Genomic DNA, 230686 nt, shown 5'->3' with positions numbered 1-230686 from the left:
ATCCAGAAAGCAAATTCTGCGCTGGGTGCAAACTAAGCGCCGACCTTTGTCAGCAACCCTTTCAACGCACTCAAACGGTCTTTCGGGGTCATCTTGGGTGTGTCATCGGGCAGGTCTTTGTCGGTTTCCAGTTGCAGTTCCTTGATAAACCGCGACGGAAAACAACTCACCAATTCACGCGCCTTCTTGCGCTTTCTGCACCAGGTAATATTCAGGCTGCGCTGTGCACGGGTCACACCCACATACATCAGGCGGCGCTCTTCTTCCAGCCTGTCGTCGGTCAGTTCGCGCCCTTCGCCGTCGCCAAAACTGGGCAAAATACTTTCCTCACAACCCAGCAAAAACACATGCGGAAATTCTAGCCCTTTGGCTGCGTGCAGGGTGCTTAGCTGCACGGCATCGGGCCGGGTGCCATCGTCTTGCCGATCCAGCATGGTCATCAAAGCCACTTTCTGTGTCAGGTCCAGCAAGGTTGAACCTTCTTCCTCGCCCTTGTCGCCCATCCACTTCACGAAATCGAGCACGTTTTGCCATTTGCTTTGTGCGCCACGTTCGTCTTGCTGCTCGTAAAGCCACTCTTCGTACTTGATGGTGCTCAACAACTCGTTGAGCAAATCGCGCGCAGGTTCCCGCTGGGCGCGGTACTCCAGCTTGTTGATGAAGGTGCCGAAAGTGCGCAGCGCATCGACCATGCCCGCATTCAAATGGCTTTCCGCACCGGTTTCAAACAGCGCTTCAAACAATGAAACCCCGCGCGTACCTGCATAAGTGCCCAAGGCTTCCAGTGTTTTTTGACCAATGCCACGCTTCGGCGTGGTCACTGCACGAATGAATGCCGGGTCATCGTCCTGATTCACCAGCAATCGCAAATAGGCGATCACATCCTTGATCTCGGCACGCTCAAAAAAGCTTTGTCCGCCACTCAAAATGTAGGGGATTTTCTGGCGCCGCAAGGCCTGTTCCAGAATGCGCGCCTGAAAGTTACTGCGGTACAACACCGCATAATCGCCATACTTGGCGCGGCGCTCAAAGCGATGCCCACTCAACATCATGGCCACCTGCTCGGCTTCATGCTCATCGTCAGCCATGGGGCTGATCACAATCGGTTCACCGGGGCCGTGGTCGCTCCACAGGGTTTTTGGAAACAGCTTCGGGTTGTTTTCAATCAAGCGGTTGGCCGCCTGCAAAATACGCAGGGTAGACCGGTAATTCTGTTCCAGCTTGATCACTTTCAACTGCGGGTAATCTTCGGTCAGCTGCCGCAGGTTTTCAATGGTGGCACCGCGCCAGGCGTAAATGGCCTGGTCATCGTCGCCCACCGCCGTGAACATGGCGCGTGGCCCGGCAATCAAACGCAGCAAATCATACTGGCAGGCGTTGGTGTCTTGCACCTCGTCCACCAGCAAATAACGCAGGCGGTTTTGCCAGCGGCTGCGCACCTCCTCGTTGCTGGCCAACAGGCGCGTGGGCTTCAAAATAAGGTCGTCAAAATCCACAGCCTGGTAGGCCGCCAGCGTGGCTTCATAACTTTTGTACAGGCGGGCAATTTGGCCCTCATCTTCAGAAGTCGCTTGCGCCAGTGCAGCATCGGGGTCCACAAGGCCGTTTTTCCACAGCGAAATTACGCTTTGCGCCTTGCGAATCAGCTGCTTGTCGGTGGTGCCATACAGCTGTTGCACCAGGCCGTAGGTGTCTGTTGCATCCAGAATGGAGAACCGCGCTTTCAGCCCGGCATGTTTGTGCTCTTCCCGCAAAATTCGAATGCCCAGGCTGTGAAAGGTACACACCAACAGGCCTTTGCCTTCCGTGCCACGCAACAACTTGGCCGCACGCTCTTCCATTTCCTTGGCGGCTTTGTTGGTAAAGGTAACCGCCGCAATGTTCTTGGCGCTTACACCCTTGTTTTGAATCAGGTGGGCAATTTTTTGGGTGATCACGCGTGTTTTGCCCGAACCCGCACCAGCCAGTACCAGGCAGGGACCATCCACATAATTCACAGCTTCGCTTTGGGCTTTGTTCAGACCAACAGACATACAGGGGGGAAACTCCAGGGGAAGGCATTACTGTACCAGAGGCACTTACAGATCAACCGGGTCCACTTCCAAAAACCAGCGAACGCTACCAGGTAGCGCGTGAAGCTGCGCCAACCATTGGGTCAGGAAACGGTGCAGCGCGGGCCGAGACTCGCTTTCAATCAGCATTTGCGCGCGTTCAATGCCACCCACCCGAACCACGGTCAAGGGCACCGGGTCGCACATGAACACCGGGTTGTCCGCATCGACCAAAGGCTCACCCAATTCACGCGCGGTACTTAAAAACTGCAAACAGTTGGCCAGCTTTTTGTGGTCTGCCCGAATGGTGGCCTGGTGAGAAAACGGCGGCATACGTGCATCTTTGCGGGCCTGCATTTCATGGCTGGCAAAGTTTTCATAATCGTGCGCCTTCAAGGCATCAAACAGCGGGTGTTGCGGGTAACGCGTTTGCACCACCATGCGGGCATCGCCTGCCCTTCGACCAGCCCGGCCCGCCACCTGCATCAGTTGGGCAAACAAGCGCTCGGGCGCGCGGTAGGCGTGCGAATACAGCGAAGCATCCACATTCAAGGCCAACACCAGGGTTACGTTGGCAAAGTCGTGCCCTTTGGCAATCATTTGCGTGCCCACCAGCACATCGGCCTCCCCGCTGTGCGCCTGTTGCAACAAGGCTTCCATTTGCCCCTTGTTGCGGGTGCTGTCTGCATCAATGCGCAAAATATTTGCAGTGGGCAACAGGCCCGCCAGTGTCTCTTCAATACGCTGCGTGCCGCGGCCAAAACCGGTCAAATCCTGATTGCCGCAAGTGGGGCAATGGGTGGGCACACGCTGGCCCGCACCACAGTGGTGGCAACGCAGCATGCGCTCGTTTTTGTGCCACACCATGTGCGCCGTGCAATGGTCGCAGTTGGCCACCCAGCCGCAGGCATTGCACACCATTTGGGGCGCATAGCCACGGCGGTTCAAGAACACAATGCTTTGCTTGCCCGCCTCAAAGTTTTGTACCAAGGCCTGCATTGCCGGCTCGCTTAAACCTTCTTTGGCCGGAAAATTGGCGGTGTTAATCAACTCCACCTTGGGCAGGCTTGCACCCAGCACTGCACGGTTTTTCAAGGCAAGGCGCTTGTAAGCGCCCTGGTCGGCTTTCAACCAGGTTTCCAAGGCAGGGGTTGCCGAGCCCAACACAATCGGCACCTCGCGCTGTTTCGCCAGCATCAGGGCCAAATCGCGGGCATGGTAACGCATGCCATCTTGCTGCTTGTACGATGGGTCGTGTTCTTCGTCCACCACAATCATCCCCAAGCGTGGCAAGGGGGTCAGCACACCCAGCCGCGTGGCAATAATCACATCGGCTGCACCCGTGGCTGCTTCAAACCAGGCTTTGGTGCGGGTGAGTTCGGCCAGGTTACTGTGCATCACCACAACCCGGTGTGGTGCCAGGCGTTCTTTGTACAAAGCTTGCGCAGCCGGGGTCAGGTTGATTTCGGGCAACAACACCAACACCTGCTCGCCACGGGTCAAGCGCTCTTCAACCGTGTGCAGGTACACCTCTGTTTTTCCACTGCCAGTGACCCCGTACAGCAGGAAAGGCTGAAAGCCTTGCGCCGTCGATAGCTGTGCCACCGCATCCAGTTGTTCGGTGTTCAAGACCGGTTTTTCAAGCTTGTTGATTTGGGATTTGCCAGCCTTGGCAACCGTGCCCGCGTCACGGGTCTCTACCAACAACTTGTGGGCATGCTCTCGGGATTTGGCCACCATCACCGGTTCTTCACCCCGTGCATTCAACACGCGCAAGGCCTTGGGCAAAGCCTCCAGGGCAATCATGCCCAATGGGTGGTGGTAATACTTGGCCGCGAATTCAATCAATGCCTGCCATTTAGCGCTCAAACTTTCGCCCGCATCAAGCACCGTGTGCACAGGTTTGATGTTTTCGGCCATTTGTTGATCGGGTGCAATACCCTGAACCAGTCCAATGCGGTGCTGGCGTCCCCACGGCACAATGACACGCATCCCGAATCGGGGCGTGTCGTCGCTTTGCCACTGGTAGGTGAAAGATTTGGGAAGCGGTGCAGCAACCAACACATTCACCAGCAAAGTGTTTCCCTCGACCGGGTTAGATGAAGTGTTTTGCTTTGGGTCTGTCTTCACAGCTTACTTTAAGTTCATGGACTAGCTGGCTTGAATTAAACGGAATACAAAATTTTTAACAGTCAATGTGGATAACTTTGTGGACATCCGTGGAAATAATCCACGGACGTGCTACAGGATGCAGGCATTCATGTAAAGTACAAATTTTGTAAAATACGTTTTTTGTATTTAAAAACAAGTACTTAACTGCCCCCTCTGCTTTTCCAATCGTCGTGCAATGCAAAAAAACATTTCTGAAGCCTTGCGCCAAAAATGTGCATAAGTCCAAGTTTTTACTGCCTTTGTTTGCGGCTGTAGCTGTGCACTGCATTGACCATCACCTCGACACTGTCGGGGTTGGTGAACTGGGAAATACCATGGCCCAGGTTGAACACATGGCCGGCACCAGCCTGTGGCACACCAAAACTTTCCAATGCTTTGGCCACTTCGGCCTCAATTTGCGCTGGCTCGGCAAACAACACATTGGGGTCCAGGTTGCCCTGAATTGCACAACGGTCACCAATACGGGCACGGGCCTGACCCAAATTAACAGTCCAGTCCACACCAATTGCACTGGCACCACTGGACGCAATGTCCTCGAGCCACAAACCGCCACCCTTGGTGAACACAATCGAAGGAATATCCTCGGTGAATGCACCCCGATTGGCCTGCAAAGGCAAACTGGCCACGATTTTCTTGATGTAGTTCAAGCTGAATTGCTGAAATGCGCCATCGGCCAAGGCACCGCCCCAGCTGTCGAAAATCATCACGGCTTGTGCGCCGGCCTCAATTTGAGCACGAAGATACTGACTGACCGCCTCAGTGGTCACTTCCAGAATGCGGTGCATCAGGTCGGGCCGCTTGTACAACATGGTTTTTACTTTCCGGAAGTCGCTGCTGCCACCCCCTTCAACCATATAACAAGCCAGGGTCCATGGGCTGCCTGAAAAACCAATCAATGGTACCCGGCCATCCAGTGCGCCCCGAATGGTGCTGACTGCGTCTGTCACATACCTCAGGCTCGTGCCAATGTCCGGAACTGCGAGCTTGGCCACATCAGCCTCGGTAACCAAGGGGCGCTCAAACTTGGGGCCTTCGCCTTCTGCAAAATACAAACCCAAGCCCATGGCATCGGGCACGGTCAAAATATCCGAGAACAAAATGGCCGCATCCAGCTTGTACCGTTCAAGCGGTTGCAAAGTCACTTCGCAGGCCGCCTCCGGGTTGGTGCACAAACCCATAAAGTTGCCGGCTTTTGCGCGCGTTGCGCGGTACTCGGGCAAATAACGGCCCGCTTGGCGCATTAACCAAACTGGCGTGTACTCGGTGGCTTCACGGCGCAATGCACGCAAGAAGGTGTCATTTTTAACGGGCTGAAAACTGCTCATATTCGTAGATGCTTATTCAATAATTTCAAACTAAATACAGACGCTGGTGTTCGGTTTTCAAACAACGGTCCATGAGAAAAGGTAAACCTGCAGCCTTCGCCTTGGCTTCAACCATGTCGTTGCGAATTCCCTGCTGCAACCACACGGCACCTGCACCCACATTCATGGCCTGAGCCAAAACATCGGGGGTGTGCTCGGCGCGGCGAAACACATCGACCAGGTCAATTTTCAGGCCAGTTTCAGCCATCGCGGTTTTCAGGTCGGGGTAACAGGTTTCGCCCAACAGACCACTTGGTCGACCTTGCAAAGCCGGGTTGATGGGCAAAATTCGATAGCCCTGCGACTGCAGGTACTTGGCAACAAAAAAACTGGGCTTGTGGGCTTGCGAAGAAAAACCCACAACAGCGATCGTTTTGGTGTTGTCGAGCAGTTGCTTCAGTTCAGCGTCTTGCATGGGCAATTCTTCCGGCGGTTGCCCGCCTAAGCTCAAGGTTCGAAGGACTCCATTGTGCCTGAAAATCCAGTGCTTCGGATCCAGCCCAAGCCATCGCGGGTGCCCGCTTTGGGTCGATACTCGCAACCAATGTGGCCGTTGTAGTTCAGCGTTTTCAATTTGGCATGAATTCCTGAATACACAGATTCATCCGGCTCATCGCGGTCAGGTACACCTGCAATTTGCAGGTGCTTCACACGCCCGGTGGGCAGGTAGCGACCCAGCGCATCCAGTGCATTACCTTCGGTTCGTTCAACATGGTACAGGTCCATTTGTACACCCAAATTGACCTGATTCAAATCAATCAACAGGTCATGCGCATCCGCTTGGTGGCTTAACAAATAACCAGGAACATCAACTCGGTTAATGGGTTCAATCAACCAGTCCACGGGTTCATCTCGCATGCTGCTTGCCAACCAGTTCAGGTTCTCGGCGTAACAGGCCCGTGCCGATTGCACAGCCCGCGCATCGCTCAGATCGACCACCCCGGCCAGCACATGCACTTTGCGCACACCCAGTGTTGCGGCATAGCGTACCGCTTGCTCGATAGAACGTTTGAATTCATCGCGCCGTGCCGGTTCAACCGCCAGGCCTCGATCGCCATTGATCCAATTGCCTGCAGGTGCATTGATCAACACCCATTGCACGCCCGCCTCACCGGCTTTATCGCGCAGCAGTTCAGCAGAATAATCGTAGGGAAACATGCACTCGGCATGCCTGAAACCGTCTTCGGCGCAGGCCTCGATGCGCGCCAGAAAATCGAGCTCGGTGTACAGCCAACTCAGATTGGCGGCCAGCTTCATACTTCGAACACAAGGTGTGGATTAAAAAAGGGATTCTCGAAAGCCTGTGGCGTCACCTGCACCTGCCCACGCTCCATTTTTCGTGCCTTGCCTTTTTTACGCACATAGCCACGCGGGTTGACCAGCACACGGGTTTGGCCTCCGTTGTTGTGCACGGTGTAATCAAATGAATCGTGCATGTGCCCATGCACCCACACATCGGCCTTGCCCATTAAGCGGCTAAGGTCGGATACAAATGCCGCATTAATCGGACTCAAATTGAAACGCGGATGAATACTTTGCGGATGAGGCGCGTGGTGAGTGATCACCACGGTTTTGCCATCAAAAGGCATCGCCAATGCGGACTCTAGCCAATCAATGTTCTGATGATGCAAATCGATGCCCATGCTGGGAGAAAACTGTTTGCCCCGCATGCGAATCAATTTGTAATCGGGCAAGAACGCCTTGGCCACCAACTCGGCCCCGAATCGCCAACCTGGTTGAATATTGAAATCGGTCCACAAGGTACAACCCAAAAAACGCACACCTTGAATAACCACACTGGTGCGCTGCAGGTAGTTCAATTGCTTCCTCTCGGCCAGCTCGAACAAATGGTCGTCCAGAATTTCAATGTCGTGGTGGTAATACTCGTGGTTGCCCGCCACGTAAATGTGCTGTTTCTCGCCGAGTTCAGCCAAGGCCTGCAAGCCTTGGGTACCTTGATGAATATCACCGGCAAGAATCATTAGATCCACTTCCTCGACAGGCTGTGGAACCGCCGCCAAAGCGGGGAAATGGCGCATCGTTTCAAGATGCAAGTCAGAATACAAGGCGATTTTCATGCCTTTATTCTAACCTGTAGACCCATCACCGAGGATTACACACCTTCAGTTGCCAGTGCACTTCCCATTTGTTCAATGCAACGCAAAATGTGGTCTTCCAGGATTTTGCACGTAATGTGTCGCCAATCCAGCCGGTTAATGAACACCAGGCAATCATTGTTCTGGTCCACAGCAAACCAGGAAGGAATTGGCGTTGACGCGCCCATTTCCCGATTGGCCTGCAGCACCTTTTTCGCCGCAGCCAGATTGTCGAGTCGAAAACGCTTCAATTCAATGTGAATGTCGACCCAGGTTATTCCTTCCATTTCCCCATGCTGCAGCAACACCGCTTGGTCATTGAAGAAAAAAACCCGCCCCAGTGGGGTCATGTTGCTGGGGCGATTCTGTTGAAGGTCTTTCAACAGATCATCGAATTTTTGATACATAAACGGCTCCTTGATTGCCATTTATGTTGCGAGAACACACCCTGTGGTTCCACCTGTATTCACAATGCATCCGGCCAAGAAAAAAGCCACGGCTTTCACCGTGGCTTTTCACTGGTTTCTCAACCTTGTATTGCTTTTAACGTACTTTTCTCAAGCGCTTGATGGCTTGCAACTGTGCAATCGCGGAAGCCAATTCAGCTTGTGCTTGAGCATAGTCAATGTCCGCACTGCGATTGGCCAGTGCTTCTTCGGCCAAACGCTTGGCCTCCGTAGCCTTTGCTTCATCCAGGTCGCCGCCGCGAAGGGCCGTGTCTGCAAGAACCGTAACCGAGTTGGGTTGTACTTCCAACACGCCACCATTCACAAACACCACTTCTTCTTCAGCCTGACCTGCAATCTTGATGCGAACTGTACCTGGTTTGATGCGCGTAATCAGCGGAGTGTGGCGTGGATAAATACCCAGCTCACCCTGCTCTCCGGGCAAAGCAACAAATTCTGCCTCACCTTCGAAGATTGATTCTTCTGCACTCACCACATCCACGTGGATTGTCGACATACTCATTTCCTTTGTGATGGGCACCGACTTGGGTTTTCACCTTCGCCGGCACACGACACACCAGTCGGATTACTGAATTTTCTTGGCTTTTTCGAAGGCTTCGTCGATGGTACCTACCATGTAGAAAGCCTGCTCGGGCAAGTTGTCACACTCACCGTTCACAATCATCTTGAAGCCGCGAATGGTTTCCTTCAGTGACACGTACTTGCCGGGTGAACCGGTAAATACTTCAGCCACTGTGAAAGGCTGTGACAGGAAACGCTGAATTTTACGCGCACGGGCCACGGCCAGCTTGTCTTCTGGAGACAATTCGTCCATACCCAAAATCGCGATAATGTCGCGCAGTTCCTTGTAACGCTGCAGTGTTTGCTGCACGCCACGGGCCACGTTGTAGTGCTCTTCACCGATGATGTTGGGGTCAACCTGGCGTGATGTGGAATCCAGTGGATCCACCGCAGGGTAAATACCCAAAGAAGCGATGTCACGAGACAACACAACTGTGGCGTCCAAGTGAGCAAACGTTGTAGCAGGTGACGGGTCGGTCAAGTCATCCGCAGGAACGTATACAGCTTGCACGGAAGTAATGGAGCCCTTCTTGGTCGAAGTAATGCGCTCTTGCAAGCGACCCATTTCTTCGGCCAGTGTTGGCTGGTAACCCACCGCAGAAGGCATACGACCCAACAACGCAGACACTTCAGTACCGGCCAATGTAAAGCGGTAAATGTTGTCCACGAACAGCAGAACGTCACGGCCTTCGTCACGGAAGTATTCAGCCATCGTCAAGCCTGTCAACGCAACGCGCAGACGGTTGCCGGGAGGCTCGTTCATCTGGCCATACACCAGTGCCACTTTGTCCAGAACGTTGGAATCTTTCATCTCGTGGTAGAAGTCGTTACCCTCACGAGTACGCTCACCCACACCGGCAAACACGGAGTAACCACCGTGTTGCTTGGCGATGTTGTTGATCAATTCCATCATGTTCACGGTCTTGCCCACACCCGCACCACCGAACAAGCCTACCTTACCGCCTTTGGCGAATGGGCAGATCAAGTCGATCACTTTGATGCCTGTTTCGAGCAATTCTGTCGAAGGTGACAGTTCGTCGAAAGCAGGTGCATTTTGGTGAATGGCACGTGTAGCGTCGGTTTTCACAGGGCCAGCTTCGTCGATTGGGCGACCCAATACGTCCATAATGCGGCCCAGTGTGCCTTGGCCCACTGGTACAGAAATCGGCTTGCCTGTGTTGGTCACAGCCATGCCACGGCGCAGGCCGTCTGATGCACCCAAACAGATGGTACGAACCACACCGTCACCCAGCTGCTGCTGAACTTCCAGTGTCAGTTCGGAACCTTCCATGGTTAGCGCGTCGTACACTTTCGGCATGTTGTTGCGTGAAAACTCAACGTCAATCACCGCGCCGATACACTGTACGATTTTTCCTTCGTTTGTCGCAGTACTCATCGTTATTTCCTTAATTCAAAATCGTTCCGAACTTCCGCTTACACAGCCGCTGCGCCGCCGACGATCTCTGCCAATTCTTTCGTAATGGCAGCCTGACGGGCTTTGTTGTAGGTAAGTTGCAGTTCACTGATCACATTCTTGGCGTTGTCTGACGCTGCCTTCATCGCAACCATACGTGCTGATTGTTCTGAAGCCATGTTTTCTGCCACAGCCTGGTACACCAATGCTTCGATGTAACGCAGCAGCAAATCGTCAATCACGGCCTTCGCATCCGGCTCATAGATGTAGTCCCACGACGTGGAACCCTCATCGGCTTGCAGCCTTTCGCCACCCAAGGGCAGCAGTTGCTCGAACACGGCTTCTTGCTTCATGGTGTTTACAAACTTGGTGTAGGCCAAATAAACGGCATCCACTTCGCCTGCAACGTATGCATCAAGTTGAACCTTGATTGCACCGATCAGCGCTTCCAGGTGGGGCTTGTCACCAAGACCTGTCACTTTAGAAGTTACTTCAACACCAATGCGGTTAAAGAAGCCAGCGCCCTTTGTACCGATTGCGGTTGCTCGTACCTTTGCGCCTTTGCCGGTCAATTCCTGAAACTTGCTGGTCACCAAACGCAGGATGTTGGTGTTCAAGCCACCACACAAGCCTTTGTCAGTTGTCACAACAATCGCAGCAACGTTTTTGATTTCGTCGCGCGCCACCATGTATTCATGGCGGTATTCCGGGTTTGCCTTGGCCAGGTTGGCGCAAATATTCCGAACTTTGTCCGCATAGGGACGAGCCGAACGCATACGGTCCTGGGCTTTGCGCATTTTGGACGCAGCCACCATTTCCATCGCCTTCGTGATCTTTCGCGTGTTTTGCACGCTCTTGATCTTGGTCCGGATTTCCTTCATTCCTGACATCGTATTTCCTCCAATGACTGGGAAGGTACTAGACCTTCCGAGTTATGCGGTGGGTACAATCAGATCGCTCTGATTAATACGCGCCAGTTTTCTTGAATGATTTCACGGCTTCGTGCAGCTTTGGCTCATCGTCTTTCGACAACTCGTAAGTCTGCTCGATACGATCGATCAGGTCCTTGTGGCTTGTCTGCATGAATTGACGCAGAGAAACCTCGAAAGGAAGAACGTTCGATACCTCGACATCATCCAGATAACCATTGTTGATTGCGAACAGGGCCAGTGCCATTTCCCATGTTTTCAATGGGGCGTACTGGGGCTGCTTCAACAACTCAACCACACGGCGACCACGTTCCAGCTGGCGGCGGGTTGCTTCGTCAAGATCAGAAGCAAACTGCGCAAACGCAGCCAATTCACGGTACTGGGCCAAGTCGGTACGGATACCGCCTGACAGCTTCTTGACCACTTTGGTCTGCGCTGCACCACCCACGCGAGACACGGAAATACCCGCGTTAATCGCTGGACGGATACCGGCGTTGAACAAGTCGGTTTCCAAGAAGATTTGACCGTCAGTAATCGAAATTACGTTGGTTGGAACGAACGCTGTTACGTCACCAGCCTGGGTTTCAATGATTGGCAGGGCGGTTAAAGAACCGGTTTTGCCTTTCACTTCACCCTTGGTGAATTTTTCAACGTATTCGGCGTTCACGCGTGATGCGCGCTCGAGCAAACGGCTGTGTAGATAGAACACGTCACCTGGGTAAGCTTCGCGGCCGGGTGGGCGACGCAGCAACAGGGAAATTTGACGGTAGGCCACAGCTTGCTTGGACAGATCGTCATACACGATCAGAGCGTCTTCACCGCGATCACGGAAGTACTCGCCCATGGTGCAACCCGAGTAAGGTGCCAGATATTGCATGGCAGCCGATTCAGATGCAGAAGCCACCACAACAATGGTGTACTCCAAAGCGCCGAACTCTTCGAGCTTGCGGATTACGTTCACGATGGAAGAGGCTTTTTGGCCCACAGCCACGTACACGCAAGTTACGCCAGTGCCTTTCTGGTTAATGATCGCGTCGATCGCAACTGCTGTTTTACCAGTTTGACGGTCGCCAATGATCAATTCACGCTGGCCGCGGCCAACAGGAACCATGGCATCAATCGCTTTCACACCGGTTTGCAGCGGCTGGTCTACTGACTTACGTTCAATAACACCTGGGGCCACTTTTTCAATCACGTCGGTCATCTTGGCGTTGACTGGGCCCTTGCCGTCGATCGGCACACCCAATGCATTCACCACGCGACCACGCAGCTCGGGACCTACGGGCACTTCCAGAATACGGCCGGTACACTTGACCAGATCGCCTTCAGAAATGTGTTCGTAAGAACCCAAAATAACGACACCCACGGAATCACGTTCCAGGTTGAGCGCCAAACCAAAGGTGTTGCCTGGGAATTCCAGCATTTCACCTTGCATCACATCTGACAAACCATGAACGCGGCAAATACCGTCGCTCACCGACACTACAGTACCTTGTGTCCGGATGTCGGCCGATGATCCGAGGCCTTCGATCCGGCTCTTGATCAGTTCACTGATCTCAGAGGGATTAATCTGCATATTGATTGCTCCAATTACGTTTGAGGGCCAAGTTAGGCTGTTAAAGCCGCCTTCATCGCGTTAAGTTTGCCGCGCACCGAACTATCCAAAATTTGATCGCCGACAGTGACGCACACGCCACCAATCAGGGACTCGTCCACCTGAACTGTTACGTTCAGTTTGGACCCAAATTTCTTTTCCAATGCACCACGTACGTTTTGAACTTCAGCATCAGTCATGGGGAATGCAGAGGCGATGACCGCATCTGCAGAACCTTCATGGCTGTTCTTCAATTCTTCGAACTGTCGAGCGATTTCTGGCAAGGCCAGCAAACGGCCATTTTCCACAAGCGCACTCAAAAAATTCGTTGCTTGCGCTTCCGCCGGTGTCTTGGTCAGTTCAACAAACACCTTCAACACCTGCTCGTCAGTCAACTTAGGGTTGCTGACCAGCAATTTGATGTCTGCGTTGCATGCGACTGCCGACCACGACTGTAGCCAATCACTCCACTGTTTCAGGCTTGATGTTTTGGCAACATCAAACGCTGCTTCAGCGTAAGGACGGGCGATGGTGGATAGTTCGACCATTTTGTGTTTCCTTAAGCTTTAGGCTTACAGTTCCGCTTTCAGTTGATTCAGCAAATCTGCGTGGGCCTGGGCGTTCACTTCCTTCTTCAGGATTTGCTCTGCGCCTTTCACCACGAGTGTTGCCAACTGATCGCGCAACTGGTCACGGGCACGTTGTGCTTCGTTTGCAGCTTCCGCTTCAGCCTGCGCAAGAATTCGCTTGCGCTCAACTTCGGCTTGTTGTTTTGCCTCTTCAATAATCTGCTGGGCACGCTTTTCTGCTTCGGCCAGGCGTTGCTGATTTTCAGAACGGCTAACAGCCAGTTCCTGTTCAGCTTTACGACCGGCTTCTGCCAAAGCCTGCTTACCACGTTCTGCAGCGGCCAGGCCGTCTGCGATTTTCTTTGCACGCTCATCGATGCTCTTGATCAGCGGGGGCCATACGAATTTCATCGTAAAGACCGCCAAGATGAAGAAAACGACGAGCTGAGCAAACAGCGTTGCGTTTAAGTTCACGGCATGTTTCCTCTAAAACGCACGAATTGGACTTAAAACATTCGTGCGGTGTTGTTCGAAGGAAGTGGCTGTAAATTAACCAACAAATGGGTTAGCAAACGCGAACATCATCGCGATACCAACACCGATCAGGAACGCAGCGTCGATCAGACCGGCCAAAACGAACATCTTTGTTTGCAGTTCGTTCATCAGTTCTGGCTGGCGTGCAGAAGCTTCCAGGTACTTACCACCCATGATCGCGATACCGATACAAGCGCCGATCGCGCCCAAACCAATGATAATGCCGCAAGCAAGAGCTACGAAAGCAACGTTAGTCATGACAACTCCTTAAATTGAAAAAATGAAAAATTAAAAAAACCAAAAAAACTAAAAATCGATCAGTGGCCCTGATGCGCCTGGCCAATGTAGATCAAGGTCAACATCATGAAAATGAAGCCCTGGAGCAACACGATCAGAATGTGGAAAATCGCCCAGATTGTTCCGGCCAACACATGACCCAAGAAGGCAAATGCTCCACCCATGGACAACGCAGCCGCGCCACCCAGCAAAGCGATCAGCATGAACACCAATTCGCCTGCGTACATGTTGCCGAAAAGTCGCATGCCCAAGGACACGGTTTTCGCGGCAAATTCAATCAGGTTCAATACAAAATTGGGGATCCACAGCAGTGGGTTGGCACCGAAAGGTGCGCAGAACAGTTCGTGAACAAAGCCGCCCGCGCCTTTGATCTTTACAGAGTAGTAAAGCATCAGGCACAACACGCCGAGCGACAAGCCCAACGTACCGTTCAGGTCGGCCGTGGCCACCACACGCATGTAGGGGTCACCGGCGCTGGCTGCGTAGCCAAGTTGATACATCAGTTGGCCCCAGGCCATGGGGATCAGGTCCACGGGGATCAAGTCAAAGGTGTTCATGACAATGATCCACAGGAACACGGTCAGAGCCAAAGGGGCAATGAAGGTTCGGTCGCCGTGCACAATTGATTTAGACTGGTTTTCAACCATTTCAACCATCATCTCGACGAAGCCCTGAAAACGCCCGGGTACGCCAGAAGTGGCTTTGGATGCCGCTTTATACAGCATCAAGATTACGATTAAACCGGACAGGATGGAGAAAAACATCGTGTCCAGGTTGATCACTGAGAAATCGACGATAAATTTTTGCTTATCGGTAGCGAAATGCTGCAAGTGATGGACGATGTACTCTGAGGGCGTTTGCCCATTCGGTGAAGATGCCATACTTATCTCAAGAAAAATGCCAAAAAATAGCTTTTGAGGGTGACGATCGCAGTGAGGATCAAGGACCACCAAACAATGTTCGGGTCAACTTGACTCGCTACAAACATAATCGCGATTGTTGCGCCAACCTTCAGGAATTCTCCGGTCAAAAACACAAAGGTTCCGCCCATGGGGGTTTTACTACCCAAGGCCAACCGTGCGGCGAACAATGTGCTCGGCAACGCGACGGCGACGAAACCCCAAACGGCAGACTGCGCGTGAATTGGGGACACCAACAACATAAGGAGGCAGACTATCACCCCGACGACCCATTGGAGTCCAACTATTTTCCACATATTTGCTGCGCTGCCACATTTAACCTTATTCGGATACGTATTTTCCGCAAGGCTCACGTGTTTTTGACAAACCGCCAGATTATAGGGGTTTGTACGGCCCCTCGTCAAACGAAAACGGCTTATTTTTCACACCGATTTGGTGCAGAAGTTAAAGCTCTTCTTTGGGAAATCCGATGCGCTCCAGCACACCGTCCAGTTCGTCCAAATTATTGAATTTAATAGTAACACTGCCTTTGCCATTTGCATTGGCTTTTAACTGAACTGCGCTGGCCAACCAATCGGCCAAGCCCTCTTCCAGGCGACGTACATCCGCAGTTTGCTTGGGCTTGGTGGCCACCCGGTCGTGGTCGCTGGCCCAGTCGTTCACGAGCTTTTCTGTTTCACGAACGGACAAACGCTTGTTCACCACTTCATTGGCGCACGCAATTTGCTCTGCCGCATTCAAAGCCAACAAGGCCCGAGCGTGGCCCATTTCTACGTCACCAGCCAGCAGCATGGTTTGCACCGGCTCAGCAAGGTTCAACAAGCGCAACATATTGCTTGTTGCACTGCGGGATCGACCAATGGCACGGGCGGCGTCTTCGTGGGTTAAATTGAACTCACGAATCAAACGCTGCACGCCCAGTGCTTCTTCCAGCGGATTCAAGTCCTCGCGCTGAATGTTTTCAATCAATGCCATGGCCAGGGCAGACTCATCGGGAACCGCACGCACCAATACAGGGACTTCGGTCAAACCTGCTATTTTTGATGCGCGGAAACGGCGTTCACCCGCAATGATTTCGTATTTGCCTGAACCAATTGGCCGCACCAGGATGGGCTGCATAATGCCCTGGCTTTTGATGGACTCGGCCAACTCCAGGAGGGAACTTTCATCCATGCGCGAACGCGGCTGGTATTTACCGGCCTGCAGCTTGCCCAATGGCAGTGTCATGACCTGCTCACCCATGTCTTTGTTGACATCGTCACCGGAGGGGCCCAATAGCGCTTCCAGACCCCTTCCCAGGCCTTTGGTACGTTTGATTGCGTTCATATTTTCTTCTGCTGAATTGGATTAGACTGCAATTGGCTTAGGCCGCGATTTAAGCTGCAATGGGCAAGCCAAGCCGCTCGACCATTTCGTTGGCGAAGTCCAGATAGGCCTTTGCGCCTTTGCTGGACTTGTCAAACAAGACGCCAGGCACACCGTAACTAGGGGCCTCAGCCAAGCGCACATTTCTCGGAATAATGGTTTTGAACACCTTGTTGCCAAAATGTTTTTCGAGCTGGGCAGACACTTGCTGGGCCAATGTCATGCGCGGATCGTACATGACCCGCAACAAACCAATGATGGTCAAATTCGGGTTCAGGTTTTTGCACACTTGCTTGATGGTGTTGACCAGATCGCTCAAACCTTCCAGTGCGTAGTATTCGCACTGCATGGGTATTACCACGCCATTGGCGCAGCACAGTGCATTGAGTGTGAGCAAAGACAGCGCTGGCGGACAGTCGATCAAGATGAAATCATATTGACCGTCAACCTGGGCAATTGCCTCGCGCAGCTTGATTTCACGGTCTTCGAATTCGACCATTTCCACTTCGGCACCCGCCAGCTCGCGGTTGGCCGCCAGAACATCGAAATCGCCTTCTGCACGAACGGTGGCTTCAGCCACACCCACCATGCCCACCAGCACTTGGTAAACCGTGTGTTTAACGCTTCGCTTGTCGATGCCACAACCCATGGTGGCATTGCCTTGGGGGTCGAGATCGACCAGCAACACACGCTGTTTGGCCATGGCCAAACCGGCAGCCAGATTCACCGCGGTGGTGGTTTTTCCCACGCCACCCTTCTGGTTGGCAATGCAGAAAACTTTCGCCATCTTCTTGTCCTGTGAATGAATGCTTTGATTTTAGCGTTTAATCATGAACAAGTGCCTTGCCTCGTCCAAGAATGGCACTTCAATTGGATGAAGTGCCTCAATTCGCCAACCTGCGGGCACTTCGCTGTCGACTTCGACTCGCCCCTTCAAAGCGGCAAACTGCCCGTGCTCTGCCAATACATGCTGGCCAAGCCCAATGAAGTTGTCGATGCTTGAGAATGCTCGGGAACATATCAAATCAAAGGGCAGGCTTGCTTGAAACTCTTCCACCCTGCCATGCACTGCCTGGGCATTTTTCAAACCCAGACTGGCAATGGCTTGTTGCATGAAAGCCGCTTTTTTTTGAACCGTGTCGATCAGGGTTACATTCCAAGCCGGTTGGGCAATCGCCAATACCAAGCCGGGCAAACCGGCTCCCGCACCTACATCCAGAATTCTTGGATTGGGGGTGGACTGAAGCGCAAAAGATAGTTCGGGCAACACCGCCAAAGAGTCGAGTAAATGGTGCGTGACCAGTTCCCGATTGTTGCGAATGGCCGTGAGGTTATACACCCGGTTCCATTTTTGTATCAGCTGCCCATATTTGAACAATTGCCCATGTTGCTCAGCACTCAAACCCAGGCGTAGACAGGCAATACCCTCTTCCAGTAGCGCTTGGTCTGAAGACCCCAGGGTTTCAGACTTTGGCTTTCGATGCACTGAATTCAAGCCACTTGCTCCGCGGTACCGTCCGACAACTTGGTGGCATTGGCTGTGCGATTCAGCAAATCCCGTTTCTTCAAGTGCACCAGCAAGAGCGAAATCGCAGCCGGCGTAATGCCTTGAATGCGGCCCGCTTGCCCAATCGTTTCCGGCTTGTGCGTGTTTAGCTTTTGCTGCACTTCTTTGCTCAATCCGTTCACGCTGGCGTAATCAAAATCGGCAGGAAGACGAATTGACTCATTGCCTACCCCACGCTCAACTTCCGCCTGTTGACGCAACACATAACCCGCGTATTTCACTTCGATTTCCAACTGGGAAACCAGATCGTTTTGCTGCAAGGGATTACTCAAGGCGAATTCGCCATTTTCTTTACTCAGCGTACTGAGGTCTTGGTAGCTGACATCCGGGCGCTTGAGCAGATCGTACAGGTTGTATTCACGATCGATGCCTTTGTGCAGCACGCGCTCGGCTTCGGCTTGCGCCACAATTTTTGGATTGATCCACGTGGAACGTAGTCGCTGCTTTTCCTGCTCGACTGCCTCGCGCTTTTCCGAGAATGCTTTCCAGCGAATGTCGTCGACCAAACCCAACTTTCGGCCAATTGGCGTGAGGCGCTGGTCTGCATTGTCTTCACGCAGGCTTAAACGGTATTCAGCACGGCTGGTGAACATGCGATAGGGCTCTGCCACACCTTTGCTGGTCAAATCGTCTACAAGCACGCCCAGGTAGGCCTCGTCTCGGCGTGGGGTCCATTGATCTTTGCCTTGCACCATGAGCGCTGCATTAACACCCGCCAGCAAACCCTGGGCAGCGGCTTCTTCGTAACCTGTTGTGCCATTGATTTGACCAGCGAAGAACAGACCTTCAATGGCTTTGGTTTCCAAGGTGGTTTTCAGTGCACGCGGGTCAAAGTAATCGTATTCGATCGCATACCCGGGGCGCATGATGTACGCATTTTCCAGCCCTTTGATGGAATGCAGCAGATTAAGCTGCACATCAAATGGAAGGGAGGTAGACACGCCGTTGGGATAATACTCGTTGGTGGTCAAACCTTCCGGCTCAAGGAAAATTTGATGCGATTCCTTGTCAGCAAAGCGGTGAATTTTGTCTTCGATGGATGGGCAATACCGAGGACCAACCCCCTCTATTACGCCCGTGTACATGGGACTTCGGTCGAGGCCACCCCGGATAATGTCGTGGGTATTCTGGTTGGTGTGCGTAATCCAGCACGGCAATTGCCGTGGGTGCATGGCCGTGTTTCCGAGATATGAAAACACCGGCACTGGATCGAGATCGCCAGGCTGCTCTTGCATGACCGAGAAATCAATGCTTCGACCATCGATGCGCGGTGGTGTACCTGTTTTTAAGCGCCCTTGTGGCAACTTCATTTCTTGAAGGCGCATTCCCAAGCCAATTGCCGGGGGGTCTCCTGCCCGGCCTGCAGAATAATTTTGCAAGCCCACATGAATTTTGCCGTTCAGAAAGGTACCCGCGGTAAGCACGACCGACTTGGCTTTGAACTTCAAACCCACCTGCGTCACAGCACCGCACACGCGGTCGCCGTCCAGCAAAAGGTCTTCAACAGATTGCTGGAACAAACTAAGGTTGGGTTGATTTTCAAGGCGAGTGCGAATGGCTTGCCGATACAACACACGGTCGGCCTGGGCACGGGTTGCGCGCACAGCCGGGCCTTTTGAGCCATTGAGAATACGAAACTGAATACCCGCCTCATCAGTGGCAATGGCCATGGCACCACCCAGCGCATCAACTTCCTTCACCAGATGGCCTTTACCAATCCCACCAATGGACGGGTTACAGGACATTTGCCCAAGTGTTTCGATGTTGTGTGTCAGCAGCAGCGTTTTGCTTCCCGCTCGTGCAGCAGCAAGCGCAGCCTCGGTACCGGCATGGCCACCACCCACAACAATGACATCAAACTCTTCGGGATAAAACATTATTCACTCCTGGCACTTGGTGCCGGAATCCAACACAGGATTCAAAATTCAAATGCCGAATTCGAGCTGACCCGATTCGGCGGCAATGGCGCAATTATATGCCTCGGCACGATTTTGCCCAAGCGAACATGTTTCACGTGGAACAGAAAACAGACAACTGAGACGCCCGATGCAGCGCAACACCCAATCACTTTGTTAAAGCGCTCAGCTTGCTCAGGTGCACACCCTCTCTCGCCAGAAAACCTGAATACCCCCTTGTTATTGATTAACCGCCCTAAGCGCACCCACTAAACAGCGGGCGGGCTGCGCTTTCGGCCATGCCGAACGGACGGTGAATTCAACACCAAGGGCAGGTTTTCTTGATCGGCGCTGCGAGGGCATTGCAGCCTGAGCGCGCTGGCAAATGGACTTGTGACGCACTGGCGACACGCGGGCGTTGTGCGTGAGGTGAGGCTTGGGTGCGACCCGGCTGGCCGGCTTTGCAAGGCTTCCCGGCGGCTTCGCAGCGCGGGGCGATCCAGGGGATCGATGCGAAGACGCTTAAGCGTTTCGCATGCCCCAAAGCAAGAAGCATCAAGCCGGAATCAGAAGGCTTGCTTAGGCCAGCTGGCGTCGCACCCAAGCCTCAGATCATCCATGTAGCAAATCCTGCATATCTTTCCAAGCCCGACTCACCGACGTGTTCCACGTGAAACAGTCAGGCCAACCACGCCTTCACGTACGGCCAGTAGCTGTCGTAGCTGGTCCGCAGAATCAAAAGGAACACCACCGTCAACAATGCCTTGCGCACAAACCCGGCACCCTTCCGAATCGCCAGACTAGCCCCTACCCTCGCACCCGCCAAGTTAAACACGGCCATCAACAACCCCAAGGCAACAATGACATGACCTGCTGGTGCAAACCATGCCAGCGAGGCCAGGTTGCAGGCAATGTTCACCATCTTCGCTCCGGCCGTGGCCGCCAGAAAGTCGTAGCCAAAGAACACCACAAAGGCAACCATTAAGAATGAACCGGTGCCTGGCCCAAAAAAACCATCATAAAAGCCGATACTCAAACCGACACAGGCCCCGAAAAAACGTTCTCGATTCTTATCCAGCTTGGGCGCATGAACACTGCCCAAGTCTTTGCGCAAAAAGGTATATACGGCCACTGCAATCAACAACAGCGGCAACATCAAACGCAACACTTCAGTCGAAATTTGGGTAACGATATAAGCACCACAGTAGGCACCGATCAACGCCATGGCCGTGGCTGGCAATACTGCATTCCAGGGCACCTGAATGGCCTTGGCGTATTTGTAAGCGGCAAATGTGGTGCCAACTACGCTTGATATTTTATTGGTCCCCAACAAAGTTGCATGTCCTTGACTTGGCAGCAAACCAAACAGCGCCGGGATCTGGATCAAACCGCCCCCACCCACCATGGCATCAATCAAGCCCGCCGCAAATGCCGCAGCACACAGTGCAACCAAAACCCACAATTCGATGTTTTCGAACATGCAAAAATTTCCGCAGAAAAGAAAACGGGCGCCTTGTGGGCGCCCGCCATAGGACTAATTCCGGAGTATCAGAAAAAAGTCAAAACGTGTAAGCCAAATCAGGCTGCCAAACGGCTAGCGATTTGTGCTTTGGTTTCTTCCAGCTGTGCCGGCAGGTTGTGCTTCAGCTTCTCAAACAATTCGGCATGCAGGTCAAGCTCTTCAAGCCAGGCCGCTTTATCAATCGCCGTAATGGACTCGAATTGATCTTTGCTGAACTCAAGACCGTCCCAGGAGATGTCTTCATAGCTCGGCGATGTGCCAAACACATGATCAACACCCTTGCCCTTGCCTTCCACACGCTCAAGCGCCCATGCCAAAACGCGCATGTTTTCGCCAAAACCAGGCCAGATGAACTTGCCATCGGCATCGGTACGGAACCAGTTCACACAGAAAATACTGGGCAACTTGGCACCAGACGATTCCAACTTCTTGCCCAAATCGAGCCAGTGCTGGAAGTAATCGGACATGTTGTAGCCACAGAATGGCAACATGGCGAATGGGTCACGGCGAACCACACCTTGCTGACCAAATGCGGCAGCAGTTGTTTCTGAACCCATGGTTGCAGCCATGTAAACGCCTTCAACCCAGTTACGGGCTTCGGTGACCAATGGCACTGTGGTTGAACGGCGACCACCAAAAATGAACGCGTCAATTTCAACACCAGCCGGGTTGTCCCAGTTGTTGTCGATCACCGGGTTTTGTTCGGCGGCCACGGTGAAACGGGCATTGGGGTGTGAAGCCTTGCGACCACAATCTGGAGTCCAATCCTGACCGGTCCAGTCAACCAGGTGCGCAGGCGCTTCCTTGGTCAAACCTTCCCACCACACGTCACCGTCATCTGTCAGCGCAACGTTGGTAAATATCACGTTGGCATTCAGGGAAGCCATGCAATTGGAGTTGGTCTTGGTGTTGGTTCCGGGCGCAACGCCGAAGTAACCCGCTTCGGGGTTAATCGCGCGCAGCTTGCCGTTGGCATCGGGCTTGATCCAGGCGATGTCGTCGCCAATGGTGGTCACAGTCCAACCCTTCATTGATGCGGGTGGAATCAGCATCGCGAAGTTTGTTTTGCCGCAGGCAGACGGGAAAGCGGCGGCCACGTGGTACTTCTTGCCCTCGGGGTTTGTTACGCCCAGAATCAGCATGTGCTCGGCCAGCCAGCCCTGATCACGACCCATGGTGGAAGCAATGCGCAGTGCCAGGCACTTCTTGCCCAACAGTGCGTTGCCGCCGTAGCCGGAGCCATACGACCAAATTTCGCGTGTTTCAGGATAGTGAACAATGTACTTGGTGCTTGGGTTGCAGGGCCATGACACATCTTTCTGACCGGCTTCCAGCGGGGCGCCCACGGTGTGTACACAAGGCACGAACTCGCCGTTTTCGCCAAGTACGTCGTACACGGCTTTGCCCATGCGCGTCATCATGCGCATGTTCACGACCACATAGGCGGAGTCAGACAACTCAACACCGATGTGGGCAATTGGGCTGCCCAAGGGACCCATTGAAAATGGAACCACATACAGGGTGCGACCGCGCATGGAGCCTTTGAACAAACCGTTCAATGTGGCGCGCATTTTGGCGGGTTCTTCCCAGTTGTTGGTGGGGCCCGCATCTTCCTTGTTTTCAGAGCAGATATAAGTACGGTCTTCCACACGCGCAACGTCTGAGGGATCAGACCAGGCAAGATAGGAATTCGGACGCTTTTCAGGGCTGAGTTTACGGAGTGTTCCCGCTTCAACCATTTCCGCGCATAGGCGGTCGTACTCTTCTTGTGAACCGTCGCACCACACAATATTCTTGGGCTCGGTCAGGGCCGCAATTTCTTGCACCCAAGCCACAAGCTTTTTGTGCTTGACGTAAGACGGCACGGTCTGGCTGACCATAGACAGCACTGCACTCATGCTAAAACCTCCAGATAGACAAATGTAATTCTTTTGTGCGGGGGCTTTGGCGTTGCTCTACAGTGTGACCGGAACATGACACCAAGCGCACGGGCGATCGATGTGTCGCTTATCCGCAAACTTAGCCCCCGAGTTTAACATGTTGTAAGCAAACGGAAATAAGTTTTTCCTATAGGCATTATCACCTAATCGCATACCGTGTTTGCTTTCCGACACAGCCAATGTAAAGTGGCGAAACCGAATGACTACGGAAGCCTCATGAAACTGATTGCAATTTGCACGGGCGTGGTTGCCCCTCTTGTTTATCGAACGGCCTCAGGTGACATTAAAACCGAGGCCAGTGGCATCAAAAAACAGGCTGTAAGCACCGAACAAAACCCCGCTTCAATCGAACTCAGAAAGCTGGGATTGCATGGCGATGAGCAGTGCAATTTGTCGGTACACGGCGGCATGGACAAGGCGGTGTATATGATGCCCGCCGGGCATTATGAATTCTGGAAAGCGCGACGCCAGGAAAAAAATCTGGACGCTGATTTGCCTTGGGGCTTTTTGGGCGAAAACCTCGTGGTGGAAGGACTTGATGAAACACTCGTGCGAATTGGCGACGAATTTGAGCTGGGTGAGGTACGCCTTCGCGTGACGGATCCGCGCGAACCCTGTCACAAATTTGCGATCCGCATGGGCTATGGCGCTGCGCCAAAACAAATGATTCAACAGGGTAACTGCGGCTGGTATTTGCGAGTAATTCAAACGGGGCATTTGCAAGCCGGCCTTGAGCTGAAACATTTTGCCAATCCGCAGGGCAAAACCGTACTCGAATCATTCCGCTTCAAAACCCGAAAAGGACAAATGGACTTGCTTTAGCAAGTCGCTACACGGTCTGGTGTTTTTTCCAGACCTTGACCTGTGCTTTGGCTGCGGGCGACACCAAGCGACCCAACCGCTCAACCCATACCGGGTTGGGGTCGTAGCCATAATGGGTTACGGCCAGCGCCAAGGCCTCTTCATCCCATCCGTCGTTGGTATATAGATCGAACAATGCTTCGGCCAACACGGAGCTTCTGGGCAAGGCACGCAACCACTGTTCGGCCTGAACAATGGCCTCACGAGAGCGACCCGCGTCGCGCAACATGCGAACGGCGACCACAGCCTCGAAATCATCTACCGCCGATTTCCTGAGCAGTTCGGCCAACAAGCGTTTATCACCCAGATATTCAAGAAGCGCACGGACTCGCAGCCTTCGCCAGCGTTTATCGAAAGAACGCCAGCTGACATTGCTGGTGGGCTGCATCTCGTTCATTTCATTGATTTCAAGCTCTAGCAAGCCCAATACTGTGTGCCGGTCACACAGTGCAATTTGTTTCCACCACCACGAGGGGTCCACCAAACCAGCTTGATCCAACATGGCAACGGGATATACCAAGTGCGCACGCTCTATGGGATTGTCTATACGACTGGAGACAATATTCAACCAGTCACGGGTAAATTCCCGAACGGCCTTCAGCAGAAAACCATGTTTGTCATCGGCCCCCTCACAGATCGTCAGCAATTTCTGAAGTCCATGCGCGCCCAGCTCTACCAACAGGTTGGGATCTTGGTGGCGCTGCAACTCCGATTGCAACCAGCCATCGAGAATCTGGGTTCGCACTGCGATACGTTCGCATGATTGCGCTGAGGGGCAACGGGCCTGCCCCACGAATCGGTTGATGAGTTGTTTGAGTTTGCGTGGCCTGGATTTCAAATCCGCGTCTTCGACCGAATCAAGAAGTTCGCAACTGCTTTCCAAAAACTGAAATGCACGGTGCACATCGGGCAGGTGCTGGGACGCACGCCCAAACCACAGCATCCATTCCTGCCCGCCACGCGAAGCCAATGGCGAGTTGTGCTGATCCTTTGGCATTAACGGCCTCCCGATTGAACCTGATTTTCAGCCTCTCAATTAGCGAATTTTGTAGTGCCCAGGCGCGTAGGCTTTGGTGCCGGCAAAACCGCGCAACTTTAAATGCTTGGTTTTGCGACCGGAGACGCGCTCGCGCCACATTTTGAAGCTGCTGGCCTTCATGTTTGCACGCATCAGCTCGATGGTTTGCGATTCATTCAAACCAAATTGCAGTTCGATGGCTTCAAATGGCGTCCGGTCTTCCCATGCCATTTCTACAATGCGGGAAACATCTTCTTCGGACAACTTAAATTGCAAAGGCTTGGACATCTGATCTCACTGACCGCTAAACTGGAGAAAATTTAACAATCAGTATATGACAGAAGGGGCTTTTACGTGAAAAGAGCATTGCTCAGCTTGATTGTGTTGGTCACTTTGGTGATTGTTGTGTTCCTGGGTCTTGGCCTTTACTCCGAGACAGGAAGCCCCCCCGGATTGACCAATGGGCAGCTGGCGCCCTGCCCAAGCAAACCAAACTGCGTGAGCAGTGAAAGCTCGCCTTCTGATAACCATGCAATTGCTGCACTTCCCATTACACCAGGCATGGGTGCCGAACCATTGCTGAAAGTCAAAGAGGTTGTTGAGCTACTGGGCGGCGATGTGAATTTTTCAAATGAACAGTACATGGCCAGCACATTTACCAGCGACCTGTTTGGCTTCGTGGATGATGTTGAATTTCGTGTCGACCAAGGCAGTGGATTGCTTCATGTGCGGTCCGCTTCCCGCGTAGGTTATAGCGACCTGGATGCGAACCGGAAACGCGTAGAGCAATTGCGGGTACTATTAAGCATTCACTAGGGCAATAACTCACGAAACTCTCCTTTTTTTATTGGGTAGTTCAAAAGTGTAGTCCCTCGTACGGGTGACAAAGTGTAAAGTGGTTACCGAGAGAAAAGAGGGATGGAGCACTTCCATAATGAGCAGTCCAAAAGAAATCAACGAGACAGTCAGGCTCACTGAGCTTTACCAACTCGAAATTCTGGACACGGAAAAAGAAGAGTATTTTGAAGCGCTGGTGGACCTCGGTTTGTCGGCGTTCAATTGCGCATTCTGCTTTATCGCCTTTGTTGATTCCGATCGCCTGTGGTTTAAAGCAAAACGGGGATTTGAAGTCAGAGAAGTTCCACGCGATCTTTCCATTTGCTCTCACACCATCCAACACCAACAACCACATGTCATCAACGACTGCCTGGAACACCCCGTGTTCAGGACCAACCCCCTTGTGCTTGGCAGCCCCTGGATTCGCGCTTATTTGGGCATACCGATCAGCTCAGTGAGTGGCAATAACATCGGTACGTTTTGCCTGCTCGACGACACGGCTCGGATCTGGACCAAGACTGAAGTAACTGTTGCCATTGCCCTGGCCAAACTGGTTGAACACAGCCTCGTTGAACGTGCCCTGAAAGCCAAAGAATCAAACGAATTGAATTCCAAACAGCAACAAAATTACAACAACCAAGGTTTGGGTAGCTGGAAAAATACAGCACATGGCGGACAGATCGAATTGTCGCCGTCCATGGAAAAATGGTTGAACCTGTCGCAAACACCGGTGGTGCAAGCCAGCTGGTTCAACAATCTGCCCATTGAAGAAGATCGGAAAATGGTTGAGAAAGCGCGACTGGAACGCGACGGCATCGCATTTACCTATCGCGTCTGCTTGCCCAGCGGCGACATTGTTCGCTTTGAAGAACAGGTTTATGACAGCGGCAATGCAGACGACATACGCTTGTTTGGTTTGGTAAAAAAAATCAGTGATCCATCCCTGGAAACGCTTCACCCCGAGATTGCTGCGGACCCCGGCAACCTTCCACGGATGGAGCCGAACCTTGATCTGAAAAAGTTTCCCAAATCTTTTTTAAGGGAAACTGTAAAAGGTCGCCTTGCGCTGGATCACCAAGGATTAATCACCGGGCTGGCCAGTGCGGATGACAATGAATTCACAAAATTAAAACAAAAGGAAAGTTTTATTGATCTGCTTTATGGCGAAGATCAAGAAACCTTTTCAAAAATCCTGAATCAGTGCCTTGGCAGCAACACACCATCCGAAGCCTGGGTGCGTCTGAATTTTCAGGATGAAAACAGCACTTGGCTTCGCATGGCGCTATGCCCCAAGAAAGGATTCACCGCATTCAAAAAGCCGTCTGTCATCGCCAGCTTTACTGCGATGATCAACAAGTCATCGTCAGTCCAAAAATCCATTTTTGATGAAAACCTGTTGAACCTGACAGGCACCCTCGCCAAGGTAGGTGGATGGTATTACCACCTGGAGAGTGGATCGCTTAAAACCACTGAAATTTTGCGCGAAGTACTTGGCTCGAACAAAGACTCACTGAATTCCATTTTCCATCTGAGTTCTATTCTTTCCAAATTGTCTGGCAGAAATATCGCCGTGCTTTTTATTGAGTGCATCAACAACCGCAAACCCGCCAGTCTTGAATTTGAATCACTTGGACAACACGACAAGAAGAAATGGTTTCGCATGATGATTCGCCCCTCGATCAGTGACGATGGCGTGCCCATGGGACTATACGGTTCGATTGTGGATATTTCTGAAACACGGCGAATGGAACAGGGTCTGGAAAAAAATCTGCTGACCTACAACCTGATCGTCGACAACCTTACCGATGGCCTTGTTGAAATCGATTCAAGCCTGAATGTCAGCTTTGTGAACCGCAATGCGAAAGCCTTGCTGCAAAAAGACAAAGAACTTTTTGTGCACGCAATGCCTTTGAATGAATTAATCCCGGACTTGGACAAAAACCAGTTTGCCGCATTGCTGGAAAACGTCAATCAGGTTGGCTTTTCGAAATCTGTTGAACAGTTTGTGGGATTCATCAAACGCTGGATTTCGCTGCGTGTTTTCAGATCAGGTACGGGTTACACCATCCTGATAAAAGACATCACCAAACGCAAAAATCAAAGCAGCGACTTGTACATGCTGAATTCCGCGATTGAGCAAATTCGCGAAGTCATTATGGTGACCAACGACATTCGGAAAACCAAAGATCCCTTTGGCTTGCTGTACGTGAATTCGGCATTTGAAACATTTGTGGGCCAAGGGCGTGACAAATGGTTGGGGCGCAATCCCTATCACCTGATACACGGACGCATACCAACGCGACACTACCGTCAGTTGCTGGTCGGGTTTTTAAGTCGTCAGAAAATTCTTGTGAAAACAGAATACGAGATCAACCCGGGGCACAAAATGCCGTGCGACATCCTGATCTCACCATTTTTGGACACCGCGCGCAATGCACCGTGTTTCCTGATTGTATTTCGGGTGTTTGAGAACTAATCGATCAACAAGCTCAGGCCAGCGTGGCACCAAGACTTGAATGGTGCGTACGTGGCGCAAACACCATGGCATGAATGGTTTTGACCAGATTGGTCATTGTTTCGGCAGTGTCCTTGCGCAAGAACCGGGCTTGCTGCAAAGCATCCGAACGATTCTCGGCCAGGCTTTCAGCAAGCTCCAGACTTTCAAGATTGCATGACATGTACGACACTGGAACTGCATGGACATATCTGCTGTAAAAGACAAGAATGTCTTGCAAATCATCGTGCGCATTGTCGGGAAAATGAAGGTCAGACAACACCGCGGAAGGCAGCGACCGAAGTCCTCGTTCGGCCTGGTCAAAGGCTGCCCGTATGTCTCCAAAACGCTCGAATACTGTCAGCGAAATTGACAGGTAAGTGACTTTGGCAATTTCCTCAATCGCCTCTTCGACCACCAAACGGTAAAAAGGTGAATCTTCAGCGACCCAAACTTCCAGCGGTTTTGATTCCGACTCACTCACAACATTCACCTGGCCAAACGGCATTTAGACACAATACCGTTAGGTTAGTGGATGGGCAGCAAACCACCATCAGCACAAAGAGATCCCCCCCTATTTGAGGGACAAGACTTTCTGTACCTGCACGCTTCAAATGAAGCCATCCTCCAAATGAAGGGGCATCGCTTCGAGGGTTCACACGTAACATCATTTGAAGATATCGGTCATACCGGTTTTTATTTCTGGCAAACAAATTGGGAGGTTGCCGAATGAACCCCAACGCTGTACTTTTAATTGAAGATCACCCGCTGGTATCCATGATGCTAGCCGACATGCTGACCGAGCATGCGCCAGACCTGACTGTGCTCAAAGTACCGACTATCCAGGCCAGCGAACAACACATTCACGAAAACCCACGACTGGTCATTTTCGATTTGAACCTGCCTGACTGCGAAGGAGTGAACTCCGCCCGACGCGTACGCAACCTGTTTCCGTTTTCACAACTGTTGGCCTTCACTGGCACCACACACGATGACATCCTCCAGGAACTGGGCGAGATGGAAATTCCCTGTGTGCGCAAATCAGCCGACTACCATGAGCTGCTGAATGCAGTCATGAAAGGTCTCATGGCCACTGGCCTTAGCTGCCCGGAAGGAATGAGCGCCGACAAGATGAAGTCCAAAAATGAATTTCAGTCGAATATCATTGCACCAGGCTCGAAAAAACCGCTGACCTGGAGACAGGTTGAAATCATGCGCAGAATTGCAGTGGGCATGACCGCCAAAGAAGCCGCACGAGACATGAATTTAAGTCCTGAGACTGTTCGTGCCCACATGCGCGAAGTACTTGTTAGACTAGGTGCTCAGAATCGGGCTCATGCCGTGTCCATTTTTACCAAAGCAGAACGACAATCGCGATTACTTGAAGAAGCGCAAAGTCAGTGAGCTGGGGCCGAACAATTCCAATAACAAGGCTGGCCCATGAAACTAACCCTGCTGATTCGAATATTTGGTTTACTCATTCTGGTGTTTTCGATTTTCGGCATCGGTGTGAAGAGCATTTCGATTCACCAGCAAACCGTGCAAGAAGATTACTACCGGGCGTGGGCCTCTGACGAAGCCATTTTAACGCGCACGCTTGCCGAGTTCGAAGCCATGCGAAAGCTGGTATTGCTGTACGCAGCCAGCCGAAACCCTGAGTACATCAACCACTACCTAGACATTGTCGGGTTACACAACGGCAGCCGAATCTACACCGATGAAGTAGGTGCTGACTACTGGGTTGATGTCATCACGGGTCAAAACAAAGACTCCTCGGTCTCATGGGGTATTGGTCAAAATCTCAGTGAGCGGCTGTACTCACTTCGCTTCATCACTGAAAACGAACCAGTGATCGAACGTATTCTGGACCTTCGCCACCAACTCGAAAAAAACGAACTCAGCGCGTTTGCCAGCGGCATTACCCGTTTCGTAGACAAACAGGAAGGCCAATACCTGTCACCCCCCGAGGTGAAAGAAACATTCGGCGTGTTGTTTGATCGTGAACACATCGAATTGACCAATGCACTTTCAGCCGAATTATCAAGTTTCATTGCGCGCGAAAAAAGTCGCTATCTGGGCTTGATCGATTCCTCACGCAAAGAGCTCACCTACAGTGTTTACCTGGACGTGGTCTTTACCCTGCTTTTCTTGCTGGGCCTGTTTGTCGGATTGGTCTCCATCAAGAAAAAGGTCATTGATCCGATCAATTCGCTGTACAACGCCAGCGAAGAAATCATGAAGGGCGATTACACCGTGCGCGTGAACAACCGCACGGGCTCCCATGAAATCAACTTGTTGATTCGCGCATTCAACCGAATGATTCGTTCATTCCAGCGTGATCTTGAAAAAAGCGAACGCGTAAAGCAGGCACTGGAAGAAGTCAGCCTGGCCAACGTCGAAAAAGAACGGGCAAAAAATGAGTCTCGAATCAAGAGCTCCTTCCTGGCCAATATGAGCCATGAAATTCGCACGCCCATGAATGCGATTCTTGGTATGACAGCGCTTACGCTGAAAACTGATCTGAATGAAAAACAGAAAGACTACCTGAGCAAAATTCAACTGTCTGGCGACAACCTGCTGCACCTGCTCAACAGCATTCTCGACCTGTCAAAAATTGAATCCGACATGTTCAAGCTGGAGCAACGCCCCTTCCGGCTCGACGACGTTCTGGAAGAAGTGTTCGGCACCTTGGGCAACTCGGCACTCGATAAAAACATTCGCCTGCTGTACACCCTGCAAGGCAAAGGCCTGCAATCTACCTTGAACCGCCTCGTCGGTGATTCCCTGCGCGTGGGTCAAATTCTTAAAAACCTGATCGGAAACGCCATCAAGTTCACCAGCGAAGGGCACATCAACCTGACGGTCAAAGTACTCAAGCAACTGGATGATCAGGTTACCTTGCAATTCAGCGTCAGCGACAGCGGCATTGGCATGAGTAAAGACCAGCTGCAACGCGTATTCGACAAATTCACGCAAGCCGATTCAAGCACCACACGCATGTTTGGTGGCAGCGGCTTGGGTCTGAGCATCGCCAAAGAATTGGTGCATCTGATGGAAGGCGATATCCACGCCCATTCCACGCCAGGTCGTGGTTCGGTGTTTTACTTCACCTTGAACCTGAAAACCCAAGAAGCAGAAGCACCAGCCCGCAATCCAAACTTGCTGCACAGCCCAGACATCAAACGTGCCTACATTTGTTCTTTGGATCAGAAGCTACACCGCTCCATATCGAGCATTCTTGATCAATTTTATGTACCACTGGCGGCCCTCTCCGCGGAAGAACTGATCACCGACCAACGCCCGTTTGAAGCCAAGGACATTGTGTTCATCGACAGCGACATTGCTGCGACCTCCCCCGAACTGCTGTCCTTGCTCAAGGCCCACCACCAGCACCACAACAACAATCTGGTTTGGCTGTCCAACCGCAACGCAACCGAACTACAACGCGTTCACGGCGCAGACCCCAACAACCGTGTACTGACCACGCCCATCTTGCCCGTGCACCTGATGAAGCTGGCCGAGCGACAGGTTCAGCAAACTGTGCCTGCTGCAGCCACAAAAACCGCCACTGTGCGCAAGGCAAGCAAAACCAGTGAAACGCAAACCAGCAATGCCGCTGAAGCGCGCTCGGCCAAACTGCTGATTGTGGAAGATCACCCACTCAACATGGAATTGCTACTCGATTTCCTGAGTCCGAGAAATTATCAGATCCGCTGTGCAAAAGACGGACGCGAAGCCATCCAGATTTTGAAAAATACACCAGAACCTTTCGACCTGATGATTTCGGATCTGGAAATGCCCTTCGTTGATGGCTATCAACTGGCCACCTGGGTGCGGGAAAACGCGGTGCATTGCGTCACACCGATCATGGCATTGACTGCTCACGCCTTTGAACAAACCCGTGTCCGCTGCGAAGAACATGGCATCAACGATGTGCTCACCAAACCCTTCCACGAGAAAAACCTGTTCGACGCCATCAAACGCTGTTTGCGCAACACAGAGGGTGTATTGACCGGGTTTGAAAGCAGACCTGAAGCATCACGACTGCCCCTGTCGGAACACGCGTCAACAGCGACCGAACCCGCCAACAGCCCGCGTCACTCCACAATTTTCAAGATGGACAGTTTTGAACCCGAACGAATGGCGAAATACCTGGGCAAGTTTTTGCAAACCAGTGAAAACCTGCTGGAACGCCTGGAAGATTGCGTGAAAACCAATGACATTCAAACCCTTAAACGGGAAATCCACTCCTTGGCAGGCGTACTGGGCATGTTGGGAACAGAAAGCGTCAAACAACAGTTTTCAAGAATGGACAAAGCGCTGGAAGACCCCGAAGCACAAACCATGGTCATGACCGAAATCAAGGATATTTGGCCGACAATCGTGGATGAAGCTGAAAAAATTCTGGTCCTGATCAACCGGTTTGGAAAACATTGACAAGCGCCGCCGCAAACAATTGTTTTCATGCACGGCATGTTTTACACTGAGTTCACAAGATTTAACAAAACAAAAAGTTCCTAGTATTTGTAGTGTCAAGAACTTACCCAAAGTAGTGAAAGTATTTTCAAGGGTTTGACGTGAAACATTTTTTGCATTCAGTAATTACCAGCCTCGCTTTGTTGACGATGGTCGGTGCCCCCGGCGTGGCTCGCGCCGATGTGGTGTTGGTAGGCTCCAGCAGCATTCATTTCAATGAAATTTCGAAAACCAAATTGCGCGATCTTTACACAGGACAAAGCCAGGCTGTCGGCAACTCCACTGTACTTGTCATTGACCGGGACGACGCGTTTGCTGAACGAAGCCGATTCATTTCAGGAACATTGGGCTTCACAACCGAAGAATTTCGCACCGTTCAGCGGCTGCTGGAATGCATCGGTATCAGCAAAGCGCCCACTGTTGCGCGCGACACGCAGCACATGATCAACTTGTTGGCCAACAATCCAAATGCATTGGGCTACCTCAGCCAAAAGGAGTTGCAAGGTCACGCGACGAGGTCTAAATTAAAATTCATCAAGGTACTGGCCAAATAAACAAAACATGGACAAGTACAGCGCAAAATTTGAATGCAAAGGGCAACTACCGCGCTTTGGTTTGCTATTGATTGTTCTGTTCTTGGCAAGCGCCGGTGCCTATGCATTTTGTGCGGGCACATTGATCAAGGAAATCAAAGCAATTGCCGCCAGCCCGGAAGTGATCGAGACCGTCAAAGCGGCCAACGCACGCCAACTGAGCAAAGCCCAGATCATGGAACTGGATAGAAAATGGATCAAACTGAAAGGCCGTCTGCCAGAAGCTGAACAAATCAAGGAGTCCAAGGCGTCTGCCTTGCTTAGCCAGGAAATGAACAGGCAAAGCTACTTTAAAGAAGCCATTCTGACGGGTAACCAGGGTGAAACTGTGGCCATGAATATTGTGACCAGCGACTACTGGCAGGGCGATGAGAAAAAATTCACAGCGATATTCGACAGCAGCCGACCTTCCAAAAAGCCAGACTCACACATTTCCAGAGCCCGCTGGGACGACAGCACCAAGGCCATGATCGCCCAGGTTAGCGTACCGGTTTACGATGGAGAAAACATGATTGGAACCTTGACCGTGGGTGTCGATTTAAAACGCGTTCCCCATCCCAACCATTGACGCGGTATTAGTCGCTCAGCTTCATTTTCACACTGCGCTCGGCTTTCAAGAATACATTCACCGCTTGCGCCTTGTTTGACACTTCCAGACGTTTGAAAATTTCCCGAATGTGCCCCCGAACGGTTTCAGGGCTCAGCCCAATGCGCTGGGCCACCATTTTTGCAGACAATCCTTCGGCCGTCATTCGCATGATTTCCACTTGTCGCCAAGTCAAAGGTTTGGCACCGGGATAAGCCACAATGTTCGACTGGTGTTCATTGGCTGGTGCACTGTCTGAAGAACTGCCATTCAAAATGCCCGACTTGAACAGCACCGATTCTATTTCATGAGCCAAAGCCGACTGGCTGCAGGTTTTCTCTACAACCGAGTAACCAGACTGTGCAGCACGGGCTTGAATGGCTTCACTCACAAAACCCGTGTAAATGAGGCCACATACCTTCGGGAACATGGAGTCTAGCCAATCAATGGTTTCCTGCCCTTTGGAATCAACCAGGGTCAGATCAAAAATAATCAGATCGGGCTTTTCAAACACGTGCTCACGAGCCTGAACCAGACTGGTCACCACATGAATTTGGGTATGCGGCGCCATGTCTTTGCACACATCCTCAATCACCATGGAGATTAGCGGGTGATCTTCGAGCACCAATATTTTATGATTTTTCATTGTTCGCAGGCTAAGTCGGGCACACAGGACCTTGGGGTCTCTTCTTCCACCCAAAGAGTACCTGAATTCACCGTAACAATTAAGTCCGCATTTTGCCTTTTTTTACAAAGGGTTCCGCATTTCGGGGGGGCATCAGAAACAAGCATCCTCATTTCACGGAATGGGCAGGAGTTTTCAACTCCGTAAGATGGACTCATACCGAAATTTTAACGGAGCAAGCCATCATGACTATTGCACTGGTCCAGCATCACTTAAATGACAGCGAACCACTCTATTTCCGCCAGTGTGAAGCACGCGTCACCATGGAGCTGGACAACGTAGCACATGGCCTGAAACATTTTGGGCAACAATTGCGCAAGACCACTTCTGCCCAAGCGCGATTTGCCTTGGTAGTTCAACTCAAGACTTGGGCATTGAACAAGCCAACCTTGCAAACCCTGATGGCCCAATACCTTGATGAGGTTGAGCGCACCCAACAGGTGGTTCACCTGGACCCGGAAAGCCACGATGAATCAATTGAATCACTGTGTGAGCAGTTGGTATTTTTGAGTGCGGTGTTCGAACAGGAATCCGAGCTTATCGATCAAATGGCATTTGCTGACCCACAACTGGTGTTGTGCGACTAACGTCACCACTTATTTGCCGATGCAAAACCGGCTGAATATCAAACCCAGTAAATCGTCGGGCAACATGCGCCCGGTGATCTCGCCCAAGGCGTCATGAGCAAGGCGCAGCTCTTCGGCAAACAAATCCAGAATCCGGTCATCCTGTTGCGCAAACTCGTGCGCAACTGCCAAATGTTCTCCGCACACCAACAGTGAATCCACATGGCGTTGACGCGCCATGAACCCATGATCTGGCGTGTGGGCAATGCCCACCTTGGTCAATATTGCGTCCTTCAACAATTCCAGCCCCAAACCATTCTTGGCAGAAACCGGCAAAACATCTTGCGGCAGCTGCGGCACCTGGGGCAGCAAGTCCACTTTGTTCAAGACTGTCAAGGTAGGCAAATGCACCGGCAATCCAAGTTGATTGTTCAGCAAATCTTGAGGCCATTGCGTTGCGTCTTTCAGGATCAGCAACAAATCCGCTTCTTCGACTGATTTGCGCGTTCGCTCAATGCCAATTTTCTCAACCTCGTCCGACGTATCGCGCAGACCGGCTGTATCTACTAAAACAAGGGGAATGCCGCGAATATTCAACTCTTGTTTGATCCGATCACGCGTGGTGCCGGCGATCGCCGACACAATCGCCACCTCTTCGCCAGCCAAGGCATTCAGCAAACTCGATTTGCCCACATTGGGCTCACCCACCAACACGATTTGCAAGCCATCACGAAACTTCACACCTTCCTGCGCTGCGCCCAGCAATTCCTTGTGATTACTCAAAATTTGAGCAAGCTGCCCTTTGGCATCTGCCTTTTCAAGAAACTCGATTTCCTCTTCGGGAAAATCCAGCGTGGCCTCCAGCAACAAACGCAAATGAACAATGCGATCGGCCAGTTCATTCACCTGTTTTGAAAATACACCGCTGAGCGAAGCGGCGGCTGCTTTGGCTGTGGCCACTGAACCTGCATCGATCAGATCGGCAACCGCCTCGGCCTGCGCCAAGTCGAGCTTGTCATTTAAGAAAGCGCGCTGCGTGAATTCACCGGGCATGGCATGCCGCAAGGGAATCTTCAACTGCCTGGACAATGCCAGTGCATGGGCCACCACACCTTGTAATACCGCTTGCCCACCGTGACCCTGAAATTCGAGTACATGTTCACCTGTGAACGAAGCTGGCGCAGTGAAAAGTAGCGCGATGCCTTCGTCGATGGCATGTTGCTCAAAGTCTCGAAGTGTTAACAGCGTTGCCATGCGTGCTTTAAGCGACTTGCCGCAAAAAGCCGTACAAAACGAATGAAAATCGGAAGGGGAAGGAAATGAAAACCGCACCACCCCCACCCCGCCCTTGCCGGGCGCGGTGGCGATGGCCACGATGGGATCACCGTGCGGTGGCTGGTGCAGACTCAATTTGACGCGTAATTACCCACTGCTGGGCAATGGACAAGATGTTGTTTACAACCCAGTAAAGTACCAAACCGGCCGGGAAGAAAATAAACATGACCGAGAACACCAAGGGCATGACCATCATGATCTTCGCTTGAACAGGATCGGGTGGTGTTGGATTCAATTTCGTTTGAATGAACATGGTCACCGCCATGATCACCGGCAAGATGTAAAAGGGATCGGGTGCCGCCAAATCGGTAACCCAGCCAAGCCATGGCGCATTGCGCATTTCAACGCTGGCAAGCAAAACCCAATACAAGGAAATAAATACGGGGATCTGAACCAAAATTGGCATACAACCACCCAAGGGGTTGATTTTCTCGCGCTTGTACATTTCCATCATGGCGCGCTGAAAACCCATTTTGTCATCGCCATACTGCTCTTTCAGTTTTTGCATGCGCGGACCCACCTTGCGCATTTTTGCCATGGATTTGTAACTGGCTGCCGACAAGGGGAAAAACACCAGCTTGATCAAAATGGTGAGCACAACAATGGCCCAACCCCAATTTCCTACAAAACCATGAATTTTTTCCAGCAACCAGTAAATGGGTTGGGCAATCACGGTCAACCAGCCGTAATCCACGACCAGATCCAAGCCTGGGGACAATGCCTCCAATACACCCTGATCCTGAGGGCCGGTGTACAACTTGGCGGTGTAGGTGGCCGATTGCTCAGGCGCCAGGTTGCCCAGGCTGCTGACCAAGCCAATGGAGTACAAATTGGAATCCACTTGTCGCGTGTAATTCTCTCGAGGGCCATCTTGACCAATAATGGCCGATACAAAGTAATGCTGAATCATTGCCAGCCAGCCTGAATCAGCTGTTTTCACATATTCGGCACTGCGGTCAGCAATGTCTTCAAACTGGATTTTTTGATACTTTTTCTCGGGTGTGTAAACAGCCGGGCCAGTGAAGGTGGCATACAGGGAAGAATCGCTTTCAAGGGGGTTACCGTCGCGGGTAATTTGCACATACGCACTGGGTGAAACAGGTTCAGTGCCTACATTGCGCGCCGTGATGACCAAATCAATGTCGTAGCGGTTCTTGAAAATAGTATACGTAGCGGTGTTTTCAACACCGCCACTGGTGGCCTTGAACACCAATTTCAACTGATCCTGGCCGGGCGCGAATTCTGTAGAACCCGACACCAGGTCAAACAAGGTGCGGTGGTTGGGTGCATCTGGCACGCCCACCAAACCAGCTTGGCCTACGTAAGTTCGATTGGTTGTTTGCTCAAACAGTTGAACTGGCAATTCAGGGTTTTCTGCGGCGGGGTGATCCAGCAGTTTGGAAGAAATCAGTTGTGCGCCCTGGCTTGAAAACTGAAGTTCAAGCACATCGGTTTTCACAGTTATGGTTTGCGCAGCGGGTGCGGTTTCGGTGGCGCTTGCCACAATCGCGTTGGGATCCGCTGGAACGCTAGCCGTGCCTGCTGGTGCTGCAGCCTGTGGCAAATCATTGGCAGTGTTGGAGCCTTCAGATTGTTTGGCGACCTCGCCCTTGTTACTGGTTTGTGAGCCCGTGCTAAGACCAAACAAAGTGGGTTTACCAATAGAAGCCTGATAATTGTCCCAAAGCATGATGAGAGACAAACTGAATATCATCAAGAGGACTAACCTGCGCGTTTCCATTTAAATCCTTAATTACTGAGCTTAATGACTAAGAGTCGTGACTGGTGCTGCGTGCTTCGGGAACAGGGTCCAGCCCGCCAGCATTCCAGGGGTTGCATCGACAAATGCGGCCAAAAGACAAAGCCGCGCCTTTCCATGCGCCATGAATTTTAACTGCTTCAAGGGCGTATTCCGAACAACTGGGGTAAAAACGGCAAGAAGGCGGGAAAAGGGGACTAACAGCAAGCTGATAACCGCGGATCAATGCTGTGATGGCACGCGCCGTGAGAGATCGTTGAAAAGTTGTTGGAGTTCTGTCCACCATGCCGCTCGATCTGAATGACCTACTGCACACACTGGTTTGCTTAAGCGAACCAGAAATTTGCCTTGGTAGTTGCCCAGTGCGTCTTGGCAGGCATGGCGGATCAAGCGTTTTAGCGTGTTCCGGTCCACGGCCCTTTTGGCCAGACGCTTGGGAATCAGTATTCCAAATTGCGGTGGGGTATCCTCAAACAGCGCGTGAAGCATCAATCGATCTGTTTTGGCCACTGGCCGTGTTTTTAACAGACCACCAAATGTTTCAGATCGAGTAATTTTTGTCGCATGCGACCCGGAACCCACCCTGTGCAATTCAGAATGTTCAAAGCACCAGGCTTAAACGGACAAACGTGCACGGCCTTTGGAGCGACGTGCGCGCAGCACGGCACGACCACCACGGGTGCGTGAACGTACCAAAAAGCCGTGTGTTCTTTGACGGCGAACTTTAGAAGGTTGATAAGTGCGTTTCATGGCAAGCCTCTGGCCCACATGGGCTTAAAATTTGGCGAAAAATAGGGTAAAACTGGTTTGGTCCCGAAGGCGCGGCCGGTAAAGATCGAAGCTCACACCAAGGGAACCCGAAAGTATAGAGGCAAATTCGGGAAAAACCTAGAAAAATCTGCAAGTTCGCGTGAAGCCTGCCAATCACTCACTCAATCCGTGGGGGTTTGGATACAATGGAGCGCTAAGTTTTAATTCCTGCAAAGCAGTTCATCCGAATAATAAGGCTGTTCATAACGTGATTGATCAATTCTGGAACCACTGTGTTGAAGCGCTTCGGAAAGAACTTCCAGCCCAACAGATCAAACTGTGGATCGAACCACTGACTGTGGTTGAATTTGATGAAAACACCGCCAGCCTGCACATGGCTGCACCCAACCGGTTCAAACTGGACTGGGTACTGAACAATTTCGGCGGTCGTTTCAATGAATTGGCCACTGAATTTTTTGGCTGCGACATGGCCATTCAATGGCAAGTGGCCGCAAAACAAGCCAGCCCATTAATGGCCCCACCCCCGGCCGCTGCCAAAAACAACAGCGAAGCTGTAGCTCAGGGCGCACCCAAGGTTGCCGCGGTGAGGCGCGACGAAATCGCCGCCACGGTCTACGAACGCAGCCGCTTGAACCGCGACCTTTGTTTTTCCAACTTCGTGTCGGGCCGAGCCAACCAGCTGGCCAGGGCGGCGGCTGAACAAGTGGCCTCCAACCCGGGCGTCTCCTACAACCCGCTGTTTCTCTATGGCGGCGTGGGATTGGGCAAAACCCACCTGATTCACTCAATCGGCAATCGCCTGCTTGAGCAAAACCCCAACACGCAAATTCGATACATTCACGCCGAGCAATATGTGAGCGATGTGGTCAAAGCCTATCAAAAAAAGGCATTTGAAGAATTCAAGCGGTCTTATTATTCGCTCGATCTGCTGCTGATCGATGATATTCAGTTTTTTGGTGGCAAAAGCCGGACTCAAGAAGAGTTTTTCTATGCCTTTGAACAATTGATTGCAGCCAAAAAGCAAATCATCATCACCAGCGACACCTATCCCAAAGACATTCAGGGCATGGATGACCGCCTTATTTCACGTTTCAACAGCGGCTTGACCGTGGCCATTGAGCCGCCCGAGCTTGAAATGCGAGTTGCCATTCTGCTGAAAAAGGCTGAACAACAAAAAATATTGTTTTCAGAAGATGTGGCTTTTTTCGTGGCCAAGCACATGCGCAGCAACATTCGCGAACTGGAAGGTGCCTTGCGTCGAATCATGGCCTTTGCCAGCTTTCACAACAAGCCGGTCACCATGGATTTGGTTCGTGAAGCATTGCGTGACATGATTTCTGTGCACCATGGACAGGTTTCTGTAGAAAGCATTCAGAAAACCGTGGCTGACTATTACAAAATCAAGGTGGCAGACATGTTCTCCAAGCGCAGGCAAGCGCAAATTGTGCTGCCGCGGCAGGTAGCCATGTACCTGGCCAAAGAACTCACCGAGAAAAGTTACGTTGAAATTGGTGAATTGTTTGGGGGACGAGACCACACAACGGTGCTACATGCCGTCAATAAGATATCGGAATTGCGAAATCAGTCCTCAGAGTTGAACCATGCGCTACATGTATTGGACCAAACCTTAAAGGGTTGATTTAGAATTGTGGATAACTGTGTAACAACCGTGCACAACAATGCGAGTTATCCACAGAAAAAAAAGAACTTCGGAAAATCGAAAAAAGTTATCCACAGTATGCAGATCGAGTCCCAGAAGTTCTACACCAGTTGTGAAAGAACCTAAGAAGCTCAATTCAAAGGGAAAAATAGAGTTGTCCACAGAATTGAATCAACTCTATTAACTAATCCTATAAGGAAATATTAAATGGAATTAATTCATAGCTCACGCGATGCATTGGTTCGAAAACTGCAAATCGTCAGCAACATCGTCGAACGTCGAAACACCTTGCCGGTGTTGGCCAACATTCTGTTGAAGAAACAGGGTGGCCTGCTGACACTGCTGTCTTCAGACATTGAAATGCAGATTCAAACCAGTGCTGAAGTGGGTGCAGGGGGTGAAGACACCGCAACCACGGTAGCGGCTAGAAAATTCCTGGATATTTTGAGATCACTGCCTGAAGACTCGGATGTGATGGTGAAGCTGGACGGCAAAAAAATGTCCGTGCAGGCCAAGAAAAGCCGGTTTGCCCTGCAAACACTGCCTGCAGAAGACTTCCCGCTGGTGCAGGAACCCAAAGAATGGGTAACACAAATCAGCTTGCCGCAAAAAATGCTGAAAAACCTGTTGGGCATGGTTCATTTTTCCATGGCTCAACAAGATCTGCGTTACTACCTGAACGGTGTTTTGTTGGTCATTGAAAGCGCGTGTGTACGTGCAGTGGCCACTGACGGACACCGATTGGCCTATGCAGACGCGCCTGGTCAAGGCGGTACCGCCAAGCATGAAGTGATTATTCCGCGTAAAACAGTGCTTGAGCTGTCGCGTTTGTTGAACGACACCGACGACACTGTGACCATTGATTTGGCCAGCAACCAGGCCAAATTCACTTTTTCGGACATTACCCTGATCACCAAGCTGGTTGAGGGCAAGTTTCCCGACTATCAGCGGGTTATTCCAAAAACCCACCAACACCACGTGGTGATTGCGCGTGACGCACTTTTGCATTCCTTGCAACGTGCCTCCATCCTGACCAGTGACAAGTTCCGCGGCATCCGCTGGGTGCTGGGTGCGAACGGTTTGACCATCGTGGCCAACAACTCGGATCAGGAAGAAGCCAGGGATGAAATGGAGGTCGAGTACCAAGGTCCCGAGATTGATGTGGGTTTTAACGTAAACTACCTGCTGGATGTGTTGAACAACCTCAAGTCGGAAACCGTGCAGTTCACGTTGCAAGACGGAAACAGCAGTGCATTGGTGACCACCCCAGGCAAAGACGATTTCAAGTACGTCGTCATGCCCATGCGTATCTAAAACGAAAACAACAACACCCTATGACTTCAGAAACACAGAACGGCGGTGATTTGCCCGTGCAGGGCAACAACGCAGACTACGGCGAAGGTTCAATCCAGATTCTCGAAGGCCTGGAGGCTGTGCGAAAGCGGCCCGGCATGTACATCGGCGACACATCCGATGGTACGGGCCTGCACCACCTGGTTTTTGAAGTCGTAGACAACTCGATTGACGAAGCACTGGCCGGACATTGCGATGACATCGTGGTGACCATTCATGCGGACAACTCGATCAGTGTGACCGACAACGGCCGGGGTATTCCAACCGGCGTGAAAATGGATGACAAGCATGAGCCCAAGCGCTCTGCTTCGGAAATTGCACTGACTGAATTGCATGCTGGTGGCAAATTCAACCAAAACAGTTACAAGGTTTCCGGTGGTTTGCACGGTGTGGGTGTGAGTTGTGTAAACGCACTTTCTAGCTGGCTGCGCCTGACTGTTCGTCGTGACGGCAAGGTTCATCAGCTTGAGTTTGCACGTGGTTTTGTGCAGAACCGGATTATCGAGCAAGTGGACGGCTTTGATGTGTCGCCCATGAAAATTGTGGGCACCACCGACAAACGCGGTACAGAAGTTCACTTTTTGCCCGACACACAAATTTTTCAGCAAAACTACGATTTTCACTATGAAATTCTGGCCAAGCGCCTGCGCGAACTGAGCTTTTTGAATAACGGTGTGCGTATTCGCTTGAAAGACGAACGCACTGGCAAAGAAGACGACTTCGCCGGCAGTGGCGGTGTAATGGGTTTTGTTGAATTCATTAATGCTAACAAGAAAATTTTGCACCCGAACACCTTTTATGCGGCGGGTGAACGCCCGGCCGAAACTTACGGCGGCATTCCCGGCACCAGCATTGGTGTGGAAGTGTCCATGCAATGGAACGATGGTTTCAATGAAGCGGTGCTGTGTTTCACCAACAACATTCCACAACGTGATGGTGGTACGCACCTGACGGGTTTGCGTGCGGCAATGACTCGCGTCATTGGCAAGTACATTGAAGTCAACGAGATTGCCAAAAAACAAAAAGTGGAAGTGACTGGCGACGACATGCGCGAAGGTCTTTGCTGCGTGTTGTCAGTGAAAGTGCCTGAACCCAAGTTTTCAAGCCAGACCAAAGACAAGCTTGTTTCCAGCGAGGTGCGTGCACCCGTGGAAGACATTGTGGCCAAGGTATTGAGTGAGTATCTTGAAGAACGGCCGAGCGATGCCAAGCTGATTTGCCTGAAAATTGTAGAAGCGGCACGCGCACGTGAAGCCGCGCGCAAAGCGCGAGACATGACACGTCGAAAAGGCGTGTTGGATGGCGTTGGCTTGCCCGGCAAGCTGGCCGATTGCCAGGAACGTGACCCTGCAAAATGCGAGATTTATATTGTTGAGGGTGACTCAGCGGGTGGTTCAGCCAAACAGGGTCGTGACCGAAAATTTCAAGCGATTTTGCCATTGCGCGGCAAGGTACTGAACGTTGAAAAAGCACGTTTTGACAAGCTGCTCACCTCGGAACAAATCACGACTTTGATTACGGCCTTGGGTACCAGCATTGGGAAAGACGATTTCAACCTGGCCAAGTTGCGTTATCACCGAATCATCATCATGACCGATGCGGACGTGGACGGCGCGCACATTCGTACATTGCTGTTGACCTTGCTGTATCGCCAGATGCCGGAATTGGTTGAGCATGGCCATGTGTATATTGCGCAGCCACCGCTTTACAAAGTGAAGCACGGCAAGGATGAGCGTTACCTGAAAGACGATCAGGAAGAAGCCCAGTACATGTTGGCGATTGCTTTGGAAAAGGCCGCGCTGATTCCGGGTGAAGGCAAAGATCCCATTAAAGGTGAGGCATTGGAAGAACTGGCCCGCCAGTTTGTAACCGTTGAAGCTGTGGTGCGCCGTTTAAGCCGAATGATCGACCCCGATGTGCTCAATGCGATTGTGGAAGGTGTGGAGCTGGACCTGGACAACGAGGAAGCATCCAAAGTGAGTGCTGCCAGGTTGCAAGCGGTGCTCGACCCAACCATCATGACCGTGTTCTCGCAGTTTGATGAGCAAAGTGATAAGCACCGTGTTCTGATTCACCGCCGCCACCATGGCAATGTTCGTGTAACAACAATTGATCCTGATTTTGTACATGGCGCGGATTATCCCTTGTTGTCTCACGCCGCAAAAACCTTCAAAGGCCTGATTTCCGAAGGTGCGGAAATGCAACGCGGTGAAGGTGAAAAACAGAAGGTACAGGCAGTACAAAGCTTCCGTGAAGCCATGCACTGGTTGCGTGAACAAGCCGAAAAATCAATTTCGAAACAGCGTTACAAAGGCTTGGGTGAAATGAACCCACAGCAGCTTTGGGAAACCACCATGGACCCTGCAGTGCGCCGTTTACTGCGTGTTCAGATTGAAGATGCGATTGCAGCAGATCAAATTTTCACCACCTTGATGGGCGACGAAGTTGAGCCAAGACGCGCGTTTATTGAAAGCAATGCCTTGAAAGCCGGGAATATCGACGTTTAAAATCTTGGTCGCGTGCTTCGGTAAACAGAGGGGCGTTCGCGGTGGCTAAACACCAGCTGCCACAACATGCCCTTTCTGGCGCGAAAGTACGCTGCACAGGTTAATAGGTAATAAGTCCACATTCGGCGAAAACGTTCATCGTAATTTGCTTTCAGTACAGGCCATGCATTCTCGACATTGACATGCCAGGCCACCAAGGTTTTGTCATAGTCTGTGCCAAAGTTATGCCAGTCCTCGAGCACCAGCTTGCCATCCAGGTGTTCGGCGATTTCGCCGGGCGAGGGAATTTTTCCATTCGGAAAAATATACTTGTCTATCCATGGATCGGTGGCGTCGGTTTTATCAAAACCACCAATGGTGTGCAACAAGAAAAGTCCGTCAGGCTTCATAAGCCGCTGTATTGCATCGAAGTAAGCTGGGTAATTTTTTAGACCCACGTGTTCAAACATTCCCACTGACACGACTTTGTCAAATTGGCCTTGCAGGTCCCGATAGTCGATCAGCTCAATTTCCACAGGCAAGCCGGCACAACGCGCGCGGGCATATTGTTGCTGTTGGCTTGACACGGTAATACCCAACACCTGCACACCGTAACGTGTTGCGGCGTACCATGCCAGCCCTCCCCAACCACAACCGATGTCCAGCAATTTCTCGCCTGACTGCAGCTGAAGTTTTTGACAGATCATGTCGAGTTTGTGTAGCTGTGCTTCTTCAAGATTTTGAGCATGCTCCCAATAGCCGCAAGAATAAATCATGAGTGGATCGAGCATGGCTTCGAACAAATCATTGCCGGTGTCGTAATGGTGCTCGCCCACTTGAAACGCGCGGGTGGGTGCTTGCAGATTAATTACTTTTTCGCGCAAGGCCAGCATTAGCCACTGCATTTTGGTCCAGGCTTTGGTGTGTTCGTCAGCGTTGTTTCGCATTAATCGAAACATCATTTCATCAAGCTGCGGCACTTGCCACCAGCCGTTCATGTAGGCCTCACCAAGCCCCAAAGAACCATGACTTAAAACGGCATTGAAGAGGCGTTCATCGTGAATCTGGATGTCGTGAGAAGCCGAGCCGTTGATACGAATGCCAGCGTTGTGCAACATGTCGGCAATGGGTTTGGGAACCCTTTGTGCATCGACCAGTTCGAAGGTACTTGTTTTCATAGGTTCCGCGAAGTTGCTATGACGACAAGTTGATTATTGCAGACTTGGATAACGCAGGCAAAAATTAACGTGAAAATTTAAATGCCGGTACGCCGTTCGGAACAGTTTTGTTGATATTGCCGTTCCAGCCTTCTACGCGTGCAGCCAGGTGTGCCAAACCTTGGACCATCAATGTGGGGGCAGACAGCAAGAACATGAGGATACCGATATTGGTCATTGAAAAATCAACCGGAAAATTCCCGTTGGTACTGACCGTGGAGGGACTGCCCGAGGCGTCTGCTGCGATCGGGATAAAAGTACCGAAAATGATGGCAAGTACAGCACCTCCGAAAAAGCGCCCAAGACTGTTGCACATGGATCGAGAAGCTGGGCTGGTACCTACGGAGTTGTTGATGAAAAGAGCCATGTTGTTGAAGATTCGTGACAGGTTGGCATTTGATGCCAAAACCACGTTCATGTTGAACAGGCGCATGCCCTCAGCAATTTTTATACATGCGCGGGTTACGGGCCCGTATTGATGAATATTTTTGGCCATATATTCACCTTTGAAACAGTTTTTTGAAGCCCGGCTTGGGTCATTCATTTTTTTAATTTGTGCCTTTTGGTAGTCTTCACTGGCCCATTTCCGCAAGGTGGGCGCAATGTTGGTGTTGGCCACGCGATCCAGCAAAGCCGCTGGGTAGGCAAGTGTTTTCAGGGCAAAATTGTGGATTGCCGGGGCAAGAATTTCTTCTGTTTGCCGCCGGGCATCCTTCATGGCTTTCGCGTGGGGATTGGCAACTTCCATGTGGTCAATGGTACTGGCCAGTGCAACATAATGACTTTCTTTGGTGGTTACCGCTTTGGCGTAACGGTAACGTGCCCACAAGGTGGCGGATTCGCTTGGTGGTTTGTCGACCTGTAAATATTCGCCCAGCGCAGTTTTAAGGGAATGCATGTTTTCAAGGTCACTTTTTGCTGGGTCGATTGCTGAAAGTGCGTTGTTCAGTATGTGTGGAATACCGTGTTCGTCCAGGCTGTCGGTTTTGATCTTTTTCAGAATGTGATGCTTGCCTTGCATGGCTTGGGCCATGACCTTGACTAGTTCGGGCTTGTCTTTGATTGACTTGAGTTGTGACAGAATTTTTTGAAGATTTTCACTGACGTCTTTGGACAGGTTTTTTTGTTGTTTTGGGTTTACTTTGTGTTTTTGAACTGCAATTTGGCTGGCCATGCCGCTGCAAAAACCCAAAAAACCAAGTGCAGAAGAAACAACCGGGAATGCAATCAGCAAACCCAGAATACCTTGCCCCAAAAAAGTCGCGGTGTTTTCAGAGGCACTTCGAATGCACTTCAATAATTCGGTGGTGCCGACACCGATGAACCCCAACAAGCCGAACATGAGTATTTTGTTTTTGGTGCTTTTTTCGTCAACGCCACTTGTGCCGGTATTGCGCATGGTGTTGTAGGTCATGCCAGTGGGGGCTGCGTTCATTTCGCACATGCCATGCAGCACATGGCTTACCTTTGAAAATCGGTGAGCCCACAGGTTGCGAGACGTGGTGCCATTTTCCTTGTTGTAGTAATTGGGGCTGTAACGAATATAGTCTTCACGCATTAAGCGGTTTTGAACACCATCAGAATTCCAGACGGTGTCGTTGTACTCTTCGTCGGTCAGGTCGCGGCCCAAGCCAACTGATTTTTGCGTGGCCTGGAAGTCTTTTCGAAGAATGGCGGCTTCGCAGTATTGCTTAGATTCAAAATGCGCCTTACCAACCACATTGATAGCACGTGTGGAACCTACAAAGTCGCATATTTTTTTCCAGGCGGTGCGTTTTTTGTAGGTGTCACCACTGACATGTTTGTTGCCGGATTTGCGCGCGATATTGTTCTTCATCCCGCGATCAAGTGCGGGTGTGATCAAATTTGCTGAGGCTGTAATTTGCAAGGTCACGACAGGACTCCAGAATGCACGGTTCAGGTGCGCTTCAGTTTTTACTTGACCTTAAACATGTCACAAACTGTGAATTTGTCCAAAAGCGGGCAAACAGGTATCACCCATTGAGTGTCACTTTATTCAATAAAGTTTGACAAATTCAGGGTTTTCCCTGTTCTTTGTGCACCGCAATAGCGCAGTACTTGAATTCGGGAATTTTGCCGTCGGGATCGAGTGCGGCGTGGGTGAGTTTGTTGATTGCTGCCTCTGCATAACAAAATGGCACGAAGACATGTCCCGGTGGTGTGCCTTGGTCGGCCCTTGCGAAAAGCTGTATTTCACCACGACGGGATTGAAGCCGAACCACGCTGCCCGCCGCAATGTTCATGGCTTTCAAATCGCTGGGGTGCAACAGCGCGGTGGGTTCGGGTTCAATGGCATCGAGCACGCTGGCGCGACGGGTCATGCTGCCGGTGTGCCAGTGTTCCAGTTGGCGTCCGGTGATTAATACGAATGGATATTCAGCATCGGGTGTTTCGGCGGCGCCGCGGTACTGCGCAGGCACCAGGCGCGCCTTGCCGTTTGGCGTCGGGAAGCGGTCTGTAAACACCACGGCTTCGCCGGCATCGCCCTCGTGGGCACATGGGTACACCACAGCGTGTTCGCGTTGCAGGCGTTGCCAGGTGATGCCTTCAATGCTGTGCATGGCATGGCGCATTTCATCAAATACTTCTTCAACGTTTTGGTAATTCCAGGGCAGGTCCAGCCTTTGGGCAATGTCTTGAATAATCCAGAGGTCTTGCCTTGCTTGCCCGGGTGGGTCGATGGCCTGTTGACCCAGTTGCACCACGCGATCGGTGTTGGTGAAAGTTCCGGTTTTTTCGGGGAAGGCGCTGGCGGGCAAAACCACGTCGGCCAAGGTTGCAGTTTCGGTGAGGAAGATATCCTGAACCACCAGAAAATCGAGTGCAGCAAGTGCCTTGCGGGCGTGGTTCAAATCAGGATCGGACATGGCGGGGTTTTCACCCAGTATGTACATGCCCTTTACCTGACCGGCAAGAATGGCTTGCATGATTTCTACCACGGTGAGCCCTGGCGTGTTACTTAGCGGCGTGTTCCACAGGGCTTCGAACCGCTGTTGTGCTTCGGCACTGCACACCCGTTGGTAGTCGGGGTACATCATGGGGATCAACCCCGCATCCGATGCACCCTGCACATTGTTTTGTCCGCGCAAAGGGTGAAGGCCTGTGCCGGGCCGGCCAATTTGCCCGGTGATCAATGCCAGTGAAATCAGGCACCGCGCGTTGTCGGTGCCGTGGGTGTGCTGTGAAATGCCCATGCCCCATAGAATGATGGCGGCTTTTGATTTGGCATAAAGGCGGGCCACTGCGCGCAATTCATTGGGCGAGATGCCGCAAATCGGGGCCATGGCCTCGGGGGTGCATGCGGCGACATTGGCTTTCAATTCCTTGAAGCCCTCGGTGCGGGTGGCAATGAATTCTGCGTCGATCAGGTTTTCGTCGATGATGACGTGCAGCAAGGCATTCAACAGGGCCACATCACTGTCGGCGTTGAACTGCAAAAAATGCGTGGCATGGCGGGCAAGGTCTGAACGGCGGGGATCGGCCAATATTAATGTGGCGCCGTGTTTCACGGCATTTTTGATCCATGTTGCGCCCACTGGGTGGTTCACTGTGGGGTTGGCACCAATCACGAAAATTACCTCGGCCTGGTTCACATCCATCACCGGGTTGGACACCGCGCCGGAGCCAATGCTTTCTAGTAAGGCGGCCACTGACGATGCGTGGCACAAGCGGGTGCAGTGATCCACATTGTTGGTGCCAAAGCCGGTGCGCACCAGTTTTTGAAACAAATAGGCTTCTTCGTTGCTGCACTTGGCTGAACCAAAACCAGCCAGTGCATGGCTGCCGTGGGTGGTTTTTATGTGTTTGAACTTGCTGGCGATCACGTCAAGCGCTTCGTCCCAGGTGGCTTGGCGAAAGGCCTGGTTCACCTGTTCCGGATTCAGCAGATTGACCGGGTTCTTGGGAACGCCTTCACGGCGAACAAGTGGGTGGGTCAGGCGTTGTTCATGGTGCACATAGTCAAAGCCATAGCGGCCTTTCACGCACAACCGACCCTGGTTGGCAGGGCCTTGGCGCCCTTCCACACGGATCAGGGTGTTGTCTTTGATGTGATAAGTCAGTTGGCAGCCGACACCACAATATGGGCAAACTGAATCCACGGTTTTGTCCGCCTGCTGGCGGGCCGCTGGTTGTGCGGGGCTTAGTGCTCCGGTAGGGCAGGCTTGCACGCATTCGCCGCAGGCTACGCAAGTGGACTGCGCCAGGGCATCGCCCTGATCGAACACAATGGCGGCTTGCTCGCCCCGATAAGCCAGGCCAATGACGTCATTAACCTGCACTTCCCGGCAGGCTCGAACGCAGCGGGTGCATTGAATGCAGTGGTCCAGATTCACGGCAATGGCGACATGTGAATGATCAACAGGCACAGATTTGCGAGCATTAAACCGGCTGCCCTTCACACCCATGGTTTGACACCAGTGGGTCAGTTCATTGTCGGCTTTTAGCGGGTTTGCCGGGTTTTGTTCCGGCATGTCGGCCAGCAACAATTCAAGCACCATTTTTTGCGCAGCAACTGCTTTGTCCGATTGGGTGTTCACGACCATGCCGGTCGACACCTGTCTGCAGCACGAGGCCGCCAATGTTCTTTCGCCCTCCACCTCTACTACACAGGCGCGGCAGTTGCCGGCCCCTTCAAGGCCTGCCTGGAAACACAGGTGAGGCACATCGATGCCTTCCCGCTGTGCAACTTGCAACAAGGTTTCTCCCGGTAACGCCTGAACGGTGTTCCCATTGAGTTGAAGGCGGATCATTTGCGAGGCATTCATGCTTGCTCACCGCATGTTGTGTGTTCAATTTCGTGTGGAAAGTAGCGAATTACACAATCGATGGGGTTGGGGGCGGCTTGGCCCAGGCCGCAAATCGAGGCATCGCGCATCACGGCGGACAGTGCTTGAAGCAATGGCACATTCCATTGGGGTTGATTGATCAATTCGAGCGCTTTGGCTGTGCCAGCCCGGCAGGGTGTGCATTGGCCACAGCTTTCATGCACGAAAAAACGCATCAGGTTGCGGGCCATGCCCACGGCACTGTCGGCTTGAGAAAACACCACAATGGCCGCTGAACCGATGAAGCAGCCGTGGGGCTGCAAGGTGTCGAAATCAAGTGGTATGTTGGCCAGCACCGCAGGCAAAATACCCCCTGAAGCCCCGCCCGGCAGGTAGCCGTACAAGGTGTGCCCGGCTTGCATGCCGCCGCAATGCTCGGCAATCAATTCGTTGAGCGTGATACCCGCAGGTGCCAGGTGCACACCGGGTTTGTTGACCCGCCCCGACACGGAGAAGGAACGCAGGCCTGCTCGTCCGTGGCGCCCTTGTTCTGAAAACCACGTTGCGCCTTTTTCCAGAATGGCAGGCACCCAGTACAGGGTTTCAAAGTTGTGAACCAGGGTGGGTTTGTTGAACAAGCCCACTTGTGCCACATAGGGCGGGCGTAGCCGGGGCAAGCCGCGTTTGCCTTCAATCGATTCCAGCATGGCAGATTCTTCGCCGCAAATGTAAGCACCCGCCCCGCGTCGCAATTCAATATTGGGCATGTTGGGCATGGGTGGTTGGGCTTTGAGTGCGGCCAGTTCGGCCTCCAGCATGGCCCGGCAGGCGTGGTACTCGTCGCGCAGGTAAATGTAAATGGAACTGGCTTGCACGGCCCAGGCGGCAATCAGCATGCCTTCCAGAAATTGGTGTGGATTGTTCTCGAGGTAGGTGCGGTCTTTGAAGGTGCCAGGTTCGCCTTCGTCGATGTTCACGGCCATTAAGCAAGGTGTGGGTTGGTCGCGCACAATGCCCCATTTTCGCCCGGCCGGAAAACCGGCACCGCCCAAGCCGCGCAAGCCTGAATTGGACAGGGTGTCGATCACCGATTCAACGGTGCGCTGGTTGGCCGTGCATTCCTGCAACACGTGGTAGCCACCTTCGGCCAAGTAAGCGGTCAAATTGGTATAGGGCAGCGGCAAGGCTTTGGTGTGCTGTCCAAAGGCGGCTTCCATAATGTCATGGTGGTTGGCCCACCCCATTTCATGCTGACCCACTGCAACAGCAGGTGCCTGTTCACAACGACCAATGCAGGGCACGGCTTGAACCCGTACTGTGCTTCCAAGCAATGCTGGCAGTGTGTCGATCAAGGAGTTTGCACCCGCCATGCAACATGTTGGGCCATTGCACACCCGCACGGTGAGCGCATGGCGGATAGCGTTTCCGGATTCGACAACATCAAAGTGGTGATAAAAAGTGGCCACTTCGAACACTTCGGTTTGACTTAAATTCAGGCATTGCGCCAAGGCTGCCAAGTGGCTTTTGGGCAAACAACCCAGGTGGTCTTGCAATTGATGAAGGTACTCAATCAACAAATCGCGGCGCAATTCCTGGTGGCCTAATATGGCAAGTACTGAGGAAATATGGTGCGGGTCTGTTTGACGGCCTTTGGGCGCACGGCGGTGTTGTTGCGCAAAGTCAACAGCCTTGGCAATCGGAATGATTGCGTGATTCATGTCGTCCCCAATGGTATGAATCTGTCTTGCATGGTGGCTCCCAGTGTGACTCTATTAAGCCGGTATTGAACTTACACGGCCCTTTCTAGGACCCAATGAGCTTGGCCAAGTTCATCGTAAACCGGCACATGCCTTTGCCGTTAGTGGATATTGTCAACCCAAATTTGTTGCGCTGCGGTAGCATCGGGCACTTGAAACGGTTTTAGAACTATGTGTATGAAAAACAAGCCTTTTGGCAGTGTGTGGACTTTGTTGCTGGCTTTGACCTTGTCGGCTTGCGCCACTGTGGCGCCACCCACGGCGCCTGTGCCTGAACCTGTACCCGCCGCGCAGGCGCAAGATCCGGTTGCGCCCAAAACCCGTGAGCCGGTGATTGCGTTGGTGCTGGGTGGTGGCGGTGTAAAGGGCTTCGCCCATGTGGGCGTGATCAAGGTTTTGGAAAACCACGGCATTAAGCCCAGCATCGTGGTGGGAACCAGCGCAGGCAGTTTTGTGGGCGCTTTGTACGCCAGTGGCATGAATGCCTACACTTTGCAAAGTGTGGCATTGGGCATGCAGGAAGCCGATATTCGTGACCTGACTTTGAGCAGCCAGGGGTTTTTGATCGGCGACAAGTTGCAGCAGTACGTGAATACGCAGGTGAAGAACAAGGCAATTCATCAGTTTCCAATTCGTTTTGCGGCCGTGGCCACCGACCTTGAAAGCGGCGAGAAGGTTGCGTTTAACTATGGCAATGCCGGGCAGGCGGTGCGTGCTTCCTGCAGTATTCCGAACGTGTTTTTGCCCACCCGCATTGGAAAACGCCAGTTTGTGGATGGGGGTTTGGTAAGCCCAGTGCCAGTATTAACGGCGCGCGAGATGGGTGCCGATGTGGTGATTGCGGTGGATATTTCTGCCAAACCGCGCACAGGGGCGGGTGCCATGGGATGGTGGGGGCTGCTGGACCAAAGTATCAATATTTTGAGTCAGCAGGCCATTCGTGCTGAATTGGCGCGAGCCGATGTAGTGATTCAACCGAGCGTGCAACACGCCGATGCATTGAACCTTGACCAGCGTCATGAGTTCTTGCTGGAGGGTGAAAAGGTGGCTCAGAAACTGGTGCCTAAAATTCAGGCTGCCATTCAGGGAAGCCGGGAACGGCTAATGGCACAAACAAGCCCACAGGCACGGCTCTAAATTTTCGCAGTACAATGCCCGAATGACACTAGAAAAAACAGGGCATGCAAACATGGGTTCGCAGACGGACAAACCCACGATTTTGATCGCGGAAGACCATCCGATGATCTCAATCATGTTGGCGGACATGATCGATCAGCTGGTCACCCACAGTGAGATCATTGTGGTTGAAAGTATGGAAAAAGCCCGGGCAGTTCAGGCTGTACCCAATCTGGTTATTGCTGATCTAGACCTTCCTGATTCCAAGGGTGTAAACACCATCAACACCTTTGCCGTGTTGTTTCCGCAGTGTCCAAAACTGATTTGCTCCGGCGTGCTGGACAAGAACCTGGCGCGTGAAGCCGAACGCGCAGGCTATTTCTATGTGAACAAGGCCAGCACCTATCCTGAATTGCTTCGAGCCCTTCAAAACCTGCTGATACAGGCAGGCGTAATTGACGAGATGCCCAAAGGCTCTGAAAAAGTCGCCAATGAATACCATTCCAATATTTATGCTCCGGGATCTGACAAACCCCTGACCTGGAAACAGGTTGAAATCATGCGCAAAACTGCAGGGGGTTTATCCGCCAAAGAGGTTGCGCGTGAAATGGACATCAGCCCCGACACGGTGCGTGGCCACATCAAGGAAATATTTCTTCGATTGGGCGCCAAAAACAAAGGTCAGGCGGTCGACATTTTCATTCGAGCCGAGCGCAAAGCGCGTTTGCTTGATTCTTGAACACAGCTGCCTGGGAGGCCAAGATGATCCGATTAACCCGTTCTGTGCTGGTGGCATTCGCCCTTGTTTTTACAGGTGCTGCTGCGGCCGCTGATTTGAGCGGTATTACCAGCAAAGAAGCCGTGACGGCTTTGCGCACCACCTTGAGCAAAGGTGCAGATGCTGCCGTGGGCAGTTTGGGCAAAACCGATGGCTTTTTGGGCAACCCGGCTGTGCGAATCAAGTTGCCGGAGTACCTGGAGAACAGCAAGGGCCTGTTGAATATGATGGGCATGGGCTCGCAGCTTGATCAAATGGAAGTCAGCATGAACCGCGCTGCCGAGGCGGCGGTTCCGCAGGCCAAGGCGGTGCTGAAAAAAACAATTCAGAACATGACTGTGGAAGACGCCAAGCAGGTGCTGAGTGGCGGAGACACGGCCGTGACCGATTTTTTCCGAAGTAAAACCCAGGCAGACTTGTACACCCAGTTGTTGCCCATTGTGAAGGGCAAGACTGCGCAAGTGGGTTTGGCGCAGCAATACAACACGCTGGCCGAAAAAGGCAGCCGCTTTGGCTTGGTGGATGCAGAAGACGCGAATTTGGAAGGTTATGTCACCAACAAGGCGCTTGATGCGTTGTTCTTGATGGTGGCCGAAGAAGAAAAGGCGATACGGGCCAATCCTGTTGCGGCCGGAAGTGCGGTGCTTAAAAAAGTATTTGGGAGTTTGAAGTGAAACGAGTGATTCAATTGGCGGCATTTTCAGCCGTGGCAATGTTGGCGGCCTGTTCCGAGCACCATGATCACGGTGCAGAGTCTGGTCATTCTCACGACACCCCTGCTGTTGCCGAGCAAGCGGCTGCGAGCGCACCCGCACAGGTGCAGGATGGTATCGCGGTACAAAATGCCTGGGTACGCCCCACGGTGGGCGAGCAAGACGCCACGGGCGCTTATTTGACCATTACCAGCCAGGAGCCCATGACTTTGGTGGGTGTGGCCACGCCTGCGGCTGAAATTGCTGAAGTGCATGAAATGAAAATGGACGGCGACATCATGCGCATGCGCATGGCCGAACGTATCGAGATCAAGGCTGGTGAGCCTTTGGAGTTAAAACCCGGTGGCTACCATGTGATGTTGATGGCTTTGACTGCGCCTGTGGAAGCAGGTCAGGAAATTGAGTTGAGCCTGCAATTTGAAAAGGCCGATGGCAGCAAAATTGAAATGCCGGTGAAAGTGGTGGCTGGCCAGAATGCAGCGGGTGACCACCACAGCCATGGCGGCGGTGGTGATCACAAACACTAAATACCGAACCGCTTTAGAACGCCAGTTTCACCCCCACCAAGGCGGAGCGCCCAGCTAGCGGTGTGTAGCCGCGCACTGTGTTCAGTGTTGTGGCTGAAAATGCCAGTTCATCGGTCAGGTTTTGCAGGTTGGCGAACACCTCGCCACCAGTTTGCCCCCAAGTGAAGGACTTGCCGATTCGCAGGTTCAGCAATTCATAACCATCCACTTCGACATCACCTGCCCCGGGTTTGCTGTCGCTGACCCAAATCAGTTCTGGTGTAATCGTCCACCCCTGTTGGGAATATGCGGCACTGGCCACCACGCGTTGTGGACTGATGCGTGGCAGGTTGCCGCCACCATCGGTGCGTTTGCCGCGAATCAAGTCGTACTGAATGCTGGGTTGCAGTTTGCCTGCGCCCATGGCGTAAGCAGTTTGATAACCCAGCTCGATCCCTTGAAATTCAGCAGGTACCGCGGTGAAATCGAAAACCTGAACAGGTGGTTCGCCCGGTTCAATAAATTGGGAATTGGCGCCAGTGCGGCCAATCAGTGCAATATAATTGCTGTATCGGCTGGCAAAGGCAGTGGCATTGAATTTTGATTCCCCTTGCGCCCAAGTGCTGCTTAACTCCAGGTGGCGGCCCCGTTCTTCCTGCAAATTCGGGTTGCCTTTTTCGTAGGCATCGGTAGCCACATGCACGCCATCGGCGTACAACTCAAAGCTGGAAGGTGCACGTTCAACCCGGGACACGGAACCGCCCAATGACCAGCCATTGCCGATCGGCGCTGTGTAGCCAAGGGAGACCGAGCTGGGAGTGAACGAGCGGTTGATTGCGGGACCTGCGTCAACACCGGCACCCGCAACAGGACCATTCAGGGGCGACAAGCCGCTGCTGGCCGCATTCACGTCAACTTGATCGCCGCGCAGACCAAACTCGAACACCCCGCTGTTTTCTTGTTCGCGGCTGGTGCGGAAAATCGTGAACAAGCCCGTTTGATCGGTGCTGGTGCTGGGCACGAACGCCTCGTCGCCAATCGCTGAAAAATCGGTGCGCTCAAACTGTACCCCTGTGCTGGTGTTGATGTTGAAACCCGCAACGGAAAAGGCTTGCAGCGCCACTTCAACGCGACCGTCCACGCCGTCATTCACGAACAGGGTGGCGGGTGCGCCGTCTTCAAATTCCCGGTGCTGGTAATCGGTTTTGGCCAGGCGGTATTTCACTTGCTTGAAGGCCGCGTTGTTGAAGTTTTGCTCGCCTTCCAGGGCATAGCGTTCGCTTTCCATGCCAATGCGAACATCAAGCGATTTGGGCACGCCATATTCATTGTTGTAACGTTCGGCGGACACGCCAATGTAGCCATTGCCTGTTTGGAACGACGCGCCAATGGCTGCGCCATCCGATTTCGAGGACGAGTTTTGTACCCGGTTTCCGGTCACACCGTCGGGATCGGTGAAAGTGGGTGTTTCGAGATCTCGGGTGGTGCGCTTGAAACCATCCAGATGAATGCTGACGCCCTGCCCCAAACCGGCATCGAGCTTGAAGCCGCCTGCGGTTTGGTCGGCTGCACCGCCACCCAGCAAGTTGACTTCGCCTTGAAAGCCTTGAACGGGTTTACGGGCAATGCGTTGATCCACCAAATTCACAACACCGCCGACCGCGTTGCCGCCGTAGGCCAGTGCTGCGGGACCGCGAAGAATTTCAATCTGATGCAAGGCGAAGGGGTCGACCGGTAAGGCGTGGTCGAAGCTGAGGGCCGATACATCGACCGTGGCAGCCGAGTTGCGAAGAATTTTAATGCGGTCGGAATCCTGGCCGCGCACAATGGGGCGGCTGGAGTTGGGGCCAAATCCAGTAGCGGATACCCCGGGTTGATAGCGCAAGGCCTCGCCAATGGTGCTGGCGCCGCTGGCGTTGAGCTCATCGGCGGTGATGATGGAAAACGGTTTGTTGATGGAATCGGGTTCTTCGGCTGTGCCGGTCACCACCACGGATTCAAGTAGGGCCTCTTGCGCCAAGGCTTGTGTTTGCGCAATAAAAAGCAAGCTGGCCAACGCCACGGCGTGGCGCTGAAATTTGGATTTGTTCATGTCTATTTCCTGAAATACAGCACGTCACCGACCCCCTTGGTAGGTACCAAGCGGCGGTGAATTAATTGGGAATTGCGATTGCTTCAGGAAAAACGGGGTGGGTCGCGCACACGCACGCGTTGCGCAAACAGGGTGTTGCGTGGCGCTGGGACAGCACTGTTTTGGGTACCCAGTTGGGCCAGCAAGGGCAAGGTACAGCCAGTTGGCGGATTGGAAACCGCAGCTTGTGCCGTGGTGAGCCCGTCGAATAACAGGCAAGAATGCAGCAAATCGCTGGTGCCAGCATGTTCGTGTGCATGGGCATAGCCAAGTCGCGACTCGGTTTGAAGCGTGTCCCGGTGCTCAATGCTGTGGGCAAGCCCGGCCCATTGCGCGGCAAGTACGGCCAGCGCGAGCAGCATGTGTTTGAACCAGCGGAAATGCATTGGGGGAATCACTTGAATACGCTACAACTCGAATAGTTTAACAAACCTGTCAAGTGGGGCTACAGGTTAGTGCCCGGCTTTCTTTCTTATTTCAGCCAGGCGTTGGTCTTTCAGGGTCCAAATGTCGCCAATCCAGGTTTTGAAGCGACCTTTGAAGTTCAGGTCATTGCGAAAATCTCCGGCAATCATGTCCGTTGGAATGGGCAAGATTTCAATGTGTACTTGCATGTTGGGCTGTTTGCCGCACAGCCAGCTCCAGGTGATGTTGCCAGTGCTTGGACCATAAGCGATGGTCACATTGACCATGCCTTCGAACTGTTCGCCCATGGCATTCAATGAAGCAGACAAGCCGCCGTACTTCGGGCCCAGCAGGTGGGTGTAGGGTGATTTTGTTTTGGCTTTTTTAGCTGGTGTAAACCGCGTGCCTTCGAGAAAGTTGATTACCGTGACCGGGCTTTCTTTGTACACCTCACAGGCTTTGCGGGTGGTTTCCAGATCCTGACTGGCCAGTACCGGGTTTCGGGCAATGGCAGCGCGACTGTGGCGCTTCATGAATGGGAAGTCCATGGCCCAGCACACCACGCCCACAATGGGCACCCAGATCAATTCTTTTTTCAGGAAGAAGCGGCCAAATGGCGCATGGCCATGTAGCACATCAAACAGCACCACAATGTCGGCCCAGGCGGTGTGATTGCTGACCACCAGGTAACTGCTGTGGGGTTTGAACTCGCCGTGTATCTCCACTTGCCCTTGTTGACCGTGCAGCAACTTGTACAGCAGTTTGTCTGAACCCACCCACCAGGTTGCGATTTGCACGCAGCAGTTGGAGGCCACACGCTGAATTTTGTACCCCGGCACCAGGCGCAACAGGATGAACGGGAACATCACGATGAACCAGAAGGTAATGCAAAGGGTCATCAGGGCAACAGTGAGTACGCCAATGAGTGGGGCTGGGAGGATTTTTGACAGGGGCACTTTGGGGATCCGGGCGCAGGTGTTGGTCTAAGAAACAGCCCGGATCTTACCTTAGAAACGTTTAAACACCCAACAGCCCAATGACTTCGTCCACTGGGAATACACCCTGCTGAGTAATGCGGTTCGCGCCCGTAGCAACGTCGAATGTGGCGGACAGTTGTTCTGAACCGCCCCGCTCAAGAATCGTGTCGACTGCCCAATATTCGCAGGTGGTTTTGTCCGCCGCCACCCGCAAGACACTGTAGCCGCGCTCGGTTACATTCACATGTTTGATGTGCGGGCTGGTCAGGCGAATGGATTCAATAACCTGATTGGGTACGTCCAAACCTGGCGAAGTGACTGAGCTCACGACAAATTCGGTGGCTACACTGCCCTGCCCAGTCAGTGGATTGTAACCACCCACTGCGTCAATGGGCTGGTTGGGGTTGTCGGTGATGTCGGCCACCCACGCACTGTGAACATCGCCTGTCAGTATCACCACATTGTCGATGGGTTCACCACCATCATCACCGCGCAGTGCGTTGATAATGCGCTGGCGCTCGGCGCTGTAGCCGTCCCAAGCGTCGCCATTCAGGCCCGAAGGCGCCAGCAATTCGCCAAGTTGCGCAGGTGCGGGATTATTCAAACCAGGTTTGATGATCCACTGGTGAAACACCACCTGGTTGCCGATCAGTTTCCATTGGGCCTGCGAGCCGCGCATGCCGTTGATCAGGAAGTTGTATTGCTCCTCGCCGATCATCGTGCGGTCGGGCTGGCTGGCCACGCCGTCGGTGGGGTTCACCGGGGTGGCTGCTTCAATGTCGCGGTCAAACAAACGGGTGTCCAGCAAGAACAAATCGACCATGTCGCCAAACTGAACGCGGCGGAAAATCTTGGCCTGGTTACCCGCTTCGGGAAGGCGAATGGGCATCCACTCGTCGTAGGCACGCTGAGCGAAGCCTTTGCGTTCCTCCCAAATCCCTTCAGCACCTTCTGTGTGATTTTCTGCGCCGTCGCGGTAGGAGTTGTTGGTGGATTCGTGATCGTCCCAAATTGTGATGAACGGGAATCGCTCGTGAAGTTTTTGCAAATCTTCATCGCGCTTGTACTGGGCATGGCGGGTGCGGTAGTCGGAAAGCGTCACAATTTCCGTGGCGGGTTCGTACTCCCGCACATTGCCGTACTGGCCTGTGCCGTATTCGTAAATGTAGTCGCCCAGATGAATAATGGCGTCGATGTCGTCTCGCTCAGCCAGCTTGGCATAGGCATTGAAAAAACCATGGGCCAGGCTGGAGCAGCTGACCACACCAAAATTCAATGGCCGTTTGTTGCCGGCTGCCGGTGTGGTGCGCGTGCGGCCTACCGGGCTGGTTTTGCCATTGCTGCGGAATTGGTAGAAGTAAACCGTATCCTGTTCAAGACCATCGCAAATCAGCTTCACGGTGAAATCTTCGGCGCCAGTGGTTTGAAAGTTTACGGATTTTACAAACAGAGTGAGCGCTTCATCCTTGAACACATCGACGCGGCCTGCGATAGTGCGGTTCGCATTCTCAGTTGTATTGTCGGGCGTAACGCGAGTCCACAACACCACGCTGTCAAACGCGGGGTCACCACTGGCCACGCTGTGCAAAAACTGAACGTTTTGCGAAGGGGGCCCTTCGCTGGGCGTGGTGCGATTGTCGGTGAGGGCTGTGTTGTTGTCGCTGGTGCAAGCTGGTAGCAGACCAATACCAGTAACCCCTGCTGTGCCCAAGCCAAGGCCTTTCAAAAATGAACGACGTGTAATGCCCGGGCGCTTTTGTATGCGGCTTCGTTTGCGGCGTGGACCTGACATGGTTTCTTTTCCTTTTTGATTATCTGGATTGTGCGTTTGGCAAGTTATCGGGGATCATCAATTCATAGAGCATTCCCAAACCAAGGCCATAGCCACCCTGCAGGTTCGGACCACCCCTGTCGCTGGTGAAGTACATGCGCTTTCCGTCCGGGCTGAATGCAATGCCTGCAATTTCGGATTGGTCTTGACCCACAATCTGGAGCAAAGGCACCAAGGTGCCGTCGGGGTACACCACCACAACCTGCATGTCGCCGCCGTCTTCGGCCACCAATATTTCCCCGAAGGGCGTCAGGGTGATGTTGTCCACGCCTGAGAGAATGTTGTTGGGAGCTTTCGCGGTTGTCAGGTCGTAAATCACTTCAATGGTCTGGTTGGTGGTGTTCAACATCCACAGGCGTTCATCGCCTTTGGTCGCGAAAAACACGCGATCATTTTGATACCAAACGCCTTCCCCACCATCGAACACGGCAGTCTCGGGCAAACGGTTTTCTGTTTGGGGCGCATTGGGGTTAACAGCGTTCACCCAGTTGTAACGCACTGGGCCATTCATGGCATTGTTCAGGTCGTCCTCTACTTTCAGTATTTGCAGCAAGCCTTGATTCATATTGGCGCGCTCTGCACCTTCGGGCCAGTCGCCGGCAGTAGGAACCCAGCGGTAAAAGCGGCCATCGGGCATGTCCTCTGTCATGTAGAACACGCGGCGTTCGCTGTCGATCGCCACTGCCTCGTGGCTGAACATGCCCAAAGCGGGTAAAGGGCGTGCGGCTTGAATGCCAAATGGATCGCATTCCCACACCAGACCGGTTGGAATTTCTTCGCAGCTCAGCCAGGTCTTCCAGGGTGTTATTACGCCAGCGCAGTTGAATGTGGTGTTGCCCAAAATGCGATAGCTGTCTTCAATGGTGCCGTCCGGGGCGAATACCAATGCACTCGCACCACCAAGACCTGGGCTGAAAGTCTCTAGCGTGTTACCAATCGGGGCCAGTTCGGGCACTGTAAAACCAAGGGTGCCGAAGCCGGGAATTTCACTGTTCGAGCAGTAGATCCAGCCCCCATCTTCGCGGGGCACCACGCCACCACCATCGTTGAAAATATGCCAGGGCGTTGCACCAGGCGCAGGCGGCATGTTGCTGATGGCGACTACACGAGTCGAGAAACCCGCTGCGGTACGCACCCCATTGGCGTCTGGCTCGCCCAGTGGGCCAATATTGCGAAAGCGAAACTGATTGTTGCTGAGTGCGGTTCCGCCAAATCGGTTTGTTTCTGATGCACCCACTCGTCCGGCGGCGCTGCTGCCAGTTGGGCTGTCTGAACCGCCACAGCCTGCCACCCAAGGCAGGGCGCTGGCACTGGCCCCATACAGGAAAGTTTTAAGCAGATTGCGTCGGCGAATGCCGGGAAGTACAACAGGTGAGAACGACATGGTGGGATATCCAGATTGAACAACATCAATCTGTAATACCCGCCGAACTGAATTTTGGTTTCCGAGGTGTTACTCAGTGTGACCGGTCACGCATTTGTCACATGTGTGGTCACACTGAAATCTGCCTCAGGTTTTGAAGTAAGACACTGCGCGTTGAAGGTCATCCGACATGCTTTCGACTTGTCGGGATTGGCCCTCAAGCTGAATACTTGCGTTTTTCAATTGCTCTGACAATGCCGAGATATCACTGACCCGTTCTGAGATATCCATGCTTGCAGCCTCTTGCTCCTTGGTGGAGTTGGCCACGGCTTGCGCATATCCAACCGATTGCTCAAAGTGCTGAACGATTTCTTGCAGGCCGCCCATCAATTTGTCGGCGTACTGCATGTTCTCGCTCATGTGCTCGCCCACCTGTTCAACCGATTTGTTTGATCGTTCGGAGTAAGTACAAATTTCGCCAATCAGGGTGCGAATTTCGTCGGTGGCAGTGGCAGTATTTTGTGCCAATGTACGCACTTCATCGGCCACCACGGCAAAACCCCGGCCCTGTTCACCCGCGCGAGCGGCTTCAATGGCGGCGTTCAATGCCAGCAAATTGGTCTGTTGGGCGATACCCTGTATCACCGACACAATGCCGTTGATGCGATCAGACCGCTCTACCAGTCCTGCAATTTCCTGAGTGGTGGTTTGCATTTGACCCGCCATGTCATTCATCTTGCCTTGCAGTGACTGCATCAGGGCCATGCCGTTCTTCGCGGTATCGGCCGACAGTTTGGCCTGAACTTCGGTTTTGTGTGCATAGTCAGATATGGACTTGGCGCTTGCGCTCATTTGCTCCACGCTCACGGCCGTGGCGTTTGAACTGTCCGCCTGTTTTTCTGCAGAACCCGACAGGCCAGACGCCACGTTGACGAGTTCGCTTGACGCAGTTTTAAAAGTGCCGCAAGCCTGAGACACTTGGTTGATGATTTCCCGCAAGCGCACTTGCAACTGTTGCATGCCATCCATGAGCGAGCCTTTCTCGCAATTGGGTACTGATTGGATCAGGTTGCCCTGTGCCATGGTGGCCACCACATTCAGTGCTTTGGCGGGTTCGCCACCAATTTGTTTGCGCAGCGACGATGCCACCAAACCCACGGTAATGCCGCACAACAAAACAATGGCCACGCAGACAATGCCAATGGTGACCAGTGCGCTTTGAAAGACAGAGTCGCCTTGGGCAACCGCTGCCGCCATGGTGCTTTTCACACTGGAGTTCAGCGCATTCATGGCGTTGTCAATTTGCTGCTCAAGGGGATCGCCTTCGCCAAGAAGCATCAGGGTTGCGGCCTGTACTTCACCCAGCTCGGATTGTTCAATCACCTTTTGGTACACCGTGTGCAAGGCTGAGTTGTCCGTGTTGATGGTTTCGATCAGCCCGCGCGTTTCGCCTGCAGGTGCACTGGCCAGCATGCTTTGGCCCAGTAGACCGATTTCAGCATCCAGCGTCAGCATGCGGGATTTTGCCAGATCGAATCGCGCCTGTTCATCGGCAAGAATCACGTTTCTGGCCTCGCGGGCCAACAGGGCCGATTTGCTACCCAGGTTGGACACTTGTGTGAGCAAGGCAACCTGTTTCTCGGTGTTTTCCTGATTGAACTGGTTCAGCATGTGGATTTGATAAACAGCAAACACACTCAGCGCCAGCAAGGCCGCAATGGGTATGGCCATGACAATACCCAGCCGAACATTCAGGCTGGTATTGATGATCTTGTTCATAAATGTGGAAGACATAATTGATTGCTCATGGAAGGGCTTGAACATTCACGCCAATGGTTAACGTGCCAATGGCTTTGCCGCCATCCATCACAGGAACAGAAACTTGCGAGACCACAGCGCCGGAGCTTTCATCTTTCTTGGCGCGGGCAATGTAATCGTCGCCTTTGCCGTCGGCCCAGGCCTTCACAAACTTGGGCTCATCGCCTTGCCAGTAGTCCGAGGTCATTGCGCTAATGGCCACGTTGGCGCCTTGGTTGTCTGTCAAAATTGTTTCAGTAAAATATGGTTTGGCTTTTTCAGCAGCCAGCAGTGCTTTGGACACCGGGCTCTCCATCATGGCTTTGCCTTCGGGCAAACCACCTGCCGCAGAAATCCATTTGCTGTCCATGGCCTTGATGGCGTCCAGCGTCAACCCTTTTCCGTTTTGGGCTTTTACAGCGGCAATGACCTCGGGCTTTGCTGCAATTGCTTTAATTTCGGGCAATACGTCGTTTGCAGTACCTGCAAACACCGCGCTGCCGGTCGTCAAGATCAGGGTGGCCAAGCTGGCCTTTGCGAAAGACTGGAATCGGTTCATTTGCTGTGCTCCATGCGATTGAGCTTGGGTCTCAATCAGTTGTTGGTTAAGTTTTTCCACCACAAGGGGGATGTAACTAGGTTAAGGATTTGATTCTCAATGCAATTCGTTGATAAGCAGCAGGAATAGGCTCTACTAAAATTCGTTGGTTCAAATGAAGGGGGTGCTAGGGTAAACCCTTGCATCTATCTGCGGATTGACGCAACTGTTGCGTAGATCAAGCGTTGGCGCTATGTTTGAGCAGGTAACGACTGTTGCGCAAACAAAAAAAGGGGAAACAATGAAGAAATTAATGCTTGCTGCTTCTGCAGCTGTGGTTTTGGCGGGTTGTGCCGCTGGCGGCATGTTTGGTCCAGCCCCGAAAGACGGTGAACTGGCTCAGCCCACCGATTACAAATCCTGGCCTGTATTCCTCGCTGGAATCGAGAAGTCCACAGGCCACGTTCGTGATATTTACATTAACCCCACCGGTGCAGCGGCCAAGAAAGGCGAGACTTTCGCCAATGGCACAGTCAGCGTCATGGAAATTTACAAAGCCACCAAAACTGGCGACAAAATGACCAAGGCCGGCCTGGAAAAAGTGTTCGTGATGTACAAGGGCAACAACTGGGGCAGCACTGCACCAGAAGGCATGAAGACAGGTGACTGGGTATATGCTGCATTTGATGCGAATGGTCAACCAGCCAAAGCAGACTACGCCACTTGCCGTGGTTGCCACCTGCCATTGGCTGACAAAGATTACATTTTCCACTACGACAAGTACTTTGACACACGCAAGAGCGCCCAGATTCTGGACGGTCATGCAGGCAAAGTAGCCATGTCCGTTGAAGAAGCCCATTTGGCGGCCTTGGTTACCAAGTAAGCTGCTTTCTTCAATACAATCGAAAAGCCACCCAAGTCGGGTGGCTTTTTTTTCGGGGTATTCCATGCGCGTATTGCGTCCAGCTCTGTATGTTTTGTGTGCACTTGTCTTTCTGGGTGTAGGCGCGTTGGTCTTTCTGTTGCGATCCCACCCGGCAGCTCCAATGTCGGCTTCATTGGAATCAACGCCTGCGGCAAACATACGTGCTTTGTTTTTAGGGACCTCGTCCATGGCTTGGACCGATGGAAGAAGCACTTGGTTGGTGGATGGCTTTTTTTCACGTCAGCCCTTGAGCGAGGTTATTTTTACGCGCCTCAAGGTTGACGAAACCCAGGTCAGCTCGGTGGCCTCGGAAATGTTCAAACGCCTGAATATGCCCAGTACCTTGACTGGTATTGTGGTGGCGCACTCGCATTACGACCACTCCATGGACGCCCCATGGCTGGCCAAGCAGTACGGCGCGCGTGTGGTGGGTTCAGAATCCACCTGGCAAATTGCAAAGGGTCAAGATTTGCCTGCCACACAAATGGACGTGATGCCTGGCAACGGACGTGTCAAGCTGGGTGAATTTGAAGTTCAGCTGATTGAATCAGCTCACGCACCCACAGGTTTCACAGGCGGGTTCAATGCAAAGCCGGTGTTTTTACCCGCCCATGCCTTGCAGTTCAAAGAAGGAATCAGCTATTCATTTGTCGTGTCGCATCCCGACCTTGGTCCCGCACCATTCGCGCTGATTCAGCCCAGCGCCGGTTTTGTCCCAGGGCAGAACAAGGGTGTGAACGTGAAGCATGTTTTTTTGGGAACAGGTGGTTTGGGCAAATCAAGCGACGCCTACATTTCGGATTACTGGCAAGAAATGGTTGTGAACACCGGGGCCAAACAGGTTTACCTCATTCACTGGGATGATTTCACGCAACCCTTGATCAATCAGGGGCAATTGGCTAGCTTGAAACCGATGCCAAAATTGCTGGATGACTTCCCAAGATCCCTTGAATTGTTAAAGATGTTTTCAGAACGCGATGGCGTGACCCTTCATGTGTTGGATGCATGGAAATTGGTCAATTTTTGATCACTGCCGTCTAAGTTTGCGTGCATACTAAAACCGCATGCAGCGTGGCATGTGTCATCATCGCCAGTCGCTGAACTGTAAGCAAATATGTCAAATCAAAGCGGTCTGCACACCGAAACCAACAAAAAGAACTTTGCGGATCTGTTTCACAACGAGGTCACGGCGTGGTTGGTGTTGGCGTTGTCAATTGTCATCACAGCGCTTGGCGGGTTGTTAGCTAGCCAGGCGATCGAGAAACGTGCCAACGATCGCTTCTCTTTCGAAGTTCGCGACGCCCAAGAGCGCATTCAGCGCCGAATTAACCAGTATCAACAAATTTTGCGCGGCGGGGTCGCTTTTTTTGATGCCCACGCCAGTGTCAATCGAGCGCATTGGCACGCGTATGTTTCATCGCTCGACTTGCAAAATGAGTTGCCGGGCGTGCAGGGTTTTGCTTTCGCCGAACGCGTAAATCCTGACATGCTTGAGCAACATGAGCGTCAAATTCGTGCAGAAGGTTTTTCCAGTTACGTGGTGGGGCCCGAGGGCGAACGGGATTTGTACTTTCCGATTACCTTGATTGAGCCCTTTGATGAACGCAATCAGCGTGCATTTGGCTATGACATGTTTTCTGAACCTGTGCGCCGCGAGGCCATGCAGCGCGCCATGGATACTGGCCAACCCTCTGTGTCGGGGCTGGTGCAGTTAAAGCAGGGCGATGGGCATAGCTCGTCCGCGGGTTTTCTGATCTATCTGCCCGTGTACAAGAAGGGTGCGGATTTGAGCTCGACCGATGCGCGTCGACAAGCGATTCGGGGGTTTGTGTATAGCCCCTTCTTTGCCGCCGACTTAATGCAAAACGTATTGGGCAACGAGAAAATACCCTTGGACTTTCGGCTGTATGACACCGAGAAGATGGGGCAAGAATCGCTGATTTACGATTCGAATATCGGATTTTCACCTCGGTCGGACTCCCAATTATTTGACCATACTCATTCAGCCACTGTACCGATAACGCTGTCCGGCAGAACCTGGACAGCGCGTTTTGAAAGTACCCCCGACTTTGATCGGGATGTTCACAATTCACTGCCCAACCTGATCTTGTTGGCGGGCGGCATAATCGATGTACTGCTGTTTCTCACTATTTATGCCTTGGTTCAACAACGCAAGCGCCAAAATGCAAGCAAGGCGAAAAGTCAGTTTCTCGCCAACATGAGCCACGAGATTCGAACCCCGCTCAATGCGATTCTTGGGTTCAATTCACTGCTTGCCGAGCAGGTGAAAGACCCGCAATCCACAGCGTATGTGAAGCAGGTTCAGGAGGCCTCGGAACAATTGCTGGGCATGGTCGAAGATGTGCTCAGTTTCTCGCAGATTGAAGCGGGCTCCATCAGGATTGAGAACACTGAATTTGATTTGCATGAGAGAGTTCGCAAAACCCTGCGCCTGTTTACCGCAAAAGCACAACACAAAGGTTTGAGTCTGGAGTTGGACATTGATGCGATGACGCCGGTGCTGGTGAAAGGCGACCCGGCTCGTTATGGTCAAGTGTTGTCCAACTTGTTGAATAATGCGATCAAGTTTTCTGACAGCGGTACAGTTCGAGTGAAAGTGAAAGCAGACCGACTGGATACTCAAGAAGCTGTGATTCGCACTGAAGTGCGCGATGAGGGAATCGGTTTTGATGTCAGCGATTTCGAACGCCTGACTCGTCCATTTGAACAAGCGGACAACACGGCCACGCGCCGATTCGGTGGCAGCGGTTTGGGCCTGGCCATTTGTAAACGGTTGACCGAGTTAATGGGTGGTGAACTGTTTGTGGCCTCTGTTCCGCAGGCGGGCAGTGTGTTTGGGTTTACGCTTCGCGTTCAAGCGGTCCATGCCAATGCAGGTAGCGTTGCTGTTACATTGAATCAAGAAGTTGTCTCTCTCAAGGGCCATAAAATTCTGGTGGTTGAGGACAACAAACTGAATCAGCATGTGGTCAAAGCCTTGCTCTCGAAAATGCAGGCCGAGGTGGTGCTGGTGGACAATGGACAAATGGCCATAGAGGCGGTTGTTGGTGACTCGTCAATTGATTTGGTGTTGATGGATATTCACATGCCCGTGATGAACGGGATTGATGCTGCAATTGCCATTCGACAATTGCCCGGCCCGGCGAGCCGATTACCGATTGTGGCTTTGACCGCCGGGGCACTTCAGGAAGATGAACAGGTCTGCATCGACGCGGGCATGAATGCCTTTTTGACCAAACCCGTGGACGTTTCAAAATTGCGCCAGGTGTTGGCCAGTCAATTACTGATCACGCACTGAAAACGCAAACATGCCCGCCAACATGGCGGCGATAAAAATCAAACCATCGGTGGTCAGGCTGGCTGCAGCCACCACTGCAGGGCCGGGGCAAAAGCCACCTATGCCCCAACCTGCGCCAAACAGCACCGCCCCGATCAACAGTTTTTTGTCGATTTGCGTGTTGTTGGGTAAATTCATGGGCAAACCCATCAGGCTTTTCTTCAAGCGCTTGGCCAGTAAAAACCCGGGCAAACCCAAGGAAATTGCACCCCCCATCACAAACATCAGCGAGGGATCCCAAGGCCTGGCAAGATCCAGAAAACCAATGACCTTGGCGGGGTTGGCCATGCCTGAAATGATGAGGCCCCAACCGAAAACCAAACCGGCCAGGCCGCTGACCAATGCAAAACGTATGTGCGTGCTGTTCATCGCATCGATTCCCTTAAATGGCATGCATAACAACAGAAGCAACGACAAAGCCGGTGGCCATGAACAAGCCGGTGGCTGCCAGTGAACGTGGCGACAAACGTGACAGTCCACAAACCCCGTGCCCGCTTGTACAGCCTGACCCCAACCGCGTGCCATAACCCACTAACAAGCCTGCAAGAATCAAGGCCACAGTGCCCCGGGGGCTTTCAAATTCAAAGTCTCCCACCACGGTCTGGTATAGCCACGGTGCAGCCGCCATGCCCAACACAAAGGTAAGTCGCCACAGCGTTTCACCACGTTGTGGTGTCAACAGTCCGCCCACGATGCCACTGATACCGGCCACCCGACCTGTTAGCAAAATCAGCATGACCGCAGACAGGCCGATCAGCAGCCCGCCAAACAAGGCTGGATACGGTGTAAAGGCCTCCCAATTGACAGTAAACATCGCGTACCTGACTAAATATGATTGATCGCTCATATTATCATGTGCAAAAAATAATGACCAGCAGGGTCGTGGGTTACAATGCGGCGTCTGTCTTGTTGCAACACAACCCCATGTCTTCCTCGGAAACAGCTTCCCAAGCCTTGTTTGATGCGCCCCAACCGCCCTCCACGGTTGCAGTAATTGGTGCGGGCATTGCTGGCAGCAGCGTGGCGCTAGCGCTGTGTAAACAGGGCGTGCAGGTGCACCTATATGATTTGGCCAACGGCCCGGCGGCGGGGGCTTCTGGCAACTGGGTGGGGGCGTTTCATCCGCACATTACTCGTGGCGACTCACCTTTGTCGCAATTGACTCGTTTGGGGTTTGATCACACCTTGCAAGCGCTCAAGGATTTGACCGCGCAAGATTTGCTTGAAAAAGGCACAGATTGGGACACCCCTGGGCATTTACAAACCGTGCCACCTGAAGAGGCTGGCCGTGCACGAGAAACGCTTCAGTTGTTGAATTTTCCACACACCCTGGTGCGTTGGGTGCAGCCCGATGAATTGTTACCCACTGCCTTGGGTGGCCTGTTTTTTCCGCAGGGCGGCTGGGTGAAACCCGCACGTTGGGTAGAGGCCAACTTGCAGGCGTGTGGCGAATTGCTTCACACGCATTACAACACCACGGTAACTGACATCAGGTCTTTGCAAGCGCAGCACTCAGCGGTGGTGGTGTGTGTGGCTGAAAATGCACTTGAACTGGCACCAATCCCTGGTGCCAGAGCGAACACCGTAAAAGGGCAAATCAGCAAACTGCGGTGCGCTGCAAAACCGGGCGTGGTGTTGTCTGGTGAAAGTTATGCCATTGCCCCCGCAGCCGATGATTGGTTGGTGCTAGGGGCCACCTATGAGCGGCCTGTGCTGCACATGAACCCCACAGCAGAAGCCGACGAGTTGAACATTGCCCGGTTCAAAGCTGCATTTCCTGAGTTGCCACTTGGCGACTTGCTCGATCACCGTTGCGCAGTGCGATCAGTTTGGCACGACCGCCTGCCCGCCATTGGCCCAGTACCGCACATGCCGGGCGTGTACATGAGCGCAGGATTCGGATCGCGAGGTTTGTTGTGGGCGGCGTTGGGTGGGGCGATTGTGGCTGGCCACTGCATGGGTCAGCCGCTTGAGTCGAAACTGTTGGGAAAAATTACGCCTCGCGCTGCGAAGGCGTAATTCCAATCAAACTCAAGACGTTTCTTTGGTGGCCTTGGGCTTGGCTTTTGCCGCAGGTTTGGCTGCCGCTTTGCCTTTGGTGGCGCCAGGTTTTTTCTCGGCTTTCGCTTCAAATTCAAAACCGATTGCACCGTCGGGTTTTTTCACCAAAAATGCCTTGAATGCACGGCGTGTTTTTGATGACACAAAGCGGGTCAACAAATCCGTTTTGCCATCGAGCAGCAGTTTTTCCATTTGTTCACGGTCAATGGGCTGCTGCAAAATGACTTTGCCTGAACGGAAGTCGCAGCTTTTGTTTGGCCCAACCGATTTCTCGCACACATAGCTGGTGGCTTGCTCGTACACATTCGAGGCGCATTTGGGGCAAGGACCCAGCCGCGTTTCACCGGAAAAATCAACCGGCTCGCCGTTGTCGTCGTCTTTGGCCTGTCCGAAATCGAACTCAAGCTTGTGTTCGTCATTGAGCTTCAGCACGGCGGCAAAGGGGCGGCCCATTTTGCTACGGAAGCCGTCGAGCATCGGCAGCTCGCGGTCTTGCAACAGCTTTTCTACTTCTGCCACTTCAAACTGGCGTCCACCCGGTACTTTCGAAATCGAGAATTCGCATTTTGTGCAGGCAAAGCGGCGGTAGTTTTCTTTCACCACGCTGCCGCAATTCGGGCAAGGCGTAACCAGTGTGGCGTAGTCGCCTGGAATCGTTTCTTCGGTGTAGTTCTTCGCGCGATCCACAATGTTCTGCGTAATCTTTGCGATTTCCTGCATGAACTGCTCGCGCGACAACTCGCCCTTTTCCATCAGGGAAAGCTTGTACTCCCATTCCCCGGTCAATTCTGGCATGGTCAGTTCTTCAACATCCAGGCCGCGCAGCAGCGTGAGCAACTGGAATGCCTTGGCGGTGGGCACCAGTGCGCGTTCTTCTCGCACCAGGTATTTTTCGTTGATCAAACCTTCAATGGTCGCTGCACGGGTGGCTGGTGTGCCCAAACCTTTGGTACCCATGGCATCGCGCAGCTCATCGTCGTCTACCAGTTTGCCCGCGCCTTCCATGGCGGAAAGCAACGTGGCTTCGCTGTAGCGTGCGGGTGGCTTGGTGCTCAGTGTGTGTACATCAATTTCGTCAGTGCTGACTTTTTCACCGGCATCAACCGCCACCAGGCTGTCATCTCCAGCCGCAGCGGCAGCACGGCCATAAATGGCCAGCCAACCTGGCTTCACCAGCACCTTGCCTTCCGTTTTGAAGGGATGCGTTTCCACGGTGGTAATGCGCGTGGTGACATTGAATTCCGCTGGCGGGAAAAACACGGCCAGGAAACGCTTCACCACCAAATCGTACAACTTGGCTTCAGGCTCACTCAGGTTTTTCGGCACTTGCAGGGTTGGAATAATCGCAAAGTGATCTGAAATCTTGCTGTTGTCGAATACACGCTTGTTGGGCTTCACCCAGTTATTTTTCAGAATTTGTTCGCAGAACTGACCATAAGCGCCGGCGATGTGGCCGTGGTCCAAACCCACAAAGCTTTTCAGGGTTTGGTTGACCGTGCCGATGTAATCTTCGGGCAGTGCCTTTGAATCGGTACGCGGGTAGGTCAGTACCTTGTGCTTCTCATACAAGGCCTGGGCCAGCCCCAAGGTGTTTTTTGCTGAAAAACCGAAGCGGCTGTTGGCCTCGCGCTGCAGGCTGGTCAAATCGAACAGCTGCGGTGCAATTTGCGTGGTGGGCTTGCTTTCTTCTACAACCGTACCGGGCTTGCCATCACAAGCCGCCACAATGGCTTTCGCCTTCGCTTCATCCCAAAGGCGGTCGGCGCGATGTTCAGGGTCTTCTGCTTTTTTAAAGTCGCGGTCAAACCACTTGCCTTCATAGGCACCGGCCTGCGCGCCAAAACTGGCCCGAATTTCAAAGTAAGTGCGTGGCACAAACTTGCGAATTTTTTCTTCGCGTTCTACAACAATGGTCAGGGTGGGGGTTTGCACACGGCCCACTGTGGTCAGGTAAAAACCACCTTCCTTGCTGTTAAATGCAGTCATGGCGCGCGTGCCATTGATGCCCACCAGCCAGTCGGCTTCCGAGCGGCAACGTGCAGCGTCGGCCAGCGGCATCATGTCCGCATCGCTGCGCAAGCTTGAAAAGGCTTGTCGAATGGCCGCGGGCGTCATGGATTGCAGCCACAGGCGTTCAACAGGCTTGCTGCTCTTGGCATATTGCGCAATCAGGCGGAAAATCAATTCGCCTTCTCGCCCCGCGTCACACGCGTTGATCAGGCCAACGACGTCTTTGCGTTTAATCAGTTTGTTCAGCACCTTCAGGCGCGATTCTGTTTTCGCGATCGGGTTCAGATCAAAGTGTGTGGGCAGCACCGGCAAATTGGCAAAACTCCATTTGCCGCGTTTCACTTCAAATTCGTCAGGTGCCTTGATTTCCACCAAATGGCCCACGGCCGAGGAAAGCACGTACTCGTCACTTTCGAAGTAATCGTCGTGTTTGGTAAACCCACCCAGCGAGCGCGCAATGTCTGCGGCCACAGAGGGTTTTTCCGCGATGATCAGTTTTTTTTGGTTTTCGCTACTCAATTGGTCCAACTCGTCGGTGTGTGTAATTTCAAGGCCTTGTGCGCCGAAGTGTAAGTGTCAGTCCTCCAACAAATCAAGGCTTTCTCTAGAATCTTCAATTCAGGTGTTGCAACAGCCTTTTTTAAAATACACCATTTGAGCGCACCCAACGGTTGCCGCTCTCACCCAATACAAGACCCAAAAGCTCCAGTTCGGTCAGTGCCGCCAAAATTGTTTCGGTGTCCAAACCCAATTGTTGGGCCAGCGTGTCTGAATGTGCCGGTTCGTGGCCAAGGCACTGAAGCACGCGGCTGAGTTCCTCGTCCAGTTCCATGTCAGTGTCCATGCTGCAGTTCATTGTAGTGTGGCAATCGTTGTCATCTTCTTGCAACATGGCGGTAATTTTGAACACTGGCAGGCTGGCTTGTACTTCATCCAGTAACTCCTGGGCGGTTTCTATCAGCATGGCACCTTTTTTGATCATGTCATGGCAGCCTTTGCTTTGACTGCTGTGAATCGAGCCCGGAATGGCGCCCACGGTACGGCCCAGCTCACTGGCCACCCGGGCCGTGATCAGCGAACCGGAACGCATCGCCGCTTCGACCACCAGCAAGCCATCGGCAAGGCCAGCGATAATCCGGTTTCGGCGGGGAAAGAAACCTGCCTGCGGTGCAGTTCCCGGTGGGTACTCTGAGAGCACCAGGCCGCCTTGTGCAACGATTTGCTGTTTTAAACCCGCGTGGTGCGGGGGGTACACCTCGTCGGGTCCGCACCCCAGTACGGCAATTGTGGCGCCTGTTGCTTCCAGTGCGCCTGTGTGTGCGGCGCCGTCAATACCCTCGGCCAGGCCGCTCACCACCACCCAGTGCGCTTTTGCAAATGCCTTGCCAAAGCCATGCGCATGGCCCAATCCCGTGCGGGTGGCATTTCTGCTGCCCACAATGGCAACCCCACGGGCGCTGAGCAGTTCCCGCCGACCTTCGCCGAACAGCACAAGCGGCGGGTCTTTGAGTGCGAGCAGGCTTTGCGGATAATCGTGGCAGTGAATACCGACCCAGAAACGTTTGTTGCTTTGCAGCAACCAAGTGCAGGCCAATGCATGCCAAAGCCGAACCGCCTCGCACGGCGCGGGTAAACTGTGGCCTGGGCCCTGTTGGGCCAATTCGTAGCGGGCGCGTGCTTTGATGGTGGTGTTGTAGGCCAGGTTCATGGCCACGAGCAGCTCACCCATGCAACAGACCATGCAACAAGTGATGGAATTTGCGAACTATTTTTGCCACAGAAGGTATATCCTTTTAGTGTTGACTGTGAAGGTTTTTTGAAAGCATGGCTTTACTCCCAATTTTGCGTTATCCGGATCCGCGCCTGAAAACGGTTGCCACCCCTGTCACCCAGTTTGATGACGCGCTTGTCAAGCTGACCAAAGACATGGCAGAAACCATGTACGACGCCCCAGGCGTAGGCTTGGCCGCGACGCAGGTGAACGTGCACAAACGAATCATCGTGATTGATGTGACCGACGACAAATCGGGCTTGACCGTGTTCATCAACCCGGAAATCACCAGCGCCAGCAAGGAATGCAAGGTGTACGAAGAAGGTTGTTTGTCTGTGCCGGGCATTTACGAGAAGGTTGAGCGCCCCGACACTGTGAAGGTGCGCGCCCAAAACGTGAAGGGCGAATGGTTTGAAATCGATTGCGACGAATTGCTCGCGGTTTGTATTCAGCATGAAATTGACCACCTGAATGGCAAGGTGTTTGTGGAATACCTGTCGCAGCTGAAACAAACCCGCATCAAAACCAAGATGAAGAAGCAAGACAAGCTTCAAACCGCTTGATCAACCAACTCCCCATGAATCGAACCCTGAATGTGGGTTTCGCTGGCACACCCGAGTTCGCCCGGGTTGCCCTGGCGAAGCTTATTGCTGCCGGCTATAAAGTGCACCTTGTGCTAACCCAGCCTGATCGACCTGCTGGCCGCGGCATGAAACTGCAAGCGTCCCCCGTTAAACAACTGGCACAGGAACACGGCATGCACGTGTTGCAACCCCTTAGCTTGAAAAAAGGCGAGGAAGCGGAGCAAGCGCTGCATGCGCTAAAAACCGCAGTGCATGGCCAGCCTTTGGATGTGTTGATTGTGGCGGCCTACGGGTTGATTTTGCCGCAAACCGTGCTGGATGCACCCAGGCTGGGTTGTCTGAATATTCATGGCAGCCTGTTGCCGCGCTGGCGCGGTGCCGCGCCCATACAGCGTTGTATTGACGCGGGCGACACAGAAACCGGCGTTTGCATCATGCAAATGGAGGCCGGGCTCGACACAGGGCCGGTACGCCTGTGGCGTGCCTTGCCCATCGAGCAAAACGACACCACCAGCACCCTGCACGATAAATTGGCTGTACTTGGTGGCGACCTGTTGGTCGAGGCACTGGACTCCCTTCAGGCAGAAACACTGCCCTTGGTGCCGCAACCGGCCGTGGGGGTTACTTATGCCGAGAAGATCACAAAAGCCGAGGGCGTGATCAACTGGGCCCGCAGCGCGGTAGAACTTCAGCGTACACTGCGTGCCTTCGATCCTTTTCCGGGTGCCAACACCACATGGCGCGGCGAACCCTTGAAATGTTTTGACCCTGAAACCGTGGCCTTGGCTGGCTTGATGGGTAAACCGGGTGAAGTCTTGTCCGTTGATTCCAATGGCCTGGAAGTTCAGTGTGGGCAGGGCGTGTTGCGCATTCGCACGCTTCAAAAAGCAGGCAGCAAGCGCCAGCCTGCCCAGCAGGTGGCACAGGCCTTGGGATTACAAGCTGGAAACCAATTGGGCGAACACCGCTCCAATTAGGGCAGGTGTGGCAGTGGCCAATCTTGAAATTGCGCGAAAAAGCCTTATTTTTAAGTAGTCGAATCAATAGGCTGTTGATCAGCCGGGATGAATAAAATCATGTTCAATTGGATGAAAACCTTCATGTTGATGGCGGCAATCACCGCCCTTTTCGTGGTGCTGGGTGGCATGGTGGGTGGCCGTGGCGGCATGTTGCTGGCATTGGGTTTTGCCTTGGTCATGAACTTTGGTGCATATTGGTTTTCCGACAAAATGGTTTTGCGCATGTACAAAGCCAAAGAAGTGGATGCAAGCAATGCCCCCGAGTTTTACAACATGGTGGCTGAACTTGCCCAGCGCGCCGACATGCCCATGCCCCGTGTTTATTTGATCAACGACAGTGCACCCAATGCATTTGCAACCGGGCGCAACCCTGAAAATGCCGCTGTGGCCGCAACAACCGGTATTTTGCAGGTGTTGTCTGCACGAGAACTGCGTGGTGTCATGGCCCATGAGCTGGCCCATGTGAAGCACCGCGACATTCTGATTTCCACGATTTCTGCGACCATGGCGGGTGCCATTTCAGCCCTGGCCAACTTTGCCCTGTTTTTTGGTGGCCGCGACGACAGCGGCCAACGCATGAATCCGATTGCCAGCATTGCCTTGGCCATTCTGGCGCCCCTGGCTGCGTCGCTGATTCAAATGTCAATTTCTCGCGCCCGTGAATACGAGGCAGACCGTGGGGGAGCCGAAATTTCCGGCGACCCGGCTGCCTTGGCCAGCGCGCTGGACAAAATTCAACGTTATGCCAAAGGCATTCCGTTCCGTACCACTGAAGCGCATCCGGAAACCGCTCAAATGATGATCATGAACCCACTTTCAGGCCAAGGCATTGCTGGCTTGTTTTCAACCCACCCACCTACTGAAGAACGCATTGCCCGCTTGATGGAAATGGCTCGCACTGGCGGCCCGCGTTGAAGCCGGTTCACAGCACGCCGCCCAAGCTGACTGAGGCCAGCTTGGCATTTGCCCTGTTAAAGGCGGCCGCAGTCATGACGCGTGTATTGCGGGAGGGGCGCTCGCTTGATCAGGCCCTGGCCGCAGAAACCAAGGGTATTAAAACGCCACAGGCCCTGGGTGCCATTCAGGATCTGGCTTATTTTGGCATGCGAAATTTGGGCCGTGGGCAAGTGCTCACGCGACTGATCAGTGGCAAATCCTTGTTGAGTCCCGAGCCCTTGAATGAATTGATGGCCCTGGGTTTTGGTTTGCTGTGGGATAACAAAAATCCCAAGTACCCAGCGCACACGGTAGTCGATCAAATGGTTTACGCCTGCACCGGTAGCGAGCAGTTTGCGCGTGCCAAAGGTCTGGCCAATGCCTGTTTGCGCAATTTTTTGCGCGATTCAAACACTTGGCGAAACAAGGCCATGGAAGATCCGCTGGCGCAGCACAACTTGCCAGTTTGGTGGGTAGATAAGCTGAAAACCAGCCACCCGCAACACTGGGAAACCCTGTTGGCGCAGGCGCAAAGCCATCCGCCTTTGGTGGTGCGTGTGAATACGCGCAGCAGCTCGGCTGCCGCTTATGCCGAGCAATTGAATGCCGCAGGCACTGAAGCCAGCGTTCTCGGTGAGCAGGCTGTGTTGTTGGCCAAACCAGTGCCCGTGTCTGCCCTTCCCGGTTTTGATTTGGGGCAGGTCTCAGTGCAAGACAGTGCAGCGCAACTGGCTTCGCAACTGCTAAACCCTCAAAAGGGTCAGCGCATTCTCGATGCTTGCGCAGCCCCGGGCGGAAAAACCGGTCACCTGCTTGAGCTGGCCGACATCGAGCTGGTGGCAATCGATTCCAGCCCGCAGCGCTTGGGCAAGGTGGAAGACAATATTCGCCGCATCGCACCCACCCTGAATGGTCAATGGGATTTGCGCCTGAAAGTGGCGCAGGCAGAATTGCTGGATACCTGGTGGGACGGAGTCCCTTTCGACGGTATTTTGGCCGATGTACCTTGTACGGGTTCAGGCGTGGTGCGCAGGCACCCCGATATTCCGTGGTTGCGAAGACCGGACGATCTTGCCAAGTTGTCGCAGATTCAACACAAAATACTGAATGCCTTGTGGTCTACCCTAAAGCCGGGCGGTACACTTTTGCTGGTGACCTGTTCCATCTTTCCTGAAGAGGGGCCCCTGTTGGCAAAAGCATTTCTAGATAATCATTCCGATGCCTTGGCGCAAACTGCGCCCGGTTGGGTGTTGCCAGTTGCACCGGCCAATCCCGATCAAGGCTTTGATGCGTCTCCCGACGGGTTCTTTTACGCCAAGTTTGAAAAATCCCTAACCTCTTGAGGATGTGCCTTGAAATTTAGCCAGGCCCACTCCTCGTTATGGACTCGCGTTCTGCATGGGCTTTTGGGCCTTGCGCTGATGTGCGTCCTGACCATGGGGTTGGCCCAGCTTGACTCCGCTACACGGGTTACAGCAGTCAAGCTGGAGCCCAACAAGGCACCAGCCCCTGCGGCATGGAACCTGGCTGCGGAGTTCGAAATTGAACTGGGGCACAAATTGCGCGAAGCGGTTGATCGGGGGCTGCCCCTTCAATTCACCGTTGATTTTCAGCTGATGCGGTCTCGCTGGTATTGGGTTGACCAAGAAGTGGTCAGCACCACGTACCCGCTGAATTTGTCCTACAACGCACTCACACGCACTTACCGCGTCATTACCCCTGGCAACACCTACAACACCCCCACGCTTGAAGATGCCATGCAGCACATGACCAAGGTGCGTGATTGGGCAGTCATTCCCCGTGATCGAATTGAAATAGGTCAGCCCTACACGGCGCAGGTTCGTTTTCGCCTTTTGCTCACCGAGTTGCCCAAACCGTTCCAGATCAGTGCTTTGGTCAATAGCGAATGGGATTTGTCGTCAGAATGGCTGGCCTTTGAGTTCACGCCCAAGCGCGAGGCCTGGAAATGAATCCCTGGCTGGAGAACACCCGGTGGCTGCGTTACACGCTGCTGATTCTGGGCAGCCTGGGTGGCGTGCTGCTCTTCCTTTTGGCGTCGGCCTCGTCGAACACTGATTTTTTCGAAAGCAATTACCCTTTACTCATTACGCTGAACGGCATTATTGCGGCCGGCCTGTTTGCCATTTTGCTGTTGCTGATTGTGCGCATGGTGCGCAGGTACCGCGCGGGTGTGTTCGGCTCGCGGCTCATGCTGCGCATGTCGCTGTCTTTCGCGCTCATGGGCTTGATCCCCGGCTTTGTGTTGTACCTGGTGTCGGTTCAGTTTCTCGCGAAAAGTATCGACAGTTGGTTTGATGTGCGGGTAGACGGCGCACTGGAATCGGGTTTGAACCTGGGCCAAACCGCACTGGATAGCTTGATCAACGAACTGGCCTTGAAAGGGCAGTCCATTTCCATTGAACTGTCGCGTTCCACACCCAGTGAACAGTTGCTGGAGCTGCCCCGCTTGCGCGATGCAGCCAATGTGCAAGAGCTGACTTTGCTGTCTGAAACGGGCCAAATTCTTGGCAGTTCGGGTGGTCAACTGGACAGCCTGCTACCTAGCCTGCCCACACAAGTCATGTTGCGCCAAGCGTTGATGACCCGCCCGTTTCAGCAAATTGAACCCGACCCTGACGATCCCGAAGAACGGCTGTACATGCGCGTGGTGGTGCCGATTGCGCCCCCATTGACCAGTTTCGATTTGGGCCAGCGTTATGTGCAAATTATGCACCCGGTGCCCACCACCCTTTCGCAACGAGCCAATGCGGTGCAAAGTGTGTATCGCGATTATCAGGAACTGCAGTTGTCGCGTTCGGGTTTGCGCAAAATTTACGGTATTACGCTGACTCTGGCCTTGTTGCTCACAGTGTTTGTGTCGGTGGCGGCTGCGTTTTGGTTGTCGTCGCGCTTGTCGTCGCCCCTGCTTTGGTTGGCCGAAGGCACCAAGGCGCTGGCCAGTGGCAACTTCAAAACCATGCAGCCAGTGAATGCCGATGATGAATTGCGCGAGTTGGTGGATTCATTCAACACCATGACGCGGCAATTGTCGGAAGCGCAGCGCCGCTTGCAGGCCAATCAAAACCAGCTGGCCGCCAACAACGATTTCTTGCAAAGCCTGTTGACCAGTTTGTCCGCCGGCGTACTGGTACTTGATCACAAGTTGCGCCTGAAAATGTACAACGACGGCGCACTTCGAATTTTTGACCGGTCGCTGGCTGAAAACCAGGGCCATCCGCTCGATGACATGCCCGGCCTGGAAGGATTTGCCATGGCGGTGCGCGCCAGCGTGGCCGACAATCAGGGCAACGAGGGCGAGGAAAGCGGTATCTGGCAAAAGCAACTTGAAATTCCACGTGCCTTTGATTCGCAAAGCTCAAAGTCCATTCTGGTTCGGGGCTCGCGCCTGCCTGGCGAAAAAGCGGGTTATGTGCTGGTGTGCGACGACATTACCGCATTGATTTCAGCGCAGCGCACTGCGGCATGGGGTGAGGTGGCGCGTCGCCTGGCGCATGAAATCAAGAATCCGCTCACCCCCATTCAGCTCTCGGCGGAACGCTTGCAAATGAAGCTGGCGGATAAACTGCAAGAACCGGAGTCTGGTATTTTGCAGCGGGCCACGCGCACCATCGTGAACCAGGTGGAATCGCTGAAACGTTTGGTCAATGATTTTCGCGACTATGCCCGGTTGCCGCCTGCCGATTTGAAGCCGCTTGACTTGAATGATTTGGTGGTCGATGTGTTGGCGCTGTACGATGTACACGTTGGCATTGAAGATCAACTGGACACGCGTTTCATTCCAAAATTAACTGAAAAATTGCCGCTGGTGGCAGGAGATTCGTCGCAGCTGCGCCAAGTCATTCATAATTTGTTGCAAAATGCATTAGACGCATGTGTCGATTGTGATCAACCCAAGGTTGAAGTTCGCACTGAAGGTTTGAAAGCGCCGGAAGGCGAACAAGAGCAGTTGGTGGGCGTGAAATTGGTGGTGGCTGACAACGGTCCGGGTTTCAACCCTGATTTGCTGGCCAAGGCTTTCGAGCCATATATCACCACGAAAACCAAGGGCACCGGTTTGGGTTTGGCAATCGTCAGAAAAATTGCAGATGAACACAAGGCGCGAATTGCCATTAGAAACAGGGTAGATGCACAAGGGCGGGTTGTTGGTGCGGCGGTGGAATTAACCTTCCCCGTGTTGCAAGACACCTTGAACAATGCCGAACATAGTCAGGCCGCATAAAGAAGGAACTTTCTAACCATGGCGACCATTCTCGTTGTTGATGACGAAATTGGAATTCGAGAACTTTTGTCCGAAATTCTCGGTGACGAAGGGCATGCTGTGCTGCTTGCGGAAAACGCAGGCCAGGCACGCGCACTTCGGGACCAAGAGCAACCCGATTTGGTGTTGCTCGATATCTGGATGCCCGACACCGATGGTGTGACCCTGCTGAAAGAATGGTCGGTGAAGGGCTTGTTGACCATGCCCGTGATCATGATGAGTGGCCACGCCACAATCGATACTGCGGTTGAAGCCACTCGGATCGGCGCACTCGATTTTCTGGAAAAACCCATTTCATTGCAAAAGCTGTTGGGTGCCGTTGAAAAAGGTTTGGCCCGCGGAAAAATGGTGCAATCAGCCCGTGCGTTGATGCAATCGCAGCCCAAAGCCAACGGTGTGGGCGGTGTGTCAAACAATGCAGGCGGTGCGGCGGTGTCGGCAGTGGGTGGTGCCTCGTCCACGCCCGATTCCAGTCCTTTGGGGCAGGCTTTGGCCGAATTGTCTACGCTTGATCTGGATGCGCAATTGCGCGATGCCCGCGATTCATTTGAACGCATTTATTTTGAGTACCATTTGCGCCTGGAGAATGGCAGCATGACGCGTTTGGCCGAGCGCACTGGTATTGAACGCACGCATTTGTATCGCAAACTCAAGCAGCTGGGCGTGGAAGTAGGCCGCACTGCGCGCAAAAATATCGCATGAAAATCATCATCGTCGGCGCCGGGCGTGTGGGCGCGAGCCTTGCCGAAAGCCTGGTGTCCGAACACAACGACATCACCCTGATCGATCCAGACCCCAGGGTGTTGGCCGATCTTCAAGACCGCTACGACTTACGAACCATTGCTGGTAACGGCGCTTTGCCGCGTGTGTTGAAGCAGGCCGGTGCTGAAGACGCAGATATGCTGGTGGCGGTCACGCGCAGTGACGAAACCAATTTGGTCGCCTGCCGCATGGCTGCACTTATGTTCAATGTGCCGCGCCGAATTGCGCGTGTGCGTTCGCCAGAAATGATGGAACAGGCGAATTTGCAAGGCGATGAAGGTTTCAATGTCGACCATGTGATTTGCCCCGAGCAAAGTGTGACAGAACACATTGAACGGCTGATCGAATTTCCCGATGCCTTGCAAGTGCTTGATTTTGCCGATGGCAAAGTGACGCTGGTTTCCGTGCGCGCTTACGCAGGCGGGCCTTTGGTGTCTCACCCCATCGAAGACCTGCGCAAACATTTGCCCAAAGTCGATGTGCGCATTGTGGCCTTGTTTCGCGAGAATCAACCCGTTGCGGTAGAAGGCTATACCACCATTCAGCCTGGCGACGAGGTGTTTTGCCTGTCGGCTACAGAGCATGTGCGTACCGTGATGTCGGAATTGCGGCGCATGTCAAAACCAGTGACCAAGGTGATGATTGCCGGTGGCGGCAACATTGGTTTGCGACTGGCCCGCAGCCTTGAAGAAAACTATCAGGTCAAGGTGATTGACGCCGATCGCAAGCGCTGCGAAGACCTGGCCAACCAGCTGGGTTCACGAACCTTGGTGTTGTATGGCGACGCAACCGACGAAGATTTGCTGGCCGAAGAAAATGTGCAGGACGTGGACACGTTCATTGCACTGACCAACGACGATGAAAACAACATCATGTCGTCTTTGTTGGCCAAACGCATGGGTGCGCGCCGGGTGATCGCCCTGATTCAGCGCAAGGTGTATGCCGAGCTGGTGCAGGGCGGGCAAATCGACATTGCGTTGGCCCCATCAAACGCCACACTCAGTGAATTGCTCAAGCACATTCGCCGGGGCGACGTGGTGGCCGTTCACCGTTTGCGCCGTGGTGTGGCCGAGGCAATTGAATCCATTGCACATGGGGATTCCAAGTCCTCGAAAGTGGTGGGCCGTGCCATTGAAAAAATCGACATGCCCAAGGGTGCTGTGATTGGCGCCATTGTGCGTGGCGACCAAGTGATCATGGCGCACCATGACACGGTGATTGAAGCCGAAGACCACATCATTACATTCGTAGAAAACCGCAAACTGGTGCCGCAAGTGGAAAAGCTGTTCCAGGTCGGCGTGGGGTTTATCTAAAGTGGTACTTGCAGCATGAGGAACTCGCTTTTTCCGGTGCTGGGCGTATTGGGCTTTGCGGTGGCCTTGTTCTCGGTGGCATTTTTGGTGCCGCTCACTTACGCTTTTTTCACAGGCGAACCCACCGTACATGCATTTGCCACAGGTTTTTTAGTCACTTTTGGCATTGGTGTCACCGCGCACGTGCTGACCCGTCGTTTTCGGCGAGAGCTTCAACCCCGCGATGGTTTTCTGTTGGTGTCAACCGTGTGGTCCGGCTTGCCTGCCTTTGCCACCATTCCCATGGTGCTGTTTTTTGAAGACCTTAGTGTCGCGGATGCCTACTTTGAAATGGTGTCTGCGCTAACTACGACCGGCGCGACTGTGCTGAGTGGTCTTGACGACATGCCCGCCAGTATCAACATTTGGCGACACCTGCTCTCGTGGATGGGTGGCATGGGTATTCTGGTGTTGGCGGTGGCCATTTTGCCCTTGCTGGGTGTGGGTGGCTCGCAGGTGTTCAAGGCCGAAACACCCGGGCCCATGAAAGACAACAAACTCACTCCCCGAATTACAGAAACTGCCAAGTCTTTGTACATGGTGTATTTCATGTTGTCTGTGGCCTGTGCCATCAGTTACAAGCTGGCAGGCATGGACTGGCTGGACGCGTTTTTGCACACCGGTACTACTGTGTCCTTGTCGGGATTTTCATCGCACGACGCGAGCTACGCCTACTTTGATTCCGCAGCAATTGAGATGGTTGCAGTGGTGTTCATGATGATTGCGGCAGTGAATTTCTCGATTCATTTTTTGGCTTGGCGTGGCAAATCGTTTCGCCCTTATGTGAATTGCCCGGAAGCCAAATGGTTTTTCATGCTGATGGCGGGTGCTGTTTCGCTGATCACGGTGTATTTGTTGGCGCATCAGGAGTACACCACTTTCAGTGAGGCATTTCGTTACGCATTATTCAACACCGTGTCTGTGGCCACCACCACGGGTTATGCAAATACAGACTATGGTCAATGGCCTTTATTCGCACCTTTGCTGATGATTTTCCTCAGCATGTTTGCCACCGCGGCAGGCTCTACAGGTGGTGGCATTAAAATGCTGCGCGCTGTCATTTTGTTCAAGCATGCCATTGGCGAGTTGTCGCGCATTCTTCACCCTCGTGCCATTAACCCGGTGCGCGTTCGTGGTTCCGCTGTCAGCTCGCAGGTTATTTTCGGTGTGCTGGCCTTCATGCTGATGTATGGCATGAGTGTGATCACCATCGCCATGATGTTTATCTTCACTGGTATTGATCCCACGTCTGCACTGACCACAGCCATTGCGATGATCAATAACCTGGGGCCAGCGCTGGGCAATTTCGGACCTGCCGATAATTACGCCGCACTTGGAAATTTTCAAACCTGGCTTTGCTCTTTTGCCATGTTGCTGGGGCGCCTGGAAATGTTCACTATTCTGGTGCTGTTCACGCCAGCCTTTTGGCGCAAATGAAAACGCATGTTTTCCTCGTGTCTGGCCGCAATCCTGTACAGCGCGCCACTCGAATTGAACAGTTACTCCTTGAGCAGGCGGGTGCCGGCAAAATCACCCTGATGGCCAGTACGGAAATTTTTTCAGTGGCTTGCGTCGAAGCGCAGGCTGAATTGTTTCAACTCGATGCCGAGCGCAAGGCGCGTGGTATCCACGTGCTGCGTTTAAGCCCCGGTTGTTTGTGTTGTTCCTCCAAACTGGTACTGACAACTCACCTTGCTCGCACCTTAAGATTGAACCAACCCAATGTATTGTTAATGGAACTGGAAAGCCAAAGCCACCCGGAACAAGTGTTAAAGTTATTAAACGAGCCTCAATGGACGGATTGGTTTGCCGATATCACATTAGTGGAGGAAGTTGCGTAAGGGGTTAGACGCCCAAGGCGTGGCCTTGAAATTGCTAGATAGATCACCATATTCAACCTGAAAGTATTATTTGGAGGTTTGCGATGTTAATGATGATTGATAGCCCCTTTTACTGCGTGGTGGATTTGGTCATGAGCGAGGGGCAACCCAGCCTTGGCATTGAAATCGTGGACAAGAACAATCAGCGAGAACTGTTTTTGCAGGGCGATGCGGCTGAAAAATTCCGCAAAGAGGTGAAATACCTTGCCGCCCAAGAACCCGATATCGACGACATCGAAGCTTTTATTGAAAGCTACAAGCCCTGGATGCAGCATCCAGTGACTCTGCACTAATTCATCCCTTTCAAAGCCTCTGTCAATTTGGCAGGGGCTTTAAATCGAATTCTCCCTATGCAAACCGCGGCTTGGCGTGAGTTTCTTTGCTCAACATCAAACTGACAATCGAGGTAGCAACCCAGGCTGCCAACACCAATATGCACACAGTCATCCCGGCTTTTGAATAGGCCCCAGTGATGTTTTCTGTAGCCGCATAATGGTCAAGAATGGCACCCAGCACCGGTTGCTGCACCAGCGGGCCAACCATTACCCCCAAGTTCACAATACCCACGGCAGTGGCACCCAAATGGTGTGGCACAGATTCTTTCACATAGCCAAAGCTAAGCACCATGGACCCACCACCAAAGGCGGTCGCCCATAGCAGTGCAGAGACCACCGCAATGGGTAGATCGGGTTTCAAACCCAAAATGATGAAGCCGCCAATTGACAGGACAGCACCGAGAAAATATGGCAGTTTGCGTTGTTTTAACTTGTCGGAAAACGCACCAAAAAACAGGCTGCCTGCAGCAAAGGCGATCAGCATGCCGGTGATAATCAGCGAAGCTTCTTTGACGCTGAGCCCATGCCAGGTGGTGAGGTAAGGAACGCCCCACAAACCCGTGAATGTGAGAATGGCTCCGCACACCCCACTGGGTATCCAGAAGATCAGCCACACTGCCGGAAAACGCAGCGTGTGGCCCAATGCAGTGAGCAGGGGCAGCGTCACTTCATTCTCGGGCCGCTTGGCGACATGATTTTTGTAGCCGCGGTATGAAGGCATGTCGCGCACATAAATCCAGATGAGCACGCCCAGTAACGCTGCGATCAGGCCACTGGCACCCATCACCACCCGCCAGCCGAACAAATCGGAAAGGGCGCGTAACGGAACACCGGCCAACACTGCGCCCATGGTGCCCACAGCCAGGCTAACGCCCGACATGCTGGCAAAGCGCGAAGGTGAAAACCATTGCGCCACCAGCATCAGCATGGAAACCCATGCAACAGCCACGGCACCACCCACCAAACCACGGCCTACCGCCGCCCAGCCCAATGTAGGCGCAAAGCCGAACATCAGTGCACCCAACCCACCCAGAATGCAGCCCACAGTGAGAATTTTGCGTGGGCCGATGCGGTCAACCAGCAGACCCACCGGTATTTGCATGGCTGCATAGAAGTAGAAATAGAATGCCGACAAATTGCCCAAGGCGGCGCGGCTTAGGTCAAACGTTGAACTGAGTTCTTCAGTGAGTACGCCAGGGGTAACGCGCTGGAAAAAACCAAACAGGTAAAACGCGGCGGCCAAGCCCCAGATGATGAACGACATCCGCAAGGGGGGCGGGGAAAGGTGATTGGGTGACATGGTGTTGTTCTTGTGAATACTGCATGCAGTGTCGCATGGGGGTGGATTTGTGCCACTTGGGTGTAACCCGAGGAGGCTGAAGCTGAACTTGAAGGGTCACAGCTTCGGTTTCTTGCCAATTCGGCGTGGGTTACGTTACTTGTGTCGCATGTCACTGGTGACTTTTGATCTGAACTTGAAGGGTCACCGCTGCCCGAAAACTTGGCATATCGTCTTGTCAGCTTGAGCCTGCACTAAGCCAAGCCCTCCAAAAGTAACGGTCGGGTCTTGGCTTTCGCGCAAAGGCGCGATCGTTTGTCTCGGCGCGCCAAGCCGGCAAGTTTTCTGACCGGTCATCGTGCGACCACTTGCAAATTCAGCTCTAAGTCACCGGCGTCAGCGTCTCTCCACCACCGCGCAACTCACCGCTGGGTTCACAGCCCAATCGGCGGCGGTGTTTCGATCGCCTCGCCTTCAAGAAAACCTGCCCGTTTGAATTCACCCGCCACGGTCGGCCATTGGCCGGCACCGAGACTCGGCCCGCCTTTTTGCCGAGCGAGGTGAGTCAGGGTGAATCTCAAAAAGGGAAGTACAGGTTTTCAGGCGAGAGATTGAAATTCGCGCCGAGTGGGCAGTTAACGTGCAGTCGAGAAAGCTAAACCCAAGTCGATTGGGCCAAATAAAACAGCTGGGTTATTTAAACCAGCACGGTGTTGTTCCATGCCGCCATCGCTAGCGCTGCACGCTGCTCAACCACCTTGGCCACATTGTTCACGCCATCAAGCCCTGTCGTCAGCCAGGTACCGCCCACTGCTTGCACCGCCTTGATTTCGCGCCACTGCGGGAGATTTTCCAGCGTGACTCCGCCCGTGGGCACAATGCGTGCTGCGGCCAATGGGGCGGTAATTCCAGCCAGTGCTTTGGGCCCGCCCGCCGCCATGGCCGGGAAAAACTTGAGCAACTCGAACCCCAACTCAAGCCCACGCATTATTTCAGAAGCGGTGGCCGCACCGGGCACCCAGGCGTAGCCGTTCTTCAGTGCATGGTCAGCCAGCGTTTCGGTAAGGCCCGGTGAAATGAAGAGCGTGGCCCCAAGGTCGGCGCTTTGGTCAAATTGCGCAGGCGTTAATACCGTGCCCGCTGACAAATTCATTTCCGGGAAGCGCTTGGCAATTTCGCCCAAGGCTTGCAGTGCCACCGGGGTGCGCAGTGTGATTTCAATTTGGGTAATGCCACCGGCACAAAGCCCTTCCGCAATTTCAAGGCCCTGCTTTAAATCAGCAATAACCACCACAGGCAACACGCCTTGGCGCAGCCAGTTTTTTGTTCGTTCCAAACGGGTGTCCGGGGTGTTCATGGGTTTTCCTTGATTCATTGGGGAAACAGATTGCTTGCGCCTTCTTCGGCACTGCTCACCGTATTGCGCCACACCTGAAAGTAGCCGCGCCCGAGGCTAACGGCCTGTGCCGGCTCGGCCATGGGTTTGCGGGTGCTGAGGTCGGCTGTGGTGTACAACTCACCTTTGTTGGCATCCACACGCACCACATCGCCATCGCGAAGCCGCGCAATGGGCCCATCGGCTTTGGCCTCGGGGCACACATGAATGGCGGACAACACCTTGCCCGAGGCACCGCTCATGCGGCCATCGGTAACCAACGCCACTGGCAGACCTTGATCTTGCACAATGCCCAGAATGGGCGTGAGTTTGTGCAGCTCGGGCATGCCGTTGGCGCGCGGGCCTTGGTGGGCCAGCACCACCACAACAGGTTCGGTAAATTCACCCTTGTTGAAAGCGTCGATCACTTGATGTTGGTCAGTGAATACACGGCAGGGCGCTTCAACAAACCGGTGTTCTTTTTTTACCGCCGATACTTTGCAAACACCACGGCCCAGGTTGCCTTTCATCAGGCGAATACCGCCGTCGGGCTGGAAGGCGTCGGTGTGCGGGCGCAGTACTTCTGTATTGCGCGAGTCACCCGGTTTGCGCGTTGAAAACACCTCCGCAGTGGGTAGCACTTCGGCCACTGTGTTGGCCATGGTGGTGCCCCACACAGTGGGTGCGTCGCCGTCTACAAAACCGCCGTCAATCAATGTGGCCAACAAGCCTGCGGTGCCGCCTGCGGCTTGAAACGCGTTCACATCCTCGGTGCCGTTGGGGTACACGCGGGTGAGCAGCGGGGTGACGCTGGAAATGGTTTCCATGTCGGTCCAGTCGATCAGGTAACCCGCTGCGCGGGCAACGCTGACCCAGTGAATGGTGTGGTTGGTTGAGCCGCCAGAGGCCATCAAACCGACCAACGCATTCATCAGGCAACGTGAATCCACCAGCGTACCCAGTTTCAAGGCTGGGTTGCGTGTGGCGCTTTCAAGGGCACGCACGCTTTCACCGATCAGGGCTTGGCGTTGTGGGCTGCTGGGCAATTCAAACGCTCCCCCGGGAAACTGCAGCCCCATAAAATCAAGCATTAACTGGTTGGAATTGGCTGTGCCGTAAAATGTGCAGGTACCAGGGCTGTGGTAAGCCTTTTCTTCAGACTGCAACAAGGTTTCGCGGGAGGCTTTGCCCTGTGCAGCCAGTTGGCGTGTTTTGGCTTTCTCCGAATTGGACAAACCGGTTTCCATGGGGCCTGCCGGAATGAACACAAAGGGCAGGTGCCCAAAGCCCAAAGCGCCAATCAACAAGCCAGGCGCAATTTTGTCGCACACGCCCAGCAAAATGGCACCGTCGAACACATCGTGCGACAAACCCACACAAGCGGACAAGGCGATTACGTCGCGCGAGAACAGGGACAATTCCATGCCTTCACGGCCTTGCGTGACACCGTCGCACATGGCCGGTGTGCCGCCTGCAACCTGGGTGGTGGCGCCCAGTGCGCGTGCATGTTGGGCAATCAATTCAGGGTAAACCGCAAATGGCTGGTGAGCCGACAACATGTCATTGTATGCAGTCACAATACCCAAGTGCGGTGACTTGTGTAATGAAATAACACGCTTGGTGGTGCTTGGGTAAATGGCTGTGGTGTGGGCCAGGTTGGCGCAGCCCACAGCTGTGCGGTTTTGCGGGCCCTGTGGCAGGCTGTTTAAGTACGCAGCGCGCGTGCCCTTGGAGCGCAGTTCAATGCGTTCGCGAAGCGCAAGCAGTGCGGGATGTAGTTGTGTTGCCATTGCACAGACCTTGATAAGATTGCTTGTGGACTAGTGTTGTTTGTAACATAATTACAAAAAATTATCAATTAATGTAATCGACTTGATCGACACGAACGGATATTAAAATGACTGACAATTCTCCCTTGCCCGTTGGCGCGTTCACCTTTGTGCTGCACGGTGCGGGGGGCGATCTGGCCAAGCGCAAAATCATTCCTGCACTGGCACATCTGGCCAAGTCTGGCTATTTTTCAAACGACTCCAGAATCATATTTGCACAACGCGAAGCGCTGACACCCACAGAGGCATTGGCCCAAGTGGATGCATTTTTGAAATCTGCGGGCGATGAGGCTGCCCGCGAATCCATCCCCGCCTTGTTGCCCTACCTGCACACCTTGCAGGTGGTGTTGGGCACGCCTGAATCGTGCGGGGCCATGGCGAATGCCGTGGCGGGTAGCCCGGAACCCGTGGTGCATTACGCAGCCCTGCCTTCTTCCCGTTTCATTGATTTGATCAATTGTATTCCTACAGTGCGCGATCCGGAAAAGTTGCGCCTTGTGCTGGAAAAACCATTGGGTTTCAACGCCAAAGAATCCGCCTTGATTGAAGAAGCGGTGGCCGCAAAACTGGACGAATCGCAGGTGTACCGCATTGACCATTACCTGGGCAAACAAGCGGTGCAGAACATGTTGGCCCTGCGTTTGGGCAACCGTATTTTTGAACCACTGCTGACCCGCGAACATGTGGCCTATGTGCAAATTACGGTGGCTGAAGATTTGGGAGTGGAAGACCGCGCCGGTTTTTACGAGCATGCCGGTGCGCTGCGTGACATGGTTCAAAGCCATATTTTGCAGTTGCTGGCGATTGTGGCCATGGAACCCCCGGTTAGCCTGGAGGCCAATTCGCTGCGCGATGAAAAACTGAAGGTGCTGCGTTCACTCAAGGTGCCCCAAATTACGGGCGTTCCCGAAATTGTGGTGGGCCAGTATGGTGAAGGTTATGTGAAGGGGCAGCCCGTGCCCAAGTACCGCAATGAAAAGGGTGTGGCAGCCAATTCCACCACGGAAACCTATGTGTCGTTTCGCACTGAAGTGCAAACCTGGCGCTGGGCTGGCGTGCCTTTTTTGGTGCGCACGGGCAAACGCATGCCGCGCCGGTTTGCAGAAATCGTGATTCAGTTTCGCGATGTGCCCAAGCCTTTGTTCGAGCCGGTGGGCGGGCAGTGGGTGGGCAACCAGTTGGTGATCCACCTGCAACCCGAAGACAAACTTGAATTGAAGTTGCTTGCAAAAACACCGGGCGAGCGGGAACGGTTGAAACCTGTTTCGCTGGATCTGGATTTTTTCAATACCTGGCGCATTCCGGTGCGTGACGCTTATGAGCGTTTGATCACCGACATTCTTCGTGGCCGCCTGGGCTTGTTTTTACGCCGCGATGAAGTACAAACCCAGTGGCAATTTGTAGACCGTATATTGAATGACTTGAAAAGCCATGGCATGGAACCAGTGCCTTACACCAGCGGTACTTATGGCCCTTCATCGGCCACAGCCATGGCTTTGCGGGCTGGTGCATTGTGGTCGGAGGACGGCTTGTGATCGAAGACAAGGATTCCCAGTTGCGGGAAGACATTCGCCTGCTGGGCGCGTTGCTTGGAGAAATCATTGCTGAGCAACAGGGTTTGCCTGTGTTTGCAGCCATTGAGGAAGTGCGGCAGTTGTCGGTGCAGTACCGCCGGTTTGATGACAAGGCGGCGCGCGCCAAACTGGAGGCTCGCCTTGAGGCGTTGACTCAGGACGAGACCATTTCACTGATACGCTCCTTTTCGATTTTCTCAATGTTGAGCAACATTGCCGAAGACTGCCATTTGATTCGCCGCAACCGCGAGCATGAACTTGCAGGTGTACCCGCACGCGAGGCCAGCCTGGATTACACCATGGCCGAGCTGGACCGGGTTGGCGTGAATCGCGATGCGGTGCTGGCGCGGTTAAAGCAAACCGAATCGGTGCCCGTGTTGACCGCACACCCCACCGAGGTGCAACGCAAAAGTGTGCTGGACGCGCAGCAAAGCATTATTGCGCTGATTCGCCATCGGGATGAAATCCGCCTGACGCTGGAAGAAACCAATGCCTGGCGAGATGAACTGAAAGCCGCAGTGCAGCGCCTGTTTCAAACCCGCTTGCTTCGCCGAAACAAGCTCAGCGTGATTGATGAAGTGAACAATTCGCTGGCCTATTTTGATTCCACTTTTTTTGCCCAAGTGCCGCAGGTGTACAGGCGTTTGCAAAGCCTGTTGGATTTGCCCAGCACCGACAATTTTTTGCCAGTGAATGAAGACCCGCTGGGCAAGGTGCTCACTGTGGGTTCGTGGATTGGCGGGGATCGCGATGGCAACCCATTTGTAACTGCGCAGGTGCTGGACACCACGCTGAAAATTCAAAGCCGCAAGGTACTGGAGCATTACCTTGCCGAGGTGAATTGCCTGATTCGCGAATTCAGCGTGACCGATTACTTCTTGAAACCCAATCCGCCACTAACGGCATTGGCCAAAACCTCGGGCGAGGACTCTGCACACCGCCAGGATGAAACCTTGCGGCGCGCCTGTGTGGCCATTCGCAATCGCCTGCAGGCTTTGTTTGAGCAAAGCCAACAGGGCCATGACGTGGCCACGGCCTATGGCTCGCCGGGCGATTTACTGACCGATTTGAATGTGATGTACAAGGCCTTGAGTGACAACGGCATGCAACGCATTGCCGAGGGGCGTTTGGCCCTGTTGGCACGCAAAGTGAAAGTATTTGGCTTCTCGCTGATGGCCCTGGACCTACGGCAAAACAGCGATGTGTTTGAAGAAGTGGTGGGCGATTTGTTCAGGCAATCAAGCCTGGGGCAAATTGATTACCTGGCTTGCAGCGAAGCCGAACGCATTGAATTGCTGTGCGCTGAACTGCGCACACCCCGTTTGTTGTTCAGCGATTCACTTCAATACGGCGAACGCACCCATTCTGAAATGGCCATTTTCCGCAAGGCCAAACTGGCGCATCAAATACTGGGCCACTCGGCCATTCAAAACTGCATTATTTCCAAAACAGCATCGGTCAGTGATTTGCTTGAACTGGCCGTGTTGCTCAAAGAAGCCCATTTGCTGAATGTGGCCAAGGGCGACATTGCCGTGAATGTGGTGCCGCTGTTTGAAACCATTGGTGATTTGCAAGCAGCGCCCGACATCATGAACCGCTTGTTCAGCATTCCTGAATACCGTGCCTTGGTGGCGTCACGCGGGCATGTGCAGGAAGTGATGCTGGGCTATTCCGACAGCAACAAAGACGGCGGGTTTGTGACATCAGGCTGGAGTCTGTACCAGGCTGAAATCGGTTTGGTCGATGTGTTTGCAAAGTATGGCATAAAAATTCGCCTGTTCCATGGCCGTGGCGGCTCGGTGGGTCGTGGTGGTGGTTCCAGTTACCACGCCATTTTGGGTCAACCGCCCGGTGCGGTGGAAGGGCGCATTCGCTTGACTGAGCAAGGTGAAGTCATTGCTGCCAAGTATGGAATTGAATCGCTGGGCAGGCGAAACCTTGAGGTACTTGTGTCTGCAAACCTGATGGTGTCTGAGCACACGGAACTGACGCGCGAAGTGCCTGCCAAGTACCTTGAATTGATGGCGCAGTTGTCAGACCATGCATTCAACGCCTATCGCGATTTGGTGTACAACACCGACGGTTTTCTGGCGTACTTCAAACAATCCACGGTCATTTCGGAAATTGCGAGTTTGAACATCGGCAGCCGCCCTGCTTCACGCAAAGCCGATTGGACCATTGAAGACTTACGCGCCATTCCCTGGGTGTTCAGTTGGGCACAAAGCCGTGTGATGTTGCCGGGCTGGTATGGTTTTGGCACGGCAGTGGCTATGCTGCGCAAATCGCTTTCCGACAGTGAACAAGCGGACTTGCAAACCATGGCCAAGCAATGGCCGTTTTTCAACACCATGCTGTCCACCTTGAACATGGTGCTGGCCAAAGCCGACATGGCAATTGCATCGCGTTATGCTGCCATGGTGGAAGACGTTGCGCTGCGCGAGAAAATATTTGGCAGCATTGCTGCCGAGCATGCGCGTGCTGTGGAAGGGCTGCTGTGGTTGACCGGGCAGCAGGAATTGCTGGCCGACAACCCATTACTTAAACGTTCCATCGAGGCGCGTTTTCCTTATGTTGACCCGTTGAACCATGTGCAGGTGGAGTTGTTGCGCAGGCACCGGCAAGGTGAGGCCGACGAACGCGTGGCGCGGGGTGTGCATTTGTCGATCAACGGCATTGCCACAGGCTTGAGAAACAGTGGCTAGCAGGGAGTGAATTGTGGAAACCATACACATTGCCGACTGGAACGAGTTTGTTGCGCTGACTTCGGAATGCGATGGCTGGGCATTTCGTGGCCTGCAAGATGCGGACTGGCCTTTGTTAAGTTCGCTGTCGCGATACCTTCAAAATTATGTGCCCGATAAATCGACCTGGCGCTTGCGTGAAGAACGTGCTTTTCGAATTTTCAGGCGCAAAGCACACAACTACTTGCCCGATGCCAGCGTGCTCGACGATGACATTCGCTGCCTTGCATTGATGCAACACCATGGCGCACCCACGCGCATGCTCGACTTCACCAAGTCGCCTTTTGTGGCCGCTTTTTTTGCACTGGAAAGGGCAGTAAAAAATTCAGCCGTGTTTGCGCTGGACACGCCGCGCTTGTGGATGGCCTCGCCCATTAACAACGCAACCTTGCACCGCGACATGATCGACCCCCGCATTGAAGGGAATTTCGAGCGTTACTTTGCATCGAATACCAACGACATGATGTGGGTGGGCGAGCCCGATCAAATGGACAGGCGCTTGGTGGCGCAATCAGGAACTTTTGTGGTGCCTGGTGTGCTCGACAAACCGATCGACGAAATTATTCAGCAATATGAAACCGGTCCGGCCATGATCCGAAAATTTATTTTGCCGACCAGTATTCGAAAAGAAGCGATGTTGGCGCTGTACCGAATGAACATCACCCACGCCACATTGTTTCCAGACCTGGATGGCTTGTCGCGATCCATTTCCTACGAGCTTGAAATTACCTGGCCGGGGCATGTCATGGCTTCGACCAAAGGCCACTGAACCTACGTACGACTCGTCTGTCGGTATGCTTCAAGCTTGTTGCCCCGGTACACCTGCTTGAAGAAGATTGGCGTGAGGAAGGTGGTCACAATGCCCATCAACACCAAAGTTGAGAACATGGTGGGGCCAATAAAGCCGTTTTGGTAGGCAATGCCAGCCACAACCAGTTCCATCACGCCGCGGCCATTGAGCACTGTACCCAAGCCCAGTGATTCCCGGTGATCCATGCCCACCATCAGGCCGCCCAGCCAGCCTGCGAATAGCTTGGTGACAATCGACACCACGATGACAATCAGGGGAAATTCCCATTCGGTCAGGCTGACCAATTGCAATTCAAGTCCCAGATAAGCGAAAAATATGGGTGCGAGAAAGCCGTTGGTGATCGACCCCAAGGTGCCTTGCAAGTCTTTGTAGCGGGAAGCAATGAAGTGTTTTTTGTCGAGAAACAGCGCACCAAAAAATGCACCAATCACGAAGTGAAAGCCCAAGGCTTCACTGATGGTGCCAAACACAAGCACAAACACAATCACGATACCAAACAAGGCTTCGGGACCAAATACTTTGATCATCGATTCTGGCAAGGCCTGGACATTCACATTGCGTTTTTCGAGCCAGTTCAGTAACTGGTTCAGCCCCACCACGACCATGCCCATGGCCATTAGTTTTAAGGTCGCAATGCCCACGGCCACGCTGGCGTCACCCAGGGTGAGCGTTTCGGGCAGGTTCAACACAATGCCCAGAATGAACAGGGCAGCCACGTCGTTGACCACCGCGGTGGCCAATGAAAACCTGGCAATGGGTGTGTGCAAAATGCCAAGGCTGTCCATCAACTTCACAGCCACGGGCAGCGCGGTGATCGAGATGCACAGGCCCAAAAAGATCATGCGCATGATGTCTTGCCCGAAAGCCGCAGCCACCAATACACCACCACCGAAGGGAATGAAAAAGCTGATGACGGCCAGCATCAGGCCGCGGCCTTTCATGGCGCCCACAATGTCGGAGAAGCGCATTTCAAGCCCGGCGTTCAGAATAATCAGAAACACGGCCAATTCGGTAACACCTGCCAAGGCTTTGTTGGGTTCGATCAAGCCCAAAATGGCGGGCCCCAGTAGCACGCCTGCCAATATTTCACCGATCAGCTCAGGTTGGTTGTAGCGCGCAAAAAGGCGGCCAAACAAGCGGGCAACCACAATGAGCAATAGCAAGCTTGATAACAGCGACATGGGGAAATTTACAAAAGGATGGCGATTGAGTTTATACCACCAGCGGGCCTAGGGTTAACACCAAGATGTGAATGTGATCAAATGTAGCGTTTGTTCCATTGAGCATCGTGAATATGCCTATCACTGAAAAACACCTTGAGGAAACCTGCATCACCAGCACACGGGTGTTTGACGGCCATTTGATGAAAGTGAACCAGGACAGGGTTCGCCTGCCCAACGGTGAGGAATCGGTGCGCGAATACACGGTACACCCTGGTGCCGTGGCCATTATTCCCATACTGGACGATGGTCGTTTTGTGATGGAAAGGCAGTTTCGCTACCCCCTGCATCGTGTGTTTCTGGAGTTCCCGGCAGGCAAAATTGATCCCGGTGAAGACCCCGTTGCCACAGCCCACCGTGAACTGCTTGAAGAAACCGGCTATGTGGCGCAAACGCTTGAGCACATCACCACCATTCACCCGGTGATTTCTTATTCCACCGAAAAAATTGAGCTGTATGTGGCACGGGGTTTAACCCTTCAAGAACGCCAACTCGATCACAACGAGTTTCTGGATGTGGTGTTGGTTGAGCCAGCTGAGTTGATGCGACAAATCAAGGCGGGTGAAGTGAGTGATGTGAAAACGATTATTGGGGCGTTTTGGGTGGCACAAAGCGTTTAAAACTGAAGGTCGCGCACGTACGGGTTGCTTCGCCGTTCCTGACCAAAGCTGCCTTCCGGGCCATGGCCGGGAATAAACACCGTGTCGTTGCCCATGGGCCACAGGCGGTTGCGGATGCTGTCGATCAGTGTTTCATGGTCGCCACCCGGAAAGTCGGTGCGGCCCATGCTACCCACGAATAAAACATCACCTACAAAAGCACGTTTGGCCTCCTCAGAGTAAAACACAACATGGCCCGGCGTGTGGCCGGGGCAGTGGCGAACATTCAGGGTGCAATTGCCAACTTGAACGGAGTCGCCATCAGTCAGCCAGCGGTTGGGTGTGAAAGGCTTGCTTAACGGGAAGTTGAACATTCGGCTTTGGTCGGCCAAGCGGTCAATCCAGAACTGGTCACCTTCATGTGGGCCGATTATGGGTAGGTTCAATTGTTCTGCCAGTTCGGCTACCCCACCCGCATGGTCTATGTGCGCGTGGGTTAGCCAAATGGCTTGCAGGTCCAGATCGCGGTCCGCGATTGCCTTGGCGAGTTTTTCAAGATCACCACCCGGGTCGATGATCGCAGCCTTGTTGGTTTCGCTGCACCACACAATGGAACAGTTTTGCGCGAATGGCGTGACAGGGATGGTGAGGTACTGAAGCATGTTGCGGGTAGTGGGGTTGGAGTGACGATATAGTAGAGAAATTCAAACGACAGAGGGGCTAAATTTCATGGGAACAGAGGCGTATCGCAAATTGTTAGTCGTATTGGCGGTGGTATTTGCTGTGGCTTTTGCCATGGTGTGTATTCCCCCGTTTATCGACAACCCAGATATTATCGGCGCGTTCGCCGGCGGATTTGTGAATCCTTACGCATCGGGTTATGCGATCGATATTTTCTTCACTTGGGCTGTGTTGGCCGTGTGGGTGATGTACGAGGCCAAGGTAAAAGGCATTCGCCACGGCTGGGTTGCGCTGTTGTTGGGCGTGGTGCCCGGTGTTGCCACCGGGTTTGCGGTGTACCTGCTGATTCGGTTGAAACAGGAAAAAGCAGGCGCTTGAAACTACACCAGAAGTGGATGGTCGGCCATGTCGTGGTTCACATCAGCATGGCCTTGTTCGTCCTTCCTCACCGCGATCACTACATCACGTAGCTTTGCATCGGCAGGTAATTTGTAATACTCGATCGCAATTTTCGGTGCGTCGATATTTTCAATTCGGCCCGCATCAATTTCAGTCAGGTAGTCGGTGTAGCTAACAACGGCCTGATTTTCAAAATACCCCACCATGCGGTGCGCAGTTGTTGGAAAGAACACATACAGCACAAAATAGAAGTGCCAGAACACCAGCTGGGCAAACAACACCAGCAGCCGCTCCCCGACGCTTGGCTTTGCAATTTCAATGAAAATCATCAGGTGCATGCGTTCGTTTTCCGCCTCGTCCAGCAGGGTTCGAATGGTGGGGCCGTAGCCGGTTTTCATTTTCCGCAGGCTTTTGAGGTGAATCCACATGCCCGCGACCATGCCGGGCACCCCAGCCACTGTTTCAAGAATAACGGCCCTGTGCCCGTAGCGTTTTGCAAAGAATGTGTCTGCAAACCACCGAAAAAACATGGTGAGTGATTTGGCGAAACGGTCTGAAAAGTCCTGTGGTGCGGGTTCTTGTGGCATTGCTTCCATGTGCTCGACTCCCTGTGGTGCGGTGACAGTACGTTCGTTTACTTTGTTAATGAGTCTACGCTTGTTGGGGGGAGTGGGATAGCCCCGTGGATATTCAGACTCGATCAACGCGGCCACAAACAAAGTTCAACTTCTCACCCCTCAAACGTTTTTGCTAGGCTTCATTATTAATGCAAATTCAAGGGAAGACCTTTGGCGACAATTCAATTTCTAGATGCAGCAAAAAGCATGCAGTTTGTATCGGAGTACTCTAAGTTGGTGCTTACCGATGTTATGCAAAAAGCGGGCATACCCTCAATTTTGATCACCAGCACAGCGCGCACGCCAGCAGATCAAGCTCGAATAATGTATGAGAATATTGAGCGTTATGGGATAGATCATCAAAAGTTGCTTTACAGCAGGTACGGCGACCAAGTAATTGATGAATACTCGAAGTACAAATCAAAAAAGCGGCACAAGCAGTTCATCATCTCAATGATGAAAGCAAAAATTATTGCGCTCGATCCTTCAAAGGTTTCCAACCATGTTGCAGACCCCGCAAAGTTGAACGTCATTGATATTGCACCATCCAGTATTAATCCAGCTCTGCGTAAGTTGTTTGTTGACGTTGTGCAAAGCGACGAGCGAGTTGCAAAGTATTTCGGACCACCAAAAGATCCCGCCTATCACTTAGAAATCCCCCAGCCCGAGAAGTCATGATTTACAAAACTATTTTTAAATTCCTCGTGGCTTGCTCAGCCTTTGTTCAGCCGCTTGCTTGGGCCAATGCACATTCCGATTGTGCATATGCAACCAGTGGAGTGGATGTACAAAATTTCAAGAAATCGAAGAATATAAGTGGATTTCAAGAGCTTGAAAGAAGCACTACTTACACCGGTATTTTGAATGGTATCGGTAGCTTCCATTTACAGCTTTATCGCTGCGCACACTACGGGGCTGCTGTGACTGTACTTCTAGGGTCAGATCCAAAAGTAAAGCATGTAGAGCAAGTTCTGAAAATTCTGCCTTCCCTGTTATTTGCCCCTGCAGATGTTGCCAAGGTGACTGAAGCATTGAAGGGCGTTCAGTTGAAAACATTGTCAGATTCACAGCACCTGGGATCGTTGATAGAAGAACTCGGACTTACCGACTTCCGTCTACAACTCATTGATATTGAGGGGGTAAGTCTTTTGGTGCTGTCGTTCTATGGCGGGTAATCCTATTCCTCGTCCCTGTATCTCTGAAGCGAAGATCAGCCCTTCTTAAAACCATCCAAACCGAAGTCACCAAAGGGTTCGTCTCGTTGACGCACGGCCTGCATGAACCCTTGGGCCATCGAGTCTTGCTGAAACTGATAGCCCTCTTTGGTGTGGCGGGTGATTCCATCAAACACCGTGCCCAGAATTTGCGTTGTGTGCAGGCCTTGCTGCATCACCGATTGATTCAACAGCAATTTCATCATGATGAGTTGGTTCACCGGCATTAAAGCGATCCGTTGTACCAAGGCTTCGAAGCGTGCGTCTAGCTCGGCTGGGGGCGCTGACTCTATCGCCAAACCCCATTCTTGTGCTTGTTTGCCTGTCAGGCAATCGCCAGTGAACAGCAAGCGCTTGGCTTTTTCCAGCCCAATGCGGTGAAACCAAATTGACGTGGTGGGGCAGCCCCACACACGCGCGGGTGGATAACCAATTTTCGCATCCTCGGCAATGACCAGAAGATCGGAGCACAAGGCCATGTCGGTACCGCCGGCCACACAATAACCGTGCACTTTGCACACCACCGGTTTCTCGCTGTGAAACAGGCTCATGAAGCCTTTCACATTGCGACTCATCATGGCGTAGTCAAGCATTGGGTCCCAGGTTTGGGCTGGGTTGTGATTTTGCATTTGCACCATGGGGTCGAGTGTTGAACCTTTCGGGCGCGAGGCATTCAGCTCCCCCAAATTGCCTTCGGCCTGCGCACTTTCAACCAAATCGTAGCCGCCACAAAAACCGCTGCCATTTCCACTCAGGGCAATTACATGCACGTTGGGGTCAATATTGGCTTTTTCCACGCATAGAGCCAGTTCCTGCGGCATGTCCATCGTGATGCCGTTTCCACGGGATGGGCGATTCAAAGTGATTCGGGCCACTCGGCCTGTGACCTCGTAGGTCAAGGTGGAAAGTTCTAGCATGTGGATTCTCGCGGTTTTGTTTTAATGAAAAGTGGGTTCGACAATATCCAGATATCGACGGAATGCATGCAAAAGTTCTTCCGGATTTTCCTGATTGGGGTGAAAGTCCGCTTTAAAATATTTCATCAATTCGGGAACAGCCTGAGTGAAAAACCCCTTTGGCCCCCAATAGTCCACCAAAAACTCAGCCCAGGCTTTGGTTTTGCTCAGCTGACCTGTTTGCCTTAAGCAAGCGACCATGTCCACCAAGACCACAGGCGCAATTCCAGCCGACACAATTCCCATGCCCAAGGCCCTGGTCAGGTAATCCCCCTTGGTGTGCTGGTACAGATCAAATGCGACCGCCCTGTGCTCGGTTTCTTCCATGGCATGCCACAGAATCAGTTGTTTGATCTGTGGATCGGTCACACCGCTTAAAAACCCGGGATGAAACGCGATTTGCTGGGCGATCACACCTGTGAAATGCTCTGCAGCAGCAGTCACGGCAAGCCGAAGTTTTTTGCCAAGCCTTTGATTGGTTTGTTTGCGAACCCAGCCCGCTGCTTTCTCCAGCTTGTTCACATTGATTCCGACCTTTGCAAATGCAAGATTGGCCACTTTGTGCTCTTTGCCGTGCATGGCTTCCTGACCAATGAAGGCACTTACATCGCGCTTCAGTTGCGGGTCTGTAATTTCCTTCTGCGAAGCACGAACTGAGTCGACAAAAAACTGTTCGCCTTCAGGAAAATAGGCCTGAAACGCAATCCACAAGGCCGAAGACACGGGATTGTTTTTGATGAAATCCCGGTTGATTCCTTCGAAGGAATAGTCCATCCGACGGACTGGGAATGTGGCGCCGTTTTGGTGTTCAGAAACCGGTTTGAATGCGTAGTCCATGGCTCAACCTCAGGCGTGATTAGGTGATGTTTGACTTTTTGAAGAAACAATCCTCAACACTTCCAGGTAGCTGGGCGCAGGCTGCACCACACCGCGCTGCAAGAACAATTTGTGTAGTTTCGGCAGCTTGTACCAAGGCACGGAAGCAAGTGCGTGGTGTTCAATGTGGTAGTTCACATTCAAAGGTGCCACCAGGCTTTTGGCCAACCAGCCTGCGCGAGTGGTACGGGTGTTCTCGAACATGTTGTTGGTGCGTTGGGTGGCTGCGTGTTCCGCCAGTGCACGAATGCGAATGAACATTGGGTAAGTGGTCAAATAGGCGATCAGCCAAAGTACATACAGCTCGCCATAACCAAACATCATCAACGCTGCGGCAATTGCCAAATTGGTAATCAGGGTGGGAAAGAAATTGATCACAAAGCGCTTGGCATGAAACCACCGGCTTTGCTTTGGCAACCACTCGTAGTTGCTGGCCACTGTCCACTTCATGTATTCGGCGCACATCACAAACTGACCAAACATGAATTTCATGCCTGTTATTCCAACCGCATCGCGCAGTAGTTTTCGCGCAAGTGATTTTCGGGTGGTGGGCAAACCGGCAATCAGTGAAATATCCACATCCTCGTCGGTGCCAGTTTTCAGGTGGTGAATGAAGTGATGTTCCCTGTACTTGAACAAATCCAAACCGACGGGCCGGGCGCACAGCCAATCGGTGAAGTGATCGTTCAGGGCGCGTGTTGCAAACAAGGTGCGGTGGGTTGCCTCGTGCGTGGCAATGGCCAAGGCCAACTGGCGGCCCCCGATTAGAACGACACACAACAAAAGCACGATGGCAGTCAACCAAACTGCTTGTGTAAGCGACCAAGCCGCCAATGCAAAATTGCCGGCAATTACCGCCCAGGTTGATACAATCGCCCAAAACCCGGCCCAATCAGAGCGTGAAGTCAAAGCACGAATTTCGTCTTTGCTTAAAATCTCGTTAATTTTTTTGCGTGTTACTGCGCTGTAATCAGTAATGGCTTCGTTGTTCATTGCATGGCCCGTCAACTGCAAAATATTGATAATCGGATCTTTATAAAAATTACTTAAAAAAGTAATATTAAGCAATTTATGTAATATTACTAATATTGTCAATAAAATATTTTAATGTAATGTAAAGATGTAGATCTCAATACGGTGTGCGATGTCAATGGCTCAGGCGTGTTCAATACACTGTTACAAAGAGAACATGTGTAGATTGCTTCTTCTTAAGCCTGTACCACCCACTTTCTGTACTGCCTTGTCCTGAAAAACGCACCAAGCTGCTGCTGCGCCAACGCAAATACAGGGTTCACCTTTGCATTGGGGTTACGCCCTTTGCTTACCCTGTTCAACTGGTGTTTCACCATGGCCATGTAAGCCAGCGAAGCAAGCACTTTGTTGTTCCATGCAATAGGGCGCAACTGGGGCACGCTGGCTTGGCCTTGTTTCCATTCGTCGGGCAAATTGGGGTTCAGCGCCAGTGCGGTGGCAATACCCACCAGGTCAATGCCCTCGGTGGCCAACACTTGTTCAGCCACGGCCTGTCTGCGAATACCACCGGTCACCATAATTGGCACGGTGGCTACGGTGGCAATGTCTTTGGCAAATTCAAGAAAGTAAGCTTCGCGGGCCAGGGTGCGACCGTCGCGTGCGTTGCCTTGCATGGCGGGTGCTTCGTAGCTGCCGCCTGAAAGCTCGATCAAGTCCAGCCCCATGGGGTTGAGCATTTGCACCACGGCTTTGGCGTCGTTTTCGCTAAAGCCACCGCGCTGAAAGTCGGCAGAGTTTATTTTTACAGCCACAGCAAATTGTCGCCCCACCGCTGCGCGAATGCCTTTCACCACGTCGATCAACAGGCGTGCCCGGTTTTCAATCGAGCCACCCCATTGGTCTTTGCGCTTGTTCGATATGGGGGATAAAAACTGGCTGAGCAAATAACCATGCGCAGCGTGAATTTGCACCCCGTTGAAACCAAATTTCTCAGCCAGTATGGCGGCATTGATAAAACGGTTTTTGATGTCTTGAATTTCAGCCGCTGTCAGTTCACGCGGTGGTGTGAACTGTTTGGAAAATTTGCCCAAGTCCATGGCCACCTCAGAAGGTGCCACGGTGGGCTGCCCCAAGTTGGCCGGCATTTGCCGACCGGGGTGGTTAATCTGCATCCACACTTGCGCACCATCTAATTTCGCAGCTTTGGCCCAGCGTTCAAACTGCGCAGCTTGTGAATCGTTTTCCAACACCACGCCGCCCGGGCCTGTCATGGCCCGGCGATCAATCATCACGTTGCCGGTGATCATCAAGCCCGCACCGCCCGCAGCCCACGCGCTGTACAAGCGGATCAATTGCTCGGAAGGAGCTTGGTCGGCATTGGCCAGGTTTTCTTCCATGGCGGCTTTGGCAAGGCGGTTGGAAAGCTGGGTGCCGTTGGGCAGCGTGAAGGCGGTGAACAGGCTCATGTGGTTTTCCATGGTTGCAATGGATGAAACAATAAGCTTAAAGTTAACCTGAAGGTCAATAGAGGAAATACACCATTATGAAAATTGGCGAGTTGGCCAAGCGCAGCGGTCTGTCTGCGGCCACCATTCGGTTTTACGAATCCAAAGGTTTAATTACCGCAGTAAGCCGGAAAGCGAATGGTTACCGCGAGTACCCGCTGGAAGCCGTGGCCGTGTTGGCCATTATTGCCAACGCGCAACAAACCGGTTTTACGCTGGAAGAAATACGGCAGGTGATGCCCGGCAATTTAAGCAACTGGAAGCACGAAGAACTGGTGGGCATGTTGAAGAAAAAAGTGGCCGACATGGAGGCCATGGAATTGAAGCTGGCACAGAGCAAGTTGCAGTTGCAAAACATGATTCAGTTGATCGAGGGCAAGCCCGAGAACATGGATTGCGACGACAACGCCAACCGCATTTTGAAGGGAATGGGGATTTTGAAGGCTGGTTAGTTTTTAATTCTGCGTGGGTCGCATCGTCTTGTGTAAAAACTGCTGGTGTTGAATTGCGGTGCTGGTTCTCAAGAAAAGTATTCGTGCAGAATACGGTTGAACCTATCACTTTATTCAGTCAAATCCATGTTGATCAAAAGCGCTGATGATCGAGAAAACGACATCAAGATTCTTGAAAGCCTGTTGAACCATCCTTCCGCATCTGCGTTGACGAAACGTAAGATTGAAAAAGTGATTAAAGCGATCCGGTCGGGTGTAAAGGGAGAGAAGGACGCCGCCTATCAAATTGAGTACCACTACGGCAATGGAAAAAACTGGGCAGTCATTCACGACTTGCGCATTGAACACAAGGGCCGGGTTGCGCAAATTGACCACTTGCTGATTAATCGGCTGATGGAAATTTGGGTATGCGAAAGCAAACACTTTAATCAAGGGATCTCAATTAACGAGCAAGGCGAATTCGTTTCGTTTTCTGGCGCCAAAGCCTTCGGCATACCCTCGCCGTTAGAACAAAACCGCAGACACTGTTCACTGCTTCAAGAAGTATTTGATGATGGGGTGGTTCCACTGGAAAAGCGTTTGGGCTTTTCGATCAAGCCTGTGATCAAAAGCTTGGTCTTGGTATCTAGTAAAGCGCGTATTACCCGCCCATCAGCCGCGTTTCCAGGGCTTGATGAGATTGTTAAAGTTGACCAAATCAAGGCGATACTTGATAAGGCAATGGACGATGACAATAACCCGCTAAGCCTTGCAAAGCTGGTCAGCAGCGAAACATTAAAAGCGTTTGCTGAACGGTTGGCAGCGTTGCACAAACCACAACAATTTAACTGGCATGGAAAGTTTGGGTTACCTGTGCACCTTGATGAAGAGGCTGCAGTTGAGGCCGTTGAGAATGTTGAGCCAGAGCCCAAGAAATCAAAACTGGCTTGCAATACTTGTGGAACCGCAGTGGCTTACAACGTTGCGAAGTTTTGCTGGTTCAACAAGCCGCGTTTTGGGGGGCAGGTTTACTGCTTCGAGTGCCAGAAGAATGTGCAGGTGGGTGGGTAGTTGTGTTTTCTGTCGCGTTGCCTTGATGCATTTGTTTCACCGACTCAAGTAAATCATCTTGAAATTTTTTCATTTCAGAGTCCATCTTTTACTCCCTTTTTCAATTCGGCTAAAAAGGTGGTTGGAAGGTTATCGAACTTTGCTACAGCCACCGCTTTCCGAGTCAAATCACCAGCTTCTGGGTTATTGGCAATCCCTAGGTAGGTTAAGGGCGGTGTTTCGGCCAGAGCCGACTTGACTAGTTTTGTGAAAAAGGACTGTATTTGACCCAAAGCTGACCTTCATAATAACCTATGAAGATTTACAAAACCAATGAATCCCATACCAATAAAAAATATAGCGAATTGTGAATTTTCAAGTACTAGAGATTTATCATTCATCCTCTTCCCAAGCAAATTCTTTTTAGATTTTCGCAAAGTAAATTGAAAGCTTTTTTAATGGCATAACTAGACGACCGGTCTAATTAATGCAATAATGCACTTATGGGTAATGAACTTCCAATCATAAAGTCTGGCGATACGCGTCAGCAAATCCTCGATATAGCCAAGGGCATCATCCTCGGCAAGGGCTTTGCTGCGGTCGGCCTCAACGAGATACTTTCTACTGCCGGCGTGCCCAAGGGCTCGTTCTATCACTATTTCAAATCCAAAGAGCAGTTTGGCGACGCTTTGCTCGAAGATTACTTTGACGGTTACCTGCACATGTTAGAGCACATGCTTAAAGATGACGGCAGCACTAATTCCAGCCGCCTGCTGGGATTTTTCCAGTTCTGGCTGGATACGCAGTCAAGTGATGCCACAACGGATAAATGTCTGGTAGTTAAATTGAGCGCAGAAGTGACGGATCTTTCCGAAGTCATGCGTATTACGTTGAAGAATGGTACCGATCGTGTGATAGCGCGCCTTACCAACTGCGTGCAAGAGGGCATCCGCCAAGGCGAGTTTCCGGCAAATCTCGATGCAAAAACTGTCACGGCAGAGATCTACTATATGTGGATAGGCGCAACGCTTTTGACCAAGGTAGGCCGCACGCGTGCAGCCCTGGAATGCGCCATGAATGCCACGAAAGCAAGACTGGGGCTTGATTAAGTACGATCTTTTTTATTTGGTCGAACACTAACCGACTGGTCTAATAACTGTAATTTTTAAGGAGTTTTTTGATGTTGAATTTTGATTTTTACAATCCCACGCGTATCGCTTTCGGCAAGGGCAAGGTCGCCGAAATCGACAAGCTGGTGCCTGCTGAGGCTCGCGTATTGATTGTTTACGGCGGCACTAGCGCCAAGAAGAATGGCACGCTGGATGAAGTCAAAGCCGCACTGGGCGGGCGTTATGCCGAAGAATTCAGCGGCATCGAGCCTAATCCGACTTATGAAACGCTCATGAAAGCCGTCTCTAAAATCAAGGCCAACAAGCTGGATTACCTACTGGCAGTCGGCGGTGGCTCGGTGATTGATGGCACTAAGTTTGTCGCGGCGGCGGTGTATGCCGAGGGCGACCCGTGGGAGATTTTGCTCCAGCGCGGTGCCAATGTGAAACAAGCCATGCCTTATGGCACGGTGCTGACCTTGCCAGCGACAGGCTCGGAGATGAACGACGGCTCGGTGATTTCACGCACCGAAACCGCATCTGGCTTGCACGACAAGCTCTATTTCACCAGTGAGCATGTGTTTCCACAGTTCTCCGTGCTCGACCCGAGCAAGAGCTACACCCTGCCGCCGCGCCAGTTGGCCAACGGCGTGGTGGATGCCTACACCCACATCATGGAGCAATACCTGACCTACCCGGTGGAAGCGCGGGTGCAGGATCGCTTTGCCGAAGGCTTGCTACAGACCCTTATCGAGGTTGGTCCCAAGGTGCTGGCCAATCCGCAGGATTACGACACTCAGGCCAACTTCATGTGGGTCGCCACCCTGGCCTTGAATGGCTTGATCGGCTCCGGTGTGCCGAGCGATTGGTCGACGCACATGATAGGCCACGAGATCACCGCGCTTCATGGATTGGATCACGCACAGACTCTCGCTATCATCCTGCCGACCATGTTGAGCGTGCGTCGCGAATCCAAGCGCGCCAAGCTGCTGCAATACGCCGAGCGCGTCTGGCATATCAGTGAAGGGTCAGAGGATGCTCGCATCGAAGCGGCCATCCAGAATACCCGCGCTTTTTTCGAAAGTCTCAGCGTGCCTACGCGCTTATCCGCCTACAACATCGGTGCGGATGCCATTCCTGCCCTGCTGGCGCAACTTGAAAGTCATGGCATGGTCAAACTCGGTGAGCATCAGGATGTGACGCTGGATAAGAGCAGGGAAGTGCTGGAAGCCAGTATTTAAATTTTTAATAGGGTGGATAAAGCGCGATATCGCGAATTCAGCACCTTTGTACTTATTTTTTATTAGGAGCAATCATGAGCAAAAAGTTAGCACTGTATGTACGTCTGCACGCCAAGCTAGGCAAAGAAGCAGCACTGGAAGCATTTCTGAAATCCGCACTACCGCTGGTGGAAAATGAGCCAGAAACCGCTACCTGGTACGCACTCAAATTCGGCCCTGCCACCTTTGGCATTTTTGACACCTTTATGGATGAACATGGCCGACAAGCGCATTTGACCGGGAAAATCGCTGAGGCACTGATGGCGAATGCCGCAGATTTGCTGACCGAGATGCCGGTAATCGAAACCGTGGATTTACTGGCAGTCAAAGGCCAGTCTTAAATCTGTTTTGGCTAAGTAGATAGCTCCTCCCCGGGCTATTTCGGACCTACACTGGCACATCACTTTCCTACCTTTTGTGGTGTGCCAGTGTTTTTTCTTAGTGAGCAGAATGTATACCCCTAATCCAAATCAATCGCCGACAGCCAACCGCGGCTGGCAGCGTGTATTCCAACGCGGCAAACTCACGCTGGGCATCATGTTCCCGATCGAGGCCTTCGAGCGCGACCAGCCGACCATGCACAACCAGGTAGCGCTGGCGCAGTTTGCTGAAAAAGCCGGTTTTTCCAGCCTCGGCTTTCGCGATGTGCCGCTGCGCGACCCGAATTTTGGCGATGTCGGCCAGGTATTCGACCCGTGGGCTTATCTCGGTTATATGGCCGCGCAGACCACAGAAATCGCGCTGCTGACGGCATCCATCATTCTGCCATTGCGCCACCCGATACATATCGCCAAAGCCGCCGCCAGCATAGACCAGTTGTCCAATGGCCGCTTGCTGCTTGGCATAGCTACAGGCGATAGGATGGTGGAGTTCCCAGCCTTTAATGTGGATTTTGAGTCGCGAGGGGCGATGTTTCGCGAAGAGGTCGATTTGCTTAAGATATATTGGTCAGAGTTTTACCCGCAAATAAGTAGCAGCTTTGGCCATCTGCAACATGCCGATGTCATTCCCAAGCCGGTAGCTTCGCATGTGCCCTTGTTAGTTACCGGACATAGTCAGCAGGATCTGGGCTGGATCGCGCGCAATGCCGACGGCTGGATGAGCTACCCGCGTAGCATAGAAGCGCAGGCGCAGGTGGTGCAGCGCTGGCGCGATACTGTTGAAGCGGAATTGCCGGGGCAGTATAAACCGTTTACGCAGTCTTATTTTATTGATCTTGCCGATAACCCGAACGAAGCACCAACGCCTATTCATCTGGGTCACCGACTCGGCAGGAATGCGCTGCTGGTACATCTGCGTGCCAGCAAACGTATCGGCGTGGACCACATGATTTTCAACGTCAAATACGGCAAACGTCCGGCCGGTGAGGTGTTGCAGGAGTTGGCTGAATTTGTTTTACCGGAATTTATATGAAGTTGTTGCGCATGCGCCCCGCCTGCCAACTTATCAAAAAAACGCAGGCGAGGACGCCTGCGCTACAAAAATAGGAGCCGCCATGAAAGCCGTTGCATTAACCAAGTATTTACCTATCAGCGATCCTGAATCGCTGATGGATGTCGAATTGCCCATCCCCGTCACTACCGGTCGCGATCTGCTGGTCAAGATCCACGCCATTGCAGTTAACCCGGTAGATACCAAAGTGCGAAAACCCAAGGACAAGATAGAGACCACACCCAAGGTGCTGGGCTGGGATGCCGCTGGTGAAGTCGTCGAAGCCGGGCCAGATTGCACGCTGTTCAAGACTGGCGACAAAGTGTTTTATGCGGGTGACATCACGCGCTCGGGCTGCAATGCCGAATACCAGCTCATGGATGAGCGCATAGTCGGGCACATGCCGCAGAGCTTGAGTTATGAGCAGGCGGCAGCTTTGCCGCTGACCGCAGTGACAGCTTGGGAATCACTGTTCGACCGCCTGGGCATTGCGCTTGATATAGCGCAGAACCGCAATAAAAACCTGCTTATCATAGGCGGTGCGGGCGGCGTGGGTTCGATTGCCATCCAACTCGCGAACAAACTGGCGGGATTGACCGTGGTAGCCACGGCATCGCGGCCTGAGACCGTACGCTGGGTGCAGGAATTGGGCGCACAGTATGTCATCAATCATAAGCATGACCTAGTGACGCAAATGCGCGAAATCGGCATTCCCCAACCAGATTATATTTTCTGCTGCAACGATACCGATGGCTATTTTTCTGTCATGGCCGAGCTCATCAAGCCGCAAGGCAAGATTTGCTCGATTGTCGAAACCGCACAGCCGGTGGACCTTAATCTGCTCAAGAATAAGAGCGCGACCTTCGCATGGGAGCTGATGTTTACACGTTCCATGTTTCAGACCGCCGACATGACAGAACAGCACCTTATCCTCGACCGCATTGCCAAACTGGTGGATGAGGGTGTGCTGAAGACCACGCTCAATGAAACCCTATCACCCATCAATGCTACCAATCTGCGTAAGGCGCACGCTCAGCTCGAAGCAGGTGGCACCATAGGCAAGATCGTGTTGAAAGGCTGGCATTAAATTATAAATAGTATTTTCACACTATTTTTTACATTATCAGGAGATAAAAATGTCACGTGTCGTCAGATTCCACCAAACCGGTGGGCCAGAAGTATTACAGATAGCAGATGAACAAGTCGCCTCACCAGGCAAGGGTGAGGTGCAGATCAAGGTGCATGCCATCGGACTCAATCGTGCCGAAGTCATGTTTCGCAATGGTCAGTATCTGGAAACACCGCAACTGCCAGCGAGGCTCGGCTATGAGGCGGCAGGCATAATCAATGCGGTGGGCGAGGATGTGACTGATTTCAAGATAGGTGATGCGGTCAGCACGGTTCCGGCGTTTTCGCAGAATCAGTATGGCGTGTATGGTGAGTTGGCGAATGTGCCCGCATTTGCCGTGGTCAAGCATCCACCATCACTTTCTTGGCCGGAAGCTTCCGCCATCTGGATGCAATATATGACTGCCTACGGCGCATTGGTGGAGTTTGCCGATACCAAAGTCGGTGAGTTTGTGCTGATTCCGGCGGCATCCAGTAGCGTGGGTGTGGCAGCTATCGAGATTGCCAATCTGCTGGGTGCCATTCCTGTTGCTTTGACGCGCACCAGCAGCAAGCGCGAGGCTTTGCTCAAGGCCGGTGCCAAGCATGTGATTGCGACGGAAGAACAAGACCTGGTGACCGAAGTGAACCGCATTACCAATAATAAAGGTGCACGCGTGGTGTTCGATCCGGTTGGCGGGCCGACCATCAGCAAACTGGCAGAAGCGACAGCCCAAAGCGGCATTATTTTCCAGTATGGCGCGCTAAGTACAGAGCCGACGCCATTGCCGCTGTTCCCCGTGCTCGCCAAGCAATTAACCATACGCGGGTATACCCTATTTGAAATCAGCACTCATCCTGAACGCATGGCACGCGCCAAAGCCTTCATTGTGCAAGGGCTGACTGAAGGCAAGCTGAAACCGCTGGTGGCCAAAACCTTTCCGCTAGCGCAGATTGTCGAAGCACACCGCTATATGGAATCCAACCAGCAGATCGGCAAAATTGTGGTGACAGTTTAGCGCTATTAGCAACTGCATAGGCGCTTTGCAGTCGGTTGGGCAGTCACGTTTGAGTGCCGAAATGAAGCCCCCACGATGAAAGTATACAAACATAGAATCTGGGGGCGTTAATGGTGGATTTTGTTTAGCAAGCTCACCCTAACCCTTTAGCGGGACGCCTGACGGTGCTCATGCATTTAACTGTTGAAGGTCAGTTAAGGTCGAATTTCGGCCGAAGCGGACTAAAATGACCTTTGCAATAGCGACAGCTTTTGATCCGAAGTAGCCGTTAGATGCAGTAGTTCCCAGTTGATCTGACACAAGCCTCACCAAAAGGTGGGGTTCTCTGTTGTGATTTAGGTGCGAATCTTCATCAAGAACGGCGAAATAAGTTCTTCGGGATGTTGCTTCCACAAACTTACAGCGAACGCCAAGACTGACCATGGTTTAGTTGCCAAAGCCATGTCCGAATCGCCTTTGATTCTTTTTCATATAAAAGCTTTGGCTTGTGTCACCAACAACCCAAGCAATGCGCTGCCAATGATCACTTGAATCACCCCCCGTTTGAACTTGAAAAGCGCAAGTGTCGCTATTACGGCAATCAGAGCGGCCGGCCATTCAAACCCAGAGAGAAATGCAGTTGTGGACATACCGCTCGGCCAAAGCACGTGGTAACCAAAAAACAGAGCCAAGTTTAAGATCACGCCTACCACAGCAGCAGTTATCGCCGTCAACGGGGCAGTCAGCTTGGGTTGATTGTGGGTGGTTTCAATCAAGGGGCCACCCATGAATATGAAGATGAATGAAGGCAGGAATGTGAACCAGGTCACAACGGTGGCTCCTGCAACACCCGCCCAGAATAACTGCTCTGGACCAAAAACTTCCTTTAAATAGGCCCCTACAAATCCTACGAAAGCCACAATAATAATGAGCGGGCCGGGAGTCGTTTCTCCCAAAGCCAATCCATCAATCATCTGGGTTGCATTGAGCCAGGAAAAATGCTCTACCGCACCCTCGTAAACATAGGGCAGTACTGCATAAGCCCCGCCAAATGTGAGCAACGCAGCTTTCGTGAAAAACCAGCCCATTTGGGTCAGTGTGTGCTCCCAGCCAAAGTACAGTGTCATCAACCCCATTGGTACAGCCCACAAACTCAAACCAATCGCAGCAACCTGAATAAGGCGCTTCCATGTGAAAAGCGCATGGACAGGAGTCGGTGTGTTGTCATCAACAAGCGCGCGTCCGTAATCCTTTTGGGATGATGCATGCCCTCCACCGATTGAGAATTGTGCTGGCCTGACTTTTCCACCCCAGTAGCCCAGCAATGCGGCCATGGCCACAATAAGGGGAAACGGAATACTGAACACTGCGGTGGCCACAAATGACAAGGCTGCCACCGTCCAAAGTATTCTGTTCTTCAACGCCCTTGATCCGATTCGATGGGCTGCCTGAAACACGATAGCGGTAACTGCCGGTTTGATTCCGTAGAAAAGACCGGCAACCACCGGAGTATCGCCCAATGCAATGTATACCCAAGACAAGATGATCAACAGTAACAAGGACGGCAACACAAACAACACACCGGCGAGCACTCCGCCGACCGTCCGATGCATAAGCCATCCAATGTAAGTTGCAAGCTGTTGCGCCTCCGGACCGGGCAAAACCATGCAGTAGTTCAGCGCGTGTAGAAAGCGCCGCTCAGATAACCAGTGCTTTTTCTCGACCACTTCCTGGTGCATGATCGCGATCTGACCGGCGGGACCTCCAAAACTGATGAAGCCAAGTTTGAGCCAGAATCTGAAAGCTTCCCAAAAGCCAACTTGGGAAGGCGAATGCGTTTCTTGATTTTGCAAAGTGTTAGAACTCATGGTTGGGATTGCTCGTTATCGTTTTGAAATGCAATTAGCAGGGCGTCGAAAACAGGAGTTACCATAGCCAGCAGTTGGTCATCATCTGGCGCTTGACTTCGAAGACCTGCCAGCATGCGTTCCACCCCTGTTGCCTCAGGCACAGGAATGCCACCTGCATCCAGAAAATGAATCACGTTGGCCAGTCTTGTGAGACCATCAATATGTAGGTCAAAGGCAGCAATCAAAACCTCGAAGCTCACCTTCGAATCGATGTGCGTGAATTGCGCTCCATCAAAATCAAAACCCAGCGCATCTTCGGGGCACTCTGAAGGATGCCCCAGCCAGAGAAATGTGGCCCCTGTGTCAATGAATCGCTTGATTAACCAAGCACAAGCCATGCGGTCGACCCACATGTTTTTGCGAGTGGCCCATTTTTTGAACTGAAAGTCTTTAACCGAAAGTTGTTTGATAGTGCCTGTTGCGAAATGAGGTTCATTGGGGCTGTGTAAAAGTCTCAGATCCTTCGCGAACTGCTCCATGGCCAAAACCGCTTGTGCATGAGCAGCCTCTTTGAAATAGTCAATCAATGCGATCTGATCCAATTCCTTTTGTAAGCGTTTGATCACACGTTCTGCATCTGTGGGACTGGACGCCCCTAAGCGCCTCGCTTGAATTAAATGTTCGAGCAGGGATGCGTAATCTGCGCTGCGATCAAAAAAAACTGGAAATTGAGCTTCATTCGAGGGCTGTGTTTCCAACACCCAGGCATTCCCTCCCGCTTGAGTAATCTCATGCTGAATGCTGTCGAAGGATGATCGACAAGAATCGAGGTCCGGCAACAGATACACCCCGTCGCGTAACGGGTGTGCGCCGATTGCTTTGAAAAGTCGCCACAGCTTGGTCCTGAGCGAGGTGTTTTCAGAGGGAAGGCTGCTAATTAAAACCAACCAATTTCGCATTTATATAACGCTCATAACATGTTGTTATGATTGTTACATAAAATGAGTGGATTGAGTAATTTGACTTGCGCATCTGTTCTCGTCATTGTTGGAAACGTTGACAGTAGTTTGGACGGTTTGAATGGCATGGATTGCAACGAAGTACCTGATCACCGCTGGGCTTGTGGTTTTGATCTCTGAATTGGCCAAGCGCAGCGACAAACTGGGCGCTTTTATTGCGTCGATCCCGCTTGTCACGTTGCTGACATTGATTTGGCTTTATGTGGAAGGTGCAAAGGTGATTGCCTCGGTGACTTTGGCTGACAAAAAGAATGTGGGTGTTCGGTTTTCAGTGAAGTGACTTGTCTTTCCGAAGGGAGAAACTCCCTTCGGTTCCAGGACAGAGGAAGGTAAGTTTTTTGAAATCGTCTAGAAGGTGTATTTACAGGTCAGCAACTTAGTTGCGTTTTCAATTGCGGAATTGTTGACTGATTTCCGCTCTATAGCGGACGTTCTATCAATTATCTGGATTGGCGGCTTTGGCCGAAAAGCAGTAGATCCCCTAAATCCGATCCGCCTCGAATAGCACTCCATACCAAACCAACCAAAGCTTATCCTCGCCGGTCAGCAGATGCCTAATCGTCATCTCCCCTTCACAATTCATACTCAAAACACTCGTCTTCTCTGGCAGCTTTGCATTCGTATCCAGCGAATAAAACTGAAGAAACTCTGAAAGACTTTGTTTATTTGACTCTACGAGGCTGTAATCACAAGCTTGGTTCTGAAACTGAATTTTTTTAGCGCTTATGGATAGTTTGTCGCCAATTAGTCCAGCAGTTTCCTCATCGCTGATCCCAACAATGGGTGCGGCAGCTAGTTCTTTATGGATAGTCCATTCACCTTGTATGGCTTGGAGTTCTGAATTATTCGAGCAAGCAGCAAGTGCTATAAAAAGTATGCAAGCAAATTTACGCATGGTGAGGGTCTCGCAGATGCAGTGGTTCAAGGCTGAATTTGAAACGGAACAATTTCCCGCTTGCGGCGATTCGCAAGTCCGTTCGAGAATTTCTTTTTGCTGGGCTTTCCGTCTTTGCCTTTCTCCGTGATGTAAACAAACCGGTTCATTTCGTTTTCAACTTTTTGGTACTCGCCTTTGTTGGCAAATGCCAGCACATCCTTCGCATTTCCAACACCCACGTTAAATACAAAGCTTGTTAGCGCATCAAATTGCGCTTGGCTTAGTTGCGATCCCCTGACATAAAACCGAACGTACTTTTGGGCTTCCTCCAAACGATCATGAAATGTGGCATTTAACTTGGCCATGTCGTATTTGGTCTTCATTTGCTGTTCTGTGCATGGGCTGTAACTGAGAAGAATACCCACCCCCACGGTGCAATTACCTGCAATGTCGTTGTAGGGAATTGCGGAAAAGCCTTCGTCCTTTGAAATATGTTCAATCCCTGATTTGGAAATGACCATTGTTGAGTTCAGTGGTTTTTGTAGGGCTACGTTGGACATGAGATTGCCTCAGGGGAAGAGTTTTTCAATTTCACGAGTCTAGGGGGTGTTCTCACGTCCATCAAACTTGTACCCTGTTCAGGGTAACTACCGCGCAGATTGACAACGTCAAAGCAACCAATAAACCAAGTACCAACCCCAAGCCATGAAAACCCTCCTCATCGTTTATCACTCCATCACCGGCGGCTCCAAATCCATGGCCCAGGCTGTGGCTGAAGGTGCAACCTCGGAGGAGGCAACGCGCACCCTGCTTCTTCACGCCAGTGAAGCGAATGCAGATCATGTTTTACAAGCAGATGGCTATGTGTTCATCGCCCCTGAAACTTTGGGCAGCGTGGCAGGGTTGATGAAGGACTTTTTCGACCGAACTTATTATGCGGCGCTGGACCAAATCAATGGTCGCCCTTACACCGCGCTTGTGTGCGCCGGCAGCGATGGACAAGGCGCAGTGAAGCAAATTCGGCGCATTGCCACGGGTTGGCGTTTAACTGAAATGGCACCGTCGGCAATTGTGTGCACGCATGCGCAAACGAAAGATGAAATTCTTGCGCCCAAAACCATTAACCCTGCTGATTTGCAACGTTGCCGAGATTTAGGGGCGGCATTTGCAAGTGGCCTGGCGATGGGACTCTTCTAAAGTTTAGTTTCTCCACGCCGGAATCCGCACATCCTTCCACACGGCAAATGCTCGCAAGCCCAAAGTAACCAGCACGCAGCCAAGCAGGTTTACATAAGCAGGGTTGCCCAGTTCACGCAGGCCAATGTAGGCCCAACCACCGAAGAAGGCGCAAATGGCGTAGGGGCGATGGTCTTTAAAGGCTTGCGGAATTTCATTGCACACAATGTCGCGCAGCACACCGCCGAACACACCGGTGATTACACCCATGAACACGGCCACCAAACTGGGCATGCCCGCTTGAATGGATGCAAATACACCCGCTGCGGTAAACAGGCCAAGCCCCAAAGTGTCGGGCCATAGAATGGCTTTTTCTGTGAATCTGAAATGCCGTTGCCGCATAAACAGCATGGCGATGATGCACAACACGAACACGGCCCACAGCAATTCAATGTACTTCACCCAGAAAAAGGGCCGTACATCGAGCAGTAAATCGCGCAGCGTACCGCCGCCAAATGCGGCCAGAAACGCCACCACACACACGCCCACGGCATCGAGCCGTTTGCGCGCACCTTCCAGAATGCCGCTGAGCGCAAAAGCCAGTGTGGCCACCACTTCAATGCCCAATTGAATGTTCTGGCTGAATTCGCCGGGGTTAAGGGCCGCCATATTACTGCACCGCCGCGCGATCAACGATCACGTAATGTTTGCGCACAGGCTCAAGTACTTCAAACACACCGGTGAATTCAGCAGGTATTACACCGGCATCGCCCGGGCCAAACTGTTCGGCCTGCCCGGCTGCATTGGTAATCTGAATGCGCCCTTCAATCACATGAAAAAACTCGTCTTTGCCCGGCGCAAATGCGATACGCCACGCGCCTGTTTCGCAAGTCCACAGGCCCGCACTGACACCGTTTTTTTCAAAATGATTCCTGGTGGTGCGCAAGGGGTTGCCCTTTTCAAGCCGGTCGGGCCGGGGGCGGTCAAATTCTTCTGGTGTAAGTGCTTTGGAAAATACGGTCAGTTTCTGGATCATGTTTTTTTCAATGACAGGTTTTTGCCCATTGTATTACCAGCTGCTTATGCAAGCCCACATTTTCCACCCGGTGTAGAATCTAGCCACGTTCCGCCCGAGGTCTTATCGTGTCTACAGCTTTCCGTGTGTTGTCGTTCATCCCGCCGATGACGCAGCTCAACACGCCTTATCCATCCACCGCCTACATTACCGGCTTTTTACGCAAGCAGGGCATTGATGCTGTGCAGTCGGATATTGCGCTGGGCTTGGTGCTCAGGCTGTTCTCGCCGGAAGGGCTGGACCGCATTGCCGAAGAAATTGAGCAGTACGAGGAAGTGACCGAACGCGTGGCCCTGTTTATGGACCAGTTCAGCCGCTACCGCGCCACCATTGCCCCCACCATTCGTTTTTTACAGGGTGGCGATTCCACCCTGGCGCACCGCATCAACAGCCGTGCATTCTTGCCCGAAGGCCCACGGTTTGAGGCGCTGGACGTGTACGTGGACGAAGAAGGCGGCGACCCGCTGGCGTGGGCCTTTGGTGCCCTGGGGGCGCAAGACAAAGCCCGCCACCTGGCAACCCTGTACCTGAACGATCTCGCCGATGTAATTGCCGATGCGGTGGATGAACGTTTCGAGTTTGTGCGCTACGCGGAATCGCTGGCGGGCAGCCAAGCCAGTTTTGATCCCTTGGCCGGTGCGTTGCAACAACCCTTCACCCTGATTGATGAAATTTTGGTGCAGCTTACGCTTGAAGAATTCAAGCGCCAGCAGCCGCAACTGGTGTTGCTTTCCGTGCCATTTCCAGGCGCTGTGTACGCGGCTTTGCGCATGGCGCAAGCCATCAAGGCCGAAAACCCCAACGTAAAAATTGCTTTGGGCGGCGGCTATGTGAACACCGAGCTGCGTGAGCTGGCCGAGCCCCGCCTGTTCGATTTTGTCGATTTTGTAACCCTTGATTCGGGTGAACGCCCCCTGCTTTGCCTGATCGAACACCTGCAAGGCAAACGCGGGCCACAGCGTTTGGTGCGCACTTTCACCCGCAATGCGCAGGGTTTGGTGCAGTACACCAACTGGGCTGAACCCGATGTGCCGTTTGGCGATGTGGGCACCCCCACTTGGGATGGTTTGCCACTGCACAGCTACTTAAGCCTGCTCGACATGCTGAACCCCATGCACCGCCTGTGGAGCGATGGGCGCTGGAACAAGCTGACCGTGGCGCATGGCTGTTACTGGAAAAAATGCAGCTTTTGTGATGTGTCGCTCGACTACATTTCGCGCTACGAAAACGCCACAGCCACTGAGCTGGTGAACCGAATTGAAGCGATTGTGGCTGAAACCGGGCAAACCGGTTTTCACTTTGTGGACGAAGCCGCCCCACCCAAAGCCCTGAAAGCTTTGGCAGAGGAGCTGATTGCACGGAATGTGTCCATTTCCTGGTGGGGCAATATTCGTTTTGAAAAATCCTTCTCGCCCGAGTTGTGCCAGTTACTGGCCGACAGCGGTTGCATTGCGATTAGCGGTGGGCTGGAAGTGGCGTCCGACCGCCTTTTGAATTTGATGAAGAAGGGGGTTTCAGTCGAGCAAGTGGCCCGTGTTACCAAAGGCTTTACCGATGCAGGTGTGCTGGTGCATGCCTACTTAATGTACGGTTTCCCCACCCAAACCGTGCAAGACACGGTGGATGCTTTGGAGTACGTGCGGCAACTGTTCGCTGAGGGCTGCATTCAATCGGGCTACTTTCACCGCTTTGCCTGCACGGTGCATTCGCCTGTGGGCAAAAACCCGGAAGAATATGGCATCAAGCTATTGCCCATGCCGCCCGGCACATTTGCGAAGAACGACATTGGCTTTGTCGACCCCACGGGTGTTGACCATGCTGCTTTGGGCGAAGGTTTGAACCGCGCCTTGTACAACTACATGCACGGCATTGGCCTGGATCAAAACGTGCGCAGCTGGTTCGATCAAAAAGTGCCGCGCCCCAGCGTGCAAAAAAACTTTATTGAGCAGGCCTTGTATGGAAAACCTGTGAAATCAGCTTAATATTGACAGCATGTAAAATTTTAAAGGTGGCACCATGAGTTTAAAAACCCTGCTGATGCCCATGATTACTCAACAGCGCTTTGCACGCAGCACGCTGCTGGCCAAGCGTGCCAAGGCTGAAAAACTCAGGTTGGCATCTGGCCGCCCGCACCAGCTTCACTACTTTCACCAAATTGACGACCCTTACAGCCATTTGGTGGCGCAGGCCCTGCCGCGTTTCCTGGCGCGTTACAACATTGAATTATTACCCCACGTGGTCAGCCCCCCGCCCGATTCCGCAGCGCCTGAGCGGGACAAGCTGGTGGCCTACAGCCGTTTTGATGCTGCCTTGCTGGCAAAGCACCATGGTTTGAATTTCACCGACCCGGGTAAACAACCCGAGGCTGATCGGGTTCAGCAGGCAACGCACACACTGGTGGGGGCCATCGGAATGGGGCAATTTGCTGAATATGCCGCCTTGGTGGGGCAATGGCTGTGGGCTTGGGATGAAACTCAAATTCCACCGGAACAGATCAATGCATTGAAACCAGTGTCCAGCCAGGATGTGCAAAACCACATTGCGCAATCTGATGACTTGCGAGAAAAACTGGGCCATTACCTGGGCGGTATGTTGTATTACGAGGGCGAATGGTACTGGGGCATTGATCGCCTGTACCACCTGGAGCAACGCCTTCAGGAATTGGGTGCACAGCGCACTGGCGTGTTTGGTTTGCTGTTTCCCGCAGACGATGGCCTGGCTACTGCCAAGCCGCTGGACAACCCACCCGAGATTGATTTTTTCTTTTCTTTCCGCAGCCCCTATTCCGCCATTGTGGCTTCGCGCATTTTTGAATTGGGCCAACGCACTGGTGCGAAAGTAAATTTACGCTTTGTGTTGCCCATGGTGATGCGGGGGCTGCCCGTGCCCAAGGTCAAGCGCGAATACATTGTGTACGACACAGCCCGTGAGGCGCACGTGCGCGGCGTGCCGTTTGGCCGTTTGAACGACCCTGTGGGCAAACCGATTGAACGGGGTTTGGCTTTGATTCCCTTTGCCGAGCAACACAGCAAGGGGCAAGAGTTTGTGTTGTCCTTCATGCAAGGTGTTTGGGCCGAGGGCATTGACGCTGGCAGTGACAAGGGCTTGCGCAAAATCGTGGAACGGGCTGGTTTGCGTTGGGAAGGCGTACCGGTGGCTTTGCAACATGAGGCCTGGCGTGAGCGTGCAGCGGCCAACCGGGAAGAATTGTTTGCCGCTGGCCTGTGGGGTGTCCCTTCTTTCAAGCTGGGAAACCAGGTGGTGTGGGGGCAAGACCGTTTGTGGGCAGTTCGCAATGCCTTGTGTACGCAATCGGTCTGATTTGCTCATCGATTGTTTTTGGGGTATCAATAACTTTTACGCGCCCCAAGTTTGAACGCCATGAAAATCAGCGATGTTGCCAAACAGCTTGGTTTGAACCCCAAGACCATTCGATTCTATGAAGATCAGGGTTTGATTGCCCCGAAGCGGGCCGATTCGGAATCGTGGTTTTCTGCGGGCAAGAACCGCGTGTTTGGGCAAGAAGACTTGTCCCGGCTTGATTTCGTCAAAAAGGCGCGCGAGCTGGATTTTTCAATCAAGGAAATTCAGTCGGTGCTGGATTATTACGACCAAGGCCCTGCCTGCGGTTGTGGTTCAAGAAACAAGGTTGACGAGTTGATTGAGCGAAAACTGGCTGAAGTTCGGCAATTGAAAAAAAGTCTTCTTGATCTGGAAAAAAAGTTGATCGACATTCGGGAAAACAATACTGTAATTGCGGCCAGGCTGGCCGGTGAGCCCAGTGAGCCTGAAGGTGAGTTTTTAATTGCAGACTATATTTTGCCGGCAACTGACAGACGAGAAAAGTAAGGCTTGACCTTCCAGTGGCTGGAACGTCCACCATGCAAATTGGGGACGTTCCCACTTGCTTTTAAAGGAGATTTTTTGATGAAAGTTAAATTGTTTACTGCTGCCGTTGGTGTGTTTGGCCTCGTGGGTGTGGCCATGGCCGTATGCCCACTTTGCGCATAACGCGGTAAAGGCTTCGGGCCCTTTCGGGCCCGGACTTGTGCCCTAACAACACGATTTATTCTGCTGAATGGGCGGACATTTCACGGACCCATACGAGCAAAATACACAGCAATCGCCCGGCTTGGGCTTGAGCAAAACACCGCAGTGTGCACACTGGAAAAAAAACTGGCATGCGTCTGTGAGCATTAAGCACGGCGTGCGTGTTTCGCAGCGCGGGCAGGTCAAAATCGATTCAAGCACCACATGATTCATTGTGCGATCACCGCCGCCGTGAATGTACTTGCCATGATTGGTTTCATATTGATTTCTCTGAATGAGGCCACCAGTTGTCCGATTGTTGATGCATTGACAAGTGACGAATCGCTTGACCTTGCCACCCTGTCAGGGTTTCTAATACAGTGGTTATATTCCGCTAATTTTTACGTACCAAGCAAGGAAATTTCATGCCCGGTTGTAACCACTGCCCCGCTGACGAGGCCGCCAAATCCACTGCAGTTGATGGCGGTTTTCGCAAAGTGTTGTGGATTGCGCTGATTGCCAACGCAGCCATGTTCTTCATAGAAGTGGGCGCCAGTTGGTCGGCAGGCTCGGTGTCGCTGCTTGCAGATTCGCTCGATTTTGGTGGCGATGCTGCCAACTATGCCTTGTCGCTGTTTGTGTTGGGCATGGCGCTTCAAACTCGCGCAAAGGCCGCGCTTCTGAAAGGCATTTCAATGGGGCTGTACGGCACAGGTGTGCTGGCTTTCGCGGGGTATGCGGCGTTTCAGGGTGATGTGCCAGCGTATGCCACCATGGGTTTGGTTGCGGTGCTGGCCTTGGCCGTGAACGTGGGGGTGGCTGCCATTCAATACCGTTACCGCAACGGCGATTCCAATATGCGCTCGGTGTGGCTGTGCAGCAGAAACGATGCAATCGGCAATCTCGCTGTGTTAGGTGCTGCTGTGTTGGTCGGCGTTACGCAAGCAGCCTGGCCCGACCTGCTGGTTGCCGCCTTGATGGCGTCATTGGGTTTGTCATCGTCGGTCACCGTGATCCGGCAGGCGCGTTCTGAAATAAACTCAACCGTGGTTCGTGCGCACAATTGATGCGAGAAATTCAAGGCGGCAGGCTTTACAGATAAACTGGATTAATGATTGATTCAAAGTTAACTCGCCATCACGTGTATTTGCTGTGCGCAGAATGGTGCGGTGTTTGCCGCGCATTTGAAATGCCATTCAATGAAGCGATCCAAAGGCTGAGCTTCGTCCAGGCGCATTGGGTCGACATCGAAGACTTTCCGGAATGGGAAGACAGGGTCGATATTGAATCGTTTCCGACCTTGCATGTGGAAACGGCCGACGGGCAGGTGGTCTTCTCCGGCAGCATCGAACCCGATCCTGACCAGCTTCTCCGGCTGCTGGGTCGCTTGCGGGAAACAGCGCCTTGAGCGCAGAGTTCAGGCAAGAATTGAAAGCTGTGTTACTCTCACTTTCATGAAAAAGCTGTGTATTTTCTTCATGATTTTGATGTTGCCGCTTCAAAGCCTGATGGCGGAGGGGCAATTCTTTCATGCGTTGGAGACAGGCCATGAACACAGCCATGCACATGGCCACGGCGATGCACACCACAGCCACGGCGACTCGGATTCAAGTGAATCCGATCATCACCATCACTGCCCGGGCCATTGCACGGTTCTTCCGTCAAGCCTGTTAAACAGTGTTGAGCCCCAGTTGAAGTATGCCGAGTACTCGCTTGAGCCCACCCTGAACACGTCCTCCCCCAATACCCGCATAGAACGCCCCAATTGGTGTTGACCCCGCATTGACCTGTGCCCCCATTTGATCTGGGGGAATTTCACTTGTTCACGGAGTTTTTCACAATGAATTCACCACTGCGCGTGGTGCTTTGGGCATGCCTTCTCGCAGGCGCAACCCCAGTGGCACATGCACAAGAAGCCAGTGTGTCGATTGCACAAATTTATCAGTCGGCCCTGAACAACAGCCCGTTGGTGCGTGCCCAGCCCCAGCGCATGGATTCGCTTGAGGCTGCAAGACGCGACGCCAATCGCCTTGGCGCAGGCCCTTTGACGCTGGAAGGTTCGTATCGCAGCGATCGAAGTTTTGAGAACCAGGGTTTGCGGGAAACCGAGATTGGCATCAGTGCCCCCCTTTGGCTTTGGAATGAGCGGAGCAACACCCAGCGTTTAAGAGATGCGCAATTACAGGCTGGCGAAAGCCGACAACGACAACAGCAGCTGGAGCTGGCCGGTCAGGTTCGGCAAGTGGTTTGGAATACCCTGGCTGCGCAACTGGATGTTGACATTGCCCAGGCGCGTTTGCTTGGCTCAAAAAAGCTGATGGGCGACGTGGAGCGCCGCGTGAATGCGGGCGACCTGGCCAAAGCAGATTTCCTGCAGGCCAGCGCCTTGCATGTGCAGGCACAGACCGAGTTCACCCGTGCCTTGTCCAATTTATCAACCGTGGGCGCCGAGTTCACCGCAGTCACCGGGCTGCCAGTCAGCATGCTGAACACCGGAAACAATGCAATCAGCCGCGAGGCGATGCCGGACAACTTACAGGCGGACATTCAAACCCACCCGGCGTATGCGGCTTTGCAGACTGAAGCGCAGGCATTGCAAAGCCAGGTCGATTTGGTTGCGATTCAAACCCGCGAGAACCCGGAGTTGGGTTTGGCGGTGGTGAATGACCGGGCTGCATTTGCCGCACCCAGTGAAAAATCGCTGATGGTTTCAACACGAATTCCATTGGGGGCCAGTGCGGCACATGAAAGCCGGTTGTTGGCTGCACGTGCCGATGAAACAGAGGCACAAGAAAAACTGAAGCGCGCAGAAACCACCCTGAAAGCACAGGCCAGTGCGGCTTTGTCGAATGTGCAGTGGTTTGAAAAACTGCAAGCCAATGCGCAGGAACAGGCGCAATTGGCACAGCAGGTGTATGCCATGTACCAGCAGTCTTTCTCATTGGGCGAAACAGACTTGCCTACTTTGCTGCGCTTTGAACAGCAAGCCTTCGAGGCCGAGCGCATGGCCAAAAAATCAATTGTTGAATATTCAAGCAAAGTGTCGGCCTTGCGGCAGGCACTTGGTTTGTTACCCGAGCAGGCACCATGAAAAAAATTCTTTTTGCAATGTATCTCATCGCATTCAGCGCATTGGCTGTGGCAAGTCCCGGGCATGACCACGGTGATGAAGCACCCCTTGTTGAATCAGAAGCGTCGCCACGCGTGGTGATGGAGTCCGATTTATTCGAGGCTGTGGCCATTTTAAAAGGCCAAACGTTTGAAATTTTTGTTGACCATGCTGCCACCAATGCACCGGTCGAGAATGCTGAACTGGCCATTCTTTTGAATGGCGAATCGGTGCCACTTGAATTGCACAATGTGGGCGAATTCGATGCCGTGCTGCCCAATTCAATGGTCGGCAAGAATATTGATTTGGCAATGCGTGTCACGGTGGGGGATCAAAGCGATGTGTTAACCGGCCAACTGGTGTTGGATGATCACGACCATGATCACGCCGATGAAGAACACGAGCACTTGTTGGAATACATGGCCATGGCCGGGGCGGCTTTGCTTGCCTTGGTGTTGATTGCGCTGTTTTTTAAACGCCGCAACAAGGGAGTGAACTGATCATGAGCAAGCGTTTCATTCCCCGTTCCTTCGCACTGTCTTTTTTTGTATGCGCCTTGTTGAGCCCATTCAGTGCGTGGTCAGGCCCCGGTCATGACCATGGCGATGAGGCCGCCGCTGTAGTGCCAGGTGACGGCCCACGCCGTTTGCCCACCGGCGAAGTGTTCCTGCCCAAACCAGCCCAACGCCAGTTGAATGTCCGAACACTGCCAGCCCTGTTGGAACAACATGCCAGAGTGATTGAACTCAATGGCAAGGTGGTGATCGACCCACAAAGTGGTGGCTTGGTGCAAACCAGCACAGGTGGGCGGTTTGAGGCCCCTTCAAACGGTGTGCCACGGCTTGGACAAGTGGTGAAAAAAGGCGAGGTTCTGGGTTATGTGGTGGCCACTCAGGCACCTTTGGACAGGGCAAGCCAACAGGCCGAACTGGCGCAATTAAGGGCACAACTCAGCCTGGCTGAAAGCCGCTTGCAACGTGTGCAGCAACTGCAAGACACCATTCCAAAAAAGGAGCAGCAAGCAGCTCAGGCTGAAGTGCAAAGCCTGAAGGGGCAGGTCGCAGCTTTGGCTGGCGGCGTGGGTGCGAAGGAAGCACTGCGAGCGCCCACAAGCGGCGTGGTTGCCAGCAGCAATGCCTTGTCTGGCAAGGTATTTGAAGCGGGTGCCTTGGTGTTTGAAGTCAGCAATCCCGGCGTGGTTCGCATTGATGCAAGCTGGTTCGAGGGTGTAACGCCCCCTGTGTTTAGCGGTGCAAAGGTAATGTCTGGCAATGAAACAATTGCATTGAATTATTTGGGGGCAGCGGGTGCGGTGCGTGATCAATCGCTCACACTGGCCTTTGAGAATCGGAAGCTGGACAAGGCCCGATTCGCGACAGGGCAACTCGTGAAGGTGTATGCCGAGCAGGCCGGCAAATTTGAAGGCATTGCGGTAGCCAGTGGTGCCTTGATGAAAAACGCAGCCAATCAAACCATTGTGTGGGTGAAAGCGGAACCGGAAACTTTCGAGCCCCGTGTGGTATTGACCGAGCCGCTGGATGGCCAACGGGTGTTGGTTGTCAGCGGATTAAAGCCGTTTGACCGGGTGGTAGTTCAGGGCGCAACCCTGATCAACCAGATTCGGTAAGGGGCGGCAGCATGTTTCAACTATTACTCGAGAACAGCCTGAAAAACCGCCTGCTGGTGTTGCTCGGTGCGCTGATTCTTACGCTGTATGGCGCATTCACGCTGACCCAAACGCCCGTGGATGTGTTCCCCGATTTGAACAAGCCCACGGTCACGGTTATTACTGAGGCCGGTGGCATGGCCCCGGAAGAAGTGGAACAACTGATTACCTTTCCGCTGGAGGCGGCACTGAACGGTTTGCCGGGCGTGGAAGTGATCCGTTCGGTGTCCAGTGCCGGGCTCTCTTTTCTCTACATCACTTTCAATTGGGATGTTGAAATTTACCGTGCGCGCCAAATGGTGTCCGAGCGGCTTGGCAGCATGGAAGAATCCATTCCCGCCGGACTTGCGCCCACCATGGGGCCTGTCAGTTCCATCATGGGCGAAATCATGCAAATTGCCATTCCCATCGATGTGGCGAAAACCTCACCCATGGATGTGCGGGAATATGCAGACTGGGTGTTAAGGCCGCGTTTGTTGTCCATTCAGGGCGTGGCGCAGGTCATTCCCATTGGCGGCGAAGTGCGCCAGTTTCAGGTGCAACCCAATTTGCAGCGCATGGTTGAATCGGGTATTTCGATTGATGATTTGCAGCGTGCCTTGAGTGGCTTTGCTTCCAACACATCGGGCGGTTTCTTGTCGCTCAATGGTCGGGAGTACCTGATTCGGCATTTGGGAAGAACGTCGTCGCTGGAGGACTTGCGAAACCTTGCAGTGGATTCGCGCAACGGTCAAACCGTGTTGCTTAAGCAGGTGGCCCAGGTGGAATTTGCTGCTGCGGTGAAGCGGGGTGATGCTGGCTATGAAGGCAAGCCAGCGGTCATTCTGGGTATTCAAAAACAGCCCGATGCCGACACCATTGAACTGACCCAGCAAATTGAAAACGCGTTGAATGCCATGAAAGGCGCTTTGCCTGCGGGCATGGAAGAACCGCGGGTGACCTTCCGGCAAGCCAGTTTCATCGAGGCCTCCATTACTACCTTGCAAGGCAAGTTGATCGGTGCCTCGGTGTTTGTGGCAGCGGTGCTGTTCTTCTTTTTGGGTACGCTACGCCCAACCGTCATTGCGCTCACGGCCATTCCCGTTTCAATTTTTATCACCGCGCTGGTGTTCAAGTACTTCGGTTTGTCGATCAACACCATGACCTTGGGTGGTTTGGCCATTGCCATTGGTGGTTTGGTGGACGATGCGGTGGTGGATGTCGAAAACATTTTGCGCCGCCTGAAAGAGCAACGCGCAAAACACCCGGGCGTGCCCTTTGATTTGGTGGGGTTGGTGCGAAAAGCCAGCCTGGAAGTGCGAACCGGCATTGTGTACGCCACCGCAATCATTGTGTTGGTGTTCATTCCATTGTTTGCGTTGCCCGGCATTGAAGGCAAGTTGTTTGTGCCCCTGGGCATTGCATTCATCGTGTCCACGCTGGCCTCGCTCATTGTGTCCGTCACAGTCACACCCGTGTTGTCGTACTACCTGTTGCCACGCATCAAGAACCTGGACCATGGCGACACCAAGGTGCTGGCGTGGTTAAAGCACCATTACCAACACAGCTTGCAGCGTGTGCTGAACAATCCCAAACCTGCAATCACCTTGGCATTAGGTGCTGTGCTGGTGGCGGGGTTTTCTGTGCCTTTCTTTGCCAAAACATTTTTACCGCCTTTCAATGAAGGCAGTTTGGTGATGGGGCTTCGCTTGAATCCGGGTGTCACGCTGGAGGAGTCTTCAAGACTGGCCTCACAAGCGGAACAGCTTTTGAAGGGCGTTCCTGAAATTACCCACATTGGTCGCCGAAGTGGCCGGGCCGAACTGGATGAGCATGCGGAAGGGGTGCATGCGTCCGAGCTGGACATTGGCTTGATTCCAGCTTCGGAAATGACCCGCTCCATGGATGAGATCAATGCCGATATTCGTTCACGGCTTCAAAATTTGCCGGCGGCCATTGCGGTGGGGCAGCCCATCTCGCACCGCCTGGATCACATGCTTTCTGGCGTGCGCTCGCAAATTGCCATCAAGGTGTTTGGCGAAGACCTGGACACGCTGCGCGGCACGGCCGAGCAACTGCGTGCACAGCTTTCACGCATCGATGGTTTGGTCGACCTTGAAGTGGAAAAACAGGTGTTGGCCCCTGAAATCAAGGTGCGTGTGAATTACGATGCCGCGTCGCAGTACGGGGTGCCCGTTTCGGAGATATTGCACAGTTTGCAGGCTTTGGTGGAAGGCGAAAAAATTGCACAGGTGGTTGAAGGCAACCGGCGATTTGCTTTGGTGCTTAAGCTGGCCGAGGAAAACCGCAGCCTTGAGCAACTTGGGCAACTGCTGATACAAACACCCAATGGTGCTGTGCCCTTGCGGGTACTGGCCACGATTGAAGACAGTGATGGTCCCAACCAGATCAGCCGCGATGATGGCAAGCGGCGAATCGTGATTTCGGCCAATGCGCAGGGGCGAGCCTTGTCGCAAGTGGTCGAGGATATTCGGGTCACCACAGCCAGTTTTAATTTACCGCAAGGGTATTTCATTACCCTGGGTGGTCAGTTTGAAGCTCAAAGGCAAGCCACGCGCTTGGTGGGTTTGCTGTCGCTGGTCTCACTGACACTGATGTTTGCCGTGCTGTACAGCCGTTACCAGTCCATGCGTTTGTCATTGATTGTAATGGGCAATATTCCGCTGGCCTTGGTGGGTGCTGTGTTGGGCTTGTGGTTGTCGGGGCAGCCCTTGTCGGTGGCAGCGCTGATTGGCTTTATTACGCTGGCGGGTATCTCGGTGCGCAACGGCATTTTAAAAGTGAGCCACTACATCAACCTGATGCGTTTTGAGGGCGAAACGTTTAACCACAGCATGATTGTTCGTGGTTCGCTGGAGCGTTTAAGCCCGGTGTTGATGACGGCATTGGTCACCGCGTTTGCACTTGCGCCCTTGTTGTTCGAGGCCGAACGACCCGGTACCGAGATTTTGTATCCGGTGGCGGTGGTGATATTTGGTGGCTTGATCAGCTCTACCTTGCTGGATACCTATTTGACGCCCGCCTTGTTCTGGATGTTTGGCCAGAAAGATTCGGAACAGTTGTGCGATCAATCCGACAAGGAGTCCGGTCGTGATTTAAACGCACTGTGAAACATGCACCCGCGCTTTCAGGCGGGTGATCAGTAAAAACAGGCCCCCTAGTTTGCGGTGTATGAACAGGCAGTCAATGGGCGGGGCATGCCAAAATTTTCGGTCTTCGCCCAATTCGAAACCTTTGTCGCGAATTCTTGCGGCAAGGTCTGTGTTGCCAAAGTCGAATTCACCTGGGGTACAAAAGGGCTCGCAAGCCAGTTCCATCAGGTCCAGTACCAAATCGCGGTGGTGGGCTTGTGTGGTCGAGTCAAAGTAACCAATCCGTGTGGCTGCTTTTTCCATCAAACTGCGGCTTGCGGCCTGCGCCGCATTCATCACGTCGACATACCCGTCTACCAATTCTTTCTCAAAGCTGCGGGTGGCACCGAAATCCAGCAACACCACTTTGCCGGTTTTCGGGTTGTAGCGGTAGTTTGCAAAGTTGGGGTCGGTTTGCATCAGCTGCATGCCCAGCAATTCCTTGAACAACAATTCAAACATGGTGGTGGCAATTTTGTCGCGTGTTGGCTGTGTGGCATGGGCCATTTGTTCAATGGGCACGCCTTCTACATAGCGCATGGCCAAAATACCGCGTGTGGTCAGGCTTGAATCCACGGTGGGAATTTCAAACCGTTCATCCTCACCCAGTGCCTTGGTGTATTTCACAATGCATTCAGCTTCACGCAGGTAATCGGCCTCTTCGTGCAACTGCTTTTTGGCTTCGGTCAACAGCGCAGCCAGGTCGAATGTTTTGGGCACCAGGCCCGTGAAACGCAAAATGGTCGCCACGTTGTCAATGTCGCTGTCAATGCTGTCGCGCACACCGGGGTATTGAATTTTAATGGCGAGTTTTTCACCGGTCAGTGAAATGGCCTCATGCACTTGGCCGATGGATGCAGCGGCGATTGGCGTTAAATTGAATTCACGAACGCGTTGATCCCAGTTTTCACCCCATTCTTTTTCAAGAACAGCCAACAACTGTTTGCGCGGCATGTGTTTGGCGTCTTGCCGCAGCTTGGCCATGATCTCGGCGAGTTGTGGCGGCAGCATGTCGCCGGCGTCCATGGACACCAATTGCCCCAGCTTCATGGCGGCACCGCGCAGTTGCGCCAGTTGATCCGCAACACGCAGTGCATTTTTTGGTGTCAGTAACAGCTTGCTCAGTTGGGGCCGTTTGCCTTGGGCCAATTGCTTGGTGCCATTTTTAACAACAGAACCTGCTACAGTCGTTGCCAAGGCACCGAAACGACTTAAGCGCGCAAACCGCCCCGAGGGCACTGCCGATTCATTGCTGTTTTTGTTGCGTGGGGGTTTTTGGCTAGACGACATGAGGACTGCTTGGGTGCAAAGTTGACCCTCATCTTAAAACAAAAGGCGCCTGTGCGGGGAATCACAGGCGCCCTTTGAAAACCATCAAGATGACTGGTTTTATGGATTAGCTGGCATCACCTTCGGTCAGGTTCACGCCTTTGATTTTGCTCAATACTTCAGCACGTGTGGCTGTAGAGTTCGAGGTGTGAGTCAGGTTGCTTGCATCACCGGCCACTGGGCTGAATTCGCCAGTTTGTACTGCTTTCTGGTATGCATTCAGTACGGCATTGCGACTGGCTTGGTCGCGCTGGCTTTCTACTGCGATCACGTGGCTGGTGGCATCGCCCTGCTGGGTTGCTGAGTTGGCCATGACCACGGCTGGTACAGTTGCTGAAATGGCCAATACGGAAGTAGCGATCAATTGACGTGCGTTCATGGTAAATCTCCTTTTGGGGTACTTCATCAAGTTTTGCCGTTGCTTTGTTGCGTTGGCATGAGTCGTACTTTACGCAGGGTCGAATTACCAAGGCCCCACACGCACATTACAAATTTGTAATTTTAAAAAGTACTTGTGCCTTCTATACTTCAAGGCATGTTTGTTCACGCACAGCGACGTTGCGCCCATGAAAATTTTGGTAATTGAAGACGAGAAGAAGTTGGCCAGTTACCTTCAAAAGGGGCTGAACTCCGAAGGCTTTGTGGTGGATGTGGCCCACAACGGTATTGATGGTTTGCACCTGGCCACTGAAGGCCATTACGAACTCATCATTCTCGATGGCATGTTGCCCGACCTGGACGGACTGGGCGTGCTGGCCGCATTGCGCCAAACCATGAACATCCCGGTGCTCATGCTCACGGCCCGTTCCATGGTCGAAGACCGGGTCAAAGGCCTGCAGGCGGGTGCCGACGATTACCTGACCAAACCTTTTGCATTTTCAGAACTGGTGGCCCGCGTGCATGCACTGGCACGCCGTGCCCAGGGACAGCAGCAAAATGCCACCGTTGACAGCAGCCATTTGGGTCTTGCTGACCTGGAGCTGGATGCTGTCAAGCGGCAGGCCAAACGCGCTGGGCAAGACCTGCGCTTGACCGCGAAAGAGTTCAGCTTGTTGTGGCTGCTGTTGCGCAGAAAGGGCGAGGTGTTGTCACGCACCGAATTGGCTGAGCTGGTGTGGGACATGCACTTTGACAGTGAAACGAATGTTGTGGATGTGGCCGTACGCCGTTTGCGCAGCAAAATGGACGAGCCCTTTAATTTGCCCCTTCTACACACTGTGCGTGGCATGGGCTATGTGCTGGAGTTGCGCGCTGGGGAGAGCCAGCCATGAGGCGCTCGATAGCCAGGCGATCTTCTTTTCAAATGTCGATCCTCAGTATTGTGGGTGTTGGATTGATCGCTGTGTTTGGCTATCACTGTGTGTGGATGTGGCAAGAAGTGCGACACCAGGAAACGCTTGAACGCGCCGCAAATGCGGTGGAGCAGGTGCTGGCCCGCAACAGTGAATTGATGCCCACAGAAATGTGGGGCCGTGTAGACGAACTGCTGCTGAACCTGGGCAATGTGCGCGCCAAAGTGCACGGCGAAAATGATCAGGTGTTGTATGGGCCACAGGTGTTGCTAAGCAAGGTCAAGCACAAAAAAACTTACATGCATTCTTTGGTGGGCTTGGGCGGCACTATGCCAATGCGCGATCTTGAGCTGGCCATGGATGTGTCAGAGGACAAAAAATTCCTGAACTTTATTGGTGCCGTGTTTGCGGTGGCGGCAGTGGTTTGGGGCTTGTTCATTATGCTGCTAAGCGGCACTTTGGCGCGGTTTGAATTAAAGCCATTGAATAAATTCGGGCGCAAAATCGCCAGTTTTGATCCGTCGGATCTGACTGCACGAATCAAGACCGAGCATGAACCCGAAGAGCTGTACCCGGTCATTGAGCAATTCAACAAATTAATCGGAAAAGTAGGGCAATACCACGACCAACTGCGTTCATTCAATTCCAATGTGGCGCATGAATTGAACACGCCGCTTTCCAGCCTTACCGTTAGCCATGAATTGCTGCTGCGTGAAAAAAATCCCGATCCCGAGCATTTGAAGGAGGCACTGCACAGCCACCTCGAAGAGCTGCAGCGCATGAACCGCATCATTCAAAGCATGTTGTTTTTGTCGCATGCCAGCCAGGGCCAGTACAACGATTTTCGGGTAGTGGCCAAGCTCAGTGAACCTGTCATGACTGTGATGGATTACATGGAGGCCATGCTGGAAGAAAAAAATCTGCAATTTGAATTGCACGGTGATGCGTCTGCTCGGGTTGATTCTGAATTGATCAAGCGGGCGCTGTCCAACTTGGTGTCCAATGCCATTCGCTATGCCGAGGAGGGCAGCACCATTCACATTCACATTGACAACAGCACTGTGGCGGGCCAGGTTCTTTTCACAGTGAGCAACAAGGGTGTGTGTATTCCCGCAGCCAGCGTGCCGCATTTGTTCGAACCCTTTTACCGGGTGGATCAATCGCGCAATGAAAGTGGCCACAACCACGGTTTGGGCTTGGCCATTGTGGCCGCCATCGCCCGTTTGCATGGGGGCGAACCTTTTGCGCAGTGCGATGGCGACTGGGTACGCATCGGGTTTTCACTGAAGAAGGGCGACTCATCATCGCTTGCAGAGGCATAAATGGGCTGTGTTACACTTTATCCACTGCAGTTTGTTGATTTCATCCAATGATGCGTCGAATTGGTGTTCATGTGTTGTTGCTGTGTGCGCTCATGTTTCAAAGCATGGCCCACGCAATGCCGTGTTGCGCCGAAATGCAAGACACGCAGCACGCCATGGATTCAGCGGTTCACCTTGACGAGGGCTGTTTCGCGGGTTCTCCCTTGTGTTGTGCCGTGCCCTCTTTGCCGTATGTAGCGGCAGTCATCTCGCCCCAAAGCCCCTCACCAGTGTATGCCACTGTAGAGCAGGTGCTTCAAATTTCCTTTCAGCAAAGCTCTCCCGAACGCCCGCCCCGGGCCTGATCACACCAATTTGAGTTAAGCGTTGGGCTGACCCTGGTCAGCCCGATTGTGTGTTCGTTTCTCATGGCTGATACGCCATGCAGGAGAAGCCCATGCAGGGTAAACATGTCATTTTGAGAATTGCGCTGATTGGTTTTGCGCTGTTTGTGTTGTTGAATTTCGGCGGGGTGCATGCCGAGCAACAGTACACGCTTGAGCAAGCACTGGCTGCCCCTGAAACTCCCGCTACTGCTGGCCCGCTCAGCCTGAGCCTTGCGCTTGAGCTTGCTGAACAGCGTTCAGAATCGGTACGCGCCCAAAAGGCTGCTGCGCAGGCTGCGCAAAGCGAGGCTGTGGCCGCGGGTGAGTTGCCCGACCCCATGCTGAATCTGGAAGTGAGTAACATTCCAGCCAACGGGCCTGACCAGTTCAGCCTGGCTGCAGACTTCATGACCATGCGGGGGGTGGGTATTTCGCAAACCTTCACGCGGCAAGACAAACGCAAAGCCCAGTCCAATGTGTTTTCAAAAAATGCCGAGGTTGCGCAAGCCAGCGAGCTATTGGCTTTGAGTCAATTGCGCACCGGCACGGCGCAGGCGTATCTGGACCGGGTGTACCTGCAACAAATGCTTGAATTGCTGCGAAGCCAGCACACCGAATTGCAACTGCAAATTGATGCGGCCGATGCGCTGTTCCGCGCTGGCAAAGCGCCACAAACCGATGTATTCACAGCACGCACCGAACTCGGCTTGCTGAACTTGCGAGTTCAAGACACCCAGGCCATGTTGGATAACGCACAGGCCGATTTGCACCGTTGGGTTGGCGATGCAGCAGGCAGTGAGTTGAGCAGCGATGTTGATTTGAAGCGCTCCAGCCTGGGTGAAGTGGATTTGGCTGAAAGCCTGAACAAACACCCGGAACTCATCGCCCTGCAAAAAGCAGAAGATGCAGCGCTGGCCAATGCCGAAGTCAAGCTGCAGGAAAAATCAGCAGATTGGACTTTGTCGGTGATGTACGCAGGCCGTGGTCCGGAGTTTTCTGAAATGCTCACACTGGGTGCCTCCCGGCCCCTGTTTGTTGATCAAACTTCAAGGCAAGACCAGGCGGTGGCCGCTGCCAATTCCATGGCGGCCAAAGCGCGTTCAGAGCGAGTCGAGTTGTACCGCAGCCACCTGGCACAAACCAAGCGCTGGCAACAAACCTGGCAAAGCAATTTGAAGCGGCTGAGCGACTTTGATCAAAGCCTGATCCCCTTGACCCAACAACGCACGCAAGCCGCGCTGGACGCCTATCGCGGCAACACCGGCACCCTAAGCGAGGTGTTGGCGGCGCGCCGCATGGAACTGGACATGCGCATTGAAAAACTTCGTATTCAAATGGACACAGCCCGGCTTTGGGCGCAACTGGAATACCTGATTCCCGAAGAGGTACAACAATGAAAAAGACGCATATCGCGATTGGCGTGTTCGCAGTGGCGGCGCTGGCTGGTGGGGGTTATGGTTTGTGGGCACTGGGCATGAGCCAAGGCATGGAAATGATGTCGGCACCCATTGGTGCTCCTGCCGGGGCCGGTGGCAACGGGCAAGATCCGTCCACCTGGAATATTCCCCAGGGCGAGGCAGCCACCCGCAGACACATGGAAAACGGGATCAAGGCGGGTGATGTCGATCCTGAAACAGGCTTGACTGTGCAGTATTACCACGACCCCATGGTGCCGGGTCGCAAATTTGATTCACCGGGTAAAAGCCCTTTCATGGACATGATGCTGGTACCAGCCTACTCGGGTGCCGATACTGCTGACACCAGCAGTATCAAAGTCAGCCCGCGTATTCAGCAAAACTTGGGTATACGCACTGCGGTGGTGGGCATGGGCATGCTGGCACCGGAAATTACTGCCAGCGGTGCCGTGCAGTGGAATGAACGTGACCGGGTGGTGGTGCAGTCCCGTGCCATGGGTTATGTGGAAAAACTCAATGTGACTGCCACGCTTGATCCGGTGAAGCAGGGGCAAACTTTGCTGACCGTGTACGTGCCCGACTGGATTGCGGCACAAGAGGAATTTTTGTCCTTGCGAAAAATGAAGGGCGATAACTTGCAGCCATTGGTGGATGCAGCCCGCCAACGCATGTTGCAAGTGGGTATGAGCACAGCACAAATACGGCAGGTGGAACAAAGCGGGCAAGTTCAGCCGCGCGTCGCCATTGCGGCACCCCGCAGCGGCGTGGTCACGGAGTTGATGGTGCGTGAGGGTATGACCGTGCAACCGGGAACCACCTTGATGGAGATCAATGGACTTTCCACGGTGTGGGTGCAGGCCGAAGTGCCTGAAAGCCAGGCCAGTTACGTGCAGCCTGGTGTCACTGTGAATGCAATCGCGCAAGCCATGCCAGGGCAGGTGTTTGAAGGTCAGGTGCAAACAGTGTTGCCACAAGTGAATGCCAATTCACGCACGGTACTGGCTCGCCTGGTGCTGAAGAATCCGGGTAACAAGTTGCTGCCCGGCATGTTTGTACAAACCCGGTTCATGGACACCAGCAGGCCGCAATCCCTGATCGTGCCCTCCGAGGCTGTCATTCAGACCGGTCGCCGTGCTGTGGTGATGCTGGCCGGTGAGGATGGCCGCTTCTCGCCAGTCGAAATTAAGACAGGCATTGAGTTTGGTGGACAAACCGAGGTGCTCGCAGGCCTGGAGGCGGGTCAGGAAGTGGTGCTGTCTGGCCAGTTCCTGATTGATTCTGAAGCCAGCTTGCGTGGGCTTGAAGCGCGCTTGAATGAGCCGGGCGAATCTGCAAAATACACCACCTCGGCCGTGGTCGAGGCCTTGCACGATGATTCGGTCACGGTCACCCACGCGCCCATTCCAAGCCTTGGCTGGCCGGAAATGACGATGGACTTCATGTTGCCTGCGCCCGATCAACTGCCGCGTGAAAGCCTGAAAGTGGGTGACCGGATCAACATGGAGTTTCAGCTACAGGAGGATGACCTCCCCTTGATGTTGGGCGTCAGCCCCAGTGGAGGTCAACGATGATTGCGATGCTGATTCGCTGGTCGATCGCCAATCGACTGCTGGTGCTGATCGCCACGGTAATGATCAGTGCCTGGGGCGTGGTGTCGGTGTACAAAACGCCGCTGGATGCCCTGCCCGATTTGTCCGATGTTCAAGTGATTGTGCGCACCAGTTTTCCGGGGCAGGCGCCGCAAATTGTTGAGAACCAGGTGACCTACCCGCTCACCACCACCATGCTGTCGGTGCCAGGCGCAAAAGACGTGCGTGGTTTTTCCTTTTTCGGTGACAGTTTTGTCTACATTATTTTTGAAGATGGTGTGGATTTGTACTGGGCCCGCTCGCGGGTGCTGGAGTACCTGAATCAGGCCCAAAACCAGCTACCGGCTTCGGCAAAAAGCGTATTGGGTCCCGATGCCACAGGCGTGGGCTGGATTTATCAATACGCCCTGCGCGACACCACGGGCAACATGGATGTGTCGCAACTGCGGGCTTTGCAAGACTGGTTTTTGCGTTATGAACTGAAAACGGTCGAGAACGTGGCCGAGGTGGCCTCGGTGGGCGGCTTTGTGAAGCAGTACCAGGTTGAACTGGATCCGCAAAAGCTGGCGGGCTATGGCATCACCCTGGATCAGGTGATCCAGGCGATTAATGATGGCAATCAGGAAGCGGGTGGATCGGTCATTGAACTGGGCGAAGCCGAGTACATGGTGCGGGCCACGGGGTATCTGGAGAATCTGGAGGATTTCCGGTCTGTACCGTTAAAGGCCAGCCTCGCCGGTATTCCGGTGCAGCTCGGCGATGTGGCCCGCATACAGATTGGTCCCGAAATACGCCGAGGCATTGGTGAACTGAACGGCAATGGAGAGTCGGTGGGCGGTATTGTCGTTATGCGGTCTGGAAAAAATGCCTTGCAAACCATTGATGCAGTGAAGGCCAAGCTTGAAAGCCTGAAAGCCGGTTTGCCGCAAGGCGTAGAGGTGGTGGCGGTGTACGACCGGTCCACACTGATCAACAATGCAATCGACAACCTCAGCTTTAAATTGCTTGAGGAATTCATTGTGGTGGCGCTGGTGTGCTTTGTGTTTTTGTTGCACTTCAGGTCCGCTTTTGTGGCGATTGTTTCCCTGCCGTTGGGTGTGTTGATTTCATTCATCGTGATGCAGCAGCAAGGGGTGAATGCAAATGTGATGTCCCTGGGGGGTATTGCCATTGCCATTGGCGCCATGGTGGATGCTGCACTGGTCATGATTGAAAACGCACACAAGCATCTTGAACAGTGGGCACACGACAATCCGGGTCAGGAACTGGCTGGTGCCGAGCGCTGGCGCGTGATTGGTGATGCTGCCGTGGAGGTAGGGCCCGCCCTGTTTTCTTCCCTGTTGGTCATCACGCTCAGCTTTATTCCGGTGTTCACGCTGGAAGCACAAGAGGGGCGTTTGTTCTCGCCCCTGGCGTACACCAAAACCTATGCCATGGCGGCTTCCGCCGGTTTGGCAGTTACGCTGATCCCCGTGTTGATGGGCTATCTGATTCGCGGAAAAATCCCCTCGGAAAATTCAAATCCAATTAACCGTGCCTTGATCGCGGCCTATCGGCCCGCCTTGGATGCCGTGTTGAAGTTTCCCAAAACCACCGTGCTTGTGGCGCTGGTGTTGCTGGGCATCAGCTTTTATCCGCTCACCAAGCTGGGCACTGAATTCATGCCCCCGCTAGACGAAGGTGATTTGCTGTACATGCCCACGGCCTTACCCGGTTTGTCGGTGGGCAAGGCGGCTGAATTGCTGCAGCAAACGGATCGCTTGATCAAAACCCTGCCGGAAGTTGAAAGTGTGTATGGCAAGGCGGGGCGCGCGGAAACAGCCACAGACCCCGCGCCTTTGGAAATGTTTGAAACAACCATTCAATTCAAGCCCAAAGACGAATGGCGAGAGGGCATGACCGCCGATAAACTGGTCGAGGAGCTGGACCAAATTGTCCGGGTACCGGGTTTGACGAATATTTGGGTGCCACCCATTCGCAACCGGATCGACATGTTGGCCACCGGTATAAAAAGCCCGGTGGGTGTCAAGGTAACGGGCCCTGACTTAAACACCATCAATCAAATCTCGGTGAAGGTCGAGAAGGCGGTGAAGAACATTGAAGGCGTGAGCAGCGCATTTGCTGAGCGACTCACGGGTGGGCGCTACATTGATGTCGATATTAATCGCGACAAAGCCGCACGTTACGGCATGAATATCTCCGATATTCAGTCGATTATTTCAAGCGCGGTGGGCGGCATGAACATTGGCGAAACCGTCGAGGGGCTGGAGCGTTTTCCAATCAATGTACGTTACCCGCGTGAACTGCGTGATTCACTCACCCGACTTCGCGCCTTGCCCGTGTACACCGACACGGGTCAGCGCATTGTGCTGTCAGATGTAGCAACCATTCAGATCACCGATGGCCCACCCATGTTGCGTAGTGAAAACTCGCGCCTGGCCGGGTATGTGTACATCGATATTCGTGGGCGAGATTTGCGTTCTGCGGTGCTGGACATGCAGCAGGTGGTGGCTGAACAGGTCAATTTGCCCGCGGGCTATTCCATTTCATGGTCGGGTCAGTTCGAGTATCTGGAACGCGCAACCGAGAAATTAAAGTTGGTGGTGCCGTTCACCTTGCTGATCATTTTTGTCTTGCTGTACATGACTTTCAAGCAAGTGGATGAGGCTTTGCTGATTATGGCCACCCTGCCCTTCGCACTAATTGGCGGCGCATGGTTGCTGTGGTTACTTGATTTCAACTTGTCAGTGGCAGGTGCCGTGGGCTTCATTGCATTGGCCGGTGTGGCGGCCGAGTTCGGCATCATCATGCTGTTGTACCTGAATCAAAGCTGGGCCAACCGGGTTGAACGTGGTTATATTGACGAGCACCATTTGCTCGATGCAATTCGTGAAGGGGCCGTGTTGCGCGTTCGACCCAAAGCCATGACGGTATTGACCATTCTGGCGGGTCTGATACCCATTATGTGGGGTACCGGTACAGGAAGTGAGGTCATGCAACGCATTGCCGCACCCATGGTAGGTGGTATGGTCAGTGCACCCCTGTTGTCGATGTTCGTGATTCCTGCCGTGTTTCTGCTGATTCGGCGTGGACAAACCCGAAAATCTGGCTGAATTGGGTGGGTGCTGTGTAAACCCAGACCGACCTGTGACGTTGAGAAAGGTGCAGCTTTAATGCCAACACCCCAACTTCACTCATAGAAGGTCACCAGCCATGTTTAACCAACGCAGCAGGTCGCGCTCCCTGTCGTTCGATTCACACCGACGACAGGGTTCATTTCTGGGCAAAGCCAGTAAATTTCTTTTTGTGTTGTTCGGCCTGATGGTCGCCACCGCACTCACCTTGTTCGGTGTGTCCTCCTGTCAGGAAAAAGCGGCAGCGCAACAAGTGTTGTCGTATGCATCGAAAAACAACTGTGAGTTTCGCTTTGAAGGCGTGGGCCACACCCTGATCGAAAACCATTGTGGCAACAATGCCGGTGTGTATTTCATGACACCGCAGGGGTTGCACACCGCACCGTTGATTGATCCTGAAGTGAGCGAACTGGTGAACCAACACGGTTGCGAAGCACCCAACCAGTGCGTATTCAATCTTGAAATGCAACCGCGCGCGATCAGCGGTCAGTTTGACTACACCATTAACGGTCAACAGGGTTTTTACAGCTTTGAATGGCCACGGGACGAACAACCCCGCCTGGTTGAAAGCAGCAGTACACCCAACAAATCCTGAGTCACCGTATTTTTTAAGCTTTAATTCAGGTGAATCGGTTAAATTACGAGTCACCATGAAAGCTCGTGCCTACTCATTGATCATTGCCATCTTGTTGCTCGCCGTTCCTGCTGCGCATGCAGACGACGATCGACGCATTCGCCGACTGCAGCGCAGCGGCGAGATCCTCTCGCTGGAAACAATATTTGCGGCCGCTCGATCGGTCAAGCCTGGGCGGATCGTGGATGTTGATCTGGACAAAGAGGATGGTCGCTATATCTATGAAATAGAAGTGCTGGATGCGGGCGGCCGTGTGTGGGAAATGGAATTCGATGCCCGCACAGGCAGCTTACTGAAACTGAAACAGGACGACTAGTCACCATGCGACTTTTGTTGGTAGAAGACGACCCTGTATTGGGCGCCCAGTTGCACAAGCTGTTGGGCAAGGCTGGTTACGCGGCAGACTGGGTTCAAGATGGTGTCGAAGCTGAAATTCAAGGTCGTCTTGAACCCTACGATTTGGTGGTTCTCGATTTGGGCCTGCCCGGTAAGTCAGGCCTGGAGGTGTTAAAGAACTGGCGCACAGACCATTTGAAATTACCCGTGATTGTGTTGACGGCACGGGGCACCTGGCAGGAAAAGGTCGAAGGCTTTAATGCCGGCGCAGACGATTATGTGCCCAAGCCTTTTCAGCCCGAGGAACTCTTGGCTCGCATTGGCGCAGTGCTCAAGCGTGCAGTGGGCAATGCGCCTGAGTCACTGAAAGCCAAGGGCCTGCTGCTCGACGAAACGTTGCAAACCGTCCAGGTGAACGATGACTCACCCCAACAACTCACCGCCACCGAATTCCGTTTGCTGCGTTACTTCATGCTGCATCCAGGTCAGCCCTTGAGCAAAACCCGTTTGACTGACCATGTGTATGAATACGACACTGACAAAGACAGCAATGTGATGGAGGTGTATGTGAACAGGTTGCGCAAGAAAATCGGGCCACAGTGGATTCAAACCCGAAAAGGTCAAGGCTATGTGTTTGGCGAATCCATCGAATGAATTCACTGCGCAATCGTTTGTCGTTTGGTTTGATCCTCAGTTTGCTTGTGCTGCTGCTGGCGCAATGGTGGTTGTCATCCAGAGCGATTGAGAACTTGCTGCAGGCCCAATTGCAGGATCAGCTTCAACAAGACAGCGAAACTTTGCTGGCGGGGGTCGAGCTCGATACCGCTGGCGCACTCAGCATGAACAGCGACCGATTGGTGCCTGCTTATCAGCAGCCCTATTCGGGTGTGTATTATGCCCTGCAATACAAGCAGGACATTCGTTATTCCCGTTCGCTGTGGGACGCCGCATTCGTCATGCCCACCGCTTCTGGCAGCAACGCCACAATTACACGCCAGCCCGGGCCCGACGGGCAACAATTGTTGGTGCATGCGCGCCTGTACCAAAAAGACGATCAACTCTTCACGATTGCGATTGCACGCGACATCACCACATTGCAAAACAACCTGTTGCAGTACCAGCTGGCCAATGCGGGTTTCTCCGCCCTGTTCCTGTTGGCCTTGGTGTTGATTCAACGCTGGATTGTCATTGGTACATTGAAGCCGTTGAACACGGTACAGGCCGCTTTGGCCCGCTTGCAGCAAGGTGAAATCGCCCAACTGGAATTCAAGGGGCCCGATGAAATCAAACCACTGGTTGATGAACTCAACCGATTATTGATCGCCATTGATCAGCGTTTGAAACGCTCGCGCGAAGGCATGGGCAATTTGGCGCATGCCTTGAAAACACGGCTTGCCCGGCTTTCGCAGCTCAGCGCAGACACCGATCAACGCGGTTTTTCCACTGAAGTACAGGCCTTGACTCAAGAAGTTGCACGTTTGATTGACCGTGAAACCGCGCGTGTTCGCGTGGTGGGTGATTTGCGACCAGGTCAACGTGTGGATCTGCACGAAATTCTCAGCGCCTTGGTCAACAGCTGCAAAGCCTTGTATCGCGACAAGGCAATTCAATTCACCTTGCAGGTGCCCATGAACACCCGCCTATTGGGCGATCGCGAAGACCTCTTCGAGCTGTTTGGCAATTTAATCGACAACGCATCGAAATGGGCAAGCTCACAGGTCAGCATTTCACTGCAGGGCAGCACACTGATTGTTGCCGACGATGGACCGGGTTGCTCTCCCGAGAATCTGAATGCGTTAACACAACGCGGTTTTCGTGCCGATGAAAACACACCGGGCAGCGGCTTGGGTTTGGCGATTGCGCAAGACATTGCGAGTACCTATGGTGCAACACTCGAGTTTAAAAATGGCAACACCGGGCTGCACGTGTGGGTCACCTTCAAGCCCGGTGCGCTGGTTTAAAACCACGCTTTGTCTACCTTCAGTACTTTGCCGGTTTTTGCGTCAATGTCGACTTCCACTTCACGGCCATCGGCATTGGCCACTTCAACTTCCCATTTCCAGCCCTTCGCGTAGTCACGGTCGTCTAGCTCCAGTTCGGTCACTACACCGGGGGCCTGCTTCAATGCAATTTCACGGGCTTGCTCTGCATTGATCAAGCCGAAGGCTTGAACAATTTCGCTGTCTCGTGCTGTGTTTGATCGATCGTCATCCGCTTGCGAAATCTTGGGCAAAGCCATCAGCGTGGCAGTCAGCAAAATCAAGGCAAGGGCTGACAATGTGGGGGTGGGGCGTCGCATCATTTTGTTTCTCCTGTGTGGGTTCAATGTGTTCCCAGTGTAGAAAAGCAAGATGAATTGAAGCTGAAAAATTCAGTGCCTCAAGAACTCAATTAAGTTGATTGTGCAGCAAGGCCTGAATATCAGAAATTTTTGGTGGCTTGGCCAACACCGCATCAATATTTGCCAAGGGCGCTGTCAGTGTGTCCAGTTGATTGCCCCAACCCGTCAAAAGATTCACCGGGCATTTGTCGTCGATGTTCTTGATTGCCTCAGCCACTTGTCGCCCATCCATGCCGGGCATCCCCAAGTCAGTGATCACCACATCAAACGGCATCCCGTCATTCATTGCCTTTGAGAAAAGCTCAATACCGGCCGATCCCGAACTTGCTGCTTGAACGCGATGCCCACTGGCACTTAACCCATCCCGAAGCGCATTCAATACCTTGCTGTCGTCGTCGATCAACAGAATATGAAAGTTATTTGAAGGGGTTTCCGCAGGCATCGCCTCGGTCGCTGTGCGCTTTTGTCGACATGCAGACGGCAGCAATATCCGGACAGCGGTACCCTGCTGCTCGGCACTGTCGATTTCAATTGAGCCACGCATGCGTTTCACAATGCCATAGACCATTGCCAGGCCCAGGCCAGTGCCGCGTTCACCTTTGGTGGTGTAGAACGGCTCCAGGCATCGCCGTCGGGTTTCATCATCCATGCCCACACCGGAATCCCGAATTTCAATTACAACTTGATCGTGATTGTCCCTGCGCTCCAGTCGTGTGGCCAACAAAATAGATCCACCATTGGGCATGGCATCTACTGCATTGAAAATCAGATTGGTCAGCGCCTCGCGCAACTCGGATTCAGCCGCATCGATTTCTGGCACCTTGTCGTCGTGCTCAACTGTAAATTCGATTGAAATGCCGTTGCGAAGCGGAATGTCGTGCCATCGCGCCCTGGTCAATTCCATGGATTGTTCGCACACAGTCCTCAAATTGACTCGGGTCAGTTCAGTGCCTTCCTCTTGCCGCCTGGAAAACTGTCCCATCCGGTCCACTGTTCTCGCAACATCGTCGATTGCCAATTGAATCGTCCTTAGCTGTTTCACGCCGCGTTCGCTCAAATTGGTCTCGGAGCCCAGCAGGGCATCGGTGTACAAAGCCACCGGTGAAATTGCATTGTTGATGTCGTGTGCAATACCGCCAGCCATTTCTGCCAGTGCACGCAGCCGTTCTTGCTGTAACACCAGCTGTTGGGTGCGTTGCAAATTCTCGTAGGCTTCTTTCAGTTCCTGAAGCAACTCGGTTTGTGCCAATGCCAGGGCCACGTGTTCTGCAAGCTGTCTCAGGAAGTCCAGTTCGTCATCGGAAAACGAGTTCAAACCTTTGCGGGCAGTGGTAATAATCCCCAGCACTTTTTTGTCTTTCATCAGGGGGGTAATCACCATGCTGTCCAGCCCGGCCAGTTCATGCATACCCTCGCCGGTTTGGCACATGCTGCCGCCCAAATCGGGTTGGTACACAAACTCGCCCAGCAAGGCACGGTCCAGGTGCACTCCTCGCGCAGGAATACTTGTGTCCAGGAAAAATCCGATTTTGTTGGCAGCCTCTTCTGTGGCATTGCCAAACGACCGGAATGAAATGGTTTTGTCTTGCTCCGAATAAGATGCGGTCAAACAGAAATCAGCAGGCAGTTCCACTTCAATGCTGTTGGTGACCACCTGATAAATACTGGTCAGGTCGTGTCGATTACCAATGGCACGGGTAATTTCATTGAGCAAATTCATGCGCGTCAATTGCGCGGTGCTTCTGCGTTCTGATTGTCGAATGTGGCTCATGTCGGTCATGCCGCCGATCATTCGAATGCCTTTTCCGTGGTCATCGCGAATAATATAACCACGGTCCAGCACATCCAGCCAATGGCCATCTGCATGCGCGAAGCGATATTCTTCTTGCCAGTTTTCAACGCTCGAACTGATCGCTGCGGAAATACTCTTGACAGCGCGTTCCCGGTCCTCTGGGTGAATCCGGTTGGTCCATGAATCGTTGTCGGGTTCAATTTTGCTGCGATCAAACCCGAACAGTTTCTCAAATCCCTCATTCCACCAAATTTCGTCCGAAGCAATGTTCCAGTCCCAGATGCAATCCCGGGAGGCACTGGCGAGCAAACGGAATCGTTCAGATCCCTCCTTCAGTGCAGCTTCAGCCTGCTTTCTTTCCGTGATGTCCCGCTCAATGGCAACCCAGTGGGTGTACCACCCTGTTTCATCGGCCACGGGAACAATGTCCAGCTCAAGCCAGAACGGCTCGCCCGTTTTGGTGTAATTGATCAACTCTTCCCGCACGGGCTGCCAGTTTGTCAGTGCCTTGCGAATTCGGTCCAATGCATCACGTTGGGTCAGCTCGCCTTGCAATATCCGGGGTGTTTTTCCAATTGCTTCCTCGCGCGTGTATCCGGTGCGGCGCACGAACGCATCGTTCGCATACAGAATTTTTGGACCTTCACCGCTGATCGGTTCCGCCTCGGTGATCAGCACAATGTCGTTGAGCCGTTCCACGCAAGTTTCAAGCAGCTTCAACCGCTCCGCACTTTTGGTGCGCTCTGCAGCGAAAATCAAATTTTCAAAAGCGAAAGACAAATTCTTGGCCACAGTTTTAAGCAACTGGCGAACTTCATTGGTGAAAAAGTGAATGCCCGCGCCGAACAAAACCAAGCTTGCGCGCAGTTTGCCCTGTGCATGAATGGGCAAAATCGCAAACGATTCAAGACCTTCTTCGATGGCTTGTTTGTGCCACATTTTTGCTTGCGGCTCTTCCGCCACATTTTGACAAATGTGCATTTTCCCGGCTCGCAATCGGTCGACCAGTTCGTGGTCCCGCGGCAGGGTGGTGGTCTTCATGATTTTTGAAACAAATTCTTGCTGCGAACCATCGGCTGCCGTAACTTTCAAGTCACTCAGGTCTTTGCCAAATTCGCAAACCCAGGCCAATGGAAGACCGCCCAGTGAACAGAACACGCTGCACACCTCTTGCAGCAACTTCTCCGGTTTGTCCAAGGTGCTGGTAATGTCATTGACGCGTTGTTGTGCCTCCAGAAGGCGGTTCATGTGCATCAAGGTCAACACAGCAAGCTTGGAGTCGGTGATTTCCTGAAACGCACCCTGAACCCGCACAATCTCGCCTTTCTCATTGCGCACCGCCTCGCCCACCACACGAGCCCAAATGCGTCGCCCGTTCACAGATCGCATTTCTGCTTCAACCTCAAATGGCAGTCCTTCAGTTGAACAGCGTTGCAGTGCCGCCTCCAGAATTTTTTTCCATTTGCCGTGGTAATGCCGCAAGGCCTCGTTATAACTGGTGGGTAGTTGGCCTTTGGGAAGTTCCAGAATGTCGAACACCTCATCGGACCAATACAGCCATGGTACCGGGCCCAATTCAATCGCCCAGGCCCCCAGTTTTGCGAGTCTGCCACCAATGCGTTGCAGAGCCTCATTGCGTTTAAATTTGTCTTCGGATTGGCGTCGTTCGGTGACATCGCGTTGAATCGAAGCAAAGTAGGGCACTTCGCCATCCGACCCCACCACCGGCACAATGTCCATTTCAAGCCAGTGCGGTTTGCCGCTTTTGCCATAATTGACCAATTCAACATGCACGGACTCACGCTGACTCAAGGCTTGTTTAACCTTTCTCAACTCAGCCTTGTCGGTCTCTGGACCTTGCAACAGTCGCGGGCTTTTGCCGATTACCTCGTCGCGGCTGTAGCCAGTCACTTTCTCGAATGCGGAATTGACATAAATAATGCGCGGGCCGGGTGCATCAATGGGTGTGGCCTCAGTAATCATCACAATGTCATTCAGGCGTTCTATGCACGCCCCCAACAATTCCATGCGCTGGCTATCAATTTGCTCGCCCAGTTGCTTGGTCAGCATCGGCATCATCGGTTCTGGCAGTGCAGGGGGCGCTATGCGCTCCTGGTCCTGGCGTATTGGCAAGGTCAAGGTGAACACAGCCCCTTTGTCCGGAGCAGACTCAGCCGTAATGTGGCCGCCGTGCCGTTCAATGATGCGTTTTACATTGGCCAGACCCATGCCGTGACCTTCGAAATCATGGGCATTGTGCAGGCGGTGAAAGGGCTTGAACAAGCCATCGGCCCTGTCGGGGTCAAAGCCTGCGCCGTTGTCTATGACCTTGATCTCCACGATCTCATTCAGAATATTGGCCTCGACTACAATGGTGGCCAGTTCCCGAGTCTGGCTGAATTTCAAGGCGTTTGACAATAAATTGACGAACACTTGTTCCAGCAAAGACTCATCGCCTTCAATGTCCGGCAATTTGGCAATGCTCCAGTCCGCCTGCCTGAGACCCTCGGCTGATTCCACCTGTGCCCTGGCTTTTTCCACAACCTCGTTCAACACCACCTGGTTGAATTTCAGTTCGCCCGAGCCCAGTCGCGCAAAAGCCAGCAGGTCAGAAACCAGTTGACCGCCCCGTGCGCTGGCCTCATTGATGCGCAGCAGGTATCTCTGCTCTTGTTCATCCAGCTTACTGTGGGCACGGCGCGTCAGGCTGCCTGCGAATCCCTGGATAATGTGGCAAAGCGAGTTCAGGTCGTGCGCAACACGCCCCGCGAAATGATCCAGTTCATGATTCATCTCCAGCAAGCGGGAATTGCTTGTGGAAAGGTCTTGAATCAGGCGGGTGTTTTGCCGTTTCAGTTTGCGAACTTCAATGGCCCGGTTCACCACAGGCATCAACTCGCTGACCTTGAATGGTTTCAGAATGTAGTCCAGCACCCCCAGCTTCATGGCATCCACTGCCGTTTTAATGCTGCCATGCCCGGTCATCAACACCGCGCACAGGTCAGAATCCAGCTGGCGTGCACGCTGAACCAGTTCAATACCGTCCATGCCAGGCAGCCGCAGATCGGTGAGCAGCACATCAAAACTTTGGGTTTTCAGCAGATCAAGGGCTGAATCGGGTTCAGCAAACCCCATGACCTTAAAGCCTGCGTCCTGCAACAGTGAACACAGTGCTTCAAGTTGGGGTTTTTCATCATCCACGACGATTATTCGGAACTGCTCGAGCATTCAAAACTCCGGTCGTCGGCTTGGTTAAGCGGATTCGCTGATTACAATGTCTCACAATTACTGGATTTCATTGAATGAATCAATACCCTCTTTTGAGAAACGCTTCATTGGTGTTTCCCTTTGTCCTGATCTGGACCAGTGCGTTTCCTGCTGCAAAAATCGGTCTCATCGACAGCCCCCCCTTGTTGTTTCTAACCTTGCGGTTTTTGGTGGCCGGCACCTTGATGCTGGCCTGGGCGCACTGGCGCGGTACGCTTCGCAGGTTGACCCTTCAAGAGTTGGGCGTGTTAAGTGCCCTGGGTTTGTTGAACCATGCACTTTATCTGGGTCTGAGCTGGACGGGTATGGGCAGCCTGTCTTCGGGTTTGTCCACGATCCTGATTAGTGCAAACCCTATTGTTGTGGCCGTGCTTTCGTCGTTTTTGTTGCGTGAACCCCTCACGCGCCAAAAAGTGCTGGGTTTGGCTCTGGGCTTTCTGGGGGTGGCCTTTATTGTTCGAAACCGGATTGGATCAAGCACCGATACCCTGGAGGGATTTTTGCTCGTGCTGGCCGCACTGCTGACCTTGGCATTTGGCACGGTGCTGTATAAAAAATGGCCCGTGCGCACCGACATTGTGACCGGAACCGGTTTCCAGATCATTCTCAGTGGTCTCATGCTGTTGCCCGTTGCTGTCCTCATGGAAGACTGGTCCGCAATTGCCTGGACGCCATCGTTTGCAGGCGCATTTGCCTGGTTGGTGCTGGTGGTGTCCATTACCGGGTATCAACTGTGGTTCAACTTGCTCGAGCGTGGCAGTGCCAGCGCGGCCAGCGTGTGGTTTTTCCTCACCCCGCCCCTGGGTTTGCTGGCGGGCGCCTGGCTACTTGACGAGCCCCTGAACTGGATCGATTTCATCGGGATCGTCCCAGTGGTTTTGGGCATTGTTTTGGTGACCAGGTCCCGTTAGAAAGGGCGCAAAAAAAGGCGAACCACGAGGGCTCGCCAAAACAGCAATTTCAGGTCGAAGATGACGACAGATCAGGAGTTGGGCAGCAACACGCTATTCACCACATGAATCACGCCATTGGATTGGGTGACGTTGGCAATGGTTACTTCAGCAGTACCGCCTTTTTCGTCAACCAAGATCACTTTGTCGCCCTGCAGCTTTGCGCCCAGTGAGGCACCCGAGGCTGTTTTCAGCGTGGCCATGCCACCCGCCTGAACAATCTTGTTGCTCAAATCAGCCGCTGTAATATTTCCGGGGACCACATGGTAAGTGAGTACACCCTGTAGCGTAGCCTTGTTTTCTGGCTTCAAGAGCGTATCCACTGTGCCGCTTGGCAATTCCGCAAAGGCAGCATTGGTTGGGGCAAATACAGTGAAAGGACCTTTGCTTTTCAACGTATCAACCAAGCCGGCAGCTTTAACTGCCGTGACCAAGGTGGTGTGATCTTTTGAATTGACGGCGTTGTCCACAATGTCTTTGCTTGGCAGCATGGGTGCACCGCCCACCATGATTTCGGCGTGGGCAGGCAGACTAAAAGCGGCGGCTGAAAGTGCAATGGAACCGATCAGGCTTGCTGTCGTGAGTTTTGATTTCAACATGTTTACTACCTCCAGTTGGAATTTCAAGCTACAAGATTTTCCAAACGTCATGGCTCGCAGGCCAGAATCGTTAACAGTTCGAGGTCACTGAAGGCAGTAAGTTCAAAGCATGCGGGTTAAGTTTTGTTAAGGATGCCTTATCGTATTATTTGGTGATCAACACGGCACATTTGGCTTGGGTCACTACTTCATTGGCAACACTGCCCAACATCAAACGGTTCAAGCCAGAATGGCCGTGCGAACCCATGATGATCAAATCCGCGTGTGCTGCCTTGGCCACGTCCAGAATGGCCGTCGACGGGCGCTTGCCTTGTTTGATCACCGTGTGAACGGAATCAGCAGACATTTTGCGTTTGGGCACCATGGCCTTGATTTGCTCGAATGCCTTGTTGGCTGTTTCTTCCGAACGTTTGTTGAATTCAGCTTTCTCAGCCTTGTCCAGGTAAAAATAAGGGGCAGACACGTACACCACGGTGAGCTGTGCCTTGCTGCTGGCAGCCAATTCCACGGCCTTGGCTGCAGCGGCCATGGAGCATTCAGACGCATCGGTGGCCAATAAAATACTGGTGAACATAGTGTAAATCCCCTTTTTGTTGAATATTGTTTGCTTCAGGGCATGCCTGTTTGTGAAATTCGAGTGTACAAGTTGTTAAAGGTTCAGGCAAAACCACAGGCGCACCGCAATGTCAGCTAATCAGAATTGATTGTGCCCACCACTTGAATTTCCCCATTCTGACCGAGCTTGAAAAGAATGATCTGGCCTGATGCCGGGTACACACCAGTCAAAGCGGTGGTGTTTACCTGGTGCGTCACATAGAGAATTTTTTCTGTTGGTCCAAGCGCAGCGATGTGCTTTTTCAAGGCAGCGGTTTGGTTTTCACTGTGGCTTCGGTCTCGAAAAAATGAATTCAAGGCAGGCAATTCCTGCACTTTGCCAAGTCTTAGTTCTTTGGCGGTGTCCAAACAGCGGCACCACTGGCTTGAATAAACCGCACTCAGCGCAATGCCTTGTTTTCGAATGGTTTCCCCCAGTGCGCGGGCTTCCTGTCGCCCTGTGTCATTCAGATTACGTTGTGTGTCGCAACGGCCAAGCGTGAAATGTGCCGGGTCACCAAAGCCGGGTGCCGTGGCATGTCGCATGATGGCGTGCACCCCTTCTTGTTTCCACACCGCCCAGACGTTTTCACTGTTGGCAACGGTTTTGGCTGGAAGCAAAGCCAGAGGAAGCCACATGAAAAGGACTTTGAATGCACGAGAAAGCATGGGCATTGCCTGAACTACCAGGTACCAGAAAAACAAAAAGCCAGTTTACACTGGCTTTTTGTCTCGGAAACTACAGCGCTTTTACACTTCGGCTTGCGCCATTGCTTTCAGCTTTTCACGCTTGGCGCGTGAGCGCAGGTTCAGCAATTCGACCAGCAAAGAGAAGCCCATTGCGCTGTACAGGTAAGCCTTCGGTACATGTTGACCAAAGCTTTCTGCGATCAGCAACATGCCCACCATCATCAGGAAGGCCAGGGCAAGCACCTTAACCGATGTATGGGCTTCCACGAACTCGCCAATTGACTTGGCAAACACCATCATGACGCCCACGGCCACCATCACCGCAGCGATCATTACCTCGATGTCATCTGCCATACCCACCGCAGTAATGACCGAATCCAGGCTGAACACGATGTCCAGAATACCGATCTGAATGATGGAGTACCAAAACAGTTTGGCACCGGTTTTTTGAATTGCGGCGCCGGCCTCGAGTTCTTCTTGAACCTGGTGCGGGGCTTCCACTTCCAGATAAATTTCTTTGGAGGCTTTCCACAACAGAAACAGACCACCGAAGAAAAGCACCAGGTCTCGGCCAGTAATGGCCTTCTCCAACACGGTAAACAGCGGTTCGGTCAAACCGATGATCCAGGAAAGCGAAAACAACAGGCCCACGCGGGTGGCCATCGCAAACATCAAACCAAATTGGCGCACGCGGTCACGAATGTCTGCGGGTAGCTTCGACACCAGCACTGTGATGAACACAATGTTGTCGATACCCAGCACAATTTCCAAGGCCGTCAAAATCGCAAATGCGACCCAAACGTTTGGATCCATTAATAATTCCATAAAACACCCCGTTTTTTAGTCAATTTCAACAGCCCGCTATTTTGCACCACATTTCGCATGGTGGGTGATCATTTCGTATTCTGACTGCTTATTGCCAAGCGATTTAACAACAAATTGAACTGAATGGGTTTTGCAAAGTGATAGTTAAATCCAGCAGCAACCGCCCGTTCAATGTCGCTGTCAAATGCATACCCGGTTAATGCGGCCGCCTCACAGTGTTGATTGGGGCCAGCGTTTTCCCGTATTTTCTCAATCACTTCATAACCCGACAGTTTCGGCATGTCGATATCAAGCAGGATAAAGTCATAGGGTTCGGTCATGGCCTTATTCAGGGCTTCTTTGCCGTCTCGGGCCACATCCACAGAGTGAGCATCCTTTTGCAAAAAGGTCTGAATCAGTTTGATATTCAGTGGCGTGTCGTCTGCAACCAGAACCCGCAAAGGTCGGCTTGGCAGGATGCGCTCCTGGCTTTGTTCGTTGAGCTGGTATTCCCGTTTCAGGGTTACTGAAAACATGACCTGAGTGCCATGGCCCGGCTCCGATTCAAGTTGTATTTCTCCGCCCATGGCATTGACCAGGCTTTTCACAATCGATAAGCCCAGTCCTGTGCCGCCAAACCGGTTCTCGCGGTCGGTGTGTACCTGTGAAAACGGTTTAAACAACTCCGATTGCTTCTCTTTTGGAATGCCGAGTCCGGTGTCGCTGACTACGAAAGTTAGCAAGTCTTCCGTGGCGTTAAGCGGCGTATTGATCACTTTTAGGCCAACTTTGCCATGAGAAGTAAACTTGATGGCGTTAGATAGCAAATTTTGGAGTATTTGCCGCAAGCGACCCATGTCGCCTGAATAAATTTGATGATCTCCAAGCTTGTTCTCAAGCTCGAATTTGACACCTTTGGATTCGCAAGTCAGGCGAGGAAGTTCAGTGCTGCCCTTGAGCAACTGGTCCATCAAGAATGGTGATTCAATCAGTTTCACCATGCCTGACTCCAGTTTCGAGAAGTCCAGAATGTCATTCAAGATGGCAGACAAGGTTTCCGACGACTGAACGAGATAACCCGCCTGCTCTTTCAAGTCGCCTGGTGGCAAGTCCATTTCAAGCAAACGAGCAAAACCCATGATGCCATTCAGTGGGGTGCGAATCTCATGACTCATGGTGGCCAAAAAGCGGCTCTTCTCTGCGTTGGCGTCTTTTTCAGCCTTGGCCGCAATGGCCGTTTCACGCAGCCGCCCCTCCAGTTCCAGCTGCAATGTGAGGTCCAGGTGGGTACCCACTACACGGGTGGGTCTGCCATCTTGATCCCGCACAACCAAGGCCCTGGCCAATATGTGCACCCAGTGACCATTTTTGTGGGCCATGCAAAACTCTGCTTCGTAGGAGCCTTTTTCCGGGTCGTCCAAGGCATCTGCCAGTGTCTTCTTGGCAACCTCCAGGTCATCCGGTGCGGTCAGGCGCTCCCAAGTGTCAAAGTCGTTGCTTAGTTCATGGTCTTCGTAACCCAGCAAGCGCTTCCAGCTGGGTGAAAAATACACTTTGTCGGTGCCCACTTGCCAATCCCACAGGCCATCGTGAGAGCCCTCCATGGCCAGCTTGAAGCGTTCTTCACTTTCTGCGAGGCTGTCGCGCATCAGGCGTTCCTCGGTTACGTCTTTGCACATCAAAATGATGCCGCCGCGGTGCCCGTCGGGTCGAAGCCAGGGCTCAATGGCCCAATCCAGCCAAATGGTCTGGCCATCGGGGCTGGTCCAGGGGTCTGATGTGGCCGACAGGCTTTCACCCGCCAGGCCAGCCCTGTGCGCCTGACGCCAGCGTTCATGCAGGTTGGGTACCACATCGTAGTGATTTTTACCCACCAAGCTTCCATTGTGCCCGGTTGCAAAAGTTTGTACCCAGCGCGCCGATGCCGCTACATAGTTCATCTCCGTGTCGAACATCGCAATTGGAACGGGCGCTTGCACAATCAGGGCCTCGACAACCCAATAACTTTCTGTGGCTGATTTCAGCGCATTTTCAAGCGACAGGCTTTTTGCAGTCAGCCCACGGGTCAGGTCCAGAATGTCTCTGGAAATGGGTTGCAACTCGGTGGGCAACTCATTCATGGAAGCCTCGAGTGCCTTCGGATCATTTTTGCGCACAAGATCCAGATAGGCGCTTGCTTTGGCAGACAAGCTGCGGCCCAAAGCCAACACCAGCAAGAGCGTGGCGACTGTCCCGATAATCAGGGCCAGAATTGCACCGATCAGCGCTTTCGAGATGGGCGAGGAAACCGTGTCCAAAGACGTGACCGTGGCTGAAATCCAGCCCAAATCGCTGGTTTCCGCGCTTTTGTTGGGCGCAAAGGCCACCAGGTAGTTTTCCCCGTCACTCAGCCTTTCAATCGACCAGTTGCTTTCTCCGGCCACGGCCTTTTGAAAACCTGCCATGGCAGTCCAGGCTGTGCTGTCTTGAAAGTCAGCCAAATCCAGCCGGTTGCCCATTCTTAAGGTCCCGTCTTTGGCCAGAATGACAGTGGGCGCAGACGGGTTAATGGTGTTGAATACGTCTTGCTCAATTTCGGAAATGAAATATTTCCAGTCCAGATGAATCCCGATCACACCAATAATTTCGTCTTGCCGGTTTCTCAGTGGCGTTGTGAAATCAATAAACTGGTATTTCTCTTCGGCCCGGGCAGGCAACAGGGCCGCCAACAATGCAGCCTCATGCACATCCATGATCGCGGGTTCGGTCAAACCGCGCTTGAACCACGGGCGTGCGGCCACGCTTTTGCCAACCAGCAGGTTGTCAAGCGCTGCCAATACCGTGCCATCTGGCGCAGCCACACCAATCCACAAGTATCCCGGCGTGTGGTCACGCATAATTTGCAGCAGCTTGGTTTGTTCCTCCGGCGAGTAGTTTCCGAAAGACTGCTCGATCCGGCTGGTGTAGACCAGGTCGCGCAAGTGTGCCTTCAGATGGCGGTCAACAGACTGAGCGACTTGCTCGGTTTGCGCCGTGGCATTCACGCCAGCCTGATTGATGGTGTTGTTGCGCAAAATCCAGTGGGCCGTAAAGGCCACAGGAATTGACAGCAGGAACAGGGCGATCAAACTACCTGCGATCAGGCGGCTGGTGAAGCTTGCCCGAATATTGAAATTAAGCATGAAGCTGAATGTATGTAAATTGTGGATGGGTCACTGTAACTCACCACACGACAAGGCTCAATCGTTAAACAGGATCAATTTATGTTGTAGATCAAGGGATTGAATCAATTCAATTTGATTTCTGCTTTGTACGAGCCTGTTAACAATTCAAAGGTAGTATGTCGCTCTAACTTGAACACTGAGCGGAATCTTTCGAATTGGACTCTTGGGATCTGTTGACCAGAGCAGTTGGTATTTTGGCCTTTGGTCTGAGTATTGCGGGTTTTTGCGTGATCTCTGAACGTGGCACCAAGCTGTTGTTCGCAATTTCTTCAATGGCCTGGGGATTTCAATATTATCTGTTGGGTGTTCACACTGGTTTTTTGATCATGTTGCTGACCGGGGTGCGCCAAGCGGTCACCATCTATTCAAATGTCATGAGTCGTCGCTTGCGCATGGCATTGGTTGTTGGCTTTTCCAGTGTGGCGGTGGGCATTGCCGCATTCACCTGGCAAGGCTGGCTGGCCAGTTCTTTGCCACTTTTTGCGACGCTGCTGGGCACATGGGCCTTGTTCATGATGGGCAATGTGGGCATGCGCAAAGCCACATTGGCCACCAATGCGTTGTGGGCAGTGCATGGCTATCTGTTTGATTCCTGGGAGTTGTGCCTGACCATGATCGTGATTACGGTGGCGAACCTGTATGGTCTGTACCGTTTGCGCGGGGCCACCGTGGTGCCCTGAGATGGAGGAAAGCTTTTGGAATCAGGGTTTTAGGCAAGCTCAGTGTGCCGCGTGTTCTGGCCTAAGCAATGCTTCTGATTCCGGCTTAATGATTCTGGCTTGGGGCATGCGAAACGCTTTGGCGTCTTCGCATCGGTTCCTGTCGGAACCGCCCCGCGCTGCGAATCCGCCGGGAAGCCTTGCAAAGCCGGCCAGAATACACAGCATACTGATCCAGCCTCTAATCTGATTGGCCACGCTTTTCAGCATTTCCCTGCTAAAATGCAGCCTGTTTTCAAACCCTTGCATCTATAGAGGCCCCGCGATGAACACGCGCCCCGCTTCTTCGCCTGCCGAGCACAACAGCCTTGTTGTCAACGGCGCCGCAGTCGAAGCCCAACTCCGTGAATTACTCCAAAAACGCATCCTGATTCTGGACGGTGCAACCGGCACCATGATCCAGCAGTACAAGCTCACGGAAGCCCAGTACCGGGGCGAGCGTTTCGCTGATTTTCACCGCGACATCAAGGGCAACAACGAGCTTCTGGTGCTCACCCAGCCTGCCATCATGACCGAGATTCATGAGCAGTACCTGGCCGCCGGCGCCGACATTCTTGAAACCAACACCTTTGGCGCCACCACCGTGGCCCAGGCCGACTACGAGATGGAACATCTCGTTGACGAGATGAACCGCGAAGCCGCCCGCCTGTGCAAGCAAGCTTGCATGAAGTACTCCACGCCCGAGAAACCCCGCTTTGCAGCAGGCGCCTTGGGCCCCACGCCCAAAACCGCGTCCATCAGCCCTGATGTGAACGACCCCGGCGCACGCAACATCACCTTCGACCAACTTGTTGAAACTTACTACCAGCAAACCAAGGGCCTGGTGGAAGGTGGCGTCGACCTGCTGCTGGTTGAAACCATTTTCGACACGCTGAATGCCAAGGCCGCGCTGTTTGCGATTGATCAATACTTTGAAGACTCTGGCAACAAGTTGCCCATCATGATTTCCGGCACCGTCACCGATGCGTCGGGCCGCGTGCTGTCTGGCCAAACTGTTGAAGCCTTCTGGAATTCTGTTCGCCATGCAAAGCCCATTACCATTGGTTTGAATTGTGCTTTGGGTGCGTCGCTGATGCGCCCTTATGTGGCTGAACTGTCGAAAATTTGCGACGTGCCCATCTGCGTGTATCCCAACGCGGGTCTGCCCAATCCAATGAGCGACACCGGCTTTGATGAAACACCGGAAATTACCTCCAGTCTGGTGAAAGAATTCGCGCAAGCAGGTTTCCTGAATGTGGCGGGTGGTTGCTGCGGCACCACGCCAGATCACATTGCTGCCATTGCCAAGGCATTGGAAAACCACAAGCCACGTGTCGTTCCAACAGTTGAGCCCAAATGCCGTTTGTCAGGTCTTGAACCGTTGAACATTGATGACAGCAGCCTGTTCATCAACGTGGGCGAGCGTACCAACGTCACCGGTTCAAAAGCCTTTGCCCGCATGATCCTGAATGAGCAGTACGACGAAGCGCTCAGCGTGGCCCGTCAGCAAGTTGAAAACGGCGCGCAGATTGTGGATGTGAACATGGACGAAGCCATGCTCGACTCCAAAGCCGCCATGGTGAAGTTCCTTAACCTGATGGCTTCTGAACCTGATATTTCACGCGTGCCGGTGATGATCGATTCTTCCAAATGGGAAGTGATTGAGGCTGGCCTGAAATGCGTGCAAGGCAAGGCGGTGGTCAACTCCATTTCCATGAAGGAAGGCGTCGACGAATTCAAACGCCAGGCCAAATTGTGCAAGCGCTACGGCGCAGCCGTTATCGTCATGGCCTTTGACGAAAAAGGTCAGGCCGACACCTACGCCCGCAAAACTGAAATTTGTGAACGTGCCTACAACATCCTCGTGAACGAAGTCGGCTTCCCTGCTGAAGACATTATTTTCGACCCGAATATTTTCGCGATTGCCACCGGCATCGAGGAACACGACAACTACGGCAACGACTTCATCGAGGCCACCGGCTGGATCAAGAAAAATCTGCCGCACGCCAAAATTTCCGGTGGTGTGTCCAACGTGTCCTTCAGTTTCCGCGGCAACGAACCCGCACGCGAAGCCATTCACACCGTGTTCCTGTACCACGCCATCAAGAATGGCATGACCATGGGCATTGTGAATGCCGGCATGATGGGCGTGTACGACGACCTGGAGCCCGAACTCAAAGCCCGCGTGGAAGACATTGTGCTGAATCGTCAACCCAAGCTGGCTGAGAACGACCCCGATTTCGGTAAAACCGCCACCGAGCGAATGATCGAATTCGCAGGCACCTTGAAAGCCGGTGGCAAAAAGCTGGAAGAAAACCTGGAGTGGCGCAACCAGCCAGTGCAGAAACGCCTGGCCCACGCCTTGGTGCACGGCATCACCAACTTCATTGTTGAAGACACTGAAGAATGCCGGGCTGAAATTGCAGCCAATGGCGGGCGTCCAATCAATGTGATTGAAGGCCCCCTCATGGACGGCATGAACGTGGTCGGCGACCTGTTCGGTGCCGGCAAAATGTTCCTGCCACAAGTGGTAAAAAGTGCCCGCGTCATGAAGCAGGCGGTGGCTCACCTGATTCCCTACATTGAAGAAGAGAAAAAGCAATTGGTGGCCGCCGGTGGCGATGCCAAAGCCAAAGGCAAAATCCTGATTGCCACCGTGAAAGGTGATGTGCACGACATTGGCAAAAACATTGTCACGGTTGTTCTTCAATGCAACAACTTTGAAGTTGAAAACATGGGCGTGATGGTGCCCGCTGAGCAAATTCTCGCCAAGGCCAAAGAAATCAATGCCGACATCATCGGCTTGTCGGGGCTAATTACCCCCTCGCTTGAAGAAATGGCTTACGTGGCAAGTGAAATGCAACGCGACCCCTACTTCCGCGACCGTGGTATTCCCTTGTTGATCGGTGGCGCCACCACCAGCCGCGTGCACACCGCCGTGAAAATTGCCCCGCATTATGAAGGCCCCACAGTGTATGTGTCGGATGCGAGCCGTTCTGTGGGCGTGGCCTCCAATTTGTTGTCCGATGAGTCGGCCGACACATTCAAGTCTGATTTAAAAACCGAATACGAACGCGTTCGTGAACAGCACGCCAACAAAAAGGCACAACCGCTCATCAGCATTGAAGCTGCACGCGCCAACAAGCAGAAAATTGACTGGGCTGCCTACACACCACCCAAGCCCAAGTTTATTGGTAAGCGTTACTTCAAGAACTACGACCTGGCCGACATTGCGCAGTACATCGACTGGACCCCTTTCTTCCAAACCTGGGATTTGCACGGCGGTTACCCCCGCGTATTGCAAGACGACGTGGTTGGTGAAGCTGCCCGTAAAGTGTTTGAAGACGGCCAGGCCATGCTGAAAAAATGCATCGAAGGCCGCTGGTTGCAAGCCAATGCGGCAATCGCCTTCTACCCCGCCAACACCGTGGATGATGATCACATTGAAGTGTATGCCGATGAAAGCCGCAGCCAAGTGCTGTTTACCTACAGCCCTTTGCGTCAACAAGGGGAAAAGCGCGAAGGCATACCCAACAAATCACTGGCCGACTTCATTGCACCGAAAGGCGCAGGCGAAGACTACATCGGCATGTTCGCGGTAACAGCCGGTTTGGGTGTGGAAAAAAAGGAAGCGCAATTCCAGGCCGAGCATGACGACTACTCCTCCATCATGTTCAAAGCCATTGCCGACCGCTTGGCCGAAGCCTTTGCCGAATGCCTGCACCACCGTGTGCGCAAAGACCTTTGGGGGTATGTCGCCGATGAAGCCTTGAGCAATGAAGAACTGATTGCCGAGAAGTACCAAGGCATTCGCCCCGCACCGGGTTACCCCGCCTGCCCCGAGCACACCATCAAGCGCAATATGTTTGAAGTAATGCAGTGTGAAGAAATCGGCATGACATTGACGGAAAGCCTGGCCATGAACCCGGCTGCAAGTGTTTCAGGCTTCTACTTCGCCAATCCCGAAAGTGATTACTTCAATGTGGGTACGGTTGGGCAAGATCAATTCAAAGCCCTGCTGGAGTACTCGGGTCGAAGTGAAGAAGATTTGAAAAGGGCATTGAGCACCAACCTGACCTGACATGTCGAGCATCCACAGCGTCGCCCCACCCGGCGCTGTGTAGTCGAAATCGATTCATCGCAATTTTTGTCCAGAAAAGACGAACTTTGTTGAGTTTGAACGCCACCTAGTAAGCACTAGAAAACCGAATTCAAGGTTTGTTGGCTGAGGACTCGCGATGATCGAAGTGTTAAACAGGTTTGCAAGGCTGGCTTCTGCACGGTCCGAGGTGGTTGGTGCATCTCTCATCATCCTCATGATCGTCATGATGGTGATACCCATGGGCCCGGGCATTCTCGATGTACTCCTGGCCATCAATATTTCTGTGTCGGTCGTGCTTGTAATCAGTGCCGTACTCATTGAAACCCCGCTGGCATTTTCTTCATTTCCTGCGCTTCTTTTGATGACAACCTTGTTTCGGTTGTCTCTCACCATTTCCACTACACGACAAATTCTACTAGAGGGTGATGCCGGACATATTGTCCAAACCTTCGGCGAGTTCGTCGTGGGCGGCAATGTGGCCGTTGGTTTAACGATTTTCCTCATTATTTCTGTTGTTAATTTTCTGGTGATTACCAAGGGTTCCGAGCGTGTTGCTGAAGTGGCTGCGCGTTTCTCACTCGACGGCATGCCCGGAAAGCAAATGTCCATCGACAGCGATCTGCGTGCCGGGTTAATTACTCAAACAGTTGCGAAACAACGCCGTTCCGACCTTGAAAAAGAGTCGCAGTTATTTGGTGCAATGGACGGTGCGATCAAGTTTGTAAAAAATGATGCAATTGCCGGGCTCGTTATCACGGTGGTTAACCTGCTGGGTGGTTTAACGGTCGGCATGATTCAGAAGGGAATGACCTTTTCTGAAGCGGGGTCGGTGTACACCATTTTGTCAGTAGGCGACGGACTGGTCGCTATCATTCCATCGTTGATGGTTTCCATCGCGGCCGGTTTGATTGTGACGCGTGTTACCAAAGGCGAGGCTGACGGATCCAACACTGCGCAAGACATGTTGAAAGACCTCAGCCGAAATTCAAACGCACTTCAAATCAGCGGCATTTTCTGTTTTCTGTTCGCATTCGTTCCTGGCATGCCCAGTTATGTATTCCTCGCCACTTCGGCAACGCTGCTGTGTGGTTGGTACTTCATCTCGAGAAAAACTGACAAAGCCGCAGACGTCGATGTGTCCACGCAGTTCAGCGACATGCTGTCTGCCAGCGGTAAAAGCGTCAAGATGGACGACATCTTGCACACCAATACTTTCGCACCCCTTGAGGTGCGGTTGCCTGTAGACATCGAGCCCACTGCTGCCAATCAAATTCAGAATATTTGCAGAATTGCGAGAAACCGGCGAGTAGAACATTTGGGCATTCTGTTTCCGTTGTTCGAGTTCACCAATCACACCGAGAGTTTTGTCGAGTTCTATGTGTACGGCGTACCGGCCATGTCCATTCATATCTCCGAAAAGCGGCTCAGCATTCGCAGCGATCAGTCATTGGTACAGGCCGTGCCCGGTATTGAATTCGTGATTGAGAAAGATGTTGTTACCGGTAAATACGACATGCTGTGCGACCCCCTTCAGAAAACACTTCTCGATCAGCACAAGCTGGAATACCTGACATTCGAAACAAGATTGGTATCGCAAATTGAAGCGTTGTTGGTCCAGAAGGTCGACCAGCTATTCACCTTGAATGAATATCAAAGACATATGACCACTTTGGGTGACAAGTACACAGAACAACTCAAGGAACTTGAGCGCGTGTTACCCGTTACCAAAGTGGTGGAGGTGTTGCAACGCTTGCTTGGCGAATCAGTTTCAATCAAAAACATGCGTTCAATTTTGAATTCATTAATTGAATGGGGGCAACGCGAGCGAGACCCCATGGTTATCGCCGAGCAGGTACGCCGTGGCTTGTTCGAGCAAATATGCCATCAACATACCCACGAGCGAAAACTCAAAGTCTTTATGTTGGGCGTGGAATTTGAACAGTTGATACGAGAGTCGAGTCGAAGTGACGGCAATGGATCATTTGTTGACATTGATTCCAGCTCCCTCAATGAACTAATCGAAATTGTCGAGGAGCAGTGCAGGCCGCATCTGGTTGGAAACTATGTGCCCGCCATTGTGTGTTCAATGGATTGCCGGGTGTTTTTCCGCCAAATCATTCAAGACTCATTGTTCATCATTCCGGTTCTTTCTCATCAAGAAATTTCTTCAAACATGGAAATTCAAGTGTTAGGCAACATCAATCTAAATCTTCAAGCGAGAAACAATCCATTTGCTGACGGAGTCACATCATGATCCACATTCAGGTTAAGGCCAAGTCAGGATTGCATGCCGGTGCGGTCTGGCGACTGGACAACTCGCTGGTCAGCCTGGGTGCAAACTCTCAGTCAGATGTATTCCTGTGCGATCCTGAAATTCCGGATACCTTGATCACACTCAGAAAAAGCGGGCGTCGGTTCAACATCGAGACCCTGCATTCAGAGGCCAGGTTAACCGCACCTGATCAAAAAAAGGTAGACAACACGCTTTTCCCCTCGCAACTGCTCACGCTTGATTTCAAGCACATACAAATCGAGTTGCAGATCGTCAACGGCACCAGTGGGCTGATGTCGTCATTGAATGACGGGTTCGCCAGAACACTCCATCAATTGGTGCAACTCTTACGGGGCATAGGAGCCAGGGCAATCGTCGCCTTACTATTCATTATCGGCTTGTTGTTGACCACAGTCGTTTTGTTCTTCGGCACGGCGGGTGTTGTCAAGTCAGAGGCAAGCGTCATCAAGAAACCAAACTTGAACAACACCTACAAATTGAAACCGCTTTCTACCCTTGAGAGTCGCATGGCAGAGAACGTGGCAAACGAGATCAATGATTTTGCAATCAGAGCCTCCACAAACCAACTCTCGGTAAATGTGGATGATGACCGTGTGGATATCGACGCGGAGTTGTCGAGGGCACAGTCCATCAAGTTTGAAAAACTCCTGGATCGTCTGGTCATCGATTACGGTGAGAAAGTGGATATCCGTGCCCGCCTGGCGTTGACTGAAGAGCAGCGCCGTATCGATGAAATTGCCATTGAGCAGGTTGTTCTTGGTAGTCGCCCTGTTGTTATCCTGCGAGACGGGGCAAGGCTGTACGTCGGCGGGCAGTATCAAGGTGTTAATTTGCTCAGCGTCGATTCCCGAAAAGTAGTTTTTCAGGGCGAAGCCGTTTATGAGGTTGTCCTCTGATGCGCAGCGCCACGGCCCTGCTGGCACCTGCAATCGTCAATCAGCTTCAAGCCCGGATTGGGCAGATCAACCCCGTGAAACGTGTTGGGTATGTCAGTGAAATTATTGTTTCTACAGTCAAGGCGATTTTGCCCGATGTGGTGCAAGGTGAGTTGTGTGAAATTGAAACGTCTGGCGGGCATAAAATCCTTAGCGAGGTTATCGCGTTCTCTGAAAATATTGTCACCATCTCGTGTCTTGAATCTGTCGCCGGAGTCGCTTTGGGTTCCCGAGTGTTGCCCTTGGGCCGAGCGCACAGCATTAAGGCGTCAGATCACTTGCTTTCATCGCTCCTCGATGGCATGGGCCGCAATCTGGATCACCCGTATGACCGTCGATCCGGCGTCTTGTCGGTCGATTCCGATGCACGACCCGTCATTCAGGTGGCACCTCCAGCCAGTAAAAGACCACCCGTTAGCGAGCCGCTCGTCACGAAAGTGCGGGTCATTGATGGACTGCTTACCCTTGGTATTGGCCAAAGGGTGGGTATTTTTGCACCCCCTGGTTGTGGCAAAAGCACCTTGATGGCCCAAATTGTTCGCGGTGCGAATGTGGATGCTGTGGTGTTTGGTCTTGTGGGCGAACGCGGTCGTGAGTTGAGGGAGTTCATCGAAAAAGAAATCACGGATGAAATTCGCAAAAAAAGTTTTTTTGTGTGCGCTACTTCTGACCGATCGGCAATCGAGCGTGTTCGTGCTGCGTTTACCGCCACATCCATTGCCGAATATCTAAGGGACCAGGGAAAGTCTGTTTTGTTGGTTGTGGATTCGTTAACGCGTCTTGCCCGCGCGCAGCGTGAACTGGGGTTGATGGCCGGGGAGCCTGCCACACAGGCGGGATTCACGCCTTCTGTGTATTCAATTTTGCCTGAATTGATCGAACGTTCAGGTCGAACGGAACAAGGGGATATTACGGCCGTTTTCACAGTACTCATGGAAGGCGAGCGGATTGAAGATGATCCAATTGCCAGCGAGGCCAAAAGCCTTCTCGATGGGCACATTGTACTCAGCACCAAACTGGTCGAACGAAGTCATTTCCCCGCAATTGATCCCTTAAAAAGTCTGTCTCGTGTCATGGGTTCAGTCAGCAGCGCCAAAACCCAGGAACTGGCGTCACTGGTCAGGCGCGCCTATTCGCTTTATCAGGAAGTTGAGCTGTTGATTCGGCTTAATGAATACCAGCCAGGTACCGATCCATTGGTTGATGAAGTCGTGAACATCAAGGCCAGCCTCGATGAATGGTGCAAACAGTCCCGGTCTGAACCCGAGTCACCTACCGTGGCATTGTCGCGTCTCGGTACGCTGATTGTCGGATTTGAGCGACTGGTTCAAGAGGCGAAAGCGTGAACACCTTCACCAAAGACCTCCAGCAAATCATGGCGATCCGGAAGCTACGGGTGGATTCATCGCGCCGTAAACAGAAACTCAAAGCGCTTGAGCAAGATCAGGCCGCGCGAACCATTGAAAGTACCCAGGCGCATTTTGAGCAAATGGAGCAAAGGCTCATTCAAATAGAAGTAGAAACCCTGCAACGTTTGACCAATGGCAACTTTGTCAAAGTGGATCAGCTGCTCAGCTTCACAAAGCTTCAGCAACAGGGCATCAAAAAAATAAAAAACATCCAGCAGTCCATCGATCAATCTCATCAACAGTACGAGTCAGCACAGCTTGCGTACCAGGAAAGTTGCTTGAAAGTGAATCAGGCCGAGAAAAAATTATTGGGAATAGAAGAAGTACTTCTACAGAAATTATGGAAATAGCTGAACACATCAATGAGCAAGAAGTGGCGCAGGTTTGGGCACTGGATCGACTTCGAACAGTGCGTTACGACGCGACCAGTTCCACAATTTTTGCCCGATCAAGATCAATGTCTCAGCGCATTTATTACTTTGATACCGACAGGCATTCTGATCTGGTGATTCGGCGCACAACTGGATTACCCCACAAAAGTACGATCAGCGACCTGATTTGGGTCAGTGCCAATTTCCCTGAGGGAAACGAGATTCAGATTGGTCTGGATTCAGCTTATATTTTTGAGCAAACCGGCAGTTTGATTACACCCCAAACCGTGGATTGGGGTGGTGAGGGCATCGTTCCGCTAATTGATATCGTCAGTGCTGTCCTGAACGAACTCGAGTCAATTCTCGGGCTTCATGTCGAGGACTTTTTGCCTGCACATCAAATGCCCACCTCAAACCCCAGCGACTACCTGGCCGTGGATTACAAGCGCCAAAACAAACTCATTCTTTTGTCAGACAAGCAAACACTGAAGCTGCTTGAAGCAAAGGCACGGAACTATTGCCTGCGCTACTGGAATGACTACGAGTCCATGGGGAAGAAAGTATTTTTCGAGTTGAGTGTTTATTTGTATCCAACAAAAAGAAAGTGGTTGAGTACCGAACTCGCAGAACTTGAACAGGGTGATTTGGTTGCACTGCAAAATTTTAGGGTCAATGCATCGTCTCGATCAATACGCGGTTCACTGCGATTTAAAGGCGATAAATTTTCAAAAAGAAACTATGAGGTATTCATCGAAATGAACGAAGACGACACACGACTCCACTTTGGTAGCGACGATCTTTCTGACACATCCAGTCTTGATGAAGAGAATCTTCCACCACACGAGCAAATCGAACTAGAGATTCACGCGGGTAAAACCAAGATTCTTTTTAATGAGTTGTGCAGCGTCCAAGAAGGCACCTTGATTGAATTAAGAGAGCATGCCTTGCCAATGGTGACCTTGTGTGTAATGGGTTCGCCAATACTTGAGGGCGAGCTGGTGCACTTTCAGGACCAATTGATGGTTCAAGTCACAAAAAGACTCGACTAAGAGAATCTCAACATGGATCAAAGCATCAATCCAATTGGTCTGATTGTCACGATAGCCTCGCTATCCGTATTGCCATTGGTGGCGGTAACGGCCACTTCATTCCTGAAAATATCGGCGGTGTTGCTCATATTGCGCAATGCAATTGGTGTGCAGCAAGTGCCGTCAAACATGGTGCTGTACGGAATTTCCATGGTGATGACCCTGTTGGTGATGGGCTCTATATTGACTGAGGCTGGCCAACGTTTCGCACCAGACGGCAAAATGCCGGTCAGCGGAACCGAAGTGCTCGAGTCGATCAATGCCAGTGTGCCGCCCTTTAAAAAGTTCATGTTGGCCAATGTCAATCCGGGTTACCTCAACAGCTTTCATGAAACGGCACAAAAATTCCAGAAAAAATACGATGCACCTGAAGTCGAGAAAACAGATCTGTTTGTTGTGCTTCCGGCTTTTGTTGCCTCCGAACTTGCTGAGGCTTTCAGAATCGGATTGTATCTTTACCTGCCTTTCGTGATCATTGATCTGGCCGTGTCAAGCGCCCTGATGGCCTTGGGCATGATGATGGTGTCACCCATGTCACTCACCGTTCCCGCAAAAATTGTTTTGTTCGTCGCAGTCGAGGGATGGGCAAAGGTACTCCAGGGGCTGGTCAATTCTTACTTGGTGTAAATCATGCTGATTTATTACGTCAATCAGGCATTGTGGATTTCATTGCTTGTTGCCGCCCCTGTGGTGGTTGTCACAATGGTTTTGGGGTTATTGCTTGGTTTCCTGCAGGCTATTTTTCAGTTGCAGGATCAAGCCTTGCCTTTTGGCATCAAGTTAATGGGGGTTGTACTTATCCTGTTTGCCTTGGGCTCCTGGCAATCTCAAATGCTGGTTCAGTTTACGCAAACCATGTTTGATTTAATCTCGGTTCCGCATCGTTCTAAATGGTAGAGCCACTGACCGACACCGGCGAACAACTGCGGCAGTTTCTTGCGGTGCTCTCGTATTATTTACCCAGAACTGTCAGTTTTATGGTGTTTTTCCCTTTGCTCTCGAAAGGTCTTTCCAGCAGTCTGATCAAGATGTCGGTCGGCTCTGTTTTGGTTCTCTACCCGGCATTTGCGTCAACCACCCTGTATTTTTCGTCAATGAACCCACCGACTTTCACCTTGATTACCTTTCTCAGTGAGGTGGTTTTGGGTGCACTACTGGGGCTGACCATTGCATTTCCCTACTACGCGTTCAAAGCATTCGGCGCTTTAGTCGATGTTTACAGAGGCGCAACGTTCGCCGCACAGGCGACAGGTAGTGATAGCGGAGAAGAGCTACCCATCGAGCAATTGTTTGGTCTGCTTTTTGCAGCACTGATTTTTGCCGGGCCGGGTTTGCATGCAGTCTCGGTGCATTTACTCAACAGTTATTTGATTATGCCACCAGGTACCTTGACCCTACTTAGTCTGGACAGTTGGCTGACCACCATGCTGCGCATGGCCGCCGACCACATCACCTTTGCAGTCTTGTTGAGTGGGCCGGTATTAATCGCAATCTTGGCTGTAGAACTCGTGGTCGAAATCATATCGGCGTTTACCCAGCAACTTCAAGTTTACAGCCTTGAGTTCGGGCTCCGAAGCGTGTTTGGCATTGCCGCACTCATCACACTCATGTTCTTTGCAGAGCAGGAAATACTGACAATGTTCTGGCAATACAGTGAAAGCTTGAATTTGCTTCTCGGAGATGTTCAGTGAGCGGCGAAAAAACTGAAAAACCCACCCAGAAAAAGTTAGACGATGCCAGGAAGAAGGGGCAGGTCAGTGTCAGCAAAGACGCCCAGATACTGTTTAAACTCCTGATGTTTTACATGTTTTTCTTTTGGCTTTCGCAAGACTATGCGGCACGTTTCTCTGAATTACTTGACTTGATCGTGACTGCCGGGTTCAAGCAGCCGTGGACTTTCTCAGAAAGCATCTTTTCAATGTTCTTTGATGTTTTCGTGGCAATCACTGTGCCCTTGATCGCTGTTTGTGCGATAGCCGCCACCCTGATTACCTGGGCTCAAATCGGATTTCTCGTTTCGCCAGAAGCGTTAACGCCTTCATTCAAGAAGTTCGATGCCGTATCCAATATCAAGAACATGTTCTCGAAAAAATCTTTGGTGCAGTTGCTGTTGTCCATCGTCAAAGTACTGATTTTGTCTGTGGTTGGGTATCTTGTATTCAAAGACAATATGGGAGACATGATCTACAGCTATCGCGCTGGGTTGACTCAGTTTTTTGACGTGCTGGTTCATGTGTTGAAGGCAATCATTTTTGTGTCGCTGATCATTTTTATGGTCATCGCTGCGATCGACTGGTCTGTGGAGTACATGCATCACATCAAAAATCTACGGATGAGCCACCAAGATATTGCCGATGAACGAAAGCAGTCCATGGGAAATCCACAACTAAAGCAGCGAATGAAAAGAGAGCACCGTAGCATTCTCAATTCATCACTTACCCGGGTTGCTGGCGCAAAGGCGGTCGTGGCCAATCCCACGCATATTTCTGTGGCTTTGGATTATGAACCGGGCAAACACGACTTGCCTTACATTCTCGCCATGGGAACAGACGACGAAGCATTAAGAATTCGTGAGTTTGCCAAGAAAAACGGAATTCCAATTATCGTGAATGTGAAGTTGGCCAGAATGCTATATCAGGACTGCGAAGAAGATGAATACATTCAGAAAGAACACCTGGAGCTTGCAGCCCAGGTATTCCGGGCTGTCATGGAAATGGCGTCTGATCAGGATAAGGGAGTCAGTCGTTGATTTTTTTACCGACCCCTTGCGCTTAGACTTAGTTGGTGGATTTTGGAATGTAATGCTCCATCAGCTTGATTAGGGCATCCAGGTCACCCCCGCTGTTTTTACCATCACCAATAAAAAGCAATTCGTTTAGCCATTCATTACCGCCGGAATCCAATTCTCGGAGCAAGACTTCAGCTGTCTCTTTCATCGCGGGCGTGCTGCTCGAGGAATTCCTGATTGCCTCCAGATCATCCCTGGAGAGTTTATTGTCTTGATCTCCATTCTTGGCAGACTCAAACTCTCCCCAGTTGCTTTTCAAGAACTTCAAAGCATTCAAAACTTGTTCTGTACGGGTTGTGTTCAGGGGCGGGTACCCGTCTTGGCCGGCAGCTTCGTTTGTGGTCAACAGATTTGTTTTAATGTCATTCAAACCTGCCCGAAACTGATCGAAATCACCTCGACTGAATTTGCTGTCTGTTTTGTTTACATTTCCACGAAATAGAGAGTCAATATTCCCTGAATTCCTTGCGTTCAGAATAATTTGAGCTGCCTTGCCCTGGTCACTGTCCGCCCCATATCGTCGGATTATTCCTTCGAGGTCTTCGACCGATACAACGTTGTCCAAGCCACCTTTGCCAGCCCCTTGATCAAATGTTGCCCAGTTTGCATCCATGATATTCAATGCCCAGATCAGGTCATTCAGTTCTTTTATTCTTGGGTTGGTATTTGGGTCTTTGTTGTTAGTGGCTTCTGCGGCTGCGTTTTTGTCTGCAAGATAAATGCCGCCATTTGTTGTCATGGCAATTGTGTTCTCGACGGGGTTGTAAGAAACAAGTCCCATTGAAATTGCAGTGTTGAGCTGGTTGGTGGTGAAGTTGGTGTTGTCTGCTGGCAGGCCAAATAAAAAATTCAGCATTTTGCGCGTTTCTTCGTCTGGCGCCAGTCCCGGTGGCAATGTTTCATCCGGCACTTCCGCCATGCCTTCAAGAATCGCCTTGGCATCTTTTTCTACTTGCCCCGAACCGTAATTCGGTGCGTACCCGGTGGCAGTGAAATAGCCAGGCACTTCACTGGCGGTGTTCATCAGTGTTTGTGTCATGGTTAACAGCCCCATGCTGGGTATCAACGCCAAAGTATTGTTGGCAAACGCCTCCACCACCGTGGTGCCATTCTCGTTGGGCGTCCAGGTGCCAGGCGCCTGGCTGGCGTCTCCCTGAAGCAGCCCCATCATTTTCAGTGTGTTCAAGTGCCCCTGATTGAATTCCGTGTTGGGTCCAAACATGTTCTCGAGCAGAGTCAGGGTGTTCGGATCAAGATCGCTGTCTTGTATCGGACCAAGCTGATCAGACTCTGCAGAGTAATTGGCGTTGTAAATGTATTGCGCCGCACCCATCAGGCCGCCCAGTTGTGCGCTCATGGCTGAGCCGGTGGCCTCGGTATTAAATCCGGAGTTTAGGTAAGTTGCACTGCCGCTTGGAAAGAAAGGAATTTCATCGCCGAAGAAGGCAGTGTCGTTGTAGTTCTGAACGAGACCTTGCCCTTCTGTTGTTAGCGTGAAGGTGTGGGTGATCCCATCTTCGCCAAGATTTCTTTTGTAGTTGAAGTAATCGTAGTCCAAGGTTAGGGTGATGTCGCGAACCTTCAGTTCTTCGACGGGCTTGTTATTTTTTAAAGCCAGAAAGTTCAGGATTTCTTGCAGTTCTTCTTCGGAGGAAGCGGAAATGATGATGTCTTTGATGCGGTAAGTGAACTGACCATCGGGCTGCGCATTGATGCCTGGAGCATCCGCTACTGCGACGTCTTCACCACGGTAACCTGGGCTGATGGTCGTCATGTTTTTTCATTCCTCCAATTTAGAAATTAATTGCTGTTTAGCCAAGTCGACATGTCGTTCTTTTCAAAGATTTGATCGTCGCCGCAAATTTCGAGGAGCATTGAATGATTCTCACTGGATAGTGCAGCTTTTGCAGCTTCAATAAAGGCCGCCCGATTTTCAGGTGGTATACCCATCTGGTCCCAAAGAGGGTCTGTTTCGCTCAGTTCTGACAGAAGCCGCATGCCTTGTGTGCCGAATCGATCGTTGTCTTTGACTGCGGCGCTGTTCTTGTAACGCCATTCAAGGTAATCCATCATGTCAACCGCTTTCGGATCGGACAATGTGGTGATAATTGCCTTGAATGCATCGCGCTTGGCAACTTCTTCGGCCTCTGCGGCTGCCGCTTCTGCTGCTGCCACCGCAGCATTTTTGTCTGCAAGATAAATACCGCCATTTGTTGTCATGGCAATTGTGTTCTCGGCGGGGTTGTAAGAAACAAGTCCCATTGAAATTGCAGTGTTGAGCTGGTTGGTGGTGAAGTTGGTATTGTCTGCCGGCAGGCCAAATAAAAAATTCAGCATTTTGCGCGTTTCTTCGTCTGGCGCCAGTCCCGGTGGCAATGTTTCATCCGGCACTTCCGCCATGCCTTCAAGAATCGCCTTGGCATCTTTTTCTACTTGCCCCGAACCGTAATTCGGTGCGTACCCGGTGGCAGTGAAATAGCCAGGCACTTCACTGGCGGTGTTCATCAGTGTTTGTGTCATGGTTAACAGCCCCATGCTGGGTATCAACGCCAAAGTATTGTTGGCAAACGCCTCCACCACCGTGGTGCCATTCTCGTTGGGCGTCCAGGTGCCAGGCGCCTGGCTGGCGTCTCCCTGAAGCAGCCCCATCATTTTCAGTGTGTTCAAGTGCCCCTGATTGAATTCCGTGTTGGGTCCAAACATGTTCTCGAGCAGAGTCAGGGTGTTCGGATCAAGATCGCTGTCTTGTATCGGACCAAGCTGATCAGACTCTGCAGAGTAATTGGCGTTGTAAATGTATTGCGCCGCACCCATCAGGCCGCCCAGTTGTGCGCTCATGGCTGAGCCGGTGGCCTCGGTATTAAATCCGGAGTTTAGGTAAGTTGCACTGCCGCTTGGAAAGAAAGGAATTTCATCGCCGAAGAAGGCAGTGTCGTTGTAGTTCTGAACGAGACCTTGCCCTTCTGTTGTTAGCGTGAAGGTGTGGGTGATCCCATCTTCGCCAAGATTTCTTTTGTAGTTGAAGTAATCGTAGTCCAAGGTTAGGGTGATGTCGCGAACCTTCAGTTCTTCGACGGGCTTGTTATTTTTTAAAGCCAGAAAGTTCAGGATTTCTTGCAGTTCTTCTTCGGAGGAAGCGGAAATGATGATGTCTTTGATGCGGTAAGTGAACTGACCATCGGGCTGCTCATTGATGCCTGGAGCATCCGCTGCTGCGACGTCTTCACCATGGTAACCTGGGCTAATGGTTGTCATATGTTTTCATTCCCGAAGTAAGATTCTCAATTTTAAAAATAATTTTTACGTGCCACGCGTTTGTTCTTTTTCTGTTTCCGTGGTGGTTTGGTACAAACTGACAAGTTGCTGATACAACGCATTTGCTTCTTGTGCCTTGATGTCGTCTTTTGCACCTTCATATTGATAGTTGGCGTTGCCATATTCGCCACTTGCATTGATTGGTGCCGTGATCAGGCTGGCGCCGATTGGGCCTACCCATTGATTGCCATGGCCAGTTTTGCTGTTTTTGGCAATGATGGCGTTGGCCGCGCCCAAGCTAGCTGTAATCACTGCAGACAACATGGCGCATGCGAACTGTACGGCGGCACCTTTCAAGCGCTCTTCTGCGGCGCTTATTCCCAGCTCCACCTGCGTTTCAAGTACTTGAGACATCAGTTGTTTGATATCCACTTGCATGGCGTAACTAAGCATCAAAAATTCAAGAAATGCGTCGCCAAAGGGATTTGTGTGAATCCCGATTCTTTCGGAACCGCCGAAAAGAATGTCCGCCTCGTCGTCGGTAAGACCCCAAAGTTTTTTGGCCTCATCGCGCGTAATGCTGTCTTTGCCACTGGCCAAACCAAGATACGTTTGCACTTCTTCCGGCGACAGGTTGGCGAGCATTCGGTTGGCTTGCTCTTCAGTCAAGCCGAATTTGTCCATCATGTACGCCAGAAATTTTTCTTTTTCAGTCTGGGTTAGTTCGTTGGGCTTATCGACATTGCCTGTGCTTAGGGAGTCGGTTCTTGTTGCGACGTCTACCATTGTTTGTTCTCCTGAATAGGTGTGTTTCAAACACCAAATAGTTGCGCAATCAACATTTGAAAACGTTGCAGCAAATCTTGGTAATTGGAATTTTCCTGGCTCAACATTTCAATAATCTGGCTCCAGCCATCAATAATTGCCTGGGCTACTTCTGCTTCTTTCAGTAGTTTTGCACCCTCGTACTGCAACTGACCCATTTCTGCCTGAAGGCCAGCTTGTGCCATCAGGATTGCGGACTGCGCATACTCAAGAAAGCGGGTTAGCGCTATTGTTTGCGTCTCGGTGAGTGAACCAGTCAACATTTTGGCGATGTAGGCTGGAAGGGACGATGCAAACTCCCTGGCTGCTTGTACGCCCGCTGAAACGCTTGACGACATGGCCGACAGGCCACCTGCCATCAAGGCTGTGCAAACTACAACAATCGCGATCATCAACAAAGTGCCGACCACAATGGCGCCGATCGGTCCCAAAGCGTCGCTTAACGCTTCGAACATTGCACCCATCCCTTTTTCAATGAAAGACTCAGAGCCAGCTGCTTCGCTGATCAAGGGCTCGAGAAACATGACCAAGGTCACAACAAGAATCGCGATGGTCATTGGCGTTGGAATCAAGATGGCTGTGATCATTGCCAATGCCACACCCAATGCACCGAGTGCTTTGAAAAACTTGGCCAATCCACTCATCGCCTTGGCTTTGCGCAACTGCTCGAGATAGTCTTCAATTTGTTGCTTGACCTTTTCAACCTTGGCGCGTTCCGCACCTTCCAGGCCAACCAAGTAACTGCCGATGACATCTCGGGTTTGCTCAAGCGCCGCGATCATGTATTCGGCCAAGGTTTCTGTCAGTGGCCTACTTGCGCCGTTGTCAATCAGGCTTGCATAGCCTGTGTCTCTTACTTGATCAAGCATCTGGCGTACCTCAGAATGCGGATTGATAGGCTTGTGATGCAACCTCGGCGAGTTTGCTCATAATTGCAGAAAACTCACTCATGACCGCCTCAACCAGTTTGCTGATGGATTCAATTTCTTGGTCCAGCTGGTCTACAAGTGCTTGATCGCCATTTTTGAAAGCTTCGTCTCGCAGGCGGGTTTTTTCAGCGATGTCAGTTCCTTTCAGGTCCAAAAACAAATTAATGCTGACACCGAATCCGTCCTTCCCTTCTGCGAGACCATTCAATGCGCCTTCAATCTGACTCATTTTGGTAGAAATGTAACGTTGCGCATTTGTGTCGCCCCGGTCGACAGCAAAGCTGTATTGAAGCTTCAGTTCATCAAGATAGCTTTGTAATTCTTGCTCGCTGTATCCTTCCGGACCAGGAATCTCACTCACATCCCAATTTGTTTCAAGGTTGTATTGCCAAAGATCTTCGCTGCGCATCACCTTTTGCTCAGCTTGAACTTTCGGGTCTGACGCGCTGAGTCCCGTGGACAACAAATAATTCATCTTGGCTTTTGCGACCGATTCGCGGAACTGGGACAAGGCCAATTGTTGGTTTTCTGCGCTGGGGTCTGCTGCAATTGATGATTCGTATGCAGCTTTCGCGGTAATCAGTTCTGTTTTCAAGGTGCCCAGGCCCACCGAATTAAGGTCTACGCCACTGGCTTCCAGTGTGTCCAGTTTTGCCAGCAGTTCATTGACCTGGTCTACAGTTTTGATGTTGTTCTCGGCACTCCACGAACTCGTCGAGGTTGAAATTGCCGACATTACTTCAGCCACTGCATCGGCCTGCGGTTGCAGTTCAGCAATTGCTGTGTCCAAGGCATCAGTGCCTTGCGTGTGCTCCGCAAGCACTTTTAACAGTGCCAGCTCACTTTTCAGTTCGCTGTCCAATTGATTCAATGGGCCTGTGCCGGTGGATGAGTCCCAGCTGTTGCGAATTTGTTTCAGATCGGTAATCAGGGCATTGAGATCACTTCCCCGAGCCCATGGTTGACTTGATTGGCTTTGTAAAAAGTTGATTAGTTGCGTCAACTCTGATTTGGACATGTCGGCCAGGTTTACGCCCGGGTTCTGATTAAGCCATGCTTGAACAGCCTCCTCGGCTGTATCGACTTCACCAGCAATCGTTGTTGGTTGCCACTGTACTGATTGGTTTGGATCTACGCCTGCCATGATAAATACCTCAATGTGTGTTGTTGTGTGTTTATCGAACCGAGAAACTGGACAGTCGTTTTGTGCCCGAGTCTACTTTTTGGTCATATTGATCGCGCAGGCGTTGCAACTGCTCTCCAATAATTGCGGAACGGTAGTCTGAAGGAATGACCAGTTCTTTCGCCTCAAGGCACCATGAGTAAAGTTTCTTTGCTTGTTCTTCATTGACCTTCTCGCCATTCATGACTTTGTTGAACACTTCAAGAACATCGTTCGGAATCGGTTTTCCGGAAGCACTCATCTGCGCGCGGGCTTCATTCAAATAGCGTTTCATGTCTTCGTTGGCTTCTACCGCGCCTTCTTCATGTGTCTGAAGGAGAGATATCAAGGCATCGCCGTTCGTCTCGAGTGGGCCGTACCATGCTGCTAGCTCGGTGAGGCGTTCTATGTCATAGGTGTACCCCCCCAATTGCAGACCTGTAGCCAGTAGTAGCACTGTTTGAGTGTCTCCCCTTGCTGCCGCTTCAAACATTTGATCGACTTTGCTTTCATCGATCTCGTAGGGTTCGGTCAATGGTTCGGGGTTCGTAATTGGGGTGGTAGCAGTCATGATTTTCCCTTTGGATTTATTAGTTAAGTGCCCGGGAAACAACGTCGCGGTAGAAGTCGCCAGACTTGCCCGCAGCATCGAAAATTGCCTGGGCCGAAGCGAGGTCAATTTTCAATTTTGCCGCGGCTTCCACAATGTCACCAGGCTCTACATCGGGGTCATCCAGTACATCTTGAAATTGCTGAAGCGCGTTGTCCTGGAAATCCTGACCTGTGGTTGTCATTACGCCGATTGGACCTTCGATTGCTGCCATTTTGATTCTCCTGATTAATATGTAAACACCATGCACACCAAATACGACTGATCTGTTTGATCAGTCGTCATCGTTACCACCGACAGGGTCGGTGGCCTCGCTGAGAAAGTCGTCCAGAATGAAGCCCACTGTGATTTCCTCCAGAGCATCTAAAAGCTCTGGTGAGTAGGCCCCTGCGGGCACCGACGCTGTTCCTTCAACCGCCATAATTGACTCCTTATTTGTTGACGATACTTTTTAATGGCTCGGTAAGGTCTTTGACCAAACCAGCAGCCAATTGCCACAATGAACCCATCATTTGAATCTCGTAGTTCAACATCACAGAGTCGACTGGAGAATCACCAAAATCTGAACGGGCAAGCATGTTGTTGACGTTCTTGCCGTGTCGATCTGCAAAGTTGAATACGCGATCGCCTGCTTGAATAACTTCCACAATACCTCCTACTGTTGTTTAACCAATTGCTCAAAACTTTCCGAAACTTTGCTGCCAATTTTCCCTGTCAGCTGAATTGACACAGACTTCATGGAGCTTTCGTGAATTGATTCAATCAGACTGAGTACGTTGTCATTGGCGTCAAAATCTTTGAGTTTTTGACCCATGTTCATGTCACTCTGATTCAGCTTTGTTTGGGCATTTTCAACAAAACTTTTCACTGTGTTGTTGATGGGCCCGGCATCGTTGATCATTGCTTTGAAGTCAGCAATATCGTGTAGCGGTGGTTGAGGTGTTTGTGCGCCCGGTGGCGAAGCAAGCATTGCCATGTTGTTAATTGCTGCGACCAATTTTGACCTCCAGAGCGACGCCAAGCTGCTTAGACAATTTGGCCTCTAAAATTTTAATCAGTACTTTCTGTTCGTTAAGCCCCATTGCTGGTGGCAGTTCGATATTGAGAAGCAGGTTTCCCTGGTTGTAGCTTCCTTTCACTTCCAGTGCACCAAGTGCAGAGTTATCAATTTGGAAGGAAAATGAGTTTTGTGTTTCTGACAAACCCTTTTCTTTTACTTCTCCTTTTTTAAGTGGAGAAAAAAGTTCTTTTGTTCCGTTTGTTTGAAAATTTCCCGTGTTTTTAGGTGTTTTCTCTGAGTTCGAGTGTGTGTGACTTTCAGGCGATACCGGAAACAGCATTTCCAGAAAATCATCTTTGAGTGAATCTTGTTGTGGCCTTGGCATAGAAGGGTTTGACAATGCGAGCGGCTTTGAGGCCTTGCTGATATTGACAGTGCAACCGCTTGCTTTTTTGTCGATGCGTTCTTGCACGCTGGCTGATAAACACAGCGGATCATATTTGTTGTCAGACTTCATTGTTTACCTTTGGCTCAAACGGTCAATTTCCCAAGTGATCTTGTCGAAAGTGAGTTGCATTTCCCGAAGGGTTTCCAGATGCCAGTTTTTTGTGGTGCGAAGAATGAATCCCAGTTCGGGTTCGAGTTGGCAATTAATATGAATTCCGGGGAGGGGGTTTTTCATTTCTGCCAGGGCCTTGGACGCCTCTGTGATGCGAGTCGATGGTGGAGTTTCGGAAACCCAGACCATAAAGTATTCTTGATGTTGAGCTGAGAAATGAGTTGTCCTGTTCTCGCTTTTCACCATGACCCAGTCGCTATTGGAAACTGACAGTTCGACTGGTTCGATCTCATGACTGTGCATGCGAAGCTCCTACGGATAGAACTCCTGCAGCCTTCAGATTTTTGTCAATTCCGTCGGTTACTTGTTTTCTGTGAGATCCATTTTTGTAAAGATCTTCAAGCAAGTCACTTTTAAGTACCAAGCGGTTGTAGTTCGTGATGAATATGTTTTTACCGGGTCGGTTGTTCGCACTTACGGCCGAGGCAATTCTTACCAGCGAATTCAGCCCTGTGACAACTTCCGCCGATGCAACAGTTTGCAAGCAACTTTCCAGCAAGTTACTCAGCGATGGCAGACCACTCAATTTCGCCGCGGTGCAGCAGTTGAGAAATTTTTTATGGATTCCCTGAGCCTTGATTAACAGATTGATTTGATTGATTCGGCTAAGGATCATGTAGTGCCGAGGTGCGGTAATTTTCTTGGGGTTTTGTGTTTTCTCTCTCGACAGGATATTGATGAATCCATCGCGCATTTTATTCATGTCAGCGCTGAAATCTTCTTTTGTTACATTGTTCCTGATTGCCTTGAACAGCGACAATATGTCTGGTGCATCAACGTGAGGTTGTATTTCAATTGTTTGGTACGCCTTGATGAATTCACGAAGGGTCGCTTGTGAAAGTCGACTTTGTTTGCCCACTTCAAACGCAGAAATGGAGCCCGAGATGAAGTCACCGTGTTCTGAGTTAAGTGATTTTTTATAAGTGTTTAAATCTTTGATTTCTGTTTTGCTCAAGCCTGGCTCTTCAAGCAACAGGCTGACAAGCAAGAACTTGCGCAATGCCTTTTCTTCCGGCCGCAAGTTTCCCGCCAGGTCGACCAAACTTTTACTTTTTGTCTTGACTGCTGTGTTTAGCGAAATCAGGTCTTTACTCAGAAATGTCATGTCCGAAGTGAACATAACCCGATACGCCTCTTTGTATTTTTCAGACGCGCGCTTTGCGTGCGCGTCTTCCCGGCTGCGGGCGGCTACTGCAATGGCCTGTTCTTCAGCCGTAACTTGTGGCTTGCCTTCCAGCCGGTTTTTTTGAGTTACCTCAACAGGCGGCTCGCCTGAACTGTTGCGTTGTGCATGTGCGCGAATAAAGTTATTGAGTTTTTTCTGCTCAACTGCACTTAGTTGCTTTTTTGCCAAGGCGCCACTTTGAAGCGCTTCAGCTGTTGTGACCTCTTGGACAATTGGTGGAATCGTAATTGCCATGCTTACCTCGGAATAGTGCTGTCGAGTTTCAAAGAGGGAGTTCCTTCAAGGTTGTCTCCTTTCAATTTGAATGACATCTGGAGTTCTTTCACCGCTTTGCGTGTGGATTCCGAATCGTGAATTGGCCGGTCAATCAGTCGTGGCGTAATCAGGAAAAGCCTTGCAACAGTTTGTGTACGCTTTTCCGTGGAAGTGAACGCCTTTCCGATATACGGTATGTCTCCGAGCAGGGGGACTTTGTAGTCATTAACTTCAGTGGATTCTCTGTTATATCCGCCAATTAGGATGGCCTTTTCCCGTTGAATTACAGCTTGGGTGCTTAGTGATGTGTTCTGCACCCTGGGCATGTTGATTCCTTGCGTATTTTCGGTAAGGCTGCCGTCTTGAATTTCAATGCGCAGGAAAATCCGCTCTTCCTGTTCATCGATGACTACTCGGGGAGTGACCTGTAACAGGCTACCTGCTGTAATTGGAATAACGTCGGCAACGCGTTCGCCAGAAACCTGGATATAAAGTGTTTGGCTAAGGTCGATGTAAGCGGACACATTGTCTTGGGTCACAATTGTTGGGCGCGCAAGTACTTTTGCGTTTTCATCGGCAGAGAGTGCTTTTAACCTGGCCATAAAACGCATTGGGTCAACGATGGAAGTGGCGCCGGCTGCGATCAAACTTGGCCGGCCAACGCCGCTGCCGGGAAAGTCGTAGGCAAACCGATCCGACAGCAAACCAAATTCCAGACCCAATTCATTGAGTCCTTTTTGATCGACCTCGACCATCATTGCTTCAACCTCGATCATCGCCACCTGACGGTCCAGTTGATCAATCAGATTCTTGTAGTAGTCGTGCTTACTCTTTGCGTCACGAATCAAGATTGAGTTGGTACGTGGGTCTGCTGTGACGCTGACAAACTCTGCTTTCTCAGGGTCGTCATCGGCTTTCTTTTTCACCCCGCTACTGGGTGAGACAGGCAAAGCACCAATTCTTTCCCCCATCATCAAACCTTCGCCAGGACTAAGGCTGTAGGGGGAGCGTTCAACGTTCATGCCCGGTTTTTTTGCTTCCGGAGAATTTGCCATTTGCTGATTTGGAAGCCCCAGCAAGTTCAACAGCACCGAGAGTGCACCCGGCGTGGTAACCATGGTTCCGCGCAAGTTGGTTTGCCTGTCTTCGACTGAGGCGTGCTTGAGCGGAAAGACCATCAGTTGCGTTCCGTGCTTTGCGATCTCGGATGGATCGGGCCGGTCCTGCTCAAAGGAGTCTTCTATTAATGACAGGTAGCTGGCGGGGCCGGAAACAATGAGTTCTTTGCTGTCCATATGAAATACAAACGGGAACTCTTTGTAGTAAAGGCCTGCTGAAGTAAGCAGTTCTTTCCAGTCGTCGTTGGAGCGATCGCCACCCACATAAATTCGCTTTGTTCGCCAGTTTCCTGATCTGTAGGTATACACATTCAGGCCGTTCTGAAACCAATTGATTTGATAGGCACTTTCAAAATAGGCCATCACGTCATCAACTGTTTTAACTTCAAATCGACCACTGACTGGCGAGCTTGGAATACTGTCTGCAACCAAACGCTTCCCAAACATCGACAACATTTTTTCAATAACCCGTTTGGCACTCTCGTCTTGCGCAAGATAGACTTTTGTTTCGACTTTGTCTGTTGTGGCTGCGCGTGATGCAAGCGGGGCGAGGACTAAAGCAAGAATGAGTAATTTAAGAAATACTTTCACTGTTGACCTCAAGATTTTTTATCACAGGTACCAATGCAGGTTCGAGACGTTCAATCTCTTCTTTGTACATCGCGATCAGATTATTCAAAGACACATTGATTTCGGCTCCGTTTGCCGTGCTTATTTTCAGTTCAAATGGTTGTAGTTCTTCATCGGCTTTTACATTCCACTTTCTAAGGTTCATTTGTTCAGCGAGGACTTCGGCAAGTACCTTTTTAACCAAATCTACCTGGTCTGGATTGGCTTGAAGATTCAGTTCCCGTGCGCTGTGAGAACGGATGACCAGCGCTTCGGCAAGTGTTTTGATTTTGAGAAAATCGGATGCAGTTGAAATGAACTGCTCAAGAACAACCACGCAAACTTCTGTGCAAATTGACGAGGAATTATCGAGCAGATTATTTTCTTTCCGGGCAGTGATCTCTTTGAGGGACACCAGGTCTTCGCGCACTGAGTTTGCAGCAAGCTGTCGGGATTTTTCCTTGATTCGTTCAGCTTCGTCATTTGCATCACGCAAAATGATTTGGGCTTGCCTGTGCGCCTGATTCAGTAAATCGTGATAGGTGCTAACGTGATTTAACAGGGCCGCTTTAACGACACCGCCTGATATTTGAAGGCCTTCAGGAAAATGAACCCGCTTGATGAGGTTAAGCATGATCTTCCTTGTGTAGAAAATCGATTTCCTCGAATGAATTGTCGGATGTGTCGTCTGGGTCGAAGTGAAGTTCCATGACTTCGTGGTGCGAATAGACTTCGCTGTGCAAGGCGCAGAAGGCGGCTTCACTCCAGTGGTCAATCACGTCCCACAGCTCTTGTGGAATGGGCTCAAGATCATTGCTCCAGTCGATGATCTCTTTGGCTTGTGTAAGTTGCCAGCGCTGATAGATTTTCGGAAAGTAGCTTCGGAGGTAAACCGCAAACCCCAGTCGTATTCTGTCGTGAAGAAACAGTTGTTTCTTCAAGGTGTTGGCCATATGGCGCGCCGCCGATTCCTGCCATTGGATCAAGGCATCAGGCAGATCGTTTTTCAATACAATGATTTCGCGGATTACTTCGGGCGAGTTCACGCCAAAACTACTTTCCCAGTCTTGTGGACGTGCGTGAAGAATACTTGCGTCCAGGCTGAACAAGGCGAATCGTTGAAGATGTTCTTCAAGTACGTTGTTTGTCGCGATGGCAATGCTGCGTAACTCTGGACGCAGGATCAGGCGATCATCGGGTAGTTCTGGCATATTCAATGTACTTCGCAATTGAAGCAAGTTGAAATAATCGATGTTGTCGAGCTGCTCTTTTGTCAGGGGCAGTGAGACGCGATGTTCTTCGTGAATTGCGATGAGCGGGTTCGACCACCATGCCCACCAGCGACTCGAAAATGTGAGTTCACCAGTCATTTGAAGATCCTGAGTTTTAGTTTGCGCAATACTTCGGGCCACTCATTTTCGTCTTTGGCCTGGAGCCACACTATCCCCAGTGAGAGTACCCAGAGCGCCACGATCAGATAAACGATGCTGAGAAAGTAAATGCGGTCTTCTTCGCTTAGCGCCAGTGGGCCATACCAAAGAAGCGGTAAGCAGGCATCGCCACGCGGTTCTGAAGGAATGGCGGCCACGGAGATACTTGTATTGACTTCGCCTGTTATTCCGGGAATGCTTTTGAATATCAGTTCCCTGACGCGTGGAACGTAAGCTGGAAAGGACGATCCGTTCTCGTATTTAACGAACACAGCAGCCGACGAGGGGGAGAGTACTTCACCTGGGTTGGCACGTTCCGGCAGAACAATATGTACTCGGGCAGATAAAACGCCATCCATGCTCATCAAGGTTTCTTCGAGCTCCTGGGACAGTGCATACAGGTATCTGGCACGCTCCTCCAGTGGTGAGCTAATCATGCTTTCTTTCTTGAAGACCTCACCCATCGATGTTTTTTTCGCTCGGGGTAGTCCTTGCGACTGAAGAATTCGGAGTGCGTCAGAGGACATTTGCTTGGGTACCGAGATGATGACTCCCTCTTTGCCCAATGACTTTTCCACGGGAATGCCGGCCTCTAGAAGACTGGAGTAAATTTCATTGCCTTCTTCTTGCGACAATCCACTGAAAAGCTGACTGTTGCCGGAACAGGCTTGCAAGGCACCGATAAGAAAGAGGTAGCCGATTGAGCGAATGATGAGTTTGAGCGCGGTTTTCAAAATTTAGCGCCTTTTGGTAATGGAATTCATTTCTTCGGAAATGTTCTCGCCCCGGTTGCTGATTCTGCTCATGCTTACAAAATAGGCTGTGGCGGTAAATTTCTGGTAAACCACGGATTGTGTAAATTCGGAGTTCAATGCGAGCGAACCCTTCAGCTCAAAAGTGCTTTGATTGAGCTCTTTTTCAAGTTCCTTGATGGCGAGTTCCGCTTCGTTGACACTTGCGGCAGTCTCTTCGATTAGCGTGCCCTGGCTGCGCTTGGTATCTTCTACGGATCGTTTAGAGAGACTTTGAGTTCCACTGCTTAATGCACCATTGATGCTTTTCAGGAGTGTTTGAAACTGATTGATGTTGTCTTGGGGTGCCTGAATCTGACCTGCTTGGCCAAGTGCGATGGCTGATGTTGCTGCGGCGGAATTAATCATTGAAGGTGCTCCTGATGAACTCGTGTTGTCTGAGTTGACGGATTGGGCTAAAAGTTCGCGTGCATGATCACAACCAACAACGTTCTTTTGCGTCGTCTTCAAACTTCGCATCGTATTGGGATCGATTTTTTTCGGCTTTGTCTACCCCGTAGAACTGGAGTCGAAGTTCTACGCGTCGACTTGCATCTTTGGAGTCGCGCACGTGGTTGAATGCAACACCGCCGGCGAGAAAGAGTTTTTTGACTTGCTGCCTTTGATCATTGTTTAAACGCACTGCGGTGCTTTGGTCGTTTCGCAGCAATGTGCACATCACCCATTCTGAGCGTTTCAGGCTTAGGTTCAGGTTGTAAAGGTAGGAGCCATCGGTGTCGGTAAAGCCTTCGATCAGCACCTGTTTTAACCATTTCTGTCCTGTTGGCGTGTTCGCTGTGCTCAGAATTGCAGGTACAACTTGATTGAGTGCCTGTTCACCTTCTGCGCTCAATCTGAATTGGTCCGACTGAAATCGACCGACTTCTCCGAAATTGATTCGATTCAGTTTGCAATCGACTTCAACGGATGTGTTTGTTTTTGCGACTTCCTCGGATAAGTGTTGACAGATATTTGAAATTTCTTGAAGTCGAACTTTAGTCATGTCCACTTGCTCTTTGATCTCTGGAGTTTCCTTGACTGTTTGCTCCGCTTTTTTTGTGATCGATGCCAGCGCAGTCACCATGATCACCAGAAAGAGAATCATTAGGGCGGTCATTAAATCGGCGTAAGAAATCCAGAAAGGTTTTTCAGCTTCTTCAGCGTTTCTTGATGGCTGTTGATATTGCCCGAAGCTCATACGGCCTCCGGGCTGTTTTCTATTTGACCGTCTTGCTGTCTTGCCCGAATGACCTTTCTTGCAAGATCTTGGGGATTGCTTTTGATGTGGCTTAGTCGGTTGTCCATTTTTTTGCCCATGTCTTCAATTGGACTTTTGACTTGACGGATCAGTGCGGTTTCTATTTGACTGGCCAGTCGTCGATTGGACTCAGTAAGCGCTTGTTCAAGCGCACCGCCCATGCTGGCGACTTGTTGTGACTGAATAGATTCCAATTGCTTGATCACAGGAACCATGGCTTGAATCAATTCGTCTTTCAGGCTTTTTGCTTGATCACTTGAGTTTGCTGAGTGATGGACAAGTGTGGCCAAATATTCTTCTCCAACGCCGGCTTCAAAGAGGCTGCTGATTGCATCGACGAGATCATCGAGCGAGCTCAGGCATCGGCGGTAAAGCATCTTTTCCCAGTGGGTGATGATCATTGCGATTGTGATGGCCGCTGCTGATGCATAGAAAGCGTCGCGTACGCCGCCCAGTAAAAGAGAGACGCTTTGTGCCATCAGTTCGGGATTGGACGCGTCAAAATTGGATAGTCCAAATAGCAAACCTGAAAATGTTCCGATAATTCCGATGCCTGTCAGAATGCCTGGCAGGTGCTTGAAGTAATCAACTGCAAGCGGACGATCGACAACAGATGAGACGGAGAAGTAGTAAGAAACGGGGACTGTCAAGCGTGATTTTTTGTTTTTTGTAATTCCGTTGATGAGACCTGTTTGTGTGTGCAGTGTTTTAGAGAAGTCTCGCCAAATGGGTTCGAGTTGTGTGTTTTGGAAAACTCGACCTACGCCGGTTTTTCTGATCATTTCGTCACCGTCGCTCATCGAGCGAATCGTGGTGCTGATTTTTTGCAGTGTCAGGCAAAGTGCTTTGGATACTTTGACGTAGCGCGTGTAGAAAAAGAAACAGGCAGATACCAGTAAGACCATGACGGCGGCAGGAGGCACAAGTTGTAATAAATTAAAGTTTGAGTTTTCCAATTCTTATGCTCCTGCAGCGGAAGGTGTAGCCGGGTGGTACACGTCAAAACAGAAAAAAGATACCTGCCCATCTAGGTTTCCGCCCAAGGGGCAAAGTTCCATTTGTTGCGGAGCTAGCAGTTATTGTGGTTGTTGTCAGGGGACGAGTGTTCGCAGTTGTCGTAGTAGTGGGAAGGCGGAACGAATGTATCGTTGTTTAACCCATCGAATGGGCTGGTGTTGGCAACGGCAGAGGCAGGCGATTTGTACACTACGCCTCCGGCGATCATTAATGCGAGGCCAAGCGCGATTATTAATGGGCCTGTGGGTGCAGCAGGTGTAAAACATATACCTGCTCCCAAGGCGGCTATGGCAAGCCCCGTGGTGGCCATGACCATGGCGGTTTTTCGACCGAGTGCCTGTGCTTTGGGGTCCGTCGTGTTTTCTATTGGCTGGGTACTTGGCCGTTGACTGTTTGATTGAACCTGATTTGAGCCTATTGAAGCTGGCATGATGAATGTCCTGATTGTCTTTTTGCGTGGTTAATCCCCAAGGAAAGTTCAACTTATTTAAGTGGTGTAAAAACGCAAAAAGGCACCCCGAAGGGTGCCTTTTCACTTTGCGCGGGGGTCGGAGCCCCACGCAATACTACAAAAGCTTAAATGGGCAGGCTGTCTGTGGGCAGCGCGCTGGTTAGTGCATCCAGCGGGCTTGCGCCAGAGGAGATTGGCAGGCTGGACGGGTCGAGCAACGAAGTTACATCGTCCAGCGGTGTGCCTGTCGATGGGAAGCTTGGCAAGCTGCCACCTGCACCACCACCTGCTGCCAGGTCGGTCAATACGCTTGGATCGAGCAGCGAAGTAACCATGTCCAACGGAGTGCCGGTTTCGGGAATGCCACCACCACCGCCAGCCAAGGCGTCAGTTACTGGGCCGAGTACTGCGTCCAAAGGTGTTCCAGTGGGGCCGTCAGAACCGCCACCACCACCACCGCCAGCCAGGGCGTCACTTACTGGGCCGAGTACCGCGTCCAAAGGTGTTCCAGTGGGGCCGTCAGAACCGCCACCACCACCACCGCCAGCCAAGGCGTCAGTTACTGGGCCGAGTACTGCGTCCAAAGGTGTTCCAGTGGGGCCGTCTGAGCCACCACCACCGTCGCCGCCTGGCAGGGGCAAGCCGCCTGACAATGCGCCGATCAACGGGTCTGTTACTGGGGTCAGTGCGTCGAAAGCCTGGTTCAGACCATCGGCCAAGGGTTGGGAAACCATGGGCAGGGCATCAGTTGCTGTGGACAAGCCATCAAACAGGGGGGCCGCCGCGTCAAAACCTTGGGTCAAACCGTCGTTCAAGGGGGACAGAATTGGGTCGAGTTGACCAACCACTTGCGCCAAACCGTCGGCCAGTTGGGGAGTCACCATGCTCAAGCCACCACCCAGTTGCTCTGCAACCACGCGCAGGTTCACTGGCAGTGTGTCTGCGGCAGCAGTCACCAATCCATCTTCGTTGCCGGCAATCACGTCTACCAACGGTGACAGCGCTGTTTCAACCGCTTCGGTCACAGGGGTAAGGTTTTGGTCCAGTGAATCAGTTACGGGCTCAAGACCGGTGAGTGCGCCGCTCAAGGTGTTGTTGACTGGGGTCAGCGCGGGTTCGAGTGCGTCAGTGATTGGCGCTGTTTCATCCAGCACGGGGTCGAGTGCTTCGGTAACCGGTTCAAGGGCACCTACAGGCGCATCAACAACGGTTGTCACTGGTGAAAGTGCATCTAGCGTTTGTTCCAGAGCAGGGGAAGCGGGGCCTGCAGCATCGGTAACAGGCTCGAGTGTGCCTGCGGTTGCTTCGCCAGATCCGCCACCTGTGGAGCCGCCACCTGCGCCGCCGTCGCTGTCATCACTGCCCAGCACGAATGCGGCACCTGCTGCTGCGGCCAATGGGCCAGCCAAACCGCCAGCTGCCAAACCTGCACCAAACAAGCCAAACATGCCGCCTGCGCCGGTGACTGCAACTGTTTCGCCTTCAGTCAACAATTCGAATTCGCCTTCTGCGACTTCAAATTCTGCACCAGCCTCACCTTCTTTCAATGTGGCTACTGCATTGGATTGCAAAATACCTTCGGTGGCTGTTTGACCATCTGCACCGGGAAACTCGATGTAAGCCGAGCCTTCTGCACTGGTGGTAACGGTGTCGCCAGCAGAAATAATGTCGCCTTCTTTGAGAAGGACTTGTTCTCCGTCGGGACGGGTTACAGAAACCTCTCCCAACACGCTTTTGATAACTCCAGTGATATTAGCCACAGTGCATTCTCCGACAATGGTGTGTTCATTTAAAAGTTCGGCAAAAGTTTCGCCTTGTGAGAGTTTTACTGGCGTCAATCAGGAAATGGATGCGAATATTGCTTAATAATTAACAATGTTTTACATTGTGTGTAAGTTTTATACTTACAAGTTCTGATTTGCCGCATGTAAAGAACGCCTCGGGGGAAGCCGATCGAACCTAATTTTTTTTAGTTCAGTCGGGTAGTGTAACTCTTTTGGGGGGTGCCTGAGGACACCCAAAATTGGTTCTCACCAGGCCAATTGCCGAATGGCCAACTCTTTCATGATTTCCTCGGCACCACCGCCAATGCACATTACCTTGACTTCCCGGTAAATTCGCTCGGTAGAGCTGCCCCGCATGAAACCCATGCCCCCCAAAATTTGTACGGCCTCGTTGGCACAATGCTGCAGGGTTTGTGTGGCCTGGTTTTTCAGCAAACAAATGTCTGCGACCAGTTCTTCGTTGATGTCGCCCCGGTCGATGCGCGAAATGGTTTCGTCAAACCAGGCTTCGGTGGCGCGAATCTTCATGCGCATGTCGGCCAGTTTGTGAGCAATCACCTGGTGGTCCATCAGGCGTTTGCCGAATGTTTGGCGATTTTGGGCCCAATCCAGCGCTTCGTTCAGGCACACCTTGGAGAACCCGATGCAAGCACCTGCCAACATGAGGCGTTCGGTGTTGAAGTTTTCCATGATGATGCGAAAACCTTTGCCCTCTTTGCCCACCAAATAGCTTGCGGGTACTTCCACATTGTCGAAATAGATACTGGCGGTGTCGCTCATCCACCAGCCGGTTTTCTTCAACAGACTGCGGGTGAGGCCTTTGGCATTGCCGGGCACCATCAGCACTGAAATACCGCGTGCACCAGGTTCACCGGTGCGCACTGCCACGGTGAGCCAGTCTGCACGCACGCCACTGGTGATGAATACTTTTTCACCGTTGATGCGGTAGTGGGGTAAGCCGTCTTTTTGAAACAGCTCGGCTTTGGTTTTCAGATTGGCCACATCGGACCCACCCGAGGGTTCGGTAATGGCCAAGGCACTGATGGCTTCGCCTTTCAATACAGCAGGCGCGATCATTTGTACCAGTTCTTCACTGCCATGGTTCAACAATGGAGGCAAACCGATGTTGTGACTGAACAGACCTGCCAGCAAGCCGCCACTGCCGGCGGAACACACCAGGTTGGACAGCTTCAGGCGATCCGCCAGTGTGCACTCAAACCCTCCCACTTCTTCCGGGTAGCCCAAACCAAGCAAGCCAAGTTCACCGGCTTGTCGGTAAAGTTCGCGCGGAAACTCACCCGCTTCATCCCAATCGTTGATATTGGGTTTGATTTGTTCATTCACAAATCGCTCGACGGAGCGGAAAAAATCGTCCATGGAGGGTGTCCTTATTGGGTAGGCTTGAGTTGAACCATGATCTGTTTCAATTTCATTTGATCGCCCACATTTACATGTACCGCCTCGACCACCGCTGCTGATTTCGCTGTAATGCGGTGTTCCATTTTCATGGCTTCCAGACACACCAACACTGTGCCAGCTTCAACCTGTTGGCCGGGCTGAACCAGTACTTGTGTAATTTTGCCGTTCATGGGGCTGGTGATGTTGGGCTGAAATACCCCCTCACCCAGGGCAGAGGCGCTGAGCAAGCTTTCATCTTCAATGAATGCGGCCTGTGGGTTGAGCCACCGCTGAACCCAAATACCATTGCCGTTCAAGGCAACAAGATATTGGGCTGAAGTGCCATTGATTGTGGATTGAATTTTGTGAACATTCTGGCCTGTGACCGCGGGCTGCCAGTTGGCGAGAAGCAAGGGTGTATCACCGAGCCCGTCCACTGTGTAGTCATTACTGATTTTGTTGACTTTGATCTGGTGTGTGTTGCCATTCACCTTTAATTTTAGTGGTCGTGGCAATGCGCGTGTGCTTGAAAACCCACTGAGTGCACTGGGCCAGGCAGCCTGAGTCGTGTTTTGTTGATGTGCCAGAAAAACAGCGGCCACTGCGCATTCCAGTATTTTGGTTTGGGCTTGAAGCAGTGCCTCGGCGTGTTCAGCCAAAAAGCCTGTACCAAACTCACCGCCCTGAAACACGGGGTGGCTGGCAATGCGCTGCAGGTAAAGCGCGTTGTGCTCGAAGCCAACGAGCACGGTCCGGTTCAGTGCATCAGCCAGTTTTTCACAGGCGGCCAAGCGATTGTCGGCATGCACAATGACTTTGGCCAGCAAACTGTCGTACCAGGGGCTGACCTCGCCACCCATTTGCAGTGCATGGTCGCAGCGGCTGTGTGGGTCTGCTTGCCAGGCCAGTACTGGCCCGGTTTGTGGCATGAAGTCGCGTGCCGGATCTTCTGCACACAAGCGACCTTGAATGGCATGACCGTTGAATCGAATGTGTTCCTGTTGCAGGGTGAGCTGTTCGCCGGAGGCAATGCGCAACTGCCACTGCACCAAATCAATCCCCGTGATTGCTTCGGTGACGCCGTGCTCAACCTGCAGGCGGGTGTTCATTTCGATGAAGTAGAAGTCACCTTGGGTGTCGAGCAAAAACTCCACGGTGCCCGCACCGACGTAATTTGTGGCATGCACCAGCTTCAGTGCGGCTTCGCCCATGCGTGCGCGAAGTTCGCTGTTCACTGCGGGGCTGGGCGCTTCTTCTACAATTTTTTGGTGGCGGCGTTGTACGGAACAATCGCGTTCGCCGAGGTGCACGGCGTGGCCGTGTGTATCGGCCAGCACCTGAATTTCAATGTGGCGCGGGTTGATGATGGCTTTTTCAAGCATGACCCGGTCGTCGTTGAAAGCGTTTTTCGCTTCAAGCTGTGCGGAGTGCAGTTGCGATGCAAACTCGGATTCATTCAGTACCAGGCGCATGCCACGCCCACCACCGCCAGCGAGTGCTTTGATCATGACCGGGTAGCCAATGCGCTGGGCTGCAGCCATTAAATCGGCAACGCTTGCGTTGGGTTCGCTGAAACCGGGTATGCAGGGCAGGCCCGCCTGTTGTGCGATTTCTTTGGCACAGGCTTTGTCAGCCATGTCGGCAATGGCTTGGGGGGTGGGGCCAACCAGGGTAATGCCAGCCTCGGCGCAGGCCTGTGCGAAAGCCGGGCTTTCAGACACAAAACCGTAACCAGGGTGTATGGCATCTGCCCCGGCTTTCAGGGCAGTTTCAATCAGCTTGTCGATTCGCAAATACGATTCAAGCGACGGTGCGGGGCCTATGCAGTAGGCCTCGTCCGCTTCTTGCACGTGCAGCGCTTGGGCATCGGCCTCGGAATACACCGCCACCGTTGCAATGCCCAAGGGTTGAGCGGCGCGCAAAATTCTGCGCGCAATTTCATTGCGGTTTGCAATCAGCAGTTTTTTGATTCTAGGCATTCTTTTTCTTGCCCGGCAAAATACCCATGAACTTGCAGATAATGCTCAACATCACTTCGTCTGCACCGCCGCCAATGGAAATCAGGCGACCGTCGCGATACAACTGCGATGCCGGGTTTTCCCAAGTGAAGCCCATACCGCCCCAGAATTGCAGGCATTTGTCGGCCACTTCGCGCACCAAGCGGCCGCTTTTGAGTTTGCACATGCTGGCCAGTTCAGTGACTTCGCCACCTGCTACATATTCTTCAGTGGCTTGCCACACCAAAGCGCGCAGGGCTTCAATTTCGGTTTTCAATTCAGCCAGTGTGAAGTGCACCACTTGTTGGTCCAACACAGTGCTGCCAAACAGGTTGCGTTGGCGGGTGTAATTAATGGTTTCATTCACCACATGCATCATGCCTTCAATGCTGTTGGCCGCGCCCCAAAGGCGCTCTTCCTGAAACTGGATCATTTGGTACATGAAGCCCGCACCTTCCATGCCGATCAGGTTGCGTTGGGGTACGCGCACGTTGTCGAAGTGGATCAGGCCGGTGTCGGAAGCCCACATACCAATTTTGTGAATCTTCTTTTCGATCGTAATGCCGGGTGTTTTCATCGGCACGATGATCAAGGATTTATTCTGGTGCGGTTTGCCGTCGCTGGTGTTGGCCAGCAAGCAAATCCAGTCGGCTTGCAAGCTGTTGGTGATCCACATTTTGCTGCCATTGATGACGTAGTCGCTGCCGTCTTTTTTGGCGATGGTTTTTACACCGGCAACATCGGACCCAGCGCCGGGTTCGGACACGCCAATACACGCCACCATGTCGCCCGCAACGGCAGGAGCCAGAAATTCACGGCGCAGTTCGTCGCTGCCGAACCGTGCCAAAGCGGGCGTGGCCATGTCGGTTTGAACGCCGATTGCCATGGGTATGCCGCCACAATGAATTTTTCCCAAAGCTTGCGCCGCCACCACGGAATAGCTGTAGTCCAAACCCATGCCGCCAAACTCTTCTGGTTTGGTCAGGCCAAGCAAGCCAAGATTACCCATCTTTTTGAACAGTTCGTGGGCGGGAAACATTTGTTCCTGTTCCCAGGTGGCCACGTGTGGATTGATCTCTTTTTCCACAAATCGTTCGATGGTGCGTTGTAGTTCTTTGTGTTCCTGGCTTAGTCTCACTGCACTTCCTCCTCGTTATTGGGTACTGATACGCATTAGGGGCGGGCCACGCCAAATTGCATGGGCTGCACACTGCGCTCTTGTTGCAGGCAGGTGATTAGCGCGAGCGCCAATACCTGCCGGGTGTCTCTGGGATCGATCACGCCGTCATCCAGCAGCAGGCCGCTGGTGTGAAATGCGCTGGTTTGCGACTCAAACGTGTCGATGATCTGTTTCTTCATGTTTTCAAGCATGAATTCGGGTACTTCAATGCCTTTGCGGGCTGCGCTGGCCTGCATCACAGTGGCCATGGTGCCCGCTGCCTGCTCGGCACCCATAACTGCTGTTTTGCTGTTGGGCCAGGCAAACACAAAGCGTGGGCCAAATGCGCGACCACACATGCCATAGTTGCCGGCACCAAAACTGGCGCCACACAGCAAGGTGATTTGCGGAACGGTGGCGTTGCTCACTGCCTGAATCATTTTTGAGCCGTGCTTGATGATGCCGCCCTGCTCGGCTTCCTTGCCCACCATGTAACCCGTGGTGTTTTGAAGGTAGATGATTGGCGTTTTGGTTTGGCAGCAGCTTTGAATGAAGTGTGTGGCTTTGGTGGCACCTGCGGTGTCGATTGGGCCCAGGTTGCTGATGATGCCGATTGAAACACCCAAGAGTTTGGCGTATCCGCACAGGGTGGCTGAACCGTAATTGGCTTTGAATTCCAGAAAATCGGAGTCGTCCACGATGCGTGCAATGACCTCACGCATGTCAACCGGGGTTTTGATGTCGGCAGGCATGACGCCCAGCAATTCTTCCGCGGGATAGCGTGGGGCAGGTGCATTGGAATTCAATGCGGGTAATACCTGCCGGTTGCTGTTGTTCCAGTCGATTTTGGCCATCACTTCGCGGGCGAGAGCAATGGCGTGGCGGTCGTCATCGGCGATGTAGTCACCAAGGCCTGAGATGGAACAGTGCATGTCTGCACCGCCCAATTCTTCATCGGTGGCAATTTCACCAGTGGCGGCCTTCAACAAAGGGGGGCCAGCGAGAAAGGCGCGGGCGCGTTCTCGCACCATAATCACCACGTCGCTTAAACCGGGAATGTAAGCACCACCTGCTGTGGATGAGCCGTGCAGCACGTTGACCACAGGCAAACCCGCAGCACTCAATTTGGCCAAACGGTAGAAGTTGCCGCCGCCCAGAATAAAATGCTCGACCTTGTACTTCAGCAGGTTGGCCCCGGCGGATTCGCCCAAATTAATAAAAGGCAGTTTGTTTTCCAGCGCAATGTCTTGGGCCCTTTGCATTTTCTCAATGCCCATGGCTTGGAGCGCGCCTGCCTCAATGCCGGAATCGCTGGCCACGACCATGCACAGGGTATTGGCCACATAGCCCAAGCCGGCAATGATGCCGCCGCCTGGAATGCTTTTCTCGGCTTTTTGGCCGTCTTGCATATACCCAGCCAGTGTGCTGAGTTCCAGAAAAGGGGAGCCTGAATCGAGCAGCAATGCCACCCGGTCACGCGGCAGCAGTTGCCCCCGCTTGGCAAACGAGGGAGCCGCTTTGGCCGATGCGTCGCGGGTGCGTTGTTCCAATGCCCGAAGTTCATTCAGGGCCGTTTCCATGTTGGCTTTGTTGAGTTCAAACTCGGCCGAGTTTGTGGCAACGGCGGTCTCTAAAATTGGCATTGAATTCTGTGCTCTTGGTGTAATTAAAAAATCAAACGTTTGTTTGATTTTGAGGGTGAGGCTTGGGTGTGTCAAGCCTTATGCATGAACTGCGGCTTATTTCTTTTGTTGGGCTGCGCGTGCCGCATCGCGACGTTGGATCACCTCGGGTACGCCACCCAGATGGAAGCTGTTGAATGCCGGGTTGGGTTTGCCTGTGCCAACTTGCCAGATACGGCGGGCGTTGGGGGCTGCGCCGTCAATTCGAATGCAGGAACCGGAAATGAAAGAGGCTGCCGGGCTGCACAAGAAGACCAGTGCGCCAGACACTTCCGCTTCAAGACCCAAGCGGTGTAGCGGAATGGTTTTGTCCAGTTGCATGATGGTTTGCTTCATGGGTTCGGGGTAAGTGTCCATGCCGCTGGAGGCAATGAAGCCCGGGGCAACAGCATTGACCCGCACGGGGGCCCATTCATTGGATGCGGTCTCGGAGAAGTTCAACATTCCCGCGCGTGCGGCGCCGGAGTGGCCCATGCCTGGCATGCCGTTCCACATGTCGGCAATGATGTTGGTGATCGACAGGTCGGTTTCACCGAGGTGCAACATCATGTACTGGTTGAACACTTCGCGGGCCATGAGAAAACCGCCTGTGAGGTTGTTGCGCACCACGGTTTCGAAGCCTTTGCCGCTGATCATGTTCAAGGGCGATGGAAATTGCCCGCCAGCGTTGTTGATCAGGTGGTTGATTTTGCCGTGAATTGCCAACACCTCCGTCACGGTTTCTTTCACGCGTTCTTCTTCGCGAATGTCGCAACTGTGCAGGGAAATTTTCACAGAACAGGTTTGCTCGATTTCCGCTTTCACGGTTTCCAGCTTTTCCATTTTTCGACCAACCAAGGCGAGGTCGGCACCCAAGCTGGCCAGCTCGTGTGCGGTGCAGCGACCAATGCCCGAGCCGCCACCTGTGACCAGCACCGTTTGTCCTGCAAAAAGGTTGGGGCGAAAAACGGATTGGAAGCTGTTCAAGAGGGTCACCTGTGAATTGTGCTTGTTAATTATTCAAACGATCGTTTGAATTTAAACATGCTTTTTGAATGTGTGCTTGATTACAAGCCAATTCACAGAAGTTTTTTTGTATTGCGATGTTTATCGGCTACCCGCATCCGCCAAACGAATGTTCTCAGTTTTACTAAACATTTGGTCTGCAAACGCAATGGTGGGGGCATTCAGTGCGCGTGAGCTGTCGTGTTCGGGGTCGCGGTTGGAAAAGTCTGTGCGAATCGATTTCACACGCTTGTACACCACGTCAAAGTACTCTGGCATGACTTTTTGAACATAAGCCAGGCCGACCAGGTCGGCCAGCGTTTCTTCAAAATGCACATTGTTCTTGAATTGAATGCCCAAATGGTCTTGAAGTGCTTTCTTGGTGGTGGCCCGTTTGCCTTTCTCGGACATCAAGCAATGGGTCAATTCATGCGCAGAGGTGAATGCGAGAAACGCGGGTTCTGCGCCTTCATGGCCTGAGTCAAGGAAGTGTGACCACACCCGCTTGGCGTCGGCATGTTGGTTCACATGAAGCACGCAGGCCTTGATACCGCTGTTGGTGAGAAACGGGGAGGGGTTGTTCATGGTGCTTTCGCGAACATGAATGCGATCGGTGTCAATGGCGTAGACCTGTGCAAACTGCTCGATTTCCACCTTCATGGCCGCCGTGTCGGGCAGGGTTGCCTGGGGCGTGAACAAGCTCACCAAGCCAAAAAATAAACCGTTCCACATAACATGCTCCAAAAATTCCGGTGATGTCTTGTGAACGGCAGGTATTGATTGCTTCAACATTGCACCAATGCGTTGCCCTTAAAGGGGGTATTCAAAGGGGGTGGGGGCGTGAAACGGCTGTGCTCGTGTCAAAATGCAGGCAGTCAACTATTTAACGCAGGGGTCGATTTTCATGAGCAACAGCAATCCAGTGGCGATCATTACAGGCGCAGCGGGCAATTTGGGACAGGCCGTTGCCACCCATTTGGGCAGTTTGGGTTACCGACTGCTGTTGATCGATTTGCACCAACCCGAGTGGGAAGGCGAAAGCGATGCGGTGTCGATTGGCAATGTGGATTTGACTCAGCCCGAGCATGCACAGGAAGTGGTGAATCAGGCTTGGGAGTACTTTGGCCAGATCGACGCAGTGGTGAATATTGCAGGTGGTTTTGTGTGGGAAAAACAGGCGGACAGCAGTCTGGAGTCCTGGAATACCCAGTACGCCATGAACGTTCAAACCACGGTCAATATGTGCCAAGCCATATTGCCGCAGTTTCAGGGTCAGCAAAGTGGTGCGATTATTAACATTGGCGCAGCTGCCGCAGGCAAGGCAGCCGAGGGCATGGGCGCGTATGCAGCGGCGAAGTCAAGTGTGCTTCGGTTGACCGAGGCGCTGGCCGCAGAGAACAAACATTTGGGTATTCGGGCCAATGCGGTGTTGCCCAGTGTTCTGGACACGCCCGCCAATCGCGAGGCCATGCCAGATTCCGACCCTTCTGATTGGGTTCGCCCTGAATCCCTGGCGGGCGTAATTGCATTTTTGCTGTCAGACGCAGCCCGCGATATAAACGGCGCAGGTCTTCCGGTGACTGGCCGGGTGTAGTTGGGCTTTACTTTCGGCTGGCCAGGCCATTGAGGTAGTTGTCGATGGTGAATTCAGCTTGTTCCATCAAATCAAACAAATTCGGGCTGAGTACAAAATTGGCAAATAGCCCGTCAATCAAGGCATGTAAACCGATGGCAGCCTGACGGGCGTTGGTTTTTGTGGGCAATTCACCTTTGTCGATGGCGGCTTGAAAGTCTGTTTCAATGGTTTGAATACAACCTTGAATGGCTTCCAAATGCCTGTCTCGAATCGGCAACATGTCGTCGACCATTTCCGCTTTGTGCATCACGATGTCGAACACCCGTTGTGTACGTGGGTCTTCGGCCAGGGTGCGCACAACATGCATGGATCGCGTGCGCAGGTAAGCCAGCGGCTGCTGCTCTGGGTGCAGGTCAGGCGTGGCGATGAATTCATCCATTGGTAATATGACGCGCTGTAACATGGCATCAAACAGGTCGGCCTTGTTCTTGAAGTGCCAATAGATGGCCCCCCGCGTCAGGTCCGCAGCCTTGGCAATGTCGTTGAGCGTGGTCCTCGACACCCCTTTTTCCGAGAACACGGCCTCTGCTGTGTCCAGAATCAGGTTGCGGGTTTCCTGCGCTTCTTCCTTCGTTTTTCTCACCACAATCGTCTACGCCAAATTGAAAAAAATTATTTACATACACTCGTGTATGTATGTATTATCTGACTTCTCGGTCATTAAATCAACCCCGAAAAATTCCCACAAGGATAGTACAGGGCACACATCATGCACAGCAACTCATTGAATTCAAAGCAAACTCAAGCTTCCCCTTACAGCCGCGCATTTGCAGGAGCCACCCTTCTGCCTGCGCTGCTGGTGACTGTTCTGTCCAGCGCTTTGCTGCTGGGCTGCGGCCAGGGTGCCGATGCACAAGCGCCTGGTGGTCCCGGTGCCGGCCAGGCCGCACCTGTACCCGTTGTCGAGGTGAAAACCGAAGCACTCGAACTGACCTATGAATACCCTGCGCAAATTGCAGGCCTGCGCGAGGTTGAAATTCGCGCCCGCGTGGCGGGTATTATCGAACGCCGTCTGTTCGAGGAAGGTGGTCGCGTGAAGAAAGGGCAATCTTTGTACAGCCTGGACAACGCCCCTTACCAAACTGCACTGGCCCGTGCTTTGGCCGATGAAAATGCAGCCAAGGTTCGCGCAGCTCAGGCCGAGCGCGATTACAAACGTGTTTTGCCTTTGGCAGACAGCAAGGCTGTTTCCCAATCGGAACTGGACAATGCGCAATCCGCATTTGAAGTGGCCAAGGCCGATTTGCTGGTGGCCAGTGCTGCCGTGCGCACTGCGCGTTTGAATCTGGAATATGCGCGGGTTGAATCGCCCGTGAATGGATTTGCCAGTCGCTCGCAGTATTCCGAGGGCAGTTTTGTATCGGGTCCCTCCGAGTTGTTGACCACGGTAACCCAGATTGATCAGGTGTATGTGAATTTTGGTATTCCTGAAAAGGATCATGAGCAATTGCGCAAAGGCATTGCCAGCGGTGAGATCAGCCTGAGCAACGGCGATCTGGTGGTGGAAGTGCTGGGTGCCGATGGCAAGCCCATGGGCTTTAAGGCGAAGCTGGGCTTTCAGGATGTGCGTGTGAACCCGGCCACTGGCACCGTAGATGCGCGTGCGGTGCTGGCCAATCAGAAAGAAGTGCTGAGTCCGGGGCAGTTTGTGCGCGTGCGCGTCAGCGGCGCTGTGCAAAAAAATGCCGTGTTGTTGCCCCAGCGCGCCGTGCTTGAAAACCCGGCCGGCGGCAAGGTTGTGATGACTGTTAGTCCTGAAAACACAGTGGCTCCGCGTCCCGTGCAAGTTGCCCAGTGGAAGGGTGATCAATGGGTAATCACGGATGGTTTGGTTGCAGGCGACAAAGTGATCACCGACGGATTCATGAAAGCGCCCCCTGGTACACCCGTAAAACCCGTGATTGCAGGCGCCGATACGCAGCCTGCGCCTGCCGAGGCCGCTGCTGCAGCGCCAGCAGCCACTGAGCAGAAGCAATAAGGGGTAACACATGTTTTCAAAATTCTTTATCGACCGGCCTGTGTTTGCGGCCGTGTTGTCCATTTTTATCATTCTGGCGGGTTTGGCCGCCATGCGTGGTTTGCCGATTGCGCAGTACCCTGAAATTGCACCGCCCGTGGTGCAGGTGCGCGCTGTGTATCCTGGTGCCTCGGCCGAGGTAATTGCCAGTACTGTGGCTGCGCCCATTGAAAATGCCATCAATGGTGTTGAGAACATGATGTACATGAGTTCAACTTCGGCCAGCAGTGGCGTGGTTGAAATTGTGGTTACGTTCGAGATTGGTACAGACCCCGACCAGGCCGCACTGAACGTGAACAACCGGGTGAAGCAGGTTGAGAACATTTTGCCGCAGGAAGTGCGCAGGCAGGGTGTGACTGTGAACAAGGGTTCTTCGTCATTCCTGCAGGTGTTGGCGTTTTATTCTGAAGACGGCCGTTTCGACGACTTCTACACCTCGAACTACGTGACCTTGAACGTGCTCGACCGCATCAAGCGAATTCCCGGTACCACCAATGTGCAGATTTTTGGTGCGAAAGACTACGCGATGCGTATTTGGATCAAGCCTGATCGCATGGCCCAGTTGAAGCTGACAGCGGGCGACATTGCTGCCGCGTTGAATGAGCAGAACGCCCAGTTTGCCGCAGGCAAAGTGGGCCAGGCGCCCAACAACAATGGTCAGGAGCTGGTGTACACCATTACGGCGCAAGGTCGCCTGCAAGATGTTGAAGAATTTGAAAACGTCCTGATTCGGGTGAATGCCGACGGTTCTTCATTGCGTCTTAAAGACGTGGCCCGCGTTGAACTGGGCTCGAAAGACTACGACTTCACCGGTCGTATCAATGGCAAGCCAGCCACACTGGTGGGCGTGTTCTTGCAGCCAGGCGCCAATGCGCTGGAGGTAGCAAAAACCGTACAAGGCACGGTGGATGACATTGCAGCAGATTTCCCGGAGGGGCTGGATTATGCGGTGCCCTATGACACCACACGCTTTGTTGAGGTGTCGATTCGTGAGGTTGTAAAAACGCTGGTTGAAGCGATGATTCTGGTGTTCATCGTGGTGTATGTATTTCTGCAAAACTGGCGTGCCACATTGATTCCTATCATGGCAGTGCCGGTTTCTTTGCTGGGTGCCTTTGCTGGTTTGTATGTGCTGGGGTATTCGATCAACACGTTGACACTGTTTGGCATGGTGCTGGCCATTGGTATTGTGGTGGACGATGCCATTGTGGTGCTGGAGAACGTTGAGCGTATTATGCACGAGGAGGGTTTAAGCGCCCGCAAAGCCGCCATTAAGGCCATGCAGGAAGTAACCGGCCCGGTGGTTGCCATTGTGTTGGTGTTGTCGGCCGTGTTTATTCCAATTGGTTTTCTGGGTGGTTTGACCGGTGAGTTGTATCGTCAGTTTGCAATCACGATTTCTATCGCGGTGATTGTTTCCGGCGTGGTGGCGTTGACATTAACCCCCGCATTGTGTGTGTTGATGTTGAAGCATGAACACAAAAAGCCAGGCAGGTTTTTCACGGCATTCAACAATTGGTTTGCACGCGTAACCACCCGCTATGTGGGTGGTGTGAAGTTCATCAGCATGCGCCCAGCCATTGGTATCGGTCTGTTCTTGGTGATGCTGGTGGTGACTGCCGGTTTGTTCAGGGCCACACCGGGTTCACTGGTGCCCGATGAAGACCAAGGCTACTTTATTGCAGCGGTGTTTTTGCCCGATGGCGCAACCTTGCAGCGCACCGACAAAGTAGTGGCCGAAGTGGTGGATGCAGTGGCAGCCAACCCGGCCAATGAATATTCTGTGGCGTTTACCGGCTTCGACTTTTTGGGCGGTAGCTTCAAGAACAACGCCGCCACCATGTTCGTGACCCAGCGCCATTGGGATGAACGCGAGGCTGTGACCAAAGACCTGGTGGGTGAACTGTTCGGCCGCACAGCCGGTATTCAAGAAGGTTTGGTGCTGGCATTTGCACCACCGCCCATTTTCGGTTTGGGCAATGCCGGTGGCTTTGAGTTTTACATTCAAAACCGGGGTGAAGGCGGCTCGGCCGAATTGGCCAAGGTCATGAACGACTTTATTGCCAAAGCCAATGCAGATCCACGCCTTGCGGGTGTTCAAACCTTGTGGCGCCCGGGTACTCCGCAGCTTTATGTGGATGTGGATCGTGAACGTGCGCGCGCCATGGGTGTGAACATCAATGAGGTGTTTGATACTTTGTCTGCAAGCTTGGGGACTTACTATGTGAACGACTTCAACAAGTTTGGTCGCACCTGGCAGGTGCTGATGTCGGCCGATGCGCAATACCGCAAAAGCCCGACTGACATTGGCAATATGTACGTGCGTTCCAACAAAGGCGAGATGATCCCCATTTCGGCATTCGCCAAGGTGGAGTTTTCACAAGGCCCGGAAACTTTGGAGCGTTTCAACAATCTGCCTGCAGTGAAACTGTTGGGCAGTGGCGCACCAGGGATCAGCTCTGGCGAGGCCATTAAAGCCATTGAAGACATTGCAGCCGAAGTGTTGCCCGATGATTTCAGTTATGACTTTTCAGGCGCGTCCTTTCAGGAAAAGCGTTCAGCAGGATCATCGAGCTTCGCGTTGATTTTGGGTGCACTGATGGTGTTCCTGATTCTGGCTGCCCAGTATGAAAAGTGGACCTTGCCGTTTTCGGTGCTGTTGGCCATGCCTTTCGGCATATTCGGCGCGCTGCTGGCTGTGTGGATGCGCGACATGACCAACGATGTGTACTTCCAGATCGGCTTGGTGACCTTGTTGGGTCTGGCTGCGAAGAACGCAATTTTGATCGTCGAGTTTGCTGTGTTGAAACGTGAAGAAGGCATGAGCGCCCTTGATGCTTCTCTGGAAGCGGCCCGTTTGCGGTTCCGCCCAATCCTGATGACCTCGTTTGCGTTTATTCTAGGTGTGGTTCCGCTGGCGTTTTCCAGCGGCGCTGGTGCTGGCGCACGTACTGCGGTGGGTACCGGTGTCATGGGTGGCATGACCGCAGCTACCCTGCTGGCCATTTTCTTTGTGCCCCTGTTTTACCGTCTGATTGACAGAAGTGAGAAAGGTGGGCGACACCATGGTGATGAAGAGGAAGCAAATGATTCATCCAATCAATCTACAACGAACAAAGGGGGCGAGCATGTTTAAAACCCTTCCAAAAACAGCAATTGCCTTGGGTTTGACCCTGGCCTTGACCGGCTGTGCATCCAGCATTCCTTTGCTGGAAAAATTCACCGCCAAGCCCGAGCAGCCCGTTGAGGTTGTGGTGCCGGACAACGTCAAGGGCATCGGCATGAAGGATGTTCAAAACGAGGCGTGGTGGTCACTGTTGGGTGATTCCAGTTTGATTGCCGTGGTTGAGCAGGCCTTGAAGAACAACACCGATGTGCGCCTTGCCAATGAACGGTTGAATGAAGCGGGTGCGGTGCTTGGCATCGCCAAATCGCAGCAATGGCCTTCTATTTTTGGTCAGTTCACCAGTGGCCGCAACCGCCCTTCGCAGGCCGGTAACGTGCCTGTGTTTGGTGGTCAGAACGTGTATCAAAGCAATCAGATTGGCGTCGGTGCCAGTTGGGAACTGGACCTGTGGGGCCGAATTGGTGCGCTCGAAGACTCAGCACGTGCCAGTTTTATGCAGCAAGGCTACAACGTGCGTGGCGCTCGTTTAAGTGTTGCCGCAACCGCTGCTTCCTTGCACACCCAGGTGCGTGTACTACGCCTTCAGGTGAAAGTGCTGGAACAAACACTGGAAAGCCGCGATTCCGCCTACAAGCTGGCCAAGCAACGTTACGACGTGGGTTTGAGCAATGAGTTGCAATTGCGCCAAACGGAAGCGGAGTTGTTGGCGGTGCGTGCGCAGTTGCCCGATACCCGTGAGCAGTTGTCCCGAGCTGAAAACGCACTGGCGGTGATTGTGGGTGGAAACACCCCTGAATTGCCACCGTTGGGTGTCGACAACCTGAACTTGACTACCCTGTTCATTTTGCCGGAGAACACACCCTCCGAATTGCTGTTGCGCCGCCCCGACCTGGCTGCTGCTGAACAACAATTGCTGGCCGGTGAGGCCAATCTTGAAGCGGCACGCAAAGCCTTTTTTCCCACCATTGGTTTGAGTGCGTTCGGTGGTCGGGAAAGTGCTGATCTGAGCGATTTGTTCAGTGGCCCGGCTCGCATCTGGAGTTTTCAGTCACAGATCACGCAGCCTATTTTCCAGGCAGGTCGTTTGACGAATGAACGAGATGCGGCCATTGCTCGCCGCAATCAAACCGTGTTGCAATACGAAGCGAGTGTTCGAAGGGCATTCCAGGAAATTTACGACGCCATCGTGGCACAACGTGAAGCCCGCGAGCGGCTGCAAGCCCGTCAGGAGCAGGTTCAAACCCTGACCCAGGTGGTGCGTTTGGCGCAATTGCGCGTAGACAATGGCGTGGCCAATCAGCTTGAATTGCTGGACGCCCAGCGTAATTTGCTGAATGCACAGCTAAGCTGGGCCTCGGCCTGGCAAAGCCAGCAGGGTGCAACCCTGGCCATGATTCGCGCCTTGGGCGGTGGCTTTAATGCCGACCAAGTGGCCTTGAAGGAATAAGCTTTTAATTGAAGTTAATAGTCAAACGGCGACCGGGCAACTGGCCGCCGTTTTTGCTTTATGTATTGAACTTTCACCGGCCTGTGATATAACCAAATTGGGTTAACCCACAGCATTTACCAATAATTCATGCAAAGGAGTTGGAGATGGCAGGTTATTTTGATTTGAGCAAAAGCAGCGATGGTCAGTTCAGGTTTGTGTTGAAAGCAGGCAACCACGAAACCATTTTGACCAGCGAGCTGTACAAAACCAGAGCAGCGGCTGAGAACGGCATTGAATCAGTTCAGAAAAACTGTGGTGATGCCGCTCGTTACGAGAAAAAAGTGGCTGCCAACGGAAAGCATCATTTCAATTTGAAAGCTGCCAATCATCAGGTTATTGGTTCCAGCCAGATGTATGCCACAGAATCAGGCTGCGACAACGGCATTGAGTCTGTGAAAACCAATGGCAAGTCGACGACTGTGAAGGATTCCACAGCCTGACATAGAGTGAGAATCATGCAGCATTCACGCTGCATGATTTGCCGCACTGCGGTAGAGCAAATCCCCTATCGGTTCTGTAACTTCACGGTTATGATCAAACCATGACATCAAAGAATGTCATCCTAAACATAGCTGTTGGAGACCCACCATGACCGCCACAACCACTGCTGCACGAAAAAAAACCGCGCGTCCTGCGTCGAACACAGACACCGTACTGAAACAGCGCAATGTGAAGTTTGACTGGTCGGAAACGCCGATCGACTGGTTACCCAATGAGCCGTTCTCCAGCTATTTCATCAATGAAATCAACCTGATTTTGCCCGCTGGCGAGTTTTGGTTCTGCCGCCTTTACAACAAGGCGTTGCCTTTCGTGACGGATGAAAAATTGAAAGAGGATGTGCGTGGTTTTATCAAGCAAGAGGCCATGCATGCGCGCGGACACAGTTCTGCCACCGAGGAATATCTGGCTGCGCGGGGCATCAACACCGAACGCAACCAGCAATTGATGAAATGGTTGTTTGACGTGGTGCTGGATGACAAGCCATTCGGAAAGAAAGTACCTGCGCTTTTAGAGCGCCGTTGGATGCTGGCCCGTTTGGGATTGGTGGCAACCATTGAACACATGACTTGCGTTTTGGGCATGTACGCGCTGGAAAACAAAAAGTGGGACGAGATCAACGCAGACCAGGTGATGCTGGACCTGATTCGTTGGCATGGCGCCGAAGAAGTGGAGCATCGAAGTGTTGCCTTCGACCTGTACAAACACCTGGGTGGGGATTACTTGTCGCGTTATTACCTGGCCGCGATTGTGGTCCCCATGATTATTGGTTTGTGGGTGGATGGCGCAGCGAATATTGCCGGGCAAGATCCCCGTTTTGCGAAGAAAAAACCTGCGGTGTACAAACCCTGGATGTGGGTGGAGTGGTTCAAGGCCTCGCGCAGGCAATTGCTGCCCAACCCCCTGTGGCTGGTGTTGCAACAGCTGCCGTATTTCAGCCCGTGGTACGATCCTTCAAAAGAAGGTTCAACAGACATGGCCCAGGCTTATCTGGACCAATCCCCAGCGGCTTTGGCTGCGAGCGCGATTGCCGCAAACATGAAGGTGGCCGCATAAACTGAGCGAGAATTCATGCCAACACAGTGCACAACGAAGCCCTTGATTCTGGATCATATTGAGCAGTGTGTGGATGAAATCATCCAGCGCCTGGGCAAGGAAATTCGAGTTGGTTTGCCGCTGGGTTTGGGCAAACCGCCCGAATTGATCAATGCACTGTATCTGCGTGCCAAGGCCGACCCTTCAATCAACCTGACCATACTGACCGCGCTTTCGCTGGAAAAGCCGGTTGCTGGGTCTGCCGTAGAAGCAGCATTCCTGACACCTTTTGTTGAACGTGTGTGGGCTGATTGCCCCGACTTGTTGTATGCAGTCGATGCGACCAACAGCCAATTGCCCGCCAATGTGAAGGTGCAGGAGTTTTTCTTCAAACCGGGTAGCCGCATGAACAATTTGGCGGCTCAACAAAACTATGTGAGCACCAATTACACCACTGCAGCCCGGGATATTTTCAACATGGGTTGTAACCTGACCATGCAGGCTGTTTGCAAGCCCGGCGATGGCCCGGCCACGCATTACTCACTCAGTTGTAACCCCGACACATCCATTGAGCTGGTGCGCATGCTGCAGGCCAGTGGTCGCACACACCTGGTAGTGGGGGTTGTGAATCAACGTTTGCCCTTCATGGGGCACAGCGCAGTGGTTCCAGCCAATGTTTTCGATGTGGTGGTTGACCATTCGCGCTACTACACCACTTTGTTTTCTACACCCAAGTTGCCCGTTGACCTTGCCGATTATGCCTTGGGTTTTTACACCAGTGCACTGGTGAAAGACGGTGGCACCCTGCAAGTGGGCATTGGCGCTTTGGGTGATGCCGTAGTACATGCGCTGGCTTTGCGCCAAACGGACAATTCAAATTACTGCAACGTTTTGAATGCGCTGAACCGGCCCAATGCCAGCCAGGTATTTGCCGAGCAGATCGGCGGACACACGCCATTTGATGGCGGGCTTTATGGTGCCACTGAAATGTTTGTGGACGGCTTTTTGCATTTGATGCAAACCGGGGTTTTAAAACGCAAGGTATACGGGCACTGGGCATTGCAAAAGTTAATCAACCTGGGTCGCTGTAACCCGCAGCAACTTGAGCCCACCGTGCTGGATGATCTGGCCGAGATCGGAGTTCGGGAAATTTCTCCCGATGACTTCTCGGTATTGAAACAACATGGCCTGTTCAAGGAAGGCGTGTTGCATGAGGGGGTATGGCTGGTGCTGCCCAACGGTCAGCGTGTTCTGGCCAATTTCGCTGACAAGTCCACCCGGATCGCATTGCAGGCCAGTGGTCTTGGCCGCAGTTTGAAGCAGGGCATTGTGCTGCATGCAGGCTTCTTCTTGGGACCAGGCTCGATGTACTCCACATTAAGCAACATGCCCGAGACGGAACGTGATTCCATCCACATGCTGGGCGTGGAGCATGTGAACCAGCTCGACTTGAACCCCGTGCTGTATAGCGAACAACGCACACATGCCCGTTTTATCAATACCGGCATTATGGTGACTTTGGGTGGCGCCGTGGTGTCAGATGGCTTGGACGACGGGCGAGTGATCTCTGGTGTGGGGGGGCAGTACAACTTTGTCTCGATGGCCCACAAGTTGCCCACGGGTCGAAGTATTTTGATGATTCGTGCCGTACGGGAGAATGGGCAGGGCGATGCGCCAAGCAGCAACATTGTTTTCAGCTATGGACATTGCACCATACCGCGCCACCTGCGCGACATTGTTGTCACCGAATATGGCGTTGCCGATCTTCGGGGCAAGTCGGATTCTCAGGTGGCCAAGGCTTTGATCCACATCGCGGATGCGCGTTTTCAGGCGGACTTGCTGGCGCAAGCCAAAAAGGCCGGAAAAATTGAATCTGACTATGAAATTCCTGCTGAGTTTTTGAATAACACCCCCGGTGCGCTGAATTCTAGCTTGGGTCAGTTTGTCGGTTCAGGGGTATTGGCTCCTTTTCCGTTGGGAAGCGACTTCACGCCCGTGGAGTGGGCGCTGGCCAAAGCCTTGAAGCGAGTAAAGGCGCGTGCTGCGAGCACACCAAAATGGAAATTGGCCATGAAAGCTTTGCTTGCGGCCAACCCCCCTGCTTCAGCCCAGCCATTTCTTGAGCGCATGAATCTGCTGCAGCCCGACAGCATTGAAACAAAAGTGGTGCGTGCCCTGCTGCTTGAAGAATTGAAAGCGCAAGGTGAAATCAATGAGGCTTTGGGGTAGTTACTGCAACTTTCCCTAACTTGCCGAGTCTGACCGACAATGTTATGTTGCGACCTATGACAAAAGTGGTACGAACCTTTCTGATGTGGATGATGCTGTTTGCGTTGCCTGTTCAAGGCATGGCGCAGGCCAGCATGTTCGCCTGTCATTTGAAAGGCGATTCGACCACCAGTGGGGCTGAAATGATGCACCACGACGGCATGGACCACAGCATGCATTCAATGGGTTCAGGTGATCACACCGACCCGGATTCCTCCAAAAAACTAATGAAGTCGCTGCACGGTTGCTGCAATTGTGCGCCCACCTGCGCGGTGGTGTTGTTTGCACCGGTTCAAACCAGTTTCGCAGCGGTACAACAGGCTGCCCTACACCCAATTTCAGCGCCACAACTTCCCCATTCCGCCGACACGCGCCGAATAGACCGACCGCCCAAAACACTCGCCATTTGATTCGTGGGCATGCGTGGGATGAAAGCCCTGCATGCCTTGTGTATTGAATGATTGCGAGGATCTATGAAGTTCCAACCCTTATTCGTGCTGCCGCTGCTTGCCATGGCTTTGCCTGCGCATGCAGAAACTGCCGCACCACAGCTTGAATACCAGTCTGCGTTCGAGGCTTATCAGCCCTACAACGACCCTGAAATAAAAAATTGGCCGAATGCAAATCAATTGGTTGATGAAATTGGAGGCTGGCGCGTTTACGCCCGGGAGCCTTACGAAAAAACCGAAAACAGCAAACCCACAGAAACACAAGAACCTGCGAAGCACCAACACGGTCACCAACACGGGGGCGCAAAATGAACATGCCATTTGTGTTGAAAAAAACTGCTGCGGCCGCGGCTGTGTTGGTGCTGGCAGGTTGTGCAAGCGTGAATATCGATGAATCGGTGAGCCAAACCAATCAGGAATTGACCGGTTTCACCAATGGCAAATTGAGCCTTGTTCAAACCGATGAACAACGCCAGGCCATGGCGAGCAAAGCCAACGACATTCTGAAAGAGCCACTAAGCCAGCCAGCCGCCGTGGAGCTGATGTTGACCCACAGCCCCCAGTTTCAAACTGTACTGGCTGAAAACTGGGTGCAGGCTGCACAGGCTGCGCAAGGTGGCCGTATTCACAACCCGGTTTTTGCGTTTGAGCGACTTCGTTTTAACAGCGAACTGGAAATTGGCAGATTGCTGAGTTTTGGGCTGTTGGATTTGCTCAGTTTCCCGGCCCGCCAGGGCATTGCCCGTACTCAGGTTGATCGTGCGCAGTTGCAATTGACCAGCAGTGTGGTGGACCAGGTAACACAGGTACGCCAAGCCTGGGTGGATGCCGTGGCGGCCAAACAGGCACACAGCTACGCCCAACAGGTTTTTGAAAGCGCACAGACCAGCGCAGAGCTGGCTCGCCGCATGCAGGAAGTGGGCAATTTCACGCGCCTTCAGCGTGCCCGACAGCAAAGCTTTTACGCCGATGCAGCCGTGAACCTGGCTGCGACCCGACACAAAGCCACAGCAACCCGAGAAGCCTTGGTGCGCATGCTGGGCCTGAACACTGAACAAACCACACAACTGAAATTGCCAGATCGACTACCCGATTTGCCTGAAGCGCCCAAAGCCCCTGCTGAAGTGGCCAGGCACGCAGAAGATCGTTTGGATGTGCGCATGGCGAAACAGGGTTTTGATGCCAGTGCCAAGGCACAGGGCTTGGGCAATGTGGCCAGTTTTCTGGACCTTGAGGCGGGTGTGCGTTACGACACGGTGTTTGACAATGAAAGCGGTGAGCGCGGCAATGTCAAAGGTTACGAGTTGGAGCTTAGCCTGCCAATTTTTGACTGGGGTGGCATGAAACGCGATGCCATGAATGCCAACACACTGGCTGCGGCCAACCGGCTGGAGGCCACATTGCGGGGCGCGCAATCTACCCTGCGTGAAAGCTATTCTGCCTACCGCACTACCTACGACATTGCCCGCCATTATCGCGATGAAATCATTCCGTTGCGGCAAACCATCGCCGATGAAAATGTGCTGCGTTACAACGGCATGTTCATTGGTGTGTTCGAGCTGTTGGCAGACAGCCGTGATCAGGTGAACACGGTGGTTCAAGCCATCAATGCCCAAGCGGATTTTTGGCGAGCGGATGCCGCATTGCAAGCCACGGTCGTGGGCAAGCCCATGATGGTATCGGTCAGTGGCGCAGCAGCAAGTGCTGGCGGCGACGCTGGTGGTGGTCACTAAGTAAAAGGATTATAAACATGACTTCCAGACGAGAATTTTTTAAAGCCGCCGCCCTGACAGGTGGTGCAGTGGCTGCGGCCAGTGTCAGCAAGGTCGCCATGAGCGCTTTGCCTGAACCCATTTTGCAAACCTCACCCGACACCATGCCGCCCTTGGTGCCGAACACGGGCCGACCCTATAACCCGGTGGTCACCTTGAATGGTTGGACCTTGCCCTGGCGCATGAACAAGGGCGTGAAGGAATTTCACCTGGTGGCAGAGCCTGTGTTGCGGGAAATGGCACCGGGCATGACCGCGCATTTGTGGGGTTACAACGGCCAAAGCCCAGGCCCCACCATTGAAGTGGTGGAAGGCGATCGCGTGCGAATTTTTGTAACCAACAAGTTACCTGAGCACACCAGCATTCACTGGCATGGCCAGCGCCTGCCCAACGGCATGGACGGGGTAACAGGTTTGAACCAGCCCGGCATACCGGCAGGCAAAACTTTTGTCTATGAATTCGAGGCACGCAGGCCCGGTACCTTCATGTATCACCCGCATGCCGATGAAATGGTGCAAATGGCCATGGGCATGATGGGCTTTTGGGTGACTCACCCCAAAAACAAAAACCCGTTGATCAGCGAAGTGGATCGCGACTATTGCTTTTTGCTCAATGCCTACGACATTGATCCTGGCGCTTACACGCCGAAGATCATGACCATGCTCGACTTCAATTTGTGGACCTGGAACAGCCGCCTGTTTCCCGGCATTTCACCGCTGGTTGCGCGCAAAAATGACCGTGTACGACTACGCGTGGGTAATTTGACCATGACCAATCACCCCATTCACATTCATGGCCATGAGTTTGAAGTGACGGGCACCGATGGTGGCCCAACACCCAAGGGTAGCCGCTGGCCGGAAGTGACGGTGGATGTGGCCGTGGGCCAAATGCGGCAAATGGAATTCATTGCCAACGAGGAGGGCGACTGGGCATTTCACTGCCACAAAAGCCACCACACCATGAATGCCATGGGCCACGATGTGCCCACCATGATTGGCGTGGATCACCGGGGCATGACCAGGAAAATCACCAACCTGATTCCAGACTACATGGCCATGGGTGAGCGTGGCATGGCCGACATGGCAGAAATGCAAATGCCCCTGCCCGACAACACCATTCCCATGATGACCGGGGAGGGCCCTTTTGGCTCGGTGGAAATGGGCGGCATGTTCAGCATGCTGAAAGTGCGGAAGGACCAAAAGCCTGGTGACTATTCCGACCCCGGTTGGTACAAGCACCCAGAGGGCACAGTGGCGTACGAGTTCACTGGTGAATTGGCCCGGCCTGCGCGCAGCAGCAATGCGGGTACGCCCAGCATGAAGCTTGCGCAGAAGAATCAGCCGCACATTGAACTGCAAGTGCGCAAACCCACCGGTCATTCCGGCCATTGAGCGTGTAACGCAAGTAAAGGAATGTAAATGTCGAAGTTGCTGGGTGTCTTAATTGCGAGTGTTGCGTTATTTGCAGGTGTGCAGGGTATTGCCCAGGCCCACGGCGAGAAAAAGCATGGCAGCGCCCCGGTTGTGAAAGAACAGACAGACTGGGGTATTGCGGGCGATGCAAAATCCGCCAACAAAACTGTGGATATCAGCATGGGCGATGACATGCGTTTCAGCCCGGAAAAGCTGACAGTGAGGCAGGGCGAAACCATTCGTTTTGTGGTGCGCAACACGGGGACTTTGCTGCATGAATTTGTGATTGGCACCCAAGCCGAAAATACAAAACATGCAGAGTTGATGTTGAGGTTCCCTGGTATGGAACACGATGAGCCGTACATGGCCCATGTGGATCCAGGACAAACCGGGGAGATTGTTTGGACTTTTAACAGGGCGGGCACTTTTGAATTTGCCTGCCTGATCGCGGGCCATTTTCAGGCTGGCATGGTGGGCACAATTACTGTGATCGCCAACTAAATTTTTGAAGGAGCAATACCATGAACAACACAATCAAACTGAGTGCAATCACTTTGGCCTTGTTGGGCTCAAGCCTGGCTTATGCGGGCAACCATGCAGGTGGTCACAGCCACGACCATGGTGGTGCCAAAGAGGTGAAAGAAACCATGGCCGCCAACACTGAAATGGCCGATGGCGAAATTCGCAAGATCAACAAGAACACCGGCAAGATCACCGTGAAACACGGCGAAATCAAAAGTGTTGAAATGCCACCCATGACCATGGTGTTTGGTGTGGCCGACAAAGCCATGCTGGAAGGCCTGAAAGAAGGTGACAAAGTGAAGTTCAATGTGAAGCAGGAAGGCTCGAACTACACCGTGACCGAGATCAAGAAAGCCAACTAAACTCAGCGATAAGAGATCAGGCCATTGGGTTTGGCAGCGAATGCTTCCAGCCCGTTGGCCTGGTCTGCCAACACACCTGCAATTTCGCCTTCAAAGTGGGCTTGCTCGTTAAAACTTGCCAGGCTGATTCCCCGTTGCCCAAACAGTAGCTTGCTGACACTGCAATTGGTAATCATCCAGTTCAGGTTGAATGCGTTTGTATCTGGAAGTTGCAACAGGTTTTGCGCCACAGCCGTAATTGGCCCACCTGAAGTAAACACAATCACATTGGCCGAGGCCGTGCCTTGTTTCAATTGCGTGGCTTGCGCAGTCACTGCGCCCAAACCACTCATGACGCGGGTTTTAAACGCACGCCAGCTTTCCGGGTAATCGGCATCGTGTTCCCCGCTTACCCAGCGCGCAATGGCTTTCTCGAAAATTTGCTGAAAAGCCTTGCGGGGGTCGGTGTTTTGCATCACCTGTTTTTCAAACGCATCGGAATCGTCGTACTGCCCAATCAGTGCCTGCAAAATGGCTTCATGGTCATACTCATTGAGGCCTGCGTGTTGTATTGGTTCCTTGAACACGCCATAGGTGTTGGCAAAGGCCTGCGCCGTTTGTAAATGCCGGTTCATGCTGCCGCTGAAATAGCCATGCAGGTGAATTTTTCGCGCCCTGAACCAAGCGCCCAATTGTGCGGCTTGCAGTTGACCAAGCTCCGACAGTTGATCGTAATCTGCGCTGTCGAAGCTGGCTTGCCCGTGACGAACCAAGTAAATAGTACCCATGTGTGTTCAGCCCAGTTTTTTGATCAGCGATTTGCAGCGCCAGTCAAAATAATTCACCATGATCCAGAAGTTTTTGAAAGCCGGGTTGCGTGTTTGCTTGTGGTAATAGCGGTAATAAATTTGCTGGGCAATCACGGCAATTCTGAACAAACCAAATACCTCGTAGAAGGTCCAGTTGTTGGTGTGAATACCGGTTTTTTGCATGTAGTAATCCACCATTTCTTGCCGGGTCATCATGCCTGGTAAATTGGAGGGTTGGCGTTGCAACATCTTCATCAAGAAGTTGTCGTCACCCTGCACCCAGTAGGTAATCCCACTGCCCAAGTCCATCAATGGGTCGCCCACCGTAGCCAGCTCCCAATCCAGCGTGCCAATAATTTCAGTGGGGTTGGTCGGACTCAACACCACATTGTCCAAACGCCAGTCGTTGTGAATCATGCACAGCTTCACATCTTCTGGGCAATTCAAATCAAGCCAGCGGCGCACTTTGTTGAATGAACTCACATTCCAGGTGCGTGCCTTGTCGTAACGCTGGTTCCAGCCATCTAGCTGGCGCCGTGTGTAGCCACCGCCTTTGCTTAAGCTGTCCAGCCCGCTGGCGTGAATGTCGATTTGGTGCAGCTCAATCAAACGGTCCAGAAAATTAATGCTCAGTTGCCTGGCCTGCTCACGATTCAGTTGCACACCGCGCGGCATGTGCTTGCGCGGAATAATGCCCTCAATGCGGTGCATCACATAAAATTCGCTGCCGATCAGTGACTCATCGGCGCAGTGGCCGACCATATTGGGCACATAGGGATACACGGGCCTCAACAGGCTTTGAATGCGAAACTCGCGGCCCATGTCGTGCGCGCCTTTTGCCTTGGTGCCTTTGGGTGGGCGGCGTAAAATCAAATCGGCTTCGGGATATTTTAGCCGGTAGGTCCAGTTCGATGCGCCGCCAGAGTACTGCGTCAATTCAGGCTCGTCGCTCAGTGTCAAACCCTGCGTGCGCAGCCAGCCCGTAACCACATCGGTATTTAGTTCTTCACCCTTTCGAACCGTACTGCCTTTGTCGAGCACTGAGTCACTGACTGATTTTGAAAGCTCAGTCATTATTTGAAACCTCGCTTCATCAACTCAATTCTGGCAATCACGCCTTTATGTACTTCATCCGGGCCATCGGCCAGGCGCAGGCTGCGGGCCTGAATGTAGAAGCCCGACAGCGGTGTGTCGCGGCTTACACCCGCACCACCGTGCATTTGAATGGCCATGTCCACCACTTGCTCCAGCACGTTGGGCGCCACCACTTTAATGGCTGCAATTTCAGTCATTGCACCCAGTGCACCAAGCTGGTCGAGCTTCCAGGCCGCATACAAGGTGAGCAAACGCGCTTGATCAATCGCCAAACGGGCTTCAGCGATACGCTCGCGGTTGCCACCCAAATTAATCAATGGCTTTCCAAATGCAACCCGACTTATGCCGCGCTTGATCATTAAATCCAGCGATTCTTCGGCTGCGCCAATGCAGCGCATGCAATGGTGAATGCGGCCTGGGCCCAGGCGGCCTTGTGCAATTTCGAAACCCTTGCCTAGCCCGGCAATTACATTGATGGCTGGCACGCGAACATTGCTGAATTCAACTTCACCGTGGCCATGTGGTTCATCGTAGGTGCCGAACACGGGCAGCATGCGTTTGATGGAAACGCCAGGTGTGTTCAATGGCACCAGCACCATGGTGTGCTGGTGATGGCGGTCCTTGTCAGGGTTTTCGGTGCGAGCCATCACGATGGCAATTTTTGCACGCGGGTCGCCAATCCCGCTGCTCCACCACTTGGTGCCGTTAATCACCACCTCATCACCTTCCAGTGTGGCGGTGGCCTGCATATTGGTGGCATCGCTGCTGGCCACATCGGGTTCGGTCATGCAAAAAACAGATCGGATTTCGCCCGCCAACAGGGGTTCCAACCATTCTTTCTTCTGTGCGTCGCTGCCGTACTTCCACAGCACTTCCATATTGCCGGTGTCCGGGGCGTTGCAGTTGAACACCTCGGGTGCCATCAGGCTACGGCCTGTTTCCTCAGCGATCAGCGCATATTCCATGGTGGTCAAGCCTGCGCCCAGTTTGTCATCGGGCAAAAACATATTCCACAAACCGGCTTCGCGCGCCTTGCTTTTCAGGGCTTCCATTTCAGGGGGAATGCGCCAGTTGACCCACTCCCGACCGTTGCACTGGGCGTCGATTTTGTCCCAGTAGGCTGCTTCAAGCGGGGCAATTTCATTTTTCATGAAGGCGCGAACGCGCTTTACAAAGTCTTGCGCTTTGGCGCTGGGTTCAAAATTCACAACCGGTCTCCTGATTATTTTGGCGGTTCGGCTTGTTTCCTCCGATATCATCCATGCTAACGGAAATTACAAGGTGTCAACAATATGCGTGCTTTGGGCAAAGTTTTGATTTCAGCAGTTTTGCTGCCTGTGGCGGTGATTGGTGGTGTTGTAGTGTTTGGTTCTACTCCTGTAGAGCCTGTGGCCTGGAATCCGGCGCCCATGCCCAGCCTGACTTCCGGCCCCTATGCAAGCAATAACTTGCTTGAAAAAGCCGAGGTATTTGGCACCTACAACCTGTTGCAGCCAGAATCGATCGCTCCGGGGGCGGATGGTTTGCTATACACCGGCATGAACACTGGCGAGATTGTTCGGTTCGACCCCGTCAAACTGCAAGTGCCCGAAAGTCCGCAAACAACCCCCTTCGATTTGATTGCCAATACGAAAGGCCGCCCCTTGGGTTTGGTGTTTCATCCTGACGGATTTCTGGTGGTGGCCGATGCAATCAAAGGCCTGTTGAAAGTGACGCAGCAAGGCGAGGTGTCGGTGTTGAGCACCGAGTCGCAAGGTTTGCCCTTCAAGTTTGTAGACGATGTGGCGGTGAGTGCCGATGGTCGCTACGCCTATTTTTCAGACGCGTCCAGCAAGTTTGATCTGAATAATTACGTGTTGGATATTCTTGAACATGGTCCAAACGGGCGCTTGCTTCAATACGATTTTCAAACGGGCGAAACCAAGACGCTGCTCAGTGGCTTGCAATTCGCAAACGGTGTCACAGTGTCAAAAGCGGGCGACTATGTATTGGTGAATGAAACGGGTGAATACCGCGTGGTTCGATACTGGTTGCAAGGCGAGAAAGCCGGGACCAGCGATATTTTCATCGACGCCTTGCCTGGTTTTCCCGACAACATTCGCACCGACACAGACGGCAATTACTGGGTGGCAGTACCCAGTTTACGTGACCCTTTGCTGGATTCGCTGGCAGGCAAGCCAGCTGTTCGAAAAGCAATGGCAAAATTACTGAATTACATTCAATTTCCGATCTCGCCCAAGGCCATGGCCCTGGCGATTAATCCCCAGGGTACAGTGATTGCCAACCTGCAAGCCGAGAAGGCGGGGGCTTATTACCATTACATCACGCAGGTCACGCCCTTTGATGGCAAACTGTACTTTGGATCTGTGCACATCAACGGGGTGGCAACTATTTCCAACCCCTTGGGTCAATAAAGAATTCATTGGTACGTAAAGGAGTTTTCTGATGGCAAAAGCAGCAGCAAAAAAACCCGACATGCCTTCAATCAACATCGGCATTCCCGATGCCAAGCGTGCAGCTATTGCTCAGGCCCTTAGCCGCCTGTTGGCTGAAACCTATACTTTGTATTTGACCACGCACAATTTCCACTGGAATGTGACTGGCAAAATGTTCAATACCCTGCACACCATGTTCATGGGTCAATACACCGAAATGTGGAATGCAGTGGACCCAATTGCGGAACGCATTCGAGCACTGGGTTTTCATGCACCGGGTTCTTACGCCGAGTTCGCAAAATTAAGCACCTTGAAAGATGCGCCCGCCAAGCCGCCAAAGGCCATGGAAATGGTGGAAATTCTGGCCAAGGGCCACGAGGCGCTTGCGCGTACAGCCCGCGAGATTTTTCCGATCATTGAAGACGGGGATGATCAGCCTTCTGCGGATATTCTGACCCAGCGCATGGACATACATGAAAAAACAGCCTGGATGCTTCGTGCTTTGCTTGAAGATTGATTCCGGTGTTGTCTGGTAACCCAAGCGGGTGGGCAAACCTGTTTTGCCCTTTCTTTTGCATCTGTTTGATCTTGCTGCGAGTAGTGTTAACGTGACCGAAAAAAATTCTCCAGACCCGAGCGACTTTGACTATGAGGCTGCGCTTCTGGCCTGTGCTCGAGGCGAAAAATTTGCGTTGCAGGCCATTTATGCGCGCGACAGCCGTTGGCTGTTTTCGGTGGCGTACAGAATCGTGAAACGGCGTGAATTGGCCGAAGAGGTGTTACACGATGCCATGGTCAAGGTCTGGAATCGATCTCGCTTATATTCACCCGCCTTGGGATCAGCGCGTGGTTGGGTGTACACGGTGGTTCGCAACCAGGCGTTAAACTCTGTACGCAAGCGTCTGATGGAAGTGTCTTCCGAAGAGTACGATGTGCCCGAGCTGTCGACCAACGACAATCAGGAATTGGCCCAGGAAGCTGAAAAACTAAGCGCGTGTTTGGGAAAGCTCGACGAAACCAAGCGCAACGCCATTGTGTTGGCCTTTGTTGATGGTTACACCCATGAGCAAATCGCACAGAGGCTGAATTCGCCCCTCGGCAGCGTGAAAAGCTGGATACGCCGGGGATTGTTGAAATTGAAGGAGTGTTTGTCATGACAGAGACGACGCAGACAGAAGCCAAGATTATCGAGGCTGGTGAGTACGTGCTCGGCGTAATGACAGACGCTGAGCGACAGGATTTTGAGCGCCGCTTGAACCAGGACCCAGAACTCGCCAAAGAGGTGAGCAACTGGACGGATCACTTTGCCGCCATGTCCCGAAAATTCGAGCAAGAGCCAGTTAGTGCCAAAGTGTGGGCCAAGGTAGACCATTCATTGACCCGTGCAAGCGAGACAACAGCTTCAGTTGCTCCTCTGGCATGGCTTTGGAAAGGTTGGGCGGTTGCTGCAAGCACTGCTGCGGTGGTGCTGGGTGTGCAGTTGCTGGGTGCAGGCCAAGCGCCCAATGATGGCCCACGTTATGTTGCTGTGATGAAAAGCCCCGACAAAACAACCGAGTGGTTGGTCGAAGCCATGCCAGATGACACCATTCGTGTGTATCAAATCGGCAACCTTCCGATTGAGGGCAACCCGGCCAACATGGGCAAAACGCTGCAATTGTGGACCAAAGCACCTTCGGACCCAGCGCCCACTTCATTGGGGCTGATGGAATGGGGCAAGCCGATGGTGGTGCCCGCAAACAATTTACCTGAATTGGTAGAGAAGCAATTGTTTGAAGTCACGCTGGAGCCGGCAGGAGGATCACCTTTGGGCAATCGACCTTCCGGTGAAATCATGTTCATTGGTACGGCGGTGGCGTTGAGGTAATTCGTCGCAAAGTTGGAAACGTAAAAAAACCCCGGTCTTTTGGACCGGGGTTTTTTTTCAGCTTTGAATTACTGCTGGTTGTAAATAATCGCCAGGTCACGAAGATCGGCAGGCCCTGTCCCGCCACCGATTTGATTGGTGGCACCTGCACCAATCAAGGCGCCAGCTGGCATCGCAGCACCTGTACTCAAGTTGATGTCAAACAGGCTGTATGGTCCAGTCGTACCGATACGTCCTGCAATCACACGGGCACCATCGTCACCACCCACCACATCGAAGCCGGCAAAGTTATTCAAACCGCCACCACCAACGGCGCCGATTTGCCTGAGCAAACCGGTGTTGGGTGGTAGCTGTTGCAACAATGTTGAGTTAACGGAATCAATATCAAACATTCTTGTGGATGGGGCTGGGCGAATGGTCGACGAGAAATTGCGGGTATACGCAATTTGCGTCACGCTGAAATCAACTGCGGCTGGCGTTGGTGCACCAGCGTCTGATCTAAGATCTCCGCCTGCCGGGTCTCCACCCGGCGCAGCCGTTTGATCTCTTTCAACGATGGTTGCACCCGTGTCCACATTGATGCGATAGTTTTCGCCGTCACCATTGCCCGAGCTGACCAGTCGCAAACGATCTGCAGCCGGGTTGAAGTCAATGCTGTAAACCTTTGCGGCATCAAATACCAGCGCAGCACCTGCGGTGTTGGCATTGCTCAGGCTCGACTTCAAAGTCGATGCACCTGTGTCAGGATTGATGGTGTACAACTTGCCATTCGTTCCGTTGCGCACAAAGCCGTACAACTCGCCGGTGGCTGGGCGTACATCAATGCCCAGCAATTGGTCACCCGCTGCCAGGCCAGTCACCGCAACTGGTGTGCTAATGGTGTTTGGTGTGCGCAGCGTGAAGGAGAACAGCGTGGGGGCGGTCAATGTACCGTTCAGACCAACTACGGTTGGATTTTTGTTCAGTTCAAGAGCGAGTCCGATCACATTGCCGCTGATGTTCACATTGCCAAGCAGCGCAGCTGCGTTGGTCGCAATGGGCAATGTCTCTGCGGCGTCAGGAATCCGTACCGTGTACAACCCTTTGCTAGCGCCAACTGTCAACAGGGCATAACCCACGTTGGTTTCCGGATCGATGTCAAAGCCGTTAACAGCTGTTGCGCTCACTCCCAGGGGCGCAATGTCGGTCAGTGTTCCAGGGTTGGCATTTTGTTGTACCAGGCGGCTGTTCACCGTGTCGATGTCAAACAAGCGAGTGCCGCTGGTGCCGTCGAACGAGTTGGTGTACGCCGCGCCAGTGGTTTCAGCATTGGCCGGGCCGCCATTGATTTCCAGATCGGTAATGGTTTGCCCCGCTGTTTTTGTAGCGCGGCGATCGTTGTCCAGAAAAATGCGCAGGTTCTGACCTGCATCGCTGACAACGCGCAAGGCGTCAGCCGCCGGGTTGAAGTCGACGCCAAAATTATCGCCCAACAAAGTGGCGTACGCGGCATTTCCTGGCGAGTCGTCTGCAGGGTCAGCCACCAAGGTGGCAATAAAAGTCAGTGCGCCAGTGCTTGTGTTGACTGTGTAAGCCCGACCCACATCGCTGGCGTCTTTGGTGACCACGTACAGCTTACCGTTGAAAGGGCGGAAGTCCATGCCAATGGCGACTTCGCCGCTGCTCATGAAGCCACTTAGCTGGGTGCTGGTTCTAAGCTGAGAGGGGTTGTCACGGTTGAGCGACGCCAACTGGTTTGCGTCTGTCAGCAAGAACACATCACCGGCACTTAAGTTCAGGTTGTCATCATCTGAAAAACAACCACCCAACACCAAACTGGACAAAGCCAGTGCCACAAATTTTTTCTTGAATATCATTTTTAATCCCTCTGTCGTTGATGCTTAAAACAGGTGTCAAATTACAAGTCGACAGAGAGGGAACACCCGGTGGCGGGTTTTGGATGCAGCTATATCACCTGGCCTTTTAGTTTCAAACCGTCAAGGTTCAAAATTTCAATATTGCCCCGTCCCAGTTGCAGCAAGCCGTCATTTTCGAGTTCTTTCAGCATTTGGTTCACGGTCTGCCGGGAAACTGACAGCATGGCCGACAGTTTTTCCTGCGACACATGCAAAGTTCGGGCGCTAACTGTGTTGCTGTCAGCGCGTATACCGTAACCCTCTGCCATTTGCAGTAATCTGCGGGCCAGTCGTGTGTGGGTGGGCAGCAGGGCCGCATCCTCAATCGCGCCAAAAATAAGACGCACTTTCTGAGTCAGCAACAGGCCAAAATCACGCCAGTAATTGGGGTTCTCTGCAATGAGTTGGTCGAGCAATGTTTGCCGAACGTGGAACACGGTGGCCGGTCCATCGGCCATGGCGTCGTGGGTTCTGGGTTGCCGGTCAAACAGGCAAATTTCCCCAAACCAGTCGGGCGGGTCGATCAAAGTCAAGATCACGTGTTTGTCTTCCGCGCCGTGTTTGCTGGCCCCTACAATTTGAACCGAACCACTGAGCACTGCGTACAGCCCGTCGGCACAGTCACCCCTCGAGAACAAGCGTTGCCCGTTTTGAAACTGGCGCAGCGCACCGTGTTTTAGCAAAGCCTGTTGAAGGTTACTTGGCAGGTTGGCAAACCACTTTCCGCGGTTCAAAATGTGTTGAATATTGAGTGTTTGCATTGTTGTTTTGTAAATGTCTCCACCTTTGCCACTAAATTAGCATCAAATGTCAGGCAATTGACAGACCTTTGGAGTGTGATTTGTAACCATATACCCTCAAAATCAAATATTTAGTGCAATTGCCGCTTCGAGGAGAACAAGCCATGAGAACCCTGGTTGACCAACTGGCCACGTATGCCACCTACCACCGTGACCCTCGCAACATTGCCACGCACTTTATTGGCGTGCCCATTATTGTGTTGTCGGTGCTTATTCTCTTGTCGCGTGTGTCGATCGATGTGGCCGGTATTGCGGTAACGCCAGCTTTGGTGGTGTTTCTGCTGTCCAGCCTGTTTTATTTCAAGCTCAGCTTGAGTTACGGCCTGGCCATGTTTTTTATTCACGGCGCTTTGTTGTTGACCGCAGGGCATTTCGCAACGTTAAGCACAGTGGCTTGGTTGGGTGCCGGCGTGGGAATTTTTGTGGTGGGCTGGATTATCCAGTTTGTTGGTCACTACTACGAAGGGCGCAAACCCGCGTTTGTGGACGATGTGATTGGTTTGGCAATTGGCCCTTTGTTTGTAGTCGCCGAACTGGGCTTTTTAATCGGCCTGGGCAAGAAAACCCAGTTGCAGGTTGAAGCAATCGCAGGGCCTGTTCGTCGCCGCGACACGGCGAACGCCTGAAGAAATCAGGGGGGATTCTTTAGAATCCCCAGTGCACATCCACATTCTTCTTTTGCGCCTCTTCCAGCATTTTCAGCAATGGGAAGGCGCGCTGCTCAAGAGCCACATGGTTTTTAAGGGCAATCTTCTCTTCCACCGTCAGTTCGTCTTCATTGACCGGGTTCTCGGCTTTGGCCATGCGCTCCATGTTCACAGCAGCAACCAGTTGTGCATGCGCATGTGCAAGGTCCTGGGGCTCGATCACGCCGCGTTCGCTGGCCTCAATTCCCATAATTCGAAATAGTTGCTCTGCGTTGGACTTGAACATCACAATGTCGCCGGCTGCTTTGGATTTAAATTTCACAATACCCATTCTGTTCACACTCTGGTTATCACTGCTATTGATCTGCATGAAGTGCCCCTACAATGGAGCACCTGCCTAATTTTCGCCTTAAAGCGTCTCATGAATAAAGCCTTTGCTCAAAGCCGCGCAATTTTTGTCACCTTGTTTGCATTATGCGCCCTGGTCGCTTGCTCGCCCCAGTTCAACTGGCGCGTGGTGCCCAATACCGACATAGGCTACATGGCCACCTTTCCTGACAAGCCTGCACAAGTCACACGGACCATGGACCTGATTGGCCTGAAGGTGCCGTTGACTTTGCATGCTGCGCAGGTTGAAGGTTTGTACTTTGCGGTTGGCACCGTGCCTTTGCAGGGTGAGTTGGTAGCGCAAGGCGGTGTGTTGCGCGATGCGTTGGCACAAGCGGTGGCCAACAATATTTCCGCAGGCCAACCGGATCTGAAACCGATTCAATGGCTGGGTAAAACTGTGCATGAAATGTCAATCAAAGGCACTTTGCCAAACGGTGAAACTGCTTTTGCGCAAGCCCGTTTTTTTGAGCACCAGGGAATTCTGTACCAGGTAATGATGATGGGTCCCGGCGAGGCGGCCAATCCTGATTCGGTCACTTCATGGTTTGGCGGATTTTCGCTGTTGGGGCAGTAATGCGGTACAACCCTCAAGACGTGTCACATGAAATAGGCCCCGATGGCGTTGAGCATATGTATGTCAGCGGTGGCCTGGCCATGCGCGTGTTCATCATATTCGCTGTGGCCTACGTCATGTCCTATGCGTTTCGGGCCATCAATGCGGTGATCGCCCAGCCTTTGGTTCAGGAACTGGGATTGACTGCGGGGCAGTTGGGTTTTTTGGCCTCGGCCTATTTCCTCTCGTTTGCCATCATGCAGTTGCCCGTAGGCGTGATGCTCGACCGCTATGGTCCCCGGCGCGTAGAAGCGGTACTCATTGGTTTTGCTGCCTTGGGTGCCTTGCTTTTTGCAGTGGCAGACTCCTACTTGGTACTGTGGTTGGGCCGTGCATTGATTGGCGTGGGTGTGTCAGCCTGCTTGATGGCGGCGGTGAAAGCCTACTCGCTGTACTTTCGACCGCACATGCAGGCCAGTCTGTCTTCATGGATGCTGGTGGCTGGTTCATTGGGTGCGCTTACCGTCACAACCCCCGTCGAGGCGGCTTTGCCCGCTTTGGGTTGGCGCGGTGTGTTTGGTGTGGCAGCAGTGCTGTGTGTATTGGCAGGTTTGGCCTTGTGGTTTGCATTGCCTTCGCTGTTCAAGCCGCAAAAAACCCAGTCCGTTGCTGACATGGCCCAAGGCTACAAAGCCATTTATGCGCACCCGCACTTTTGGCGTGTGGCACCCCTGGCCATGATTACGCAAGGCGGATTCATGGCGTTTCATGGTTTGTGGGTTGGCCCCTGGTTTACCAACGTGATCGGGGTGAGCAATGCGCAGGCTGCACAAAACATGTTCTGGATTTCCGCGGTGCTCATGCTTGGGTATTTGGCGCTTGGTTTTTTAACGCGTCGGGTGTCGAAGGCAGGGGGTGATGAAGACCAGATCATGCTGATTGGCATGGGGTTGTCGCTGGTGATCTTTGCGGTTCAAATTGTGCAGGGGGCACAATCGGGCCTGTGGGGTTGGCTGATTCATGCATTCCTGATTTCGTCAGGCATCATGACCTACGCAACTTGTAACAAACCATTTCCAAAAAAACTCACCGGTCGCTCCAGCACGGCGTTGAATTTGTTGATCTTCATTGGTGCTTTCAGCATTCAATGGGGCATTGGTATTGGTATTGATACATTTGCGGCATTGGGGCTCAGCAGCACCGATGCCATGCGGATTTCCCTGGCCATTTTGTGGGTCATGCAGTTGTGCAGCTGGGTTTGGTATGCGCGACCCGGCCGCAAGGTCAGTCATCTGATCCCATTCGGAGCAGAGCAACAACGCGGGGGTTGAGCATGGCTTACGGTGTATGGGTCACTGGCGACTGGCTGCTTGACTCGCCAGCCAGCGCCCTGCGGTACTGAATGGCTGTGGCAATGTGTTTTTTATCGATTTGACTGACCTCATCCAGGTCCGCAAGCGTTCTGGCCACTCGGCAAATTCGGTGCAACGCCCGTGCGGAAAGGTGGTTTTTCTGGGCATAGGCCAGCAATAGTTTTTCCGCGCTGTTGGCCGGTTTGCAATGCTTGCTGATTTGCCCGGCACTCATTTCACCATTCAAGCAACCTTGGCGTTGAAGTTGAATTGCGCGGGCCTTTTCAACCTGGGCACGTAGCCGTGCACTGCCAGCCTGTTCGTTGTGCTCTACTTCTGCGTGCAGCAGTGTACCGTGGTCAATGGCCTGCACCTCCACTGAAATATCAAGCCGATCGGCCAAGGGGCCAGAAAGCTTGTTTTGATATTTCCGAACCTGGTCTGGGGTGCAGCGGCATTCTCTGGCCGGGTGACCCAACCAGCCGCATGGGCAGGGGTTGTGTGCACACACCCACAGAAACCTGGCCGGGAAACTGGCTTGGTGGCCCGATCTGGAAATATTGACCCGCCCTGTTTCCAGGGGCTCACGCAACGACTCCAGGCAACGGCGATCAAATTCCAGCACTTCATCCGTGAATAAAATGCCCTGGTGCGCCAGGGTAATTTCTCCCGGAGAGGGCGGGTTTCCCCCGCCAATCAGGGCTGCCATTGAGCTGCTGGGGTGCGGGTTGCGGAAAGGGCGCTGCGGGCTGAGTAAATCGCTTTCGCCTTTCAAGCTTCGAATGGCCGAAATTTCAAGCGAGTCCTCGAAAGGCAAGGGCGGCATCAGCCCACCAACACGCTGTGCCAGCATGGATTTTCCACTTCCGGGAGGCCCCACCAAGCGAATGTGGTGCTGACCTGCGGTGGCGGTCAGTAGCGCATGTTTTGCCGTTTGATGCCCAATGACCTCGGCCATGTCAGGAAAATGCGGCTGACTTTGACTGCTTTGTACACTGCCGTGTTGTTGCTCAAGCGGATTGCCATGCCCAACCAAATGCGCAGCTGCCTCAAACAAAGTGCTTGCACCAAACACCGCAATGTCAGGCACCGTTGCAGCAAGGCTGGCCTGTGCTTTGGGCATCATTAATTTCAAGGGGCGTTGGCGCAATTGCGCTTCTTTTCGCGCTGCCACCGCCAGTGCAAACGGGCTGCGCATGCCGGTGAGTGCGCCTGATAGCGACAACTCTCCGGCGAACAGCCAGTCGGAAAGATCGGCCTTGGCCAGTTGCCCCGATGCGCTGGCAATACCCAACGCCACAGCCAAGTCGAATGCGGCACTGCCTTTGGGAAGATCGGCGGGCGCCAGGTTGACGGTAATGCGTTGGGAGGGAAATTCGAAGCCGCTGTTGAGCAGCGCAGACCGAACCCGTTCTTTGGACTCGCGAATTTCCGTGTCGGGCAGACCAACCAGTGCAAATGAAGGCAAGCCCGCCGACAAATGGACTTCAATTTGTACTGCAACAGGGCGCACGCCCACAAAGGTGAGGCTGTGAAGGGTGGCTAAAGGCATGGTTGGGGGCGCAGTCAAACCCCGACGATTATCCCCACACCGCTTCGTTTGGCAAATGGGTGCTCATATTGAGGTCACCCAGTGGGGTCAGGTCCGCTTTTCGAGTTCGGCCACGCGCATTTCCAGTGCATGCACCTTTTCGCGTAGCCGGTTCAGCACTTCCTTTTGGATTTCAAAATCCTCCAGGCTGACAAATTCCATGTCCTGCAAACCCTGGCGAATCAACTGTGTGACTGGGTTTTCCATGTTTTGAAGACCTTTTGCATTCAGCAAATCACCAACTTTGGCCGCAATGGTGTCGAAAGGATTGTTCGCCAATGTTTCCCCCAAAAGAGTAGTCGTGCATCGCACCAAAGGAGTGCACCAAATTGGTGCCGCAGTGAAAAATTCAAAAAATTGCATCGCTATTGTGCCCGAAAAAGGGGGATTTATCGCGAAATTACTGACGAGTTCACGGCTGGCACGCTTCTCGCTAATAGACCCTTGCCAAAAAAACTTTACGGCATTCATCTATTTTTAGGAGAGTGAGATGAAAAAATTAGTAATGGTCGCTGCAATCGCTGCGTCAACCTTCGGGGCTGTTTCAACTGTCTCTGCTCAAGAGTCTGAGCACACAATGTCTGCAAACGTGAGTATGGTCACTGACTACCGCTTCCGTGGTGTTTCCCAGACGGACGGTGAGCTGGCTTTGCAAGGTGGTTTTGATTACGGCCACTCAAGCGGCCTTTACGCGGGTGTCTGGAATTCAAGTATCGACTTTCAGCCGTTCTTCGGCCTGGATGCTGGCGGCTTGGAGACAGATGTTTACCTTGGTTACGCTGGCGAAGCGTCCGGGATTTCCTATGATGTTGGTCTGCTTCAGTATCTCTACACTGGCGCTGAAAAAACAGACAACTTAGATACCCTTGAGCTATACGGTAGCGTTGGCGCGTACGGTTTCACTTTGGGTGGTGCCTATTCCTTGTCCAAAGATTATTTCGGTTTTACTGATGCGGACGGCTCGACATACGCGTACCTGAACTACGACTATTCAATTACCGACGACCTCGGCTTGGCGCTTCACTACGGTACAACAAGTGTTGAAGGTCCTGGCAACGGCGATGCCGATTACGATGACTACAGCATTGGTTTGACCTATGCCTACTCTGGCTTTGACTTGGGCTTGACCTACGTTGACACAGACATCAAGCCAAAAGGCAAGAACAACACCGATGGCGTGCTTGTTTTCTCTGTTGGTAAAACGTTCTAAATCGTATCCAGACAGCGCTCTGAAGAGGGCGCTGTTTCCACCCTCTTCAAACTTAATTCAGGAGTGCGTAATGAAGCTAATTTCAGCAGTCATTAAGCCTTTCAAACTCGATGAAGTCCGTGAAGCGCTGTCTGCCATCGGCGTACAAGGCATTACGGTTACCGAAGTGAAAGGTTTTGGTCGCCAGAAAGGTCACACCGAGTTGTATCGCGGTGCCGAGTATGTTGTCGACTTTTTGCCCAAAGTGAAAATTGAAGCCGCAGTGGATGACAGCCTGGTTGATCAGGCTTGCGAAGCCATTGAAGGTGCAGCCAAGACCGGCAAGATCGGTGACGGCAAAATTTTCGTGTTTGATTTGTTGAGTGTTACCCGTATTCGCACAGGCGAAACCGGTAAAGACGCCCTTTAACCAGAGAGAAGTGAGGAAATCATGAAAAAACTTCTGACTGTCTGGCTGGCGGCCGCGGCACTGAGCTTCAGTGTTGCTAGTCCCGGTGTGTTTGCGCAAGAAACCCCGGCGGCACCTGCCACCGAAGCCACTGAAACAATGGCTGCTCCAATGGATTTAGCTCCCGCGGCAGCACTTGCTGCTGAAGTTGCACCAGCCGAAGAAGCCGCACCGGTTGTTGAGCAAACAGTAGACAAGGGTGATATCACCTGGATGATGATTGCCACCATTTTGGTGATTTTCATGACAATTCCAGGTTTGGCTTTGTTCTACGGCGGCTTGGTTCGTGCCAAGAACATGTTGTCTGTACTCATGCAGGTCATGTCGGTATTCTGTTTGATCGTTGTGTTGTGGGCTATTTATGGCTACAGCCTGACCTTCGGCGGTGGCGACAACCCGTTTGTAGGCAACTTCAGCAAGCTCTTCCTGAGCGGTGTAACGCCCGATTCCTTGTCGGCCACGTTCACTGAAGGTGTGATGATTCCTGAGTTCATCTTCATCGCATTCCAGTCCACATTCGCGGCCATTACCTGTGCCCTGATCGTGGGCGCATTCGCTGAGCGCATCAAGTTCTCTGCGGTGCTGTTGTTCTGCGCAATCTGGTTCACATTCAGTTACATCCCGATTGCACACATGGTGTGGGACGCTGCTGGCTTTATCTTCGCAGACGGCGCAATCGACTTCGCCGGCGGTACTGTGGTTCACATCAACGCTGCTGTGGCAGGTTTGGTGGGCGCCTACATGATCGGCAAGCGTGTTGGTTACGGCAAAGAAGCAATGACTCCACACAGCCTGACATTGACCATGGTCGGTGCCTCCATGCTGTGGGTGGGTTGGTTCGGCTTCAACGCCGGTTCAAACCTGGAAGCCAACGGCGGTACAACACTAGCCTTCATCAACACATTGTTGGCCACAGCAGCTGCAACACTGAGCTGGGCAGGCGCTGAAGCGCTGCTGAAAGGCAAGGCCTCCATGCTGGGCGCTGCGTCTGGTGCAGTTGGTGGTTTGGTTGCAATTACACCGGCTTGCGGCACAATCGGCCCAATGGGCGCGCTTATCCTTGGCTTGATGGCCGGCCCAATCTGCCTGTGGGGTGTAACTGGTCTGAAGAAAATGATGGGTGCAGACGATGCGCTTGACGTATTCGGCGTGCACGGCGTGGGCGGTATCCTGGGTGCCTTGATGGTGGGTGTGTTGTCTGCACCTAGCTTGGGCGGCACCATGGGTGACGACTTCGTGATCGCTTCCCAGCTGGCTGTACAAGCCAAGGGCGTGATCATCACCATCGTCTGGTCTGGCATCGTGGCTGCAGTTACCTTCAAGTTGGTTGACCTGATCGTGGGTCTGCGTGTAACTGAAGATGCCGAGCGCGAAGGTCTGGACATCACTTCACACGGTGAAACAGCCTACAGCAAGTAAGCACACTCTCCACTTCGGTGGATTCCTTCAGCCCGGGGTAAAGGGCTGATTCAAAGGCACCTTCGGGTGCCTTTTTTGCTTCACCCCCGATTTCCCTTCCCCAATGTGGCAGTGCAGCGTTTTGGATTACACTTGGCGAAGTGTCTTACCCAGGAAATGTTGATGGTTCCACATTTAGTAACAGCTTTAACCGGTCCGCTTCTGGATCTTGAAAAACGCATGCTCGACAAAACCACCGAAATCGAACGGTGGTTCCGAATGGCCTGGAACGAGAACACTCCGCCTTTCTACAGTTCAGTGGACGTTCGCAATGCGGGCTTCAAGCTGGCGCCGGTCGACACCAATCTGTTTCCTGGTGGGTTCAATAATTTGTCGCCCGACATGATGCCATTGGCTATCCAGGCGGCCATGAGTGCCATCGAAAAAATTTGCCCAGAAGCACGCAGCATGGTGTTGGTTCCTGAAAACCACACCCGCAACACCTTCTATCTGACGAATGTGGCTCGCCTGGCCGCCATTCTGAAACAAACGGGTCTGGACATCCGGTTGGGCTCTGTGTCGCCTGAAATCACCGAGCCCACGCGCTTTGATTTGCCCGATGGCCAGCACATTGTGCTGGAGCCTTTGAAGCGCAATGGCAACCGGGTTGGTGTAGAAGACCTGGAGCCTTGCGCAGTGCTGTTGAACAACGACCTGTCTGCGGGCGTGCCGCATATTCTTCAAGGCATCAAAGATCAAATCTTGTTGCCCCCGCTTCATGCCGGCTGGGCAACCCGCCGCAAAAGTGCCCACTTCAAGGCCTACGATTCTGTGGTGGAAGCATTCTCTGAAATGCTTGAAATTGACCCTTGGTTGATCAACCCCTATTTCACCCACCGCAACCAGCTTAATTTTCAGGAACGTGTGGGCGAGGAAGCCTTGGCGCAAGCCGTGGATGAAGTATTGGCCAAAACGCGCTTGAAATATGCGGAATACGGCATTGATGAGCAGCCCTATGTGGTGGTGAAAGCCGATGCGGGTACTTACGGCATGGGAATCATGACCGTGAAAGATGCCTCTGAAGTGGTGGGTCTGAATCGCAAGCAGCGCAACAAAATGTCGGTGATCAAAGAAGGCATGCAAGTGTCTGATGTGATCATTCAGGAAGGCGTACACACATTTGAGAATATCGAAGATGCGGTCGCCGAACCCGTGGTGTACATGATCGACCGTTATGTGGTCGGCGGTTTTTACCGCGTGCACACAGGCCGTGGCCGTGACGAAAACCTGAATGCGCCCGGCATGCACTTTGTGCCCCTGGCATTCGAAACACCCTGTAACACCCCAGATTGCAGTGACCGCCCCGATGCGGCCATGAACCGCTTTTATGCCTATGGTGTAATCGGCCGGCTGGCGGCCTTGGCTGCGTCGCAAGAACTGGAGGCCACCGCCAGCGTGGAGTTGGCCGCATGAGCAGCCGAAGCTTTGTGTGTGTCATTGATCCGCTCACCAGCCTGAATCCAAAAAAGGATTCAACCATTGCCATGATGGAGTCTGCACAGTCCCATGGCTGGAAGGTGGGTGTGATCGAAGATGGCGGCATGCATTGGGCCAGTGGTTCGGGTGTGCGGGCGCAGGTGGTGTGGATAAGCCTTGATCGGGCCAACAAACCCTGGTATTCGGAAGTGGGCCGCGAAGAAGTGGCCTTGAAAGATCTCGATGCAATCATCATGCGCAAAGACCCGCCTTTTGATGCCGAGTTTGTAACGGCTACCTGGCTGCTCGAGCAAGGTGAGCGCGAAGGCGCACGTGTGTTCAACAGCCCGCGCGCCATTCGTGATCACAATGAAAAATTCACCATTGCCCAGTTTGAGCAGTTCGTGGTGCCCACGCTGGTGTCGCGCAACGCTGCTCAGCTTCGCAGTTTTCTGGAGCAACACCCCGATGCCATCGCCAAACCCCTGGACGGCATGGGCGGCACCTCCATTTTTCGTCTTAAAAAAGGCGACCAGAATGTGGGCGTTATTCTGGAAACACTGACTGATTACGGCAAAAAAACCGCCATGATTCAGCGCTACATTCCCGAAATTGCAGACGGTGACAAGCGTGTGTTGCTGATTAATGGCGAGCCAGTGCCGTATTGTCTGGCGCGCTTGCCCAAAGAAGGAGAGCACCGTGGCAACCTGGCTGCCGGCGGTACAGGCCGGGCCCAGCCCCTGAGCGAAAGTGACTGGCACATTGCCCGAACACTGGGGCCTGAACTTAAAAAGCGTGGTTTGTTGCTGGTGGGTTTGGACATTATTGGTCAAAACCTCACCGAGGTGAATGTGACCAGTCCAACGTGCTTTCGCGAGATCATGGATCAAACCGGTTTTCCGGTGGCAGACACCTTTGTGCAAGCTGTTGAAACTGCCTTGAAGGAGACCCACTGATGCTGGGGCTCGTGCTGGTTACTCACGCCCCCTTGGGAGATGCAATTGCCCAGTGCGTGAGGCACGTCATGGGCTCTTTGCCCGATGGGCTGGCTGTGGTGGACGTACCGGGCGATGAAGACATCGAGCAGTCCGTGCAACGCATTCAAGCTGCCGCCAGGCAAGTGCATGCCGGTGACGGTGTGGTGTTTTTAACCGACCTGTTTGGTGCAACGCCTTCCAACGCGGCAGTGCGTGCCGGTGTCGAGTCGCTCAACCTGCCGACCGTGTTGGTGTCTGGGTGTAACTTGCCGATGGTACTGCGTGCCCTTGGTTTTCGGGATTTGCCCATCAACGAAGTGGCTGAGCGATTGGTCATGGGTGGCCGAAACGGTATCGTAAGCACTGGTGCCACGGCGCCACAACGTCAAACCTTTAACCCGGCGAAA

215 protein-coding genes and 1 pseudogene (2 of these 216 only partly in view) are annotated in these 230686 nt (G+C 52.6%); 107 read left to right on the top strand and 109 right to left on the bottom strand.

Translation table 11 applies throughout. The features are described 5' to 3' along the window. Window positions 1–36 carry the 3' portion of a response regulator gene (locus FRIGORI9N_RS08405; protein WP_159569420.1) on the top strand. 330 nt of this gene lie to the left of the window's left edge, so 36 of the gene's 366 nt are visible here — the last part of the coding sequence; its start codon lies beyond the left edge, outside the window; it ends in the stop codon at window positions 34–36. Here the strand turns inward: FRIGORI9N_RS08405 and FRIGORI9N_RS08400 are convergent. The 22 genes from FRIGORI9N_RS08400 to FRIGORI9N_RS08295 form a co-directional block, all read right to left on the bottom strand. After that, window positions 33–2033, bottom strand: a complete 2001-nt coding sequence (locus FRIGORI9N_RS08400) for a UvrD-helicase domain-containing protein (RefSeq protein ID WP_159569418.1) — start codon at window positions 2031–2033, stop codon at window positions 33–35. The genes FRIGORI9N_RS08405 and FRIGORI9N_RS08400 overlap by 4 nt on opposite strands. Window positions 2034–2078: 45 nt before the next feature. Next, window positions 2079–4121: a primosomal protein N' gene (locus tag FRIGORI9N_RS08395; RefSeq protein WP_159569733.1), complete on the bottom strand. Its 2043-nt coding sequence runs from the start codon at window positions 4119–4121 to the stop codon at window positions 2079–2081. A gap of 332 nt (window positions 4122–4453) precedes the next feature. Then, the gene (gene hemE / locus FRIGORI9N_RS08390; protein WP_159569417.1) at window positions 4454–5548 is read right to left on the bottom strand and encodes a uroporphyrinogen decarboxylase; all 1095 of its coding nucleotides are present in this window, start codon (window positions 5546–5548) and stop codon (window positions 4454–4456) included. 25 nt (window positions 5549–5573) lie between these two features. Continuing rightward, window positions 5574–6038: a CoA-binding protein gene (locus FRIGORI9N_RS08385; protein ID WP_236550825.1), complete on the bottom strand. Its 465-nt coding sequence runs from the start codon at window positions 6036–6038 to the stop codon at window positions 5574–5576. Next, on the bottom strand, window positions 6035–6844 hold the full coding sequence (locus FRIGORI9N_RS08380) for a hydroxypyruvate isomerase family protein (protein ID WP_159569415.1): 810 nt from the start codon (window positions 6842–6844) through the stop codon (window positions 6035–6037). The genes FRIGORI9N_RS08385 and FRIGORI9N_RS08380 overlap by 4 nt, the downstream gene beginning before the upstream one ends. Continuing rightward, window positions 6841–7665 (bottom strand): metallophosphoesterase, encoded by an 825-nt coding sequence (locus tag FRIGORI9N_RS08375; RefSeq protein WP_159569413.1) that lies wholly within the window; start codon window positions 7663–7665, stop codon window positions 6841–6843. Before FRIGORI9N_RS08375 ends, FRIGORI9N_RS08380 begins: the two co-directional genes overlap by 4 nt. Window positions 7666–7700: 35 nt before the next feature. After that, the gene (locus FRIGORI9N_RS08370) at window positions 7701–8090 is read right to left on the bottom strand and encodes a hypothetical protein (RefSeq protein WP_159569410.1); all 390 of its coding nucleotides are present in this window, start codon (window positions 8088–8090) and stop codon (window positions 7701–7703) included. A 136-nt stretch (window positions 8091–8226) separates the two neighbouring features. Further along, a complete protein-coding gene (locus FRIGORI9N_RS08365) occupies window positions 8227–8646 on the bottom strand; it encodes a F0F1 ATP synthase subunit epsilon (RefSeq protein WP_159569408.1) in 420 nt (139 codons plus the stop codon). Window positions 8647–8715: 69 nt separating this feature from the next. Beyond that, complete coding sequence (gene atpD / locus FRIGORI9N_RS08360; protein WP_159569406.1) at window positions 8716–10107, bottom strand: F0F1 ATP synthase subunit beta; 1392 nt, start codon at window positions 10105–10107, stop codon at window positions 8716–8718. A gap of 38 nt (window positions 10108–10145) precedes the next feature. Beyond that, on the bottom strand, window positions 10146–11015 hold the full coding sequence (gene atpG, locus FRIGORI9N_RS08355) for a F0F1 ATP synthase subunit gamma (protein ID WP_159569404.1): 870 nt from the start codon (window positions 11013–11015) through the stop codon (window positions 10146–10148). 73 nt (window positions 11016–11088) lie between these two features. Beyond that, a complete protein-coding gene (gene atpA, locus FRIGORI9N_RS08350) occupies window positions 11089–12630 on the bottom strand; it encodes a F0F1 ATP synthase subunit alpha (protein WP_159569402.1) in 1542 nt (513 codons plus the stop codon). A 32-nt stretch (window positions 12631–12662) separates the two neighbouring features. Further along, complete coding sequence (locus FRIGORI9N_RS08345) at window positions 12663–13196, bottom strand: F0F1 ATP synthase subunit delta (RefSeq protein ID WP_159569400.1); 534 nt, start codon at window positions 13194–13196, stop codon at window positions 12663–12665. A gap of 24 nt (window positions 13197–13220) precedes the next feature. Further along, the gene (locus tag FRIGORI9N_RS08340) at window positions 13221–13691 is read right to left on the bottom strand and encodes a F0F1 ATP synthase subunit B (RefSeq protein ID WP_105027747.1); all 471 of its coding nucleotides are present in this window, start codon (window positions 13689–13691) and stop codon (window positions 13221–13223) included. A 75-nt stretch (window positions 13692–13766) separates the two neighbouring features. Beyond that, window positions 13767–14009, bottom strand: coding sequence for a F0F1 ATP synthase subunit C (atpE, locus tag FRIGORI9N_RS08335; protein ID WP_008247085.1), 243 nt, complete (start codon window positions 14007–14009; stop codon window positions 13767–13769). Window positions 14010–14068: 59 nt separating this feature from the next. Next, window positions 14069–14929 (bottom strand): F0F1 ATP synthase subunit A, encoded by an 861-nt coding sequence (gene atpB / locus FRIGORI9N_RS08330; RefSeq protein ID WP_159569398.1) that lies wholly within the window; start codon window positions 14927–14929, stop codon window positions 14069–14071. 2 nt (window positions 14930–14931) lie between these two features. Then, on the bottom strand, window positions 14932–15264 hold the full coding sequence (locus FRIGORI9N_RS15585) for an ATP synthase subunit I (RefSeq protein ID WP_159569396.1): 333 nt from the start codon (window positions 15262–15264) through the stop codon (window positions 14932–14934). Window positions 15265–15412: 148 nt separating this feature from the next. Next, entirely contained in the window at window positions 15413–16294 is an 882-nt protein-coding gene (locus FRIGORI9N_RS08320) for a ParB/RepB/Spo0J family partition protein (protein ID WP_159569394.1), read from the bottom strand. Window positions 16295–16343: 49 nt separating this feature from the next. Further along, the gene (locus tag FRIGORI9N_RS08315) at window positions 16344–17120 is read right to left on the bottom strand and encodes a ParA family protein (RefSeq protein WP_159569392.1); all 777 of its coding nucleotides are present in this window, start codon (window positions 17118–17120) and stop codon (window positions 16344–16346) included. A gap of 30 nt (window positions 17121–17150) precedes the next feature. Next, window positions 17151–17819: a 16S rRNA (guanine(527)-N(7))-methyltransferase RsmG gene (gene rsmG / locus FRIGORI9N_RS08310; protein ID WP_236550849.1), complete on the bottom strand. Its 669-nt coding sequence runs from the start codon at window positions 17817–17819 to the stop codon at window positions 17151–17153. A 5-nt stretch (window positions 17820–17824) separates the two neighbouring features. After that, entirely contained in the window at window positions 17825–19777 is a 1953-nt protein-coding gene (gene mnmG / locus FRIGORI9N_RS08305; protein ID WP_159569390.1) for a tRNA uridine-5-carboxymethylaminomethyl(34) synthesis enzyme MnmG, read from the bottom strand. A 697-nt stretch (window positions 19778–20474) separates the two neighbouring features. Continuing rightward, window positions 20475–21275 carry a TSUP family transporter gene (locus tag FRIGORI9N_RS08300; protein ID WP_159569387.1) on the bottom strand — a complete coding sequence of 267 codons (801 nt, stop codon included), beginning with the start codon at window positions 21273–21275 and terminating at the stop codon, window positions 20475–20477. Between the two features lie 98 nt (window positions 21276–21373). Next, window positions 21374–23215 (bottom strand): phosphoenolpyruvate carboxykinase (GTP), encoded by a 1842-nt coding sequence (locus tag FRIGORI9N_RS08295; RefSeq protein WP_159569384.1) that lies wholly within the window; start codon window positions 23213–23215, stop codon window positions 21374–21376. A gap of 258 nt (window positions 23216–23473) precedes the next feature. Here FRIGORI9N_RS08295 and FRIGORI9N_RS08290 point away from each other — a divergent pair, with 258 nt between their 5' ends. Next, complete coding sequence (locus FRIGORI9N_RS08290; RefSeq protein ID WP_159569382.1) at window positions 23474–24079, top strand: MOSC domain-containing protein; 606 nt, start codon at window positions 23474–23476, stop codon at window positions 24077–24079. A gap of 7 nt (window positions 24080–24086) precedes the next feature. Here FRIGORI9N_RS08290 and FRIGORI9N_RS08285 read toward each other — a convergent pair whose 3' ends face one another. After that, window positions 24087–25115, bottom strand: coding sequence for a hypothetical protein (locus tag FRIGORI9N_RS08285; protein ID WP_159569380.1), 1029 nt, complete (start codon window positions 25113–25115; stop codon window positions 24087–24089). A gap of 39 nt (window positions 25116–25154) precedes the next feature. Then, window positions 25155–25424, bottom strand: coding sequence for a TIGR03643 family protein (locus FRIGORI9N_RS08280; protein WP_159569378.1), 270 nt, complete (start codon window positions 25422–25424; stop codon window positions 25155–25157). Window positions 25425–25490: 66 nt separating this feature from the next. Between FRIGORI9N_RS08280 and FRIGORI9N_RS08275 the strand changes: the two are divergent. Both FRIGORI9N_RS08275 and FRIGORI9N_RS08270 read left to right on the top strand, forming a co-directional pair. Continuing rightward, a pseudogene (locus FRIGORI9N_RS08275) lies at window positions 25491–25874 on the top strand (DUF1499 domain-containing protein); the annotation flags it as partial. Between the two features lie 196 nt (window positions 25875–26070). Continuing rightward, on the top strand, window positions 26071–28449 hold the full coding sequence (locus FRIGORI9N_RS08270; protein WP_159569374.1) for a GAF domain-containing protein: 2379 nt from the start codon (window positions 26071–26073) through the stop codon (window positions 28447–28449). A 13-nt stretch (window positions 28450–28462) separates the two neighbouring features. Here FRIGORI9N_RS08270 and FRIGORI9N_RS08265 read toward each other — a convergent pair whose 3' ends face one another. Beyond that, window positions 28463–28951: a hypothetical protein gene (locus tag FRIGORI9N_RS08265; protein ID WP_159569372.1), complete on the bottom strand. Its 489-nt coding sequence runs from the start codon at window positions 28949–28951 to the stop codon at window positions 28463–28465. A gap of 51 nt (window positions 28952–29002) precedes the next feature. On the opposite strand from FRIGORI9N_RS08265, the gene FRIGORI9N_RS08260 reads away from it, so the two are divergent. From FRIGORI9N_RS08260 to FRIGORI9N_RS08240, 5 genes are all read left to right on the top strand, one after another. Next, on the top strand, window positions 29003–29200 hold the full coding sequence (locus FRIGORI9N_RS08260) for a hypothetical protein (RefSeq protein WP_159569370.1): 198 nt from the start codon (window positions 29003–29005) through the stop codon (window positions 29198–29200). Beyond that, complete coding sequence (locus tag FRIGORI9N_RS08255; protein WP_159569368.1) at window positions 29197–29871, top strand: response regulator transcription factor; 675 nt, start codon at window positions 29197–29199, stop codon at window positions 29869–29871. Before FRIGORI9N_RS08260 ends, FRIGORI9N_RS08255 begins: the two co-directional genes overlap by 4 nt. Window positions 29872–29907: 36 nt before the next feature. Continuing rightward, window positions 29908–32904: a hybrid sensor histidine kinase/response regulator gene (locus tag FRIGORI9N_RS08250; protein WP_159569366.1), complete on the top strand. Its 2997-nt coding sequence runs from the start codon at window positions 29908–29910 to the stop codon at window positions 32902–32904. 140 nt (window positions 32905–33044) lie between these two features. Further along, window positions 33045–33497 carry a hypothetical protein gene (locus FRIGORI9N_RS08245; RefSeq protein WP_159569364.1) on the top strand — a complete coding sequence of 151 codons (453 nt, stop codon included), beginning with the start codon at window positions 33045–33047 and terminating at the stop codon, window positions 33495–33497. A gap of 7 nt (window positions 33498–33504) precedes the next feature. Beyond that, entirely contained in the window at window positions 33505–34104 is a 600-nt protein-coding gene (locus tag FRIGORI9N_RS08240; RefSeq protein ID WP_159569362.1) for a hypothetical protein, read from the top strand. A 7-nt stretch (window positions 34105–34111) separates the two neighbouring features. On the opposite strand, the gene FRIGORI9N_RS08235 is transcribed toward FRIGORI9N_RS08240, so the two are convergent. Beyond that, window positions 34112–34768, bottom strand: a complete 657-nt coding sequence (locus tag FRIGORI9N_RS08235) for a response regulator transcription factor (RefSeq protein ID WP_159569360.1) — start codon at window positions 34766–34768, stop codon at window positions 34112–34114. Between the two features lie 224 nt (window positions 34769–34992). Between FRIGORI9N_RS08235 and FRIGORI9N_RS08230 the strand changes: the two genes are divergently transcribed. Continuing rightward, the gene (locus FRIGORI9N_RS08230) at window positions 34993–35394 is read left to right on the top strand and encodes a hypothetical protein (protein ID WP_159569358.1); all 402 of its coding nucleotides are present in this window, start codon (window positions 34993–34995) and stop codon (window positions 35392–35394) included. Between the two features lie 9 nt (window positions 35395–35403). Here FRIGORI9N_RS08230 and mnmE read toward each other — a convergent pair whose 3' ends face one another. The 5 genes from mnmE to rpmH all read right to left on the bottom strand — a co-directional run bounded on the left by mnmE (window position 35404) and on the right by rpmH (window position 39217). Further along, window positions 35404–36783 carry a tRNA uridine-5-carboxymethylaminomethyl(34) synthesis GTPase MnmE gene (mnmE, locus tag FRIGORI9N_RS08225; protein ID WP_159569356.1) on the bottom strand — a complete coding sequence of 460 codons (1380 nt, stop codon included), beginning with the start codon at window positions 36781–36783 and terminating at the stop codon, window positions 35404–35406. Further along, window positions 36755–38449: a membrane protein insertase YidC gene (gene yidC, locus FRIGORI9N_RS08220; protein ID WP_159569354.1), complete on the bottom strand. Its 1695-nt coding sequence runs from the start codon at window positions 38447–38449 to the stop codon at window positions 36755–36757. The genes mnmE and yidC overlap by 29 nt, the downstream gene beginning before the upstream one ends. A 28-nt stretch (window positions 38450–38477) precedes the next feature. Continuing rightward, window positions 38478–38753, bottom strand: a complete 276-nt coding sequence (yidD, locus tag FRIGORI9N_RS08215; RefSeq protein ID WP_201301428.1) for a membrane protein insertion efficiency factor YidD — start codon at window positions 38751–38753, stop codon at window positions 38478–38480. Beyond that, window positions 38690–38977 carry a ribonuclease P protein component gene (locus tag FRIGORI9N_RS08210; RefSeq protein WP_236550824.1) on the bottom strand — a complete coding sequence of 96 codons (288 nt, stop codon included), beginning with the start codon at window positions 38975–38977 and terminating at the stop codon, window positions 38690–38692. The genes yidD and FRIGORI9N_RS08210 overlap by 64 nt, the downstream gene beginning before the upstream one ends. A gap of 105 nt (window positions 38978–39082) precedes the next feature. Then, the gene (gene rpmH / locus FRIGORI9N_RS08205) at window positions 39083–39217 is read right to left on the bottom strand and encodes a 50S ribosomal protein L34 (RefSeq protein WP_008247028.1); all 135 of its coding nucleotides are present in this window, start codon (window positions 39215–39217) and stop codon (window positions 39083–39085) included. 271 nt (window positions 39218–39488) lie between these two features. Here rpmH and dnaA point away from each other — a divergent pair, with 271 nt between their 5' ends. From dnaA to gyrB, 3 genes are all read left to right on the top strand, one after another. Then, a complete protein-coding gene (dnaA, locus tag FRIGORI9N_RS08200) occupies window positions 39489–40877 on the top strand; it encodes a chromosomal replication initiator protein DnaA (RefSeq protein WP_159569725.1) in 1389 nt (462 codons plus the stop codon). 228 nt (window positions 40878–41105) lie between these two features. Further along, complete coding sequence (gene dnaN, locus FRIGORI9N_RS08195) at window positions 41106–42212, top strand: DNA polymerase III subunit beta (protein WP_159569350.1); 1107 nt, start codon at window positions 41106–41108, stop codon at window positions 42210–42212. Window positions 42213–42232: 20 nt separating this feature from the next. Next, window positions 42233–44758 (top strand): DNA topoisomerase (ATP-hydrolyzing) subunit B, encoded by a 2526-nt coding sequence (gene gyrB, locus FRIGORI9N_RS08190; RefSeq protein WP_159569348.1) that lies wholly within the window; start codon window positions 42233–42235, stop codon window positions 44756–44758. Here gyrB and cfa read toward each other — a convergent pair. The 4 genes from cfa to FRIGORI9N_RS08170 form a co-directional block, all read right to left on the bottom strand. Further along, the gene (gene cfa, locus FRIGORI9N_RS08185; RefSeq protein ID WP_159569346.1) at window positions 44755–45915 is read right to left on the bottom strand and encodes a cyclopropane fatty acyl phospholipid synthase; all 1161 of its coding nucleotides are present in this window, start codon (window positions 45913–45915) and stop codon (window positions 44755–44757) included. The two genes, gyrB and cfa, sit on opposite strands and share 4 nt — an antisense overlap. Window positions 45916–45979: 64 nt before the next feature. After that, the gene (locus FRIGORI9N_RS08180; RefSeq protein ID WP_159569344.1) at window positions 45980–47848 is read right to left on the bottom strand and encodes a hypothetical protein; all 1869 of its coding nucleotides are present in this window, start codon (window positions 47846–47848) and stop codon (window positions 45980–45982) included. A gap of 142 nt (window positions 47849–47990) precedes the next feature. Then, window positions 47991–50741, bottom strand: coding sequence for a formate dehydrogenase subunit alpha (gene fdhF, locus FRIGORI9N_RS08175; protein WP_159569342.1), 2751 nt, complete (start codon window positions 50739–50741; stop codon window positions 47991–47993). Beyond that, a complete protein-coding gene (locus tag FRIGORI9N_RS08170) occupies window positions 50738–52459 on the bottom strand; it encodes an NADH-ubiquinone oxidoreductase-F iron-sulfur binding region domain-containing protein (RefSeq protein WP_159569340.1) in 1722 nt (573 codons plus the stop codon). The genes fdhF and FRIGORI9N_RS08170 overlap by 4 nt, the downstream gene beginning before the upstream one ends. Window positions 52460–52675: 216 nt before the next feature. On the opposite strand from FRIGORI9N_RS08170, the gene FRIGORI9N_RS08165 reads away from it, so the two are divergent. Genes FRIGORI9N_RS08165 through FRIGORI9N_RS08150 form a run of 4 tightly spaced genes read left to right on the top strand, consistent with a single transcriptional unit; the run spans window position 52676 to window position 55632 of the window. After that, entirely contained in the window at window positions 52676–53635 is a 960-nt protein-coding gene (locus FRIGORI9N_RS08165; RefSeq protein WP_159569338.1) for a patatin-like phospholipase family protein, read from the top strand. A gap of 52 nt (window positions 53636–53687) precedes the next feature. Next, window positions 53688–54353 carry a response regulator transcription factor gene (locus FRIGORI9N_RS08160; protein WP_159569336.1) on the top strand — a complete coding sequence of 222 codons (666 nt, stop codon included), beginning with the start codon at window positions 53688–53690 and terminating at the stop codon, window positions 54351–54353. A 23-nt stretch (window positions 54354–54376) separates the two neighbouring features. Continuing rightward, window positions 54377–55066 (top strand): DUF4197 domain-containing protein, encoded by a 690-nt coding sequence (locus FRIGORI9N_RS08155; RefSeq protein ID WP_159569334.1) that lies wholly within the window; start codon window positions 54377–54379, stop codon window positions 55064–55066. Continuing rightward, entirely contained in the window at window positions 55063–55632 is a 570-nt protein-coding gene (locus tag FRIGORI9N_RS08150) for a copper chaperone PCu(A)C (protein WP_159569332.1), read from the top strand. Before FRIGORI9N_RS08155 ends, FRIGORI9N_RS08150 begins: the two co-directional genes overlap by 4 nt. A 13-nt stretch (window positions 55633–55645) precedes the next feature. Here FRIGORI9N_RS08150 and FRIGORI9N_RS08145 read toward each other — a convergent pair whose 3' ends face one another. From FRIGORI9N_RS08145 to FRIGORI9N_RS08115, 7 genes are all read right to left on the bottom strand, one after another. Continuing rightward, window positions 55646–57703, bottom strand: a complete 2058-nt coding sequence (locus FRIGORI9N_RS08145) for a TonB-dependent receptor (RefSeq protein ID WP_159569330.1) — start codon at window positions 57701–57703, stop codon at window positions 55646–55648. Between the two features lie 83 nt (window positions 57704–57786). Beyond that, the gene (locus FRIGORI9N_RS08140; RefSeq protein ID WP_159569328.1) at window positions 57787–58128 is read right to left on the bottom strand and encodes a hypothetical protein; all 342 of its coding nucleotides are present in this window, start codon (window positions 58126–58128) and stop codon (window positions 57787–57789) included. 66 nt (window positions 58129–58194) lie between these two features. After that, window positions 58195–59103 (bottom strand): acetyltransferase, encoded by a 909-nt coding sequence (locus FRIGORI9N_RS08135; protein ID WP_159569326.1) that lies wholly within the window; start codon window positions 59101–59103, stop codon window positions 58195–58197. Between the two features lie 61 nt (window positions 59104–59164). Beyond that, the gene (locus FRIGORI9N_RS08130) at window positions 59165–60916 is read right to left on the bottom strand and encodes an alkaline phosphatase (protein ID WP_159569324.1); all 1752 of its coding nucleotides are present in this window, start codon (window positions 60914–60916) and stop codon (window positions 59165–59167) included. Window positions 60917–60935: 19 nt separating this feature from the next. Next, window positions 60936–62339 (bottom strand): alkaline phosphatase PhoX, encoded by a 1404-nt coding sequence (locus FRIGORI9N_RS08125; protein ID WP_159569322.1) that lies wholly within the window; start codon window positions 62337–62339, stop codon window positions 60936–60938. Between the two features lie 126 nt (window positions 62340–62465). Beyond that, window positions 62466–64112, bottom strand: coding sequence for a methyl-accepting chemotaxis protein (locus tag FRIGORI9N_RS08120; RefSeq protein ID WP_159569320.1), 1647 nt, complete (start codon window positions 64110–64112; stop codon window positions 62466–62468). A gap of 10 nt (window positions 64113–64122) precedes the next feature. Then, a complete protein-coding gene (locus tag FRIGORI9N_RS08115; RefSeq protein WP_159569318.1) occupies window positions 64123–64674 on the bottom strand; it encodes a hypothetical protein in 552 nt (183 codons plus the stop codon). A gap of 280 nt (window positions 64675–64954) precedes the next feature. On the opposite strand from FRIGORI9N_RS08115, the gene FRIGORI9N_RS08110 reads away from it, so the two are divergent. The 3 genes from FRIGORI9N_RS08110 (at window position 64955) to FRIGORI9N_RS08100 (ending at window position 68897) form a co-directional block, all read left to right on the top strand. Beyond that, the gene (locus tag FRIGORI9N_RS08110; RefSeq protein ID WP_159569316.1) at window positions 64955–65536 is read left to right on the top strand and encodes a cytochrome P460 family protein; all 582 of its coding nucleotides are present in this window, start codon (window positions 64955–64957) and stop codon (window positions 65534–65536) included. 163 nt (window positions 65537–65699) lie between these two features. Next, window positions 65700–66605 (top strand): MBL fold metallo-hydrolase, encoded by a 906-nt coding sequence (locus FRIGORI9N_RS08105; protein WP_159569314.1) that lies wholly within the window; start codon window positions 65700–65702, stop codon window positions 66603–66605. Between the two features lie 87 nt (window positions 66606–66692). Next, window positions 66693–68897, top strand: a complete 2205-nt coding sequence (locus FRIGORI9N_RS08100) for a CHASE domain-containing protein (RefSeq protein ID WP_159569312.1) — start codon at window positions 66693–66695, stop codon at window positions 68895–68897. Here the strand turns inward: FRIGORI9N_RS08100 and FRIGORI9N_RS08095 are convergent. Next, window positions 68880–69305 carry a YeeE/YedE family protein gene (locus FRIGORI9N_RS08095; protein ID WP_159569311.1) on the bottom strand — a complete coding sequence of 142 codons (426 nt, stop codon included), beginning with the start codon at window positions 69303–69305 and terminating at the stop codon, window positions 68880–68882. The two genes, FRIGORI9N_RS08100 and FRIGORI9N_RS08095, sit on opposite strands and share 18 nt — an antisense overlap. Before the next feature lie 13 nt (window positions 69306–69318). Beyond that, complete coding sequence (locus tag FRIGORI9N_RS08090) at window positions 69319–69750, bottom strand: YeeE/YedE family protein (protein ID WP_159569309.1); 432 nt, start codon at window positions 69748–69750, stop codon at window positions 69319–69321. Between the two features lie 53 nt (window positions 69751–69803). Between FRIGORI9N_RS08090 and mnmC the strand changes: the two genes are divergently transcribed. Further along, window positions 69804–70955, top strand: coding sequence for an FAD-dependent 5-carboxymethylaminomethyl-2-thiouridine(34) oxidoreductase MnmC (mnmC, locus tag FRIGORI9N_RS08085; RefSeq protein WP_159569307.1), 1152 nt, complete (start codon window positions 69804–69806; stop codon window positions 70953–70955). Between the two features lie 12 nt (window positions 70956–70967). Here the strand turns inward: mnmC and FRIGORI9N_RS08080 are convergent, their stop codons facing one another. Both FRIGORI9N_RS08080 and dprA read right to left on the bottom strand, forming a co-directional pair. Next, window positions 70968–73526 carry a DNA topoisomerase III gene (locus FRIGORI9N_RS08080; RefSeq protein WP_159569305.1) on the bottom strand — a complete coding sequence of 853 codons (2559 nt, stop codon included), beginning with the start codon at window positions 73524–73526 and terminating at the stop codon, window positions 70968–70970. Window positions 73527–73647: 121 nt separating this feature from the next. After that, window positions 73648–74736, bottom strand: coding sequence for a DNA-processing protein DprA (dprA, locus tag FRIGORI9N_RS08075; RefSeq protein ID WP_159569303.1), 1089 nt, complete (start codon window positions 74734–74736; stop codon window positions 73648–73650). A 95-nt stretch (window positions 74737–74831) separates the two neighbouring features. Here dprA and def point away from each other — a divergent pair, with 95 nt between their 5' ends. The 11 genes from def to FRIGORI9N_RS08020 all read left to right on the top strand — a co-directional run bounded on the left by def (window position 74832) and on the right by FRIGORI9N_RS08020 (window position 85883). Beyond that, window positions 74832–75341, top strand: a complete 510-nt coding sequence (gene def / locus FRIGORI9N_RS08070) for a peptide deformylase (RefSeq protein WP_159569301.1) — start codon at window positions 74832–74834, stop codon at window positions 75339–75341. Between the two features lie 26 nt (window positions 75342–75367). After that, entirely contained in the window at window positions 75368–76339 is a 972-nt protein-coding gene (gene fmt / locus FRIGORI9N_RS08065; protein WP_201301459.1) for a methionyl-tRNA formyltransferase, read from the top strand. A 99-nt stretch (window positions 76340–76438) separates the two neighbouring features. Then, window positions 76439–77296, top strand: a complete 858-nt coding sequence (htpX, locus tag FRIGORI9N_RS08060) for a zinc metalloprotease HtpX (protein ID WP_159569297.1) — start codon at window positions 76439–76441, stop codon at window positions 77294–77296. Then, entirely contained in the window at window positions 77293–78660 is a 1368-nt protein-coding gene (gene rsmB / locus FRIGORI9N_RS08055; protein WP_159569295.1) for a 16S rRNA (cytosine(967)-C(5))-methyltransferase RsmB, read from the top strand. Before htpX ends, rsmB begins: the two co-directional genes overlap by 4 nt. A 9-nt stretch (window positions 78661–78669) precedes the next feature. Further along, entirely contained in the window at window positions 78670–79287 is a 618-nt protein-coding gene (locus tag FRIGORI9N_RS08050) for a DUF4390 domain-containing protein (RefSeq protein WP_159569293.1), read from the top strand. Then, entirely contained in the window at window positions 79284–81557 is a 2274-nt protein-coding gene (locus FRIGORI9N_RS08045; RefSeq protein ID WP_159569291.1) for an ATP-binding protein, read from the top strand. The genes FRIGORI9N_RS08050 and FRIGORI9N_RS08045 overlap by 4 nt, the downstream gene beginning before the upstream one ends. A gap of 18 nt (window positions 81558–81575) precedes the next feature. Continuing rightward, entirely contained in the window at window positions 81576–82298 is a 723-nt protein-coding gene (locus tag FRIGORI9N_RS08040) for a response regulator (RefSeq protein ID WP_159569289.1), read from the top strand. Then, window positions 82295–83671, top strand: coding sequence for a Trk system potassium transporter TrkA (gene trkA, locus FRIGORI9N_RS08035; protein WP_159569287.1), 1377 nt, complete (start codon window positions 82295–82297; stop codon window positions 83669–83671). The genes FRIGORI9N_RS08040 and trkA overlap by 4 nt, the downstream gene beginning before the upstream one ends. 15 nt (window positions 83672–83686) lie before the next feature. Beyond that, window positions 83687–85147 carry a TrkH family potassium uptake protein gene (locus FRIGORI9N_RS08030; protein WP_159569285.1) on the top strand — a complete coding sequence of 487 codons (1461 nt, stop codon included), beginning with the start codon at window positions 83687–83689 and terminating at the stop codon, window positions 85145–85147. Continuing rightward, window positions 85144–85551, top strand: a complete 408-nt coding sequence (locus FRIGORI9N_RS08025; RefSeq protein WP_159569283.1) for a GTP-binding protein — start codon at window positions 85144–85146, stop codon at window positions 85549–85551. Before FRIGORI9N_RS08030 ends, FRIGORI9N_RS08025 begins: the two co-directional genes overlap by 4 nt. Window positions 85552–85634: 83 nt before the next feature. Then, window positions 85635–85883: a DUF3567 family protein gene (locus tag FRIGORI9N_RS08020; protein WP_159569281.1), complete on the top strand. Its 249-nt coding sequence runs from the start codon at window positions 85635–85637 to the stop codon at window positions 85881–85883. Window positions 85884–85938: 55 nt separating this feature from the next. Here the strand turns inward: FRIGORI9N_RS08020 and FRIGORI9N_RS08015 are convergent, their stop codons facing one another. The 3 genes from FRIGORI9N_RS08015 to edd all read right to left on the bottom strand — a co-directional run bounded on the left by FRIGORI9N_RS08015 (window position 85939) and on the right by edd (window position 90369). Further along, window positions 85939–87225: an MFS transporter gene (locus FRIGORI9N_RS08015; protein WP_159569279.1), complete on the bottom strand. Its 1287-nt coding sequence runs from the start codon at window positions 87223–87225 to the stop codon at window positions 85939–85941. Window positions 87226–87901: 676 nt separating this feature from the next. Further along, window positions 87902–88561: a bifunctional 4-hydroxy-2-oxoglutarate aldolase/2-dehydro-3-deoxy-phosphogluconate aldolase gene (locus FRIGORI9N_RS08010; RefSeq protein ID WP_159569278.1), complete on the bottom strand. Its 660-nt coding sequence runs from the start codon at window positions 88559–88561 to the stop codon at window positions 87902–87904. Between the two features lie 14 nt (window positions 88562–88575). After that, the gene (edd, locus tag FRIGORI9N_RS08005) at window positions 88576–90369 is read right to left on the bottom strand and encodes a phosphogluconate dehydratase (RefSeq protein ID WP_159569276.1); all 1794 of its coding nucleotides are present in this window, start codon (window positions 90367–90369) and stop codon (window positions 88576–88578) included. A 107-nt stretch (window positions 90370–90476) separates the two neighbouring features. Between edd and zwf the strand changes: the two genes are divergently transcribed. Genes zwf through FRIGORI9N_RS07990 form a run of 3 tightly spaced genes read left to right on the top strand, consistent with a single transcriptional unit; the run spans window position 90477 to window position 95492 of the window. Beyond that, window positions 90477–91943, top strand: coding sequence for a glucose-6-phosphate dehydrogenase (zwf, locus tag FRIGORI9N_RS08000; protein WP_159569274.1), 1467 nt, complete (start codon window positions 90477–90479; stop codon window positions 91941–91943). Continuing rightward, window positions 91940–94684 carry a phosphoenolpyruvate carboxylase gene (gene ppc, locus FRIGORI9N_RS07995; protein ID WP_159569272.1) on the top strand — a complete coding sequence of 915 codons (2745 nt, stop codon included), beginning with the start codon at window positions 91940–91942 and terminating at the stop codon, window positions 94682–94684. Before zwf ends, ppc begins: the two co-directional genes overlap by 4 nt. A gap of 13 nt (window positions 94685–94697) precedes the next feature. Continuing rightward, a complete protein-coding gene (locus FRIGORI9N_RS07990) occupies window positions 94698–95492 on the top strand; it encodes an FRG domain-containing protein (RefSeq protein ID WP_159569270.1) in 795 nt (264 codons plus the stop codon). A 2-nt stretch (window positions 95493–95494) separates the two neighbouring features. On the opposite strand, the gene FRIGORI9N_RS07985 is transcribed toward FRIGORI9N_RS07990, so the two are convergent. Further along, window positions 95495–96715 carry a cation:proton antiporter gene (locus FRIGORI9N_RS07985; protein ID WP_159569268.1) on the bottom strand — a complete coding sequence of 407 codons (1221 nt, stop codon included), beginning with the start codon at window positions 96713–96715 and terminating at the stop codon, window positions 95495–95497. Window positions 96716–96828: 113 nt separating this feature from the next. Between FRIGORI9N_RS07985 and FRIGORI9N_RS07980 the strand changes: the two genes are divergently transcribed. After that, window positions 96829–97374 carry an NUDIX hydrolase gene (locus FRIGORI9N_RS07980; protein WP_159569266.1) on the top strand — a complete coding sequence of 182 codons (546 nt, stop codon included), beginning with the start codon at window positions 96829–96831 and terminating at the stop codon, window positions 97372–97374. Here FRIGORI9N_RS07980 and FRIGORI9N_RS07975 read toward each other — a convergent pair. After that, window positions 97371–98015 (bottom strand): MBL fold metallo-hydrolase, encoded by a 645-nt coding sequence (locus tag FRIGORI9N_RS07975; RefSeq protein ID WP_159569264.1) that lies wholly within the window; start codon window positions 98013–98015, stop codon window positions 97371–97373. The two genes, FRIGORI9N_RS07980 and FRIGORI9N_RS07975, sit on opposite strands and share 4 nt — an antisense overlap. A gap of 67 nt (window positions 98016–98082) precedes the next feature. Here FRIGORI9N_RS07975 and FRIGORI9N_RS07970 point away from each other — a divergent pair, with 67 nt between their 5' ends. Beyond that, on the top strand, window positions 98083–98412 hold the full coding sequence (locus FRIGORI9N_RS07970) for a DUF2834 domain-containing protein (RefSeq protein WP_159569263.1): 330 nt from the start codon (window positions 98083–98085) through the stop codon (window positions 98410–98412). A 2-nt stretch (window positions 98413–98414) separates the two neighbouring features. On the opposite strand, the gene FRIGORI9N_RS07965 is transcribed toward FRIGORI9N_RS07970, so the two are convergent. After that, window positions 98415–99029, bottom strand: a complete 615-nt coding sequence (locus FRIGORI9N_RS07965) for an alternative oxidase (RefSeq protein WP_159569262.1) — start codon at window positions 99027–99029, stop codon at window positions 98415–98417. Window positions 99030–99221: 192 nt separating this feature from the next. On the opposite strand from FRIGORI9N_RS07965, the gene FRIGORI9N_RS07960 reads away from it, so the two are divergent. Further along, complete coding sequence (locus FRIGORI9N_RS07960; RefSeq protein WP_159569261.1) at window positions 99222–99728, top strand: hypothetical protein; 507 nt, start codon at window positions 99222–99224, stop codon at window positions 99726–99728. Beyond that, on the top strand, window positions 99725–100225 hold the full coding sequence (locus FRIGORI9N_RS07955; protein ID WP_159569260.1) for a hypothetical protein: 501 nt from the start codon (window positions 99725–99727) through the stop codon (window positions 100223–100225). Before FRIGORI9N_RS07960 ends, FRIGORI9N_RS07955 begins: the two co-directional genes overlap by 4 nt. Window positions 100226–100260: 35 nt before the next feature. Here FRIGORI9N_RS07955 and FRIGORI9N_RS07950 read toward each other — a convergent pair whose 3' ends face one another. From FRIGORI9N_RS07950 to FRIGORI9N_RS07935, 4 genes are all read right to left on the bottom strand, one after another. Beyond that, window positions 100261–101181 (bottom strand): crotonase/enoyl-CoA hydratase family protein, encoded by a 921-nt coding sequence (locus FRIGORI9N_RS07950; protein ID WP_159569259.1) that lies wholly within the window; start codon window positions 101179–101181, stop codon window positions 100261–100263. A gap of 21 nt (window positions 101182–101202) precedes the next feature. Next, window positions 101203–102057: a metal-dependent hydrolase gene (locus FRIGORI9N_RS07945; RefSeq protein ID WP_159569258.1), complete on the bottom strand. Its 855-nt coding sequence runs from the start codon at window positions 102055–102057 to the stop codon at window positions 101203–101205. A gap of 9 nt (window positions 102058–102066) precedes the next feature. After that, complete coding sequence (locus FRIGORI9N_RS07940) at window positions 102067–103089, bottom strand: fatty acid desaturase family protein (protein WP_159569257.1); 1023 nt, start codon at window positions 103087–103089, stop codon at window positions 102067–102069. Between the two features lie 215 nt (window positions 103090–103304). After that, on the bottom strand, window positions 103305–104534 hold the full coding sequence (locus FRIGORI9N_RS07935) for an NADH:flavin oxidoreductase/NADH oxidase family protein (RefSeq protein ID WP_159569256.1): 1230 nt from the start codon (window positions 104532–104534) through the stop codon (window positions 103305–103307). Between the two features lie 77 nt (window positions 104535–104611). Between FRIGORI9N_RS07935 and FRIGORI9N_RS07930 the strand changes: the two genes are divergently transcribed. The 8 genes from FRIGORI9N_RS07930 (at window position 104612) to FRIGORI9N_RS07895 (ending at window position 112000) form a co-directional block, all read left to right on the top strand. Further along, window positions 104612–105025, top strand: a complete 414-nt coding sequence (locus FRIGORI9N_RS07930; protein WP_159569255.1) for a MerR family transcriptional regulator — start codon at window positions 104612–104614, stop codon at window positions 105023–105025. 96 nt (window positions 105026–105121) lie between these two features. Next, complete coding sequence (locus FRIGORI9N_RS07925) at window positions 105122–106075, top strand: nuclease-related domain-containing protein (protein WP_201301427.1); 954 nt, start codon at window positions 105122–105124, stop codon at window positions 106073–106075. A gap of 482 nt (window positions 106076–106557) precedes the next feature. After that, window positions 106558–107163 carry a TetR/AcrR family transcriptional regulator gene (locus tag FRIGORI9N_RS07920; RefSeq protein WP_159569254.1) on the top strand — a complete coding sequence of 202 codons (606 nt, stop codon included), beginning with the start codon at window positions 106558–106560 and terminating at the stop codon, window positions 107161–107163. A 71-nt stretch (window positions 107164–107234) separates the two neighbouring features. Continuing rightward, window positions 107235–108404, top strand: a complete 1170-nt coding sequence (locus tag FRIGORI9N_RS07915; RefSeq protein WP_159569253.1) for an iron-containing alcohol dehydrogenase — start codon at window positions 107235–107237, stop codon at window positions 108402–108404. 74 nt (window positions 108405–108478) lie between these two features. Further along, entirely contained in the window at window positions 108479–108784 is a 306-nt protein-coding gene (locus FRIGORI9N_RS07910) for a putative quinol monooxygenase (protein ID WP_159569252.1), read from the top strand. Between the two features lie 109 nt (window positions 108785–108893). Continuing rightward, complete coding sequence (locus tag FRIGORI9N_RS07905; protein ID WP_159569251.1) at window positions 108894–109856, top strand: LLM class oxidoreductase; 963 nt, start codon at window positions 108894–108896, stop codon at window positions 109854–109856. 82 nt (window positions 109857–109938) lie between these two features. Next, window positions 109939–110961, top strand: a complete 1023-nt coding sequence (locus tag FRIGORI9N_RS07900; RefSeq protein ID WP_138517597.1) for a zinc-binding alcohol dehydrogenase family protein — start codon at window positions 109939–109941, stop codon at window positions 110959–110961. Between the two features lie 49 nt (window positions 110962–111010). Further along, entirely contained in the window at window positions 111011–112000 is a 990-nt protein-coding gene (locus FRIGORI9N_RS07895) for a zinc-dependent alcohol dehydrogenase family protein (RefSeq protein ID WP_138517596.1), read from the top strand. Between the two features lie 467 nt (window positions 112001–112467). Here the strand turns inward: FRIGORI9N_RS07895 and chrA are convergent, their stop codons facing one another. Then, complete coding sequence (gene chrA / locus FRIGORI9N_RS07890) at window positions 112468–113847, bottom strand: chromate efflux transporter (protein ID WP_159569250.1); 1380 nt, start codon at window positions 113845–113847, stop codon at window positions 112468–112470. Continuing rightward, window positions 113844–114788: a chromate resistance protein ChrB domain-containing protein gene (locus tag FRIGORI9N_RS07885; protein ID WP_159569249.1), complete on the bottom strand. Its 945-nt coding sequence runs from the start codon at window positions 114786–114788 to the stop codon at window positions 113844–113846. The genes chrA and FRIGORI9N_RS07885 overlap by 4 nt, the downstream gene beginning before the upstream one ends. Window positions 114789–114909: 121 nt before the next feature. On the opposite strand from FRIGORI9N_RS07885, the gene FRIGORI9N_RS07880 reads away from it, so the two are divergent. Next, window positions 114910–115128, top strand: coding sequence for a DUF3147 family protein (locus tag FRIGORI9N_RS07880; RefSeq protein ID WP_159569248.1), 219 nt, complete (start codon window positions 114910–114912; stop codon window positions 115126–115128). Window positions 115129–115329: 201 nt separating this feature from the next. On the opposite strand, the gene FRIGORI9N_RS07875 is transcribed toward FRIGORI9N_RS07880, so the two are convergent. Both FRIGORI9N_RS07875 and FRIGORI9N_RS07870 read right to left on the bottom strand, forming a co-directional pair. Further along, the gene (locus tag FRIGORI9N_RS07875; RefSeq protein ID WP_159569247.1) at window positions 115330–115743 is read right to left on the bottom strand and encodes a hypothetical protein; all 414 of its coding nucleotides are present in this window, start codon (window positions 115741–115743) and stop codon (window positions 115330–115332) included. 26 nt (window positions 115744–115769) lie between these two features. Next, window positions 115770–116285, bottom strand: a complete 516-nt coding sequence (locus FRIGORI9N_RS07870; RefSeq protein ID WP_159569246.1) for a lysozyme — start codon at window positions 116283–116285, stop codon at window positions 115770–115772. 145 nt (window positions 116286–116430) lie between these two features. Here FRIGORI9N_RS07870 and FRIGORI9N_RS07865 point away from each other — a divergent pair, with 145 nt between their 5' ends. Further along, window positions 116431–116922, top strand: coding sequence for a flavodoxin family protein (locus FRIGORI9N_RS07865; protein WP_159569245.1), 492 nt, complete (start codon window positions 116431–116433; stop codon window positions 116920–116922). 3 nt (window positions 116923–116925) lie between these two features. Here the strand turns inward: FRIGORI9N_RS07865 and FRIGORI9N_RS07860 are convergent, their stop codons facing one another. Together FRIGORI9N_RS07860 and FRIGORI9N_RS07855 are read right to left on the bottom strand one after the other, a co-directional pair. Continuing rightward, entirely contained in the window at window positions 116926–117570 is a 645-nt protein-coding gene (locus tag FRIGORI9N_RS07860; protein WP_159569244.1) for a trimeric intracellular cation channel family protein, read from the bottom strand. A 1-nt stretch (window position 117571) separates the two neighbouring features. Further along, complete coding sequence (locus FRIGORI9N_RS07855) at window positions 117572–117937, bottom strand: cupin domain-containing protein (protein ID WP_159569243.1); 366 nt, start codon at window positions 117935–117937, stop codon at window positions 117572–117574. 146 nt (window positions 117938–118083) lie between these two features. On the opposite strand from FRIGORI9N_RS07855, the gene FRIGORI9N_RS07850 reads away from it, so the two are divergent. Genes FRIGORI9N_RS07850 through FRIGORI9N_RS07840 form a run of 3 tightly spaced genes read left to right on the top strand, consistent with a single transcriptional unit; the run spans window position 118084 to window position 121825 of the window. Then, window positions 118084–119958: a radical SAM protein gene (locus FRIGORI9N_RS07850; protein WP_201301458.1), complete on the top strand. Its 1875-nt coding sequence runs from the start codon at window positions 118084–118086 to the stop codon at window positions 119956–119958. Window positions 119959–119992: 34 nt separating this feature from the next. After that, window positions 119993–121297 (top strand): DsbA family protein, encoded by a 1305-nt coding sequence (locus FRIGORI9N_RS07845; RefSeq protein ID WP_159569242.1) that lies wholly within the window; start codon window positions 119993–119995, stop codon window positions 121295–121297. Window positions 121298–121357: 60 nt separating this feature from the next. Continuing rightward, window positions 121358–121825: a MerR family transcriptional regulator gene (locus tag FRIGORI9N_RS07840; protein WP_159569241.1), complete on the top strand. Its 468-nt coding sequence runs from the start codon at window positions 121358–121360 to the stop codon at window positions 121823–121825. A gap of 204 nt (window positions 121826–122029) precedes the next feature. On the opposite strand, the gene FRIGORI9N_RS15455 is transcribed toward FRIGORI9N_RS07840, so the two are convergent. Further along, on the bottom strand, window positions 122030–122239 hold the full coding sequence (locus tag FRIGORI9N_RS15455; protein WP_236550823.1) for a GDCCVxC domain-containing (seleno)protein: 210 nt from the start codon (window positions 122237–122239) through the stop codon (window positions 122030–122032). A 191-nt stretch (window positions 122240–122430) separates the two neighbouring features. Here FRIGORI9N_RS15455 and FRIGORI9N_RS07830 point away from each other — a divergent pair, with 191 nt between their 5' ends. The 7 genes from FRIGORI9N_RS07830 (at window position 122431) to FRIGORI9N_RS07800 (ending at window position 129890) form a co-directional block, all read left to right on the top strand. Further along, window positions 122431–123072, top strand: a complete 642-nt coding sequence (locus FRIGORI9N_RS07830) for a cation transporter (RefSeq protein ID WP_159569239.1) — start codon at window positions 122431–122433, stop codon at window positions 123070–123072. 44 nt (window positions 123073–123116) lie between these two features. Further along, window positions 123117–123413, top strand: a complete 297-nt coding sequence (locus FRIGORI9N_RS07825) for a thioredoxin family protein (protein ID WP_159569238.1) — start codon at window positions 123117–123119, stop codon at window positions 123411–123413. A 46-nt stretch (window positions 123414–123459) separates the two neighbouring features. After that, entirely contained in the window at window positions 123460–123780 is a 321-nt protein-coding gene (locus tag FRIGORI9N_RS07820) for a hypothetical protein (RefSeq protein ID WP_159569237.1), read from the top strand. 65 nt (window positions 123781–123845) lie between these two features. After that, the gene (locus FRIGORI9N_RS07815) at window positions 123846–125096 is read left to right on the top strand and encodes a TolC family protein (RefSeq protein ID WP_159569236.1); all 1251 of its coding nucleotides are present in this window, start codon (window positions 123846–123848) and stop codon (window positions 125094–125096) included. After that, the gene (locus FRIGORI9N_RS07810) at window positions 125093–125614 is read left to right on the top strand and encodes a hypothetical protein (RefSeq protein ID WP_159569235.1); all 522 of its coding nucleotides are present in this window, start codon (window positions 125093–125095) and stop codon (window positions 125612–125614) included. Before FRIGORI9N_RS07815 ends, FRIGORI9N_RS07810 begins: the two co-directional genes overlap by 4 nt. Window positions 125615–125616: 2 nt before the next feature. Next, a complete protein-coding gene (locus tag FRIGORI9N_RS07805; protein ID WP_159569234.1) occupies window positions 125617–126741 on the top strand; it encodes an efflux RND transporter periplasmic adaptor subunit in 1125 nt (374 codons plus the stop codon). A gap of 11 nt (window positions 126742–126752) precedes the next feature. Then, window positions 126753–129890, top strand: coding sequence for an efflux RND transporter permease subunit (locus FRIGORI9N_RS07800; RefSeq protein ID WP_159569233.1), 3138 nt, complete (start codon window positions 126753–126755; stop codon window positions 129888–129890). Here the strand turns inward: FRIGORI9N_RS07800 and FRIGORI9N_RS07795 are convergent. Together FRIGORI9N_RS07795 and FRIGORI9N_RS07790 are read right to left on the bottom strand one after the other, a co-directional pair. Then, a complete protein-coding gene (locus tag FRIGORI9N_RS07795; RefSeq protein ID WP_159569232.1) occupies window positions 129876–131201 on the bottom strand; it encodes an AarF/ABC1/UbiB kinase family protein in 1326 nt (441 codons plus the stop codon). The two genes, FRIGORI9N_RS07800 and FRIGORI9N_RS07795, sit on opposite strands and share 15 nt — an antisense overlap. Window positions 131202–131307: 106 nt before the next feature. Continuing rightward, on the bottom strand, window positions 131308–131619 hold the full coding sequence (locus FRIGORI9N_RS07790; protein WP_159569231.1) for a hypothetical protein: 312 nt from the start codon (window positions 131617–131619) through the stop codon (window positions 131308–131310). A 187-nt stretch (window positions 131620–131806) separates the two neighbouring features. Between FRIGORI9N_RS07790 and FRIGORI9N_RS07785 the strand changes: the two genes are divergently transcribed. The 10 genes from FRIGORI9N_RS07785 (at window position 131807) to FRIGORI9N_RS07740 (ending at window position 143288) form a co-directional block, all read left to right on the top strand. Further along, entirely contained in the window at window positions 131807–132511 is a 705-nt protein-coding gene (locus FRIGORI9N_RS07785; RefSeq protein WP_159569230.1) for a heavy metal response regulator transcription factor, read from the top strand. Window positions 132512–132543: 32 nt separating this feature from the next. Further along, window positions 132544–133854, top strand: a complete 1311-nt coding sequence (locus tag FRIGORI9N_RS07780) for an ATP-binding protein (protein WP_236550822.1) — start codon at window positions 132544–132546, stop codon at window positions 133852–133854. Window positions 133855–133901: 47 nt separating this feature from the next. Beyond that, a complete protein-coding gene (locus FRIGORI9N_RS07775; protein WP_159569228.1) occupies window positions 133902–134198 on the top strand; it encodes a hypothetical protein in 297 nt (98 codons plus the stop codon). A gap of 92 nt (window positions 134199–134290) precedes the next feature. Next, window positions 134291–135616 carry a TolC family protein gene (locus FRIGORI9N_RS07770; RefSeq protein ID WP_159569227.1) on the top strand — a complete coding sequence of 442 codons (1326 nt, stop codon included), beginning with the start codon at window positions 134291–134293 and terminating at the stop codon, window positions 135614–135616. Beyond that, window positions 135613–137205, top strand: coding sequence for an efflux RND transporter periplasmic adaptor subunit (locus FRIGORI9N_RS07765; protein WP_159569226.1), 1593 nt, complete (start codon window positions 135613–135615; stop codon window positions 137203–137205). The genes FRIGORI9N_RS07770 and FRIGORI9N_RS07765 overlap by 4 nt, the downstream gene beginning before the upstream one ends. After that, complete coding sequence (locus tag FRIGORI9N_RS07760; protein WP_159569225.1) at window positions 137202–140336, top strand: efflux RND transporter permease subunit; 3135 nt, start codon at window positions 137202–137204, stop codon at window positions 140334–140336. The genes FRIGORI9N_RS07765 and FRIGORI9N_RS07760 overlap by 4 nt, the downstream gene beginning before the upstream one ends. A 100-nt stretch (window positions 140337–140436) precedes the next feature. After that, window positions 140437–140952, top strand: a complete 516-nt coding sequence (locus tag FRIGORI9N_RS07755; protein WP_159569224.1) for a hypothetical protein — start codon at window positions 140437–140439, stop codon at window positions 140950–140952. 55 nt (window positions 140953–141007) lie between these two features. Then, window positions 141008–141307, top strand: a complete 300-nt coding sequence (locus FRIGORI9N_RS07750) for a PepSY domain-containing protein (RefSeq protein WP_159569223.1) — start codon at window positions 141008–141010, stop codon at window positions 141305–141307. A 5-nt stretch (window positions 141308–141312) separates the two neighbouring features. Next, on the top strand, window positions 141313–141981 hold the full coding sequence (locus tag FRIGORI9N_RS07745) for a response regulator transcription factor (RefSeq protein ID WP_159569222.1): 669 nt from the start codon (window positions 141313–141315) through the stop codon (window positions 141979–141981). Next, window positions 141978–143288 carry a sensor histidine kinase gene (locus tag FRIGORI9N_RS07740; protein WP_159569221.1) on the top strand — a complete coding sequence of 437 codons (1311 nt, stop codon included), beginning with the start codon at window positions 141978–141980 and terminating at the stop codon, window positions 143286–143288. The genes FRIGORI9N_RS07745 and FRIGORI9N_RS07740 overlap by 4 nt, the downstream gene beginning before the upstream one ends. Here FRIGORI9N_RS07740 and FRIGORI9N_RS07735 read toward each other — a convergent pair. Then, window positions 143285–143629, bottom strand: a complete 345-nt coding sequence (locus FRIGORI9N_RS07735; protein ID WP_159569220.1) for a PepSY domain-containing protein — start codon at window positions 143627–143629, stop codon at window positions 143285–143287. The genes FRIGORI9N_RS07740 and FRIGORI9N_RS07735 overlap by 4 nt on opposite strands. 85 nt (window positions 143630–143714) lie before the next feature. Continuing rightward, window positions 143715–148688, bottom strand: a complete 4974-nt coding sequence (locus FRIGORI9N_RS07730; RefSeq protein ID WP_159569219.1) for a PAS domain S-box protein — start codon at window positions 148686–148688, stop codon at window positions 143715–143717. A gap of 74 nt (window positions 148689–148762) precedes the next feature. Between FRIGORI9N_RS07730 and FRIGORI9N_RS07725 the strand changes: the two genes are divergently transcribed. Then, entirely contained in the window at window positions 148763–149638 is an 876-nt protein-coding gene (locus FRIGORI9N_RS07725) for a DMT family transporter (RefSeq protein ID WP_159569218.1), read from the top strand. A gap of 71 nt (window positions 149639–149709) precedes the next feature. Here the strand turns inward: FRIGORI9N_RS07725 and FRIGORI9N_RS07720 are convergent, their stop codons facing one another. The 5 genes from FRIGORI9N_RS07720 to FRIGORI9N_RS07700 form a co-directional block, all read right to left on the bottom strand. Next, entirely contained in the window at window positions 149710–150276 is a 567-nt protein-coding gene (locus FRIGORI9N_RS07720; RefSeq protein ID WP_159569217.1) for a fasciclin domain-containing protein, read from the bottom strand. Between the two features lie 145 nt (window positions 150277–150421). Beyond that, window positions 150422–150850: a universal stress protein gene (locus tag FRIGORI9N_RS07715; protein ID WP_159569216.1), complete on the bottom strand. Its 429-nt coding sequence runs from the start codon at window positions 150848–150850 to the stop codon at window positions 150422–150424. Window positions 150851–150966: 116 nt separating this feature from the next. Next, window positions 150967–151539 (bottom strand): histidine phosphatase family protein, encoded by a 573-nt coding sequence (locus FRIGORI9N_RS07710; protein ID WP_236550821.1) that lies wholly within the window; start codon window positions 151537–151539, stop codon window positions 150967–150969. A gap of 81 nt (window positions 151540–151620) precedes the next feature. Further along, window positions 151621–152373 (bottom strand): TerC family protein, encoded by a 753-nt coding sequence (locus tag FRIGORI9N_RS07705; protein WP_159569214.1) that lies wholly within the window; start codon window positions 152371–152373, stop codon window positions 151621–151623. 80 nt (window positions 152374–152453) lie between these two features. Continuing rightward, window positions 152454–155525 (bottom strand): ATP-binding protein, encoded by a 3072-nt coding sequence (locus FRIGORI9N_RS07700; RefSeq protein WP_159569213.1) that lies wholly within the window; start codon window positions 155523–155525, stop codon window positions 152454–152456. Between the two features lie 215 nt (window positions 155526–155740). Here FRIGORI9N_RS07700 and FRIGORI9N_RS07695 point away from each other — a divergent pair, with 215 nt between their 5' ends. The 11 genes from FRIGORI9N_RS07695 to FRIGORI9N_RS07645 all read left to right on the top strand — a co-directional run bounded on the left by FRIGORI9N_RS07695 (window position 155741) and on the right by FRIGORI9N_RS07645 (window position 169212). Further along, complete coding sequence (locus FRIGORI9N_RS07695) at window positions 155741–156247, top strand: YgjV family protein (protein WP_159569212.1); 507 nt, start codon at window positions 155741–155743, stop codon at window positions 156245–156247. 304 nt (window positions 156248–156551) lie between these two features. After that, a complete protein-coding gene (gene metH / locus FRIGORI9N_RS07690) occupies window positions 156552–160346 on the top strand; it encodes a methionine synthase (protein WP_159569211.1) in 3795 nt (1264 codons plus the stop codon). A 157-nt stretch (window positions 160347–160503) separates the two neighbouring features. Next, window positions 160504–162621 (top strand): flagellar biosynthesis protein FlhA, encoded by a 2118-nt coding sequence (locus FRIGORI9N_RS07685; protein ID WP_159569210.1) that lies wholly within the window; start codon window positions 160504–160506, stop codon window positions 162619–162621. Next, window positions 162618–163556 carry a hypothetical protein gene (locus tag FRIGORI9N_RS07680; protein WP_159569209.1) on the top strand — a complete coding sequence of 313 codons (939 nt, stop codon included), beginning with the start codon at window positions 162618–162620 and terminating at the stop codon, window positions 163554–163556. The genes FRIGORI9N_RS07685 and FRIGORI9N_RS07680 overlap by 4 nt, the downstream gene beginning before the upstream one ends. Next, window positions 163556–164941 (top strand): FliI/YscN family ATPase, encoded by a 1386-nt coding sequence (locus FRIGORI9N_RS07675; protein WP_159569208.1) that lies wholly within the window; start codon window positions 163556–163558, stop codon window positions 164939–164941. The genes FRIGORI9N_RS07680 and FRIGORI9N_RS07675 overlap by 1 nt, the downstream gene beginning before the upstream one ends. Beyond that, window positions 164938–165354, top strand: a complete 417-nt coding sequence (locus FRIGORI9N_RS07670) for a hypothetical protein (RefSeq protein WP_159569207.1) — start codon at window positions 164938–164940, stop codon at window positions 165352–165354. Before FRIGORI9N_RS07675 ends, FRIGORI9N_RS07670 begins: the two co-directional genes overlap by 4 nt. Further along, window positions 165345–166424 carry a FliM/FliN family flagellar motor switch protein gene (locus FRIGORI9N_RS07665; protein WP_159569206.1) on the top strand — a complete coding sequence of 360 codons (1080 nt, stop codon included), beginning with the start codon at window positions 165345–165347 and terminating at the stop codon, window positions 166422–166424. The genes FRIGORI9N_RS07670 and FRIGORI9N_RS07665 overlap by 10 nt, the downstream gene beginning before the upstream one ends. 12 nt (window positions 166425–166436) lie before the next feature. Beyond that, on the top strand, window positions 166437–167090 hold the full coding sequence (gene sctR, locus FRIGORI9N_RS07660) for a type III secretion system export apparatus subunit SctR (protein ID WP_008248351.1): 654 nt from the start codon (window positions 166437–166439) through the stop codon (window positions 167088–167090). A 3-nt stretch (window positions 167091–167093) separates the two neighbouring features. Then, window positions 167094–167360 (top strand): type III secretion system export apparatus subunit SctS, encoded by a 267-nt coding sequence (gene sctS, locus FRIGORI9N_RS07655; protein ID WP_008248350.1) that lies wholly within the window; start codon window positions 167094–167096, stop codon window positions 167358–167360. Then, window positions 167354–168154 (top strand): flagellar biosynthetic protein FliR, encoded by an 801-nt coding sequence (locus FRIGORI9N_RS07650; RefSeq protein ID WP_159569205.1) that lies wholly within the window; start codon window positions 167354–167356, stop codon window positions 168152–168154. Before sctS ends, FRIGORI9N_RS07650 begins: the two co-directional genes overlap by 7 nt. Further along, window positions 168151–169212 (top strand): flagellar biosynthesis protein FlhB, encoded by a 1062-nt coding sequence (locus tag FRIGORI9N_RS07645; protein ID WP_159569204.1) that lies wholly within the window; start codon window positions 168151–168153, stop codon window positions 169210–169212. Before FRIGORI9N_RS07650 ends, FRIGORI9N_RS07645 begins: the two co-directional genes overlap by 4 nt. Before the next feature lie 28 nt (window positions 169213–169240). Here FRIGORI9N_RS07645 and FRIGORI9N_RS07640 read toward each other — a convergent pair whose 3' ends face one another. From FRIGORI9N_RS07640 to FRIGORI9N_RS07510, 28 genes are all read right to left on the bottom strand, one after another. Then, complete coding sequence (locus tag FRIGORI9N_RS07640) at window positions 169241–171025, bottom strand: hypothetical protein (RefSeq protein WP_159569203.1); 1785 nt, start codon at window positions 171023–171025, stop codon at window positions 169241–169243. Between the two features lie 26 nt (window positions 171026–171051). Continuing rightward, complete coding sequence (locus FRIGORI9N_RS07635) at window positions 171052–172506, bottom strand: hypothetical protein (RefSeq protein WP_159569202.1); 1455 nt, start codon at window positions 172504–172506, stop codon at window positions 171052–171054. A gap of 45 nt (window positions 172507–172551) precedes the next feature. Next, window positions 172552–173292 carry a hypothetical protein gene (locus FRIGORI9N_RS07630; protein WP_159569201.1) on the bottom strand — a complete coding sequence of 247 codons (741 nt, stop codon included), beginning with the start codon at window positions 173290–173292 and terminating at the stop codon, window positions 172552–172554. Between the two features lie 26 nt (window positions 173293–173318). Then, a complete protein-coding gene (locus tag FRIGORI9N_RS07625; protein ID WP_159569200.1) occupies window positions 173319–174200 on the bottom strand; it encodes a hypothetical protein in 882 nt (293 codons plus the stop codon). A 10-nt stretch (window positions 174201–174210) separates the two neighbouring features. Further along, window positions 174211–175404 (bottom strand): hypothetical protein, encoded by a 1194-nt coding sequence (locus FRIGORI9N_RS07620; RefSeq protein WP_159569199.1) that lies wholly within the window; start codon window positions 175402–175404, stop codon window positions 174211–174213. 31 nt (window positions 175405–175435) lie between these two features. Continuing rightward, complete coding sequence (locus FRIGORI9N_RS07615) at window positions 175436–175993, bottom strand: hypothetical protein (protein WP_159569198.1); 558 nt, start codon at window positions 175991–175993, stop codon at window positions 175436–175438. Between the two features lie 19 nt (window positions 175994–176012). Then, window positions 176013–176246 carry a hypothetical protein gene (locus FRIGORI9N_RS07610; protein WP_159569197.1) on the bottom strand — a complete coding sequence of 78 codons (234 nt, stop codon included), beginning with the start codon at window positions 176244–176246 and terminating at the stop codon, window positions 176013–176015. A 60-nt stretch (window positions 176247–176306) separates the two neighbouring features. Beyond that, window positions 176307–176453: a hypothetical protein gene (locus FRIGORI9N_RS07605; RefSeq protein ID WP_159569196.1), complete on the bottom strand. Its 147-nt coding sequence runs from the start codon at window positions 176451–176453 to the stop codon at window positions 176307–176309. 10 nt (window positions 176454–176463) lie between these two features. Beyond that, window positions 176464–176679, bottom strand: coding sequence for a hypothetical protein (locus FRIGORI9N_RS07600; RefSeq protein ID WP_008248331.1), 216 nt, complete (start codon window positions 176677–176679; stop codon window positions 176464–176466). A gap of 8 nt (window positions 176680–176687) precedes the next feature. Beyond that, window positions 176688–177008, bottom strand: coding sequence for a hypothetical protein (locus FRIGORI9N_RS07595; protein ID WP_159569195.1), 321 nt, complete (start codon window positions 177006–177008; stop codon window positions 176688–176690). 4 nt (window positions 177009–177012) lie between these two features. After that, on the bottom strand, window positions 177013–177549 hold the full coding sequence (locus FRIGORI9N_RS07590; protein WP_159569194.1) for a hypothetical protein: 537 nt from the start codon (window positions 177547–177549) through the stop codon (window positions 177013–177015). A gap of 3 nt (window positions 177550–177552) precedes the next feature. Then, window positions 177553–177894 (bottom strand): hypothetical protein, encoded by a 342-nt coding sequence (locus FRIGORI9N_RS07585; RefSeq protein WP_159569193.1) that lies wholly within the window; start codon window positions 177892–177894, stop codon window positions 177553–177555. Beyond that, complete coding sequence (locus FRIGORI9N_RS07580) at window positions 177881–179071, bottom strand: hypothetical protein (protein WP_159569192.1); 1191 nt, start codon at window positions 179069–179071, stop codon at window positions 177881–177883. Before FRIGORI9N_RS07580 ends, FRIGORI9N_RS07585 begins: the two co-directional genes overlap by 14 nt. Before the next feature lie 2 nt (window positions 179072–179073). Then, window positions 179074–180801, bottom strand: coding sequence for a type III secretion system outer membrane ring subunit SctC (gene sctC, locus FRIGORI9N_RS07575; protein WP_159569191.1), 1728 nt, complete (start codon window positions 180799–180801; stop codon window positions 179074–179076). Further along, the gene (locus FRIGORI9N_RS07570) at window positions 180785–181453 is read right to left on the bottom strand and encodes an HrpE/YscL family type III secretion apparatus protein (RefSeq protein ID WP_236550846.1); all 669 of its coding nucleotides are present in this window, start codon (window positions 181451–181453) and stop codon (window positions 180785–180787) included. The genes sctC and FRIGORI9N_RS07570 overlap by 17 nt, the downstream gene beginning before the upstream one ends. Further along, window positions 181446–182189 carry a hypothetical protein gene (locus tag FRIGORI9N_RS15450; RefSeq protein WP_236550820.1) on the bottom strand — a complete coding sequence of 248 codons (744 nt, stop codon included), beginning with the start codon at window positions 182187–182189 and terminating at the stop codon, window positions 181446–181448. Before FRIGORI9N_RS15450 ends, FRIGORI9N_RS07570 begins: the two co-directional genes overlap by 8 nt. Then, complete coding sequence (gene sctJ / locus FRIGORI9N_RS07565) at window positions 182186–182983, bottom strand: type III secretion system inner membrane ring lipoprotein SctJ (protein ID WP_159569189.1); 798 nt, start codon at window positions 182981–182983, stop codon at window positions 182186–182188. The genes FRIGORI9N_RS15450 and sctJ overlap by 4 nt, the downstream gene beginning before the upstream one ends. 3 nt (window positions 182984–182986) lie before the next feature. Beyond that, the gene (locus tag FRIGORI9N_RS07560) at window positions 182987–183511 is read right to left on the bottom strand and encodes a hypothetical protein (RefSeq protein ID WP_159569188.1); all 525 of its coding nucleotides are present in this window, start codon (window positions 183509–183511) and stop codon (window positions 182987–182989) included. After that, window positions 183477–184238, bottom strand: a complete 762-nt coding sequence (locus FRIGORI9N_RS07555) for an OmpA family protein (protein WP_159569187.1) — start codon at window positions 184236–184238, stop codon at window positions 183477–183479. The genes FRIGORI9N_RS07560 and FRIGORI9N_RS07555 overlap by 35 nt, the downstream gene beginning before the upstream one ends. Then, window positions 184235–185254: a hypothetical protein gene (locus tag FRIGORI9N_RS07550; protein WP_159569186.1), complete on the bottom strand. Its 1020-nt coding sequence runs from the start codon at window positions 185252–185254 to the stop codon at window positions 184235–184237. Before FRIGORI9N_RS07550 ends, FRIGORI9N_RS07555 begins: the two co-directional genes overlap by 4 nt. Window positions 185255–185367: 113 nt before the next feature. After that, a complete protein-coding gene (locus FRIGORI9N_RS07545; RefSeq protein ID WP_159569185.1) occupies window positions 185368–185745 on the bottom strand; it encodes a hypothetical protein in 378 nt (125 codons plus the stop codon). Window positions 185746–185891: 146 nt separating this feature from the next. Next, on the bottom strand, window positions 185892–187526 hold the full coding sequence (locus FRIGORI9N_RS07540; protein WP_159569184.1) for a hypothetical protein: 1635 nt from the start codon (window positions 187524–187526) through the stop codon (window positions 185892–185894). 270 nt (window positions 187527–187796) lie between these two features. Further along, window positions 187797–188927 carry an acyl-CoA dehydrogenase family protein gene (locus tag FRIGORI9N_RS07535; RefSeq protein WP_159569183.1) on the bottom strand — a complete coding sequence of 377 codons (1131 nt, stop codon included), beginning with the start codon at window positions 188925–188927 and terminating at the stop codon, window positions 187797–187799. Between the two features lie 11 nt (window positions 188928–188938). After that, window positions 188939–190927, bottom strand: coding sequence for a biotin carboxylase N-terminal domain-containing protein (locus tag FRIGORI9N_RS07530; protein WP_159569182.1), 1989 nt, complete (start codon window positions 190925–190927; stop codon window positions 188939–188941). After that, window positions 190920–192083 (bottom strand): acyl-CoA dehydrogenase family protein, encoded by a 1164-nt coding sequence (locus FRIGORI9N_RS07525; RefSeq protein WP_159569181.1) that lies wholly within the window; start codon window positions 192081–192083, stop codon window positions 190920–190922. Before FRIGORI9N_RS07525 ends, FRIGORI9N_RS07530 begins: the two co-directional genes overlap by 8 nt. Before the next feature lie 35 nt (window positions 192084–192118). Further along, on the bottom strand, window positions 192119–193747 hold the full coding sequence (locus FRIGORI9N_RS07520) for an acyl-CoA carboxylase subunit beta (protein WP_159569180.1): 1629 nt from the start codon (window positions 193745–193747) through the stop codon (window positions 192119–192121). 96 nt (window positions 193748–193843) lie between these two features. Then, the gene (locus FRIGORI9N_RS07515; protein WP_201301426.1) at window positions 193844–194752 is read right to left on the bottom strand and encodes an SDR family oxidoreductase; all 909 of its coding nucleotides are present in this window, start codon (window positions 194750–194752) and stop codon (window positions 193844–193846) included. Between the two features lie 120 nt (window positions 194753–194872). After that, on the bottom strand, window positions 194873–195502 hold the full coding sequence (locus FRIGORI9N_RS07510) for a hypothetical protein (RefSeq protein WP_159569179.1): 630 nt from the start codon (window positions 195500–195502) through the stop codon (window positions 194873–194875). Between the two features lie 172 nt (window positions 195503–195674). On the opposite strand from FRIGORI9N_RS07510, the gene FRIGORI9N_RS07505 reads away from it, so the two are divergent. Beyond that, the gene (locus FRIGORI9N_RS07505) at window positions 195675–196364 is read left to right on the top strand and encodes an SDR family NAD(P)-dependent oxidoreductase (RefSeq protein ID WP_159569178.1); all 690 of its coding nucleotides are present in this window, start codon (window positions 195675–195677) and stop codon (window positions 196362–196364) included. Window positions 196365–196371: 7 nt separating this feature from the next. Here the strand turns inward: FRIGORI9N_RS07505 and FRIGORI9N_RS07500 are convergent, their stop codons facing one another. Further along, the gene (locus FRIGORI9N_RS07500; protein ID WP_159569177.1) at window positions 196372–196989 is read right to left on the bottom strand and encodes a TetR family transcriptional regulator; all 618 of its coding nucleotides are present in this window, start codon (window positions 196987–196989) and stop codon (window positions 196372–196374) included. A gap of 126 nt (window positions 196990–197115) precedes the next feature. On the opposite strand from FRIGORI9N_RS07500, the gene FRIGORI9N_RS07495 reads away from it, so the two are divergent. From FRIGORI9N_RS07495 to FRIGORI9N_RS07440, 12 genes are all read left to right on the top strand, one after another. Then, window positions 197116–198384, top strand: a complete 1269-nt coding sequence (locus FRIGORI9N_RS07495; protein ID WP_159569176.1) for an efflux RND transporter periplasmic adaptor subunit — start codon at window positions 197116–197118, stop codon at window positions 198382–198384. A gap of 10 nt (window positions 198385–198394) precedes the next feature. Continuing rightward, window positions 198395–201559, top strand: coding sequence for an efflux RND transporter permease subunit (locus tag FRIGORI9N_RS07490; RefSeq protein ID WP_159569175.1), 3165 nt, complete (start codon window positions 198395–198397; stop codon window positions 201557–201559). After that, on the top strand, window positions 201552–202997 hold the full coding sequence (locus FRIGORI9N_RS07485) for an efflux transporter outer membrane subunit (protein WP_159569174.1): 1446 nt from the start codon (window positions 201552–201554) through the stop codon (window positions 202995–202997). The genes FRIGORI9N_RS07490 and FRIGORI9N_RS07485 overlap by 8 nt, the downstream gene beginning before the upstream one ends. A gap of 146 nt (window positions 202998–203143) precedes the next feature. Further along, window positions 203144–203479 carry a YegP family protein gene (locus tag FRIGORI9N_RS07480; protein WP_159569173.1) on the top strand — a complete coding sequence of 112 codons (336 nt, stop codon included), beginning with the start codon at window positions 203144–203146 and terminating at the stop codon, window positions 203477–203479. Window positions 203480–203627: 148 nt separating this feature from the next. Then, the gene (locus tag FRIGORI9N_RS07475) at window positions 203628–204593 is read left to right on the top strand and encodes a metal-dependent hydrolase (protein ID WP_201301425.1); all 966 of its coding nucleotides are present in this window, start codon (window positions 203628–203630) and stop codon (window positions 204591–204593) included. Window positions 204594–204608: 15 nt separating this feature from the next. Further along, a complete protein-coding gene (locus FRIGORI9N_RS07470; protein ID WP_159569172.1) occupies window positions 204609–206801 on the top strand; it encodes an acetyl-CoA hydrolase/transferase C-terminal domain-containing protein in 2193 nt (730 codons plus the stop codon). A gap of 56 nt (window positions 206802–206857) precedes the next feature. Then, the gene (locus FRIGORI9N_RS07465; RefSeq protein WP_159569171.1) at window positions 206858–207250 is read left to right on the top strand and encodes a hypothetical protein; all 393 of its coding nucleotides are present in this window, start codon (window positions 206858–206860) and stop codon (window positions 207248–207250) included. A gap of 63 nt (window positions 207251–207313) precedes the next feature. Then, on the top strand, window positions 207314–207601 hold the full coding sequence (locus FRIGORI9N_RS07460) for a hypothetical protein (RefSeq protein ID WP_159569170.1): 288 nt from the start codon (window positions 207314–207316) through the stop codon (window positions 207599–207601). Next, on the top strand, window positions 207598–209022 hold the full coding sequence (locus FRIGORI9N_RS07455; protein ID WP_371717151.1) for a TolC family protein: 1425 nt from the start codon (window positions 207598–207600) through the stop codon (window positions 209020–209022). The genes FRIGORI9N_RS07460 and FRIGORI9N_RS07455 overlap by 4 nt, the downstream gene beginning before the upstream one ends. A gap of 17 nt (window positions 209023–209039) precedes the next feature. Further along, window positions 209040–210452 (top strand): multicopper oxidase family protein, encoded by a 1413-nt coding sequence (locus FRIGORI9N_RS07450; RefSeq protein WP_159569169.1) that lies wholly within the window; start codon window positions 209040–209042, stop codon window positions 210450–210452. 27 nt (window positions 210453–210479) lie between these two features. Beyond that, window positions 210480–210974 (top strand): plastocyanin/azurin family copper-binding protein, encoded by a 495-nt coding sequence (locus FRIGORI9N_RS07445; RefSeq protein WP_159569168.1) that lies wholly within the window; start codon window positions 210480–210482, stop codon window positions 210972–210974. A gap of 20 nt (window positions 210975–210994) precedes the next feature. Further along, window positions 210995–211357, top strand: coding sequence for a copper-binding protein (locus tag FRIGORI9N_RS07440; protein WP_159569167.1), 363 nt, complete (start codon window positions 210995–210997; stop codon window positions 211355–211357). A gap of 2 nt (window positions 211358–211359) precedes the next feature. On the opposite strand, the gene FRIGORI9N_RS07435 is transcribed toward FRIGORI9N_RS07440, so the two are convergent. From FRIGORI9N_RS07435 to FRIGORI9N_RS07425, 3 genes are read right to left on the bottom strand one after another with little or no spacing between them, the layout of a single operon-like run. Beyond that, window positions 211360–212124, bottom strand: coding sequence for a histidine phosphatase family protein (locus FRIGORI9N_RS07435; protein ID WP_159569166.1), 765 nt, complete (start codon window positions 212122–212124; stop codon window positions 211360–211362). A 6-nt stretch (window positions 212125–212130) separates the two neighbouring features. Then, the gene (locus FRIGORI9N_RS07430) at window positions 212131–213219 is read right to left on the bottom strand and encodes a phosphotransferase family protein (RefSeq protein ID WP_159569165.1); all 1089 of its coding nucleotides are present in this window, start codon (window positions 213217–213219) and stop codon (window positions 212131–212133) included. Further along, window positions 213219–214448: an acyl-CoA dehydrogenase family protein gene (locus FRIGORI9N_RS07425; RefSeq protein WP_159569164.1), complete on the bottom strand. Its 1230-nt coding sequence runs from the start codon at window positions 214446–214448 to the stop codon at window positions 213219–213221. The genes FRIGORI9N_RS07430 and FRIGORI9N_RS07425 overlap by 1 nt, the downstream gene beginning before the upstream one ends. A gap of 105 nt (window positions 214449–214553) precedes the next feature. Here FRIGORI9N_RS07425 and FRIGORI9N_RS07420 point away from each other — a divergent pair, with 105 nt between their 5' ends. The 4 genes from FRIGORI9N_RS07420 to FRIGORI9N_RS07405 all read left to right on the top strand — a co-directional run bounded on the left by FRIGORI9N_RS07420 (window position 214554) and on the right by FRIGORI9N_RS07405 (window position 217542). Beyond that, window positions 214554–215654 carry an SMP-30/gluconolactonase/LRE family protein gene (locus FRIGORI9N_RS07420; RefSeq protein ID WP_236550819.1) on the top strand — a complete coding sequence of 367 codons (1101 nt, stop codon included), beginning with the start codon at window positions 214554–214556 and terminating at the stop codon, window positions 215652–215654. A gap of 31 nt (window positions 215655–215685) precedes the next feature. Further along, complete coding sequence (locus FRIGORI9N_RS07415) at window positions 215686–216192, top strand: Dps family protein (RefSeq protein WP_159569162.1); 507 nt, start codon at window positions 215686–215688, stop codon at window positions 216190–216192. A gap of 91 nt (window positions 216193–216283) precedes the next feature. Continuing rightward, entirely contained in the window at window positions 216284–216832 is a 549-nt protein-coding gene (locus FRIGORI9N_RS07410) for a sigma-70 family RNA polymerase sigma factor (RefSeq protein WP_159569161.1), read from the top strand. After that, on the top strand, window positions 216829–217542 hold the full coding sequence (locus FRIGORI9N_RS07405; protein ID WP_159569160.1) for an anti-sigma factor domain-containing protein: 714 nt from the start codon (window positions 216829–216831) through the stop codon (window positions 217540–217542). Before FRIGORI9N_RS07410 ends, FRIGORI9N_RS07405 begins: the two co-directional genes overlap by 4 nt. Window positions 217543–217610: 68 nt before the next feature. On the opposite strand, the gene FRIGORI9N_RS07400 is transcribed toward FRIGORI9N_RS07405, so the two are convergent. Both FRIGORI9N_RS07400 and FRIGORI9N_RS07395 read right to left on the bottom strand, forming a co-directional pair. Then, window positions 217611–219398, bottom strand: a complete 1788-nt coding sequence (locus FRIGORI9N_RS07400; protein WP_159569159.1) for a DUF4394 domain-containing protein — start codon at window positions 219396–219398, stop codon at window positions 217611–217613. Between the two features lie 89 nt (window positions 219399–219487). Continuing rightward, on the bottom strand, window positions 219488–220198 hold the full coding sequence (locus tag FRIGORI9N_RS07395) for a Crp/Fnr family transcriptional regulator (protein WP_159569158.1): 711 nt from the start codon (window positions 220196–220198) through the stop codon (window positions 219488–219490). A 143-nt stretch (window positions 220199–220341) separates the two neighbouring features. Here FRIGORI9N_RS07395 and FRIGORI9N_RS07390 point away from each other — a divergent pair, with 143 nt between their 5' ends. Further along, window positions 220342–220863, top strand: a complete 522-nt coding sequence (locus FRIGORI9N_RS07390) for a DUF962 domain-containing protein (protein ID WP_159569157.1) — start codon at window positions 220342–220344, stop codon at window positions 220861–220863. A gap of 19 nt (window positions 220864–220882) precedes the next feature. Here FRIGORI9N_RS07390 and FRIGORI9N_RS07385 read toward each other — a convergent pair whose 3' ends face one another. After that, entirely contained in the window at window positions 220883–221254 is a 372-nt protein-coding gene (locus FRIGORI9N_RS07385) for a DUF1840 domain-containing protein (RefSeq protein ID WP_159569156.1), read from the bottom strand. A 51-nt stretch (window positions 221255–221305) separates the two neighbouring features. Between FRIGORI9N_RS07385 and FRIGORI9N_RS07380 the strand changes: the two genes are divergently transcribed. Together FRIGORI9N_RS07380 and FRIGORI9N_RS07375 are read left to right on the top strand one after the other, a co-directional pair. Beyond that, window positions 221306–221848, top strand: coding sequence for a hypothetical protein (locus FRIGORI9N_RS07380; RefSeq protein WP_159569155.1), 543 nt, complete (start codon window positions 221306–221308; stop codon window positions 221846–221848). After that, window positions 221848–223158 carry a nitrate/nitrite transporter gene (locus FRIGORI9N_RS07375; protein ID WP_159569154.1) on the top strand — a complete coding sequence of 437 codons (1311 nt, stop codon included), beginning with the start codon at window positions 221848–221850 and terminating at the stop codon, window positions 223156–223158. The genes FRIGORI9N_RS07380 and FRIGORI9N_RS07375 overlap by 1 nt, the downstream gene beginning before the upstream one ends. A 7-nt stretch (window positions 223159–223165) precedes the next feature. On the opposite strand, the gene FRIGORI9N_RS07370 is transcribed toward FRIGORI9N_RS07375, so the two are convergent. Both FRIGORI9N_RS07370 and FRIGORI9N_RS07365 read right to left on the bottom strand, forming a co-directional pair. Then, window positions 223166–224731, bottom strand: a complete 1566-nt coding sequence (locus tag FRIGORI9N_RS07370; RefSeq protein WP_159569153.1) for a YifB family Mg chelatase-like AAA ATPase — start codon at window positions 224729–224731, stop codon at window positions 223166–223168. Between the two features lie 87 nt (window positions 224732–224818). After that, on the bottom strand, window positions 224819–225049 hold the full coding sequence (locus FRIGORI9N_RS07365; protein ID WP_159569152.1) for an accessory factor UbiK family protein: 231 nt from the start codon (window positions 225047–225049) through the stop codon (window positions 224819–224821). Window positions 225050–225260: 211 nt separating this feature from the next. Here FRIGORI9N_RS07365 and FRIGORI9N_RS07360 point away from each other — a divergent pair, with 211 nt between their 5' ends. The 6 genes from FRIGORI9N_RS07360 to FRIGORI9N_RS07335 form a co-directional block, all read left to right on the top strand. After that, the gene (locus FRIGORI9N_RS07360; protein WP_159569151.1) at window positions 225261–225980 is read left to right on the top strand and encodes a TorF family putative porin; all 720 of its coding nucleotides are present in this window, start codon (window positions 225261–225263) and stop codon (window positions 225978–225980) included. A 70-nt stretch (window positions 225981–226050) separates the two neighbouring features. Further along, on the top strand, window positions 226051–226389 hold the full coding sequence (locus FRIGORI9N_RS07355) for a P-II family nitrogen regulator (protein ID WP_159569150.1): 339 nt from the start codon (window positions 226051–226053) through the stop codon (window positions 226387–226389). A 21-nt stretch (window positions 226390–226410) separates the two neighbouring features. Further along, window positions 226411–227847, top strand: coding sequence for an ammonium transporter (gene amt / locus FRIGORI9N_RS07350; protein WP_159569149.1), 1437 nt, complete (start codon window positions 226411–226413; stop codon window positions 227845–227847). Window positions 227848–228009: 162 nt separating this feature from the next. Further along, a complete protein-coding gene (gene gshA, locus FRIGORI9N_RS07345) occupies window positions 228010–229299 on the top strand; it encodes a glutamate--cysteine ligase (protein ID WP_159569148.1) in 1290 nt (429 codons plus the stop codon). Further along, window positions 229296–230258 carry a glutathione synthase gene (gshB, locus tag FRIGORI9N_RS07340; RefSeq protein WP_159569147.1) on the top strand — a complete coding sequence of 321 codons (963 nt, stop codon included), beginning with the start codon at window positions 229296–229298 and terminating at the stop codon, window positions 230256–230258. Before gshA ends, gshB begins: the two co-directional genes overlap by 4 nt. After that, window positions 230258–230686, top strand: partial view of a PTS sugar transporter subunit IIA gene (locus FRIGORI9N_RS07335; protein WP_159569146.1) — the 5' portion only. 36 nt of this gene lie beyond the right edge of the window; the window shows 429 of its 465 coding nt (coding positions 1–429); the start codon lies at window positions 230258–230260; the stop codon falls past the right edge of the window. Before gshB ends, FRIGORI9N_RS07335 begins: the two co-directional genes overlap by 1 nt.

The organism is Limnobacter sp. 130, from assembly GCF_902506325.1.
In the GTDB taxonomy this organism is placed as follows: domain Bacteria; phylum Pseudomonadota; class Gammaproteobacteria; order Burkholderiales; family Burkholderiaceae_B; genus Limnobacter.
This window is presented reverse-complemented; position numbering and strand designations above follow the sequence as displayed.

Excerpts from the sequence above, each read along its gene's own strand:
- FRIGORI9N_RS08400 (WP_159569418.1), bottom strand. The coding sequence starts at position 2,033 with ATGTCTGTTGGTCTGAACAAAGCCCAAAGCGAAGCTGTGAATTATGTG.
- hemE (WP_159569417.1), bottom strand. The coding sequence starts at position 5,548 with ATGAGCAGTTTTCAGCCCGTTAAAAATGACACCTTCTTGCGTGCATTG.
- FRIGORI9N_RS08380 (WP_159569415.1), bottom strand. The coding sequence starts at position 6,844 with ATGAAGCTGGCCGCCAATCTGAGTTGGCTGTACACCGAGCTCGATTTT.
- FRIGORI9N_RS08375 (WP_159569413.1), bottom strand. The coding sequence starts at position 7,665 with ATGAAAATCGCCTTGTATTCTGACTTGCATCTTGAAACGATGCGCCAT.
- FRIGORI9N_RS08370 (WP_159569410.1), bottom strand. The coding sequence starts at position 8,090 with ATGTATCAAAAATTCGATGATCTGTTGAAAGACCTTCAACAGAATCGC.
- FRIGORI9N_RS08365 (WP_159569408.1), bottom strand. The coding sequence starts at position 8,646 with ATGTCGACAATCCACGTGGATGTGGTGAGTGCAGAAGAATCAATCTTC.
- atpD (WP_159569406.1), bottom strand. The coding sequence starts at position 10,107 with ATGAGTACTGCGACAAACGAAGGAAAAATCGTACAGTGTATCGGCGCG.
- atpG (WP_159569404.1), bottom strand. The coding sequence starts at position 11,015 with ATGTCAGGAATGAAGGAAATCCGGACCAAGATCAAGAGCGTGCAAAAC.
- atpA (WP_159569402.1), bottom strand. The coding sequence starts at position 12,630 with ATGCAGATTAATCCCTCTGAGATCAGTGAACTGATCAAGAGCCGGATC.
- FRIGORI9N_RS08345 (WP_159569400.1), bottom strand. The coding sequence starts at position 13,196 with ATGGTCGAACTATCCACCATCGCCCGTCCTTACGCTGAAGCAGCGTTT.
- atpE (WP_008247085.1), bottom strand. The coding sequence starts at position 14,009 with ATGACTAACGTTGCTTTCGTAGCTCTTGCTTGCGGCATTATCATTGGT.
- atpB (WP_159569398.1), bottom strand. The coding sequence starts at position 14,929 with ATGGCATCTTCACCGAATGGGCAAACGCCCTCAGAGTACATCGTCCAT.
- FRIGORI9N_RS15585 (WP_159569396.1), bottom strand. The coding sequence starts at position 15,264 with ATGTGGAAAATAGTTGGACTCCAATGGGTCGTCGGGGTGATAGTCTGC.
- FRIGORI9N_RS08320 (WP_159569394.1), bottom strand. The coding sequence starts at position 16,294 with ATGAACGCAATCAAACGTACCAAAGGCCTGGGAAGGGGTCTGGAAGCG.
- FRIGORI9N_RS08315 (WP_159569392.1), bottom strand. The coding sequence starts at position 17,120 with ATGGCGAAAGTTTTCTGCATTGCCAACCAGAAGGGTGGCGTGGGAAAA.
- mnmG (WP_159569390.1), bottom strand. The coding sequence starts at position 19,777 with ATGTTTTATCCCGAAGAGTTTGATGTCATTGTTGTGGGTGGTGGCCAT.
- FRIGORI9N_RS08300 (WP_159569387.1), bottom strand. The coding sequence starts at position 21,275 with ATGTTCGAAAACATCGAATTGTGGGTTTTGGTTGCACTGTGTGCTGCG.
- FRIGORI9N_RS08295 (WP_159569384.1), bottom strand. The coding sequence starts at position 23,215 with ATGAGTGCAGTGCTGTCTATGGTCAGCCAGACCGTGCCGTCTTACGTC.
- FRIGORI9N_RS08290 (WP_159569382.1), top strand. The coding sequence starts at position 23,474 with ATGAAACTGATTGCAATTTGCACGGGCGTGGTTGCCCCTCTTGTTTAT.
- FRIGORI9N_RS08285 (WP_159569380.1), bottom strand. The coding sequence starts at position 25,115 with ATGCCAAAGGATCAGCACAACTCGCCATTGGCTTCGCGTGGCGGGCAG.
- FRIGORI9N_RS08280 (WP_159569378.1), bottom strand. The coding sequence starts at position 25,424 with ATGTCCAAGCCTTTGCAATTTAAGTTGTCCGAAGAAGATGTTTCCCGC.
- FRIGORI9N_RS08270 (WP_159569374.1), top strand. The coding sequence starts at position 26,071 with ATGAGCAGTCCAAAAGAAATCAACGAGACAGTCAGGCTCACTGAGCTT.
- FRIGORI9N_RS08260 (WP_159569370.1), top strand. The coding sequence starts at position 29,003 with ATGGGCAGCAAACCACCATCAGCACAAAGAGATCCCCCCCTATTTGAG.
- FRIGORI9N_RS08255 (WP_159569368.1), top strand. The coding sequence starts at position 29,197 with ATGAACCCCAACGCTGTACTTTTAATTGAAGATCACCCGCTGGTATCC.
- FRIGORI9N_RS08250 (WP_159569366.1), top strand. The coding sequence starts at position 29,908 with ATGAAACTAACCCTGCTGATTCGAATATTTGGTTTACTCATTCTGGTG.
- FRIGORI9N_RS08240 (WP_159569362.1), top strand. The coding sequence starts at position 33,505 with ATGGACAAGTACAGCGCAAAATTTGAATGCAAAGGGCAACTACCGCGC.
- FRIGORI9N_RS08235 (WP_159569360.1), bottom strand. The coding sequence starts at position 34,768 with ATGAAAAATCATAAAATATTGGTGCTCGAAGATCACCCGCTAATCTCC.
- FRIGORI9N_RS08230 (WP_159569358.1), top strand. The coding sequence starts at position 34,993 with ATGACTATTGCACTGGTCCAGCATCACTTAAATGACAGCGAACCACTC.
- yidC (WP_159569354.1), bottom strand. The coding sequence starts at position 38,449 with ATGGAAACGCGCAGGTTAGTCCTCTTGATGATATTCAGTTTGTCTCTC.
- yidD (WP_201301428.1), bottom strand. The coding sequence starts at position 38,753 with ATGGTGGACAGAACTCCAACAACTTTTCAACGATCTCTCACGGCGCGT.
- rpmH (WP_008247028.1), bottom strand. The coding sequence starts at position 39,217 with ATGAAACGCACTTATCAACCTTCTAAAGTTCGCCGTCAAAGAACACAC.
- dnaN (WP_159569350.1), top strand. The coding sequence starts at position 41,106 with ATGGAATTAATTCATAGCTCACGCGATGCATTGGTTCGAAAACTGCAA.
- gyrB (WP_159569348.1), top strand. The coding sequence starts at position 42,233 with ATGACTTCAGAAACACAGAACGGCGGTGATTTGCCCGTGCAGGGCAAC.
- cfa (WP_159569346.1), bottom strand. The coding sequence starts at position 45,915 with ATGAAAACAAGTACCTTCGAACTGGTCGATGCACAAAGGGTTCCCAAA.
- fdhF (WP_159569342.1), bottom strand. The coding sequence starts at position 50,741 with ATGAATGCCTCGCAAATGATCCGCCTTCAACTCAATGGGAACACCGTT.
- FRIGORI9N_RS08170 (WP_159569340.1), bottom strand. The coding sequence starts at position 52,459 with ATGAATCACGCAATCATTCCGATTGCCAAGGCTGTTGACTTTGCGCAA.
- FRIGORI9N_RS08165 (WP_159569338.1), top strand. The coding sequence starts at position 52,676 with ATGAAAAACAAGCCTTTTGGCAGTGTGTGGACTTTGTTGCTGGCTTTG.
- FRIGORI9N_RS08160 (WP_159569336.1), top strand. The coding sequence starts at position 53,688 with ATGGGTTCGCAGACGGACAAACCCACGATTTTGATCGCGGAAGACCAT.
- FRIGORI9N_RS08155 (WP_159569334.1), top strand. The coding sequence starts at position 54,377 with ATGATCCGATTAACCCGTTCTGTGCTGGTGGCATTCGCCCTTGTTTTT.
- FRIGORI9N_RS08145 (WP_159569330.1), bottom strand. The coding sequence starts at position 57,703 with ATGAACAAATCCAAATTTCAGCGCCACGCCGTGGCGTTGGCCAGCTTG.
- FRIGORI9N_RS08140 (WP_159569328.1), bottom strand. The coding sequence starts at position 58,128 with ATGCATTTCCGCTGGTTCAAACACATGCTGCTCGCGCTGGCCGTACTT.
- FRIGORI9N_RS08130 (WP_159569324.1), bottom strand. The coding sequence starts at position 60,916 with ATGTCAGGTCCACGCCGCAAACGAAGCCGCATACAAAAGCGCCCGGGC.
- FRIGORI9N_RS08125 (WP_159569322.1), bottom strand. The coding sequence starts at position 62,339 with ATGTCGTTCTCACCTGTTGTACTTCCCGGCATTCGCCGACGCAATCTG.
- FRIGORI9N_RS08120 (WP_159569320.1), bottom strand. The coding sequence starts at position 64,112 with ATGTCTTCCACATTTATGAACAAGATCATCAATACCAGCCTGAATGTT.
- FRIGORI9N_RS08115 (WP_159569318.1), bottom strand. The coding sequence starts at position 64,674 with ATGAACCGATTCCAGTCTTTCGCAAAGGCCAGCTTGGCCACCCTGATC.
- FRIGORI9N_RS08110 (WP_159569316.1), top strand. The coding sequence starts at position 64,955 with ATGAAGAAATTAATGCTTGCTGCTTCTGCAGCTGTGGTTTTGGCGGGT.
- FRIGORI9N_RS08105 (WP_159569314.1), top strand. The coding sequence starts at position 65,700 with ATGTCGGCTTCATTGGAATCAACGCCTGCGGCAAACATACGTGCTTTG.
- FRIGORI9N_RS08100 (WP_159569312.1), top strand. The coding sequence starts at position 66,693 with ATGTCAAATCAAAGCGGTCTGCACACCGAAACCAACAAAAAGAACTTT.
- FRIGORI9N_RS08095 (WP_159569311.1), bottom strand. The coding sequence starts at position 69,305 with ATGAACAGCACGCACATACGTTTTGCATTGGTCAGCGGCCTGGCCGGT.
- FRIGORI9N_RS08090 (WP_159569309.1), bottom strand. The coding sequence starts at position 69,750 with ATGTTTACTGTCAATTGGGAGGCCTTTACACCGTATCCAGCCTTGTTT.
- mnmC (WP_159569307.1), top strand. The coding sequence starts at position 69,804 with ATGACCAGCAGGGTCGTGGGTTACAATGCGGCGTCTGTCTTGTTGCAA.
- dprA (WP_159569303.1), bottom strand. The coding sequence starts at position 74,736 with ATGGGTGAGCTGCTCGTGGCCATGAACCTGGCCTACAACACCACCATC.
- def (WP_159569301.1), top strand. The coding sequence starts at position 74,832 with ATGGCTTTACTCCCAATTTTGCGTTATCCGGATCCGCGCCTGAAAACG.
- htpX (WP_159569297.1), top strand. The coding sequence starts at position 76,439 with ATGTTCAATTGGATGAAAACCTTCATGTTGATGGCGGCAATCACCGCC.
- FRIGORI9N_RS08045 (WP_159569291.1), top strand. The coding sequence starts at position 79,284 with ATGAATCCCTGGCTGGAGAACACCCGGTGGCTGCGTTACACGCTGCTG.
- FRIGORI9N_RS08040 (WP_159569289.1), top strand. The coding sequence starts at position 81,576 with ATGGCGACCATTCTCGTTGTTGATGACGAAATTGGAATTCGAGAACTT.
- trkA (WP_159569287.1), top strand. The coding sequence starts at position 82,295 with ATGAAAATCATCATCGTCGGCGCCGGGCGTGTGGGCGCGAGCCTTGCC.
- FRIGORI9N_RS08030 (WP_159569285.1), top strand. The coding sequence starts at position 83,687 with ATGAGGAACTCGCTTTTTCCGGTGCTGGGCGTATTGGGCTTTGCGGTG.
- FRIGORI9N_RS08025 (WP_159569283.1), top strand. The coding sequence starts at position 85,144 with ATGAAAACGCATGTTTTCCTCGTGTCTGGCCGCAATCCTGTACAGCGC.
- FRIGORI9N_RS08020 (WP_159569281.1), top strand. The coding sequence starts at position 85,635 with ATGTTAATGATGATTGATAGCCCCTTTTACTGCGTGGTGGATTTGGTC.
- FRIGORI9N_RS08015 (WP_159569279.1), bottom strand. The coding sequence starts at position 87,225 with ATGTCACCCAATCACCTTTCCCCGCCCCCCTTGCGGATGTCGTTCATC.
- FRIGORI9N_RS08010 (WP_159569278.1), bottom strand. The coding sequence starts at position 88,561 with ATGAACACCCCGGACACCCGTTTGGAACGAACAAAAAACTGGCTGCGC.
- edd (WP_159569276.1), bottom strand. The coding sequence starts at position 90,369 with ATGGCAACACAACTACATCCCGCACTGCTTGCGCTTCGCGAACGCATT.
- zwf (WP_159569274.1), top strand. The coding sequence starts at position 90,477 with ATGACTGACAATTCTCCCTTGCCCGTTGGCGCGTTCACCTTTGTGCTG.
- FRIGORI9N_RS07985 (WP_159569268.1), bottom strand. The coding sequence starts at position 96,715 with ATGTCGCTGTTATCAAGCTTGCTATTGCTCATTGTGGTTGCCCGCTTG.
- FRIGORI9N_RS07980 (WP_159569266.1), top strand. The coding sequence starts at position 96,829 with ATGCCTATCACTGAAAAACACCTTGAGGAAACCTGCATCACCAGCACA.
- FRIGORI9N_RS07975 (WP_159569264.1), bottom strand. The coding sequence starts at position 98,015 with ATGCTTCAGTACCTCACCATCCCTGTCACGCCATTCGCGCAAAACTGT.
- FRIGORI9N_RS07970 (WP_159569263.1), top strand. The coding sequence starts at position 98,083 with ATGGGAACAGAGGCGTATCGCAAATTGTTAGTCGTATTGGCGGTGGTA.
- FRIGORI9N_RS07965 (WP_159569262.1), bottom strand. The coding sequence starts at position 99,029 with ATGGAAGCAATGCCACAAGAACCCGCACCACAGGACTTTTCAGACCGT.
- FRIGORI9N_RS07955 (WP_159569260.1), top strand. The coding sequence starts at position 99,725 with ATGATTTACAAAACTATTTTTAAATTCCTCGTGGCTTGCTCAGCCTTT.
- FRIGORI9N_RS07950 (WP_159569259.1), bottom strand. The coding sequence starts at position 101,181 with ATGCTAGAACTTTCCACCTTGACCTACGAGGTCACAGGCCGAGTGGCC.
- FRIGORI9N_RS07945 (WP_159569258.1), bottom strand. The coding sequence starts at position 102,057 with ATGGACTACGCATTCAAACCGGTTTCTGAACACCAAAACGGCGCCACA.
- FRIGORI9N_RS07940 (WP_159569257.1), bottom strand. The coding sequence starts at position 103,089 with ATGAACAACGAAGCCATTACTGATTACAGCGCAGTAACACGCAAAAAA.
- FRIGORI9N_RS07935 (WP_159569256.1), bottom strand. The coding sequence starts at position 104,534 with ATGAGCCTGTTCACCGCCTTCACGCTGCCCAACGGCACCCAGCTTTCC.
- FRIGORI9N_RS07930 (WP_159569255.1), top strand. The coding sequence starts at position 104,612 with ATGAAAATTGGCGAGTTGGCCAAGCGCAGCGGTCTGTCTGCGGCCACC.
- FRIGORI9N_RS07920 (WP_159569254.1), top strand. The coding sequence starts at position 106,558 with ATGGGTAATGAACTTCCAATCATAAAGTCTGGCGATACGCGTCAGCAA.
- FRIGORI9N_RS07915 (WP_159569253.1), top strand. The coding sequence starts at position 107,235 with ATGTTGAATTTTGATTTTTACAATCCCACGCGTATCGCTTTCGGCAAG.
- FRIGORI9N_RS07910 (WP_159569252.1), top strand. The coding sequence starts at position 108,479 with ATGAGCAAAAAGTTAGCACTGTATGTACGTCTGCACGCCAAGCTAGGC.
- FRIGORI9N_RS07905 (WP_159569251.1), top strand. The coding sequence starts at position 108,894 with ATGTATACCCCTAATCCAAATCAATCGCCGACAGCCAACCGCGGCTGG.
- FRIGORI9N_RS07900 (WP_138517597.1), top strand. The coding sequence starts at position 109,939 with ATGAAAGCCGTTGCATTAACCAAGTATTTACCTATCAGCGATCCTGAA.
- FRIGORI9N_RS07895 (WP_138517596.1), top strand. The coding sequence starts at position 111,011 with ATGTCACGTGTCGTCAGATTCCACCAAACCGGTGGGCCAGAAGTATTA.
- chrA (WP_159569250.1), bottom strand. The coding sequence starts at position 113,847 with ATGAGTTCTAACACTTTGCAAAATCAAGAAACGCATTCGCCTTCCCAA.
- FRIGORI9N_RS07885 (WP_159569249.1), bottom strand. The coding sequence starts at position 114,788 with ATGCGAAATTGGTTGGTTTTAATTAGCAGCCTTCCCTCTGAAAACACC.
- FRIGORI9N_RS07880 (WP_159569248.1), top strand. The coding sequence starts at position 114,910 with ATGGCATGGATTGCAACGAAGTACCTGATCACCGCTGGGCTTGTGGTT.
- FRIGORI9N_RS07875 (WP_159569247.1), bottom strand. The coding sequence starts at position 115,743 with ATGCGTAAATTTGCTTGCATACTTTTTATAGCACTTGCTGCTTGCTCG.
- FRIGORI9N_RS07870 (WP_159569246.1), bottom strand. The coding sequence starts at position 116,285 with ATGTCCAACGTAGCCCTACAAAAACCACTGAACTCAACAATGGTCATT.
- FRIGORI9N_RS07865 (WP_159569245.1), top strand. The coding sequence starts at position 116,431 with ATGAAAACCCTCCTCATCGTTTATCACTCCATCACCGGCGGCTCCAAA.
- FRIGORI9N_RS07860 (WP_159569244.1), bottom strand. The coding sequence starts at position 117,570 with ATGGCGGCCCTTAACCCCGGCGAATTCAGCCAGAACATTCAATTGGGC.
- FRIGORI9N_RS07855 (WP_159569243.1), bottom strand. The coding sequence starts at position 117,937 with ATGATCCAGAAACTGACCGTATTTTCCAAAGCACTTACACCAGAAGAA.
- FRIGORI9N_RS07850 (WP_201301458.1), top strand. The coding sequence starts at position 118,084 with ATGACGCAGCTCAACACGCCTTATCCATCCACCGCCTACATTACCGGC.
- FRIGORI9N_RS07845 (WP_159569242.1), top strand. The coding sequence starts at position 119,993 with ATGAGTTTAAAAACCCTGCTGATGCCCATGATTACTCAACAGCGCTTT.
- FRIGORI9N_RS07840 (WP_159569241.1), top strand. The coding sequence starts at position 121,358 with ATGAAAATCAGCGATGTTGCCAAACAGCTTGGTTTGAACCCCAAGACC.
- FRIGORI9N_RS15455 (WP_236550823.1), bottom strand. The coding sequence starts at position 122,239 with ATGAATCATGTGGTGCTTGAATCGATTTTGACCTGCCCGCGCTGCGAA.
- FRIGORI9N_RS07830 (WP_159569239.1), top strand. The coding sequence starts at position 122,431 with ATGCCCGGTTGTAACCACTGCCCCGCTGACGAGGCCGCCAAATCCACT.
- FRIGORI9N_RS07825 (WP_159569238.1), top strand. The coding sequence starts at position 123,117 with ATGATTGATTCAAAGTTAACTCGCCATCACGTGTATTTGCTGTGCGCA.
- FRIGORI9N_RS07820 (WP_159569237.1), top strand. The coding sequence starts at position 123,460 with ATGAAAAAGCTGTGTATTTTCTTCATGATTTTGATGTTGCCGCTTCAA.
- FRIGORI9N_RS07815 (WP_159569236.1), top strand. The coding sequence starts at position 123,846 with ATGAATTCACCACTGCGCGTGGTGCTTTGGGCATGCCTTCTCGCAGGC.
- FRIGORI9N_RS07810 (WP_159569235.1), top strand. The coding sequence starts at position 125,093 with ATGAAAAAAATTCTTTTTGCAATGTATCTCATCGCATTCAGCGCATTG.
- FRIGORI9N_RS07805 (WP_159569234.1), top strand. The coding sequence starts at position 125,617 with ATGAGCAAGCGTTTCATTCCCCGTTCCTTCGCACTGTCTTTTTTTGTA.
- FRIGORI9N_RS07800 (WP_159569233.1), top strand. The coding sequence starts at position 126,753 with ATGTTTCAACTATTACTCGAGAACAGCCTGAAAAACCGCCTGCTGGTG.
- FRIGORI9N_RS07795 (WP_159569232.1), bottom strand. The coding sequence starts at position 131,201 with ATGTCGTCTAGCCAAAAACCCCCACGCAACAAAAACAGCAATGAATCG.
- FRIGORI9N_RS07790 (WP_159569231.1), bottom strand. The coding sequence starts at position 131,619 with ATGAACGCACGTCAATTGATCGCTACTTCCGTATTGGCCATTTCAGCA.
- FRIGORI9N_RS07785 (WP_159569230.1), top strand. The coding sequence starts at position 131,807 with ATGAAAATTTTGGTAATTGAAGACGAGAAGAAGTTGGCCAGTTACCTT.
- FRIGORI9N_RS07780 (WP_236550822.1), top strand. The coding sequence starts at position 132,544 with ATGTCGATCCTCAGTATTGTGGGTGTTGGATTGATCGCTGTGTTTGGC.
- FRIGORI9N_RS07775 (WP_159569228.1), top strand. The coding sequence starts at position 133,902 with ATGATGCGTCGAATTGGTGTTCATGTGTTGTTGCTGTGTGCGCTCATG.
- FRIGORI9N_RS07770 (WP_159569227.1), top strand. The coding sequence starts at position 134,291 with ATGCAGGGTAAACATGTCATTTTGAGAATTGCGCTGATTGGTTTTGCG.
- FRIGORI9N_RS07765 (WP_159569226.1), top strand. The coding sequence starts at position 135,613 with ATGAAAAAGACGCATATCGCGATTGGCGTGTTCGCAGTGGCGGCGCTG.
- FRIGORI9N_RS07760 (WP_159569225.1), top strand. The coding sequence starts at position 137,202 with ATGATTGCGATGCTGATTCGCTGGTCGATCGCCAATCGACTGCTGGTG.
- FRIGORI9N_RS07755 (WP_159569224.1), top strand. The coding sequence starts at position 140,437 with ATGTTTAACCAACGCAGCAGGTCGCGCTCCCTGTCGTTCGATTCACAC.
- FRIGORI9N_RS07750 (WP_159569223.1), top strand. The coding sequence starts at position 141,008 with ATGAAAGCTCGTGCCTACTCATTGATCATTGCCATCTTGTTGCTCGCC.
- FRIGORI9N_RS07745 (WP_159569222.1), top strand. The coding sequence starts at position 141,313 with ATGCGACTTTTGTTGGTAGAAGACGACCCTGTATTGGGCGCCCAGTTG.
- FRIGORI9N_RS07740 (WP_159569221.1), top strand. The coding sequence starts at position 141,978 with ATGAATTCACTGCGCAATCGTTTGTCGTTTGGTTTGATCCTCAGTTTG.
- FRIGORI9N_RS07735 (WP_159569220.1), bottom strand. The coding sequence starts at position 143,629 with ATGATGCGACGCCCCACCCCCACATTGTCAGCCCTTGCCTTGATTTTG.
- FRIGORI9N_RS07730 (WP_159569219.1), bottom strand. The coding sequence starts at position 148,688 with ATGCTCGAGCAGTTCCGAATAATCGTCGTGGATGATGAAAAACCCCAA.
- FRIGORI9N_RS07725 (WP_159569218.1), top strand. The coding sequence starts at position 148,763 with ATGAATCAATACCCTCTTTTGAGAAACGCTTCATTGGTGTTTCCCTTT.
- FRIGORI9N_RS07720 (WP_159569217.1), bottom strand. The coding sequence starts at position 150,276 with ATGTTGAAATCAAAACTCACGACAGCAAGCCTGATCGGTTCCATTGCA.
- FRIGORI9N_RS07715 (WP_159569216.1), bottom strand. The coding sequence starts at position 150,850 with ATGTTCACCAGTATTTTATTGGCCACCGATGCGTCTGAATGCTCCATG.
- FRIGORI9N_RS07710 (WP_236550821.1), bottom strand. The coding sequence starts at position 151,539 with ATGCTTTCTCGTGCATTCAAAGTCCTTTTCATGTGGCTTCCTCTGGCT.
- FRIGORI9N_RS07705 (WP_159569214.1), bottom strand. The coding sequence starts at position 152,373 with ATGGATCCAAACGTTTGGGTCGCATTTGCGATTTTGACGGCCTTGGAA.
- FRIGORI9N_RS07700 (WP_159569213.1), bottom strand. The coding sequence starts at position 155,525 with ATGCTTAATTTCAATATTCGGGCAAGCTTCACCAGCCGCCTGATCGCA.
- metH (WP_159569211.1), top strand. The coding sequence starts at position 156,552 with ATGAACACGCGCCCCGCTTCTTCGCCTGCCGAGCACAACAGCCTTGTT.
- FRIGORI9N_RS07685 (WP_159569210.1), top strand. The coding sequence starts at position 160,504 with ATGATCGAAGTGTTAAACAGGTTTGCAAGGCTGGCTTCTGCACGGTCC.
- FRIGORI9N_RS07680 (WP_159569209.1), top strand. The coding sequence starts at position 162,618 with ATGATCCACATTCAGGTTAAGGCCAAGTCAGGATTGCATGCCGGTGCG.
- FRIGORI9N_RS07675 (WP_159569208.1), top strand. The coding sequence starts at position 163,556 with ATGCGCAGCGCCACGGCCCTGCTGGCACCTGCAATCGTCAATCAGCTT.
- FRIGORI9N_RS07665 (WP_159569206.1), top strand. The coding sequence starts at position 165,345 with ATGGAAATAGCTGAACACATCAATGAGCAAGAAGTGGCGCAGGTTTGG.
- sctR (WP_008248351.1), top strand. The coding sequence starts at position 166,437 with ATGGATCAAAGCATCAATCCAATTGGTCTGATTGTCACGATAGCCTCG.
- sctS (WP_008248350.1), top strand. The coding sequence starts at position 167,094 with ATGCTGATTTATTACGTCAATCAGGCATTGTGGATTTCATTGCTTGTT.
- FRIGORI9N_RS07650 (WP_159569205.1), top strand. The coding sequence starts at position 167,354 with ATGGTAGAGCCACTGACCGACACCGGCGAACAACTGCGGCAGTTTCTT.
- FRIGORI9N_RS07640 (WP_159569203.1), bottom strand. The coding sequence starts at position 171,025 with ATGACGACCATCAGCCCAGGTTACCGTGGTGAAGACGTCGCAGTAGCG.
- FRIGORI9N_RS07635 (WP_159569202.1), bottom strand. The coding sequence starts at position 172,506 with ATGACAACCATTAGCCCAGGTTACCATGGTGAAGACGTCGCAGCAGCG.
- FRIGORI9N_RS07630 (WP_159569201.1), bottom strand. The coding sequence starts at position 173,292 with ATGGTAGACGTCGCAACAAGAACCGACTCCCTAAGCACAGGCAATGTC.
- FRIGORI9N_RS07625 (WP_159569200.1), bottom strand. The coding sequence starts at position 174,200 with ATGCTTGATCAAGTAAGAGACACAGGCTATGCAAGCCTGATTGACAAC.
- FRIGORI9N_RS07620 (WP_159569199.1), bottom strand. The coding sequence starts at position 175,404 with ATGGCAGGCGTAGATCCAAACCAATCAGTACAGTGGCAACCAACAACG.
- FRIGORI9N_RS07615 (WP_159569198.1), bottom strand. The coding sequence starts at position 175,993 with ATGACTGCTACCACCCCAATTACGAACCCCGAACCATTGACCGAACCC.
- FRIGORI9N_RS07610 (WP_159569197.1), bottom strand. The coding sequence starts at position 176,246 with ATGGCAGCAATCGAAGGTCCAATCGGCGTAATGACAACCACAGGTCAG.
- FRIGORI9N_RS07605 (WP_159569196.1), bottom strand. The coding sequence starts at position 176,453 with ATGGCGGTTGAAGGAACAGCGTCGGTGCCCGCAGGGGCCTACTCACCA.
- FRIGORI9N_RS07595 (WP_159569195.1), bottom strand. The coding sequence starts at position 177,008 with ATGGCAATGCTTGCTTCGCCACCGGGCGCACAAACACCTCAACCACCG.
- FRIGORI9N_RS07590 (WP_159569194.1), bottom strand. The coding sequence starts at position 177,549 with ATGAAGTCTGACAACAAATATGATCCGCTGTGTTTATCAGCCAGCGTG.
- FRIGORI9N_RS07585 (WP_159569193.1), bottom strand. The coding sequence starts at position 177,894 with ATGCACAGTCATGAGATCGAACCAGTCGAACTGTCAGTTTCCAATAGC.
- FRIGORI9N_RS07580 (WP_159569192.1), bottom strand. The coding sequence starts at position 179,071 with ATGGCAATTACGATTCCACCAATTGTCCAAGAGGTCACAACAGCTGAA.
- FRIGORI9N_RS07570 (WP_236550846.1), bottom strand. The coding sequence starts at position 181,453 with ATGCTTAACCTCATCAAGCGGGTTCATTTTCCTGAAGGCCTTCAAATA.
- FRIGORI9N_RS15450 (WP_236550820.1), bottom strand. The coding sequence starts at position 182,189 with ATGACTGGTGAACTCACATTTTCGAGTCGCTGGTGGGCATGGTGGTCG.
- FRIGORI9N_RS07555 (WP_159569187.1), bottom strand. The coding sequence starts at position 184,238 with ATGAGCTTCGGGCAATATCAACAGCCATCAAGAAACGCTGAAGAAGCT.
- FRIGORI9N_RS07545 (WP_159569185.1), bottom strand. The coding sequence starts at position 185,745 with ATGCCAGCTTCAATAGGCTCAAATCAGGTTCAATCAAACAGTCAACGG.
- FRIGORI9N_RS07535 (WP_159569183.1), bottom strand. The coding sequence starts at position 188,927 with ATGGACGATTTTTTCCGCTCCGTCGAGCGATTTGTGAATGAACAAATC.
- FRIGORI9N_RS07530 (WP_159569182.1), bottom strand. The coding sequence starts at position 190,927 with ATGCCTAGAATCAAAAAACTGCTGATTGCAAACCGCAATGAAATTGCG.
- FRIGORI9N_RS07520 (WP_159569180.1), bottom strand. The coding sequence starts at position 193,747 with ATGCCAATTTTAGAGACCGCCGTTGCCACAAACTCGGCCGAGTTTGAA.
- FRIGORI9N_RS07510 (WP_159569179.1), bottom strand. The coding sequence starts at position 195,502 with ATGTGGAACGGTTTATTTTTTGGCTTGGTGAGCTTGTTCACGCCCCAG.
- FRIGORI9N_RS07505 (WP_159569178.1), top strand. The coding sequence starts at position 195,675 with ATGAGCAACAGCAATCCAGTGGCGATCATTACAGGCGCAGCGGGCAAT.
- FRIGORI9N_RS07495 (WP_159569176.1), top strand. The coding sequence starts at position 197,116 with ATGCACAGCAACTCATTGAATTCAAAGCAAACTCAAGCTTCCCCTTAC.
- FRIGORI9N_RS07490 (WP_159569175.1), top strand. The coding sequence starts at position 198,395 with ATGTTTTCAAAATTCTTTATCGACCGGCCTGTGTTTGCGGCCGTGTTG.
- FRIGORI9N_RS07485 (WP_159569174.1), top strand. The coding sequence starts at position 201,552 with ATGTTTAAAACCCTTCCAAAAACAGCAATTGCCTTGGGTTTGACCCTG.
- FRIGORI9N_RS07480 (WP_159569173.1), top strand. The coding sequence starts at position 203,144 with ATGGCAGGTTATTTTGATTTGAGCAAAAGCAGCGATGGTCAGTTCAGG.
- FRIGORI9N_RS07475 (WP_201301425.1), top strand. The coding sequence starts at position 203,628 with ATGACCGCCACAACCACTGCTGCACGAAAAAAAACCGCGCGTCCTGCG.
- FRIGORI9N_RS07470 (WP_159569172.1), top strand. The coding sequence starts at position 204,609 with ATGCCAACACAGTGCACAACGAAGCCCTTGATTCTGGATCATATTGAG.
- FRIGORI9N_RS07465 (WP_159569171.1), top strand. The coding sequence starts at position 206,858 with ATGACAAAAGTGGTACGAACCTTTCTGATGTGGATGATGCTGTTTGCG.
- FRIGORI9N_RS07460 (WP_159569170.1), top strand. The coding sequence starts at position 207,314 with ATGAAGTTCCAACCCTTATTCGTGCTGCCGCTGCTTGCCATGGCTTTG.
- FRIGORI9N_RS07455 (WP_371717151.1), top strand. The coding sequence starts at position 207,598 with ATGAACATGCCATTTGTGTTGAAAAAAACTGCTGCGGCCGCGGCTGTG.
- FRIGORI9N_RS07450 (WP_159569169.1), top strand. The coding sequence starts at position 209,040 with ATGACTTCCAGACGAGAATTTTTTAAAGCCGCCGCCCTGACAGGTGGT.
- FRIGORI9N_RS07445 (WP_159569168.1), top strand. The coding sequence starts at position 210,480 with ATGTCGAAGTTGCTGGGTGTCTTAATTGCGAGTGTTGCGTTATTTGCA.
- FRIGORI9N_RS07440 (WP_159569167.1), top strand. The coding sequence starts at position 210,995 with ATGAACAACACAATCAAACTGAGTGCAATCACTTTGGCCTTGTTGGGC.
- FRIGORI9N_RS07435 (WP_159569166.1), bottom strand. The coding sequence starts at position 212,124 with ATGGGTACTATTTACTTGGTTCGTCACGGGCAAGCCAGCTTCGACAGC.
- FRIGORI9N_RS07430 (WP_159569165.1), bottom strand. The coding sequence starts at position 213,219 with ATGACTGAGCTTTCAAAATCAGTCAGTGACTCAGTGCTCGACAAAGGC.
- FRIGORI9N_RS07415 (WP_159569162.1), top strand. The coding sequence starts at position 215,686 with ATGGCAAAAGCAGCAGCAAAAAAACCCGACATGCCTTCAATCAACATC.
- FRIGORI9N_RS07405 (WP_159569160.1), top strand. The coding sequence starts at position 216,829 with ATGACAGAGACGACGCAGACAGAAGCCAAGATTATCGAGGCTGGTGAG.
- FRIGORI9N_RS07400 (WP_159569159.1), bottom strand. The coding sequence starts at position 219,398 with ATGATATTCAAGAAAAAATTTGTGGCACTGGCTTTGTCCAGTTTGGTG.
- FRIGORI9N_RS07395 (WP_159569158.1), bottom strand. The coding sequence starts at position 220,198 with ATGCAAACACTCAATATTCAACACATTTTGAACCGCGGAAAGTGGTTT.
- FRIGORI9N_RS07390 (WP_159569157.1), top strand. The coding sequence starts at position 220,342 with ATGAGAACCCTGGTTGACCAACTGGCCACGTATGCCACCTACCACCGT.
- FRIGORI9N_RS07385 (WP_159569156.1), bottom strand. The coding sequence starts at position 221,254 with ATGCAGATCAATAGCAGTGATAACCAGAGTGTGAACAGAATGGGTATT.
- FRIGORI9N_RS07380 (WP_159569155.1), top strand. The coding sequence starts at position 221,306 with ATGAATAAAGCCTTTGCTCAAAGCCGCGCAATTTTTGTCACCTTGTTT.
- FRIGORI9N_RS07375 (WP_159569154.1), top strand. The coding sequence starts at position 221,848 with ATGCGGTACAACCCTCAAGACGTGTCACATGAAATAGGCCCCGATGGC.
- FRIGORI9N_RS07370 (WP_159569153.1), bottom strand. The coding sequence starts at position 224,731 with ATGCCTTTAGCCACCCTTCACAGCCTCACCTTTGTGGGCGTGCGCCCT.
- FRIGORI9N_RS07360 (WP_159569151.1), top strand. The coding sequence starts at position 225,261 with ATGAAAAAATTAGTAATGGTCGCTGCAATCGCTGCGTCAACCTTCGGG.
- FRIGORI9N_RS07355 (WP_159569150.1), top strand. The coding sequence starts at position 226,051 with ATGAAGCTAATTTCAGCAGTCATTAAGCCTTTCAAACTCGATGAAGTC.
- amt (WP_159569149.1), top strand. The coding sequence starts at position 226,411 with ATGAAAAAACTTCTGACTGTCTGGCTGGCGGCCGCGGCACTGAGCTTC.
- gshA (WP_159569148.1), top strand. The coding sequence starts at position 228,010 with ATGGTTCCACATTTAGTAACAGCTTTAACCGGTCCGCTTCTGGATCTT.
- gshB (WP_159569147.1), top strand. The coding sequence starts at position 229,296 with ATGAGCAGCCGAAGCTTTGTGTGTGTCATTGATCCGCTCACCAGCCTG.